This is a genomic window from Paenibacillus sp. HJGM_3 (assembly GCF_045062745.1).
In the GTDB taxonomy this organism is placed as follows: domain Bacteria; phylum Bacillota; class Bacilli; order Paenibacillales; family NBRC-103111; genus Paenibacillus_AA.
Genome location: NZ_JBJGED010000006.1, coordinates 1 through 230,686, shown reverse-complemented (window position 1 = coordinate 230,686; position 230,686 = coordinate 1). Strand labels below are relative to the sequence as shown.

The window sequence follows — 230,686 nt, the reverse complement described above, 5'->3', positions numbered from 1 at the left end:
CGCAAGATGCGCTGTAAAGTCCCCCGTTTGATCGTGTAGCCCCGAGGCTCTCCGGACATTTGGCCGATATGGCCCAGAAGCTTGCCATTCCCACTGACCATTTTCATCGAATGCACCGGCATACCGGCCTGACGAACTTCTTCATCGAGTCCCAATTGCTGCAGGACTTGCAGCCCGTTGCGCGCCAGATTGAGGAACAACCCGGCATAATCGTCGCTGCGCTCTTCGGCTTCATAGACGACGGAGTCGATCCCGGCTCGCTGGAGGAACAGGGCGGTCGCCGGGCCTGCGATGCCGCAGCCGATAATCAAAGCCTTTTTAGGCCGATGGCTTGTAAGTGCCATTTCACATCCACCTCATTTTTTATTTTTATTGACTAGTTTATTTAAACTATATTATTTAGACTATATAAAGTCAACTACTTATTTTCAAACTAATAAAAATGGGCTATACTAGGGCAAGTTCACACTCGAATCATCGCTGCTATCTTCAGAAAGGAGGCGGAGCGGAATGCCCAAACCGAAACGGAGCAATCTGCTGGCGCTGGCTATCCTGTCCCTGCTGCACGAACGGCCCATGCATCCCTATGAGATCGGGAGTACGATGCGCCAGCGAGGCATGTCCGACAGCATCAAGTTGAACACCGGTTCGCTGTACGCCGTGATCGAAACCTTATTGAAGGACCGTCTGGTTCAGCCGGTGGGCACGGAGCGGGAGGGAAAGCATCCGGAGCGCACGATCTATGAGCCGACGGAGGCAGGCCGGGCGGAGTTTCTTGATTGGCTGCATGCGTTGTTGCGTACCCCTGTAAAAGAATATCCTCAGTTTGCGGCCGGGCTTTCTTTTTTGGGCCATCTGAAGCCTCAGGAAGCGCTGGGTTTGTTAAAAGAGAGGTCGGAAGCTCTGGCGAAGCAAATGGAGGATGTCCGCACAGCCATGGAGGCGACGCTAGCGATGGGCATCGACCGGCTATTCGTCATCGAGACGGAATATAACCTGGCGCTTCTCGGGGCTGAACAGGCTTGGCTGGATCAGCTGCTGAAGGACATGGAGAACGGAGTTATTACTGCGCGTATTGGGGAGAACTTGGTGTGGAACGTCAAGTTCAAACCGCCGGCAGAAGGTCAAGCGGAGGATTGAAGACGGATAACGCCGGCGGAATACGTCCGTTCAAACTTGGGCACCATTAGGAATAGCTAATTAAGATCGGATGTGGTATGATGGGTGTAATACAAAAAGTGACCTAATTCACATAACGTAGAGGGTTATTCTTTTAATCAATAACCTTGTGCGTTATGTGAATTTTTATTTGAACAAATAAAAGGTCATGTAAATCTTAAACAAAGGTGGTAATGGTTTTGGAAACAGGAACAGTGAAATGGTTTAACGCAGACAAGGGCTTCGGTTTCATCGAAGTTGAAGGCGGGAGCGACGTATTCGTGCATTTCAGCGCGATCGTGGGCGACGGCTACAAATCTTTGGACGAAGGCCAACGCGTTGAATTCAACATCGTACAAGGCAATCGCGGACCGCAAGCCGAGAATGTCGTAAAACTGTAGGATGAGCTTCATGCCCCGAAACATTTTGTTTGGGGCCTTTTATTTTCGCTACATCCAATCCAGGGTGGAAAAGAGGGATGCACTTGTATTATTCTCGAAAAAGGCCGTTTGAAGATCTGCCGGTAGAAGTCACCGCCATCTGGTCTTGTCCGAATGAAAACTGCAAGGGGTGGATGCGGGATAATTTTACCTTCTCCATCGCACCTGTATGCGCCCAATGCCAATCCGAGATGGTGAAATGCGAAAGAATGCTGGCTGCATTAGAGAACACTAGTCCTAATCAGCTCAAGCAGTGAAAGTGGTTGCAGCGACAAAATGACCCCTGGCAGGACGCATCTGGCGTCCGGTCAGGGGTTTTCTGTTGCAGGCTAACATCGGCCGGCCGAGATCACGGCGGCCTCAAGCCGACATGCAGCTGCGGCGGGAGGCCGGGCGCGGCGACGATCGACAGCATGCCGTGCCGCGTGGGCGCGGGCATCGGCGAGGGCGGGCCCTCCGGCCCGGTTAGCGGCGCCGAGACCGCGGCGTAGTGCCGGAGCGGCCAGCCGAGCCGACCCGCGACGTCCAGCAGCCGGCGGCGGATGAGGGCGTCGGGGCCGATCGCCGTCCGGGCCAGGCCGAACAGGGAGAAGACGGCGGGAGTCCCCGCCGGGCCGACCGACACGCTGAAGCCGGCCTGCGTGAAGGGCAGTCGGCGAGCAGCAGGCCGGTCGGAGAGCGTCTCGACCAGCTCGAGCAGGTCGCCCGCCTGCTCCGCCAGGCCGACGAGCCCCATCAACCGGTAAACCTCCCACGGCTCGAGGCCGTCGGCGCGGAAATATAATTCGAGGCGGCCGGTCCCGGCATCGAGGCCGATCATGCGCAGGATCGGGGAGCGGGTGGTCAGCAGCGGCCAGTGGCCCACCGCGTCCCGGACCCAGTCGTCCGCGGCGGGGGGGCCGCCTTGCGGCACTTCGGCGTACAGCTTGAAGGCGTCGCCATCCGGGCCATGCCTGCCGCTGATCCAAGCGCCGTAGTCGAGCCGCCCCGCCGACTGCACATGCCGCAGACGGTCGAGATGCGGGTCCAGATGCCGCAGCGGGTCGCCGTTGCGATCTCCGCCCGCCAGGTCGGCGACGGCGTCCAGAGCGCGGTCGAGGCGGCAGGCCGGCTCGCCGAGCGGCCCCGCGCACTCGACCGTATAGCGGATGGCCTCGCCGGTCGAGGTGAACCCGAGCTCGACCGGATAGCCGTCGCCGGTCAGCGGACTGAACCGCCAGGCGACCTCGGGCCAGGACGTGGCCAAGACGCCGGCCAGCAGCCGCTCCAGCGAGGCTGCGGCCCGAGCTGCCGGGAGGGGCGACTCGCGATGATACTGATTGAGCGCCATATCCAGGGCCGATTCCAACGTCGCGTCCAGAGCCGGTTCCAGGGACGGGGCCAGCAGCCGGTCCTGCATCAGGTTCGTGGGCTCATCCAGCACCCGGTCCTGCGCCAGGTCCATAGGCTGATCCAACTCCCGATCCATCGTACGATCCACTGTTTGATCCCTCGCCGGATCCCTCGCCCAATCCCACACCTGCTCTAACGGCAATCTCGCCATCCCATCAGGAAGTCTTCCTCCATCCGGTTCTGCTGACCCCGAATCTGTGGTGTCTGGCTCGGCCCGCCCAGCTGGTGGACTCGATCGACGAGCCGCTGATGGAAGGTGCGGTGGTCGATCAGGAAATTGCTTTGGTTGACCAAGTCCAGGAACGCTTGGGTGAAGTAGCCGTGGCTTGGCGTCTCGCCGGCATACTCGTTCCACCGGCAGGCGGCGAACAAGGTCGATTTGGCCAATGGAATGAACAGCTGATTCTGGTCTTCGCTCATGGTTAGCAGGCCGCTGCTCGCCTGGCTCACTTGGCTGACATTGTTGTTGTACGCCTGAGGAGTCGGGACTGTAGTGCCGAAGGGAATGACCTTTTTCAGCGTGGAGATGAGGCTCTGGATGAATTCGTTCGCATACCGGATGGACCGGATGGCGGCCGGATGCTCGGTCTCCTCGTGCATGCCGCCGGAGTGGCAGCTGTCGAGAATGATCGTGAAGTTCACGACCGAAGGCTGGAGACTCTCGGCCGCGGCGGCCAAGTCCCAGTCCGTGATGAACGGCCCGGAATACGGAATGATCGTCTGGTAGCTGGCGCCGCCGCCGATCGGATGCAGGCCGCCGTGCCCGGCATAATAGAAGCAGGCGACGTCGCCCGGCTCGGAGATCGACAGCATGTAGCGGATCGCCTGGCGGATGTTGGACGAGGTTGCGGTACTATCGGTATAGAGCCACACTTGGCTCGGATCGAACAGGAAGGCGTCGACGAGCAGGTGATACATGGCCTGGGCGTCGCGCACGCAGCCTCTCAGGTTGTCGAAACCCTGAACAGAGTAATTGTTAATGCCGACGACAACGGCTCGTTTGGTCATGGAGGTTCCTCCTCGAACTGGACTGGATTACGGATCAGAATACCGGATCGTTAGGACCGGACGGACTTACGGGGCTTCCTCTACCGGGATCAGCGTTTCGGCGGTTTCGACGAACGGCCCGCGGTGCATCGAATTGTCGGTGCCGATAAAGGTGTATCGATAGCGGTACGTCTTGAGCGCCGGATTGAGCAGGGCGAGGTTGAGCTGAACCGAATCGGCCTGGTTGCCCATCAGCTTCAACCGCTCCTCGCGGCGATACTGGTTCTCGGTGTCCTCGTACTCCACGTCGATGTACACCATCTTGACCTTCGCGCTCTCGAACAGCGGGATGAACTCGACCTGGATCGCGCCGGGGAACGGATCGTCCACCGGGATCAGCGCAGCCTGGCTCGTCACCGGCTCCGTGTCGCGGGTCGTCCCGTCCTTCAGATGATGAACGAACCGGTACGTGTAGCTCCGGGCGGTCCGGTCGTCCAGCCGGAGCTTCCATGTTTGCACGTCCGAGCTCTGCGTCAACACCAAGTGCTTGGTCTGCTCTGCGCCACCAGGAGGCTGATAGGCCAGGTGGACGTCGATCGAGTCGACGACACCCCAATCGACGCTTGCCGGCCTCACTTGAATCTCCAGGAACCCAAGGCTGTCGAACGGATTGAGCAGCAGCGTCCGGTCCTCGGTCCGGCGGGTAGGCAGGCTGTAGCTATGCTGGCTGCCGACCCAATCCGACTGGGGATTGAAGTGGTATTGAACGGAATAGGCGTAATCGGTATCCATCCGGTTGTTCATGAACACCTCGTACGTCTGGGAACCGATATGAGCCTTGTCGAACTTGAAATCTTTATGCTTCAATGTGGCGGGATCGGCAGGATCCCCATAGTTCAGGGCAAGATCGATCGAGTTGAGCCCGATGCGGTCAAAGTCGATCTGCGTCTCCGCCTGGATCGTGAACACGCGGAAGAACGGGTCGTCGAGGTCGACTTCCACGAAATGCTTGCCCTTCTCCAAGTCGGCGACCAGCAGGCCGAAGAACCCTTGCGGGGCATAAGTGCGCTGGGTCGCCTCGGAGCGGTCGTAGACAAGCTTGATATGCTTGCGCTCCTCCTGGTGGACGAACCGCAGCTTGAACGACACGAGCGCCGGGCTCGCGATACCGCCGGGAGCGGAGGCCACGCCGGCCGGCAGGTTGGCGGCCCGGGACGGCGGGACGTTCACGCCGACGGCGGCAGGCGGCTGCGGGACGCTGGATGCCGCCGGGAAGCCGGTGCTCTCGGTCGGGCTCACGCCGGCCGCGGGGGGTGTCGCCGGAGGCTGCGGGTTGTGGCCGTCCGCCGATTCGCCGTGCCCGGTGGCCGCCGTCGGGCTGACCGGCGGTCGGGCCGGGGCCGCGGCCGGAGTCCCGGATGCCGGCGTAGCGGGCGTGGCGTCGGGCCGCGGCGGCGCCGGGGTCGCAGGCGGGCGCAGCTCGTTGCCGCGCCGCAGCACTTGATCGAGCGGCTCCGGCTGAACGGCGCCGCCCGCGACCTGACCGGGCGTCAGCGTCGGTTCGAACCACTGCCGGAGCAAGTTCTCCTTGAAGAAGTCGAGCGCCCAGCGCTCCTTCTCCTTCTCATCCTCTTCGCCGGTGAAGTCGATCACCTTGATCTTGATGGCGCCGTCCTGTACCAGCTTCTCGAACGCGGCGTCAATCCCGGCGCGAACGAAGTACACTTGCGCTTCCAGACCCGCGCTCAATTGATTGTACACACGCTCCAGATCGGCGGTGATCTCGACGTTCAGCGCCGGGCGCATCCCGGTGAACTTGAGGTCGTAGATCACGCCGACCGGCTCGGTGCCTTGGGCGAACGCCTTCTCCAGGATCGTCGCCCCTTCCTGGCTGAGCGTCAGGCTGAACGCCGCGGTGTTCTCGCCGTGAAGCGAAGGGACCGACGCGCCCAGGATTTTCTCGACGGCATGGAACGACCCGGGGCCGGCCGGCTCCGTGGCGGCGCTCCCGCCCGAGCCCTGCAGATTGAGCGCGACGCACTGGACGGTGCCCTCGTCGAACGGGACGGCGGCCAGCTTGGGCCGTTCCTTCGTAAGGGACCGCAGCTTCGATAGAATGCGGCGCTCCAGATCGGGGTCGAGCTGCAGGTTGACCTCGAACATCAAGAAGCCGCCGCCCTTAGCCCCGGCGGCGACGGCCGCCGGTTTGTACTTGATAAACGTGAAGGCCGCCTGCCCGTTGCGCCGGGCGAGCTGGACCGGGCCCGGCAAGTACCAGAATTGGCTGGGGTCGGCGTGGTCGGGGAAGATCGTAATCCCCTCGACTGTAATCGTACGGCTGCCCAATAGTAACATGCGTTGCCTCCTTCCTTGATTCCGCGGTCATCTACCGGAGCGGCAGGACAACCTCGTCTTCATCGCTTAGTTTCCAGTCGATCGTCTTGCTGAGCCCGTTCGTATAGCGGCGGATGATCTGATAGCGGTAGGACGTAGGGCTCCCGACGGCAAAGTCGTATTCGAAATGCGCCTGGTCTTTCCCGGACTTGAGCGTAAACTCGTCTTCGAATTTCAAGCCGTGCTCGGTGTCCTCGTACTTGGCCTTCACGACCACATCGCGGAGCTTCAGGCCGGCGAAGTCGCCCAGCTCCGGACGGAAGGCGACGATCTTATGGCCCCGCATGTCCTCGCGAATCGTGATCCGCCGCTGAAGCGTGAACGACTGCGGAATATCCGCCACCGTCCCGTCCTTATGGATCACCGTAATCCGGTAACCGACCAGCCTCCGATCGGGGTCCTTCAGCGCGACCAGGAAATTCTGAGTGGCGGTGGCGGCGCTGTTGAATTCGTAGGAGGCCTCCTGCACGACATCATGAGCCGGGTCCTCGTACGAGACGTCCACGAACGCGCGGTCGACCTTCGTCCAGTCGAACACCGGCACGATCTCGAGCGTCCGCTTCTGCGGGAACGGGTCCCGGATCGTAAGCCGCTCGTCGTCGGTTTCGACCCAGGGCATCTCGACATCCCGGTGGTCGACCGCCCGATAGATCAGCTTATACCGGAACCGGGTGAGGGCCGGATTCAAGACGAACATCCTCCAGACCGTCTCAGTCGCATCTTCTTGCTTCAAGATATAACTGTCCGCCAGCCGAATCCCGTGCTCCGGGTCGGTGTACTGCAGTTGCACCTCGACATGCGAATAGCGGTCCCAGGGGAAGTTCAAGGCTTGGACCGGGATCGGCACGATGGAGTAGAGCTCACGGGGGTTGATCTCCACATATTCGCCGTTCTCCGTCGTGGCGGTCGACTGCAGTGTCACCGGCCGTTCCGTGCCGTCTTGATCCTTGAAGTTCACCGTGTATCGCACGCTCACGTCCTGGCGCATCGCCCCGCCGTCGAGGAGGCTGTTCCACTCGATGTCCGCGGTTTTCACGGTGGCGTCGAGCACCGCGCTCTTCGTCTGCCCGCCGTAGTCCAGGTGCACATGGATCGAGGCGATTTGATCGGCCGCGCAATCGGCCCGCGAGATCACATGAAGCTTCCGCTTCGTAAACCAGGGATCGTCGAGATCCACCTGCAGGATGAAGCGGTTCAGATCCACCCCAGGTTCGCGCAGGACCTTAAACAAGCCGCTCAAGTGACCTTGGGGATACACCGTTTTCTTGACCGTCGTGCGTTCCCGGATATTGAAGTCCAGCCGTTTGCGGTCGATGCGCTGACGGTCGATCTTGCGGTATGAGAAGCCGACAAGAGCGCCCCAACCCCCGGTCACGGCCAGCGCGGACGAAGTTTTGGCCAAATGCTCGATTTTGTCCCAGGTGTCCTCCTCGGGCTGGACCGGGTTCAGGCTCGGCTCGAAAAATTCGTTGGTGAGCATATCGCGTACTTCGTCCACCGCTTGATCGCGGCGGGCCATCAGCTCCGAATCCTCGCCTTCGGGGACGAAGGTGTCGACCTCGAGTACGATCGTGCGGTTGTCGATCAGCTTATCGATCGCTTCGGTGATTTGGGACTGGTAAAAAATCGAGTCGGTGCCGAACGTCTCCTCGAACTGCGATTGCACCCGGTCCCAGTCGATGTTCAGCCGGACGGAGTAGGCGGGGCGGAGCGCCAAGTAGTCGAGCGAGTAGACGATGCCGATGGGCGACATCTCTCCTTGCAGCGCCTTGCGGAGCACCTTCACCCCGTCCTCGGTGAGCCGGCACGAGAAGGCCGCCTGGTTGTCGCTGTAGAGCGAAGGTTTGGCATTGTGACTAAGCTTCAGCACGAACTTCGGTCCGGCAGCGGCCGGATCGGTCGGGCTTGGACCCGGGCTGGGGCTTGGACCAGGACCGGGACTTGGTCCGGCAGGAGCATCGCTCGTCTGCTGGTCGAACAGCATCATCTTGACCGTTCCGTCGACCAGCGGGACCGGCGCGAGCCGGGGCGGATTGCGGAGATTCTCCAGCCGCTTGATCTCGTCGCGGATCTCGTCGAGCGCCGCCTGGTCGATCCCCAGATTGACGTCAAAATTGAGAAAGCCGCCGGTTCCGGCCGAGCCGCGAAACTCGATGACTTGCAGCTGAGGGACGAGCACCCCGGTGGCGGTGTCCCGGATCTGCGTCAGCCGGGGCGGCCCGGGCAAGTAGTACCACTGCAGCGGATCTGCATGGTCACGGAACACAGTGACTTGATTGATGATGTGAAAGGGCGGGGCAAGGTAGAGCATCCGGATTCACCTCCTAGGCGGGCTTTTCGGGCAATACGAGCGTCTTTTCCGAGCTTGGGGTGACGGGGACCTTTTTCACCGATCCGTCGGCCATGAAGTAGGACGCGCTCCAATCGTAGCTTCGTTTGGTTTTGTCCTTGTACGGGAAGCTCCACTTCATCGTGTTGGCCGCGCCTTTTTTGAATACCAAATCCCCGGACTCTTCCACGCCGTTCACTTCGTCCTTATAATGCAGCGTCACCTTAAGCAGCTTCACTTGCTCGAAGTCCACCAAGTCCGGCATGACCTCGATCTCCTGGTACAGGACGGCGTCGCCCAGCATGATCGTACCTTGCTCGGCGGCCGTCTCGGGGATCTGTGTCACCGTCCCGTCCTTGAAGCGAATATTCGCGGAGTAAGTGACCTTGCCCCCTGCCTCGGCAATAACCGGAAACGTCCAATCCTCGAACGTACTCTCCCGGGTCAACGCGACCGAATGCGTCTGGGTGTAGTTGTTCGTCTCGTCACGGTACTGCATGTCGACGAAGATCGTATCGATACGCGTGTCGAAGTCTCCGAAGCCGCGGATGTTGACCGTCTTGCTCGCGCTGAACGGATCGTCGATGAACAGCTTCGGCGACCCGCTCGACTGCCAGCTGCTCAAGAACTCTTTGCCGTCCGCCATGAAGTACTTGACCTGGTACTGATACGGATTCCGGCGCGGCTGGAAAATCACTTGCACCCAGCGATGCTCTAGATGGTCCCGGTCCAGCTTGAACACTTGCTCGATCGGGTTCACGCCGTTCGCCCGGTCCTCGTACTGCAGGGTGACCAACGCTTCCTGCACCTGATTGAAGTTCAGATCGCCCTGTGCGAGCTCGACCGCCAGAATCCCGGTATCGCCGACATTGATCGTCAGGTGCTGCTCATCGCTCTCCATCTCGGGCGATTGGTAGCGCTCGGAGGCATTCTTGTAGTTGACCTGGTACGAGTACTTGTACTTGTAGTTGTCGTTCGCGATGTAAGTGCTGAACTTGCCGACATCGTCCGGTTTCCTGAGGGGAATCTCCTGCACCCGATGCTCGGCGCCTTGCTTGTACTCGAGCTTGACCTCGATGCTGTCGAGCGGCAGCTTCTCGAAGTCCGCGTTCGCCCGCGCCGTCACGTTCAGCTGCTTGAAGAACGGATCGTTCAGGTCCACGACGAGGGAATAGTCGCTCCACTTGAACGGCTGGCCGTCCCGGCCGATCATGCTGGTGATGTTCGGCAGCGTCCCGCGCGGGGAAGGGTTCCATTCCATGATCGCGCCTTCCTTGTACGTACGCCGGAAGCTGACGGCCTTGCTGGTCACCACATCGATGTTGATGTTCTCGAGGTCGTGCTCCTTGTACCAGGCTCTGGCCGCGGCCGGGTCGACGGGAGGAATGTCGCCCAGTACCATTTTGGCCACCGCGTCTTCCAGGCTCTTCCACGCCCAATCGCGCACGGTGCTTAGCACCTTCTGGTCGGTCACTCCGCCGGGGTTCAGGTCGACGCCGCCCGCGTTGCTCTCGATCATTCTCTCCGTCAGAGTCTCCCGGTAGCTGTCTTCGGACCAGAAGTTCTCCTCGACGTCGATCGCCTGATGGAACTCCATGAATTTACTGGCGCTGAACCACACGGTCGCAGTGATCGCCGGCAGCCGGACCGGCATCCAGATGTCATAGGCCACTTGGACGACGCCGCCCTTGTCCTGCAGCGCCTGCTCCAGCATCGTTGCACCTTCTGCCGACAGCTCGACGGTGAACGGCGTGATCATCTTGCCGTACAGCGATGGCGCGCCGGGGCTGACGATCTTCTCTACGAAGGCGCCCGCGCTGTCCAGCACGGTGATGCTCGCCGAACCGCGGAGGAAGCTCATCTGACCGATCTTGATCTGAGGCGCCGGCAGCGGACGGCCTCTGTTCTTCCAGACCTGTTCGTACCGCTCCTGGAGGATCGCTTTCGTTTTGTCCAATTTGTCCTCGGGGACTACGAACTCCACGTCGGCGATGAGGAACCCGCCGCCTTTCTTGCCGTCGGCCCGGTCGATCGGGAAGCGGTACTTGATGAATTTGAACACCGGGTGCCCATTGTCGTCGATCCGGAACCTCGGCTGGCTCGGCAGCACATAATAGGTGGTCTCGTCCGCATGGTCGCGATATACGGTAGACCCTTCGATAACCTCCGGCTTATCCCACATTAGCATCGTTTATTACCTCCTTGTGGTGTTTGGTTTCTCGCGCCCGCCCTGTGCCGCTGTTCGGGTTTCACGAGGGGATGATTCGGATATGTTCTTGTCCGCTGCCGGCTGGGAACCAGGCGCTTACGTCAGCCGAAGATTCCAAGGGGACCGTGCCTATCCCGGCTCGGCGGACAGTCCCGCGATACGTGACCCGCAGGCAATCCGGAGTCCCGTTCAGCGCTCTCGCCGCCTGGCCCGCTTGCTCGGTTGTGAGGGCGATGTTGAAAAGAGCGCTGTAGGGCGGGTACCCGGACGACCGGGAAGTCTGTACCTCTGTGAACGCCCCCGATCCGTCGCCGAACTCGAGCGCCACCCGATCGATGTCGGCGAGCTCCGGCAAGAGCCGGACGGAGACCGGGGTGAGCCTGCGGTTCTGGAACCGCCGTACGATCTCCATTCGGAGTGCGGCAAGCTCCGCTTCTCCCGCCGCCCACTGCGCGCAGAGCTGCAACCGCGATCCCGTGTCGCCCAGCCAGAGGATGAGGACCGGCCGTCGGGAGGGATCGCGCTCCGGCATAGGGGGACCGGGCCTGTAGTAAAAGGCGGTGCGATCCTCCGGATCGGCATAGCAAACCATGTCTTGGAACCGGAATTCGTCGTTCATGTCCTGCTCAGGCCGGCTCGGCATGTTCATTCCCCTCCTCATACAAGTAGGCGTTCGAATGGAGACTGAACGTCGGACCAGGGTCCGGGTACGCCATCGCTCCCCGCGTGCCGCCGATAGCGGTACCCGGCCTGGAAAGGGGACGAGGCATAGTATGTAAATGTCTTCCTGGGCCGGTCGGGGGTAAGCGCCAGCACGACGATCGCGTCCGCGGTCTCCGGCCGGTTCTCCGGCAGCAGATCGATCGCGACCAGCGGCTCGGCGGCGGGCCCGTCGAGCTCGACGACGACTTCGTGCGAGCCGAACTCCGGGAACGAGTGCAGCCCCAGAAGCCGAGGCTCGAGAGGACCCGGTCCCGATCGCAGCTTCCGGTCTCCTTCGCGCGAGCGGAACTCGAACTCGACGGTCGCCTCTGCCGCGTGCACCGGGACCGGGACCGCCACCTCCGGCCGGTCTTGGTCGAGCTCGAAGACTAGGGACGCCGTCGCTCCGTCTTCGATCCATCGGCAAAGGCCGTGAACCGAAGCCAGCTCCAGCAGGCTCCGGTCGGCCGCTTGCGGTACGAAGCGGACGGGAAAGTCGTCCGGCGTCAGATACAGCCGATCGCCGCTGGCGGCGACTTCTCGCCCGTCCAACTGGACCGCTCCGCGGGAGTCCTCGAGAATCACGAACGTTGCATATGTATAGTCCAGCCGCTCCGTCGGGGAGAGCTTGAGCCGAATGGACGCCGCATCGGCGGGCGGGATCAGCTCGGCTGACGCGACAACCGCCTGAGGCCGTGAAGGCGGTCGAGGCGGGGCACGCAGTGTAACCCCTATGGCCGCGACGCCCGGTCGGACCTCCGGGATATTCGTGGACACATCGACTTGGTACATGCCGGTCGGCAGCGGCGGCACGATGATCGGAGGCGGGACGATCGCTTGGGTCCCGGCGGTCCGAATGACCTGCCGGGCGGCCTCGAACGGCCGGAGAGGCAGGACCAGCGGCCGCCAAGAGTAGAGCGGCTGCGACAAGTCCCACTCCATGTGTCCGCTCCCGCTGTCGTCGATCCAGCTCAACGCCAAGTACCCTCGGCCATCCGCCTTCGGTGACGCGGCGAACGCCCCGAATCGCGCCCGGACCCAATCGGCGAGGGTTTCCGCGAGCTCCATAGGGTCCGGGGCGGGGGCCATGCCCTCTACCTCCAGGCCTAGCTTCGACAGGTCTCCGCAGAACACACTCACTAGCTCCTCTCGGGCGATTCGGCCTTCGGCATCCAACCGGGCGGCCATCGCCGTCCGGAAGCGGGCCGGGTCCAGGCGGACGCGGAGCGGCAAGCGGGGGGCGATACCGGCGAGCTCCAATTCCGCTTGGGCCTGCAGAGGCAGCGTCTCGTCCTGGATCAGGCTCTTCATCAGCTGCGCCCCTTCGGCCGACAGCCGCAGCAGGACGCGGGCGTTCGTGAGGCCGTTCCACGCCAGCGGGATCGACTGGCGTGCTTCCGCCGGCAGCTCGACGCCGTCCGGAGCCAGCAGGCGCATACAGCCTCCGGCGAAAATCGCCGGTTCGAGCGTGGCACCGGCATGCAGCTCCCGCAGCCGTGCAGTAGCCGGCTCGATCGGGTTGTGCGGCGTGAGGCGCAGCTGGAGGACGCCGTAAGGCTGCGGGGGCAGCATCGGATTTTGTCCGCGGTACAGCTGCAGCCGGATATCCGGCAGTCCGTCAGGGCCTGTGGCTACATCGAGGGAATCCGGCGTGAAGACATGCGGTCCCCGCCCCTCGAACGGGTAATAGATCCGGGATTCGCCGCAGGGAATGGATTGCTGAAAGTCCGGCCGCCTCATCTCACGACACATCCCCCTGCAGGATGTATAACAAATCGCCGGTCTTGGCCTTCCAGTCCTTCTGCGTCATCCCGCTGAGCCGGATCGCGCTGACCCTGTAGTGATATTCGCCGCTGTTCTCGCGCCGTAGAAGCACATCCGCGATGGGGAACGGAAGCGACAGCTTGACCTCCGGCTGCTCGGGGCTTAGCGAGAGCGTGACGCTGCTCTCCTCGCGGTCTCCGTGCTTCAGCTCGACTACGATCTCGCTCAGACGATTCTCCTCGGGCTGGCCCTGCGGCAGGTTGAAGATCGCCGGCAGCGTCTTGACCGTAATCTCCTGCTCATATTGGGCCGTGAACGGATCCTGGATGGCGGTCCAGATCGCTTCGCGATCGGGGAGAACCTTCACGCCGCCATCCAGATCCAGGGTCGCTTCGACCTGGCCTGCGGCAGTTGGATCCGTCGACGTCGGAGCGACGGTGAAGACGAGCTCGTCACCCGAGGCTAGACGCTCCACCGGGAGCGCGAGGCCGCGCAGCTCGCCGGGCACCTCGGCCCCGTCGCGGTATAGCTGGGCGCCGAGCCGGTCGATCCGCACCGGGCTCTCGATCACATTTCGCAGCGTCACCTGGACTCCGCCGGATGCCGGATCGGGCGTGTACCGGTACTCGAAGAGCTCGCCGGCCAGATCATCCATACGGGCGGTGAAGGGGACCTTCTCGGCAACCTGATCTTGCTCGGCATCCAGGCTGACCTCGACCTCTCCCGTCATGAGGAGGGCGGCCGTTCCCGACCCCATCAGGCTCTCGAACACCTGCTGCAGCTCTTGGAGCGACAGCGACAGCGCATCGACGATGCCCTCCTTCAGGTTGACCAGCGCTCCCTCCCGCAGCTGGAACGGCCCGGCCGTATTAGGCAGGGCGAGTCGGAACTTCAGCCGGCTGGCATCCGCCAGCAGCGGTTGGAAGACGGGGCCGGTAATCCCATCCGGGAGAGTCCCGGTCACCTGGCCCTTCAGCTCTTGGGCGGCCGCCTCCAACCGGTCCGGGTCTATGTACGGCGCCGCCGCGTATTCCAGCGTGGCCCGAGACGTGCGGAGCGTCCCGTCTTCCGACGTGAATCGGGCCGACATGAACGGCAGGTAGGGCGAGACGGGCAAGCGGGCGAGCTTGAAGGCGTCCGGCAAGTAATAGAACAAATACCGGCGGCTCGTCTCCTGGTAGTAGCTATGGAAGTCGTCCCCGCGGCGCACTTGATGCCGGATCAGACCTGGGCGCTCGCCGGTGGGAGTAATTCCGCCGAAGATGTAACCATGCAGATTTGCTGGGAAGTAGAAGGGGAGCTGCGTATCCAACACTCGGCTGACGATACGGTAACGCGGCGTCGGCGTTGGCGTCGGCGTCACAACCGACAGATCGATGTTCCCGATTCCTCTGCCAACGACGGATATTAAATCAGGTGAAATTTTCACGGTGCTGTTCCTGCTCAGGTTGGGGAAGGCTCTGGCTGTGCGGATCGAGAGAGGGGACGGCTGAGGTGCGACGGGCTTCACGGGCTGCGCAGGCTTTACAGGAAGAACGGAAAAGGGTTGCGGACGAATCACCGGCTTCACGGGAACAATCGGAATCGGGCGCGGCCCCGGGACGGGACTCGCAGACCCTTCCTTCGGCGCTGCCGGAATAGCCGCCTGAACGGCGCGACGGACGATCAAGGCTGCATTCGCTTGCGGCTCCGTCAGGGCGGCGTACAATTCATCGCGCTCGGCCAGACTATTCAGCTGCAACGCAGCTTGGAGGCCGTCCGGTTCCGCGGTCACATCCCCGAACGTCAGCTCCTTGTGCACCCCACCCGACCCGATGAGCACGTACCTCAGGATCACGGTGACTTGGTGCGGGAGCACCGACGCGTCTCTGGCGGCGAGCTCGATCTCCTGGGCCGGATAGGGAAGGAGATGCACCCGCAGCACCCAGCCGGGAGCGCGTTCTTCGACGGTGATGCGGTATTGCTCTTGCCCGCCGGTCGTTCTCTCCGTAGCCACCTTGTAGCGGGGCAAATAGACTTTGCGGGCTGCGTCCGCAGGCTGCTCGAAGAGGACCGTATCGCCGATCTCCTCCGTAGGGCTGATCGGGACGGTCAATTCTTCCCGGGTATAGTCCTTGTCATGGAGCTGGATGCGGGCTAGGGCTTCGGTAATAGCCGGATTGTTAAGGAGGCTAAGCTTCGTGCGGGCAGCATTAAACTGGAACGGCATGGCGTTCACTCCTCGGCGTTACGGATGGAAAATGGAAGAGGTTCTAGGGTGCGGAGCAAGCGGATTTGATGCGAGCGGATGAAGTTCATGATGAGGATCATACCTAACACACGCTACATCATAGCAAAGTTTCATTTGGTAATAATGGGAAGAAGGAGCCAATTTGGCACTTTGAGCGACTAGGTCGTAGAGATGGATTTTTTCATGCCTTTTTTGGCGGAAGGGTCGTATTGTGTCGGAATCTGTAACATAGAAAAATGGAAGGATCAGGGAGAGAGGGTAGACACCGAATTACAATTTATGGTATAGTGCAAGTATCCAAACGGTGGTGAAGCACACCCCTGGCAGGACGCATTCCGCGTCCCGTCAGGGGTTTTCTGTTTGCCCCGGCAACTATAAAGGAGCGATATTATGCAGCCCGTCCGGTTATACGACCAACCTCAGGAATTCGCCGAGATGATGATGCGTCATTTGCGCGAGAGCTTAAATCTCGAAGTGAGGCAGGACGCGTATGAACCCCTTTTGCTCGAGATTCAATACGATAAGGACAACGAGGAGGATAAGTCCAGAGTCAGCCTGCACGAGACGTTCGTCACCTACATGCGCACCGGTGATTTGAACACGGCGATCGATTACCTGAACGGGGTGCTTCGGTGTTCGACGGATATCCGGGATCGGCAGGAGGAGATGTTGAGGCTCGATCCCCAGTTCATCTATCCGGTTCTGCGGAGTAAGGAATATGTGGAGCAGGCGGGGCTGGGATCCGGTCCTCTGGCGGAGGAAAGCCTTCCCGGGCTGTGCATGATGTTTCTGGAGATTAAAGAAGGCTACTCCAAAATCATCAATCAGGAGATGTTGGACCACCATCCCAGATTAACCGCAGAACGCGTGAAACGGCTGGCTTATCGCAATTTGCGCGCCGAGGGCTGGTCCTACCCCAACCTGAATCTGCAAAGCCCCTTTCACTCCTCCTGCTGGGTAGACGTCTATACCGATCCTCCGTTTCCCCCGGAGTGCCAGTTTCTGTATCCGGAGATGGCGCGGGGACATACCGCCGATTCCTATCTGATTGCCTTCACGAACCGCAAAACTACGATTCTGATGCGCGCCGAAGAGCCCATGGACACGGTTGACCGCGCGATCCGGCTGGTTAAGAAGTCCCGTTTCGTGGATGTCGTTCGGCGCAGCTATCGTGTAATGCCGCATCCTGTTTCGGATCGCATCTATTGGTGCCATAAGGGGGAGTTTCGCTGGTTGGAGGGGGTGTAGGGGAAAAATCAACTAACAAATGGGTTATAAAAATAACAAATAAGTTATATTTCGTTGGACAATCCTGTATAATTAGTTGTGAGGAGCAGTCGTTCCGTGTACAAGTACGAAGTTTCCAGTTTGCCTGAAGTCGAAGCATTCATAATGGAGGTCGAAGCTAAGATGAACAAGGGCGATAAGGATGCCAGAATTTTGTTTGAGAAAATCAATTACTGTATTGAACGTATCCGGTTACAGGGAACTCGTGCCGGAATAAAGATTATTAAGAATCTTAAGGGCAAGGAGAATGATAACCTATATGAGATAAGGCCACTTGACGAAAGGATATTTATGTGTTTCTGGCATGGAAAGCATTTTCTCATGTTATCTCATTATAGGAAAGACGCGAATGAAACAGATGCGCTAGAGTTGGCGAGAGCGAGAAGATTGAGGGATAAATTTTTGAAGGAACATCCGATTCGGGTAGAAAAAGAAGGAAAGAAAAGCCAGTGAGGGAGATGATTATCGTGAGAACTTGGGATGACTTGGTGAACGATATGAGCCCCGAGAGTCAACAAGAGGCTGCGATTATTCGCAAACGGGCAGCTATGGTAGTTACCCTGATCGAATTGAGAGTGAGAAAAGGTTGGACCCAAGCGGAATTGGCTAAAAGAGCTAGGATGAAGCAATCTGCGATTGCCCGATTCGAAAGTGATACAACGGCTCCGCGGATTGATACCATCCTCCGGGTGGCAATGGCTCTAGGGGTCGACCTTACCTTAATCCCATCGGATCATGCGGGCAATCAACAGGCTGCTACTTCTGCAATGGCTTATTAACTCGCTTACCGTTAAAACCCGACATGATTAGTCGGGTTTTTGTTGTAAATTTCGCCGAGCTGCTTCTTGGAGGGGAATCGGCGTTCGCTGGAATAAGCAAGTTACCGACAGACTCACCCAGGAAATTCTCGGACATGGTATGATAGATGGGATGAATTCGGGAGGGATGAAGATGCAAAAAAAACCGAACAAGCCCAATTTGCTGCTCATCACGGTAGACCAGATGCGGGGGGATTGCTTAAGCGCACTCGGACATCCAGTCGTAGAGACGCCCAATCTGGATGCCTTGGCTCACCGCGGGGTACTGTTCCGGAACGCTTATTCCGCAACGCCGAGCTGTATACCGGCCAGAGCCGCCATCTTCACAGGCATGAGCCAACGCTCGCACGGCCGCGTCGGGTATCAGGATCGGGTGCCGTGGACCTACGAGCACATGCTGCCCGAAGAACTGGCCAAGGCGGGGTACCACACGCAATGCGTGGGCAAGATGCACGTGTATCCGACCCGGAACTTGTGCGGCTTCCACAACGTCGTGCTGCATGACGGGTATATGCACTATAACCGGTACAAGCACGGGGTAGCCGCGGCGGAGCATTTCGATGCCTGCGACGATTATTTGCGGGATCTGAAGCGGCAGGCCGGCTTCGACCAGGACCTGCTCGACAGCGGCATGGACTGCAACGCCTCGACCGTGGCCCGCCCCTGGCATCTCGCGGAGTCGCTGCATCCGACCAACTGGGCCGTGACGGAATCGATCGACTTCTTGAGGCGCCGCGACCCGTCCAAGCCGTTCTTTCTATGGACGTCGTTCGTCCGGCCGCACCCGCCGTTCGATCCGCCTCAAGTCTACTTCGACATGTACAAGGACTTGGAGATGCCGGCCCCGCCGGTCGGCGATTGGGTCGATGAAGAGAGCGCGATGCACGGGGACCCGAGTCCGGTTACCGCGTTCCGCAAGCTCGAGGGCCGGCGGCTCAGCCGCGCCCAGGCGGCCTACTATGCGCTCATCACACATCTGGACGATCAGATCGGCCGCCTGTTGAACGGGCTGAACGAGCACGGCGTGCTGAACGACACGCTTATCCTCTTCACCTCCGATCACGGGGAGCTGATGGGCGACCATCATTACTTCCGCAAATCCCTCCCCTATGAGGGAAGCGCCAAAGTGCCGTTCCTGCTCTACGATCCCGGAGCTAATCTCGGGCTGCAGCGCGGTACGACCGTCGATCGAGTTGTGGAATTGCGCGATATTATGCCCACCCTGCTCGAGGCTGCCGGAGTGCCGATTCCGGAGAGCGTCGAGGGGGCGAGCCTGTTGCCGCTAGCGCAAGGACAAGCTCCGGCATGGAGGGAGTATGTGCACGGGGAGCATACGGCAGGCCCTCTGTCCAATCATTACATCACCGATGGGCGGACGAAATACATTTGGTTCTCGCAGACCGGCCGCGAGCAGCTGTTCGACCTCACCGCGGACCCGCAGGAGTGTGCGGATTTGTCAGGATCGGCCGAGCATGCGTCTCTGCGGGAAGCCTTCCGCGCGCGGCTCATTGAGGAGCTTCAGGACCGGGAAGAAGGCTACTCGCACGGAACCGAGCTCATCGCAGGGAGGACTCCGCGACCGGTGCTCGCCCATATCGGGCAACATTAATCCGTCATGGACGACAAACGTACGCAGATGTGGTTGTAAGGCTAAGCTCTCTAATAAGATAACCAAGTTTACTAGAACGGGGTTCAAAACGGGATTTTCGGGGTCGTTGTAAGCCCAACTTAATCCATTCGTCCAGCACGGAAGCACCGTGCAAGCAGAAGCTTTTTCTGTTTGCGCGGTTTTTTGTGGTCAAAATTACAAGGGAGCGTGTTGTTCATGTATCCGAAAGTCGTAGTGCCGAAAAAAATAACCCGAAAGTGGCTGGACCAAGCGTTCGCACCGCTCAGGCATTATCTCGAGCGCCACTCTCCCGAGAAGGCGCAGGACATCATGGGTTTTCTCATGTTTATGGGGAATAACGACGGGAAATTTTACTACAAAAACTCGATTACGAGGGATGCAGTTATTTTCGACCAGGAGGGTAAGCTGCTTTATTGTTCAGAAGCGTCTCTGCAGCACAAGTTCGATTGGGGGTATGCCGACCCCGACCCTGCCGTTACGGAGGATCCGTTCACTCACCCGAATGTCGAGAAGTGGATGCGGACATATCTGAAGAAGCGAGAACTTGAGGTGTATGGGAAGGAGATCCGACTGTTCCTGCAGCACTTGTGGGGGCCGGTCGCGAACTATGACTTTTCGGACCTGACCGTAGGCTATCCCTTCGGCAACAAGAGGTTCCGGCAGTATCTCTACATCTATCCGGCAGAGTGCCCCGCTCGGATCGCCTTCCTATTCCCCGGAGAAGCCGTCGTGACCTACAGCTGCGAGCCGGAGGTGACCCGGACCTACCGGCGGCATGAGTTCGAGCTCCAAGCTTGGGGGTACCGGATTATGACGATTCTCATCGAAGGTCTGGAGCGGGATATGCACACAGAGCGCAGGGTGCTGGAGCGGCTGATGGAGACGGCGGCGAAAAGGGAGTGAACGTTCTTATCCCATCCGAGCCCGGCGCCTCGCAACGAACTGCTTCCACTGGAAGTACATAAAGCAGCCGAGGCAGAACCCGGACAACGCCAGCACGACCGCAACGGTCAGCATCCCCAAACTGATCAGAGACACGATGCGGAAACCGAACGCATGCGCGACGAGCGTCACGACCAGGAACAGGATGGCCAGCAGGTTGTTGAAGCGCAGCAGCACGCGGCTTTCCGTTTTGGAGCTGACGGGCAGCAGCGGGGATAGCAGGCGGACGAACCCATTATAACGGACCCCGTAAGTCCGGCTGATCAATTGGACGACCAAAGGGAGAACCAAAATCCAAAGCTGCTGAAAAAGCAAGCTCGCCACAATACTCAGCAGAATGCCCAATTGATTGGCGCGTACTCGGTGGAGGGGCACTTCGTCTATGCAGTCGTAGCTTAAGGGAATAGGCCTATTGCTCATGGGGAACGACCTCCATTGAAGTGAAATTCTGTTAATCATTATTATACATGAAACCATAGTTAACGGGTAGGCATTCTTAGGTTACTGATTTTTCCTATCGGTATAGAAATCTTCTATCCTGTCTACTCTTGTAGGATGATGGCAGATCTTGCGCTATAATGACAGAGAATAGTGGAATACGGACAACCGGATACGGATGCGGAAAGGCAGGGAACCCGATGGAGAGCATACCCGACAACAAGCTGGCCTGCAGCTGGCTTCGATACGACGTCATCAACTTCGCCATGCAGCAAAATTATGTCCCCGTAGTAAGCCAAATTATGCTTAGCAATCTTGCCAATGAAGATATTGGGCCCGTGACGGTGCGGATCCATGCGGAGCCGGAGTTCGCCCGGGACTGGTCGAAAACGGTCGATGTCCTTCCAGCCGGGCAATCGGTCGATCTCGGCGTGATCGACATCCAATTGTCCGGTACATACTTGGCGGGATTGACGGAGCGGCTCACCGGCGCCTTGACCCTTGAAGTGACGCAAGCGGATCGGGTGCTCTATCTGGAGACCTCCCCGCTGACCTTGCTGGCCTACGACCAATGGGGCGGGCTGGCGACGATGCCCGAGATGGTGGCGGCCTTCGTAATGCCGAACCATCCGGCGGTGGCCAAGGTGATCGGCGAAGCGGCCCTGCTGCTCGAGAAGTGGACCGGCAACTCTTCGTTCGACGCTTACCAGAGTCAGAACCCCAATCGAGTGCGGCAGCAAGCGGCCGCCTTGTTCTCAGCCGTGCAAGCCTATCAATCTACTTATTGCGTGGCGCCGGCGAGCTTCGAGGAGGTCGGTCAGCGGGTCCGGCTTCCTGAGGCCGTGTTCGGCAACCGGATGGGGAATTGCCTAGACCTGACGCTGCTCTACGCGGCCTGTCTGGAGGCGGTCGGACTGAACCCCTTGATCCTGTTCACGAAGGGGCACGCTTTCCCGGGCGTGTGGCTCGTCCAGGAGACATTCTCGGAGAGTGTGCAGGACGATATCTCGCTGATCAGCAAAAGACTGGCAGCCGGGGTGCACGAAATCAGCATCGTGGAGTCGACCTGGATGTGCGCCGGCCACCATTCGCTCTATCAAGAGGCGGAGGCGGCGGCTCGAGCGAATCTGAACGATCCGGACGCCTTCCTGGGCTTCGTCGACGTGCGGCGGGCACGGGCGAGCGCCATCCGGCCCATCCCGATCCGAATCGCGACGCCGGATGGATGGGAGCTGATCCAAGAGAAGCAGGAGGGGCCGATCGATGCCCAGGCTCCGGAGGAGATTCAAGTCAAGGAGCGGCCTGCAGAAGTCGAATCCATTCCGGTGACGAAGCAAAAGCAATGGGAGCGCAAATTGCTGGATCTCACCCTTCGCAATTCACTGCTGAACTTCCGGCCGACCAAAGCCGCCTTGCCTCTGCTGCAGGCGCGCCTTAGCGAGCTGGAGGACGCCTTGGCTGAAGGCCGGGAGTTCCAACTGCTCCCCAAGCCTTCGGATTGGGATAACACGCCCCGCAGCGCGGAGCTGTTCCGCAGCGCCGGCCAAGATCATCCTCTGAATGCGCTTGTCCAGCAAGAGTTCTTGCAGCGAAGGCTGCGCACGGAAGCGAACGAGCGGGAGCTCGCGGACAAATCCATTCACCTGTATCGTTCGGCCCGTCTGGCCCTGGAGGAAAACGGGGCGAATACGCTGTATCTCGCGCTCGGTCTTCTCCGGTGGTACGAATCGCCGGCGAGCGAGCTGGCCCGTTACGCGCCGGTCGTGCTCGTGCCGGTGGAGCTGATCCGGCGGTCGTCCAGCGCCGGCTTCGTGCTCCGGGCGCGGGACGAGGAGCCGCAGATCAACATTACGCTGCTCGAGATGCTGAGGCAGGATTTCGGCCACCACATCGGCGGATTGGACCCGTTGCCCCGCGACGAGAAGGGAATCGACCTGGCCGGGATTTTCACTACGATCCGTCATGTCGTGATGCGTATGCCGCGCTGGGATATCGTGGAGTCGGCGCTCCTGGGGCTGTTCTCGTTCAACCGGTTCGTCATGTGGAACGATATCCGCAGCCGCGCCGACGACCTGGCCAAGAACAAGGTCGTGGCGAGCTTGATGGCCGGGCGGATGCAGTGGGAACCGGGCGAATCGTTCCCGGATCCGGCTCAGCTCGATGAGCTCTACGCCCCGGACCAGCTCCCGCTGCCGATCAGCGCCGATTCCTCGCAGATCACGGCGGTGTGCGCCGCTAACGAGGGCAAGAGCTTCGTGCTCCATGGGCCGCCGGGAACCGGCAAATCCCAGACGATCACCAATCTGATCGCCACGGCGCTAGGGAACGGGAAGACCGTCCTCTTCGTGGCGGAGAAGATGGCGGCGCTCAGCGTCGTCCAGAGCCGGTTGGAGCAGATCGGTCTTGGTCCCTACTGCCTGGAGCTGCATTCCAATAAAAGCACGAAGAAGGCGGTGCTGGACCAACTGCGCCGGACGCTGGAGACCGCTCGGGCCGCTTCGCCCGACGAGTGGAAGCGGCAGGCGGATCGGCTGGCGGCGGCGAGACGCGACCTCAACGGCTACGTCACCGCCTTGCACCGCAAGTACGGCTTCGGGGCGTCGCTTCACGAAGCGATCGTCGGGTACGGCCGGGTCAAGTCGGCTCCGAATGTAGCTTCATTCGAGCCTGCGGTAGTGGGGCGCATGACGCAGGAGCAGTTCGAGGCATGGACCGAATGGGTCCGGGAGCTTCGCGTCGCGGGTGAAGCGGCCGGGCATCCTTCGGGCAATGCCTGGAGCGACGCGGCGTGTACCGTCTATACGCCGGCGATGCGCGCCCAGGTCGAAGAGCTGCTGTCATCTTATGCAGCGAAGCTCGCGGAGCTCCGGACCGCCTACGCCGATTTGGCGGGTTGGGTCGAGGCTCCCTCGGCGGAGCCGGACCCGGCAGAGCTGCAACGGCTGGGCGACGTGGCGGAGCTGCTGTGCGAGCTTCCGGACACCGTCCCGTCGGGGCTGCTGCAGGCGGCCGAGCTGGACACCGCCCGCGAGCGCGTCGCCCATGCGGTGCAGCATGGTCGGCTGCGCGACGAGGCGCGAGCGAAGCTCGCGACCCGGCTGACCGCGGAGGCACTCGCCATGGATGCGGGCTTGGCGCTCTCCGAGTGGAGGAAGGCGGGGATGAACTGGTTCCTCCCAAGGTACTTCAAGCACAATCGCATTTACAAAATGGTCAAGGGCATGACTCTGCCTGGTACGAGTCTCCAGAAGAGCGATGTGGTCGGCACGCTGTCGCTCATCGTTCAATATCAAGCCGAGGCGGCCGAACTGAAACAGGCGGAGCCCACGGCAGGCTCGTTGCTGGCCCCGCTGTGGAACAATGGGGAAGCGGATTGGGCGGCGGTAACCGCGGTCGGGGAATGGACCGCGAAGCTGCACCAAGCGCTGCTGCGCTTGTACGGGGAGGCGTCGCCGTCCAAGCAGGCGCGGGAGCGGCTGGCCGGTCTGCTCGCTCCGGGGAGGGAGGCATTCTTCGCTCGCCACGGAGCCTCCCTCTCGCGTTTCTTGACCGTTCGCCAAGAGTTCCAACAGCTGGAGGAGCGGTTGTCCGTTGCGCTGAAGCTCGAGTGGGCCGCGATGGACGACAGGCGGGGAGAAGAGCCATGGCTCGACTACCGCGAGCGGAAGGGGCAGCTGTGGGTGCGCCACATCGACACCCTGCGGGAGTGGTGCAGCTGGCGGCAAGTTCGAGAGCGAGCGGTGGGAGCCGGTCTGTCGGCGCTGGTGGCGGCGTATGAACGCGGGGCGCTGCAGCACGCCGATGTCGCTCCGGCATTCGAGCGGGCCTGGTGGAAGGCCGCGATCGACTATATCCTCGAGGAGAATAAGGAGCTGGCCGCTTTCTCGGGACGCTTGTTCGAAGAGAAGATCCGCGGATTCCAAGAGACGATGGAACGCTTCGAGCGCCTGACGCGTCAGGAGATCGCCGCTCGACTGGCGGCGAATGTTCCTCCGCTGACGAACCAAGCGGCCGCGAGCTCCGAGGCGGGGATTTTGCTGCGCGCGATCCGCAGCGGCGGCCGAGGCCTCTCGCTCAGGAAGCTGTTCGAGCAAATCCCGAATTTGCTGAACCGGATTTGCCCCTGCGTCCTGATGAGTCCGATGTCGGTCGCGCAATACCTCGATCCCAAGTATGCACCGTTCGATCTCGTCGTCTTCGACGAAGCGTCGCAGCTCCCGACGAGCGAAGCCGTCGGCGCCATGGCTCGGGGGCGCAATGTCATCGTCGTGGGAGACCCCAAGCAGCTGCCGCCGACCACTTTCTTCGCCAATGCAGCCGGGGAGGAGGACGACGACGCCGTCGTTCCGGAGGATCTCGAGAGCATCCTCGACGATTGCCTCGCGCTCGGCATGCCTCAGGCGCATCTGCTCTGGCATTACCGGAGCCGGCACGAGAGCTTGATCGCGTTCAGCAACCGGCATTTCTATGAGAACAAGCTGCTCACGTTCCCATCCCCGTACGAACGGAAGTCGAATGTGAAGTGGCATCCGGTCGAAGGCTTCTATGACCGGGGGAAGACGAAGCAGAATCGGGCCGAAGCGGAGCAGGTCGTGGCCGAGATCGTCCGCCGTCTGCGAGATCCGGAGCTGAGCCGCCTTAGTATGGGCGTGGTTACGTTCAATTCGATTCAACAGAACTTGATCGAGGATTTGCTGGACGAGGCGTTTCGAAAAGAGCCGGAGCTCGAGCAGCTGGCCGCCCGCTTGCATGAACCGATCTTTATTAAAAATCTGGAGAACGTACAGGGCGACGAACGCGATGTGATCCTGTTCTCTATCGGCTATGGACCGGATGCGGCCGGGAAGGTCGTGCTGAACTTCGGCCCGCTCAACCGGGAGGGCGGCTGGCGCAGGCTCAATGTGGCCGTGTCCAGAGCGCGGCACGAGATGCATGTCTTCTCGGCGCTCCGTGCGGATCACTTGGATGTGTCCCGTACCCGGGCGCATGGGGTCAGCGCGTTAAGATCGTTCCTGGAGTATGCGGAGAAAGGCGTGTCTGCGCTTGGAGTCGATGCGGACCGGCTCGATACGCGGACCGAAGGGATGGAGGCGCAGATCGCCGAGGCGCTCCGGCGTGAAGGGTACCAGGTCGAGCTCCATGTGGGCGCCTCCGGGTACCGGATGGACCTCGCGATCGTGAATCCGGCTGCGCCGGATACTTATCTCTTGGCGATCCTGTGCGATGGGAGCGGGTACCGGGCGGGGAAGACCGCGAGAGACCGGGAGGTGCTTCGCGGGCAAGTCTTGCGGCAGCTGGGCTGGCAAACGCACCGGGTATGGTCGATGGATTGGCTAGACAATCCGGAGAAGGAGATCGCCCGGATCGTGGAAGCGGCCCAGGCCGCAGCGGCAGTGCGGGCGGAACGCGCTGCTGCGGCAGCTCCGGTTGTTCCGACTGTTCCGGCTGCTACACCCGAACAAGCCAGCCCAACCGCTGTCGAGACTGCCAAGGCACCCACAGCTCAGACCGTGGGCGAGTCGACGGACTCGAAGGACACGATCGAACATATCCCGGCAATACCGGCACCGACGCACGATCTAGCGCAGCCGTCACGCAGCACGCCGTACCAAGCGGCGCTTTTGCCGGCCGTAAGCTTCCCGGCGGACGAGTTTTATGCACCGGACCGAGAACGGCTGGTGAAGGACCAGATCGAGCAAGTCATTCAAGCGGAAGGTCCGATCAGTCGATCCCTGCTCGCCCGGAGAGTGCTGCAGGCTTGGGGGATCGCGAGGTCGGGAGCCCGGATCGAGCGGCACATGGACACCCTGCTCGCGTCTATGAACGTGAAGAAGACGGAGTGGGACGATGTCGACTTTCTTTGGCCGGACGGGCTCGAGCCCGCCAAGTTTGCCATGTATCGGGTGGCCGAGCAGGAGCATGATCGCCGAAGCGCGGAGGAACTCCCGCCGGAGGAGATCGCGAATGCGGTGAAGGAAGTGCTGTTCCTCCAGGGAAGCTTGCCGGTCGAGGATTTGATTCGAGAGACGGTGAAGAGCCTCGGCTACTCCCGCACCGGTCCCGCGCTCGATAAGGCCGTCAGGAACGGGCTGCAGGAAGCCGCCCGAAGAGGGGTGGCCGAACTGGATCACGGCAAAGCGTACTATCGAACGAAGTAGTGGATGTGGAGAAAGAGGCTGTTCAAAGGGCGACGGTTCCCTTGGGCGGCCTCTCGTCTTTACCTCACTTATATATTAAAATAATAATATGAATTGAAATAATACAATATTGGGAGTAGAATGAGATTATAAATAGGAAAGGTGCGTGCTTCCGATGTTGAACCCTACCATGACGATGCCCGAGACCGGCATCCCCCGTCCCGAATACCCGCGCCCCGAGTGGCAAAGAGCCGATTGGCTCTCCCTGAACGGCCCCTGGTCGTTCCGCTTCGATCCCGACAACGCCGGACTGACCGAGCGATGGCAGGAACGGGACGACGCCCCCTTCGACTTGAGCATCACAGTCCCGTTCTCCTGGGCAAGTCCGCTGTCTGGAATCGGACGCAACGAGAAGGGCGTCGGCTGGTACAAGCGCATCGTCCGGTGGACCCCGGCGGATGCCGGTTCAAGGCTGTTCCTGCGCTTCGGCGCCGTGGATTACCGCTGCGATGTGTGGTTGAACGGCAAGCTTGCCGGTTCACACGCCGGCGGGTACGGCTCCTTCGAATTCGATGTGACCGAAGCCTGGCTAAGTGGGGACAACACCATCGTCGTTCGCGCGGAGGATCACGACCTCAGCTCGCAGGCGCGCGGCAAGCAGGGATATGGCGAGCTGCGAGGCATTTGGCAGCCGGTCTGGCTGGAAGCGCGACAGCCTAACTATGTGGCGGCGGCCAAGTTCGTTACTCGCCTCGACGGCCGCATCGAAGTGTCGGCTGCCATCGAGGCGCATCAGCCCGGCCCGGCCGAGCTGGTCTTCGCCTTCGACGGCGGCGCAGTCGAGCATCGGGCGCAGTTGGAGCTGCTAGCGGGCCGCCAAGAGGTGCAAGCTGCGTTTACGATCGAAGCGCCGCGCCTGTGGAGTCCGGAAACACCGCATCTGTACGAAGGCGAGGTGCGTCTCCTCAGCGGCGCCGGCGAGGACATCGTCTCGACCTACTTTGGCGTGCGCGAGATAGGGTCGGTTCGGTTCGACGAACGGAATCACCGTTGGATCACGCTGAACGGGAAGCCCGTCTACTTGAACGGCACGCTCGACCAATCGTATCACCCGACCGGCTATTTCACGTATCCGACCGATCGGGAGATGCAAGAGGAGATCTACCTCATGAAGCGGCTGGGGCTTAACTTCGTCCGGATTCATATCAAGCCGGAGGAGCCGCGCAAGCTGTATTGGGCCGACAAGCTAGGCATTCTGGTCATGGAAGACATGCCGTGCTTCTGGGGCAATCCCGACGAGACCGCCCGCGCGTCCTATGAGCGGGAAGCCCGGGAAGTGATCGAGCGGGACTACAACCACCCATCCATCTTTTCTTGGGTGATGTTCAACGAGACTTGGGGGCTGAAAACGGATGATGAAGCTTCCGACCAAACGAGGGATTGGATTCCGGCGAAGCGCTATTTGCCCGAGACGCAAGAATGGGTGCGGGGCGTCTACCGCTGGGCCAAGCAGCTCGATCCGACCCGGCTCGTGGAGGACAACTCGGCCTGCAACTGGGACCATGTCGAATCCGACCTGAATACGTGGCATTTTTATATCAACGGATACGAGGAAGTACGCAGGCATATCGCCAAAATCGTGGACCAGACGTTTCCGGGCTCCGCGTTTAACTACTGCGAGGGCAACGTCCAGACCGACGCTCCCTTGCTGAACAGCGAATGCGGCAACGTGTGGGGCATTGAGGGGGGCGCCGGGGACAGCGACATCGCTTGGCATTACCGCTACATGCTGAATGAATTCCGGCGTCACGATAAGCTGTGCGGCTTCGTCTTCACAGAGTTCCGCGACGTCATCAACGAGTTTAACGGCTACTACCGATTGAACGGCTCGGAAAAGCAATTCGGCTACGAATGGTTCGTGCCGGGCATGACGTTGAAAGACCTGCATTCCGCTGATTTCATCGTAATAGACAGTCCTCCCTGCGTAACCGCCGAAGCCGGAAGCCTGTCGAACGTGCCTCTTCTCCGCTCGAGCTTCTCGGACCGGTATTTCGGACAGACGCTACGCTTGAGCTGGGAGCTGTGGTACGACAGCCTCGGGACGCGGCTCGTGGCGGACCGCGGCAGCCTGGATCTCGATTGGGACGGGTACGGGGTATCCCCGCTGCAGCCGCTTGCCGTGCACATGCCGGATTGCGATGCCGTCGCTGTGCTGGCTCTCCGTCTGCATACGGAGGAGGGGGAGGTCGTGACCCGCAATTTCACGACATTCGATGTGCGGAGCGGGCAGGCCGGCGGCCGGTATGAGGCGACCGGCGTGACGATCGGGGTGCCGGTCGGCCAATTCGCGAGCCACACGTTCCCCCACCAATGGAGCGCGATCCAAGGCCACAAGGCGAACGGAGCCCGGAGCGGCCGGTTCGACTACGAGATCGAGCTGCCGAGTCGGGAGGAGCTGCCGTTCCTCGGGAACGTGGAGCTGGTGTTCGAGGCGAGCGCCAAGCGCCTCCTGGCCCGGAACGTCGAAGGAGACAGCTACGCGAAGCCGGATATCTCGTTCATGCACGGAGCGGACGCGAATACGGAGCGTAATCCGAACACGTACTACATGACCGACGAAGAGCGTCACGAGTCGCGAATCCAAGTTTGCATCGACGGCGAGCCGATCGAGTCGTTCCTCCTGCCCGACGATCCGGCCGATAGCCGGGGCGTGCTCTCCTGGCACTATCAGCCGGTCTCGAACAAGCTGGACGAGGCGGGCTCATACGGGTACTTGTGCAAGGTCGCGGTTCCCGGACGCATCGCCGCCCGGCTGGAGCGGACACGCCGGCTGAAGCTCTCGCTGCAGGCGGATGAGGGTGGGCTGGCGCTGTACGGGCGCAACGCGGGGCGGTATCCGATCGACCTCCTCGTCCGCTGCGAATAACCCGCATGAAAAAACGGCTGTTCAAGGGTTTCCCTCGAACAGCCGTTTGCGCATTTAGCGGATTTGACCGCAAGCGATCCGGTCGCCGGAGTCGCCGGCGGGGTCGGTCTTGTAGTCGTCCGCCTTCTCATGAATTACGAGAGCCGTACCGCCCTCCTTGAGGAGCGAGTTCGGCTTTCCTTTTTCCAGCGTCACGTTGGGGTCGAAGAACTGGGCCTGCGCCTTCCCATCCGCGGTCACGACCAGATTCGGCAGATCGCCGGCGTGATAGCCCTTCGGATTATTGAATCCGTGCTGCTTGCCGGTCGGATTGAAATGGCTGCCGGCCGACTTGAAGTCCGGGGCCTTGCACTGGCCGGTTTCGTGAAGGTGGATGCCGTGCGCCCCCGGGGCGAGCTGGGCGGCATCGACTTCGAACAGGACACCGTGGCTCATCGGCGTCAAGCGGGCCGATCCGATTTTCGTGCCTTGGCCGTTCACGATGTCTATAGTCATCGGCTGACCCGCCGACGTCTCTACCGCCGACGAGTGGGTGGTCCGCGCTTGACCGCAGCCTGTAGCCGCCATTGCGCCTGCGAGCAGGAACGCGGCTAGCATGATGGATCGTTTCATTGAAGCTACCTCCTGTGTATTGAGTGGATCAGCTACATTATTTACCACCTGCGGCCAGAATACTCATCGTAGCGGAGGAATTTGTAGATGCATGTCGAATGTGGCTCCAATCAAGTTTCAGTATGGGTTTCATGAAATAGCGGAACGGTTGAAGCATAGTGGGGCTGTACCTTGACGCTGTTCCGGAGTTTCGGCAGCAAGCTGAATCGGCTTGAGGCGGTGGTCCGACCGGGTGTACTATAAGGGGGTAGGTTTGTTATAGCTAACTAACTCACTAATCCATCGAACAAGGAGTGGATCGTATGATCGGTCAAACGGCTTCGGCCGGATTCCAAATCGGGGTTCGCCGGACATTCCCCCTTACCCAGCAAGAAGCTTGGGACTTGCTGCTCACTCCGGAAGGGCTCGCGCTCTGGCTGGGCGAACTACGCTCCCTGGAGCTGGAGAAAGGGCACAAGTACTGCACCTCGGAGGGAACCTGCGGGGAGCTGCGCGTCGTGAAGCCGCTGCATCAGCTCCGTCTCACCTGGCAGCCGGAGAACTGGAGCAGCCCTTCTACGCTGCAAATCCGCGTGATCCCGAATCCCAAGCGCGCCGACGCCACCACGATTAGCTTTCATCAGGAAAAGCTGGAGAACAGCGTCATGCGGGAGCGGATGAAGGAGCGTTGGGAGGATGTGTCCGCCCAGCTTCTGGAGGTGGCTCAGTCCATTCAAGCAAAGCGATAATGCAGGTAGTATCGAACTACAAGTCCAAACCGATTCAACTTCCGCTCTAAGTCGGAAAAAGAGGCTGTCGATTCATTATGGAGGCTCATCGAACGGATGCAACTTGCGCTCTAGTTTGATTTCACAAACTTCCCCCAACACCGACTCCAATTGGATAAAATCGAACTACACGTCATACGGATCCATGATAGGGCTTCTTAAGCTCGAAATTGTACGATTGTCCTCTCGGTAGACAACGAAGCGTTGACTGCGGAGGGGATTTTTTATGAAAGTTTAGAACCAAAATCTGTGGGGTGACTCTTTTAGTTAATGAGAGTAGGATTAAAGGGCCGAATCAAATGAGTGAACCGGTCTACTGGCCGTTGTTCAATTCTTTGTACGGGGGATGCTTTATAGCTGATTTCCCTGATTGGGATCAGCAGGGGTGAATTTTCATTCCCTCATTTCGAGATCGCTCGGAATGATGGGGAGAATAGGGTTTCCTCGACCCGAACCCGTCAACTAACCTCGGAGGCAATACGATTTCTTGGAGGAGCCTACACATGTTCAAAAATAAGATGTTTACCAAGGGAGTTATTACCCTTGCCAGTGTTCTTGCATTAACAGGAGTTGGACAAGCTTCTGCATTCGCCGCAACCAACGATGCATCATCGATCACTTTTCCAGAAACGGTTCCGAGTATTGAGCAAGCGGCAAATCTGGATAAATTAATTGAAGCGGGCAAAACACAGCTTGGCGTCAAATGGCGCCAAAGCAAGCAGCAACCGGGTTATGGGTTTGATTGCTCGAATTTCACTTCCTGGGTATATAAAAGTGCATTAGGCATTGAGTTTTCCGGTTCATCGCGCGAACAACGCTACAACAGTAGTATTGGCTATCAGGTGATCCTTGACTCTGAGGACAAGTTCAAAAATTTGCAAGTCGGAGACGTGTTGTTCTTTAAGAACTCGGCCGATCCTGGCGACGGTTCCTTAAACCAGTCTACAAGCGGCGGCGGTGGTCATGTCGGAATTTATGCAGGTGAGATCGACGGCAAACATTACATCCTCCAATGCGGGGGCGGGCGTGGCAAAGTGACGTTTGAACCGATGGAAGGGACATGGTTCGCTCGATCTTTGGTTTATGCCAAAAGAATCGTCTAGAAACAATTACAAGAGACACCCTCACAGGTGTCTCTTGTTGCTCTCCGAAGGTTTTTAAGCGCCGGCTTTCAATTGCTCGTCCTTGCCCTTCAACCATTGCTCCAGCATGTCGACCGTCATGCTCTTCAACATGTCTGCATGATCATGGATGGCGTGATGCCACATGGCGGCTTCGACCTTATAAGCGTTGTCGTCCGTGACCGTGAATCCGCAGTTGCAAGTTAAAGTTTTCATAATAAAGTCCATCTCCTTAAATATAAATATCGTTAATCGTTGCTCGACATAGGCGCTTCCGACCAAGGATCGACGCCTGGGTCTTGGCCTTGGGCTAGCATCTCCAGGCGCGTCATATAATGCGTCCAGCCCTGAGTATGGGAGGCCATCTCCGTTGCCGGCAAGTCGGAATGGATCAAGTGCAACAGAGTGCCCTTATCGCGCGGCGTCAGCTGGAACGTAAGCGTGCTCGATCCCGGCGGGACCAGCTTCGACTTCTCCCAGCCCCATGTCATAACAATTCGCTCATGGGGAACAATTTCCTTATACTCACCCAGAGCGATGTCGCTGCCGTTAATATCGATCCGGTACTTGCCGCCGATCCGGGGCTCCAGGAGCACATGTCGTCCCATCCACTGTACCAGCTTGTCCGGATCGGTGAAGAACGAGAAGAGCGTCTCCGGCCGGCATTCGATGTAGATTTCTTTGGTAATCGTCTCACTGCTGCTGATTGTCATCTTGCAATCTCCTTTCCTCGGCTTCTGCCGCTTCCTTCAGACGCAGCAAGCTGTCGTCCCAGAAGCTGTCGATGTACATCTTCAGTTCGGCGAACCCGGTCCTCCTTATGCCGTAATAGCGTTTCGTACCGGCCCGCCTGACCACGACGAGTCCGGCCTCTTCAAGTACCTTGAGATGCTGCGAAATGGCGGGCGCCGAAATCTGGAATTGCGACGCGATGGCGCTGGCGGGGAGCTCCCCGTCCCGGATGAGATGCAGGATCTCTCTGCGCCTGGGTTCCGTTATAGCGTGAAGGGCTTTATCGATCATGTCATTAATTTAGCACATACTTAATTTAGTGTCAACTTAATAAATATTGTTCATTTTTTCCTCCTAGTATATGCTGATCTTGTACCAATGAATCTGAGGGGAGGCAGCGCAGCATGGTAGACGTGCAAACCGAAATCGTCATTCGCCGCACCCGCGACGAAGTGGCCGAGTACGCCGCGAATCCGGACCACGCTCCGGACTGGTACGTCAACATTCAATCGGCCGAATGGCAGACGCCGAGGCCGCTAACCGTCGGGTCACGCATTGCTTTTCGGGCTCAATTCTTGGGCAAGACACTTGCCTATGTGTACGAGATCGCGGAATACGTCCCTGGGCAGCGGCTCGTCATGAGGACGGCGGACGGTCCGTTCCCGATGGAGACGACCTATACTTGGGAGCCGGTAGAAGGCGACGCTACCCGGATGACGCTGCGCAACCGGGGGAACCCGACCGGGTTCTCCGCGTTCATCGCACCTTTCATGGCAGTCATGATGCGGAGAGCGAACCGGAACGATTTGATGCGGATCAAGGGGATTTTGGAGGAAAAACAGCGATAGAACGTTAAAAGAGGCGGCCCTCTGTCATGCGGGATGACAGGGGGACCGCCCTTTTTTGGCCTACTGTTAGGCTTACAACACGACGAACGCATCTTTGTACCGCTCGAAGTCCGCTGCCCGGCACTCGAGCGTTAGGCGCGTGCCCTCCGGCTCATAGCTCGTGGCCTGCACGTTGGCGTGCTCGTTGAAATAGGCGACGAGACGGCCTTGGTCGAACGGGATCAGGATCTCGCATTGCACATAGTCCTGGAAAATGTGGCGGCGAACCTGCTCGAGCAGCTCGGTCAAGCCGCTCCGCTCCTTCACCGACATGTAGATGCGGTCTTCCTCGACACGCGGATAAGCCTCATCGGTCTGATCGCACTTGTTGTACGCATATATGGTGGGGATCTCGGCGGCGCCGAGTTCCTTCAGTGTCGCCTTCGTCACTTCGATCTGCAGCGCACCCTGAGGGTTGGAGGCGTCGACGACATGGACGAGCAGGTCGGCCTCGGCCACTTCCTCGAGCGTCGAGCGGAACGCCTTCACCAGATGGTGCGGCAGCTGGCTGACGAACCCGACCGTATCGGTGAGCAGGAACGTCTTGCGATCCGGCAGCTCCAGCTGCCGCACCGACGTCTCCAGCGTCGCGAACAGCATGTTCTTGACGAACACGTGCTTCGCCGAGTCGGCCTGGCACGCTTCCATCAGCGCGTTCATCAAGCTGGATTTGCCCGTATTCGTGTAGCCGACGAGACAAACGACGGGCATCTCGTTCTTGTGCCGCTGCTTGCGCTGCACTTGGCGCCGCGCGACGAGCTTCTCGAGCTCCGTCTGGAGCGTGGAGATGCGCTCCTCGATACGCCGCCGGTCGAGCTCGAGCTGCGTCTCGCCGGAGCCGCGGTTCTTGAGCCCGGCGCCCCCGCCCTGGCGGCCGAGCGAGGCGCGCAGCCCGACGAGGCGGGGCAGCATGTATTGCAGCCGGGCGACCTCGACCTGCAGCTGGGCTTCGCGGGACTGGGCCCGCTGGGCGAAGATGTCCAGGATGAGCAGCGTCCGATCGATGACCGTGACCTCGAGCGACGCCTCCAAATTGCGGAGCTGGGAAGGCGACAGCTCGTCGTTGAAGATGACGAGCGTCGCTTCATGGCCGAGCACGAGCGTGCGCAGCTCCTCGATTTTGCCCGTGCCAAGGTAATGGGACGGACTCACGCGCGCCGCTTTCTGCGACAAAGTATCGACGACCTCCAGGTCGTTCGCCTCCGCCAAATTCCGCAGCTCCTGCATGGAGTAAGCGAAATCGGCATGATGCGGCAGGTGGACGCCGACTAGCACCGCCTTGGGCGGCAGGGTTTGTAAGGTTATAGCTTCCATTTATTCATCACGCTCCAATCGTATCATTCGACGAAATCGAAAGAAACACAGGCAAAGGCTGCCTGTGTTTCACAGTAAGGGCGAGAGGAGCTCAGGGGCGCACATCGCGAACGATCGAGCCGTGCCGAACGGCATCTCCAGCTGAGGAGACACGAAGGCAAGGAAGCATGAGCGCGCGGCAAGGCGGCGTTCATGGGCGTTCGCGAATCGTATGGGCGCGTATGGACAGACCTATCCTGAGTCCTCTGCACGCAGGCAGAGCTTTGGCGTTATTCAAATTAAGCGCGCAAAGTGCGAACTCGGATAGAGTTTATCACACGCAACCCTCCGTTCCTAAAAAGTACCACAAGTATATCACGCCGCATCCCAGGGAGCAACCGGGAGACGGGACGGCACGAGCGGAAAGTTTAAGTATATGTGTGTTGTATGGAGGCGAAAGAGGGTATGCGACTTTGTAAAGCAGAAAAATTACTTTGGAGCGCGGGAGAGGGCGGTGGATAGAGCTGTAAAGTAGAAAAATTGCTTTACATGTGGTGCCAGAGGGTGTGCGGCTCCGTGCTCAGAGACCACGAAAGCGGCCTCAAACCGGACACCGCTTCAGGTGAAATTAACATTCCGGGAACCGGCGAAAAAAGAGGGGATTGTCATATATTGCCGAATATCTAAGGGGTAAATGATTCTTATGGAATAGGACCCAAGGAGCAAAGTTCCCAATGAAGAAAACGATCTTTCTGATCCTGACATTCAGCCTAATATTCCTCTTGCCCCTGGCGGGGAGCCTCCTGAAGTGGGGCGGGCTGCCGCCCGGATACGGGGAATTTCCGGCACAGGAGGCGGTGCAGGATCCCGGGTTCAACGCCACTTATTTCTTCCTCGCCTGCCTGGTCGGGCTGTTCATCGCCGTGTTCCTGCTGTTCCCGAGCTGTTTCGGCTTCAAGAAGACCCGTACTGTGTCCCGGATGGACAGCGTACCGGTCCCGGTGCATGCTGCGGCCTCCCCGCAAGCGTTAGCCCGTCTGGAGACCGCCAGCGCCAGCACTGCCGCGACCGCATCCGCCATCGCCCGCAAGGCCAAGCTAACCCCTTCCGCCTCAACCGGCTATCCGCTCTGGTTCTGGTGGAGCCTGCCCGTGCTCGCCATCAGTTGGTTTCTCACATGGAGCCGGGCCATCAACTCGCTCGAGCACTATACCTTCGTTCCGCTCTGGTGGTCGTTCATCCTGATCCTCGACGGATTCGTCTACAAGCGCAACGCCGGCATCTCGCTCCTCTCCTCCAAGCCTAACACCATGAAGCTGCTTGCCGTCGTCTCTTGCTTCAGCTGGTTTGCGATCGAATATTTGAACTTCTTCGTGATGGAGAACTGGTATTACCCGAACGAGCACATTTTCACCAACTTCGGCAACATCTTCTGGTTCTCCCTTTCCTATACAACCGTACTGCCCGCCATCATCGAGTGGTACTTGCTGCTCCAGACCTTGTCATTCTTCCGTGATCGGTATAGCTACGGTCCGAAGCTGACGGCCAACCGGCCGATGCTGATCGTCTTCTACGCGGTCGGCCTGGCACTGGCGTTCGGGATGGGCTACTGGCCGTTCGAACTGTTCTGGGTGCTGTGGGTGGCGCTGATCCCGCTGCTGTCGGCCGCCATGGGGCTTCTCGGGTACTGGACGCCGTTCACGCCGCTCGGGCGCGGCAATTGGTCGCGGCTGCTCTTGATCGCTATCGCCACATTGTTCAACGGTTTTTTCTGGGAGATGTGGAACTTCGGTAGCGAATGGTTCCATGACAGCGTGCCGACGAACCCGAACTATTGGAAATACTCGGTGCCGTACTTGGACAAAATTCATATTTACTCGGAAATGCCGATTCTCGGCTATTACGGGTATTTGTTCTTCGGGGTCAACTGCTGGGTGATTTGGCTGACCGGGGCTTATGTGTTCAAGTACGATCCCGGCTTTGAGCTGCGAGACGCAAGACGCGAGGATTAACGAATAAAGGGGCCCTTGGCATGCTGAGAGGTTCGAATTACGAAGTTGGACAGATCATCTTGGAGAAGGGCGGCCAGATCGTATACCGGTGCGACGACCGCTCGGGAGCGCAGCCGCAGCCGATTCTCGTCAAGGCCCTGAGGACGGAATGGTCCTCTTACGAAGCGATCATGCAGTACAAGCGGGAGTTCAACCTGTTCGCCGAGCTGAGTCCCAAGGTCGGAAGCGTTCCCCGGCCCGTTCGGCTGGAAGAGCTGGGCGGGCTGTTCCTGATGGTGCTCGAGGATCGCGGAGGCCAGCCCTTGTCCGTGCTGATGGAGGAAAAGACGCTCTCGTATGAGGCCCGCATGCGCCTGGCGGAGCGAATCGTGGAGTGCGTGGGCGCGCTGCACGACCAGCAAGTGATCCACCGCAATCTGAACCCCGCGGCGCTGCTGTACAACATGGAGACGGAGACCGTACAACTCACGGATCTGGCGCTCGCGGTCAAGCATGTGCAGGAGAAGAAGGCGTTCCGCAACGCAGGTCATCTGGAAGGGACGCTGCCCTACATCTCGCCGGAACAGACCGGCCGAATCAACCGCTCGATCGATTACAGGTCGGACTTCTACTCGCTCGGCGTCCTGTTCTATGAGCTGTTCACGGGCACCTGCCCCCATGAGGCCGAGACCGTTACGGAGCAGCTCTATGCGATTATTGCGAAGCAGCCCGTTCCCCCCCACGAATTAAGACCGGATGAAGTCCCGCGACCGTTATCCGATTTGATCATGAAGCTGTTGGAAAAAGCGCCGGAAGACCGGTACCGGACCGCCTACGGGATCCTGGCGGATCTGCGCAAATGCAGGAACGGCCAGGACGCCTTCCAGATGGGCGAGGAGGACCGGCTCCGCCTGTTCCGCTTGCCCCAGAAGCTGTACGGCCGCGAACAGGAGCTGGCCGGGCTTCAGGCGGTCGTACGGTCGCTAGGCAGCGGCGCGGACCGCGAGCGGGGACGGCTCGTCTTGATCGCCGGAGAGGCCGGCATCGGCAAGACCGCGCTCGTTCAGGAGCTGCATGGCTTCGTCAGTCAGGAACACGGCTACTTCATCCAGGGGAAGTTCGATCAGTACAACCAGAACCTGCCCTTCAGCGCCTGGATCCAGGCGTTCCGCAGCCTGGTGGCCCAGCTGTTGAACGGAGACGCCGATGAGCTCGCACCGATTCGGGAGTCGCTCTCGGACCGGCTGGGCCACAACGCTTCGCTGCTCGCGAACTTGATCCCCGAGCTGCAGACGCTGATCGGAGAGAGGCCTGCCCTCGAGCCGCTGAACCCGGCCGAGGAGACGAACCGGTTCTTCATGACGTTCGAGCTATTCATCGAGGGCTTGACCCGCGGCGAAACGCCTCTCGTGCTGTTCCTCGACGACTGGCAGTGGGCGGACCGGTCCAGCATCCAGCTGCTCGACAAGCTCGCCGGAGCCGCCGGCTTGGGCACGCTGCTCGTGATCGGGGCGTACCGGGACGCGGAGATCACGCCGGACCATCCGTTTCTCCCCGCTCTCACGCAGCTGGAGAAGCGCAAGGAAGTGCTCACGATCCGCCCGGCACCGCTCAGCGAGGAGGCGATTCGCCGCCTGATCCAGGATGCCGTCGGCTCTTCGCCGGAGTGGACGGGGGAGCTGGGGAAGGTGGTGCACCTCAAGACGCGGGGTAATCCACTCTTCGTGAGCGAGATGCTGAAGGATTTGCATCGGCAAGGGGCGGTCAGCTTCGACGAACGGCACATGTCGTGGCGCTTGGACAAGGCGAAGCTGCGGGAATTGACCTGGGGCGAGGGGGACGTGAGCCTCCTCGTGCGGAAAATCCGGACGCTGCCGGAAGAAGCGCAGCTCATCCTCAGCCTCAGCGCCTCCATCGGAACGCTGTTCGATTGGAAGATGCTGTCGCTTGTCAGCGAGGGCGACAGCCGCAGCCTGGCTCACTCGCTCATCCGGGGCGTGCAGGAGGACGTGATCGTGCCCCTGCATCCGAACTACCACGTGCTGGCCGGCATGCATGAGGAGCCGCAGGCGGACTTCGGCAGCCTGGAGCTGCAGTTCGCCTTCCAGCATGACAAGCTCCAGCAGGCGCTGTACCAGCTGATCGAGCCGGCCGCGCGCAGGCGGCTGCATCTGCGGATCGGCTGGCTGCTGCTCGAGCACCTGCCGCCCCGCGAGGCGGAGGACAAGATCATCGAGATCGCGAGCAACCTGAACAAAGGCTTGGAGTTCATCTCCGGAGAGGATGAAATTGATAAACTGATAGAAGTGAACCGGAAGGCGGCCAAGAAGGCGAAGGAAGGGTTCGGCTACGAGACCGCCTTTGAATTCCTCGAGGTCGCCCTCCGCATGCTCCCGCCGGATGCTTGGCAAGTGAGCTTTCCGCAGACGCTCGAGCTCTACCGCATGTACGCCGAATGCAGCTATCTGACGCACCGGGTGGAGAAGGCGGAGGCCGCGTGCGAGCAGCTCCTGCAATTCCTTGACGAGCCGCTGGAGCTGGCGGCGATCTATGAAATGCAAGCCAACCATTACACGTACCTGGGGCTGATGAAACGATCGCTCGAGGCGGGCAAGCTCGGACTCCGAAGCTTGGGGCTCCGCGTTCCCGAGCGGGTCGGATTCGCTGCGGTGCTGGGGGAGCTGTCGAAGCTCAAGTGGAGCCTGAGAGGCCGTACGACCGAAGAGCTGCTGGAGAGCCCGACGATGCAGGACAAGCGCCTGAAGCTGATCATGCGGCTGCTCGTCGGCTTCATCCCGCCGGCGTTCATCTCCGGCGAGAAAAATTTGTTCGCCTGGGTCGTGCTGAAGAAAGCGTATTTGTCCGCCAAGCACGGGAACGGGCCGGAATCGGCCGGCGCCTACATCGGCTATGCGATTCTGCTGTCCGGCCTAGGCGACCTGGCGGGCGCCCGCGACTTCGGACGGCTCGCCGTTCGCATCAACGAGCGATTCGGCGACCTTCAATGGCGCAGCCTCGTGCTCGTCCTCTATACGCTGTTCGCGCACAGCTGGAGCGAATCGTGGAACACGCTCGAGGAGTGGTATGGGCGGGCGATCGAGTCGAGCCAGAAATCGGGGGATTTGCTGTATCTCGCTCACGCCTGCTATTACCGCCATCTGTGGAACCCTTCCATGCCGATTGAACGTTACTTGCAAGAGAGCGTCTGGTCGATCTCGATGATCGAGAATACCCAGTACAAGGAGTCGCTATGGACGGCCAAGCTCTCAAGGCAGATGTTCCGGGCGCTGTCAGGCGAGCTGGGCGACCCGCTCATCCTGGACGACGCTACTTTCCGGGAGGCGGAATTCCTCGGGCAGCTGACGGAAGCGAAGTATTTCTCGGGGATCGCCATCTATTATGTAGTCAAAATCCAACTCTTGTTCACGTTCGAGAAGCACGAAGAGGCGCTCGCCTATATCGACAAGAGCTACGACTACATCGGAACCCTGGCCGGCTCGGCGTTCATGGAACAATTCTCTCTATATACGTACTTAAGCTTGGCCACAAGCTGTGACCGTATGAGCGGGCTGTCGAAATGGCGGGCGCGGCGGCGCATGCGGACCGAATATAACCGCATGCGCAAGTGGGCGCGGCACAATCCGGACACGTTCGGGACGCAGCATCTGCTCATGCAGGCGGAACGGGCCCGCATCCGGGGCGACTACGAGACGGCCGACGCTTGCTACAACCGGGCGGTGCAGTCGAGCAACCAAGGCGGCTTCATCCGCTACAAAGCGTTGGCCCACGAGCTGGCCGGCAAATACTACGCGGGGCGCAAGCATAGCGAGGTGGCGGCGTACTTTTTCAGGCAGGCGGTGTATTATTACTCGGTCTGGGGTGCCAAAGGGAAGGTGCAGCAGTTAGAGCAACGCTACGGGGAGCGGCACAAGCTCGCGTATCGGATGGCGGCCCCAGCGGAATCGGCTTCGGCGGCTACGTCCGAGAATCTGGACGTCCATGCGATTCTGGCGGCATCCCAGGCGATCTCCAAGGAAATCGGCCTCGATCCGCTGCTCGACGCCCTGATGGAGATTGTCATCATCAATGCCGGAGCGCAGCGGGGCTGCATCGTTATGAAGTCCTCTTCTACGACGATTGTGGAAGGGGAATACGATCCGGAGACGGACAGCATCACCGTTAGGAAGCACGATAACGCGGCGACCGCCCCGTACCCCAAGACGCTGATCGACACGGTTGCGGAGCGCAAGGAGACGCTGATCTGCGACGACGCGGTCAAAGAGGCGATGTACCGGCATGACGCTTACTTGGCTCGCCATAAGCCGAAGTCGCTTCTCTGCATGCCGCTCATGAACCAGCAGCAGGTGACGGCCATCATCTACCTGGAGAACAACCTGGTGGCGGGTGCCTTCACGAAGGAACGGCTCAAGATGATCGACCTGTTGTCGAGAGAGATGGTGTATTCGCTGGAGAACGCCAGCCTGTATTCGAATCTGGAACGGCTGGTGGCGGAACGGACGGAGGAGCTGGCCTTTAAGAACCAGCAATTGAACAAGTACATCGATATCGTAGACAAAAACGTCATGAGCTTGATGATCGACGTGAACGGGATTGTGACCGACGTGAGCGAGGAATTTTGCCAGAGTACCGGTTACCGCAAGGAAGAGCTGATCGGCCGAAGCCATTCATTGCTGCAGGCGACCGATGCGATCGACGGAGGGTTGGCGGAGTTCCGGCTGAACCGGGCGGCCGCCGAATCCGGCTGGAGAGGAGAGCTGGTGCAACGGACGGTGGACGGAAGTGTCTTATGGCTCGACATGGCGATGGAGCCGACGATCGAGCAAGGCTGGGTGACCGGGTATACATTCATCGGCCATAACATTACGGATAAGAAGCGCATCGAGCAGCATTCGGTGACGGACGACCTGACGGGCTTGTACAACCGGAGGCATTTCAAGGACGTGTTCCGTAGAGAGGTGAAGCGATCGGCGCGCAATCGGGACAGCTTGTCGTTTATTTTGCTCGATATCGATTATTATAAACGCTATAACGATACGTACGGCCACTTCGAAGGGGATCAAGTGCTGGTCACGATCGGAGAGACGATAAACGCGCAGCTTCGGCGGGCGACGGACTTCGCGTTTCGCTTGGGCGGTGAGGAGTTCGGCATTCTGTTCTCCGGGGCGACGCCCGAGCAATCGTACGGCTTCGCGGAGAAAATCAGACGGAGCATCGAGGAACTGCGCATCCGGCACGAGCAAAGCGACCATAGCCCGTATGTAACGGTATCCGTAGGCCTGGCCGTTATCCGGGACGAGGTCACGCTCCTCAGCGAGGATACGATCTACAAGCTGGCGGACGAGGCGCTGTATGGGGCCAAGGCGGATGGGCGCAATTGCGTGAAAATGCAAGTAGTCTAGCGGACATAGAGTGGAGCCGGACATTTTGGGGGAGAATAAGGGGGGCTTAAGCCGATGGAGCGAAGCCTCCGACCGATACATAAATGTTTTCACGGTGATTAAAATAATCTTAGGCTAGTTTTGAAAAAACCAATGCGAGATTTGTCGGAAAGGTATAGAATATAACATAATGTGTCGACAGCAGTTTTTGAGATGACTTGTGAAGTTTTTCACGTAGTTGGCAGGAAAACCCATACGTCCTTTCAAAAATTTCGGATGCTTCCCCGCAACCGCAATTTTCGGCCCCCCAGGAGAACGAAAATTTGGCTGCAAGTGTTCGCTGCAACGCTGACAAACATCCATGCACTAAGGAGGAACGATGAAATGTCGGTAACTGTACAAAACGTGGATCAAGAAACCCCTGTGGCAGCAAATGGAGTCAAGCCGGATGTGCTGGATCAGCTGCTCAAGCCCGAGCTGCAAGAAGCTCTGACGGTGCTCGTCGAGCAGCTGCCCAAGCTGGCCGAGATGACGACGCTGCTCACGAAGATGTACGACCTGGCCAGCAAAGTGGCCGCGGACCGCGTACTGATCCAAGACATGGTCGGCGGGCTGAAGGAAGTCGTGGAGCCGATCCAAGAGAAGGTAAAGGGATATGCGTCTGCCGCTATCGAAGCTAGCGATCGCGCGGACCAATCCGACGCCACGATCGGCTTGTTCGGCATGCTGAAGCTGCTGAAGGATCCCGAGCTGCAGCGGATGCTGCGGTTCTCTCAAGCTTACCTGGACATTCTGGGCGAGCGTAAGCAGCAGCAGGACTAATAGGAGGATAAACCATGAAAAAACAAATCGTGATCTTGGGCGCAGGGTATGGCGGCTTGCTGAGCGCTTTGTCCGCCCGTGCGAACCTTTCTGTTGAAGAAGCCGACATTACCGTCATCAACCGCGTACCGAGCCATCAGATCATTACCGAGCTGCACCGCTTGGCCGCCGGCAACGTGCATGAGAAGGCCGTGGCTCTGCCGCTCGAGAAGCTGCTGAAGGGCAAAGGCGTCCAAATCAAAGTAGGCAACGTGCAAGCGATCGATATCGAGAACCGTAAAATCGTCGTGGAAGACGGCGACTACTTCCGCTACGATGCGCTCGTGCTGGCGCTGGGCAGCGAGACGAACTACTTCGGCATTCCGGGGCTGCAAGAGAACAGCTTGACCTTGAAGTCCGTCACGGACGCTAACCGCGTGTTCAACCACGTGAAGGAGCGCGTTGTGGCTTACAGCAAGTCCAAAAACAAGGCGGACGCCACGTTCGTCATCGGCGGCGGCGGCTTGACCGGCGTAGAGCTGGTCGGCGAACTGGCGGACGAGCTGCCGGGCATCTGCCGTCAATATGGCGTAGACTTCGGCGACATCTCGCTGTATCTGGTTGAAGCTATGCCGACGATCCTGCCGATCTTCTCGCCGGACCTGATCGAGCGCGCGGTGACGAGCCTCGAGAAGCGCGGCGTGGAGTTCCTGACGGGACTTGCTATTACCGAAGTGAACGGGTCGACGGTCAGCCTGAAGGACGGCCGTACGATCGAGACGAACACCCTCGTCTGGACCGGCGGCGTCCAAGGGCACTCGCTCGTCGCGAACTGCGGCATTGAAGTGAACCGCGGCCGCGCCAGCGTGAACGAGTACCTGCAATCCGTGTCGCATCCGGAAGTGTTCCTGGCCGGCGATTGCGCCGTCGTCTTCGGACCGGAAGGCCGCCCCTACCCGCCAACGGCACAGCTGGCTTGGCAAATGGGCGAGCTCGTCGGCGGCAACATCGCGGCCTGGTTCCGCGAGGCGAAGATGGACGCGTTCAGCCCGGTGTTCTCCGGTACGCTCGCGAGCCTCGGCCGCAAGGACGGTATCGGCACGATCGGCGAGTCCGGCATCAAGCTGAAGGGCACGCCGGCTTCGCTGATGAAGAAAGCGAGCAATGCGCGTTACTTGTCGCACATCGAGGGCTTGTTCTCGCTTGCGTATTAAGTGTTGGATGCAGAACCGCCCCGGCAGATAGCTGCCGGGACGGTTTTTTTGTTACACAATCTTGAGCGCATCCTTCACGACGAAGCTGACGCAGGGCAAGCGGTCCGAGGTTACGGTATCGTCGGCCTCGAATACGTTCAGGAGCTCGTAGGGCTGACCGGGTACCTTTGCCACGTACTGTTCGATCGTCTGGTGTTCGTAATCGGCGATCCAATACTCCGGCACTCCGAACCGGGCATACGAGTCGCGCTTCATGATCCGGTCCCGCTTGACGCTGTTAGGGGAGAGCAGCTCCACGACCAGGTCGGGCGGACCGTAGATGCCGTTCTTGCGAATGATCGCCTCCCGGCTGCGATGCACCATCAACAAGTCGGGTTGACGGGTTTCCCTCTCTGACAAAATCACATCGATGGGAGAGAGAATCATGATGTACTGCGATTCGCATGTATCCGACAAAATGTGGTCGAACCTGCGAATAATCCGTTGATGATCCGTATTCGGCGAGGGCTTCATCTCGAGTACCCCGTCCACAATCTCATATTGATTGCCGTCTTCGGGCAAGTTCATATAGTCGTCTACCGTCCAACCATTCTCCTTAACCATTGGAAAGTCGGGCTTGCGCTTGTACTCCATGGTTCACGCCTCCTCGCGAGTGGCTTCCTGCTATAAATTGTACCATAGGGCTGTGTGGGCCTGCTATCGAAATCGCCGCAGCGAGAAGAACGACAGGTCCTCCCGCGTGCGCCCGGTCGTGATCCACTCGCACATGAGCGCGCCGATCGCGGGCGCGAACTTGAAGCCATGGCCGGAGAACCCGACGGCCATGTACACATGCTCGTGCTCGGGCTGCCGATCGAGCACGAAATGCTCGTCCGGTGTGCGCTCGTAGCAGCACACCGCCCCGCGCAGCCGCGCCCCCGCGGCTCCGGGCAGGCGGGCGCGCAGGAACGCGCGCAGCTCGGCCTCGTCGGCGGGCTCGGCGCCGAACGGAGCGAGCGGCTCTCCGGGCGCGCCTGCCGTGCCGCCGTCATGGCGGCCGACCTTCACGCCGCTGCCCGCGATGGACGGGAAGCCGTAGAATTCGCCCTCCGGCCCTTCGTAATTGAAGGCCGGGAACCGCTCGGCGGCGAAGCGCCGCTCGTTGGCCCGGAACCAGGCGACGGCTTTGCGCACCTTCGCCACAGGCAGGGCGACGCCGGGCAGCAGCCCCGCGCAGTCCGCGCCCGCCGTCAGGAGCAGCCGATCGGCGCGATACACGCCGCCGGCGGCCTGCACGACGACGGGCGCATCGGCGCGCGCGGTGCCGGAAGCGCCGGAGGCGAGCGCGATCTCGCGCACCGGCGCGTGCGTGAGCGTCGCCGCGCCGTGGCGCTCCGCGAGTGCGCGGAAGGCGCAGACGCACGCCTCGCTCGCGAGGACGCCGCCTTGCCGCTCGTAGAGCCCGCCGTAGTGGTCCGGCAGGCTCAAACCGGGCCAAGCGCGGCGGAGCTCCTCCGCATCCAGGGCGGCGACGTCGAGCCCGAAGCGCTGGGCGCTCGCGAGCTTGCCCCGGTACGCGGCGGAGTCGGCTGGGTACATGTTCAGCACACCCGTCCGCGTCAGGAGCGGGATGCCGCTCTCCGCTTCGAGTGTCTGCCAGCCTTGGTCGGCCTGCAGCGCGAGCCGCACGTAGACCGGTTCGGCGCTGTAGGCGTGGCGGAACAAGCGCGTGTCGCCATGATGGCTGCCGTACATATGCGGTGGATCATACGCGTCGATCAGGAGGACGCGTTGGCCCGCCAGTGCAAGGTAGTAACCTGCGGCCGAGCCCATAATGCCGGCGCCGACGACTATGGTATCGTAATGGTGGCGCATAACCGAGGAATCCTCTCGCGAAAGGGATGATAGCCCTAGTGTACCATGAAACAAGACGGGGAGCCGACCTTTGCCATCGTGGCGGGCAGAGTGCTAGAATGGACACCCGGCTCGTCGAGCTGTTGCCTAAGGCGCTAGGTCTCAAGAACGGGGACGCGAAGTTCATCAAAAATGCCGGTGCGATCTTGACCCAGCCCTTCGGAAGCGCGATGCGCAGCATCTTGGTCGCCGTCTATGAGCTGGACGCTCGGGAGGTCATCGTGATCGGCCATCATGGCTGCGGGATGACGGAGATCGATGCCGCCGCGATGAAGGGCAAATTCACCGAGCACGGGATCGACCCGCTCGCAATTGAGACGCTTGAGAATGCCGGCATTCGTATGGAGAAATTCTTCCGCGGATTCGATCGCGCCGAGGACGGCGTCATGCACAGCGTCAAGATGATCCGCAATCATCCTCTGTTCCCGAAGGCGATTCCCGTCCATGGCTTCGTGATGGATCCCGAGACGGGGGAGATTGAAGTGATCGTGGAGGACTACAGGGAGTAAACAACATCCAACATCAAAAACATCCCGCCCTTCCCTCTGAGGAGGAAAGGCGGGATGTCGTTCTATCGCGACAGGTATCAGCGACGGCCGGCGGTCTCCTGGTTCCAGGTGCGGGTCCAGTTGTTGTACTCTTCCTCAGCCTTGTCCTTCGTGTGGCCATAGCGCTCCTGGAGCTTGCCCACCAGCTTCTCGCGCTCTCCGTCGATCACGTCGAGATCGTCGTTGGTCAGCTTGCCCCATTGCTTTTGGGCCTCGCCCTTCAATTGCTTCCACTTGCCCTTCAACACGTTGTTATCCATCGTGAATCCCTCCTGCATCTAGGTAGTGTATGGGACGATCATACTTGTATTTACCCAGCGGGGAGCTTATTTAAACAGAAGGTGGATCGGGGTTCAGAAAGGTCGGCGAGATCTACTAACATTGCCGGTGCAAGTATGATTGGAAGGAATTAGTCGGCGACGGAGGCTGTCGATTCATTGTGGATCGTATAATTTCGAGCGCTTAAGAAGCCCTACAAGTGTAGTTCGATTTTGCCCATTTGGAGTCGGCGCCCAAGGGAAGTCCACGCTATGCAGTTCGATTTGGCCTAACTAAATGGCGATATTCCTGGGTCTGCTTTCTAAAAGTGCGCTCCGATTCGGCGAAATCGAACTAGAGCTCGTCCAAATGATCTCCAGCCTTCTGTAAGTGGGGGAAATCAAACTAGAGCGCGATTGTATCGGTTCGATGAGCCATCCACAATTAATCGACAGCCTCCGAGACCGACTAACTTTGCCGGCGCAAGCGTGATTGGGCAAGAATAAGTTGGTGAGACCCGGTGAGACCGACTAACGGCTGAAATAAGGAAACCAAAAAAGAAGCCGCTGCACGGCATGCAGACGGCTTCTTGCTACGCAATCCCTATACGCTACACGTCCTGCGGATGTCCGCCCGCCACGAGCTCGACGGCGGCGGCGTTAGCCGCGACCTGCTCCGCATCCTTGCAGCCCGGGATCACCGTCGTGACGGCCGGATGCTGCAAGCACCAGGCGAGCGCCCAGCTCGCCATGTTGACGCCCGCGGGCACTTCGTTCGCGCGGATCTCCTCCACCTGGCGCAGCAGCGATTCGCGCTTCGCCGCGTCATGCCGGTGGCGCACGTCGTTGTTCGCGAACTCGGCGCCGGGCTTGTACTTGCCGCTCAGGTACCCGCTCGCGAGCGGCACCCGCGCCAGGACGCCCAGATCCTGCTCGATGCAGGACGGGAATACGTCCGCTTCCGGCACGCGATCGAGCCGGTTGTACACGACCTGGATGGCGCTGGCGCCGTACTCGGTCGCCCGCGACGTCTGATGTACGTTGGCATTGCTGCCGATGGAGATGCCGAGGTGACGGACTTTGCCCGCGGCCACTTGTTTGTCCAGCATCGTCCACAGCTTGTCGTTGTCGAAGCGCTCGTCCGAGCCGGAGTGGAACTGGTACAGGTCGATATACTCCGTCCGGAGCGAGCGGAGGGAGGCGTCCAGCTGCTCCAGCACCTCATCGGCCGACCACCGGTCGGAGCGGTCGAAGTTGTGGTTGAAGTGGTGGCCGAACTTCGTAGCCACGATCCAATCCTCGCGGCGGTGCCGGGCGAGGTAGTCGCCGATGAACCGCTCGGACGTATGGTCCCCGTAGCATTCGGCGGTGTCGATCAGATTGATCCCGAGCTCGTGCGCCTTGTCCAGAATGGCGTCCGCCTCGCTCTGCACGTATGTGCGGCCCCATTCGCCGCCGAATTGCCAAGTGCCGATGCCGACGACCGAGACGTTCAGCCCGGTGCGGCCCAATCTTCTGTACTTCATCATACTCACCCTCCAACACCAGATTTGGATGACTGCCTCCCTTGATTGTATCCCTAGTACAATGCTCAAGCAAGCCGTGCCGGGAGCACGGAAAGAGCAGCTGCGGTCACGCGGTCTTTGGCAGGGAGTCCCCCAATCGACCGAACAACACGTAATCGCCAGGCTCTATCATGCCCTCCGTCTTGAACCGCTCGAAGAGTCCATAAGCTCTCATCTGCCTGAACACAGGATCCTGGTCATACGGAATCAAGCTATACAAGATCGCGAGCTGCAAGGCCTCTTCGGATAAATAAATATTTAAGAGGTTTAAGTAAAAATCGGATTCTTTCTTCTCCAGTCGATAGCGCTGGAGGAGGAGAAGGACGTTGCCAACGTACTTATGCAAGTGCTGGAGCCCGGCATGCTGATACAACGGGCTCCCCTTTAGTAGCGTAATGTAAATGTCTCTAAGCTCTAAGTCATAACGTCGGCCGCGCTCAGGCTCCGCTATAGTGCCTTGCTGGATCAAACGTTCGATCCGATCGGCGACAGCCTCTTTTCTTTTCGGAGTCAAGGCCTTCTCCGCACGCTTCTTCAGCTCATCCAGCAGATTACCGAAAATATGGCCCATGTCGCCCGTGTCCCTGCGATAGTCGAGGACCATCCGGTCATGGAACTCCTGCATTTCATGGAGCAAATGAAACAGCGTGTTCTCGAATCGATCCAATTCGACCGACCTAGTCTGCTGGGCGCTCAGTTCTCGCGCGAGAGCGAGCTCTTCCTTTTGATTGCGGTAGGCTAGGTAAGCCGTCAGAAACGCCGCGAACGTAAAAAAGGGGACAGTAGAGCCAGCCATCCAATCGCCTACGGGTCCGGCATCCTTCAGGGTGTTCTCACCACGTGTGCCTAACCAAAGGGTTAGCAGCGGGCTGATAAACCCGATTGCGACCGAGATATAGATTACGAACAATACCGGAGAATTCGTTTGCTTTCCGGGTTTCTTCCCCCTCGAAAACGTCATAAACGCCCCAAACAGCACCAAAACGGATACATAAAAAACAATAAAATCCACGTCCACCCATCCATTCCGCAATATTGGCCACAAGCCGTTCGAGTCTCCAAAACGCGAGCCCTGTGTTATATTCAACAGGTTTTGCCAAACTCCTACAAGTTTCGAAACATAGACAGCGTTTTCAAAATCCGCTACCATGGAAGCTACTAGATCGACTTTCCCGAAGGGCAGGTGTCGGTGACCGATGGCCAATCCATGGTTCGGATCGCTTCGCGGCAAGATCGTCCTCTCCTTGTTCCTCCTGATTATCGTGCCGGTGCTGTTCATCGTCTACCGGTTCTATTCGTCGTCCCAGCACATTCTCGAAACCCAGCTGTACCACTCGAACCAGACCTCAGTCGAACGGAAGGCGGCCGCCATGAACGAGCTGTCGATCCGCATGCTGAAGGCATCCAATCTCCTTATGAACGACGCCGAGACGCTGAAGTTCCTGAAGGACCCGGCCGACTGGAAAAATGAATACCCAGCTTTTTACAATTACACGACGCTTATGACCAAGCTGAGCTCTTACCGGGACCTGCTGCTGGAGAAAAATGTGTACATTGCCCTCTATGACAACAAAGGGTTCGTTCATACGACATGGGGCGGGACGGCACCGATCCCGAACGCCCAGCTTCAGCGCGAGTCCTGGTACGAACATACGGCCCAATTGGGCGGTTCGCCGGCCTGGATCGTGCCATACTCCCTGCCTGTAGAAGGCGGCGAGCAGCTGCTCGTCATGGCGCGGCTCATCAATACAGAGCGGCAGAACGGCGATGGGCTCATCTGGATCGGCATCCCGGCCGGCGTGTTCTTCTATGCCGACACGGAGCTGAAGCAGCAGGCGGCGGCCGGGACGCACATGCTGTTGCTCGACGGGGACACGTCGCTGTTGGGGGACCCCAAGCTGGCCGAGGAAGCCGCCGCCATAAACCAAGGCAAGTGGACCGACGATTCCGGCATTACCCGTGTCACGTTAGGGAAGGAGCACTATCTCGTGAACGAAGCCACCCTGATCGGGCCAGGGTGGAAGCTGGTGCAGCTCGTCGACAACCAGGCGTTCGGGTCGGCGCTCAGCCAAGCGAAGAACAAGTCATCGCTGCTCGTGCTGCTGTGGTTCCTGTTGTTCGCAATTGCGTTCATCGGCCTCATGTTCCGGTTCACGATGCCGATCAAGCGGCTGGCCCGCTCGATGAACCGCGTCGGCAAGGGCGAGTGGAACACGGAGGTCGCCGTGAAGGGACGCGACGAGATTGCGATCCTGAGCCACAATTTCAACCGGATGGTACGCCAGCTGCAGGAACTGGTCGACCATCTGTCCGAGGAGCAGACGCGCAAGCAGAAGGCGCAGTTCCAGGCGCTGCAGGCGCAGATTAATCCGCATTTTCTGACGAATACGATGAATTCGATCAAGTGGATGGCGATTCTGTCCGGCTCGACCCACGTGAGCGAGATGCTGACGAAGCTGGGCAAGCTGCTCAATTATACGATGCAGCAGCAGGAGGAGCTCGTACGGCTCCGCGACGAGCTAGATTACTTGCAAGTGTACATGGCGCTGCAGGAAATTCGCTACCACGACAACATCGCGGTGACGATGGACATTCCGGAGGAGCTGCTGGACGCCGAGATCGTCCGGTTCACGCTGCAGCCGATCGTCGAGAACAGCATCATCCACGGCAACCGGTTCCCGCTGCACATCTCCATTGCCGCCCGGCTAGAGGGCAAGGAGTGGGTGGTGGAGATCGGCGACAACGGCGTCGGGATGCAGGAGGATACGATCCGCTGGGTGAAGGAGCAGATGAGCCAGCCGCATGCGAAGTTCAGCGGCATCGGCATCCGCAATGTGAACGAGCGGATCAAGCTCGAGTTCGGCGACCGGTACGGCGTATCGCTCGGCAACGGAGAACAGGGCGGCGTGCTCGCGACGGTGCGGCTGCCTTATCGAAGGAGGACGGAGGATCATGAGACTGCGCTTGTTGATTGTGGATGACGAGATTCTCGTCCGGATCGGCCTGAAGACGATCATCCCGATGGGCGGGGACGAATTCGAGGTCGTCGGGGAGGCGGTGAGCGGCAAGGAAGCGCTCGCGATTCTCGAAGAGACGCCCTGCGACATCGTCCTGACCGACATCCGCATGCCGGATATGGACGGCCTGGAGCTCTTGAAGCATATTCACGAGCGGTGGCCGCAGACCAAGACGTTCATTCTGTCGAACCACAGCGATTTCGCCTATGTGCAGACGGCTCTCCGGCTCGGGGCCGCCGAGTATATGATCAAGCTCGAGATCGAGCCGCAGGAGCTCATGCGCAAGCTGCGGGACGTCCGCGACAAGCTGCTCGCGGAGCGGGAGAAGCGGATCGAGGTGTCGCAGCTCGAGTCCAAGGTGAGCCGCTACGGGCGCGAGGTGAAGGAGAAGAGGCTGCGGGAGCTGCTGCTGCGGCCGTCGACCCGCCGGGAGACGGAGGAGTGGCTCGGCGAGTTCGACGTCCCGCCGTTCCAGGCCGGCCTCGTCGTCACGGTCGCGGAGATCCGGACGTACGCCGGCTTGCTCGAGCGCAACCGGTTCCAGAGCGAGCGGCTCCTCCAGTTCACGGTGGCGAACGTGCTCGCCGAGATTCTGAAGAAGTACGGAGGCGGCGAGCTCGCCTCGCTCGACAACGGCCGGTTCGCCATCGTGCAGCGGACGTTCTCGCTCACGATGATCGAGGAGATGGACCGGGCGGTCGGCACGTTCCTGAAGCTGTCGCTTCGTTTCGGCGTCTCGCGGCCGGATCATACGATCTACGGCCTGCACGCCGCCTGCCTCGAAGCGCTCGAGGCGCTCGAGCATCTGTTCTACGGCGGCGGCGAGCTCGAGGGGCGGGTCATGCGGCGCGCGGATGTGCCCGACTACGCTGCCGTCCCGGCGACCGGCGACCAGGCGGTGCACGAGGAGCAGTGGGACCGCCTGATCGAGGCGCAGGACGAAGCCGGCATGCAGCGGCTGCTCCAGTCGTGGACCGCCGCCGTGCTGGCCGCGCCGTCCATCCGCCCCTCCGCGGTGCGGGAGCAATGGATCCAGCTCGCGAACTGCTTCGCCCGCTGCCTGAAGCAAGAGGGGGCGGACATCTACGCCGTGACGCTTCACGACGGCCGCTATCCGTACCATGTCATCCGCCAGGCTGAGACGCTCGAGCACATCCGCGACTGGTTCCACGGCTGGATTCCGGTGTTCCTCGAATACCGACGGCAGCACGGGCGGCACAAGTGGCGCAGCGAGGTGCAGACGGTCGTCCGGCTCGTCCAGGAGCGGCTCCATCTGCCGCTCAAAGTATCGGAGCTTGCGGCGGAGATCGGGTTCACGGAGAATTACCTAAGCATTCTGTTCAAGAAGGAGACGGGCGAGACGCTGACCGACTTCATGACCCGCGTCCGGATGAAGAAGGCCCGGGAGCTGCTCAAGAACCCGGAGACGAAGATTTACGAGGTGTCCGAACAGGTCGGGTACGCGGACCCGAATCATTTCTCCAGAAGCTTTAAACAATTGGAAGGCATGTACCCCACGGAGTTCCGGAAGCTGGCGCTCGGGAAGGCCTAACTGTCAAGATGAAGGAAGATTGTGTCAAGATCATGCTGTGTTCATAGCCGGCCGGATTTCCTACGATTGTAAGTGATCGAGCAATTCTCGAAGATCACCACCACTAGCCAGCAAAGGGGATGGGCCTATGAAAAAAACATGGATCTCTGCCGCAACCGGATTCGTCTTGGCGGCCACAATGGTGCTAAGCGGCTGCAGCAGTTCGACGCAGAACGCATCGAGCACGCCGGGCGGCTCGACGAAGCCGACGGAGAGCGCCAAGCCGGCGGACACGCAGAAGCCGGTCACGATCAAATTCTGGGGCGGCGTCCAGCCGGAGAGCGGTCCCCAGGAGGCCGTAGACAATTGGAACAAAGCGAACCCGAACATCAAGGTCGAATACACGCGTTATGTGAACGACGACGCCGGGAATCTGAAGCTGGAGACGGCGCTCCTCTCGAACTCGGACGCCCCCGACATCTTCATGTCCTACGGCGACGACAAAATTACGAAGCGGGTCCAATCCGGCATGGTGGCGCCGCTCGACGATCTGATCGCGAAGGTCGGCTTCGATGTGGAGGGAATCATCGGGGCCGCGAATATCCGCAAATTCCCGGACGGGAAGTACTACTACTTGCCGGCTAACAAGAACGTGGGCGCGGTGCTGATCAACAAGGCGGCGCTCGACGAGGTGGGCGAGAAAATCCCGACCGCTTGGACTTGGGACGAGTTCGCAGCGCTGGCCAAGAAGCTGAACAAAGGCGAGCGCAAAGGCACGATGCACGATCCGCAGCTCGGCAACTTCGGCATGCAGGTGCTCACGACCGACAAGCCGGCCGATACGGTCATCACGGCCGACGGCACCTCGAACTTCAACTCCCCGGCGCTCAAGAAAGGGCTGGAGCTGCAGAAGAGCCTCGAGGACGCCGGCGTGATGGTCAAATATTCGGAGGCGTTCTCCGGCAAGCTGACGTACCAGAACGAGCTGCTCACCGGCAAGGCGGCCATGGTGTCGGCGGCCATCTACCTCATTCGCTACATCAAGGACACGAAGAGCTTCCCGCATGATTTCCCGATCGCATTCGCGCCGATCCCGCAGTACAAGGCCGGAGGCAACGTCAACGTAGGCGGCGGCATGGGCGACTACATGTCCATCAACAAGAACAGCGCCAACAAGGAAGCGGCGATGAAATTCATCGACTGGTATTTGAAGGAAGGCAACATGTCGATGGTGCCCGGCGGCCGGATCCCGACGAACAAAAAGGCGGATCAGGCGAAGATCGCGCAGCTGCTCATCGGCGATTCCGAGAAGCTGATCGACAAGGCTTCGCTGCAGGCGGTCCTGTCCGGCTCCTATACGTACCCGACGTCCTACAACGTGCCGGCTCCGGTGGAGATCGGGCAGATCTACAAGGAGGAGATGGAGAAGTATCTCCTGAACTCCCAGAACATCGATAAAACGCTGGAGGCGATGAAGTCCCGCGCCGACGCCACGATCAAGAGCGCGAAGAAGTAACGAGTCCGCTATAGATGCCTCTTCCGAGCCCTCGCTCCGTCTACCGAGACGGCGGCGGGGGTTTGCCTTTTGTCGCGGTTGCCGCCGGCCATGGCGGCAGCTACCGTGCAATTCTTTGTCAAGAATCCTACAGAAACCGTCAACCTGCATCCATTCTGGTCTAGCGCGGAGGCTTGCTACAGTAGAAGAATATCGGATTCATTTTAACTTGGACCAAAGGAGCGCGAGCATATGAAACCCCTCTGGCATAACGCGCGCATCAGAGAGCAGATCGCCGGGTATTTGTTCATCCTCCCGAATTTCGCCGGCTACTTGATTTTCGTGTTGTTCCCTATCTTGTTCAGCTTGTACTTGGTGTTCGTGGACTGGGAATATTTGAAGGGGCTCGCAGGCATCCGCTGGGTGGGGCTCGACAACTTCATGGCGCTCGGGGACGACCCGAAATTTTTCAAGGCGCTCAAGAACAATACGGTCTTCACCCTGCTCAGCGTGCCGTCCTCCATGCTCATCGGGCTGCTGCTCGCCATCGTGCTGAACAAGTATGTGTACTTCCGCAATACGCTGCGGACGCTTATTTTTCTCCCGTACATGAGCACTTTGGTCGCCGTCTCCGTCGTCTGGAGCATCCTGTACAATTCGCGCACGGGCCCGATCAATCAATTCCTGAAAAGCATCGGCGTGGACCATCCTCCCGGGTGGCTCTCCAGCCCGAATTCGGCGCTCTATGCCATCATCATTATGTCCGTCTGGGTGACGATCGGGTACGCAATGATCCTGTTCCTCGCCGGGCTGCAAGGGATATCCAAGGAACTGTACGAGGCCGCGGAGATCGACGGCGCTTCCAAGCTGAGGCAGTTGGTGCAGATTACGGTGCCTATGCTCACTCCGACGACGTTCCTCGTCACGATCACGCTGATCATCTGGTCGTTCCAGGTGTTCGGTCCCGTGGCGGTCATGACCCAAGGCGGGCCGATCGACTCCACGATGGTGCTGTCGTATCACATTTATTTGCTGGCCTTCCGGTTTTATAAAATGGGATACGCGGCGGCCGTTTCTTGGGTGCTGTTCGCCATTATTTTCGTCATCACGATGATTCAGTGGCAGGGGCAGAAGCGGTGGCAGCAGCATTTTTAACAGGAAGCTATGGAGAAAGGAGGCGTCCGGATGGACTCGCATAAAACGACTGTTGGGCGGACCGGGGTGCAAGCTTGGCGCATCGGGGGGACCGGACGACGGATGAAGCCGCTCGAGCTGGTGGTGAAGGTGATCGCGACGCTGGTTATCGGGGTTTTCGCCGTGCTGATGATCGTGCCGTATCTTTGGATGATCTCTACGTCGTTCAAGGTCAATGGCGATGTGTTCAAGTATCCGATCGACTGGATCCCGAATACATTTCACTGGGACAATTACAAGAAAGTGTGGACCGGGGCGAACCCCTTCTACGTCTATTACTGGAATTCGATCAAAATCACGGGTATTACGGTGGCGGGCAACCTGTTCACGAGCGCGATGGCGGGGTTCGCTTTTGCCAAGCTGCGGTTCAAGGGGCGCAATGCGCTGTTCCTGCTCTACCTCTCGACGATGATGATCCCGGGTCAGGTGCTGCTCTTGCCGAGGTTTATCCTGTTCGATTGGATGAAGCTGATCAACACGCATTGGGCGCTCATTCTGCCGGGGATGTTTACCGTGTTCGGGACGTTCCTGATGCGGCAGTTCTTCAGCACGCTGCCCGGCGAGCTAATGGAGGCCGCGCGGGTGGACGGGGCGGGCTTCTGGCGCATGTTCTGGCAGATCAGCCTGCCGCTGACGAAGCCGGCGCTTGTGACGCTGCTCATCCTGTCTTTCACCTGGCACTGGACCGAGTATGAGGCGCCTTTGATTTTCTTGCGCGACAAACCGTTGTACACGATTCCGCTCGGGCTGACCAACTACGTGGAGGAGTTCGGGACCGATTATGTGCTGACGATGGCGGCTTCCGTGTCGGCTCTCCTGCCGCTGTTGATCGTAGTGATCGTGTGCCAAAAATGGTTCGTGGAAGGGCTGGCGAGCTCGGGGATTAAGGGGTAGGCGAGAATGGAGCGTTTTGTGCTAGGAATAATTGTTTTGGGGAATGGGTTAAGCGTTGGTGCGGTTGTATGATGATGTCATGAACCTCATTTCATGCTACCATACAAGGAGGAAGCGCTATGATTCAGCAAGGAACCCCGTTTTCCCTGGAGAAATTCCACGAGGTCGGCTTCAGCGGGCCGGTGCAGGCACTGAGCTTGGAGGAGGCCGACCGTTACTATCAGCTGTTCTTCGACACGCTCGGCATGTCCAAGTATGAGCCGGGTCCGACAAAGGCGAACATGTCCGCGTGGCATCAAAGGCACCGTTGGGCGTATGAGCTGGCGACCCACCCGAACATCGTCGACCCGATTCAGCGAATTCTGGGCGACAACGTCGTCCTGTGGGCGATGCACTTCTGGTACAAGGAGCCGGGCAACGGCAAGTTCATTCCGTGGCATCAGGACATCAACTATTGGCCGATGGAGCCCGCCATCAATGCAACCGCTTGGGTGACGCTCGGGTATTCGGTCGTCGAGAACGGCTGCCTTCGGCTCCTCCCGGGTACACACCGTCAGCGGACCGAGCACGTTGATCTTGGCGACGCGGCAAGTGCGTTCCAGCAAGGCATCGACGAGAAGCTCATCGATGAGTCGAAGGTGGTCGACATGGAGATGACGCCGGGCCAGGTCGTCTACTTCAACGAAGCGACGTTCCACGGCTCGAAGCCGAATACGTCGGCCATTCCGCGGGTCGCGTTCTCGCTCCGCTATACGACGCCGGAAGTGAAGTTCAAGATGGACGAGTGGGGCGGCGATAAGGAGCGGATCAAGACGTATCTCGTACGCGGGGTCGATACGCACCGGTACAATGACGCGATCGTCGGGAAGGTGCCGGTGGAGTAGGGTGTCGTAAGGTGGACCGCTACTAGATGGCAGTTCTGAATAGCTGGATGGCTGGATGGCGCATGGAGTAGAGGAAAAATTTGCAGCTAATGGGGTCGGAAGAGGGGATCTGAGGGCAATAGAAGAACTTTTTTCATCTATTGCCCATCGGATGCCGGTTTCGCGGCTCCTGACAGCGAATAGATGAAAAGTTGTTCTTTATTTGATAGAAATGCAGGCGACGTTGGTGGATAACGGACATTTTTTCCTTTATTCGCAGCAGTTAGGAGGGCGATTCGATCATGCTGCCAATTGAAGGGCGCATTACCGAAGCGATGCAGATTCGCTTCCTGCATATCAAGCGGTATGCGCTCACACATACTTGGCGCATCGCCGACCGGACGCTGGAGCAGGCGGTGTTCTGGCTCGTCGAGGATGGGATGCTCGTCCTCGAAGCGGATGGCGGTCCCCCGCTGGAGTGCGTGGCGGGGGACTTGCTGTTCCTGGCGCCGGGCACCCGGCTCGCCTGCCACGCCAAGTCGGCCACGCTTGGCATCGTGAGCCTGAACTTCGAGGCGGCGCTCCCCCTGCCGCTCGGCCGCGGCGGCCGCTGGCCGGTAGCGCTGCGGTTCCCGCTGCGCTGCTGCCGCGCGGCGGATCCGGCGGCGGCCGAGCTCGCCGCCGTGCTGCGCGGCCTGCTCGCGGACGCCGCCGCGGCCGACAGCGCCGGCAAGCCGCTGCTGCTGCAGGCCGGCTTGCTGCGGCTGCTCGGCCTGCTGGCCGCAGGCCGCGCGGCAGGCGCAGCGGGCGCGGGCATCGGTACGGGTGCGGACCGGACCGACCCGCGCGTGCGCGAGGCGATCGCGCTGATGGCCGCGCGGCCGGATGCGCTGCCGACGGTGCGGCAGCTCGCCGACGCCGTGCGGACGAGCGAGCCGCACCTGCGCAAGCTGTTCCTGCGCGATACCGGCCTGCCGCCGCTGCAGTACCTGCATCGCCTGAAGGCGACGATGGCCATGCACCGGCTCGCCGGCTCGAACGAGCGCGTAGCGGAGATCGCTTACGCGCTCGGGTACGAGGACGCGAACTATTTCGCGCGAATGTTCAAGAAGGCGGTGGGTTTCCCTCCGCAGGATTACCGGCGCAAGCACCGGGATTGGATGCAGGGATCGCCGGACGAGTAAAAGCAACGAACAGGAAGCCGGCCCGAGAGGGGCGGCTTCCTGCATGAGTGTCCGAGAGGGGCGGCTTCCTGCATGAGTGTCCGAGAAGGAGCTAGAACGCATAGCGCCAGAGATCGTCGTCGTGGCCGTAATACAAGTTCCCGAAGCCGTCCTGCGCGATCCAGCTGGCTCCCGTCGGGGTCGGGATGGTCGTGACGGCATCCGTCGTTTTGTCGATCACGAACAGGTTCCCGCCGATCGTGCCGTATACGTGATCGCCCTTGCCGATCAGCATGAGTCCATCCTTGAAGATCCCGTTGGCTTGCCCGATCGTATAACTGATCGGATATTTTTGTCCCTTGTTGACGATCGTGTTCGTAGTCGGGTCGTACTTCATAAGATAGCCTTCCGCCCAGAACAAAATCTTGCCGTTGATGTCCGCTGTAACCCCGGTAATGGCCTGGATGGAGTTGGCGCTGACGCCGGGCAGCGTGTAGGTGGTCACGTTGCCGGTTGACACCTGGTATCGGAAGAAGACGGCTTGACTCGCCGCCGGCGTCGTGCCCGCGCCGCCCCAGACGGAGGTACCGCCGTACACATAGCCGTTCTGGTAAGCCAGGCTAATCACGGCTTGGTCCTGGACGATGTTGCGCACCGTAGTTCTGGCATTCGTAGCCGTGTTATAGACGGTCAGGGCGCCGCCCAGCTTGCCGTACGCCGGGGATGTCCCCACGAACACATAGCCGTCGCCGGCGGCGAGCCCGAAGGGGCGGTCCTGCTCCTCGGCCTCCAGATCGAACAGATCGGCCTTGATGTTCGTAGCAGGGTCATACTGGACCAGATGGGCTTTGGGATAAATCCCCTGATACAGCTTGCCGTTGTAGGACATCATCGCTTCGGCTTGACCGAAGCCGTACATCGTATCGGTGAGATCGCTGCGAATCGGCTGATACTTGCCGAGTCCTCCGGTGAGGTAGCCGGACGAATAGATGTTGCCGTCGGGGCCGGAGGCGACGCTGCGAATGGAAGTCGGCGTATCCGGAAAATCGAGCGGGATGAGCGCGGTTGCTCCCGTCTGGAGATTGTACTTGAACAGTTGGATGCCGCCGCTAACCTGACCGAGCGTCACCACGGAATATCCCGGCCAATTGGTCTGATCGGTCAGCTGCACGACCCCGATATCGGCTACGGCATTAAAGCCTACAGTGACGTTCAGGTTGGTGTCCGTCTTGGAAGCGATGTTGTAAGCGTGCAGCTGGCCGCCGACCGTGTAGTACACGTTGCCGTTATGCTCATCCGAGACCCCGAGCGAGTTTACGACCGGAATTTCCGTATCGAGGGTAACGGTGGGAGCTGAGCCTGCATTATGCACGATATTGAAGACGAGCATCTTGTTACTGTTCCGCAACCCTGCGAACAGGCGGTCCCCGGTGTAATCCAAGGTATACACGAATGTATCGCTGTTGTACGCGCTGGGCAGGATGTCATACCGGTTGCCCGTATTGTTGTCGAAGTAGATCAGGCGGCCGTCCGTGCCGGTGCCCAGATATGTCTTGTTGTTCGCCATATCGTAGGCCAGGCTGCGCACGTAAGTTTCCCCCGCCGCGACCGGATTAGCGGCCTGGATCTCCATGAAGCCATTGGCGACATCATAGCGGAACAGCTTGGCGTTGTTGGCCGTTCCGCCATACACCTTGCCACCCACGCCGGCCGCCAGGGAGTATACGTGATATTCTCCCGGTACCGCAACCCCGAGATCAACGACATTGGCCGCTCCAGGCGTATATTGATACAGATGTCCGTTATTCACCGTTCCCATGTAGATTTTGTTGTCCGTCGCTTTCACGGTCGCCCACGAAGCGCCGGAGCCGTTCAGCGGCTTGGTCGCGACGACGGTGTTCGCGTTGAAGTCGACGATTGTCAGCTTGGCCGGGGAGGTGACCGGATCTTGGATCGATCCGTCCGCTACGGCATAGATGACATCCTCATTGGCGGCGTCCTTACCGAATACCGCGGAATGGATCGGCGCTTCTCCGTAGACCTGGGCGTCCAGGTTCGTGAAGTCGGCGGTCAGGAACACATCGTCCCAATAGACCGTCCCGGTGTTGGCGGCGTTCGAGTAGACGAGCGCGGTCGCATAGGCTGCGTTAGCCGGAGAAGCTGCTTTAACCTTCATATATGTCCATTCGTTAACCGGGGTGCTCTTCGAGACGAAGGCAGTGGAGATGTATGTTTGATTGCTGTCGTAGAAGCGGATGTACAGATCGGCGCTGCCGCTCTGAATATACGCCCACGCGTAGATCATGTACGTTTTGCTCGGTGAAATGGCGATTTTGGCGCTCTCCAAGCCGTACTGCACCGTCGTGCTCGTGTCCGTGATCTTGGCGCTGTACGAACCCGAATGCTGCTGGGCCGTGCTCGAGCTGGCTGCGCCGGTGCCGCCCCATGGCGACCAGCTGGTGAGACCGCTTTCAAAACCGAAATTGCCGATCAGCTTGTCTGCGGCGAATGCCGTCTGCGCGCCCAGCAGCCCCAGCAGCAGAGCCGTCAGCACGCATAGTTGGATCATCTTGCTTCTCATTGTCATCAGTTCCCTCCTTAGTATTGGATTCTCTTTTAGTATGCCTGCGTCTGCCGGGGGCCTGAATGGACAGATCTTGTCTGGATATGGACAGATCGTGCTATGATTAGGCTATGAATATAGGAGGATGCGCGAGGAGGGGGCCGGTTGTACGAGGGGGATCGCTATGAAACGATGTGGATGCCGAATATGGAGCTGGGGATCCGAATTTACGAGTCCCATTGGCGCAAAACGTTGGTGCCTTGGTGGACCCACCAGATCAGCTTCCCCATTTTCGAATTGAATGTGCTCCTGGAAGGGATCCAAGAGGTACGGATCGGAAATCACGAGTACCGCATGACGGCGGGGGACATTCTCCTCGTACGGCCTGGACTTCAGCGGCAAGTCCTGGGAACCCGGGGACGTCCCATCATCTATTTCGCCTTGCATTTCGACGTGGAGGATTACGAGCTGCGCTCCATCCTGAGCCAGTCTCTCTGCGGTCTGCACCCGAAGGATTCCCCGCTGGAACGGGAACTGCGCCATCCGCTGGGGCAGCTGATCGAGACGATGCGGAGCGACGGCGGACCGCGGGAGAGGAGCCATCCGTCTTTACGCATGAAGCTCGTTTCCCACCTGTTCGTGCTGTTCGCGGTTATGGGCAGCATGGAGCGGGAGCGGGCTTTGCCGGATGCAGGCACGTTGATCGCGTATCGGCTTGCGGAGCGGATCGAGCGCGGGGTCCGGGAAGGGCGGTTCGGGGCCGAGCCGTCCCGAGGCGCCATCGGCCGCATAACGGAAGAGCTGGGGTACAGTTCGTCGTACTGCTACCGGATGTTCCGGCGTACCTTCCACGTCTCGCCGCAGACGTACATGTCGAACCTCGTGCTGCACCGGTGCCGGCTTGAGCTGGACGAGCCGGGCCAGTCGCTCGAACAGATCGCCGCGAAGCTCGGCTTCCAGGACGGACTGCACTTCAGCAAGCAATTCAAGCGCTGGACCGGCTCGTCTCCCACCGAGTACCGGCGCAGCCGGGCGGTGGCCGGTTCCGAGGGCGGGCTATAAACCGAACAGGCGGGAAGGACCGGTTGCCCGATCCTTCCCGCCTGTTCGTTCGTTAGGCGTACGCCCGCACTTCAATGATCTCGGCGAACCGGCCGCCGTTCGTCGCTTCGACGACGACGCGGAGGCGGTCCGTCGTCACCGCAGCAGCAAGCGCATGCACGCGCTTGCGCTTGTGGTTGTCGCGGTACTCCGCGACAACCTGCCAGCCGCCGTCGGCGGTAGCGGCCTCGATCCGGTAGTCCCGGACGAGATCGGGGATCGCCTCGAACGGCGTCTTGTGATGGTGCAGGTTGATCAGGTCCTCGTTCACATCGTCATTGAAGACGACGTGAACGGTCCCGACCTGCACCGGCTGCGCCCACTGCAGCTCGAGCCATTCCTCCCGGCCGGCGGCGACCTCCTCGGAGGACCACAGGTGCGGTCCTCCGTACGGGCGGAGGTAGCCGTCGGTCGCCTTCTCCGGCGCGAAAGCCGAGGTAGGCGCCGTCAGGCGGAAGCAAGGCGTCTGCCGCATGAAGCGGCGCATGTTCCATTGCACCACCAGCTGCTCCGGCTGGTGCTCCTCGAGCGAAGCCGACACGCGAGGCTTGGCGCCTTTCCAGAACGCGATGCTGCCGCTGCGCGGCGTGTCGCTGAAGTGCAGAGCGAGCGCCTCGTTCGCCTTTACGACAAGGAAGGCGTTCTGCGGCGTTCCCGGGGTCCAGGCGAGGTCGAGCTTCACCCAACGCAGCCCGCCGCGCGAGACGGAAGCCGTCGCCGAGCCTATTTGCGTGTGGGGCACGTAGTTCTCCAAGCGCCCGGTGCTCCACAGCTCGACGGTCAAATCCGTGTCCTCGCTCGCATCGACGAGCAGCTCCAAGCCGTCGAGCGCGGGGTCGACGGGCACGGTCAGCCCGATGTCGGTCGTGAGGGCGACCGCCCCTGCGGTCTTCTCCACCGCGAACCGGGTGAGCGTCGACGAAGCGCTGAGGCTGGCGCGACGCGCCAAATCGAGCGGGTCCTCGTTCCGAATGCCGATGACGGAAGCGTCCTGCCGCAGCAGCGTCTGCTGCAGCTCCTGCAGGTGCTCCGCGTGCAGCGTTCGTGCCGACACGCCTTTGGCGGCACACAGCGCCGCGCCGGTGCCGGCGGCTTCGCCGATGACGGCGCACGTCGCCATGACGCGGGTCGTGCCGAAGGCCACATGCGTCGCGCTGATGTCGCGGCCGGCCATCAGCATGTTGTTCACGTTCGCGGAGTAGAGCGACCGGAACGGGATGTGGTAGATGCCGTCCATATGCAGATGCTTGGAGCCGGCCTCCGTCGAGTAAACGCCTTGAGGCGGATGCAGGTCGATCGACCAGCCGCCGAAGGCGACGCGGTCCTCGAATTCGCGCTGGGCGAGAATGTCGTTCTGGTTCAGCACGTAATCGCCGACGAAGCGGCGGTACTCCCGCTTGCCTGGAATCGAACCGACCCACTCCAACGTCATATTCGCCGCATCGAATTTGCCGGAATTTTTGATATAATCCCAGATGCCGTAGATGACCGACCACAGCTCGTCGCGGATGCGTTCGTTGTCATGGACCGTGTCCAGCTCGCCGCCCCATTCGATCCACCAATAGGCGCAGCCGTTGTCGCCGCTGCGGATAATGCGCCGCTCCGGAATCGTCGTCTTCGTGATGTCCTTGGCGAAGCTGGGGGGAACGTAGCGGACCGGATGGCCCACATCCTTCGTGTAGAACAGCAGCGTGCTGCCCAGCGTAATGCTGTCGGCGACATGCGGCGCCCATTCTTCGTTGTACTCCTCCCGCGCCTCGCGGCCGATGCGGTGCTTGGCTCCGGCGAGGAAGCCGACAAGCCCGTCACCCGTACAATCGAGGTAGACGGGACTTTCGAAGCGGATCCGCCGCTCGGACGCCATCATCCAGCCCGTCACGGACCGGATCGTCCGGGTGTTTTCATCGCCGTCGGCTTCGACCTCATGCACGTCCGTGTTCAGGAACAGCGTGATGTTCGGCTCGGCGCGTACCGCTTCGTGCACGACCATGTCCCAGTAGTACGGGTTCCCTTCGATGTTGCGGTACTGATTCTCGATGAACAGCTCCCCCATGATGCCGGTCTCGCGTGCGTACCGGTGAATGCCGTGTCCGGTGGCGCCGCACACCCACACCCGGACCTCGCTGCTCGAATTGCCCCCCAGGACGGGGCGATTGTTCACGAGCGACACCGTCTGCCCTAGCCTCGCGGCCGCGATGGCGGCGCTCACGCCGGCCAGCCCGCCGCCCACGACGGTAATGTCCGCGCGTACGGTTTCATTGATCATGGCATACCACTCCCTATATGATTGTGTCATATCTATAGTTTCATCTTAATCACACAATGGGACAGAAGCCATGCATCCATTTGCATAATTGCATATCCTTTATTTCAACTTAACTTCGCTAAACAAGTCCCAGCAGGAAGCCTCACCGGAATCTGAACAGGGCTTTTTATAGCGTAATAAGGCAAAGCTTACAAATAAGAAGGGTACCTTTACAACTTCCGCCTGGTTTTCGGTCGATTCTACCGATTAGTAAACCAACCTTTCGCTAATAGTTTAGGTTACCCTTCTTAATTGTTCACTTTGCCTAACAGCACAGCACTTAGCCTCACCTTGCCCTCCCCGTTCATATTCAGTTCATATATCTGCCTTATCTTATGAGGTAGAGCAAAGGAAGCTGGCGCGAGCTGTCGGACGCTCGGTGTCTTGGCCCGGTGCTCCGGCACGTTTGCTCGATCATGTTTACGAGAGCGGAGCGAAACCGATAAACTGGAAGAACAAGTCCTGATGCCCAAAGGGAGGAAAACCCATGGCCAAAATCTTAGTCGTCGACGATGATGCGCATATCCGCGAGCTGATCCATCACGTACTGAAGCGCGAAGGCTTCGACGTGGCGGAGGCGGAGAACGGAGAGGAAGCGCTAAGGGTCATGGAGACCCAGCCGGCGGACCTCGTGATCTTGGACATCATGATGCCGGGGATGGATGGCTGGACGCTGTGCAGGGAGCTGCGCGAGCTGTACGACCTGCCCCTGCTCATGCTGACGGCGCTCGGCGAGACGGCGCAGAAGGTGAAAGGCTTCGACCTGGGCACGGACGACTACTTGGTCAAGCCGTTCGCCGCCCCGGAGCTGCTCGCGCGCGTAAAGGCTCTGCTCAAGCGCTATCGGATCGCGGCCTCCCAACAAGTGCAGGTCGGGGAGCTGATGCTCGACCGGCAAACGTTCGACTGCCGCATCGGGCGGGAGGCGATTACGCTGCCGCTGAAGGAGTTCGAGCTGCTGTTCCTGCTGTCCAGCTATCCGGGCGTCACCCTGCTCCGCGATCAGTTGATCGAGCAGGTGTGGGGCTATGACTATGAGGGCGATGAGCGCACGCTCGATGTGCATATCAAACGGCTGCGGGACCGCTTCCCCGAGGAGAAGACAGGGGTTAAAATCAGCACGATCCGCGGGCTCGGCTACCGGCTGGAGGTGAAGGGATGAACCGGAGAGACGGAGACCGTCCGGACGACAAGGAAGAGCGAAAGCGCGAGCAGCGGGAAAGGATGCAGGCCGAGCGCGAGCGGCATCTGCTGAGACGCGAACTGCATGTGCGCCAGCACTTGGAACGGGTGATGCGCGACCGGGAACGGCATCTGGAGAGGCACATGCAAAGGCATCTGGAACGCCATATAGGCCCCTTCCCGCCCGGACGCCCTCCATATCCGTGGCATTCGTACGAGGGGGGGCCGCTTCGCCCGGATCCGGCCGCCAAAAGGGGCATGCCGGAAGGGCATTATGATCCCGAGCTCAAGCTGGACCGACGCGAGCGAATCCGCGGCGGGATCCGAATGCTGCTGTTCATGGCCGCGGTGTTGCTTATTCTATGCGCCTGCTGGACGCTGGCGTATTACGTGACGAATTGGGCATACAGCAAGTGGGATTGGTACCCGCATGCTATCGTCCGGTCGGTGGCCAATTCCGTCCTCGGCTTCGTCATTTTCGGCGGCATTATGGCCTGCATCTCTCCGTTCATCCGCAAACGGCAGGTCGCATTCCTGAACATGATGCTGGACGCGATGAAGCGGATCTCCCGCGGCGACTTCCGCATCCACATCACGGTGCCCCGCGGCGCGAGCGAAGAGTACTTCTCGACATTGGCGATGAGCATTAACAGTATGGCGAAGGACCTCGAGAGGCTGGAGAACATGCGGCAGGAGTTCATCTCCAACGTGTCGCACGAGATTCAGTCGCCGCTCACCTCGATCGGCGGATTCGCCCGCATTCTGAAGAACGAAGAGGTAGACCGCGAGCAACTGCAGCATTACGCGGGCATTATCGAACAGGAGAGTCTCCGGCTGTCCAAACTGAGCGAGAACATGCTGCGGCTCGCTTCGCTCGATTCCGACCAGCATCCGTTCCATCCGGAGCCCTATCGCCTCGACAAACAGCTTCAGTCGTTAATCGTGGCGTGCGAGCCGCAGTGGCTGGAGAAGGGGCTGGAGATGAACGTGGAAGTCGAGGCGCTGACGGTCGAAGCGGACCCGGAACTGCTGAGCCAAGTGTGGGTCAATCTGCTGCACAATGCGATCAAGTTCACGCCGGAGGGCGGTTCGATTACGGTCGGACTGGAGCTTGCCGAAGACACGGCCGTGGTCCGGATTACCGATACGGGCATCGGCATTGCGGAGGAAGACCAGCCATTCATTTTTCAGCGTTTCTTCAAGGCGGATAAGTCCCGGAACCGGTCGGCGGGCGGCAGCGGGCTCGGATTGTCGATCATTCACAAAATCGTGGAGATGCATCGAGGAACGATTCAAGTTTCCAGTAAGGAAGGGGAAGGGACGCAGATGACCGTCACTTTGCCTCTTCGGAACGAGAATGCCAAGGCCGATTCACCCCGATGAAGGGAAGAATCGGCCTCGTTTTTTGCTTGTAACAAGTCGCATATAAGCCCCTTGACAGATCTCTTTTTATGTATTATCTTAAATTTAAGATATTTAATATTCACATTCTTTAAGGGGGTGATGCACCTTGGCTAGTGAGAACAACCATGAAGAGGCGGTTTCGCTCAAGTTGTTCGTAGTATTGTCCAAAGCGTACAAAACTATTATGGATCGAGCCGTTAAGGATATTAAGCATTACGGGCTGTCCCCGTCCGAGTTTATGATTCTCGAGGTGCTGTACAACAAGGGGAGCATCCCGCTGCAGCAGATCGGCGAGAAAATTCTCGTTACGAGCGGCAGCATCACGTACAACATCGACAAGCTGGAGCAGAAGGGCTGTCTGCGACGCGTGCCTAGCGCGTCGGACCGCAGGGTGATCTACGCGGAGATTACAGCTGCCGGACAGGAGCTGTTTGACCGGATTTTTCCCGAGCATCGGCAGGCGGTCCATTCCTTCATGGAAGGGCTCACTTTGGAAGAGAAGCTGACGGCGACTGAATTGCTAAAGCGTCTGGGTAAGGGTGCGGAACGAGCATCAAACTAAACCGAAGATAAAATTAAGGGAGGCATTTCACATGACATTGCAAACATCCGGTATCCATCATATAACTGCGTTCGCTCGCGATCCGCAGGGCAACGTGGATTTCTACGCAGGCGTATTGGGGCTTCGGCTGGTGAAGAAAACCATCAACTTTGACGCACCGGAAGTGTACCATCTGTATTTCGGCGATCAGGCAGGGAGCCCGGGGACGATCATGACCTTCTTCCCGTGGCCGGGTTCGCGCAAGGGCCATATCGGTGGCGGGCAGGTCGGAATTACGACGTTCGCGGTGCCGGCCGGAGCTCTGGGGTTCTGGGAAGCGAGACTTGCGAAGTTCGGCATTCCAGTCGAGAAAAGTTCCCGTTTCGGGGAGACGTACCTCCAGTTCTCGGACAATGAAGGACTGCGCCTCGAGCTGGTCGAGCGGGAAGAGGGGGCGAACAGCCAGTGGGCGTTCGGAGGTATCGCGGCAGATCAAGCGATCAAAGGCTTCGGCGGCGCGGTGCTGTTCAGCGTGAATGCGGCCAAGACGATCGATGCCTTGGAGAACATCCTGGGCCTGGAGAAAGTCGGCGAGGACGGCACGTATGCCCGGTTTCGGACGACGGGCGATCTGGGCAACGTCATCGACGTCCCGCTGCAGAGCATGAGCTGGGGAGGCGGCGGGGCCGGTACTGTGCACCACATCGCTTGGCGCGCGAAGGATTACGAGGAGCACGAGCTGTGGCGGCACGCGGTCGCCCAATACGGCTATCAGCCGACCCCGGTGATCGACCGCCAATACTTCAATGCCGTGTACTTCCGCGAAGCGGGCGGCATCTTGTTCGAGATCGCCACCGATCCGCCGGGATTCGCCCGGGACGAAGCGCCGGAAGAGCTCGGCCAGAAGGTCATGCTGCCGGACTGGTATGAGCCGAGACGGGCGGAGATCGAAGCGAATCTCATTCCGATCCAGGTTCGGACGCTGAAGGAGGATGAAGCATGAGACATATCTATGAGAAAGGTGCTAATGCCGAAGCTCCCACTCTCGTGCTCTTCCACGGAACGGGAGGCACGGAGCGCGACCTGATCGGCGTCGCCCGCCGAATCTCGCCGGACTCCTCGATCCTGTCGCTCCGGGGGAACGTGCTGGAGAACGGGATGCCCCGCTTCTTCCGCCGTCTCGCGGAAGGCGTGTTCGACATCGAGGACCTCATCTTCCGGACGAAAGAAGTGTACGACTTCCTGGAGGAAGCGGCCGCGCAGTATGGCTTCGACCGCAGCAATCTCGTCGCGGTAGGGTATTCCAACGGAGCCAATATCGCCGGCAGCCTGCTGTTCCATTATGCCGGCGCGCTGAAGGGCGCGATTCTCCACCACCCGATGGTGCCGCGCCGAGGAATCGCCCTGCCGGACTTGACCGGCGTGCCGGTATTCATCGGAGCGGGAGCGAACGACCCGATCTGCCCGCCGCAGGAGACCGAAGAGCTGCAGCGTCTGTTGAGCGAGGCGGGGGCCTCCGTCGAGGTGCATTGGGAACGGGCGGGCCATCAGTTGACCGTCACCGAAGTCGAAGCGGCGGCCGCCTGGCTGCAGAAACAAGGATAAACGGAAAATATTTTTAAATTTTTCGTAAATGTGTGTTTCACTCTCCTCGGTTCCGGGTAATAACGATTATCCGGAACAGAGAGGGGATAGTCCAATGGAATAGCGTAAGCGAAGCATGCCGGAATCGGATTGCATACAAGGAAAGAGCGAGTGACGGCTGCTTCCGCGATCTGTGGGCATGTGGGGACCTCAGAGGCACGAACCCGGGCAAGATGACATGCGGTACATGTCTCCTATACGGATTATTCTCGATGACATGTCGAAGGCATGTTGGGGTGAAAGGGAAGAAGTTCATAAATGAATAGCAGTGGCAAGGGATAGCCTCCGTTCATCATGTATATGAACGGGGGCTATCTGCTATTGCGGTCAGATCGGGAGGGTCAATTGAACCGGCTCGAACTCCTTCTCGATCCGCAGCACGGTCTCCTGCACCCCGACCTTGGATGACTGCAAGGGTTCTTTGGCATGCAGGCCGTGCCGGGTCAGAAGCGAATGGATCTCCGCTTGAATCGGATCCCGATAATGGCGGGGCGCCTTCGCGGAACCCGCGTACATGTCGGCATAGGCCGGCACGAGCTCGGGGTAGTGGCGGCGAAGCGTCTCGAAAAACCACACCTTGACCGCGGAAGTGCTGAGCCGCAGGTACGAGGCCATTACGAATTGGGCTTTATGAGCGACGGCCTGTTGGATCAATTCCGTCAGATCCTCCAGCCGGTCGGTCAGCAAGGGGAGGATCGGGGCCATGAAAATGCCTGCAGGAACGCCCGCTTCCGTCAGCCGCTGCACGGTCTCCAGACGCTTCATCGGGAACGGCGTGGCGGGTTCGAGATTCCTCCATACCCCGCGATCCAGCGTACTGATGCTGATGTTCACGGAAGTGATCGGGATTTCCTTGAGCAGGTCCAAGTCCCGGAGGATCAAGGGGGACCGGGTAGTTATGGACGTAGGAAGGCGATGCTTGGCCAGCACCTCCAGGCATTGGCGGGTCAGCTGCATTTTCGCTTCTATAGGCTGGTAAGGATCGGTCGCCGTCCCGATTGCGATCCGGCCGATCGGCTTGCCGGATCGGGCTGCACGCTTCACCTGCTGCTCCAGTGCTTCGGCGGCATTGGCTTTGAGCAGAATATGGTTCTGGAAGCTGTCGTCCGCCTCCAGGCCGAGGAAGCTATGCGTGGACCGGGCGTAGCAGAAGCTGCAGCCGTGCTGACAGCCCCGATAAGGGTTGATCGATTTCTCGAAAGGCATCGAGGGAGCCTTCACCTCGTTCAGAATCGTCTTGCACGTGATGGGCTCATACTGTATGCGCGCCAACAGCTTCACCGTCCTTGTCATTTCAAATCGAACATGTGTTCCTAAACCAGAGTACCAGACTGCAAACAACGGCGCAAATGTTTGTTGTTTCCATTTCCGTTGTACAAATCCCGGTAAAACTATTATGCTGTAGGTAACTTGTATCGATCAGGAGGGATCTTATGGACTTTCTAACCCCAAATCCGAAGCTGTACAATGTCCCCTTTCGCGTAACCGATTCCTTCAACGGGATGCCGTACCGGGCGCTGGGCGCTTCCGGGCTGCGCGTCTCGAATGTAGGCCTGGGCACATGGAAAATCGGATATCCGGATACGGGAGACGGTGCCAGGGTGGACCGCGAACAGGCCTGGGCCCTCTTCGACCGGGCGGTGGAGCTCGGCGTAACATTCTGGGATACGGCGAACCGATACAACAACGCTTCAGGCAATTCGGAACGCATCATCGGCGAATGGATGAAGCGTAACCCCGACCAGCGCCGCAATCTCGTCATCGCGACCAAGCTGTTCGGCGGCATGGACGGGATCACCCCGAACCATAGCGGGCTGTCCCGCGGGAACATTCTGGATTCCACATACGCCAGCCTGCAGCGCATGCAGCTGGATTATATCGATGTCATGTACTTCCATCAATTCGATGCCCTCACTCCAATCGAGGAGAGCTTGGCGGCGGTGGAGGATTTGGTGCGGCAAGGGTTAATCCGCTATTTCGCAGTGTCGAACTTCTCGGTCGAGCAGATGGCGGCATACAAGACGGCATCGTCGTCCGCCTCCATCCGGACGCGCATCCTCGCGGTGCAAAATCAGTTCGATCCGCTGCATGGCGAAGCGGCGAATCATCCGGGCGTGCTCGATTACTGCGCGGAGGAGAGAATCTCCTTCATCGCCTGGAGCCCGCTTGCACGAGGTCTGCTGTCAGACCGTTATCTGACCCGCGAAGCGGTAGGGCCGGGTGACCGGCTGTTCGATGAAGGCGCCGTGGACGAGATGCTCGCGCCGGAGGTTATCCGCAAGCTGAACGGCTTGGCGAGCCTGTCACGCGAGTGGGGGATGAGCCTAAGCCAGCTGGCGCTCGCGTACATGCTCACGCTGCCCGGCATGGGGCCGGTCATCCCATCGTCCTCGACGGTGGAGCAGCTCGAGGCCAATGCCGACGCGGGGAAGATCCGCCTGACGGCGGAACAGACGCAGCAAATTCGGCAGGCGCTGGGATAGGAGCCGCCTTAGGCTCTTGCCTCGCCTTACCCTACGACGCCGTGCCGCGGCGGCCCGATCCCATGGAACACGCACCCGGCCTGTGCCGGGTGCTTGGCTTTGTTCGCCGTCTGTGGGGTATAATAGGTTTTCATAGATTACACAGAGAGGAAGAAACCATTATGCACTCGTCCAAGCCGCAGGCGGGCCAGCTCAGCTTAACCGAAGGACCGATCGGAAAGACGCTGTTCGTCTTCTCGTTGCCGATCCTCCTCGGCAATGTGCTTCAATCGCTGAACGGCTCCATCAACAGCATGTGGATCGGCAACATTCTCGGGGAGCAGGCGCTTGCCGCTACGTCGAATGCGAATATTCTGATGTTCCTGCTGATCAGTGCGATCTTCGGCATCGCCATGGCCGCGGTGATCCTGATCGGGCAGAATCTTGGCGCGAAGCGGGTCGACGAGGCGAAGAAGGTCGTAGGGACGAGCGCGGTGTTCTTCTTCCTGCTCTCGCTGATCGTCGGGGTTGTCGGCGTGCTGCTCTCGCCGCAGATTCTGTCCTGGATGAACACGCCTGCGGATTCGATCGAGCTGGCTATCACGTATACACGGATCATCTTCGCGAGTATTCCGTTCACCTTTGGCTACAACCTGATCATGGCGGTCCTGCGCGGTTCGGGCGATGCGAAGACGCCGTTCTACTTCCTCCTGCTGTCCGCGCTGCTGGACATTGCGCTCAATCCGCTGCTGATCCGAGGGATGTGGGGGCTGCCGGAGCTCGGGATCGCCGGTTCGGCCGTCGCGACGTTCATCGCCCAGGGCTTCAGCCTGGTCTTGCTGCTCGTCTATTTGTACCGCAAGCAATATTTTCTCCGGATTACCCGGACCGATCTTCATCTGCTGACACTCAACTGGACTTTGATCCGGACCCTGATCCAAAAAGGGCTCCCCATGGGGCTCGGCATGATCGTGGTTTCCTTAAGCAACATGTTCCTGATTCACTTGGTCAACTCCTACGGTTCGGAATCCGCGGCTGCGTTCGGGGTGGCGACCCAAATCTCCAGCTATGTGCAAATGCCGGCGATGGCGATCGGAGGGGCGGTCACTTCCATGGCGGCGCAAAACATCGGTGCGGGCAATTGGAGCCGGGTGAACCGGATTACGCTGACCGGGGTAGGTTACAATATCGTGCTGACGGGGGTGCTCGTCCTCGTGCTGCACTTGTTCAATCGACAGACGCTCGAGCTGTTCCTGCCGGAAGGGGGACACGCTGTGGATATCGGCATTCATATCAACAATTTGACGTTGTGGTCCTTTATTTTATTCGGGATCTTCAATGTGGTGGCGGGCGTCGTCCGGTCTTCGGGGGCGGTCATGTTCCCCTTGGCGGTTACATTCACCGCGCTGCTCATCGTGAGAATTCCTCTGTCCTACTTGCTCGGCTATCAGTATGGCTTCGACTGGATCTGGTGGAGCTTCCCGATCAGCTTCCTGATTGCGGTCGCGATGAACGTCTGGTATTACGTGTACGGCAATTGGCGTCAAGCGAAAATGATGAAGCCCGCGGCTCCGGCCGGAGTGCGGTAAACCAAGCTTAGGAGGCGATAGGAATGGAACGGGAGATTCGGGAGCTGTACGAGGCGCTCTTGACCGGCTGGAACGAACGGAATGCCGGCCGAATGGCGGAGCTGTTCGCCGAGGAAGGCGAAATGATCGGCTTTGATGGGAGTCAGGTGACGGGAAGCGCGGGGATTGTGGATCACTTGCAGCCGATCTTCGCCCATCACCCCACGGCGGCGTTCGTGGCGATCGTCCGCAGCGTGCGCGCTTTGGGGCCGGATGCCGTGCTGCTGCGCGCGATAGCCGGCATGGTGCCGCCGGGCAAGGACGACCTGAACCCGGCGGTGAACACGCTACATTCGCTCGTGGCCGTGAAGGAGGAGGGAACGTGGCGGATCGCCCTGTTCCAGAATACGCCGGCGCAGTTCCATGGGCGGCCGGAGCTCGTCCAAGCGATGACGGACGAGCTGCGGGAGTGGCTGCGCAGCCGGGAGGACGATTCGCGCGCTTCCCGCTAAGGCTGCGCTTGTCCGCCGTAGACGCTGCGTGAGATGATCTCCGGCAGCTCGCCCTTCTGCGCTTCATAGACGCTAGGCGTGATGTGTCCGGCTGCGAGGCGGGCGTCCAGCTGGGCCGACAGTTCGGCGAGCTGCAGATCGATGATCGGCTGCACCTCCATGGCATTGGCGGCAGCTATATCGGCCAGGGACTGACCGTTGTAAAGGGCGTCATACATTTGCTCAGGGGAGGACAGGCCGAGCTTTTGCAGCAAAGGGTCTTGTCCGGTTTCCTTCGTACTGCTGGCTCCGCAAGAAGGCTCGGTCGGGAAAAGCGACGTCTCCGCGTTCGCTTCTTTGTTCCAGATCCCGCCTCCAACCGTAATCGCTACGGCCATCGTGCCGAGGATCAATAGCTGCTTCGGTTTCATAAGAATCTCCTTGTCTTTTAAGCAAGTCTAATATATTAATACGGAACAAGGCTTGTCCGGTTGCATTCGAAGGTTCGAAATCCATTCATATTTGCCCGTTTCCCACATAAAGTGAAGGTGCAGCACCATACTTCAACTTTGTATAGATGGGAGGAGCCAAGCATACGACCGTTGGATATTGAGAAGGGGTTGCGGTTGTCCGAGCAGATAGGGTGGGGGTTCACGAGCATGTCGCTGACCCGGACTTCCTTAGTGCAGCTATGCCGAAGGGTGGAGGCGGAGGCCGGTCCCATTCGGCTCTTGGAGCTGGGCGGGGGGCAATCCACATTGTTCTGGTGGGCGCTCCAACAGCTTGAGCTGCTCGAGATGGAAGTGACGACACTGGAGCATCATGAAGAATGGGCACGCAATCTGCAGACGAAGGTGGCTTCCGAGCGGCGGATGCGCGTGGTGAAGCAGTCGCTCCGGCAAGTGTCGGAGGAGGAATGGGCGCAGCTGTTCCACGATCCGCTCGGGGCGGCGGCTAGCTGGAGCCGGCTCGGGGTTACGGTGCCAAAGGCGCAGCACGAGTGGTTCTCGATCCGCAATGCGTTCTACGGTGAGGCGGACCAGCTCGGGTATGCGCCGGAATCGATCGATGTGCTGATCGTAGACGGCCCTCATGGCAACGGGAGGGCGCTAGCGTTCCCTCTGTTTTGCCAGGCGTTGAACCCGAAGGCGCTTGTGCTTGTGGACGACTTCGATTGCTATCCGTATTTGGACGATTTGGGCCGCGTGTTTCATTACGTGGAGCTGTATCGGGAGGTCATGGGCGATAAGCGCTCGGTGCTGCTGCAACTGCAGGGGATGAAGCTGTAGGGGGCATAAAGGGTGAGGCTGGGGAGCGAACGCGTACATAGGGTGATTGGGGGACGGGGCGCTTTTGCCGTAAAAATCCAATTATTCTGGAGCTTGTCAGACTCGGTTCATTCGTGTTATTATACTACTTGTGCCTGCGACGCAGAGCACGAGTAGTGTGGAGCCGTGGTGTAGAGGCCTAACATGCCTGCCTGTCACGCAGGAGACCGCGGGTTCGAATCCCGTCGGCTCCGCCATTTTTTTCTTCGGCTTACATACCTGGATAGATAAACCGAGTAGAGCGGCTTTGCTGCTCTTTTTTGCATATAGGACGTTTTTATGTGGCTGGAGGTTGGATCGGCATGGTTCCGCGAGGACGCTTCGCCCCTACTCCATCGGGGCTGCTTCATATCGGCAACGCTTTCGCCGCCCTCGCGGCTTGGCTGCAGATGCGGCATGCGGGGGGCGTGTTCGTGCTGCGGATCGAGGACATCGACAAACCGCGCTCCCGTCCCGAATATGCCGCGCAGTTGCAGGACGACCTGCGGTGGCTCGGCCTCGACTGGGATGAGGGTCCGGATGTCGGCGGCCCGTACGCGCCTTATGAGCAGAGCCGCCGCGAGCTGTTGTACGAGGAGGCGCTGGAGCAGCTGAAGCGGGACGGGTGGCTATACCCGTGCTACTGCAGCCGGAGCGAGCTCGCTTCCGTCGCCAGCGCGCCGCACGGGCTCGCTTCCGAAGGCGCGGCGTACCCCGGCTTTTGCCGGTCGCTGACCGAGGAAGAGCGGCGGGAGAAGGCCGCGAAGAAAGCGCCGGCGCTGCGGTTCCGGATGCCGGAGCATCCGCTGGCCTTCGACGATGTGCTGGCGGGGCCGCAGCGGTGGGACGGCGACGCGTACAGCGACTTCGTCGTCAAGCGGGCGGACGGCCTCTTCAGCTACCAGCTCGCCGTCACGGTCGACGACGCGGCGATGCGCATCACCGACGTGCTGCGCGGCGCCGATCTGCTGGATTCGACGCCGCGGCAGCTGGCGCTCTACGAAGCGCTCGGCCTCGAGGCCCCGCGCTTCGCGCATGTGCCGCTCGTCGTCGACGCCGACGGCCAGCGCCTCGCGAAGCGCGACCGCGTGCTGACGCTCGCGGGGCTGCGCGAGGCGGGCGTGCCGCCCGAGCGGCTCGTGGGCGTGCTCGCCCACTTGGCCGGCTGGGCGGAGACGCCGGCGCCGCTCGCGGCGGGCGAGCTCGTGCCGCGCTTCGGGCCGGTGCGCGCGCCCGAGGGCCCGCTCGTCTTGCGCGACGAGCTGCGAGCGTATTTGTTGGGTAGGGAGTAGAGCGTGTCGCATAACCGGGGGGATGTGAATACATTGAGGAAGTAGCCCAATGCATAAGGAGTGAACCTAGGAAATGGGATATATGCCCCAAGCCGCTCCCACATCTCCCCCGCCTAACTATGTACCTCAAATGTCGCCGTATGCCGTTGACATCCGGGCCATTTCAGGCTGTATGTTTCGCTTTACTTACCTCTGGCTTAGGAATGGAGACAACTTCTGGTTTTATCTCACATTTGTCGGCCCGACATCGATTTTTGGATTTCGATTTTTTGGCGGAAGATGGAATCACTACACGGTTGACCTGAGAGACATTATTTCCTTTTCCTGTCATGGATGAATGAAGACGCAAAAACAACGAAGCGCTAGGCCTGGGGGCCTAGCGCTTTGCATATGTGCGGCTTCGCGGGCCATATATTTTCGATCTAAAGTGGTACGGACTTGGGTCTGGATCTGCTACAATGAAAATGCGGAACAAATGTTCTGTTATTGCTTTGTGGGAGGGGCTGTTAGTGATGACCAAGCTCGTATTCAATACCAGTCTTACTGAAGAACAATTCCAGACCGAGATTGCCCAGCCCGTATATACCGAATTCCCGTCCATTCGATTGGAGTATCGAAGGGAGGACCCTCATTTTGGCGAGTATATTTCCAACTGGAGTTCAGTGGGCGAATACCCCGATATTCAGCTATGGCCGGCCTTTTCAACAAGTACTTTAATCCAGAACAATTTGTGCCGCAATCTGGAGGAAATGAGTAGTACGACAAGCTCGACACTAGATCGGTCGCGTTTCGAGTCGGGGCTTCTTGATTTGGGGTTGGGAACCGAAGGGGAACTGTTCGCGCTGCCATACTGCGACGTGATGAAATTCCCGATGTTCTACAACAAAGACATCTTCGACGAGGCGGGTGTCCCTTATCCGCGAGATGGCATGACATGGGCGGACATGATTGAGTTGGCTCATCTGCTTGCCCAACGGAAACCACCGTCAGATATAGTTACCCTGGATTTGGGCGATTGGCCCTTGCTTCGCATGCAGCAGGGAGTGACCTTTCTGCATCCGATTACCGGAGTACCTACTGTGGCCGGCGATGCTTGGCAGTCTGTAGTTCGTATTCTCCGGGACGTCTATTCCATACCAGGGAACCTGCCCATGGAGACGAAGAAGCTGCTTCGCTTCAATGGCGTCTTCGTCCGTGAGAGGCGAGCGGCGATGGCTGTTATCTGTGCGAGCTGCTTCGAACCTGAGGCGCTGGATTTTCGCTGGGATGTCGTTTCCTATCCGACGCCGTCGGACTCGTCTGCGGGACCGAATATTCCAGGCAACCTAATGCTGTCGATGAGCGCCTCCTGCCGGGAGCGGACAGCTGCCCATGACGTGATCGCTTATTTGCTTTCCGATGAGTTTCAAGCCGTGAATTGTCGGAACGGGACCCTCACCTCGCTTCGTGCGATGGAGATAAGATCGCAGTTCGGCCTTGAAGTGCCTCTGTATGCGAACAAGAATAGGCAAGCCTTCTACCTACATATCCCCGCTGCCCCGCCTCTTCGCTCGCTGGATCATGTCATCAAGTTGGAACGAGATATTGGGGCTTTTGATCTGGCACGCAGGGTAATGGCGGAAATGGTCATTGGGCGGCATGATCCGGAATGGGTATTAGCCAAGTTACAATGGAAATTAGTGGAAGCCTTAGAGGCTTACAGCTTGAAAAGCGTCCGATAGGTTGTTGAGAAGTTACTACTTAGGTATAAACCGTCTATGATCTACCTGACATCCCCATCCGTGAGAACCAGGTCGTGCGAATCAAATAGAGTGATGGGGCAAGGCTATTCGTCCTGATACGACCTCCTCTGGAAAAATAGCGGTTTGCGACAGCGTTATTCATCCGCGTTTGCCCAAAAAAGAGACGGTCAAAGGGGCATTAGGGTGATGCCATAACGTTATTTTTCCACAATGGGGCTGATTTCGAGGAATAGCGTTATGCAGCAACGTTATTTGTATGACTGCAGCACAAGAGGTCCGGGTAAAACGCTGCTTTATTAAAGTAGTAAGGAAAGGGCTCCTAAGCTGTAACGTTGAGAAAAGAAAAAAGCAAGGGCTGTTTCGGTAGCTCCTTGCTTTTTGTGCACCTACAAGCGTTTTTGATGCTTACTTGAAAGGAACTTTTTTACTCTACAGTGCGGTTGAAGGCCGACGGGCGTGCTGTAAAGTAATTAATCTACTCTACAGCCCCGCACCCTCACTCGAGCCCGCTCATAAACTCCTCAAGATCCCGATCCGCCTTCGACTGGTTGCAGAAGTTGCAGGCGCAGACGCAGTTGACCGGCGTCGTGTGGCCGCCTTTGGCGCGGGGGAGCAAATGATCGATCGTGTCCCCATATTGGCCGCAAAAGTGGCACGTATAGTTATCCCGGTTCAGAATGAGACGCCGGAACTCCTTGTTGCTATACAGCCGCTGGATCGTCTGCCGGTTGACGACGACGGCCGCGCGTTCGCGGACGAGCGTGTACGCCAGCTCCGGGTCGATCTCCTGGTACCAGCGTCGGCCGTTGTCGGTCTTGCCGCGCATGCGGATTATGCCGCTCCGCGTCGGCCTCAGGCTGGAGGGATCCAGCGGATGGGTTCTCGGATGCGCGGGGGTCTGCTTGATCGGTGCCGGCGAGGGCGCTTTGGCCGGCACATGCGGCTTCGCGTGAGTAGGCGCTCTGGCAGGCGCGGGCGCCCGCGCGGCAGCCGGAGCCTGGCCCGGCGCGCGAGGCTTGGCGGGGGCCGCTGCCCCCTTAGCCGACGCAGACTCGGCGGCAGGCTCCTGCCCCGAGGCGCCCGCTTCGCCCGGAGCCGCGACCAGAGCTGCGTCTCCGCGAGCCGCGTGCTGCGCCTTCGCTTTCTTGCGCCGGCGGCGACGGCGCTTGGGCTTGCCCTCCGCCGGAGTTAGCGGCGCTGCGCCCGGCTCCGGGTGCACAAGCGCGAGCTCATGCGCCACAACCTCAGCTGATGGCATGGTAGGCCCGCCCGCTTGCGTGTCAGCCGGCCTGCCCACCTGTACATCCGCCGGCCCGCCGCCCGAAGCGCTCGCCCGCACATCGGCCGGCACGATCGCCTGCGACTCCACCGGCCCGTCCGGCAGCACTTCGCGGCCGCCGTTCAGGTGCCGGCAAGCCCGGCACGTCCCGCGGCGCCGCGGGACGCCGGACTTCGAGCGGCTGCGCCGGAGGAACTCCGTCACCGGCTTGGCCGTCTGGCATTGCACACATATTTTAGTAGCCGCTATCGGCTCTTGAACTTCGGTATGGGGGGTCATCATAGGGGTCAAGGAACCGGCCGACCTGTTCCTTCCGTCACCTCGTTTGTGTGGAAACTCGAATAGTCTGAGTATACCACATTCGCACGAATTGCGGTGCAACAGCGCCGTGGCAGGGATTGACTGCGTTTACAGACCAAACGTATAATGATAAAAACAAACCACAAACAAATCACATCAAGCAATTTCAACCCATATTCTCATCCGAATAACAAACCACAATCAAACTAATTTGCGAATGAAGGGAACACGCCATATGTTTCAGGTCTCGAATATTCAAGCGCTCCTCGCGCTGAACACTAGCGAACGCGCCGCACACCCGCTAGTCTATGTCAGCGGGTATGCTCAGGAAGACGACGGCGGCGCGCAGCTCGTGCAGTGGAAGCCGGACAGCACCAAGACGCCAAACGGCGGCACCATACACGAGCCGACCGACGCGGACGGCCGCCCCGGCCGATGGGAGCAGCTGCACCGGGGTGTCGGCGATTTCCGCACCTTCGGTGTGTTCGGCCCGACCGTACCGGCAGATGCGGCGCTCGACGCGATGATGTCGGATCCGGCGATCCACAGGATCGAAGCGCATACGGATCTGAATTTCACGAAGCGCCATGTGTTCCACCGCAGCAACATCGAGCTCGATTTTCACAATCATACCGTCACTACGGCAGGGATCGAGCTGAATACGCGAGACAATCCGTTCGGCGCTGTCCTTTGCTTCCGGGGTACGCCAGCGGGCCAGACTCAATCGGTCGTCCTATCCGCCGAGCTGAAAGAATTAACCGACGTGCTGGAGGTAGCCGACGCATCCGCGTTCCAGGCAGAGGATTGGTGGATCGCCCGGGTCGAACCCCATGCGGAAGGCCGTGCGCAGCGTGAGCTCGATTACCTGCTGAGGGTGACGGAGATCATCGACGCCACGCACATCCGTGTCGGGTACAAGCTCGGCTGGCCCCTTGCGCCCGGACGGCAGATCACGTACACGCAGATGCATCCCGTGCAGCGGTGCCACGTGCGCAACATGCGTTTCGAAGGCGTGCCGGTGCCGCCTAGCATCTCCACGACTACCCGGCCGTTCGAGACGTGGGATCAGATCGGCTCGAACCCGGTCGCCTATGAGTTCGCCGTGGAGTGCGACGTCTCCGGCATCTACGCGACCCGCGTATTCTGGCCGGTCATCCAACGCCGCTACTGCTCCCACTACATCACGGAGCGCTGCGAGCTGATCAATCCCGTGGAGCGCGATTGGGGCGGGACCGGCTACCTGACACAGCAGCTCAATGTGCTCTACGGCCATGTCCGGGATTGCAACACGAGCAATTCCCGGCACTTGAACGACTTCACCTGCGCCGGCTATTGCATGGTAGAGAACTGCCATGCCGACGGCGACGAATACGGCCCGTTCGTGACGCACGGCCAGTTCGAGCACGACCTCGTGTTCGTCGGCAATTCCGGCTTGCTGTCGTTCGCGAACAGCGGCACGACATGGGGCAACAGCGCGAAGCGGATCACGGTGAAGCGGCACGTCGCCTGCCGGGTCGTCGCCCACAAGTGGCTGACCGACCTGACCCTGGAGGAGGTGCATGCGGTCCGGGTCGAAGGAATCGTCGATTCCGGCTCGATCTGGGCGAACGTCGACGGCCTGCAGATGCGGGGGTGCACCGCGGAAGCGATGCTCACCTTGAGCAAAGGCTCGAACCGCTCGAAGCGCCCGAACGTGATTGACGGCTGCGCCTTCGGCATGGTGGAAGGAGCCGAGCTGGCCCGCGGCGTCCATACCGGTACGACGGATCCGGGCTACACGCCGGTCGACGACGATCTCACTATCCTGAACAGCAAATTTTACAATGTGGAGCGCGTCGAGCTGGGCAGCATCAATAGGCTCACGCTGGTCCATACATGGTTTATCGGGGCGTCGGCGAACACAGGGGTCGTGCGCGTAGCTTCCCGCGACATAACGATGCAGGGCGGAGGCTTCGACAATTGCGGCTTCCTGTTGATCGGGGCATGGGACAAGTCGAATCGCGACGGCACGAATCCCGAGCGGCGCACCGATCAATCGATCGGGATCGAGCATGGGGCCACCTTCCGCGGTACGAACGAAGAGCTCGCTTTCCTGAAAAGCACGGACCCGACCAACCGGATCGTCTGGAGCTTCGGCAGCTGCACGAGTACGGCCGCGAATGCGGAGACGGCCCACTTTCATATCGAAGGCGGCTCGCATCGGCTGAAGGCGGTCGGCGCCGTATTCCGCGGCGGCCGTTACGAGGCGGCGAATGCCGGGTTCGGGGACAGCGCCGGTCAGTACCTCCTGCTTGCTTCGTGTGTCGAGGAAGGCGTGAATAGAGTATCGATGCCGGATGAAGGCAGCTCGGTACAAACGCGAATGGGCAATTTAATAATCGAAGAGCTCTGACACTGCAATAATATGGTATACTAGTCCTGACAGCGATGGAGCGAAGGATTGTAAATGGGGTATAGAACGTGACAAAGCAAACAGGTCGCAAGAGCTCCCGGGCACGATTAAACGACTTGGTCAGCACCCTCCGGGAGGAGATCTTATCCGGGCGGCGGGCGGCGGGGGAGTTTTTGCCTTCCGAGAAAGCATTCGCGGAGCTGCATAACCTAAGCAACCAATCGGTCCGCAAAGGGCTGGAGCTGCTGCTCGCGGAGGGGCTGATCGAGAAAATCCCCCGGGTCGGGAGCAAGGTGCTCGGCCGGCCGCTGGAAGGCAAACCGACGGTCAAGCTGGGCTTTCATACGTCGATCACGAGCGAAGGGCAGCTGGGCGAGCTTGTCGCCCGGTTTCACAAGGAGCACCCGGACATTCTCGTGCAGCCCGTACCCATGCCGCACTCGAGCTTCGGGCATATCAAGCAATATTTGACGGGCGGCATCCTGGATGCGGTTATGCTGAACTATAATGACTTTCAGGATTTCGCCGAGACGGCGCAGCTGGACTTGCTGGAGCCGCTGAGGCGGAATCCGGAGGTATATCCGTTCCTATCCGACGCCTTCACCGTAGAGGGCACCCAGCGGGTGCAGCCATTCATCTTCTCGCCGCTTGTATTATGCTACAACCGGCAGCACCTGCTGGAGCGGCAGCTTCCGGAGCCGGACAGCAGCTGGACATGGGACGTGCTGGTTGAGCAGGCCGGGAAGCTCGCCATGCCCGGGGAGCGGCTCGGCTTCCACTGCGACCTGCTGTCGCCGAACCGGTGGCCGCTGTTGCCGCTGCAGCTCGGTGTCCGGGTCGATCGTCGGCCGGATGGCAGCATCCGCCTCGCCGGCACCCGGATGATGGACGCCCTGCGGACATGCCGGGACATCAAGCAGAGGCTGCCGCTCTTGTCCGAGATCACGACCGGGCAATCCGAGCAGCTGCTAGCGAAGGGCAAAGTGTCGATTATCATGACGAGCTACTTTTACTTGAATTACCTGCTGAGGGAGCACGTGCCGTTCGATCTCGCGCCGGTCCCTCACTTCGGCACACCATCGACGCTGCTCTTGAACATCGGGCTCGGGGTCAATCGGGTGTCTCCGGTGAAGGAAGCGGCGATCCGGCTGGTCGATTATTTCACCGCCTACGAGACCCAACTGCTGATCCGCAAGACGACGTACAGCCTGCCTGCGTTGAAGCAAGCCGCGGAGTGGCAAGGGGAGGAGACGATGTACCGGCCTTCCCGGTTCTCCCTATTCCGAGAGACGATTCCGGGCTTCCGTTATTTCACCGACTTGGGGCTTACGGCCAGCGAGCTTGGGGAGATCAATCGGGAGGTCAAGCTATACTGGGCCGATCTCGAGAGCGAAGACACGTTTTGTACCCGCATGGAGGCCCATCTCTCAGCCTCCGGCGTTGCTATAGAAGCTAGACCATGATCCCTGACGAAGGAGGCATATTATGAATATCGGCGTTACCGGCGTGATCTTGATTATTCTGATCGTGCTGCTCTTGTTCGGCCCCTCCAAGCTGCCCAAGCTGGTGCAGTCGTTCGGGACGATGGTGCGAGAGCTGAAGAGCAGCAGCAAGGAACCGAAGGAAATCGAAGTCGAACGAGAGCGCAAGGACCCTTAATAGGGTGGAGTACCGGTGGCGGTGCTCTTTTTTTTCCCAAGAATACAAGAGAAGGGATGGTTGCGGATGGCGAAGTCCAAATATTACGTTGTCTGGGAAGGCAAAGTTCCCGGCGTGTACACCAGCTGGCCGGACTGTCAGCGCCAAGTGGACAATTACAAGGATGCCAAATACAAATCGTTCGAGTCGCGCGAAGAAGCGGAGGCCGCTTTTCGCAAAGGGTGGAAAGGCATCTGGGGGGCCGGCTCCGGCGCAGGCGGAGGCAAAACCAAAGCAAGTGCGGCAGCCGTCTCCAAAACCGAAATTGACTATGATAGCATCTCGGTCGATGTCGGGACGATGGGGAACCCGGGGCCGATCGAGTACAAGGGGGTGGATACCCGAACGGGAGAGGTGATTTTCGCTAAGGGGCCGATCAGCAAAGGAACGAACAATCTCGGCGAATTCCTCGCGATCGTGCATGCACTGGCGTACTTGAAGCAGCAGAACAGCACGAAGACGGTGTACAGCGATTCGGTTAACGCCCTGAAGTGGGTGAAGGCGAAAGCCGTCTCCTCCACGCTTGTGCGGGATGCTTCGACCCGGGAAGTATGGGAGCTCGTGGAGCGCGCGGAGCGCTGGCTGCAGACGAACCGGTACGAGAATAAGGTGCTGAAGTGGGACACGAAGAGCTGGGGGGAAATTAAGGCGGATTACGGGAGAAAATAACGACAATGAGCGAGGAGGCGTCGAAAATGAACACGGAACAAAAGGGCGGCATGCCGATCCAGGCAGATGGGGATCAACCGTTTCAAGCGTTAGTTGTCGACAAAGTCGAGGGGGACTTCCGGGCAGGGGTACGCACGATGAGGCTCGCCGAGTTGCCGGATCACGACGTGCTCATTCGCGTCCTTTACTCCAGCGTGAATTACAAGGATGCGCTCGCCTGCGCCCCGACCGGGAACATCGTGAAGACCTACCCGTTCGTCCCGGGCATCGATCTCGCCGGGGTCGTCGTTCGCAGCCGGGACGAGCGGTACCGGGAAGGGGACGAAGTGCTCGTAACCGGCTATGAACTTGGGGTAGCGCAGTTCGGGGGCTTCAGCCAATACGCGCAAGTGTCCGGCTCCTGGATCGTGAAGCGGCCGCCTGGCATGACGCTCCAGGAAGCGATGATTCTGGGCACCGCCGGCTTCACGGCCGCTCTGTCCGTGCATGCGCTGCAGGAGAGCGGCGTGGCGCCGGACCGGGGACCGGTCCTGGTGACAGGGGCTTCCGGCGGCGTCGGGAGCGTCTCCGTGGCGATTCTGGCCAAGCTCGGCTATGAAGTGGTCGCCAGTACGGGCAAGCCCGAGCTCGTGCCCGATCTGCTCACGCTGGGTGCGTCCCGCGTTATCACGCGCGAGGCGCTGATTCCCGAGCAGCCGCGGTCGCTGGACAAGCAAGTGTGGGCGGGGGCCATCGACTGCGTCGGCGGCAAGACGCTGTCTTCGCTGCTGAGCAGCGTCAAGTATGCCGGCGCGGTCGCGATGAGCGGGCTGACGGGCGGCGTCGAGCTGACCACTAGCGTGTTCCCGTTCATCCTGCGGGGCATCCGGCTGATCGGCATCGACTCCGTGTTCACGCCGATGGACACCCGGCTGCGCATCTGGGAGCGGCTCGCCTCGGACTACAAGCCGGCGGCGCTGTCCGGCATGTACACCGAGATCGGCTTGGAGCAGATCGCCGACTATGTTCCCTTGATCCTGCAGGGTCGGTCACGAGGGCGTCTGCTGGTCCGGCTGTAAAGTGCTTGAAGCCTAATTAAAAAGAAAGCCGTTCGGCCTGTCGTTAACGTGGTTAACTACAGAGCGAACGGCTTTTTTTTGCGGCTGTCCTGGAGCCGGCGTTAATGGGAGAGGGAAATCCTCCCTCTTTTAGGGCCTTTTTTACCGTTTTAGGCGGCTTGAGGGGGAAAAGCTCCTCCTCTTTCGGAGGAAAAGCCTGGATTTGGCTGATTTCTTCGGAAAGAGAGGGAGGAAATCCTCTTCATGGAAACCGCAGCACAAGAAACCCGTTGAAAAGAGGGAGAAAATCCCTTCCGCCGAACTTAGCGAGCTCACCGAACTCACGGAAGTCACCGAAGTCACCGTGCTCACGGAACACACCGTGCTCACTGAACTTACCGAACTTACCGAACTTACCGAACTTACCGAACTTACCGAACTTACCGAAGTCACCGAACTCACCAAACTCACCAAACTCACCGAACTTACCGAACTCACCAAACTCACCGTGCTTACCGAAGTCACCGAAGTCACCGAAGTCACCGAGTCACCGAACTCCCCGAACTCACCGTGCTCACCGAAACCTAACTTACCGCCAGGTCCCGGCTTAGTTCGCGGCTTCCACGATGCGTCCTTCCACGACGGGATGTACCGTGCCCCTTTTCATAAGCGTTTCTTCCATCAGCTCGTACATCGTGATCCCCGTGTTGAACGGCTTGCCGTCCGCGAACATCGAATATCCATCGCCGCCGGCGGCGATAAAATCGTTCGTGGCCACCTTGTACGTCTTCGTCAAATCGAGGGGCGCTCCCCCAACCTTCACGTCCAACACCCTCTGTCCAGCCGGAAGCGCCGGGTTATAGCGGAAGGACATGCCGCCGATCTGCGGGAACCGTCCCGCCCCGGACTCGACTTGGCTGACGCCGTTCTCGAGCGCCTCGCGGATCTGCTTCCCGGTCGCGTTTACAATAACCAGCGTGTTCGGGAACGGCAGCAGGCTGTACAGGTCCTTCTTCGTAATGTCGCCCGCAGCGAGCTGCACGCGAATGCCTCCGCCGTTCATCAGCGCCACGTCCGCTTCATAGCCCTTGATCGCCTTCGACTTCTCCAGCATCGCATCGGCGAGCAGGTTGCCGACGTTGCTTTCCTTCTTCCGTACGACCGTGCGGTCGCCGTCCAGGTTCACTTCGCTCTTGGCGATGACGACATTCATGACGCTGTCGATCTGGGAGGCGATTTGCTTCACCATCTCGGCTACTTGCGGGTCTTCCGCGACGCTCTCGTTATACTCCGTCAACCCGCCTTCGAAGGCGACGAGCTCGTCGTTCATATAGTATAGATCCGCTCGGCCGAGCGATTTGCCGTATTCCCAATCCTGCACGATATACGTGCCGTTCACGAGCTCCGGCGTCCGGATTGGCGTGTGCGTGTGGCCCCCCACGATCAGGTCGATGCCCGGTACTTGCTTCGCGATTTCCCGGTCGGTCTCGATGCCTATGTGCGAGACGACAACGACGTGGTCGACTTTTTTCTTCAGCTCCGGCACCAATTTCTTCGCGACCTCGACGGGGCTTTGGAACGTAAGTCCTTTTACATTGTCCGGGTGCGTGAGAATCGGAGTCTCTTGGGTGACGAAGCCCAGGAACGCAAATTTCTTCCCGCCGATCGTAGCGTAGTGGACGGGGTCCAGGAGATTGGTACCGTCTCCCTTGAACACATTAGCGTTGATGACGGGATAATCGAGCATGCCCTTCAGCTTGAGCAGCTGCTCATACCCGAAGTCGAACTCGTGGTTGCCGGCCGCCATCGCTTCATAATCGAGGGAATTCAAGATCGGAACGATCGATTCGCCCTTGAACTGATTGACGAAGACGGTGCCTTGGAACGTATCGCCGGCATCCAGCAGCAGGAAGTTCGGGTTGTCCGCCCGCCATTCTTTGATCAGGGTCGCCATTTTGGCATAGCCGAATTCCTTGTTCGTCTTGTCCTCCTGAATATGCCCATGCACGTCATTCGTATGGCCGATCGTGATGTGGGTGGTGATGGCTTGGCCGATCGCATTGAAAAACTCGTTCCGCGTGACCGACTCGGCGGCCGACAGCGGTACGTTATAACCGGCAGCGCCTGCCATAGAGATAATGCGGCTCGCCGTCGGCACCTGATCGGGACCAGCGGCTTCCTGGGCGGTTAGAACGCCTTGCTTGATGGCCCAAGCCAATGTGCCGGAAGCCCAATGTTTGTAAGTGGGGTCAGCCGGCAGATTGGCGTTCCCGTGCAGCCGGGCCAGTACCGTGGCTGCCTCGGCCAAGGTCACATTGCGGTCCAACTCCAGTTGGCCGCCCGACGCTCCCTCGAGGATGCCTTTCTTCTGCATCCATGACGCGTGCACGAGCGCTTCCGAGGCGGATGCCGCCGTTATCCCGGCCGACCATAAAGCTGCTGTCGCGGTCAGGGCGGTCAGCCCCACGATCCACTTTTTCGTTCTCATCCGAATGCCTCCTGCCATTAAAGGAATAGAGTAATAGAGTAGAGCGGTAGACTTCTAGTTCCATGATAAACCTGTATTGTTAAAGGAAACTAACTTTTGCGTAAAAAAATAGTAAAGGTTGGGAATGGGGTGGATAATAGAGGAAAAAGTGGAAGAGCGGCGAATATGTAAACCTGACATGATGTATGCGCATTCACGATAGGACTGTTTCACTATAAAGAGGAGGCTGAGGTAGCATGGGGAACCGGGTAAGGCTGCTGGTAGGGACGAATAAAGGTGTGTTTATGTACACATCGACGGCGGATCGGACGCAGTGGGAGCTGAGCGGACCGTTCCTGGCGGGTTGGGAAGCGTACAGCGTGCTGGGCGATAGCCGGCATGGCGACACGATCTACGCCGGGACGTCTCACGCGGCGTATGGCGCGACAATCCGTGTAAGCCGCGACTATGGGCAGAGCTGGACGCAGATCGAGGAAGGGCCGGCCTATTCGGCGGAGAGCGGCTTCGCGTTGAACCGCATCTGGCAGCTCCTGCCGGGCGCGCCCTCGCAGCCGGATACGCTGTATGCCGGCGTCGAGGAGGCGGGGCTCTTCGTCAGCCATAACCGCGGCCGCACATGGGAAGAACTCGACGCGCTCACGAAGCATCCGACGCGGCCCGGCTGGTTCGGCGGGGCGGGTGGCATGTGCCTGCACACGATTATCGTCGATCCGGTCCGTCCGGAGCGGATCTGGGTAGCGATGTCCGCCGTAGGCGTGTTCCGCACCGAGGACGGCGGCGCGACGTGGAGGACGTCCAACGCCGGACTTGCACGGGTACCGACGGGGCAGCCGTATGACGAGATCGGCTACTGCATTCACAAGATGGTGGCCGACCCGGATCGGCCGGATACGCTGTACATGCAGGAGCACGGCGGCGTCTTCCGCTCCGACGATGCGGGCGACTCGTGGTACCCGATCGAGGAAGGCTTGACGATGCGGGGCGCGGATGCGCCGTTCGGTTTCCCGATCAGCGTGTCCAAGACCGGGGACCTGTTCCTGATTCCCCTGGAGAGCTCCGAGCAGCGGACGATGAAGGACGGCCGGATGCTCGTGTACCGCCGTCACCGCGACGAAACCGTCTGGCAGCCGGTCGGCGACGTCGTGCCGGAGGAGAAGCGGCATGTCAGCGTGCTGCGCGACGCCATGACCGTAGACGCGCTCGACCCGTACGGCTTGTACTTCGGCACCACCTCGGGCGAAGTGTTCGCCTCGCTCGACCGCGGCGTCAGCTGGCAGCGGCTGCCCGGTCAGCTGTCCCGCATCCTGTCGGTCAAAATCTGGATCACGGAGGACTAGGGGCGAGATGGTGATCGAAGTATCGGTACCGGGCTTGCTCGCCGATTGTACCGGGGGACGCAGCCGCTTCCCCCTCGAGGCCGATACGCTGCAGGAGGCACTCGATCGGCTGTTCGCCGAATATCCGCTGCTGAAGCGCCATGTCTTCGCCGAGAACGGCGAGCTGCGCAAGCATGTGCTGCTGTGCTACAACGAGGACAACCTGGCGTGGCTGGCCTCGAAGGACATTCCGCTGAAAGCGGGCGACCGGCTGCACGTGCTGCAACTCGTGTCGGGCGGGTAGGCTGTGGAGATTGGAGCTAGTACGTGAATAGAGGAAAAAAGTTCATTTAATCAATCATTTCCAACCTTAATTAAGAAAATAAAAGAAAAAAGTTCATCTATTTGCTCTGAGAACTCGATTTCCTGAAGAAAGGGAGGGCATAGCTGCAAATTTTTCCTCTATTCGGTGCGGAGAACTGATTTATGGAGCAACAGAGGAAAATTTTTCAACTAAATTATTGGCTGTCTCCCTTCGTACTGCTGACCTCCAAGTTCTGTTGGAGGTTTTTCTTTTGACCCTTTAGTAAAGTTTGACCCTGAACGTTCTTCAGGAAAGGAAGATATAGCCCCCCGTCAACTGCCTCATTCTTCGTAAAAACAGTGCATTCTCCCGATCTACAACCCCAACTTCCCCCTCTCACATACCGCTTTTTCGTATTCTTCATCCTTTTTCCAATCGAGCAACAAACAATGAAGGATCGTTAAAAACGACGATGCCCTTCATGCATCCAATCGCTTACGATGGAAGTGTTTCCGGCAAGGAACCGACCGCGCGAAAGGCGCGAAAGGAGGGAAGAGCGTAGGCATCGCAGAGGACAGCTCTGAGCATCCCCATGACCCCACCCATTACGAATGGAAAGGTGTGGATTTATGCGCAAGTTCCCCCGCTGGTCCCGCAAGATCGTGCCACTGTTGTTCGTTGCCGCTCTTTTGTCCGCTCTGTTCCCGACCCTCACATCCGCAGCCGTGCAATCGTTCTTCGCGCCTGCCGAGACGTCGGGCAGTGTATCGGTGAAGCTGTACCCTATGGAAAACGTAACGTCCGGTCAAACGAAACTGGTCACGTTCGGCGTTCCGTTCCCCCGAGGATCCATTTCGCCGGCGAACGTCTCCAAAATTCGCGTCCTGAAGGGCGGCGTGGAGATTCCGGCTTACGTGGAAATGCAGACGCCATGGCGCCACATCACCAACGCTTCCCTCGACGGCGCTTCCGTCCGGGTCGCCCGCATCCAGATTCAGTATACCTTCACCTCGGTCTATCCCAACTCGGAGACGATCACGGTAGAATGGGGCACGACGAACCGCTCCCTGAACGTCTCGACGCTCACCAATCCTCGCTCCGCCTGGCATCAAGTCACATCCGGCACGTTCGTCGCCGCGGACAACGTCTATGAGCCGGACGTATACGCCGTACTGCCCAAGGAGTTCCTCGCCAAAGGCGTTCTAAAGGGGACGCGCATGAACCCATTCGACAGCAGCATTCCCGAGACGCGCTCCAATCCAACGACGATGGATGCGACCGAGCACTGGCCGGGGTATACGGAACGCGAGCACGCGATGAAGAACAACTTCTACAGCCTCATTAACGAAGACGATCCGGCGGTCATCTCGGGCGATTCCGGCTCGGGCTATCGAAGCGATTACAAGACGAACTATGATCCTTGGCTGTACGACCGGGCCGCGACGATGTTCACGCTTTACATGCAGAACGGCTCGCTAAAAGCGCTGCGGGAAGCGGTTCGGCACACCGACTTTTATAAAGGCCAGCTGTACCCGGCCAGCACGACACCAGCCCGGGCGATCGGCTTGTTCAAGCTCAAGAACCCCGATCCCAATGGATGGCCGGGCGGCAATGGCGCGATGTACAGCTACAATGAGTCGCTCGCGTACAACTACTGGCTCACCGGCGACAGCGACATGCTGACTTACATCCCGCTCGTCGTAACGGCGCATGAGACGAATGACGAGCCGACTCGATGGAACTCGAGCCTGACTACGTGGACGGAGCGGCATACCGCGTTCCGGCTGCTGGCGAACCTGATCGCCTACGAGGTGACCGGCAACAGCACGTACAAGACGAACGTACAGACGCAAACCGGAGATTTCATCTGGCATCAGAATGGAGCGGGCGGCGTTCTGCCGGCAGGCCGCGTGGACGGGGGGTTGTACCACTACGGCAGCCAGCATGGCGACGGGGTACCTGGCGATCTGGTCGCTTCCTCCTGGATGACGGTGCTGACGGCGGATGCGATGACGCGGGCTTACGTTTTCACGGAGGATACGGCCATCGCAGGCTTCGTCAAGCGGGTGGGGAATTTCCTCAATACCGCCTCCAAGGCCGACGCTTACCACATGTACGATACGTACACCGGTACGTTGCGCTATCCGGATTACATGATGAAGTACGACGGCACGACGGACGCGAACGACGGGGAGCGGGGCAGCGCCTCCAACCCTTATGGCGGCACGACGATCGAGCATGACCTGGATGTGTCCGGAGCGATGCTGTGGGCGGAATATTTCAATCAGCTGACCGGCGGCGCTCCGAATACGACATGGAAAAATACGATCGGCGAGCTGTACGAGGGGTACGATATCGGAGTGAATTACTGGATTCGTCCGACCGGCCCGTCGGCAGGCAAGACGGCTTACCGCGTCACGCCGAACCGCAAGTGGGGCTGGGAGCATAGGACGACAGGCAGCTACTCGTGGCTCGCTTCGCAGATTTTGACCGGCACTCCGCCATCGGATACGACCCCTCCGACCGTCTCGGTCACGGCGCCAACGGCGGGATCGACCGTTAGCGGGACGGTGACGTTGTCCGCGAACGCAGCCGACAATGTGGCGGTCGCAGGCGTTCAATTCCGGGTAGACGGCTCGAATGTAGGATCGGAAGATACGGTGGCGCCGTATTCCATCTCGTACAGCACGCTTGGATTGAGCAACGGATCGCATACAATCACGGCGGTCGCCCGTGACACGGCGAACAACACGACGGTCTCGTCGTCCGTCACCGTCACGGTCTCGAACGGGGTTCCTAGCGGGACCGCAACCTTCCAGCAGGGCGTGAACGGGTATGCCGGCACGAAGGATGTCTCGATCAGCTCCCAAGGGGGCGGCAATGGCTACAACATCATCAACGGGACCCTGAAAGTGTTCGACCAGACCGGGCAAGCCACACCGTACGAGATCAACTCCTTGATCCGGTTCGACAACCTCTCGGTTCCGGCCGGCGCCACCGTCCAGTCGGCGAAGCTGACGCTTACGGTCAATACTTGGGCCTCCGGCTTCACCATGCAGGGACGGTACATGCTGACCGACTATGATCCAACCTCGTCCTCGATCGGGTGGCAGAACCGCAATGCAAGCTCGACGTGGGCGACACCGGGTGCGAAGGGCAGTGGAACGGATTACGTCTCCGGCAAGTCATTCGCCATCACAGGCTTCACGGCTACAGGGAATCAGACGCGCGAGGTGAATCTGGATCCCGCCGTCGTGCAAGGCTGGATCAATAACCCTTCGAGCAACAAAGGCGTTCTGCTGTTCATCGACCATACGTCGAACATCGCGATGGACATCTATTCCGCGGAAGACGCGACCGCGGGCAACCGGCCCTTATTGACGATCACTTATTAAACGGCGAGAAAGGAAAGAACCGCCCGGGAGGGGACTCTCCGGCGGTTCTTTGCTGTTGACAGATTCAGCAATGCGAGTTATATTATAACCAGTGGTTAGTAACCGATGGTTATGAACGAAAAGCGAGGAATGACATTATGCCAACGAAACAAGAAATCCGTTCCGAGGAAACGAAGCGAAGCATCCTGCAGGCGGCCGGGCAGCTGTTCAGCACACGCGGCTACGACTCCGTCACGATGCGCGAGATTGCCAAGGCTGCAGGATGCTCCCATACGACGATCTACATTTACTTCAAGGACAAGGAGGCGCTCCTCCATCAGCTATCCATGGGACCGCTCGCGGAACTGAAGGAGCAGTTGACGGCGATCTTGAACGAACCCGGACCGGTCCCGGAGGAGAAGCTGACTCGCATCAGCGAAGAGATGATCCGGTTCTACCTGGCGAACCGAAGCATGTACGAGATTTTCTTCACGGTCCGCTCTGTGCGCGTGGATGAACCGAATCCGGCGACGGAGCTGAACCGGATGCGCAATTCTTTGTTCGCGCTGCTGCAGCAGGCGGTGGAGATGTGCTTGCCCGTCCCGCACACCGCGGAGCAGGTGCTCGCCTATAGCCGCATTTACTTCTATACTTTGCAGGGCATTATGGCCACGTACGCCAATTCGGAGGAATCCGGCGAACAATTGATGGAGCGGCTAGGCTCGACGTTCCGGGAAGCGATCGAAGTGCTGTTAATCGGATTCACCCACAAACTCACCCATGGAGGGAATTGACGATGAAGATCACCCAAATCTCGAACAACGTGTGGAGCCTGAAAATCTGGATGCTGATTCCGGTAACGGTCTGGATCGTGAAGGAAGAGGACGGCTTGACCCTCGTGGATGCCGGGATTCCGAACATGGCGAAGGGCATCCTAAACTTCATCGCTGGCCTGAACGCAGGTCCGCTGCGGCGTATCGCGCTCACCCATGGGCATTCCGACCACGTCGGAGCGATCGCGCGCCTTCGTGAAGCGTATCCGGATGTCGCCGTTCTCGTACATCGAATCGAAATTCCTTATATGGAAGGTGCAGAGCCTTATCCCCGTCGCAAAAAAGCGGCGGCCAGCGTTACACCAGGCGTGGCACAGCCTTTGGCCGAACAGCTTCCTGAGGGAGCAGATGGACGTAAGAGCGGAAGCCTCAGCCGGATCGGATCGCTGCAGCCCTACTGGACGCCAGGTCACTCGCCGGGTCACGTTGCCTATTACCACGTGGAGGATCGCGTGCTGATGGCCGGGGACTTGTTCACCGCGAAGAAAGGGAAGCTGCGCCAACCGATGAAGATGTTCACGGCCGACATGGAGGAAGCGGTCCGCAGCAGCGTCATCGTCGAGCAACTGCGGCCCGAGCGGCTGGAAGTGTGCCATGGTACCCCGGTCCTTCATCCGGCGGAGCAGATTCCGGCGTACTTAGGTGCCGCGCGTGGCGGCGGGAAAAGCACGCAGGTATATTGAATACGTGGAGTACGCGAAACGCGAACATAAACCAGGCCCCACTCAACGCACCGGTTGGGTAGGGCCTGGTTTATGTTGGTCCGGACAATAATTGGAACAGACAGGGCCCCGGTTGGTTACAGCGCCGTCACCAACTGCTGGACGAACTTCTCCAAGTACACGCGGTCGGTCTCGTCGAACCGGCCTTTGCGCGGGCTGTCGATGTCCAGCACCCCGAGCACGCGCCCGTCCCGCAGCAGGGGCACGACAATCTCCGATGCCGAAGCGGCGTCACAGGCGATGTGGCCCGGGAACGCATGCACATCCTCGACGACGACCGTCTCCTTGCGTGCCGCGGCCGTGCCGCATACGCCCCGGCCCAGCGGGATGCGCACGCAGGCCGGCAGTCCCTGGAACGGGCCGAGCACGAGCTCGCCGCCCTCCTCCAGCAAGTAGAAGCCGACCCAGTTGATGTCGCTCAGGAATTGCCCGAGCAGGGCCGAAGCGTTGGCCAAGTTGGCGATCCGGTTCGGCTCGTCATGGATCAGCGCAGCCAGCTGTCGGATGACGAGCTCATATTGTTCAGGGCGGTCGCCCTCGTAATTAACGGCGTGAAAGGTCATGGTAGTGAAACTCCTTTGTTAGGTTACAGCGATCTTAGCGCGTTCTATGGCGGGAGTCAACTTGGCGCATGGCGTAACTTCCCCTGACGCGACTATATAGTGCAAACGGTTGGATACCGAGTTCATTCCCAGCGGCGCACGGTTTAATTAGTATAGTAAATAAAGAGGCACTGACCTAACCCAGCCCCACTAGGACTTGCTGCGAAAAGATTGAGCCGAGCACTGTGTGTACTTCTTAAACAAACGCGAGAAATAGGCGACATCGCTGTAACCCAGACTGTGGGCGATTTCTTTGATTTGCAGGTTTGTGTGCTTCAGCAGTTTTTTCGCTTCGGACACCTTCAGCCGGTTCACATAATCGTTAAGCGGGAACCCCGTGTTCTGGAGGACAATTCTTCGCAAGGTCGAGCGGCTGATATGGTTGCGCTCCCAGATGTCCTGCTCGTTCCAGGGCGCGTACAAGCTGCCTGCGATATCCTCCAGCACTTGGAGGACGAGCTCGTGCTTTTGCTTCGAGAGCGCGGTCTTGAAGCTGGCGTGAGTCTGGGAGAATTCATAGACGAGCGATTCCAGCAGCAGGGCCGCCCGGTCGCAGTTGCTTGGAATGCCGCTCTCCATGTAGGTGCCGATGGCCTCCAGCTTGCTGATCCAGAGCGGGTCGAGCCCGACGTGCATGACGGAATCGTCCCGGGACAGAATGCCGCTGTCGAACCATTCCTGGGCGCGGCTGCCTTCGAAGATGACATAGTACTCGTCCCAGTCCTCGTCGGGGTACGGGCCGAACCGGTAGCGCTCGCCCGGCCATTCCCAGAACAGGCTGCCGGCCTCCAGCGCTTGGACCGGTCCTTCGCCCGCCTGGAACATGCCGCGGCCTCGAGAAATATATGTGAAAGCCATATGATTGCCGTACGTTGATTCCACCTTATAGGTTCGGCCCGGCAGACGCCCGTATTGGGCCACGCATAGGCTGTTCACCTTCAGCTTGGACCGGTCCACCTTGAGATCGGTAATCTGGATGGGGAGGGGACTGATCTTGTAGTCGAAGTAAGTGGCCAAGGCGAATGCGCCTCCAGTCTTGGGAATGACCTCATTGTATAGCACAACCGACGGGGAAGTAAAACGATTCAGAGGAGGAAATCTTATGCGTATTCATTTGATCGGGGAATTGGAAGGCTTGCAGGCGGGCTTGGCCGCACTGGCCCCGCAGATCGGGGTGGAGCTGGCGGACGACGGGCTGCCCGTTACCGTCGCCCAATCGGAGGGGAGCGAGCTGGAAGTCAGCTTCGGCGGGGGCCGGGGATCGATCCGGTACGACCGGCGCATCCATTTTTTTCGGGCGCTCGGCCTGCTCGTAGAAGCGCTGCGCGAGCAGCGAGACGCGTTCCAACTGTCAGAGAAGCCGCAGTTCACGATGAACGGCCCGATGTACGACGTGTCCCAGGGCGGCGCGGTGATCAAGCCGGAGAGCGTGAAGAAGCTGCTGCGCCTCCAGGCGCTCATGGGCATGGACATGATCATGCTGTACACGGAGGACAGCTATGACGTCGCACCGCAGCCATATTTCGGTTACATGCGGGGGCGCTATACGCAGGAAGAGATCCGGGAGCTCGACGACTACGCCGATATGTTCGGCATCGAGATGATCCCGTGTATCCAGACGCTCAGCCATCTGGAGGATGTGCTGAAGTGGAACGCGTTCGCGGACATCCGCGACGACCGGGAGACGATGCTCGTGGGCTATGAGCGCACATATGAGTTCGTCGAGCAAATGATTGTCGCCGCGATGGCGCCGGTCCGAACGAAGCGGATCCATATCGGGATGGACGAGGCGTGGAAGCTGGGACTGGGCGAATATTTGGTCAAAAACGGCTTGCGCTCGAAGTTCGATATCATGAACGATCACCTGCGCCGCGTCCTGCAGATTACCGAGAAGCACGGCCTCATCCCGATGATGTGGAGCGACATGTACTTCCGGTCGGGGTCCAAGACGGGAGCATACTACGACAAAGAATGCGTCATTCCGGACGAAGTCATCGCCGACATGCCGAAGGGCGTGCAGCAGGTATACTGGGACTACTATCATTACGACGAAGCGTTCTATACCGATTGGATCAACCGGCATAAGAAGTTCGGCCATACGCCCGTGTTCGCCGGCGGCATCTGGAACTGGCGCGGGTTCGTGCTGAACTACGGGGCGACGTTCGCCTCCACGAACGCGGCGCTGACCGTGTGCAAGCGCGAGGGCGTCACCGACATCATCGCGACGCTATGGGGCGATGACGGCACGGAGTGCGACTGGTTCGTGGCGCTGCTCGGCCTGCAGCTATTCGCCGAGCACGGCTATGCAGACACACTCGACGAGGCGAAGCTGCGCAAGCGGTTCCGGTTCTGCACCGGAGGCGAGTACGACGACTTCATGGCGATCAAGGACGTGGACGAGGTGCCGGGGCTGTCGCCGGGCAACCGGGAGACGTACAATCCGTCCCGCTCGGCGCTCTGGCAGAACGTGATGATGGGCCTCTTCGACGCCAACATCCGCGGCTACGGCCTGGGCGAGCACTACGCGAAGCTCGAGCGCGACATGGCCGTGTATGCCGGCCGGAACGGCGAGTTCGGCTTCGTATTCGAGCTGTACCGCCGGCTGTGCGCGGTGCTGGCGATGAAGGCGGAGCAGGGCCTGCGCATCACGGACGCGTATCGGGCCGGCGACAAGGCCGAGCTGCGGCGCATCGCCGAGGTCGAGCTGCCTGAGTTGACGCGCCGCGTGCAGCAGCTGCACGCGTACCACCGCCAATGCTGGCACCAGACGAACAAGGCGTTCGGCTGGGACATCATGGACCTGCGCTACGGCGGTCTGCTGATGAGCCTGAATACGGCCGTGGCGCGACTCCTCGACTATGCGGACGGAACGGTGGAGTCGCTCGAGGAGCTGGAGGAGGCGCGGCTGCCGTTTCAGGGCAAGGAAGGCATCGCGGACTGCTACTTCTACCAGTTCATGCCGACGGCGAGCCGGATCGCGCGGATCTCCTAAGATTTTGCCGGGGCAGCAGGTAAAGACAGCTCGAGCGCGTATATTACTAGTAGCCCTGCATGAGTAGGGTGGCCACGCAGTTGATGGCTGCGCCCCGCATGCGAATATGAGCCGAAATGGTAGGTCCTACAGATGGAACTGTCGCCCGACAGACCCCAAGAGCAGTTGCCGCACATGCCGCGTTCGGGGAAGAGCGAGACCGAGCGGGCATTGCGCAACGGACATTATGAGGCGGTCAGCACAACGATTTTCGCGAATTTGCTCGTCGGTCCTTACCTGACGGGCTATTTGCTGTACCTGGGCGCGAGCGCGGGCCAGGTCGGGTTCATCACCGCGCTGCCGCTTCTGATGAATGCGGCGATCGTTATGATCTCAGCTTTTCTAATGGAGAAGTTCACGAACCGGTATCGCATCGCCATGGTCGCGCTGCTGTTCCATCGGGGCCTGCTGTGCGCCTGCGGGCTAATCCCGTTCCTCGTGCCGAGCGATTGGCAGGTAACGGCGTTCACCGTCTTGTTCGTGGTGCTCTGCCTCTGCGGATCGATCTCTTCGGCTCCGTTCACGACCCTGTTCGCCGATATGGTGCCGCCCGACCGTCGGGCCCGTTATTTCGGCATGCGCTTCACGCTCACGGGGGTAGCCGCTTCGGTGACGCTGCTGGCGGCAGGGTCCGGGCTCGACCGGGTGTCGCAAGCGAGGGGCTTCGCCTGGTTGTTTATTTTGGGAACCGTTGCAGCCGTAATTAACATGTTCTACCTGTTCCGCTACCCGAACATTCCCTATAAGCCGACAGGCAGCGGACTATCCTTGCAAGTGCTGGTGAGGCCGTTCCGAGACCGGGGCTTTATCCGATCCATCCTGTTCGTGTCGTTCTGGATCATGGCGCAGGGCAGCACCATCTCGCTCTTCAGCTATGTCATGCTGGATATCATGAAAATCAACTACGAGTGGGTCGGCATCTCGAATACGCTGCTCGCCATCGTGTCCATCGCAGCCTACGCGGTCTGGGGCAAGCTGAATACGAAGTGGAGCAACCGCCAATTGCTGTTGTGGGTGTTCCCGCTCAATGCCGTCTCCGTCATACTGTGGGGACTTCAGGTCGCGCTGCCTGTGAACGCTATGCTGCTCGTTGTCTACACGTTCCTCGGCATCAGTATGGCCGGGTTCGGGCTGCTCGTGTTCAACTTCGTCATGAGCGATACGCCGGAGAAGGACCGGCCGATGTACTATGCGGTGTATGCGTCGATGACGGGGCTGTTCGGATTCCTCGGGCCGTTCCTCGGCGGGCAGTTGTTCCAGGTCATGAAAGCTTGGCCGAAGTGGTTCCAGGCGTACGGCTTTTTCGTGAGCACGGGCTTGGTGATGCTGCTCGCGTCGCTGACGCTGTCGTTTCGAATCTTCGGCGAGAAAAAGTAATTTATTCCAGACGGCCCGCGGAGTTGCGAAACTCCCGGGCCGTCTGTCCTTTGACGTGCCGGAATACCCGGGCGAATGTGCGGAAGGAATCAAAGCCGGCCGCCACGGCGACGTCCGTGATGGACATGTTGGTATGGATGAGCATGGCGGAAGCGCTCGCAATCCGCAGTTCATGCAGGTATTCGAGGAAGCCCTTTCCTGTATGTTCCTTGAAAGACCGGCTGATATGCTGAACGCTATACTCGAATTGGCGAGAGAGCTCCTCGAGAGAGAGCGGGTCCGAACAATGAGTATGTACGTACTGAACCATTTCCCAAAATTTCGACTTCACTTCCCGTTCTGATTGTGTGGGAACCGAGGAGGCTTCGGCAGAGGCGCGAATGTACCAGAGAACCGTTTCGCGCAATTTCAGGCTGATCATCTCTTCTCGTACGGGGGAGTCCGGCATGCTGTATTCATGAAGCAAATGTTCGAAAGTAACTTTCATCCGTTCCTCTTGGTAGCCATGCAGGTCGAGAAAGGAAGGCAGTGTTTTACCTATGCTGAACAACAAGCGGGACATTTCCGGATTCCACATGGTGAGGTGCAGGAGAGCCATATCGAACATGCAGCGATACTTGCGGACCGGATGAAGGGGATCGTTGTGCATGATATGAATCTGATGAGGGAGAACGAACGAAATTGTGCCCGGGCGGAGGCGATGTCCGATGCCGTTAATAAACTCCGATCCTCCCCCTTCCACAAAAAACGATAATTCGGCGTAATCGTGGTGATGCAATTTGGAATAAGACATAGTCCGGATGTCCGCATAAAACCGCTTGCGACTTCCGGAAGTCGTCTTCAGCCCCCGAATATGGTCTTGGTACTCCGGGTACGTGATACGGTTCAATTTGATCCTGCCTCCTCGCGTTACGGTTGACAATCCCAAATTACGAACAGCTTTTGGTCGAGGCCTTTCCGAGGGAGTGCGTTTGCTTTAGGTGGCAAAACTCACTAATAAGCTTAGTCCCCTAACAAGTTTGACTTGTTTGAACCGAAGGGAGTTGCATAGTTAACCAAACTTATGTTATTCGTAAAGTCGACTTTACTAATAACGTAGGTTTGCCTTACAATTTGGCGGAAATCGCTAACATGGCGCGAAATTAGTCAAGATCCCCTGCTTATTTGTAAACTTAGCTTAACAACGAGCTAGTACGTTGCTCCACAATCTGATAAATTCTAATGTTCACGTGAGCTTCACTCAAAAATTCTGAGGTTATTATCAAAAAATGGCAGTTGTAGTATGAAATTATGACAGTTGTTTAAGTTGTATTCAACCTATCCTTAATTTATTATGCAAGCGGTTCCATTATTGGGGACGCATAATAAATGAAAGTAGGTGGAATTAATGAGGGTCAGAAAAGCTGTAGCGTGGATCTTGCTGCTCACAACCGTGATTGTGATCGCAGCAGGCTGTTCCTCCCAACCGGGGGAGGCAACGGGAAGCCCGACTCCGCCACCGGCGGTGGCGAAGAAAGAAGTGAAGCCGATTGAGCTGCATCTGTACAGTTCAAGCGGGCAAAACGACGAATGGTTCGAAACCACATACGGCAAATACCTGAAGGAAAAATTCCCGCATATCACATTTAAAGTGCACTTCCCGTCCGTATCCAGCTTGAAGGACTATGTCGCGACCCGAGAACCGCTCGATATCGTATTCGGGGCGTATTCCAATTTTTATTCCAGTATTCGTGTACTGGACCTGCAAAACGATATCAGCGATCTAATCAAAAAAGACGGATACAACCTGGAACGATTCGAACCCACGGTCATCGATTTGCAAAGACAAATGGCCGGAGGCGGCATCTATGGCCTTCCCGCCTTCATCGGCACGTCCGGCTTATACTATAACAAGGATCTGTTCGACAAATTCGCGGTCCCTTATCCTAGAGAGGGGATAACTTGGGATGAGGTGTACGATCTCGCCGTCAAATTAACCCGAAAGGACGGCGGAGTGCAGTATTACGGCTTTGCCAACGATAATTTGAATTACATACAAGCGAATCAGCTGTCACTCGATCTTGTGGATCCCAAAACGTTCAAAGCAAGCTTCGATACGGATGCCTGGAAGCGGGTGGTGCAAACCCTCACCAAATTCATGACCATTCCGGGTGTCGATGTGGCTCAGGCCACTCCCGCCAATTTCAACACCAAAGGGATTGTCGCAATGGCTACGAATTATACCGGCTGCTGTGGATTCACGCCGGGCGCGGCCGTATCGAACTGGGGCGTTGTCCGAATTCCGGAGTTCCCTGACTATCCTAATATAGGTCCGCAGGTATTCCCGAACTATTGGTTCATGAGCTCGACGAGCCAGCACCGCGAAGAGGCGTTCGAGGTAATGAAATATATCGCTTCCGAGGATTTTCAGGCTTCCATGAATGCCAGAGGGTTGGCTACTGCGCTGAAGGATCGGACTATGTTCGAGAAGTACGGACAGGAATTGCCCTTGTACAAGGGCCGGAATATGTCGGTCTTGTTCCCGAAACAATTCGCGAAAATGTCCAATATTACCGAGTACCAATCCATTGCGGCCAGCAAATTGAATGCGGCGCTCACGAAAATCGCCAAGGATGGGCAGGACATCAACACCGCATTGCGGGAAGCGGCAGAGGCAACGGATAAAGAAATCGAGACGGCAAGATCGGCGAAAAAATAAATTGACGGAGAAAAGAGGAGCTGATAGTATAAAACTCATAATTCCTATAGAATCACTATGATATGTTGATCGGACGACCGAAGACACATCCCCTGCTGCGGGTGTGTCTTTTTTGCTGTTAAAGGGAGAGAGAGAGAATGATGAGGGTAGCATACCTGGGCATGGCCATTCTGCTGATGGTGCTCACGACCGGCTGCGCCGGCCAAGGCGAACGCTCGGCGCCGATCAGTCAGACGGTGTCGGCCGCGGCTCCGCCGGAGACGGAGACGATCAAGCTCGTCCTGATGAGCGGCGCGTTCCAGTCGCAGCTGGCCGCCTTGTTGAGGGAGGAGCTGGAGGAGGAGGGCTATGCGCTCGCCGCGTACTTCGCGGAGGATATTCTCGAGCCGAATAAGCTGGTGGACGAGGGCAAGGCGGACGCGAACTTTTTTCAGCACGAGGCGTACTTCAACCAGTTCGTCTCCGATCATAACCTGAAGCAGCTCGTGCGTGGCTTCTATGTGGTGTCGCTGCCCGGGGGGCTGTACTCCAGGGCCTACCCGTCGCTCGCACAGCTGCCGGATGGAGCGACCGTCTCCATTCCGGTCGATGCCACGAACAATGGCCGGGCGCTCTTGCTGCTGCAGAAGGCGGGGCTGCTCCAGCTGAAGCCGGGCGTGGAAGTATCGCAGCTTGGCCTGAAGGACATCGTCTCGAACCCGCGCGGGTTCAAGTTCAAGGAAGTGACGCAGCCGTCGCTGCCGCAAACACTCGAGCAGTCCGACGCTGGCTTCCTGTTCGCCGGCTCGGCGGTGCAGCTCGGTTACGAGCTGCAGCGCGACGCGCTGGCGCTGGAAGCCGACGCGGAGCTGCCGTATAAGAGCATCGTGGCTGTACGCCGAGACTTGGCCGGCTCGCCGAAGATTCGGGCGCTGCAGCGGGCGTTCGCGAGCGAGGCGGTGAAAGCTTTGTACAAGCTGCATTATGACGACGCGGTGCAGTTTTTGGATGAGCGCGGCGGGGTGGACAAGAGGAAAAATCCCTGATGCGTGATGCATACAGGGATTTTTCCGGCGGTCGAGGCCTAACTCGGTTATGAACCGGATTTATACTGCGCTAGCAGCTCTTCGAGGAGAATTCCGTCAATCTGCAGGCCCTCAATATTACAGCCGGTCAGTTCGACATTCGAGAGATTGCAGCCTTCAAAACGAGCCGTACTTAGATCACTGTTCTTAAACATAACCGGCTCGACATTCACCCATCCGTCGGTGCCGGGCTCCTCCGTGAGCTCGCTCTGCACGGCCGGGGGGCGGATGATGTTCTCGAATATCGTTCCTCCCATCTGAATGTAGTTGACATGCACATTAGAGAAATAAATATGCTCCCATCGGGAGTTCACAAAGTTGGCGTGGGCAAACGAAGTGGATCGCAGGTCAATTGCATGAAATTCCGCCCCGGTCAACGAAGTCATATGGAGCTTTTCATTCCGCAAATCCTGCAGCTCGAACCCTTTCTTCGCATCGATCACCTTTTTGTCCGTTAACGGCATGGCAAACATCCTCCATCAATAAACAGTTAGTGAATCCACTGCTCGGACCAATACGCCTTCATGAAGCCGAGCAAACGCTCCAGCACGTCGACCCCGAGGATCTCGGCGTCTCGAGCCGTCTTCAGCAGGTCGACCGCGCGTGCGGCTGTATCCGGATCCTCCGGCTGTCCGCCCTGCGGGAACGGGAACAGCTCCCGCAGCTCCACGAGCGCCGCCGCGGTCCGCTCATAATGGGCGGCCGCTTCGGCCGCGAACTTGCGCACCGTGCGTTCGACGACATTCGTTCCGTTCCAGCGGACGACCAGCTCGCGCAGGAACTGAGCCGCGAACTCGCGGGCGTCGCTGACGACGGCCGTGTTGTAGGCGTTGCCGAACGGGTCGGCTCCCCGGCGCTCCATGCAGGCGATCCAGGCGTCATAGCCCTTCAGGCCGATCATGTACTTGCCTTCGAACACATGCTGCCACTCGCGCCCCCGGGCATGGTCGACGATCATGTCCAGCGCCATGCGGAGCGTTTCGTACTTGGAGTGGGGCAGGCTCTCGCTGATTGTCGTCACCCACAGCATTCCGCGCTTCTCCACGAAATCGGTGTACGAGATCGTGCCTTCCTTGGACACATCCTTCGCGTGGAACAGCTGCTTCTCGTCATCGTAGCCGTAGATCAGCCCGAACTCCGGCATGAACAGATCGAATGTAATGGCCGGGGTGCCCCGATCCACCGCTTGCTGGATAAGGGCCAACACCTTCTCCACTTTGTCCGGCGTGAACGGCTTCTCCGCATCCGACAAGTTGCTGATGAACCCGAGATTGCAAAGATTTCTGCGGAACAAGTACCCGCCCGGGAACATGGTTGGGCCCGCGACGTCAATATGATCCGGGTCGATGTTGATGCGGAAGGCATGCCCGGTAATCCCCATAACGTCCACTAAGGAATAATGATTTTTATCGGTGTAGGCGATCGCGCCATGGATCGCTTGGGCGGCGGTGGTCCACGTCTTGGTCCAATTTTTGCTGGTCGTCTCGCTCATGGGAGCCTCCTAAAGATATGGTAGGGAGGGATGGAAACGGCGTTACAACTGCGGCGGCGGCAAAATGTGGACCCGACGCAAGCCCAGATCCGCGCGACGCTGCACGTAGAGGCGGATCGAGACGCGGATGCGCTCTCGCTGCACCTTGCTGCGGGAGCGGGACAGCACGTTGTACACATTGGCCGTCGACGTCTCGAAGATAGCCGCGATCTCGGCCGGAGACAGCTCCCCGAAGAAGTGGGCCTCGAAGATTTGTCGTTCCCGCTTGCCCAGGCAATGCAGAAGCGCGCGCAGTCCGTCCATCAGCTCGCGCCGAAGCAGGCTGCTCGCCGGGTCGTGGCTGTTCTCCGCAGCGGCCTGGGCCGACCGCGACAGCCGAAACAGGATGTGATCGATGTTGCTCCAATCCATGGCGGGGACGTCTCCCCTGGATCCTTCCTCGGCATCCGCGCTAGCGGAACGGAAGCCGGAGAACGGACGCTCCTTCCCGAAGGGGCCCCCTCGGCGGAGCTTCATATACGCCTGGTTGCGGATGATCCGCTGCAGCCACGGCAAGAAACGGCCGGTGTCGACCAACGTGCCGAGATGGAGAAACGCCCGAATGAGCGCGTCCTGCACGACGTCCTCGGCCATATGTTCATCGCGCGTAATGTGGTTCGCCCACCCGAACGCCTGCGCGCGGTGCTTCCGGACGAGCTCGCTGAAGGCTTCCTGGTCGCCGCCGCGTGCTCGCTCGACGAGTTCGCGGTCATCCGTCTCGGCCGAACCCGTCTGCAGGGCCCGCAGCACCTCCAGTTCCGCCGTCCGTTCACTCTGCATGCTGATCATGTCGCCACATCCTCCCTCTACCCTATCGATGCCGGAATCTATGCGAATCTATCAGGAGCAATCGAATTTTTTTAGGAACCGCTTCCCTTCTCCTAAGTTTGATAGGATATACTGATGAAATGCAAGCATTATTCCTACTGCCGATAGGGAGGGGCTGTCACGAATGGAACCCAGAATTGCACAGATCCGTCAAGCTGAACGTCTGTATCATGAGCAATGCTACGACCAGTACAAGCTATTCGAATCGGGCTCCTGGCTGCATCGTCCAGTGAAGACGGTCATGGACACGTTGGCACGGTTCGAGGGAGCGGAGGGACTGCAGGTGCTCGACCTGGGCTGCGGCGTGGGGCGGAACAGCATTCCGATCGCGCAAGCGGTGCAGGCTCGGGGCGGCCGCGTCGTCTGCGTAGATCTGCTCCAGGCGGCGCTCGACAAATTGCAAGCCTACAGTGAGCCGCTCGGGGTGAGCGCTTGCATTGAACCTCGCCTTTCCGATATCGGAACCTTCGGCATCGCGGAGCGTGAGTACGACTTCATCGTCGCCGTCTCGTCGTTGGAGCATGTAGAGTCGGAGCGTGTGCTGGGGGAGGTGCTGCACCGCATGGCGGACGGGACGCGGGACGGAGGCATCAATTGCCTCATCATGGGGACGCAGATTCGGGAAGTCGACGTAGCCTCAGACGCCTCGCGGGACCCGATGATCGAGGTGAACTTGCCGACGGAACGGGCGGAGCAAGCGCTGGCCGAGGCGTTCGCCGGGTGGGAAGTGCTGCTGCACACGGTGAGGCCGCTTCAGTTCGACATCGAACGGGAGGGGCGGGACGTGAGTCTGAGCTGCGATTGCCTCACGTATGTGGTTAGGCGGAGTGCTGAGACATAATTGGACGTTTGATGTAAACATTGAAAACTAATTTCCGGGCAGTTGGATGCCGCGCCAGCTGCTTACTTCGCATTGGCCATATTCATGATCACCCACAGCAACCACCGTGCCGTCCGATTTTAGGCCAAGAGTATGAGCGCAACCCGCCGCAATCGCCACAATATCGCGCCAGCCGCTTACATGGCATTGACCATGCTCATTCCAACCCACAGCCGCCACAGTACCGTCCGATTTCAGGCCGATGGTATGAGAACTGCCTGCCGCTATCGCCACAATACCGCGCCAGCCGCTTACATCGCATTGGCCATGCTTATTCCAACCCACAGCCGTAACTGTGCCGTCCGATTTAAGCCCAACGGTATGAAGGTAACCCGCGGCCGCCGCCACAATGTCGCGCCAGCCGCTTACATTGCATTGGCTATACCGATTATTACCCACAGCCGTCACCGTGCCGTCCGATTTCAGCCCAACGGTATGCCAGTCACCGGCCGTTACCGCCACCATATCATGCCACCCGCTTACATGGCATTCCCCTTCATTATTTCGGCCCACAGCAACCACCGTGCCATCCGATTTAAGCCCAATGGTACGACACCAACCCGCTGCAACCGCTACAATATCGCGCCAGTCGTTTACATTGCATTGGTTATGCTTATTCCAACCGACAGCCGCCACCGTGCCGTCCGACTTAAGCCCGATTGTGTGAGCATTACCCGTGTTTGTCGCCATATGAACATTACCGGCTGCAACCGCCACAATGTCGCGCCAGCCGCTTACCTCACATTGGCCATATTTATTATCGCCCACAGCCGTCACCGTGCCGTCCGATTTAAGCCCAACGGTATGACGACGACCCGCGGCTATGGGATCTTTAGGCCACCGTTTCACCTTTAGCACCGCTTCTTTCGGCGTAATGTAATCCATGTCTTACCTCCATCACTGATGATGCTTTTTCGAAAACGGCTCACCGGGACTAATTCGTTGAAATTTCGATCCGTGCTTCACGATTTCCTCTTTCTCTCAACAAAAATAGGCTGTTCCTTGACAGAACTATAAATACAAGCTATCTTTATATAAGTACAAACTTGTATAAGCATAAACTTGTATAAGGAAAAATGCCGATCGAGGTGAGTGATTATGTTCAATTTAGAATCTTGTTTCGGAGCTGTAACCCGCACGGTGTCGGAGCTCGAGCGAGAGGGAAAGCCAGCTCGGAGCGTTACGCTCGAGCGCTCTTACGACACTACGCCGGAAGATCTTTGGGATGCGATGACCGATCCGGAGCGGTTGGTCCGCTGGTTTGCGCCGGTCAGCGGTGAATTAAAGCTCGGGGGTCGGTATCAAATCGAGAATAACGCCGGCGGCGTAATTACCGAATGTGAGCCGCCGCAATATTTCTCCGTGACCTGGGAATTCGGAGGCGGCATGAGCTGGGTCGAGCTGCGCTTAACCGCCGAAGGGGATGACCGGTCCCGCCTGAAGTTGTCTCACATTTGCCCGATTGACGACCACTGGAAAAAGTTTGGGCCGGGTGCGGTCGGTGTCGGCTGGGATCTAGCCTTGGTTGGGTTGGAGTTCCACCTTTCGGCGGGTGATACGGACCGTATAGATGAAAACGCCTTTAGCGCCTCCAGCGAAGGGAAATCTTTTATGGCCGACTGCAGCGAGGACTGGCGGCGTGCGGCTGTAGCAGCCGGTGAGAATCCGGCCCAGGCCGAGGCCGCAGCGAAGCTGACCACGGCCTTCTACACGGGAAGCGGGTCGCAGGGGGCCGAATGAACGCCTTCGATGTTCTCGGCGACCCGGTACGGCGCCGCATCTTGGAGTTGCTCGCCGAGGGCGAGCGACGCTCCGGCGATATTGTCGAGGTGATCCATAATGAGTTCGGCATTACCCAAGCGGCCGTTTCGCAGCATCTTCGGGTTCTGCGGGACAGCGGTTTCGCCAGCGTAAAGGTCGATGAGCAGCGCCGCATCTATTCGCTGAACGCCCAGCCGATGCAGGAGGTCGACGTTTGGCTCGATCGGTTTCGCTCCTTCTGGGAACCGAAGCTCAGCGCGCTCGAGACCGAGATCGCGAGGGGCAAAAAGATGCGGAAACGTTGAATGTTGAAATGAGGTTGTCCAATTTATCAAAGGAGCTGTTAACTGATGTCAATCAGCTTGAGCCCGTATTTGAATCTTGACGGTACCACGAAAGAAGCGGTGCTTTTTTACGAGAAAGCGCTGGGCGGGAAAGTAATGAGCATCCATACGTTCGGAGATATGCCGGCGGACCCGAATTATCCGTTGCCGGACGACATGAAGAATCGCGTTATGCATGCGCACTTGAAAGTCGGCGACGCGGATATCATGTTCTCCGATACGTACCCAGGCATGAATTATCAGCCAGGCGATACGGTTACGATTGCCCTCTATCCTACAGAAGAGACAAGAGCGAGAGAAATTTTCGCCGCCTTGGAAGACGGCGGACAAGTCGTCGTGCCCCTTCAGAAGACGGATTGGAGCCCCTTGTATGGGAGAATAAAGGACAAGTTCGGTGTTACTTTCCAAGTGAATGTCCTAGGGGATCAGCCCCAGTAATCGCACACGGACAACAAACAAAGCCTCCTGTTCATCTAATGGACAGGAGGCTTTCTCAGGATCACCGATACCCGCTCGCATTCGCCGGTTTGCCGGCATCCTGCACTTCCACGATATACCGCCACGCATCGGGCTGGGAGCCGTCCAAATCATAACACCCGTACACTTGGGCGAGCTGCCCGCTGGACACCGATTGCCCGTTCCACCGGGCAAGCTCCGGATCTGCGGCCAGAGCGGCAATCCCGCGCCCGACATACCGAGGCGTCTCCGAGATGATGAAATGAGGCTCCTTAGCGGTGGCGTCCCGCCAATTGACTTCCGTAACCCCAAAGTGATCCAGCATCATTTCGGAACGTATCCAGCCGGGAGTCACGGCCACCGCGGTACAGCCGTAGGGCTTTAGTTCATGGGCTAAAGATTTAGCCATACGAAGAACAGACGTTTTGGCGAGATCGTAGAAAAGGGAGTGGCGGTAGTGCTTCTCGTTGTAGTCGGCGGTGCCGTCCGTCATCTCAATGACCAGTCCGTTAGGGCTCCGGGTCAGGAGAGGCAAAGCAAAATGGCTCGTAATAATATGAGTATCGATCCCAAGCCGAAGCAGGCGCAGCCCTCCGGGAAGGGAGTGCTCCCAGACGGGCACGTTCCACTGGGCCAACGTCTCGCCCCCCCACACATCGTTGATCAGAATGTCGAGCCGCCCTTGCTCCTGCTCGATCCGTACGATCAGAGCCTGCACTTGATCGGGATCGAGATGATCCACCTGCACCGCGATCCCCCGGCCTCCGACCTGGTCAACCAGTTCCGCGGTTTCTTCAATCGTTTCCGGCCGATCATACTCGGAACGCTGCGTACGCGTCGTGCGCCCGGTCACATAGACGGTTGCCCCGGCGGCCCCGAGCTCAATCGCGATCCCCCGGCCGGCTCCACGTGTGGCCCCGGCGACTAGAGCTACTTTTCCCTCTAAAGCTTTCATCCTCTATCGCTCCTTTCCTATTCCTCCCCTATGATAAGGCATCAATAAGACAAAGGTTGTCATATTTACACCGACTCAGCCCCAATTAGTTTCTCCCTAAAAAAACAAACCTCACTCCCTAAGTTCTCGCCTTGTTGATCACCCCCAGCACCCCAGCATAATAAGGGCATCTGATTCAATCAGGGGAGCATTGCGGCGGCATTTACGAAAAAACTGATGTCTATAGCATTGGCAGGCACACTAGCCGTAAGTCTGGCGGCATGTGGATCGAAGGACCCGGCCGGCACGACCGGCAACAGCACAAGCTCGAGTCCGGCGAGTACCGGAGGCGCGAAGCAGGACAAGATCACGATCACGTTCCAGAATATTTAGATGAAAAAATTTCAGGTATTCTTTGAAACGTCGGTTTTCACGCGCCAATAAAAGAAAAATTTTCAGCTATCTCTTAAAAACGGGCCGAAAATCGGCTCCTTTGTACATTTAGAGGAAAATTTTTCATCTATTCGGTTGGAGCAGGGTCATGATTACAATTTATAGGAAAAAGTTGCAGCTATTCATCGAACAAAGCTCCTTAGGCCGACGTTTCCCGCAAGGTGCCGTCCTCCATTGTGAGAAGCCGGTCCGACATCCGCGTGATCGCCGGCCGATGCGTGACGAACAGCAGCGTCGTGCCGGGCAGCCGCGTCGTCAGCCGATCGAGCAGCCGCCGTTCGGTGCGGAGGTCGAGCGCCGACGTCGCCTCGTCGAGCACGAGCACCTTCGGCTTGCGCAGCAGCGCCCGGGCGATGCTGATCCGCTGCCGCTCGCCGCCGGAGAGGACGAGCCCTTGTTCGCCCACCTGCGTCTGCAGCCCGTCGGTCAGCTGGGCGATCCACGCCTCGAGCTCGGCGGTCTCAATGGCGTCCCGGATCGCGTCCGGGTCGGTCTCGCCGGTGCTGTACACGATGTTGTCCAGCACCGTACCGCTCCGTAGCATCACCTCCTGGGTGATGCCGGCCACATGGCGGCGCAGCCAGCGCTCGTCGAGGAGCGGGAGCGGTACGCCGCCTAGGGCGAGTACGCCCGAGGTCGGCTCGCGGAGGCCGAGCACGAGCTCGGCGAGCGTCGACTTGCCCGAGCCGCGGGCGCCGACGAGCGAGACGACGGAGCCTTCCGGGATGCGGAAGGTGACGTTCCGCAGCACCGGGCGGCCGCCGTGGGAGAAGGCGAGGTCTATCGCCTCGAGGTCGTAGCGGCCGTCCGGCGGGACTAGCCCCGGCTTGAACGACGCCGGGAACGCCACTTCCGCCACGCGGTCCAGCGCAGGCGCCGCTTTCTTCGCGGCGAAGTACGTGTCTAGATAGGCGATGCCGAACGGACGCAGCCAGTTGTAGACGGCGGCGAAGGCGACAAGCGCGCCGATCGTCATGCGGCCGTCCGCGACGAGTCGGCCTCCGGCGTAGTATAGCACGGCCAGGAAGCAAGAGCCGAGGAAGGCGTTCGCGAACTCGGCCGACTGCATCGTGAGCGCACTGCGACGGTTCGTCCGGAGGTCGCGCTGGAGCGCGTCCGTCAGCTTCGCGAGCGCGTGCGTTTCGCATCCGGACGCCTTGAGGAATGGCGCGGCCGTCAGCGTCTCCCGCAGCGTCTCCGTCACGCGGGACGCTTGCCGCGCCGTCTCGGCGGCCCGCTGCTTGACATGCCGGCCTAGCCGCGACATGAGGACGGCGTGAGCCGCCCAGAGGGAAAGCAGCAGGGCCGCGAGCCCCGGATGCTGCAGGAAGAGGACGATCGAGCCGACCGTAATCGTGATCGTGAGCCACAGCATCCACCAGACCTTGTTGTCGACGAAGTCCATCAGCGTCTCCGTGTCGTCCAGCGTACGCGTGATCAGATCCCCTGGCCGCTGGCGCTCATGCCAAGCTAGCGGCCGGTGCTGGAAGCCGTGATACAGCTCGGCGCGGCCTTGACCGGACACCGTCGCCACGAAGCGCATCGCATAGGTCTCGATCACGATGACGACGCTCCCGACCACCGGGACGAGCACCGAGCAGAAGCAGACGATCAGGAGCAAGCCCCAGTCCTTCTGGGGGAGCACGTGCTCGAGAATGTACCGGGTCAGCAACGGCGGGGTCATGAACGACAAGCTGCCGAGGAGGATCAGGCTCCCCGTGAGAAAGACGTTGCGCCGATACGGATGCATCCGTATACGCAGATAAGCTAGAGCGGCTCGGACGTTAGAGCGTGGCGGTGACACCGGCGCTGGCGCGGGTGATGAGGCGGGTACGGGCATCGCGGGCTTCCTCCTCTAGATTTTCACTCGCCGTGCCGGACATCATACGACTCTCCGATTGCTCGCTGTGCCACAGCCGGGCGTAGAGGCCGGACGAATCCAGCAGCAGCTGTTCGTGCGTCCCGTGCTGCACGACGGTGCCGCTGTCGAGCACGAGAATGCGGTCGGCATGGGCAGCCGCCCGCAACCGGTGGGTGACGCTGATCCGCGTGATCCGCTCGCTCCGGGCATGCGCGTCGAGCGCCGCGTACACCCGTGCTTCGCTCGCCTCGTCCAGCGCCGAAGTCACCTCGTCCAGCAGCAGCAGGTCCGGCTGCTTCAGCATCGTGCGGGCCAGGCTGACGAGCTGGCGCTGGCCGCCGGACAAGACGGCGCCCTTGTCGCCGAGCGGTGTCGCGTAGCCCTCGGGGAGCGACACGACGATATCGTCGGCGCCGAGTGCGCCGATCCATCGCTCCACCGAGGCCGCATCGGCGTCCGGCTGGAGATAAGTCAGGTTGTGCCACAGGCTGTCGTGGAACAAGTAGCCTTCCTGTGTCATATAGCCGATACGCCGGCGGAGGTGAGCGGCGTCAATCCCGCTCAGCGTCGTCCCGCCGAGGCGAATCTCCCCGGACGTCGGTTCCTGCAGGCGGGCGAGCAGCTTCAGCAGCGTGCTCTTCCCGGCCCCGCTCGGCCCGACGATGGAGAGGTGCTCGCCCGGCGAGACCGTGAACGACACCCGATTCAGCAGCGGCCCGCGCTCGCCATGGACGCTCACGTCGCGGAACTCGATCGCGCCGCCGCGGAGCGACTCCGGCTGCAGGAGGCCGGGGCGAGCTCCGGGCTCGAGCGAGAGGGAGACGTAGTCGAGCAAGCCCTGCAAGCGGAGGCGGATGTCCGCCAGCGCGACGTATTGCATGAAGAACAGCCGAACCGGCGCGTTGATCGCGGGAATGAAGGCGATGACGGTCATGAGCTCCCCGATCGTAGCCTGTCCGTTCACGACTTGCCAGCCGACGAACAGGAAGGCGAGCGATGGGGCGAGCGCGTCGGGAAGCCGCGGGAAGCCTTTGAAGGCATCGGTCAGAATTTGCTCCTGAAAGGAGAGTCGAGCCCACATCTCCTGCTCCCGGGCGAACTGCTCGTATTCCTGGCGCGCCGTGCCAAAGAGGCGAATTTGCTTATGGGCTTCAAGCTTCTCGAGCAGGCTGTGGCGCAGTACGGCATTGTGCCGGATCAGCTGCCGGCGCGCCTCACCCCTTCTCCGGCCGAAGATGTGCACCGGAATGAACAGCAGGATGTACGTCAACACGATCAGGATCGCGACCGGCCAGTGGATGCGGCTGATGACGGCAATCGCCGTTCCGCCTAGCAGTGCAGCTTGTACAAGAGTAGGAATGGTGAGCAAGCCGAATTCCTGGATCATGCGCGTATCTTGGATGCAGCGCTGCAGCAGCTCGCCTCGGGGCGTCCGGGTGAAGAAGTCCGCGGTCGTGCGGAAGACGGCCGCCACGGTGTCCAGCGTCAATCGGGACGTCAGCTGCTGCATCGCGCGGATCGAAACATAGCTGCGCAGCGCGGTGAGCAGCTCGGCCGCGAGGAATGTGCCCGCCAGCCATAGGCCCAGCAGCAGCAGACGTTCACCGCTCCGGAGCAGCGATTCGTCGACCATGCGCCCGATGAGGAGGGGGGATGCGGCACTTGCGAGCGTAATGGCCAAGGTCAGGACCGACGTGAGCAGCAGGGCGGTTTTGTTGCCGGTGAGTTGTCGAACGAAAAAGACAAGCCAGTTCGGCGAGCGCGAAGGATTCAAGTGGACGACCTCCTGAAGAGAGAAGAAACGCCCTCATCGTATCAGCATGTCCGATTTAGGGTCAAACGGTAAAAACAAGTGTTCCCCTTTTTGGGCGTTAACCCGGTTACTCGCGTGTATCCGGGAAGTCGGCATTTTCAGAAAATGAATGCTCGTTCAAGCTCCTCCAATCGCGTTTTTTTGTGAGCCGGAGTGGAGTTCTCCTTCAGAAAACACAAAACCCGCACTAGGGCGGGCTTCTTCGGAATCCAAAAAAATATTCAATCGGCGGTTTCCGCAAAGTACCAGGCATACGCTTCGGAGGCGTCCTTTACTACGGGGATTGCTATACCTTTCCGGTTGCGAACTGAACGGCCAAGCACACGAGAATGACGCTGATCCATACGATCCCGCCGAGCAAAACGGGCTTCGCTCCCGTCTTCACCAACTGTCGGAAGTCCACGGCCAAGCCGATGGAGAACAGCGCCATGTCGATCATGTACTTGCCCGCGAAGGTGGTGTAGGGCACCAAGGCGTCGGGAATGACGCCAACCGTGTGTAGCAAACTCGCGGCGAGAAAATACAATATAAACCAAGGAATGATTCGGATCAGGCTTGCCCCGCTGCCGGTTCCGGCCGTGCCTTCCTTCCGGCGCTTCATGCTGACCAGGACGGCCAGGAAGATGCAGATCGGGATGATGAAGGTCGAACGCGTCAGCTTCACGATGGTGGCATACTGGCCGGCCGCTTCGCTGTACGTATATCCTGCGGCTACGACCGAGGACGTGTCGTTGATGGCGGATCCGGCCCATAGTCCGAAGCCCAGGTCGGATAAGCCCATGACATGGCCGAGCGGAGGGAAGAAGAGCGCCGCGACAATGTTGTACAGGAAGATGGTCGAGATCGACAAGGCGATCTGCATTTCTTTGGCTTCGATGATCGGAGCGACCGCCGCGATCGCCGAACCCCCGCAGATGGCGGTTCCCGCGCCTACCAGCGTCTGCATGTGCCCTTCCATCTTCAACAGCTTCCCGACCAGGAAGGCGACGATGAAAGCGGTTGCGAGCGTGCACAGCGTAACGGTCAGCGAGGCGGTACCGGTCTCCCACACCTGCCTTAGGTTCAGCCCGCAGCCCATCGCGATGATCGACCATTGCAAAATTTTCTTGGACGTGAACGTAATGCCCGCCTTGCAAGCTGCAGGCTTGCGGAGCGTATGGTTCCAAATGATCCCGATGGCCATGGAGAATATAGGAGCGCCGATAAAAGGAATCAGCAGGCCGAGCAAATAACCGGGAAGCGCCATAGCGGCAGTAAACAGCAGGCCGGGCGCGAGTTGTTTCAATCGGTTCATGGCGCATCTCCTAGATGTAGATGAGGGATTCTTCACATCTTATTGTAGGGTAGGCCTCGGACATCCGGCAAATGAAAAAACTTAATCAAAAACATAAGCGGAGCTAATGAATGAGCTCTTGCGCAGGGTGGAAAAATCATGTATAGTGAGGGTAAGTTAATTCTTACTAAAGTAGTAGGAAATGTGGGGATTAAAATGAGCGACGACGTTCGAAACGGGCGCTGCCCGAAATGCGGATCCCAACTGAATAGCGATTTGAACGGAAAATCCGGCGTGTGTGCGGCGTGCAGCACGAATCTGACCTCCTCGGCGGCAGCCTTGAAGGATACGCTGGTGTATTGGGAAGACTCGAGCAAAGCGGGGAGCCATGTGCTGCGGCATGTTATCGTGCTCGGGGCGATCGGGTTGGTCGCGCTCGTTGCTTATTTTATGGGCGGTTAATCGCTTGTATGCTTCCCTTTCCTGCATATGAATATAGAAGCAGCCGATCTCCGGTTTGGGAGAAGGGCTGCTTTTTTTGTTTGGATGATTGAGATGCTCCGGAAACCGCCAGTCCGAGTGCTCTAAAGCAACTTTCATACGACCGAAACGAACCAATCGACCTAAAGGAACGGAATCCAACCCAATCCGCAAAAAGGGGCCGAGCAGCACTTCCGCTGCCCGGCCCTTGGCCGCTTTAGGCCCGCCCAGCCCCTAGCTGCGCCAGCACCGCCTTCGGCACCTTGCACACCATGCTGTAGGCCGGGTTGTACACGTTCGCGACTTCGTACTCGACCACCTGGCCGAGCAGCAGGCTGGCCTCCTGCACGGACAGCCCGTAGTCCTGCCGCAGCCAATCGAGCATCTCCGTCGTCGCGTGCTGCAGCGCCTGGTCGAGCGGCCGCGCGTTGCCGACGCACAGCAAGTGCGTCGCGGTCTCCGCTCGCGGCCAGCCGATCGTTCGCGCCTTGTGCACGCGAACCGTGAAGCGTACGTCCATCGAGATTTCGATGCCCGTGCCCGCAATCTCCCCGTCGCCCTGCAGCGCATGGCCGTCGCCGAGATGGAACAGCGCGCCTTCGGCGAAGACGGGGAAGCTCACCTTTACCCCGGCCGTGAAGCCGCGATAATCCATGTTGCCGCCATAGGGGCCCGAGGTGGCGGTGGAGATCGCCTGCCCCTGGGCTGGAGCGACCCCGAAGCAGCCGAGGAACGGCCGCAGCGGGAGCCGGAGCCTGCTCAGGGCGGAGTCGGCCGGCAGGTCCTTGAGCTCAGTCCAGCCTTCGGCGGCGTTGACGCGCCAATGCACGATCTCCCCCTTGGGCAGCGTCTGGGCCTGCTCCGGGTTGACTACATTCGGGGCCAGTACGTTGCTGACCCAACCCCAGTCCCGGCTCGGCACGATCGATTCGAACTCGACCTCGAGCGTGTCGCCCGGAGAGGCACCTTCGACGTAGAACGGCCCGGTCATCGGGTTGCCGCGAGTCGCCGCGCTCTCCCCCCGTGCATCCCAGCCTCGCGCGTCGACGGTGTACGTCTCGATCGTGTCGCCGTCCCGAACGACGCACTGCGGCTCATGCGAGCCGAGCGTATTGTAATAGCGTGCAGGTTGAAACACCGTAGTCATAGGGAGCGCCTCCTCATTATCAGCCGATTTTCACAAAACAGGGGCAACCCGATTAATACCGCGATAACAACAGTCATACCCAGGGTTACCTTTTTCGGTAATTTTTTATCATTCTCGCCTTGATACCAACCCGTGTGCATGAACACATTTCGATAAAGAATCAAAATGATCATGGTGTTTGCCAGAAATAAAGCGGCAATGCTCGAAAAGGCAAGATTGCCTCCGTAAACATGGTTCTCCAGGAGCCACAAAAGCCAACCACCGAGCACATAAATGACCAGGACACGGACGATCTCCAGCAAAATTCTAGCAATCCGGATCAATGGAGAAGACACCTCTTTACTCGTATAGGGGCCTGCAATGCTTCTCCATTCACTATAGCACGAACGCCTTTGGAGTGTCAGTCGAATCGTACGCGCGTCTCCCTTGGCGCACAGAGGAGTTTGTCGATGCATGTAGAATACTACTGAATCCGACTTCATCGTCCATTCCGAAAAGGAGCGTCCGCGTGGTATTTTCCAGCCTCATCTTCCTCTACCTGTACTTGCCGATCCTACTGATCGTTTATTTCGTCGCGAAGAGCATCACCTACCGCAACTGGGTGCTGATCCTGTTCTCGCTCGCCTTCTACGCCTGGGGGGAGCCGGTCATGATCGGGCTGCTGATCATCTGCGCGCTCGTCGGGTATCAATTCGCTCTTCTGATCGAGAAGTACAGGCATACGCAGCTGGCCAAGCCGCTATTATTCACGTCCGTCACGATCAATATCGTCATTCTGTGCTACTTCAAATACACAGGCTTTCTGCTCGACAACCTCAGCAGCTGGCTGCACGTCTCGATCCCGTACCACGAGGTCGCGCTGCCGATCGGCATCTCGTTCTTCACCTTCGAGATCATCTGCTACACGGCCGATGTGTACAAGGGCGCGCTGAAGGCGCCGAAGTCGCCTATGCAGATGCTGCTCTACGTCTCGTTCTTCCCGCACCTGATCGCGGGGCCGATCATCCGGTTCGTCGATATCGAGGAGCAGATCCGGCGCCGCATGTTCTCGCTGTCCCTCTTTTCCGAAGGGATCAACCGCTTCATCATCGGCCTGGGCAAAAAAGTGATTCTCGCCAACAACATCGGCGAAGTCGCGTCCAATGTGCTGGACGGGGGAGCGGCCGGAACGAGTGTGCTGGGTGCGTGGTTCGGCATTGCGCTGTTCGCGCTGCAGATTTACTTCGACTTCTCGGGATATTCGGATATGGCGATCGGGCTGGGGAAAATGTTCGGGTTCACGCTGCGGGAAAACTTCAACTACCCGTACATTTCCCGGTCGGCGTCCGACTTTTGGCGTAGGTGGAACATCTCGCTCGGCGGGTTTTTCCGCGATTACGTCTACATCCCGCTCGGCGGCAACAAGCGCATGTACTTGCGCAACTTGTTCGTCGTCTGGTTCCTGACCGGCTTCTGGCACGGGGCGAGCTGGAATTTCATCGTCTGGGGGCTCTACTTCGGCCTCCTCATCTACCTGGAGCGGATTGCGCTGGACCGCGTGTTCCGAGTACTGCCGGCGGCCGTGTCCCACCTGTATTTGCTCGTGGCGATGCTGGTTGGCTGGGTATGGTTCTATTTCACCGACTTGGCTGAAGGGGTCCGGTTCCTCGGGCTCATGTTCGGGCTGTCGGGGGCGGCCTGGACCACGATGGAGCTCGGAATCGTCTTCCGGAGCCAGAAGGTCATCTTCGCCGTCGCCATCATGGCGTCTACGCCACTAGCCGGCTGGCTCATCACCGCGGCCCTGCGCAGGCTAAGGCTGAATCCGCTGGCGATCCGCGAGGTCGCCGTACCGGTGCTGAACCTCGTCATTCTGGCGGCGGCCACGGCGCTGCTCGTCGGGAGCACCTACAATCCGTTCCTGTATTTCCGATTCTAATCCGATAAGGTGTTGGCGATGAAAAAAGTGAACCTGCTGCTGTTCCTGATGCCCGTATTCGCGCTGTTCGCGCTCAATCTGCTGCTCCCCAAAGGGGAGGAAGTTTCGAAGCTGGAGAAGCGGACGCTCCGGGCGTTCCCAAGCTTCTCGCTGTCGAGTTTGTGGAGCGGGCAATATTTCAAGGAGTTCGACAATTATTTCGCCGATCACTTCGTGTTCCGCGACCGGCTCGTGCAGGCGGGCAGCGAGATCAAGGATTGGCGCGGCCTGACAGGGGAAGACCGGGTGTCGATCGTGGTGCAGAAGGGCGGGAACAACATGTTCCAGGATCTCGCCAAGAGCGCGCCGCCGGATAAAGCCGCCTCGGTGCAGCAGGATGCAGGTGCTGCTTCTAAGGGAACTGGAACAGGCGCAGAAGCGCAGTCCGCGGCCCCGGCGACGAGCCCGGGTACGGGTGCGGGAGCGGGAGCTGCAGCGGCTTCGGCTGCGGCGGCCGAAGCCGCCAAGGACGTGCAGAACACCGATTCCGAACGGTATCTGGTGCTGAAGGACCGGGCGATGGCGCTGTTCAGCTATGTGCCTGAATATGGACAAGCGTATGCGGAGGCGCTTCGGGATTTTCAGAAGGCGATCGATCCGAAGATCCGGGTATACAACTTGCTCGCCCCGACCGCGATCGAGTTCGTGAAGGAGGCGAAGTACAAGACGCTCTCCGACTCCCAGAAGGACGCGATAGGCCAGATCTACAAGGCGCTGGGCCCGAACATCACGCCGATCGACGCGCATTCGGCGCTTAGCAAGCATACGGACGAATACATCTACTTCCGGACCGACCACCACTGGACCGCTCTGGGGGCTTACTACGCCTATACGGCGTTTATGGACCGAATCGGGGAAAAGCCGGTGCCGCTCAGCCAGTACGAGACGGAAGAGTGGGACGGTTACCTGGGCAGCGCCTATTCGGCGACACTCGACGTAAATCTCAAGAAGAACCCGGACACGGTCGCGTTCTACAAACCGTTCGTGCCATACGACTATGCCCTGCACTGGGTCGATGAGGTGGGCTTGAAGCGCAATGTCGTCGATCGGAGCTATGCAGAGGAGGGAGGCGGCGGGTATGCCGTGTTCCTCGAGGGCGATTCGCCGTGGGGTGCGATCGAGACCGACAATAAGAACGGCAAAAAGCTGCTCGTGATCAAAGATTCGTACGCGAATCCGTTCGTACCGTTCCTGCTGCCGCACTTCCAGACCGTCTACTTCATAGATCCGCGGCACTTCACGTCGCACATCTTCGACTTCGTGAAGGAGAAGGACGTCACGGACGTCCTGTTCCTGAACAATCTGGCCGTGACGGCCTACAACGGATACACAGAGCTCTTGCTGTCCAAGGAGTAGAGCTCTTTTGAGACGATAAAGCCTGCAGCAAGCGGTGCGGACCGCGGACTGCAGGCTTTTTGGGCGTTAAGTTCGATCAAGGCTTCGCACTGCCCGAGCCGATGGCGGTCGGCTCCAGCTTTTCATTGAACGTTACCAGGTACCAGGGCTCGCTGGCAGCGGCGGCGTCCACCTGAATGTTCATTTCCCACGGGGCTTCGTAGCTGACCCCGATCCGCTGCTTGCCCTGATAGAGGGCTACGACGAAAGGGGGCTCGCCTGCCGCATGATCCAGTTTCGGGTAGGCGATCACCGAGGACTTACCCGCGGGAAGAGACGGACCCGTCAATTGCGTATACCGGTACGGGACCGGATTAAGGCCCGGCTCGACCTTGCTCAGGAACCAATTCGACTGGACCATCCGCTGATACAGGCCGTCCATATACGGATTCTCCCCGATATCGTACACGAACTCGCCGTTCGTTCGCTGCGCCTGGGCCCGGCTGAAGTTGAAGTACGTGATGCCCTTCACCTGCGGGAAGAGGCGGGGCAAGAGCCCGTACATGTATTGGAACTGGCCTTCGGCCCATGTCCAGTACGACTTGTTCGTCTTAAGCGACGTATGGGCGACCGCGCCTTCGGAGATCATGATCGGCTTGTGGCTGTACTTGGCGTAGAGCGGGGCGAACGTGTCGATCAGCGTACCCTGGAAATGCTCCTCGCCGTTCAAGATCGGACTGGTGTACAGGGAGAAGCCGACCCAATCGACATAAGCGTCCCCCGGGTAATAAGCATCGATCGTTTCCGGCGGCCAAAAGTTAGGCGACCACACCATCGCCACGTTGGGCGCTTCCTCGGCCATGATGTCATGGATGAGCCGAAACTTCTCGATGTACTTGGTCGGCGTATCGTGCCACGGCACCCAGGCGCCGTTCATCTCGGAGGCGTAGCGGAGGAAGATGGGCATCCCGGATGCCTTAGCTTCCCGGGCGAAACGGCGGACATACTCGTCGTCCAACACATCGTCGAGCCCATAGCGCGGCTCCCAGCCGATCTGGAGCGCGCCGCCCAGCGCCTGAACCCGCTCGGCCGTCCGCTGAGGGAAGTACGTATTCGTATCGGTCTGCACCTTGCGCCACCCCACGTAGGCGAGATACAGCGCGTGTCTGCGGCCATAGACGGGCTCGATCTTGTTCACGTCGTAGCCGACCCGGCGGTCTGCGCCGAGCATGCCGAGGTAGACGCCGGACACCGGCTCGTGTTTGGCCGGCGCAGCCAAGGCCGCGCTTGCCGCCGGGCTCGCGGAGCGTACGTACAGCTGGACGGAGGCGGACGGATTGAGGGCGGGGGTGCCTGAGGCGCTTAGCGGCAGTGTCGAGGGAACACCGGCGGCGTGCGCGGCGATCCGCGCCCGGTAGACCGCGGCTACGTCCGCTTGCCCCGCCTGCTCGGCCTTCAGCGCTTGGTCGTTCCAGAAGGACGTAATCTCCTCCTGGAGGGGGACGGTCACCATTTTGGCGGATTCCGGTGCGGAATCGACCACTAAGGAATGGTCCTCGCGGAGAGAGTAGAGGACGAACAGCAGAGCGGCCATCCCTACGAGTCCGATCGAGGTTCCCAAGGCCCATATTTTCATCATACGCATAGCACTTATCTCTCCCTGTTTCATCTTGTCGAACGGGATCGGCTCAGTCTCCGTAGGGAGGGCGGTCGTCTAGCGGGAGAGCGATTTCAAGAACAGCTGGCGGAAGTTGAGCCGGATCTGCTCCGAGGTATAGCCCTGCTGGCGCAGGAGGACGAACAGACTCGGGTCCCAGGCGGACATCAGGACGTGTGCGGTGAAGTCCGGATTCAGATCCGTCCGACCTTCCCGATCCGCATAGGCGCGGATCAGCCGCTGCAGCGTATCGTGCATGTACTGGTAGAAGGGGGAGTGGAAATAATAACTTTTCGACATGTCGCAGTTCTTGTTGACCTGAATGGCGGTAAGCCATTCCGACTTGTCGTCAATGAATTGCATCCAATGATCGAGCACCGTGCCCAATTGCTCCTCGACAGGAAGAGACTCCGCCTCGCGAAGCGCCTGGGCGAGCTGCTCCCGGAAGCAGGTGCAGCTGTCCTGCATGAGGTCGGCGCAGAGATCGGTTTTGTTCGCATAGCGCCTATATAGCGTGCCTTGGCCGATGCCGGCGGACTTGGCGATCTGGTGCATACTGACCTCTTCGAGGCCGTGTTCCCTGAATAAGGCCTGTGCGGTCTTCAGGATGAGGGCACGATGCTCGGCCGCATCCTTGCGTTCCTTCCGGATTGACACCTCATTCACCTCACAAAAAAATGCAAAATCTCAGCTTGCCCACATATTGACAAACGGACAATTGTCCGGTATGATCCGGAATAGAAACGGACAATTGTCCGGTAAAGGCCGAAACAAGCGTTGTACGCCGCATTCCAATGACTTTATTGTACTCCTAATTCCGAGAGGCGGTCAATGGAACGAGGATGGCGGAACGCGCTTCGCACGGCTATATGGATAGGAGTGATTTTTGCATGTCTACTCACGCTGCACCAGGTACGACCGCTGAAGAGCCGTTTTCCATCCGCAGCATTCTCGCCCCGCTCGTCGCCATTATCGTCGGGTTGTTCATGGTCATCTTGGACGGGACCGCGGTCAATGTGGCGCTGCCCGGACTCGTTCAGCAATTCGAGAGCTCGCTCTCCGTCGTCCAGTGGACGGTTACCGGGTATGCGCTCGCTCAGGCGGCTGTCATCCCGCTCGCCGGTTGGTTGTCCGACCGGTTCGGAGCGAAGCGGATCTTCCTGATCTCGGTCGGGATGTTCACGATCGGCTCGCTCTTGTGCGCCCTCGCGACCGATGTCAGCCAGCTGATCGCGTACCGCATCCTGCAAGGCTTGGGCGGCGGCATGGTGATGCCGATCGCGATGGCGTTCACGTACCGGCTGAGCCCGCCGAGCAAGGTCGGAGCCGTTATGGGCATGATGGGGATCCCGATTCTGCTGGCTCCGGCGCTGGGCCCGGTGTTGGCCGGCTGGCTCGTCGATTATGCGACTTGGAAGTGGATCTTCCTGATTAACATCCCGATTGGCATTATCGGCATTCTCGTAGGGGTGAAGACGCTGCCGAGCATCGAGCGGCAATCCGTCGCCTCGCTTGACCTGCTCGGCATGCTGCTCGCACCGATCGCGTTCGCCGCGTTGTCCTACGGCGTGAGCGAAGGCGGCACGAGCTGGACCTCGGTGAAGACGATCGCCGGAATCGCGATCGGCGCCGTCGCCTTGATCCTCTTCACCATAGTCGAGCTGCGCCGCTCGAACCCGCTCTTGGAGCTGCGGGTGTTCCGCTCCCGCGATTTCACCCGGGGGATCATCGTGCAATGGATCGCGCAGATCGCGCTGTTCGGCACGCTGTTCATGATTCCGCTGTTCCTGCAGCAGGCCAAAGGCTATACCGCCTTCGACACCGGCCTGATCATGCTGCCGCAAGCGATCTCGGCTGCCGTGTTCATGCCGATCGGCGGCAAGCTGTACGACCGGCTAGGTGCGCGCCCGCTCGTCGTCATCGGCATGCTGATCGTCACGAGCGCCGCGTACATCATGTCCGGCGTGGAGGCCGAGGACGGCGTCATTATGATGATGATCCCGCTGGCTCTGCTAGGGGCGGGCATGGGCATCTCCATGATGCCCCTGAACACGCACCTCATCCAGTCGGCGCCGCCGAGTCTGGTGAGCCGCGTCACCTCGCTGACGAACGCCGCCCAGCAGGTGATGACCTCGTTCGCGGTCGCGGGCTTGGCGACGATCGTGACGAGCCGGATGAAGACGTACTCGGCCGATACGACCCATTCGCTCATCGAGTCGTGGGCGTTCTCGTTCGGTGACACGTTCCTCGTGTTGACGTGCGTAGCGATCCTCGGCGCGCTCATCGCACTGCTGCTGCGCAAGCCGAAGCAAGCGGCGGCGAGCAGCGAGAAGCCGGGCGAGATGCCTATGATGATCGGGTAACGCTATATTGTTGAGAGACCTCTGGGAGCCCTTCTTATTGTGTGGAGGGTAACCTAGAGGTTTTTTGAGTTTAAGAGCGGCATCTGCGCAAGGGAGAGGCCGGGAGCCGAAGCGATTCCCGATATTTGGTCACCGTTCGCCTCGAGACCGCGATGCCGTCTTGGGCAAGTCGCTCCGCCAGCTCCCGGTCGGAGTAGGGCTTGCGCTTGTCCTCGGCGGCGATCCAGCGGCGGATGTGCTCCATCGCTTGCCGGGCGGACCACTGGGCAGACTCGGCGTCTGCGGCAGCGGGAAGCGACGGGGCGAAGAACTGCTTGAGCGCGAACAGCCCGGCCGGGGTACGCACTTGCTTGTGCCGAATCGCCCGGCTCACCGTGGAAGGGTGCAGCCCGATCTTGGCGGCCACGTCCCTCAACTGCAGCGGCTTCAAGGCGATCGGGCCGTGCTGGACGAAATCGAGCTGAGCATCTGCCAGGGCGGCGATGACACGGAGCAGGGTGGCCCGCCGCTGCTCCAGTCCGGCCAGGAGGGCGCGAGCCGCCCGGCTGCGGTCGGCGATGTAGGCCGCGAAGTCTTCTTCATGCGGGGCATGTTTCCTTTGCGCTCCTTCAAAAGAGACGTTAAGGGCGAGCTGCGGGAGGTGGCGGTCGTGCAGCGTAATCTCGAGGCCGGCTCCGGTCAGCCGGATGGTGGCATCCGGCTCGACATATGCGGTCCGGTCGAGCGGCTGGTGGGCGAGACCGGGACGCGGATTCAGGCGATCGCGAATATAGCGGACGATCGCTTCGGCATGGGCGGGCTCGATGTGGAGCCGCTGAGCGAGGTGGGTCAGATCGCGCCGGGCGATCAGCTCGAGCCCGATCTTCACGGCTTCAGCCGTCCCCCTCGGGGCGTCGGAGGCCGAGTCCCGGTCGAGCTGCAGGAGCAGGCATTCCTTCACCGTGCGTGCGCCGACCCCGGCCGGCTCCAGTGTTTGAAGCACATGCAGCGCCTCCTGGACGACGGACTCCGGCTGACGGACCGCCGCTTGAATGAACTCGATCGGGAGGGGCAAGTAGCCGTTCGGGTCCAAGCTGCCGGCGATATAACTCGCGGTGCGCTTCACGGCCGGCGAGCAATCGGTCAGCCGAAGCTGCTCCAGCAGCGACTGCTCGAGAGCCGAGTCATCGCTAGGGATGGAGCCGGACGTGAACTCTATGGGGCGGGAAGAGGCTGACCCCGGGCTGTGTGTGCCTGCCGATGGCGGCGATCGAAGCTCGAGGGCTGGGTTGTCCCAGGCCGTATCGAGGATATAGCCGGCCAGTTCGCTTGCGGACATGCGAAGCAGCTCGAGCGACTGCTTGACCGCCGGCGTTAGCGTGAGTTTCATCTGTTGCTGCTGTTCAAGCCGTTGCTGCAAGCTAGGGGTACGCGCATTGTGCGGAGGCATGTTCCGAACCGTTCCCTTCCGTACGTTGTTGCTTTTCATTATAGCGTATTAAGCGCAAGGGATAGACATTTGATCAAAAGCTTAGCAGTTCGCTACAATGGAGCTATTAAGGAAACGTTTGTGGACTCGGATGGAAAAGAGGCGGCGGCAATGGAACGCGGGCAGAAATGGTATGTAGTCGGAATGGCTTGGGCAGTCATCATCATCTTGCTGGGGGAATTGATTTGGCTCCCCGATCCGCTGCGCTTCGGCGCCGGGAAGTCGCTGTTCTGGATTGACGCGATCGACGCCGTCGCGTACGCCATCCTGCTCGTGCCGCTCGCGTGGCTTGCCGGCGCCGTGCGCAGCCTGGCGGCCGGGCTGCGCCGCCATGGCGGGCGCGGGCGTGCACCGGCGGTGGCGGATGGCAGTGCCGGTACCGCCGCCGGTGCGGCTGTGGCAGGCCCTGCTGGCGCCGCATCCGGCACGGGTGGCGCCGCGAGCACGAGTGGCGCCGCCGGTGCCGGTAGCCCCGCTGCCGGCGGCGCTCGCCCGCCGGCCCGGGGCCGCTCCCGGCTCGCAGCGGTCGCGGCCGCACTGCCGCCAGCGGCGGTCGCCGTCGCTTCCGCCGCCTCGATCGGCGCGCTCCTCATGGAGCCGCGCCGGCTGGTGGCCGCCGCGGCCTTGCTCGGCGCGGCCGCTTTGTTCGCCGCGCTCGATCTCGCGCTGGCGGAGCGACGGCGGCGAGGCCGCGCCATCCCATGGCGCAGCCTCGCCGGCACGGCGGTCAGCGCGCTGATGCTGCTCGCGCTGCTCTTGCCGACGGGGTACATGGTGACGTACCCCGGCATCACGATCAACATGAGCCGCTATGCCACGGCTCAAGGCGGAACTGCGCACAGCCCGATGATCGGCGTGCTCGTCTTCGAGCGGCCGGCGTTTCCGGCGGACTGGCTGTTCGCCAAGCTGTTCCCGCACTACGCCTTCGAGCCGAGGGAGAACCTCGGCATGTCGCTTGGCGCCTACGACACGCTCGTGCGGGACATGAAGGCCGAGGCGGACGCGCTGGGCAGCGCCATCGCCTTCCAGCGGGCCGGGCTCGGCCGGGGAGCGGTGCCGCACGGCGTGAAGGTGTCGGCGGTGCTGCAGGGCGGAACGGCGGAGGGCAAGCTGCGGCCCGGCGACGTAATCCAGCAGGCGAACGGTCGCGCGCTTACGACCTCGGCCGAGCTGACCGCTTTCATGCGCGGGGTGCGCCCAGGCGACGAAGTGACGCTGACGCTGAAGCGGGGGAGCGAGACCGTCTCGCAGCGAGTCGGCACGCGGCCCCATCCGGACAACCCGAACCAGGCCGCGTTCGGCATCCAGATCGAGGACGAGCTGGAGTATGACTTGCCGCGCCAGGTCGAATTCCATGATTACTTGGCGCATGAGGGCGGGCCCTCCCATGGCGCGATGCTGACTCTGGCGCTGCTCGATCAGCTGACCCCGGGCGGAATCACGAATGGCAACCTCGTGGCTGGGACCGGCACGATCAACCCGGACGGCTCCATCGGCCGCATCGGCGGCATCGAGCAGAAGGCGTACACCGTGGAGCGTTCGGGAGCGGACGTGTTCTTCGTCCCGGACGGGCAGGAGGAGGAGGCTAGGCGAGGCTCGAACCGGCTTCAGATCGTGCCGGTGAGGACGGTGCAGGACGTGCTCGACTGGCTGAAGGCGCACCCGAAGCGTTGAATAATGGGGAGGTGCGGTGTCTCCCTTCGTGGGAAGGGAGAGTGTAGTTAACCATAAACTATTAAGCTAACTCACCTTTACAAAATTCCCGCAATCCCGTCCATTTTGCTTCCGTAGTAAGCCTATCCTTACAATTAGCGCCAGTCCACCTTACTATTAGCGCAAGTTAGCCTAACTATCGAGCGAATTTCTCGGAAAAGGGGCCAAAAGAGTTAACTTGCCCCTCTTATTAGTAAACTTTGCTTTACAAGGCGGTGCTTTACTGGGAGAGTTAGAACGGCCATCATACATAACGGGGGGATGAACATGAGCCTGCAGAACCAAGAAGTCGTGATAGGCATAGACGGAGGAGGCACTCATACGAGGGTCATGGTCGCGGACCGGACGGGGAAGGTGCTGGCGTACGTAGAAGAAGGATCCTCGTCCATCCATAAGGATAAGAACGCCAAGCACAATGTACAGCTGGCAATCGCCAAGGCGATCCAAGCCGCCGAACGGAACCCGCAGGACGTCCGTGCTCTAACGGCCGGTCTGGCCGGGTACGATTCCGAAGCCGACCTGGAGTGGGTCGTCCCGTTAACGGCACTGGAAGGCTTGGATTGCCCTAGGCAGCATGTGGGCGATGCCATTGTGGCACACAGCGGTGCGCTCTTGTCCGAACCCGGCATCATCGTCATTGCGGGGACGGGATCGATTATCCAAGCGATTCCGGAGTCCGGCGATTCGATCCGGAATTACGATCTGCATCATTATGCTCGAAGCGCGGCCCGCTTCCTCGCGTATGACGCTACTTACGAGCTGCTGGCCGGAAACACGGATGCGAGCGACCTCCAATTGACGAAGAACATTCTGGCCTTCTGGGAGCGTAGCTCCGTTCAAGAGCTGGCACTACTCGCTCGGGAGGGCTTCGTGGTGGATCACCAAGAACGCAACCGCAAGTTCGGGCAGCTCGCCCCGATCGTTACAACCGCCGCTATGGAGGGCAGCCGGGCGGCCCGGCTCGTATGCGACCATGCCGCACATCAGATCGTGGTAGGGGTAGAGATGCTAGCCTCTTATTTTGATCGTCCGGAGGTGAGCGTCGCCTTGATCGGCAGCGTGGCCGGCAGCGAGTATATGAAGCGAACGCTCGGCTCCCGGTTGGAGCAAGGGCGCAACAGAAGCTTCCGCCTCGTCCGGCCAGCCTTCGCTCCTGTAGCGGGAGCGGTCATGCTTGCGCTCAAACAGCTCGACATCCCGCTCCTGCCGGACACTTTGGACAACCTCAGGCAGCATCCGCAGGCACGGCATAGTTAAGGGTATGAATTATTAATACGAAGAATTTCTTATAGCGAAGTTGTACCTGTCCGGCGAACAAAGACCGGGATAGAATAGTGGATATCATCATAATTGAGACAGAGCGATGAAAGCGGATCGTTCGAAAGCGAGAGGTTTATGGACATAATGATGCAGGATGCTGCAACCATCGTCGACAGGCTGCGGGCGGCGGGTTGCGTGTTCGCCGAAGAGGAGGCCCGCTTACTCGTAACCGCGGCTCAGACGCCGGCCGATCTGGCCGCCATGGTGGACCGGCGCATCGCCGGGCAGCCCCTCGAGCACGTCGTCGGTTGGGCTGAATTTTGCGGTTTGCGGATCGTGATGGATCCGGGGGTGTTCGTCCCCCGACCGCGCACGGAGTTCCTTGTGACACAGGCGGCCGCCCTTGCCCGGTCGGGAGCCGTCGTGGTCGACCTGTGCTGCGGCTCCGGCGCACTGGGAGCCGCACTGGCCGCGGCCGTGGGACCGATCGAGCTGCATGCCGCGGACATCGACCCTGCCTCGGTGAGCTGCGCGCGCCGCAACGTCGCGCCGGCCGGCGGCCGCGCATACGAAGGCGACCTATGGGAGCCGCTGCCCTCCACGCTGCGGGGCCGAGTCGACATTTTAATGGCGAACGTCCCGTACGTCCCGACCGAGGCGATCCGATTGCTCCCGCCGGAAGCCCGCGTTCATGAGGCGCGGGCAGCGATCGACGGGGGCGCGGACGGGCTGGACATCCTGCGGCGGGTGGCGGCCGGCGCGCCGCACTGGTTGGCGCCGGGCGGTCACCTACTGATTGAGACCAGCGAAATGCAGTCGCCGCAAACCGTCGAGATTTTCGCTCGCCACGGGCTAATCCCGCGTGTAGCCAGCTCCGAGGCATGGGACGCTACCGTCGTCATCGGAACTCAACCCGCCTAATAGCTTCAATCGGGGAGGCAGGCCTATCCGAACAGCCCTCCCCGACACAGCACTCCCCGAATTACCACTTCCCGACAGAGCGCTGCCCGACACACCCACCTCGCCATACCACTCCACGCCCCACACAACCTTGACTCGCCACTCCTGACTCACCACTCCCCGATCCCCCAATACCCTGAAGCCCTCCCCGAACAAAAAATCATTGACACTTCTGCAACCCGTTCCTTACAATCTATAATATGGTATGACCATCATATACTTATGGAGGTTGAACAATGAACGTCCTGGAGATGTTCCAATTGGCGGGAAAAATGGCGGTCGTGACCGGGGGGTCGGGCTTGTATGGCGCGCATATCTCCGAGGCGCTGTGCGAAGCGGGTGCCACCGTGCTGATCGCCTCACGGAACTTGGAGCGGTGCGAGGAGGAGGCGGGCATACTGCGGTCGAAGGGCCATCGGGCGCACGGCATGAAGCTCGATCTGGCCGACGAGTCCAGCATCGCGGCGTTCGTCGAGGAGGCCGAGGCTGCGTACGGAGGCATCGATATCCTGGTGAACAATTCGGTCTCGCGCACCGGACTGAACGACATCGAGAAGACTTCGGCTGAGGGCTGGCTAGCAGCCCAGCAGGTGAACGGGCTCGGCCTGATGCTGATGTCAAAGGCGGTAGTGGGACGTATGCGGGAACGGGGAGGCGGCAACATCATCAATATCGCTTCCATCCAAGGGATTCTCGGGCCGCATTTTCCCGTATACGGGGACACCGGCATGACGAGTGGCATCGAGTATACGTATGCGAAGTGGGGGATGGTCGGGATGACCAAGTGGCTCGCCAATTATTATGGCAAACACAACATTCGCGTCAATTGCATCAGCCCGGGCGGATACAATCCGGTGGGGACGTCCAAGGAGATTCAAGCCGACGAATTCCTGCGCAACTACATCGAGCGGACACCGCTGGGGAGAATGGCGGACGATACGGACATCAAAGGCGCCATCGTCTATCTGGCGTCGGATGCATCCAAGTATGTGACGGGCCACAACCTCGTGCTGGACGGGGGGTGGAGCAGTTGGTAACCGCAAAGATCCCGTACAGCGAATTCCGTGGCATGAAGCTGTCCAAGCTGATGCTCGGCACGGCGCAGCTCGGCATGTCCGGCTATGGCGTCGCGAACCGCGAGACGCACGTCGACGACCGAGCGCTGCTGGACCGGTGCCGCCTCCACGGCGTCAATTGCTACGACACGGCGCTGGAATACGGCGACGCGGAGCTGAAGCTGGGCCGGTACTTCGAAGAGCTGGGCGAGCGTCCGTTCCTCGTATCCAAGCTGAAAACGTCGCTGGACCTCACTAACGAGGCGGCTCTCGAAGCGGAAGTTCGGCAAAAGGTCGAGACGATCCTGGACCGTCTCCGGCTCAACCGGCTGCCGGCGCTCATGATTCACGAGCCGCAGGTGCTGTCCGTGTATGGCGACCGATTGACGGGGATTGTCGAACGGCTCCGCCGGGAGGGACTGATCGAGCGTGCGGGACTGTCTCTGGGCGCTAGGCCCGATGTGCAATATGCGGAGTGCAGGACATGGCTCGCCCACGATATCTACGAGCTGATCCAGCTGCCGATGAACGTCTGGGACCGCCGCGTCATCGCCTGCGGGGCGCTGCGGCAGTTCCGCGAGCAGGAGAAGCTCATCGTCGTGCGAAGCGTGTTCCTGCAAGGCCTGTTCTTCCACGACGGAGAGTCACTGCCCGCCGTTCTGCGCGAGACGGCTCCACAGGCGCTGGCGCGGCTGCGGGCGTTCGCGGAGGAGGAGGAGGGGCTGTCCGTCGCCCAGCTCGCGCTGTCCTACATCCGCGATCTGGAAGGCGTCCACACCCTCGTCATCGGCGCGGAAACGCCCGATCAGATCGACGACAATGTGCGGCTCCTGCAAGGCCCGGCATTGTCGGAGCGGACGCGCGATCGCGTAGAGCGGGCATTCCGGGATATGCCTGAGGCGCTGATTACCCCTTTGCTGTGGAAATAGTTGTGAGATCGCTGCGGATCTAGTTGTCGCTACGGACGCTTCCTCCGGTTTATCGGCCGGCAGGTGGCGTCTTTGTCTGTGCGATGTGGCGCATCCGAGCGATAATCCGGCCGTACGGTCCGCAGGTCCGGCCGTTTGCGGTCTCACCGGCGAATTTGGAGGTTGTATACGGGTGGTATAATGGACACGTGGCAATCGCACGGCAACCGGCAGGAGGATTTATGGAAATCTCTTGGAAACGAAATTTGTACGTCTTATGGATCGGCATTTTCTTTTGCAGCATGGCCTATTCGATCTCGGTCCCGTTCATGGCTCTGTTCCTGAACCGAGACTTGGGGGTCGAGCATCACCTGGAGCTGTGGTCAGGCGTCGCGTTCGGCATCTCGTTCCTCGCCGCGGCGCTCATCTCCCCGTACTGGGGCTCGCTCGCGGACAAATACGGGCGCAAGCCGATGATCCTCCGCTCGGGGTTCAGCCTCGCGTTCATCTATGCGCTGACGTACTTCGTGACAAACGCATACGAGCTGATCGGACTGCGGGTGCTTCAAGGCCTGCTGGCCGGCTTCGTACCGTCCTCGATCGCTCTCGTGGCGACGAACACGCCGGAGAAGCAAGTCGGCTACGCGCTGAGCGTCATCTCCACGGCGGGGGCGGCGGGCAGCATCGTCGGTCCGCTCGTCGGCGGGGTGTCGAGCCGCTATCTCGGGTACCGGGAGTCGTACTTACTCTCCGCGCTCGTCGTCCTGATCGCGGCGCTCGTCGCCTGGATCGGCGCGCGCGAACGGAACTTCAACCGTAAGGCCGAGCGCGCCGGGGTGTTCGAGGACTTGAAGGTCGCCCGCTCGAACCGCAAGTTCACGCGGCTCGTGACCCTGACAATGATCATAGCCAGCTCGATCATGGTGCTCGAGCCGCTGCTCACGATCTATGTGCTGAAGCTGGGTGTCTCCCATGATACCGCCTCGCTCAGCGCCGGCCTCATCTTCTCGGCGGTCGGCATCTCGACCGTCATCGCCGCCCCGGTATGGGGGAAGATCGGCGGCAGGATCGGGTACCACAATACGCTGCTGATCGGCCTTCTGGGGGGCGGGATCGGCAATATTCTGCAGGTGTTCTTCCACAACCTGGTTGGCTTCGGCGTGCTGCGGTTCGTGTACGGCTTGTTCTTCGCCGCGGTGTTCCCTTCGATCAACGCCTTGATCGTGAAGACGACGCCGGCAGACTTCCGCGGCCGCGCGTTCAGTCTGAACCAGTCGGCCAACCAGATCGGCACGATGGCCGGGCCGCTCGCCGGAGGCGCGCTCGGCGGCTGGATCTCGATCCCGGCCGTCTTCGTGATAAACGGCCTCGCGCTGATCGCCACGGCCATCGGCTTCGTGCCCCGCTCGAAGCGGGACGCCCACGCGGCGCCCGGGGCGGCGGAGAAACAAGAAACGCCCTACAGCTAGGGCGTTTCGAACCGAATGACGAGCCGGACGATCTCCGACCGGCTCCCGAGTCGGATGGGCGGCCCCCACGTTCCGTATCCGGAGGATACGATGGCGTGGAGGCTGCCCTTCTGCTTGTACCCCCAGTCGAGCTCGAACAACCGGCGGGTGACGAGGAAGTTAGGCGCCATCTGCCCGCGGTGCGTATGGCCGGACAGCAATACGTCGACCCCGCTCTCCAAGGCTTGGTCATAGCCGTACGGCTGATGGTCCATCATTAGAATCGGCAGCGACTTGTCCGTCCCTTCGAGCAGCGCCTCGTGCGGGAGCCGGCCCTCGGAGGTCGAATGCTCCGCCGTCTTGTCCTTGCGCCCCGCTACATAGAACCGGTCGGCGACCCGGACGACGCGGTCCATCAGCACTTCGATGCCGATCTCTTTCATCCGGCGCACATAGTCCTGAATATGCCCGCCGAAGTATTCGTGGTTGCCTAACACGGCGAACACGCCGAAGCGAGCCTGCAGACGCTTCATCGAATCGGCCATCCGCTGGCGAATGAACGGCTCGAGCGAGTCGTCCAGCACATCGCCGGGCAGCAGGACGAGATCGGGCTGCAGCGCATTGACGTGCCTCACGAGAACGTCGAGGTAGCGACGGCGGACCGTTGCACCGAGATGCAGGTCCGACGCGGCCACGACCTGCAGCTCTTTCAGGTCACCCGCTTCCTTCGCCACCGTGAACGAGTAGGTCCGGACGATGGGGGACCAGGCGTTCCAGACGCCCCGCGCGAGAATGATGAACAGCGCGAGACCGAAGACGGCGCTCAGCACCGGCATATAGTCGGCATAGGCGACTGAAGTGAAAACCATCACGAGCCAGGCCAGATCGGCGATCGGCAACAGCAGGAAGGCATAGAACGCCACCGCCATCCAGCAGGAACCGACGATTCTCAGTCCGGTCGCGACCGCCGCGGGCATCCATCTCTCCACGAGCCGCGACAAAATATACGAGAGGGACAACGCCCAATAGACGGTCCAGTACAGGCCGGTATGCTCCATCGGAACGACGCTTTTCACAAAGAACAGGGCATTCCACCCGATTAGGAAGAAAAGCAGAATAATAATGGAAAGAATGAAGGTAATGCGTTTTATCATGGAGGCGCTCCTCAGGTATAGTGAAATGATGCTAGTATTGTCCCATATTTCAGTTCGCTTGTAAAAAAGCTCTGGATCCGGAGGAATGAACCGTGCAGCCTAAAAACAACCCCGCTTCCGAATATGTGTATACATACGCTTGCCACGAGGATGAGCAGGCGTTATGCCGGCTGGAATTCAAGCAGTTGTTCGGGTCCGACCCGCATAGAGGCCTCGTCGTGAGCCCCGTCGAGCAGGATCCGAGCCGGAGTCCTTTCGTCAAGCAGCGCATAACGGTCGAGCTGGCGGGAGACACGCTGGAGCAGCTGGCCGAGCAAGCGAAGTCGCTGGAGCTGGGAGGCGCTACGTTCAAAATTCAATACGCAGGCAATGGGGGAGACGTTCCAATCGTGTATGAAGAGGAGCGGGCGATCGAGCGGCTGATCGGGGCGAATGTGCGAGGTAAAGCGGAGATGCGGACACCCGAACGCCGTTACGGTGTCGTTCGCACAGCGGACGGGAGCTGGCGGCTGGGCCTCATCGTCGATAATGAGGCGGTGTGGCTGCAGCACCGAGATAAACCCCGTCAATATTCAACGGCCCTAACCACCCGGGTGGCTAGAGCCGTCTGCAATATCGCGGCTCCCCGCCCGCAAGGGATCCGGGTCATCGACCCTTGCTGCGGGATGGGAACCGTGCTAATCGAAGCGCTATCGATGGGCTTCGCGGCGACCGGTTGCGATGTGAATCCGCTCGCGGTCGAGGGCGCCCGGGACAATCTGGCTCACTTCGGCTACCCCGACGTCGTGACGCTGCGCGACATGCGGGAGGTGACCGAATCGTATGATGCGGCCATCGTCGATCTGCCGTATAATCTGTGTTCGGTACTGTCCGAGTTGGATCAGCTGGAGCTGTTGACGGCGGTTCGCCGGTTCGCGAGGCGGGCTGTGCTCATCTCGACCCAGCCGATCGACCAGCCGGCCGAACGAGTCGGGTTACGGATCGCGGATCGGTGCGAGGTGCGCAAGGGCCGTTTCGTCCGTCATGTCCTCCTGTGCGAGTAAGAGATAGGCGGGCCGGCTAGGAGCGCCGGGTGTTGTTTACTAAGGCGGGCAGCATCTTCATGTCCTTGACCATCTCAGACTTGCAGAGCGGACAGAGTGGAGTATCGACAAAGGAAAAGTTCTCGCGCATCCAGCACGAGCAGCCCGGGGTACTGCACAACCACACGTTCGTTTCCTCTTGTTGCACTTCTTCCACGTTCTTTTTCGAGTAGTACAAAGTCATGTTCCTCCTTCGGCCTGCTGCCATTCCGGCATAGACGGGTAATGGAAAAGAACTGCCCATTCGGGCAGCTCACCAAGGACATGTTTAGTATACGAGAAAATTAGCCATTTATACCAGAAACTTTTGCTTCGCCGTCCGGAAGGCGGCCTCCTCGAATCGTTCGGGCCGATCGGGCGAACCTAATGGCGAGGCCCGTTACGAGCAGCATGCCGACCGCTCCGCCGGCCATGAGCCATACCGACGCCGTCGGGGAGAAACGGTCCATCATGATGCCGGTCAGCTTGGGGAGCAGGGCGCCCCCGAGGCCGCCGCAGGCAACGAGAATGCTGGTCGTTCGTTCTTCCGTACCCGGCAGCGCGTTATTCATGAACACGAGTCCCATCGTGAACATCCCGGCCATGATCAACCCCTGGATGAGAATGAGGGCGAAGCTAATCGGGATCGACGTCGTAAGCGGGAGCAGCACAAGGCTGACCGCCGTCCCCAAGCTCGTGAGGATGAGAAAGCGGGAAGGGCGGAGGTTGTCCGCCACCGGCGCGATCATCCACCGCCCCGCCGCCATCGCGCCCCAGAATAAGCTGACCGCCAAGGCGGAGGCCGATTCGCTGACGCCGGTGTGGGTGTGCAGAATCGAAGGCATGTAGTTGGCGAAGCTCATTTCGGTCCCCACGTACAGGAAAAAGAACACCGAGCCGGCTGCGAGCAGAAGGATGCCCGCTCGACTCTGACTTGGCGCAGCTGTTGCCGCCGATGCCGCATCGCTCGCGGCATTCGCCGGAGCGCCGGGCCGGCCCTTCTCCCGCAGCATCCGATCGGCGTCCGTCCCGAACGACAGCGTCAGCCAGAGCAGCCAAGTAAGGCCGGACAGCGCGGCCACTACGGGGAACGACAACGCCCATTGCCCTTGCTGCAGCAGCAATGCGGCCACGCCCGGCATCGCGAGCGCCCCCAGCCCAAAGAACACTTCCAGACGGCTCATGGCCGATGCTTTCCGCTCCAGGAGGAAGGCCAGGATCATCGCTCCGATGACCGATTCGACCATCCCGAAGCCGAATCCGGCTGCAGGGCCGACCGTTAACATAATCCCCCATGGTGGGAGGAAGCTGTAGATCGTCTCGGCCACGGTCAGACAACCGAGCGCGAGCAGGAGCGTACGGCGCCGGCCTAGCCGGGGCAACAGCCAAGGGGACACGAGCACCCCGACGAGGAAGCCGAAGAACTGGTTCATGATCAGCTGTCCGCCGTCGTTGTAGTCCACTCCGTAATGGCGGATCAAGGGATCCAGGATCGGACCGACGACTACGTGCGCCAGTCCTATCGTCAAGTAAGATAAGCAGCCCATCCAAATAATTTTGTTCATTCCCTTATCTTATCAGAAGGGGTGCGCCTTGACTATGGAATCGATCGCCTGGGTCTGGGCGAGAATGGAGAATATGAAAGTGGGGGAACTTGCACCCCATTGCACCCAGAGGAGGAAGATCAACATCATGAAACTACGTGCATTCCCAGCCATCAGGCGCGCAGGCTTACTCCTGCTCCTGACCGGGCTCGCCATGAGCGGTTGCGGCCGTTCCTCGAACGGTGGCGCTTCCGGAACCCCGAGTCCCTCACCGGCGACGCCGACGCCGACCGTAAGCGGCACCGCGAAGCCTACCGCGACGCCGGTCCCGCAGGACCCGCTGCTCGATCGGATCGCGAAGCTTACGCTGGACCAGAAGATCGGGCAGATGGTTCTCGTCGGCTTGGAGGGAACTTCGATGCAGGCCCACGCCCGGGAAATGATCGACACGTACAAGGTGACCGGCTTTATTCTGTATAAGGACAACATCACCGGGTCGGCGCAGACGCGGGCGCTGCTCACCCAACTGAAGGAACAAAACCGGGCGAACCCGTTCCCGCTCTGGCTAAGCGTCGACCAGGAGGGCGGACGGGTCGACCGATTCCCCGCGGAGTATGTGAAGATTCCGACCATGCACGAGGTCGGCAAGACGAACAAACCGACTTATTCGAATCTGATTGGCCAAGCATTGGGCGAGGAGGTGCGTTCGCTCGGCTTCAATATGGACTTCGCCCCGGTGCTGGACGTGAACAACAATCCGAACAATCCGGTGATCGGCGACCGTTCCTTCGGCGCGACCCCGGACGTTGTCATTCAACACGGCATCCAGGTGCTGAAGGGCATTCAGTCTAAGCAGGTCGTCCCGGTCGTGAAGCATTTCCCTGGCCACGGCGACACATCCGTCGATTCGCACTTGGAATTGCCGGTCATCCCGAAGAGCCTGGACGCGCTTCGCGCCTTCGAGCTGAAGCCGTTCGCCGAGGCGATCCGGCAGCAGGCCGATGCCGTGATGGTCGGGCACCTGCTGCTGCCGAAGCTGGACGAGACGAATCCGGCCACACTGTCGCCAAAGGTGATCACGGACCTGCTGCGAGGCGAGCTGAAGTTCGACGGCGTCGTTATCACCGACGACATGACGATGGGCGGCATCACGAAGCATGCCGGCATTGGCGATGCCGCCGTCCGCTCGGTGCAGGCGGGCAGCGATATCCTGCTCGTCGGGCATGATTACGAGCAGCAGAAGGCGGTGCTCCAAGCACTGAAAGGAGCCGTACAAAACGGAACGTTGTCGGAGAAGCGGCTGGAGGCGAGCATCTATCGCATCGCCAAGCTGAAGGAGAAGTACGGCGTACAAGACGGGCCTATTCCTGCGATAGACGTCCAGGCGGTTAACCGCGTCATCCAGTCGGCGCTCGAGGCGGGGAAGAAGTAACGGCAGGAGATAGCGGGCACCGGGTCGAATACGGTTAAGGTGATTGATTCCCACAGGAGGAGGCTCCCATGGCCATGTACAAAGCCTACGTCGCCGCCCTGGAATTAGCGATGGAAGCGGAGGCCGACCCAGAGCGGGCGGTCGCGATGAAACGCTATATGCGCGATCAGTTCGAGTTCCTGGGTCTGCCTGCGCCGATGCTGAACGCAACCGTCCGTACGTTTTTGGAGCGGCACGGACTGCCGAGACAGGAGGAGGCGGAGACCGTCGTTCGCGAGTTATGGCTCCTCCCTGAGCGGGAGTACCAGTATGCGGCCCTCACCCTGCTCACCCGGTTGAGAGGAGGCGCGCCTCGCACGCGAATTCATTTGTATGCCGAACTGATCACGACGAAATCCTGGTGGGATACGGTCGATGCGCTCGCCTCCAACCTGGTCGGGCACTTGCTCGCCCGCTATCCGGACCTGATCATGCCGACCGTCGATGCCTGGTCAAACAGCGGGAACATATGGCTGCAGCGCACCGCGATATTGTTCCAATTGAAGTACAAGACGAACACCGATGTGTCGCTTTTGTTCGAACTAATAATGAGGTGCTCCGGCTCCCAGGAATTTTTCCTGCAAAAGGCGATCGGCTGGGCGCTGCGGGAATACTCCAAGACCGCTCCGGAGACGGTGCGAGACTTCGTGGCGAAACACCCGCTCGCCCCGCTAAGCAAGCGGGAAGCGCTAAAGGCCATGCAGCGGGCCGAACAAACGTAAGCGGATCGGAAGAGGGAATAGATTTTTGTAACCGTATGCAAATTGGATTTGCTATTCCGGTTTTGTTGTGTTATGATGAACACGATCGCTACGAGAGCCTAATTCACATATTGTAAAAGGTTGTCATCGGATCGGTATGGAACCTTTTCCAATGTGTGAATTTTTTATTTGCTACCCAGGTAAATAGGTTTACATGTTAAAAAAATGTATTGGAGGGTTTGCACAATGCAAACAGGAACAGTTAAATGGTTTAACGCAGAGAAAGGGTTCGGCTTCATCGAAGTTGAAGGCGGCAGCGACGTATTCGTTCACTACTCCGCTATTCAAAGCGAAGGCTTCAAGACGCTTGACGAAGGTCAACGCGTACAGTTCAACGTAGTTCAAGGCAACCGTGGTCCTCAAGCCGAGAACGTAATTAAGCTGTAAGAATCCTTTTCATGAAAAACCCGGCGCACGCGCCGGGTTTTTTTTGACATACTAGAATTGATAAGTGTTTTGGGTGGAAGCGAGTTCCGGAATCCGATGACCGACTACGGGCCCCTGAACGGCATTAGGGTGAGGCTTGTACTCACTTTGCTCTTAGCTGAGAGGGAAAACCTCCCTCTCATTGGGCCGATTTTACGACTTCCGGCGGCATCAAAGGGAAAACCTCCCTCTCTTTCCAAGCGAAAGCCCCGATTGGACGGATTTCAATAGAAAAAGGGGGAGAAATTCCTCTTCATGGAGCCAATCCGGCGGCTTATCCATCGAAAAGGTGGAGAAATTCCCTCTCATGCCGAATTTTGGGCAGCGGTCGGAACCCATCTGCCTGCCCTCCCCGTGCGTCAAACTGAATGCCTACGCCAAGGACCGTCCGTCAGGACGGCTTCGTATGTGTGTCCAGACGTAACGGCGAAATGCCGATTTCTGGCTGGGTTTATGCGGCATAACGGCAGATTGTCGCCGCTACTGGCTCAGCCGGTCGATCGTCGTGAGCAGCCACTCGCGGTTCGCGCGCATCAGATGGACCCGGTGCTCGATGGACAGGTCGACACCGAGGCCGTTGCCATGCTTGGGCGTACGGTCGTACAGGCCGAGCAGCGCGTCCAGCTTCTCCACCCGCAACCGCAGGTCGCGGATTACGTCCGGCAGCGGGAGATGGTCGAGGAACAGCAGCCCGATATCCCCCGTCGGAGTGAGATCCTCCGTATAGGCGAGCGCTTCGTGCAGCAAGGCGTAGAAGCGGGCTTCGCCTTCCGTCGAGATCGAATACACTTGGCGCGGGGGCCGATTGCCTTCCTGCTCCACGGAAACTTCCACATACCCGGATTGGTTCAACCGCTTGAGCAGGGAATAGGCGGTCGCCTTCTTCATGTCCGAGACCCGGCCCAAATTCCGCTCTATAAAATCGTTGATCTGGTAGCCGTGCTGGCTTTGCGTCATCAAGAGCCCCAGAATCAACAGCTCGCGTTCATCCATTCGTCACATTCCCTTCGGCCCAGCAATACTCCCATTATAGTCACGCTTGACTAGGAGGTCAAAAGGTGGGATACTTTTCACGTCTCAATAGTCACGCGTGACTAATTGGACAGTGACTAATGTCAATGATTTGGGAGGAATGATGGTATGTTCGGCTTTTTATTGTTTTTGCATTTATTCGGGATGGCGGTCTGGCTTGGTTCCCTTGTCGCGATCGGCATCATGCTGCTGCTCCTCAAGCCGCAGCTCGGCACGGAGGCCGGGAACGGGCTGCTTCGCAAGACGGTCAAAGCGTTCAACATCCTTACGCATCCGAGCGCGTTCGTCGTTCTCGCCAGCGGAGGCTTCATGATCATGAAGCTCGGGCTGGGCGATGGCGACAAGCCGTTCTGGATGGTCTACATGGAGCGAGGAGGCGGCATGATCATCCTGCTGTCCATTATAGGGTTGTCCCTCCTCGGACGGCGGATGCTGAAGAAGCTGGCGTCATCCAATACAGCCGTAGTTCATGATGCGGGAGGTGCAAGGCCCGCGGCCAGTGTATCCCGGTTCGCCGCTTCGATGTTCGTTACGGCGATCCTTGTTGTATCGGTCGTCTTCGTGGTGAGCGCCAAGCTGTAATCCACGGCCGTATTCTTTCCGACAAATAAGGGAAGGAGGGATCGAATCGTCATGTTAACCAATTCCGACGAATATGTGAAGGATCAGTACAACAATGCGGAGAAGCTGGATCTTCGAATCGCTGTGCACGACCTGTACTCGAAGAGCAACGGGGACTGGCATGAATGGGTGTTCGACCAGATGCAGGTCGGCGACCGGGCGAACATCATCGAGTTCGGCTGCGGGTCGGGGGTGTTATGGAAGAAGAACAGAGCGAAAGTCAAGCCGGATTGGACCATTACACTGACCGACGGGTCTGAGGGCATGCTGGAGCAAGCGAGACAAAACCTGGGCGAGTCCGAGCAGATGGATTTCAAAGTGATCGACATTCAAAGGACCGGACTCGAGCATGCCTCCTTCGATGTAGCGATCGCCAACCATATGCTCTATCACGTGCCCGATCTGTCCTTGGCGTTTCAGGAAATTCACCGCGTATTGAAGGAAAACGGCACTCTGTACGCCTCGACGAACGGTCATGCCCACCTTCAAGAAATTTTCGAATGGGTGGCGGAATTCGACGACAATCTGCCTTTCGCCAAGCCGGGCAATTCAGACCATTTTGGTCTTGAGACTGCGACCGCTAAGCTCGAACCGTACTTCGGGCGCATTCAGCTCAAGCGGTTTGAAAGCCATTTGGAAGTGACCGATGTGCTGCACTTGGCGGAATTCATCTTTTCCATCGGTCCGCAGTTGAAGGATGCTTTGCTCGACCGGGGCGTCTTCCCTGCGTTTATTTCCTTTCTGGAAAGCAAGCGATCCGAGGGAGGCTATAACCGGATTACGAAAGACTCCGGACTATTGATCTGCACGAAGTAAGCGGAAGAAGGAACCGAAACGGGCCGCCATTCGGGCCTGCTCCTATGTTGCTCGACCAAGCCCCCCCACATATACTGCTCACAATGACAAGTCCATGGTTTTAGGCTGTGCAGCACGTTCCGGGAGGGGTCTTGGTACATGAGAATGTTTAGCAAGTGGAGCAAATACCAGGTTATGCGCAGGAATCCGGCACTGCGGCGGCATTTGCCGAAGACGATGCCGTTCAACGCATCCAATCTGAAACGGGCTGTGAACGGAGCGAAGGAGCTTATTCTGAAGCCGGCCGACTCTTCGGGCGGACATGGGGTCATGCTCGTGAGGAGGACCCGCAAAGGGTTTGAGCTGCAGGCCGGACGGTCGGTCCAGAAGGTGCGGCGCCTCGATGCGTTGTACAAGCGGGTGGGCTCGCGCATCAAGCGGAGGTATATCATCCAGGATCGAATTCAGCTGGCGAAGGTCAAGGGCCGCTTGTTCGATATTCGGGTCATGGTGCAGCGGCATCTCAAGGCTTCCGATTGGAAAGTAACCGGGTCGCTCATCAAGGTAGGCGGAGCCGGGTATATCATCACCAATACGGCGCGAAGCGGCGGGTATGTCCTACCGCTCCGTGACGGACTGAAGCGTTCGGGCGTCCCGTCCGCGAAAATCGGCTCGATCCCTTCCGCCCTGGAGCGTATCTCCATCCAGACAATCCGTACGCTACACCCCAAGTATCGTTTTATCAAAAATGTGGGCATTGATTTCGGTGTGGATCGGAACGGCCGCATCTGGATTATCGAAGCGAATTTCGCTCCGGCGCGGTCGCTGTTCAAGAGACTGAAGGACAAAACGATGTATCGTCGCATGATAACCTACAAATAGGCGTTTAGGCCTTCCCCTTGCTGGCGAAGATGGTAGTAGAAAGCGTAAATACGCTGGATACTCCCGCAGAGTAATGTGAATAAGCTCCGAAGACCAACGTAACTTTGTGGGGTTTCTTGAGAGGGGGAGAGGACGATGAAGGTAAAAGCGATTCACCAAAGGCTGGCCGAACTGTGGATCATTGAGCAGAGCCGTCCACTGACGACCGCGGAAGCGCTGGAGCAGCAGCATTGTCTCGCGGCCAACGCGGCGTATGTGTGGAAGGCGGCGCAGTACGCCAACTTGTCGCTTATTGCTTCCATGACGAATGACACGGAATGGCTGCACGAAATTTGCATGGACATGGAACGGCTGGAGATGTCGTAATGCAAGGCCCCGCGCGGTAACCGATTCGACCGGCCTTCCTCTTTATATTTGCCAATTGTTTGGTGTATGATAGAGGGTATATTCATTTTGAAGAGGGGAAGGCCCGGAACATGGAAACGAAACCGACATCGTCCAATTTTATTAAAACGATCATCGCCGACGATCTGAACGAAGGCCGAGTACAGCAGGTCGTCACGCGCTTCCCGCCTGAACCGAACGGGTACTTGCACATCGGACACGCCAAATCGATCTGGCTGAACTTCACCATGGCGGACGAGTTCGGCGGCCGGACGCATCTGCGGTTCGACGATACGAACCCTCTGAAGGAAGACGTGGAGTACGTGCAATCGATCAAAGAGGACGTAGCCTGGCTCGGGTACGAGTGGGAGCAATTGTTTTTCGCGTCCGATTATTTCGACGAAATGTACAATCGCGCGGTCCTGCTGATCCGGAAGGGGAAAGCTTACGTATGCGAGCTGACGGCGGAGCAGATCCGGGAAACCCGCGGAACGTTGACCGAGCCGGGCAAGGACAGCCCATACCGCAACCGGTCGGTCGAGGAGAACCTGGCTTTGTTCGAGCGGATGCGTCAGGGCGAGTTCCAGGACGGGCAAATGGTGCTGCGGGCCAAGATCGACATGAGCTCGCCGAACATCAATATGCGGGATCCGGTGCTGTACCGGATTGCGCACGCCCATCACCACAACACGGGGGACAAATGGTGCATCTACCCGATGTACGATTACGCCCACCCGATCGAGGACGCCATTGAGGGCGTGACGCACTCCATCTGTACGCTGGAGTTCGAAGACCATCGGCCGCTGTACGATTGGGTCATCCGCGAGTGCGAGTTCGAAGCGCAGCCGCGCCAATATGAATTCGCCAAGATGATCCTGGACCATTCGATCATGGGCAAGCGCTACTTGCGCCAGCTCGTGGAAGAAGGGCTCGTCGACGGCTGGGACGACCCGCGTCTGTTGACCGTGTCGGGCTTGCGCCGCCGGGGAGTAACGCCGGAGGCGATACGCGAGCTGTGCCGGGAGACCGGCGTCTCGAAGAGCACGGGCGGTATCGTCGATCCCCGCATGCTGGATCACTTCATCCGTGAGGACCTGAAGCTGAAGGCTCCGCGTACGATGGCGGTGCTGAGGCCGCTCAAGGTCGTGATTACGAACTACCCGGAAGGGCAAGTGGAGCCGCTGGAGGCGGAGAACAACCCGGAGAATCCGGAGATGGGCGGTCGCACGATTCCGTTCTCCCGGGAAATCTACATCGAGCAGGACGATTTCATGGAGAATCCGCCTGCGAAGTATCACCGGCTCTTCCCGGGCAATGAGGTACGCCTGAAGCACGCCTATTTCATCAAGTGCGAAGAAGTGATCAAGGACGAGGACGGCAACGTCGTCGAGTTGCGCTGCACCTACGATCCCGAGACGAAGAGCGGGACCGGCTTCACCGGCCGCAAGGTCAAGGGGACGATCCACTGGGTTGAAGCTAGCCAGGCGGTGTCGGCGAAGTTCTACTTGTTCGAGTCGCTGGTGAAAGAAGACGTGGATGACGAAGCCGATCTGAAGGAACGGCTGAACCCGAATTCGCTCGAGATCGTCCAAGGCTACATTGAGCCGGGGATGCAGGACGTCGAGCCGCAGGACAAATTCCAGTTTTTCCGTCACGGGTATTTCAACGTAGATCCCAAGTATACGAAGGAAGGCAACATCGCCTTCAACCGGATCGTTTCGCTCAAGAGCTCCTTCGAGCTGTAAGCCTTTAATCCCGGGGTCCCCGCAAAGTAATAGGAATAAGCTTCAAAGGCCCACGTCACTTTGTGGGGTTTCTGAGCCTCTCTCAAGCGCGCAGCTTCTTCTCGCGATTAGGGGAGGCTGTTTGTGTTGGGCCGTGCTTTTCTAGCATCCACTTCGCCAAATCTAGCAGATCGAGCCATCGAACTGGTACAATCGACTCCCAGCGCGCATATACATAAGTTGAGCCGTTCGTACTTGCCCTACCGAGCATGCGATAGCGGCCGGAGGTGCCGGATCTAGCGGACCGATTCTATGAAATCTCGATAGATTGGATGGATGCCTAATGAATCCTACTCATTTGGAAGGGAGTTATAATATTGCGCTCATTGTCTTGTCGTTCATGATCGCGGTGATGGCGTCCTACACGGCGCTGGACATGGCGAGGCGGGTGAAGATGGCCGAGGGGTGGAGAAGCACGGCCTGGCTGATCAGCGGGGCGACGGCTATGGGCGTCGGCATTTGGGGGATGCATTTCATCGCCATGCTGGCGCTCGACTTGACGGTTCCGGTCACCTACCGTTTGCTGCACGTTGGGGTCTCGATCCTCGTCGCCATTCTGGCGTCGCTCGGCGGCTTGTATGCCGGGAGCCGTTCCGCCTTCAGCTGGAAGCGTATCCTCATCGGTGCCGGCTTCATGGGAGCCGCGATCGCAGGGATGCATTATATCGGCATGGCGGCCATGGTAGGGGTCGCGACGCAGTATTCGCCGAGCCTGGTGGCGCTGTCGATCCTCATCGCCATCGCGGCATCGCTCTCCGCCCTCTTGCTGTCCTTCCGCTTCGGGGACGACCACCCCTTGTTCTTGCATTGGGCCAAGCTCGGCAGCGGAGTCATCATGGGCGGCGCCATCGTAGGCATGCACTACACGGGCATGGCGGCGGCAAGCTTCACCCCGGCGTACAGCGAGACAGGCAGCTCGATCGTGACGACCGATCGTTCGGTGCTCGCGGTCTATGTGACGATCGCCACGATCATGGTGCAGCAGATCGTGCTGATCGGCTCTTATATGGCGGACAAGCGGCTGGCGGAGCAGATCGCATTCAACGGCTCGATTCTGGAGTCCGCGATCGATTGCATTCTGCTGGTCGACGCAGAGGGGCGGGTGACGGAATTCAACCCGTCGGCGGAGGCCGCATTCGGGATCAGCCGAGCGCGCGCGCTGTACCGGGGCTTGGAGCAGTTCATCGTGTTCCCGGAGCCGTCGAAGGCCGGAAGGACGGTGGAATTCCTGGTGCAGACGAGCAGTGGAGAAGGGGAGAGACGCTTCGAGACCTATGGCGTTCATGCCGACGGCTATGACTTCCCGATCGAGGTGACGATCAGCCGGGTTCGCCTGCAGGGTCGTCCGTTATATACCGTCTATATCCGGGATATTACGGTTCGCAGGCAAACGGAGGCCGCGCTGAAGGAGAGCGAGGAGCGGTACCGCCGCCTCGTCGACAGCTCCCCGGAGGCGATCTTCGCCCACCGGGACGGCATCGTCCTGTTCGCGAACGAAGCGACGGTTCGGCTGACCGGTGTGCCGGACAACACCTATCTCGTCGGCCGCTCCCTCTACGACTGGGTGGAAGAGGGTCGCCGGGACGAGATTGGCGCGTGGCTGCGCTCCATTGAGAGCGCCGAAGACAAGGCCGGCCCCATCGAGATCCGGATTCGTGGGTTCGACGGGGCACCGGTGGATATTGAAGCGAACTCCATCCGGGTCCGAGATAATGGCAAGTCGTTTATCCTGACGATCGCACGGAATGTCACCGAGAAGAAGCGGTTGGAGCAATCGGTCGAGCAGATGGCTTACTATGACGGGCTGACCGGACTGCCGAACCGGAATCTCCTGGGCGAGCTGGTCATCTCCTCCCTGGAGACGGCCCGGTCATATGAGCTGCTCGTAGCCGTGATGTTCATCGACCTGGACGGCTTCAAGCACGTGAACGACTCGTTCGGTCACGCCGTGGGGGATATGCTGCTCAAGGAGCTGTCCCAGCGGCTCGCTCAGAGCGTCCGGGAGACGGACACGGTGTCCCGCCTGGGCGGCGACGAGTTCATCGTCCTGCTGCCCAATACGACGCGCGAGCAGGCGGAGACGGCGGCGCAGCGGATGATGGCGAACATCGCCATCCCGTTCCGGTACCGGGAGCAGTCGACGTTCGTCACGGCGAGCATCGGCATCGCGATGTACCCGGACGACGGCGATTCGGCGGAGCAGCTCATCAAGCACGCGGACCAGGCGATGTACGAGGCCAAGGAGCAGGGCAAAAATGGCTATCGCTTCTATAGTGCGCGATGAATCCGCATCCGTTAGCGAACCCATTCTGGTCGATCCACGGAACAACAAACAACCTCTGGAGTTTTTGAAGCGCTCCAGAGGTTGTTTTGTGTTTTTTATTCGCTCACCATTCGGTTCGTCAGCACGCCGAGCTTCTCGATCTCGACCGTCATGACGTCGCCGGCTTTCAGGTACACTTGCTTGTCTTCCGGATAGCCGAGCACGACACCCTCCGGCGTTCCCGTCAGGATGATGTCCCCCGGATAGAGCGTCATGTGCTGGGAAATGTAGCTGACGATCTCGTCGCAATGGAAGATCATGTCTGACGTATTGGAGTTTTGGCGCACCTCGCCGTTCACACTGAGCTTCAAGTTCAGGTTGTTCGGATCGCCGACCTCATCCGCGGAGACGAGGTAAGGGCCGAGCGGGCTGAACCCGTCGCAGCTCTTGCCGAGCAGCCATTGGGACGTACGCATTTGGAGGTCGCGGGCCGAGATGTCGTTCACGACAGTATAGCCGAAGACGTAATCGAGGGCGTCGGCCTTCTCTACATACTTCGCTTGCTTGCCGATGACGATGCACAGCTCGACCTCATAGTCGACCTTGGACGACGTCCGGGGCAGCGGAATGTCACACAGGTGGCCGGTCAGCGTGTTGTCGAATTTGTTGAACAAAATCGGAGATGCCGGGATCGGCGCATTCGTCTCTTCCGCGTGGCGGCGGTAGTTCAGGCCGACGCAAATAATTTTGCTCGGCTTCGGTACCGACGGGCCGAAGGCGATGTCCGATTCGGGCTTGATGAATTTCGCTTTGTCGGCCGGAGCGGCCGCCAGGGCGCGCTCGACATAGCTCTGAAGCGCTTGCAGGGCGCTCGCGCCGCCTTCGATCACTTGATGGGTCGTGCGAGGCGCGTTCGCGTCGGCGACGACGGCCAGCGCTTCCGGCACATTCAGGATGCCTTCGCCGGTCAGGACGCCCAACTGAGCGCCCTGCTGCGATTGAATCGTTACCAATTTCATGATTCCAAATCCCCTTTCGGCTAGTAAAAAAATGAGATCATGTACCCCAGTATAGTCGATGCGTCACGATTGGACAATAACGGCGAACACTTTTCCGGGTCCGTGGATGCCGATCGTCAGGTCGTTCTCGATGTCGGCGCTGCGGCTCGGTCCGGTGACGAGGTTGATGGAGGACGGCAAACCCGCCGCGTCCGGGTATTGCTCGCGGATGGCGGCCAGCGCTTCGCCCATCCGCGTCACGAGCTTGTCGGCGTGGAACACGGCGAACAAGGCCTCGGGCAGCAGGCTGACCGAGCGGCCCCGGCCGCCGTGCGCCTGCAGCACGAGCGTGCCCGTATTCGCGAGCGCGTAGTCCGCCCACACGACGCCGAGGCGGCAGCGCTCGGCGGCTTGCAGCAGCGGGCTGCGCGCGCTCCAGCGGCTCGCCGGGCGAGCCGCCGCGTCTGCCGCTGGCGCCCCCGGGGCGCCAGCGGCGTCTGCGCCGTCGGGCCGCCACGGCACGACGGCGATGCCCGCACCCTCGAGCGCTGCGTCGAGGGGCAGGGCGGTCAAGTCCGGGTGCTCCCAACGGGTCACCCGGTCGATCTGCAGCTCGGCGCACACTTCGCGCACGAGCGCCGGGATGGCCTCCGCCGCTTCGGCGGCGGAGACGACCCACACCCGGCCCGTCAGCGCCGTCCAGCTGCGGGTGAACAGCTCGATCCGCTCCTCTTCGCTGAGACGGATCGAGGCATAGTGCTCCGGCACGCCGGTGACGGTACGCGCCGGAGGCTCGGTTAGGGGCGCTGGGCGGCCCAACTGCTGGGCCAGCCGGCCGATAAACGCCTCGCGCCCTTGAATCGTCCCGGGCCCGGCGTGAGGGCGTCCTGGCGGCGTAGACGACGATGAATTCAAAGAGGTAGATGAAAGTGTGCGCTCCCCGCTCATCGCGATTCCTCCTTCTCAGGCTGGGCGCCCGCGTGCGCCGCCTGCCCCTGTTGCTGCAGCTCCAGCTGAAGCGCTTCCCAGCGGTCGCGGAACGATTGCTTCGGCTTCATCGGCATGAATCGGGACTGCGTCCACCCGGTTAGCGGGCCGATGCCCTTGCGAATCGAGCCTTGCCGCACGAGCGGCATCTGCATGTAGTACGCCGCCTTCGTAGCCGTACGGTACAGCTTCACGTTGCCGAACGTCGTGGCGTACATCTTGAACGCCAGCTTCTCGAGCGCCGGCGTCAGCCCCAGCTTCACCTTGCGGTTCCGCAGCTGCACGAGCATATCATGCAGCGGGATCTTCACCGGACACGCCTCATAGCACGCTCCGCATAGGCTGGAGGCGTAGGCGAGCTGGCCGGCTTCCTTCATGTCCTGCTGCAGCAGAGGCGTCAGCACGGCCCCGATCGGGCCGCTGTATACCGAGCCGTACGTATGCCCGCCGACGTGGCGGTACACCGGGCACACGTTCAGGCACGCCGCGCAGCGGATGCAGTGCAGCACCTCCTGGAACACCGGGTCGCCGAGCTGTGCGGACCGGCCGTTGTCCAGGATGAGCACATGCAGCTCCTCCGGCCCGTCGAGGTCGCCCTCGCGGCGCGTGCCGGTGACGAACGACGTGTACGTCGTCAGCTTCTGCCCGGTGGCGCTGCGCGCCAGCAGGTTCAGCATGACCTCCACGTCGGCGAACGTGGGCACGAGGCGCTCCATCCCCATGACCACCACGTGCACCTTCGGAAGCGTCGACACCATCCGGGCGTTGCCCTCGTTGGACACGAGGGTCACGGTGCCGGATTCGGCGATGCCGAAGTTGCACCCGGTGAGGCCGATGTCGGCCTCGAGGAAATAATTGCGCAGCCGCTGCTGGGCATACGCCGCGAGCGGCTTCGTCTCCGGCGGGAACTCGCGTCCGGCCTCCTCGCCGAAGATGTCGGCGATCTGCTGCTTGTTCTTGTGGATCGCCGGGATGATCAAGTGCGACGGCGTCTCGCGCGCCAGCTGCAGGATGTATTCGCCCAGGTCGGTCTCGATCGCCTCGATGCCCACCTCCTCCAACCGGTGGTTAAGGTGGATCTCCTCGGACACCATCGACTTGCCCTTGGCGACGAGCTTGGCCTCGTGACGCTTCGCGATGCCGAGGAACGCCTGAACCGCATCTTCGCCGGTCCGGCAGAAGTGGACGTGCCCCCCGGCCTTCGCCACATTGTCCGCGAATTGGGACAAGTAATAGTCGAGGTGGGACACGACATGCTGGCGGATGGCGCGTCCACGCTCCCGCCACGTCTCCCAGTCGCCCAGCTCGGCCGTTGCGTTCAGCTTGCCCGTCTTCAGCTTATCGGTCGTGAAGGCCACCGCTTTGCGCAAGAAATGGTCGTCCAGGGCGATCTCCGTTCGCTTCTTGAGCCCGCTGCCGATCAGCTCCAGCTCGGGATCCTTCCCCGTATGCGTCGTCATCGCGCCTTCACTCCTTCCTCGAGCAGCTCGGCCAGGTGCATGACCCGGATCGGCTTGCCCTCTTTGTTCAGCCGGCCCTGGATGTTCATGAGGCAGCCCATGTCGGTGCCGACCAGAACTTCCGCGCCCGTCTCGCAGACGCACGACGCTTTCTCACATACCATAGCTTCCGACATATCCGCCATTTTAACCGCGAACGTCCCGCCGAAGCCGCAGCAATCGTCCTTGCGGGGCAGCTCGACGAATTCCATGCCCTCTATGCGGTTCAGCAGGGCCAGGGGCTCCTCGCGAACGCCCAGCAGCCGCATGGCATGGCAGGAAGGGTGGTACGTGACCTTGTGCGGGAATTTCGCTTCCAGATCGGTGATGCCCAGCACTTGAACTAGAAATTGCGAGAACTCATACGTGCGCTCGATCAGTGCCTCGGCCTTGGCTTTCCACTCGGGCTCCGCTTGGAACAAATCCGGATAATAGTGGTGCACCATGCCGGTGCAGGAGCCGGAGGGGGAGACGATGTAGTCGCTGCGCTCGAATGCGCGAATCCATTGGCGGGCCACCTCGCGAGCCTCATCCTGGTAGCCGCTGTTGAAGGCCGGCTGGCCGCAGCACGTCTGCAGCGCCGGGAAATCGACCTCGCAGCCGTACCGGTGGAGCAGGCGCACGACGCTCTCGCCGACTTCCGGATACAGCTGATCCGCGAGGCACGTGATGAATAGAGACACCTTCATGAGATCACCTTATTTGTGTGGGATGGGTGCCGGACGAGGGTAGTAGCGGCCGGCCATTTATGCATATTATCAGGTTATCAGACAACTGACGATTTGAAAAGAGGCATTTCGGAGTGAAATCGCTTCCGCTCATTTCACGCCTTCGGGCCTTTTGGGTCATTCCGGTTCATGTATTCGCGAATTTGCTCTTCGACATAGTAGAGGTGATCGCCCATCTCGGCTTGCGCGCGTACGGCGTCGCGGTCTCGAATCGCTTCATAGATCGCCCGGTGTTCGAGCCAGAATCGCCGGGTCAGCGACTTGTTGCGGTACAGCTGCAGCCGCCGCGTCTCGCGGATCGTCACCTCGACCTGGGCGGAGATCGTCTGCAGCAGCTTGACCATAATCGGATTGTGGGTCGCTTCGGCCAGCGCCATGTGGAACCGCATGTCCTGCTTCTCGCCGACCGCCTCCGTCCCGAGCTCGCTGTCCATGTCCGCCAGAATCGCTTCCAACCGCTGCAGATCTTGGTCGTCCCGCTTGGCGGCGGCGAGTCCGGCATTGGCCGTCTCCAGCGCCTTGCGCGCTTCCAGCAGGTCGAAGATCGCTTCTTTGCTCGTGAACAGGTGCTCGAACTGCGGCACGTCCAGCTCGCGGTCATCCATCGCCCGGACGAAGCAGCCTTCTCCTTGGCGAATCTCGATCAGCCCCATCGCCTTCAGCATGCTGAGCGCTTCCCGCATCGTCGATCGGCCTACTTGGTAGCTCTCGGTCAGCTCGCGGGTGGAGGGAAGCTTTTGCCCCGGCTGCAGGCGGCCGCTTACGATTTGCTGTTTGATTTGGTCGGCGATTTCTTCATAGATTTTGCGCGGGGAAATTTTCGTAATCTCCATTTGTGCCTCCTGCCCGTGTTCTGGCCTCATTGTACCACAGCGTTCCCCGATGCGCACATCGCGGACGGAGGATCAAAATACTGGAAAAAAATACTTTTTGATAACCATGCATACGAATCCCGCTTTCGCGTCAAAATACTATCACATTAGCAAGGAAGGAGGTGAGTTACAAATGGCAAGAAACAACAACAACACCCTTCTGGTACCGCAAAGCCAAAGCGCGATCGACCAACTGAAGATGGAAGCTGCTACTACTTTGGGCGTAAACCTGGGAGCTGAAACTTCTTCTCGTCAAAACGGCTCGGTTGGTGGTCAAATCACCAAGACACTCGTGCAAATCGCTGAGCAATCCCTTGCAGGCCGTGCTACTCGTTAATGGTTGATCAACTTCAACCTCTGTAACATCTCCTTCAGTCCGTAACCTATACATCAACAAAAAGAAGCCGCAAGGCTTCTTTTTCCTATGTAAAACAACCCACAAATTGACGTGGCAAGGGCATAATAAAACAGCACGACGCCTCGTTATCGAGTAGCCGCGCTGTTATGGGGGTGATGCTATGCTGATGAGAGGAGTCGAACCTCCGACCTACGCATTACGAGTGCGTTGCTCTCCCGTGTAGTACAGTACCGACATGGTCAACTATTCCACCTAATTGTATTGAATCTCCAGCGATAACGAGGGTTTGTCACGTTTTTCCTGGTCCTTATGTGCATCCACTCGAATGCTTAGAACCATTTCTTGAATGATGGTCTTACGTTCGCCTGTATCGAGTGTACCATACATTTCCGCATAGTTCATCAGGGTTTCAATTAACTCTGTTTCGCGACTAATCGATTCATCCGGAATTACAATTTCCTGGATCATACGGGAAAGTTGTTCCTCTTCCGTGGTTAGCTCTTTGTTTCGCTCCAAATAGTCAGACTTGGATATCTCTTCATCCACGTAAAGGAGTTGGAACCTTTTCTTTCGAGCACGTACCCTTTCCAGTTCTTTATTCAATTCCTCTACGCGTTGAACTGCATCGTCCTCATTGTCATCTTCTTTGCTGGCTGCAACTTCGAGCCTCGAAATGGAGTCCGTTTGTAGCGAGAAGGAACTTATTTTGTCAAGAAATGCGGTTTCGATCCATTCTTCCTGGAGATATGGGAGGTCACAACGATTATTGTGCATTCGATTAATGCAAGAATAATACTTTGTGCGCTTCGTTACATATTTCCGGCTGGTTCCTGACAGCTTGTACCCGCATCGTGAGCAGAAGACGACTCCAGAGAAAATGTAGTCGCTTGTTGCGGCCACCGGCTCCATTATCTTACGTTTATCCAGCAAGCCCTGCACACGGTCATATTGTTCTTGACTGATAATCGGTGTATGTCCACCTTGAACTGTAAACTCTTCGCCCGTCTTACCGGCTCTCGAACGGTAATTCCATCGCAGCTTGCCCACATACACAGGATTACGAAGAATATGATTGATCGTGGTCGGCGACCAATGACTACGGGGTGGTGGGTACCCTCCGTCGACGAGCTGCTTTTGAATATCACGAATACCGATATTCCGCTCGTACAGATTATATATCATTCGAATAACCGCTGCCTGAGACTCTGCCGGAATAAGCAGGCCATTGTCGCTTATATAACCATAGTTGACCGTTCCGCCCGGTCGCTTACCTTCCTTAGCCATCTGCTCCATGCCGTACCAGACACGTTCACCAAGGTTCTCACGCTCCCATTGAGCCAGAGCGGCCACAAGTGTGATAAACAGCCTTCCGATCGCACTAGTGGTATCATAGACCTCTGTGGCACTCCTGAAGGCCACTCCGTGCCTGTCGAATGTCTCCAGTAACTTATAAAGGTCAAGCACCGATCTCGTCAATCTGTCCAGCCGAAACACCAACACAATGTCTATTTTCTTTTCGGCGACATCTCCAAGCAACCGCTGCAATTCTGGTCTATTCGTATCCTTAGCAGACTGTCCCTCGTCGATATAAAAGTCATGGATCTCCCATCCTTGCGACTGAACAAACGCAGCATTACGGTCGCGTTGAGCGCTTATTGAAAAACCTTCTTTTGCCTGTTCCTCCGTGCTTACCCTTGCGTAAATTCCGACGCGTAAGGTCTTTAGTATCTTCATTGAGCAGCTACCTCCCAATAAAAATGAGTTCTTAAATCAATAAGTAAGACATCTTCTACATCAGTTAGCCGGACCACTAAATGGATTGGATCGGTATTTGTGGACTCGGAAATCGAGTATCGTGAGCGTACGGAATTCACATCAATACCGAAGCAATTAGGTCGTAGAGCATTAACAGTAAGATCCTCTAAAAAAACCGAGTAAACGGGAAGATCGCCAAATTCGTCAAATGAATGTTTTTTAACAGGGGACAGAATGTTGATATACAAGGATTGTTTGTCCCATTGCATTTTTCCCGCTCTAAAACTAATAGCCATAGCTTGCGGTATATCGCCGTCCTCATCATATACAAGTTTTAGTTTAGCCACGGCCGGAGGCCCCCTTTAGACTTATCTGTCTATATAGTTGTGCGAGGATGCGGTGAGTTTCTGGATAGTAGTCGAATTCTACCTTAGCTGGAGTAGACAATTCAACAAGTTCACGATCTAACATAGCTTGTAGAATTCTGCGTTCGATTTGCTCAATACGCTGAACGACGAAAGATAGAGGAAGTGAAAAATCGTCAGCAAGAGTTTTTATGTAGATTTTACGATCCTGTATATAGTTGTATTGTTCTAGGAGAAATACCGGGAGTGCAGCATAGTTTTGAAAGCACGTTGCTTGTTCTTCTTGGAGATCGACAAAGGATTTTGGCATTTTATTCTGATCCCCGGAATGGCGCAGTATATGGCAGAGTTCATGGAAAAAATTTAATCGTTGTTTTTTTGCTGAATGAAAAGAATTAAGTAATACCAAACCGAATAAATCGTGATCATAAATGGCCCGAGTAACATCTTTTGTTGGGTGAATAACTGAATTGAAGATAGATGCGATTCGATCTAGGTCCATGTCTGATGCGTATTTAATTCCATTTTCAATGTATTTCTGATTTACCCATTGTTCAATTTCAGTCAGCCTATATAGTGACAAATCCATGATGATCATCTCCTGAATCACGAAATATAGGAATGTATGTTCGTATTATAGTCTAAAAATAATAGCCCAGTAAGGGCTATTTGTATTATTTTACGTTATCTTGGTGATGCTGCTCCTTTAAGCGTTTAAAGAGCTCAATATCCTCTTTAAGCCTGCGAGCGACTTCAGGTGTTAGTTCATGTTTTACTCCGCCGAGGTAAGCCACATTAATATTTGGATCGACCTCATAATCATCCTGGTTGATGTTACTCTTTTCGCCCTCTAAGTAGCCAGCTGCTTTCATAAAATCCTCACGATTTATGTTGTGGTGAGCTTTGTCAGCAAGCTTACTAATTATTGCAGCACTTGGAGGAGTATCAACTAGGCAGCGCAGTAATCTAGAAATATAACCAGGATCGACGCCAGCATCAGAACCATATTTATTTATCGATCGCTTCCCCTTCGATAACTCAAGGAGTTTTGAGAAAGCTTCTTTATCAAATTCCATGACAAAACCACCTCTGATTCCATCTTACAATAGGTGTTGTCTACGGGCAATATTGCGGCACAATTTATCATTGCCTACAAACAATAAAAGTGGTTGACTATTGTCTGTGGACATGATAGTATAACTATTGTCAGCAGACAATGAAAGGGGTGATACGAATTGAATGTCAACATAGAAGAGTTACTTCTCCTGGCAGATACAGAGCAATGGAGTATTCCAAAGCTTGCTGATAATTTAGGTGTGGAATACTCATATCTTCACCGTGTCATTAAGGGTAAGAAGAATGGCGGCGGCAAGCTTTTCAAAGGTATTTATCAATTATGTATAAACAAGAACCTTGATGTAGGAAGGTTTTTATTTTAACCAAACCATTGTCGGCAAACAACGGAAAGGCGGTGCCCTGTTGCGGAAAGAACATAGATCAGCGGCTCAGAAACAACCAACATTTATTGTCAATGAGCTGAATAAACCCTCAGAACAAGCGATCTTTAACGCTGTCCTACTCATGATGAAATTCCGCAGAGCTAGAAGACAGCGTGAGTTGCTTGAATCAAAGAAAAATCCCGCCATGAACTAAGCGGGCAAGGGACATCGGTGAACAACATAAGCATACTACTTGCCCCTGTCACATAACCACTAGTTTGATGTGCAGACTCTGCAAAGGAGGTGATTAGAAAGTGTCAATTGGACAAGCCCTTGCATCGTACCGAAAAGAAAAGAACCTAACGCAACAGCAGCTGGCCGAACAATTTCCGATTGATCGTACACTCTTATCGCGTATCGAAAGCGGCGAACGTGAAATCCCTGCGGTAGTGGAATCGAAGATGGCCGGAATGTCTTGGAAATTTGCTTTGGAGATCGCGGAACTGCGGACAGGCGGCTTTATCTCGTATCTGTTGGGCGACGTACCGAACCTTGACTTACACCCGGCTGCTCTAAAGGATCTTCTGCTCAAAGAGCTCGCGGAGGCAGAGACAGCACTGGAGGGACTTACCTTGGCTAAACATCTTGATCCCGAGAAGCGACGCGAAAGTGCTGTACGTGTCTGGCAAGAACTTATGGATGTTGAAGGAAAGTCCGCAATCCTCCGGGGCATCCTCGAAGAAGAGTTTTGTTTAGATCGGAAGCGCCTGATCCAGAAACATGAAATGGAGACGAAGAAAGGAGAACGTTAATGCTCACATTTGATTTGTCCAAGCCTGTAGAGGCATATCAGCGACTGAACATTCTGCTTGCGTACCAAACCCGATTGATGGAGTTTCCAACTGACTTCGATCCGGAAGTTCTCGAAGCCGCTAAATGTTTCGTCAGCGCTTCGATCGCCGAACTAGAGGCGGATTTAACTTTAGAACAAGAAATAGCCACCGGCCAGGGTGACTATCAGCAAGCGCCCGTTTACGAAACAGCACTTATTTGTAGTGTACCGTACGAGCAAGAAGTCAACAAGGGGGATCATCAAGCATGCGAGCAAATATGAACAAGTATGCCGGAACATCCCATATTCCAGCTGGACAAGCTTCCGATTGAGCTAGTGAGGTGAAGGGAAGTGGCAAGACCCAAAAAGGAAGGGCTCGAATATTTCCCTATAGATGTCGACATGGACCAGGACGACAAGTTAGTTGTTGTTATTGGTAAATACGGCATGCTTGGATTCGGCATTGTTGTTCGATTGATGGCAGAAATCTATAAGAACGGGTACTTCTATACTTGGACAGAGCGAGAGCAATATGCTTTCAGTAACAAGGTAAATGTTGACATAAACACCGTTTTAAGCGTAGTTAATGAATGCTTTAAGTGGGGTTTCTTCCACCAGAAACTGTTCGATGAATATATGGTATTGACCTCAAAGGGCATTCAAAAAAGGTATCTGATGGCCACCTCTAAGCGGGTACAAGTGGCAATTAAATCCGAATTGCGGCTTGTTCCTCAAATAGTTTCTGATACCGGAAATGGTGTTTCTGATGACAGAAACGAAGTTACTGAAGGCAATCCGTCTACTGAAAGTACACAAAGTAAAGTAAAGGAAAGTAAAAGTAAAGTAAAAGAAAGGAATAAACCACCACAGGACCCCCCTCGGGATTCAAAAACGTATCCCGAGGATTCCCCAGCGTACAAAATGGCCCTTTATCTTTATCAAAAAATTATGGAGCATGCAGAGGAATCAGGTGTTGGACACCTAATCGCAAAATCCAATCTGCAAAAATGGGCGGATGATTGCCGCAAGCTTCTTGAACTAGACAAGGTGGATAAAGCACTCATACGCGATGTTATTGACTGGTCAACCTCACATCATTTCTGGAAATCAAATATACTGAGCGCTTCAAAGCTTCGAAATAAATTCAAAGATTTAGCTATCCAGATGGCACAAGAAAAGAAACCGATACCGCCGGTGCATAAAAATGCCAAGTCGGATCGAACACCCAGCGGTAAACCTAAAATCGCCATAATCTCAGATGTGCCTCAAGGGCCACCGCCTACGGACGAGGAAATCCAAATCATGCTTGCGAGAGCTCGTAAATTGGATTCACAGAGCAATCGGCGGGATGGTGACAGGTGATGGGAACCCCATTTGATTGTTTACTCGACGACCCCCGGCCCGACCTTACTAGGGATACACATCACTGGAGACGGCTTATCCGGTTGGCGATCCAGATCAAGGACCGCGAAATATCCAAGGTCCTAGCCGTCAGGTTGTGGTATCTACGGGCCTTTGGAACAACGGTCCGCTGGACCCACAATGGTATTAAGTTCGATCCGGTACTTGCCCCATATGGGGTATGGGACAAACCGGAGGACTTCGAAGCCGCGAAACGGCAGTATTTTGCACAATATCGAAACGAGATCATCGAATTGCTTGCCCAATTGGATTGGTGAGGAGGTTGGATTCTAATGGTGTTAACGGAGCATCAAGCAAGGGTGTTCGATGCCATAAAACAAGGTTCGGGAGAAGTTTCAAAATCCGAGCTTATCAGGCTGCTGCAACGTTATGGCGTTTCTGATTATCACATCCAGCGCACCGTTGAGGTGCTTATCGACAAACAGGCTATTGCTCGGGTTCGTAAGGGAGTGTATAAGGCCCTTGCTCAGACCTACCTTATCGCTGAACCGGCGAGGGAACAGGCGGAATCCATAACGATCAACACGACCATTCCTCGCGGCAAAATGTTGTACATCGTCAATAATTACGGAAAATTCCCACGATCCGAACTCGCTCGGCGTGCTGGGATCAGTAAATTGGTGCTGAATCAGGTACTGCTCGAACAGGGGCTTGGTGTATGAACGAGAAGGCGCTGCAATTAATTCACGACGCTCTAAGGCCACATATGCGAATAGGGAGCGGCGTGGACCTCAGCCGTCTTCGGCTCATGGTTTGCCCGCTATCTGATATCGCCAAGCGAGATTACGTCAATACCGAGTATGGCCGCTTGCGGATCTGGCCTGCCGAGTATGTTCCGAAGGGCTTTGCATACATCATCGAAGATCCGGGACGTATCGGTCGAGTTTTCGCGTGGGTAAGACGGAAATCAAATAATCAGAATGAGGTGCTGACAAATGAGCAAACACGATCTTGCTAGAAAAAATGACCTTATCAACACGCTGTGCAAAGCAAAGGAAAAGGCACAGAACGCCCATTTGTATCTGATTACGAACAATCGGGACGAAACAGAAATCGAGTCCACGTCCCAAGCAATCGCACATGTAAACCTCGCTTTAGAATCACTCGGCGCTCTGAATCCTGAAAATTCGTAGGGGGATGGGCTTGCAGCTGCACTAATCAAAAATTATAGGAGCGTGTAAGGAAATGGTGAAAAACACCGTGCAATTTACAAGCGTTGAACATAAAGCCCATTTTATAAAATTAAGAGAGAAATACCCACAAATTGAGAAGGCAAGCGATTACCGAGCGGCAGCATACATCGTAGCATTACCAGACGTTTTTAATCATGTAGGGGACCCGAATCAACTTGAATGGCTATTTTCATGGTGCTACGACTATGAAACAGTGAAAGTGGGAGAACATGACGAATGGGATTATTCGAAGGATGGTTCCTACTATCGTCGGGACTTCAAGAATGTGGATGAGCATGGAGACATGATTACTGGAGGAGAACGATTCGCAGGATTGTCTGGTGGGGCAAGGCGTCTTGTTCTGGCCGCTATGAATTTGTATAACGGCGCTAAGGGATTTGATTTAGAAGATGGGATATGTTCGTGGGATAATCGGCTGTTCGGGGTATTCCTTAACGCTTGTCTGTTAAGAAAAGGCGGAAAAATCGGCTGATACAACAAAATGAACAATACAGGAGGCATGAGAGGTATGGAAGAAAAAAAGGAATCCGCCGCAATGGCGGCGGAAGTGTTGGGTTCGATTAAAAAAGGCGAAATGACGACGAACCAAGCCCGCGCCAAATTCGGACTTGAACCGATCGGTGAACCGGCCGCAGATGCCTTTATTAAAAGAGAGTGATCTGGTAATCGGCAAGTTTTCTTTCGGGATCGTCAACGAATGTCATGGCCTCTATCTTCATTCCGAGGACACTACAAACATCAGGAATAAGTTCTAATAAATCGGGCATAGCGATTTGTTTCTCGAAGACTTTGTCAAGGCAATGGCGCAATTCGCGGGCGTAAATGGTGTTGAACTTTTCACCAACAAAAAGCATGTCGTACTTGCGCATGGTTGTTTTCAGATCTTCCTCAGACTTAATTATTCTCGATGCAATTCGTAATTCTTGGAGAATATCAGTGACGACTTTTACATTGTTCATTTCAATTCGTCCCTTCGAGCGGCGATTCAACCTTGACGTATTTACTTTCAAATTCTGCAAAAGGGATATCCATAGCAACATCATCATCGCTAAAGATCATCACACCTCGTTTACCGGTATCTACGTCAAATGTCGATCCGCCAAATTGAACGATTTCATTAGTTTCGATGTTTCTATACCTAGGTTGTTCATTGACCCAGTTAAAATAACTTTCAACATTTTTGTTCCTATGTGCCACTAGTGGTCACTCCTTTTAATGACGAATCTATAAATCGAATTATATTCCAGGATTTTATTGGAAACAAGGCTCTTGATGCTAAACCATTTAAATACGTAAGTACATGAGGAGTGAAAAGGATGAAGACAGCCCAAGAAATTGAGCGGTTAAAACAAGATTGGCTTAACGATCCGTGTTTTGATTTGGCTGAAACCGAGGGCTTTGAAAATCACAAAGAGGAGCTGCTAAAGTTTCAGCAAGAAACGGAGGCGGCTTGGAAATCCAAGTATGAGGCTGATCAAGCAGAGATTGACACGGAGGCCGAGAGGATTGGAGTCAAGGGGCTTTATCGGATTGTGCTGGCGATGCAGAAGGTACACGGCAGAGCAATACAGCTCCTGACCGAAGGGAAAACCTACGAAGCCTATCGTGCTCTGCAGGGTTATGTGGAATGAACACCGACTGAATACGGAAGGACATGAGGAGGGTTTTCATTGATCGAAGCAATAAAAGATGCCGTCTCCTTGGCAACGCAAAAATTCCACGACATTACCGGCAAGCGTTGCGAAAAATGCCCGGCATTCTGGGAAAACGTCGACTATTGGGGCGAATGGGACGCCGGATGCACATTACACCGAGATCATTTAGAATTCTGTCCCCTATCCCTCTTACCAAAAGCCATCATGAAACCATATGTCAAGCTCAAGGTTCGTCAGGAAGAAAGGTATTGGGAAAAGCTTTATGAACAGGAGCTAGAAAAGGATCGCGGGGCACACTTTCGAAACGAACATTCGTGAATACGGAAGGACATGAGGAGGACGACAGAATGATCTGGGAACTATCGAATAGAGCCGATATGAAAGCAAGACTCATCGCGGATAGGCATTATAATCGGCAGAAAATAGGTTCGGCTCAATTTGTCCCTCCTGGACGTTGCCTAGTTCTTTACGCTGAAACAAGAAGTGGACGCGCCTTTTGGGTTACATCATGGCCGTTTGCGGAATACGTCATGCACGAATGGGCAGGAGCATGGATGTGTTCAGCTTTCCGGAATGAAGGAGCAGGGGTTGCGAGTGAAATGATTACCCAAGCCGTAGCAGCTACACGTGCTTACTATGGGGACCCGCCGGAACTCGGGATGGTAACGTTCATCGACCGCAGCAAGGTGAAACCTACAATGGTTCGTGGCCAAGCGACATGGGGTTACACCTGGCAGAAGTCCGGTTTTGAGTATGCAGGGGAGACCAAAGGGGGACTACTCGCCCTACAGTTAAAACCCGATCGAATGCCGGAAGCACTAGCAGCTGCACACACACAATTAGCAATGTTCTGATTAACATTCGCTGAATATTAAAGAATACGGGAGGAATAGGAAATGGATTTGAACGTGGCAGTAAACGAAGCATTGACGGAGCTAGTGGCAGACGGAACGGTTAAGGGTATGGTCCGAAAGACACTTGAGAAGGCAATCAAGGAGATCGTCGACGAGACATTCGGCGGATACCGCAGCACTTTCAAAAAAGAATTGCAGGCGCACATCGAGAAATCTCTAGCCGTCGATCTCGATAATCTTACGATTCCTGGTTACAACGTGCTTGTTATTGAATCGATCAAGGAAACGTTAGATAACGTCGTTCAGACGGAAGGTATTAATCGCATCCGGGAGGATATGATTAAGTTGCTCTCACCACTCGAAAAATCAGAATGGAAACTGTCGGAGATCATCGAAAAGATGAAAGCGGAAGCGAACGAGGATGATGAAAAGTGGGGTTCCCGAATCACATTCGAATATGACGACAACTTCTCTGCATGGTCTTACGTGTACATTCATCCAGATGAAGGAGAACACAAATACAGCTGCGATTATCATTTCCGTATCGAATGGTTTGATGAAAAAGACCATTCGAAGGGCGGTCGTATGATCGGCCCAAAAATCAAGGAGCAGGAATTGGACAAAAAGAATATACTCCGCGGATTCCACGGATTTGACGACTTCCTGTTCAGACTGTACGCTACCGGCGCGACGATCATTGCTGATGTGGATCACGTCGATGTGTATTATCCGGGGCCATAAGGCCCGCGCTATAACTGATAGATGTATTGCGAAGGGAGTGGCGAGAGGAATGAGCGCATATTCAGGCGTTGACCGTGGGTGGTACCAAACCCACGCCTTCAAAAAAAGTATAGCTCATCAAGTATTAGTGGAAAAACAAAAGAAATACGAGGCCGTCCTCCACGAGCTCCAGGATGGAAGGTGTATAGTAAAGTATCGTGGTTACTCCGATGAACAGCTTGCAGAAATCAAAAAGATGAAGAAAGAAGAAAGCATGGCTACCACAAAAAAACCAACGCCGAAAAAGCGACAAGCATAACGGGAAATGACTAAACAATAAAAAGCCCCTGGGATTCTTTCCCTAAAGGCTTTCTGATCCGGCGGTGAGCACCGGATGAATAAAGCGTAACACCCACATAATGGAAAAACAAGGCTCGATTTTGTAGGACAAGCGAACCACGAAAAGGCCCCCGGCCTATGGGGATAGGACACCGGGGGCGAATGGTTGTTCTCACTATTTCATTGTACCACAAAGTGAAAGGGTGAGGGGAATGATGTCGGTGAGCATTAAGGATCTGTTTCCCACCGCAACTGCTGATGACATTGCGCGAGCTAGAGTCATACTGAGCAGCTATAAAAAACATAAGCGGTTAAAGGACGATCTAATCAAGAACCCGCCAGATTCAGACAAACAAAGGATGGCACTTTCTTTATCGACACGTGAGACCAAGACCGTTGAACGCGCGGTCGGTCAAATCCTTGACGAGCAGGTAAGGCGAATCATCGAATTCCGTTTCCTGGAGGGCAATTCCAGGGCGGCAACCCTAATGAAATTCGCATCGTGGAACTACTCCGACAAGACGATCGACCGCAAAATCCTTGAGGGAATCGAGTCGGTCGCTAACACGCTGCTATACATCGAGTAAAAATGTCCATTTTATGTCCCAATCATGTCTCAAGCATGACCACAAAATGTCCGGACCCGCGCGGTACAGTAGAACCCATAGGAACCGAGAATGTTTCGGTTCGGGGATGGTCTACTGTACCCCTTATCACGTAGACACTCGGTCATGCTGTGGGATGGATACGAGAACCATCCTTAGACGATTAGCGTCGATGGTGTGATGTGAGGCGGGGTTCGATGCCCCACTATGAAGCGAGAGAGCCGTATGTCGGCTCTCTTTTTACTTTGCGACAAGTGTTAGGCTGGAGCGCGTAGCTTCTGCTATGCGTTGCCGCATACCACTTTTTTGCGGGGATGGTGATCGACATGAACGTTTTTTACACGACACCAAGAGTTCGAGAGCGAGCGGAACAACCGATGAAGTGCGTCGGGTGCATATGGGGTAGGTTCGATGGCGTGAAGCAATTTTGTCCAAAGCCGACCTGTATAAGGGAGGAGGTTAAGCTGTCGGATGAACGTTGTCCAGCCGATCCGCGACAAGTCGATTGTCGAACAAATCCTCCTGTACCTGAAACTCACGAACGAGAGGGACTATATTTTCTTCGGAATGGGTGTCCATAGTGGTCTCCGGGTTTCGGACCTGCTGAAGTTAAGGGTTCGGGATGTTCGGGATCAGCTACATGTCGTGTATGTACCCGAGAAAATCAAGTCCCGGCTCAAGAAAAGGCGCAAACAAAAGATGTTTATCATTCATCCGGACATTGCAGAGGATCTTCGCCGCTTCATCGAGGGAATGGATGATGACGAATATTTATTCGCCAGCAGGCAGCGGAAGACGATCACCGGAGCGGTCGGGGAACCGATCAGCCGGGTAACGGCTTACCGTATGTTGAACAAGGTGGCCCGGCGATTTGGGGTGCAGCAGATCGGGACACACTCACTTCGAAAGACGTGGGGATACCATCTCTACATGGACGATCCTACAAACTTAGCGTTACTAATGAAGATGTTCGGACATGAGGATATGACCACCACATTGCTATATTTGGGGCTTACCCAAGACGCCATGGATGCCGCAATTCGAGGTTTGAGTTATACATAATCCGGTCATTGTTACACTCAAAGAAGCGAAGCAAAAAAAGCTTGACTTTATCGGATTTCTTCGTTCGTCCGAGTGTAACAGAATCAGTGTTATGTTTCACTCTACTGCCAAGAATTAGTGGAAATTGTGGAGGCCGATCAGCTGCAAATAGCCGGTTTCAATAGTAACGGTTTTGGTCAGAAGGTCAAAGTGTACTGGTCAAACTCAATTCGTCATTCGATCCGATTTTCCTAGACCATTTTGGGGGTGAGGTGAAATGTAATGGCGCGAGAAAAAAGCCCTCTTCGCGAGCAAGCTTTTAAGCTTTGGTGTGAGGGTGGCAGAACGCGAAAACTTGCTTCTATTGCACGTGAGCTTGGCGTGAAGCCGGAACTGATCCGCAAGTGGAAGCATGAAGGGAATTGGGAAGAACGGCCCGATCCGGGTCCACGTCGGCGAGGAGCTCCGAAAGGAAATAAGAATGCCATCGGGAACAAGGGCGGCGGCGCTCCGCTGAAAAACCAGAATGCGTTCAAGACGGGACTTTACTCGACTATCTGGGAAGATGTGCTTGACCCCGAGGAGCAAGCCAAGCTCTTATTCGTCGAAACCGATCCAGTGAGACAAGTCGAGAACCATCTTCGATTCCTGGAGTTGCGGGAACGGCGAATGCTCCAACTCCGAGCCCGCATTTTGGAAGGATGGGATGCGTCCAGCATTTCCACCAAGAGCGAGGCATTCACGGAGGTTGTTGAAGGAATCGGGGATATACCACAATTCGATGAAGAAGGCTTCTTGAAAAATGGGCCTCGACGCGAGACGGTGATGAAGGAGACTGAGCGAACCGTCAAGACGAGTCAAAAGCTCGAACGTATTCTTGCGATCGAGAATGCGTTGACCAGTATCCAGGACAAGAAGCTAAAATGCATCGAACTGCTTTGCAAGATCGAGGCGCGTGAGCTAACCGCCGAAGAAACACGGGCGCGGATCGAGCGATTGAATCGGGAGAACAAAATCTTGGCAGCTAAGGAGTGGTGATGTGGCCAAGTACGCAATCCTCCATGCGTTCTATACAAGCGAAGCATGGCAGAACTTTCGAATGGTCATCATCATCGAGCGCGGGTTGAAGTGTGAACATTGTGGACAACGTGTGACTAACTCGAAGGAGCTCACGTTGCATCATATTACCGAACTGACTCCTGAGAATGTTCACGATCCGATGATCTCGCTGAATCCCGCGAATGTGATGGTCGTTCACCATGATTGCCACAATGAAATACACAACCGGTTCGGCTATAAGAAAGAGGCGGGCGTGTTCATCGTGTACGGTCCGCCGCTGTCAGGAAAGGCCGACTATGTTCGTCACCATATGGCTAGGGGCGATCTCGTCGTGGATATGGATCGGCTATATGCTGCTGTCTCGATGCTGCCTTACTACGATAAACTAGACGGGTTATTCAGTAACGTGATCGGCATCCACAATCAGCTGATTGACAACATCAAGACACGGTTTGGGAAGTGGCGAAGTGCCTGGATCATCGGGGGCTATGCGGATCGGTTTAAGCGTCAGCGATTGGCATCGGAGCTTGGGGCGGAACTCATCTTCTGCAACATCAGCCGAGAAGAATGTTTGCGGCGTTTGGATGTGGACGGGGAGCGGCAATACAGAAAGGATGAATGGCGGGTATTCATCGAGAAGTGGTTCGAAACTTATAGTGTAGATTGAACAGGAATCACCGCCAACGTATAGAACATATGTGGTGGGGGTGAAAGTATGTTTAATGTCACTGATTTGGCATTTGAAGAAGCAAGACTTGTTTCCATAGCCGAGTACGAATATGGGGAGTTTTTTGATGTTGCTAATTCTTGCATCAGATTCTTATGGCGATTCCACTATGAGACAAATGCAGATTGTTGGATTTTCCTTGGCTTTTTAGCTCAAATTCAAAAAAGCCTTCAGCTTGCAATTCTATCAACGCTTCGAAGGCATGATATTCAAACAAGCATGATGCTTCGGTACACGCTTGAAACTATTTGCCTATCCTTGTACAGCATGGAGTTTAGAGAGGAAAAGTATTTTAGTAAATATTTAGGGGATGGTACAGTATTACCAACTAAAGCATTATCTGATTCGTACAACTGGTTGAATAAAATTCTGCCTGAACAAAGCGAAAAAATAAAGAACATTAAGGAGAGCATCAACAAATTTTCAGTACATGGTAACATCCTTCCCTCATTTTACAACACTGATCTTTTCAAAGAAGATGGGAAAGCAACAATTTTTTTCTTTGACAAGGAACACAGCGATATTACAAAAATGAGAATGTGGTGGATTGCGGATACATGCATTGGGTATATGATGATGATTTCAATTGTTAATGAGAAATTCCCAACCATAAAGCTAGTTTCGAATTTTGATGATGTCCTGGAGAGTTTGTTTAACAGAATAAAAAAAGTCGAAGCTGAACTCAGGAAGACAGAAACATTCTTAAAATATTACTAGGGCACCTATCGGGTGCTTTTTTTTATTTGACCACCCCCCGGTCAAGAAATACTTGCGATGCCGTGGGTACCGTAGGGGGAAGGCAAATTTCACACGAACCAAAAATTTTGAAAATCGAGCGAGGCGATTTTCCGTTGACGAAATCGGACGTGTACCGGAATGAGCTGGCGAAGCTGGAGGAGATCTTCCGAGAAGTGGACCCTGCCCAAGCGAAATTGGTGGAGGGCTTGATCAAGGATGCGGCCTTTTTGGCTGCGGACAACCATGTATTACGGGAAGCGATCGACAAGACGGGGACCGTTCAAATCCATCCGACGAATCCGAACCTCCAGCGAACAACCGAAGCCGCCAAGCAATACCTGAAAAACCTAAACTCTTATGCCGTGGTCATCAAGACGCTGAACGGCGTCCTGAGCAAGAACGGATTCGAGGGTGAGGATGATTTTGAAGAATTCATGCGAGAATCCCGAAAAGGGTCATAGTTACCTTCTCGAATACAGGCAGGCGATTCAAAACGGGGAGATCATCGCCGGGGCCGAGTTGATCCAGCAGCTTGAGAACCTTATCGCGGACTTGGATAGTCCCGCTTTCGTCTACGATACAGCGGATGCCCACTTCCGGATCATGTTCGTCGAGCGGTTTTGTAAGCATACCAAGAGCCCGTTCTATGGCAAGCCGTTCCTGCTGGAGCTGTGGGAGAAAGCATTCATCGAGGCCTTCTATTCGTTCAAGTGGAGCGACGAGGGGTATCGGAATTATTATGGAGAGGCCCCGCCCAAGAAGAAGTTGCGCCGGTTCAAGAAAGCGATCTTGCTGATTGCCCGAAAGAACGGAAAGTCGACCCTTTGCGCGGCCTTGGGCCTGACTGAACTCATGTGTGGCCATGGCGGCAACGACATCGTGTGTTCCTCCAACGATGATGCCCAGGCCTCGATTATCTTCGAGGAAATCGGCCACATGCGGCAGCAGTTCGATCCGAAGGACAAGCGAACCCATAAGAATCTCCAGGGCATTTACAACACGAAGAACAAGAGCAAGGTGTTCAAGATTTCCGACCGAACCCGCAACAAAGAGGGGCGGAACATCGACGGCGCGATCCTGGACGAGTCCAACGAGATGAAGGACAACACAATCGCGAAGTCCATCGACCAATCGCAATCGACGAAGGACGAGCCGTGGTTTATCAACATCACGACGGAGGGATTCGTCAATGGCGGCTACTTGGATAATGAGCTCAAGTATGGCCGGGCGGTACTCGCGAAGGAAGTCGAGGACGAGACGCTTTTGACATGGCTGTACACCCAAGACAATGAGCAAGAGATTTGGCAAGATGAGAAGTCTTGGCAGAAATCGAACCCGAGCTTGGGGCTCATCAAAAAACCGAAATACCTGAAAGACCAAATCCGTAAGGCCCAGCGAGACAAGGCCGAGCGGATTTTTATGTTGGCCAAGGACTTCAACATCAAGCAGAACAATGCGACGGCCTGGCTGCTTCAAGAGGATTTGGTCAACGACGAGACGTTCGACCTGGAGGACTTCCGGGACGGCTTCGCGATCGGCGCGGTGGATCTCTCCAAATCCGGCGACCTTGCGTGTGCGCGGGCGCTGCTCATGAAAGGGAACAAGAAGTTCACGGTGCAGCGCTACTTCATTCCACAATCCAAGCTCGACAACCTCAACCGTGAGGAGCGCGACCGGTTCGGACAATGGCTGCGGGATGACCTGATCACGGTTTCCGACGGAAACGAAAACGACTTCCGGCATGTGACGGCCTGGTTCGTTCGGCTGTACAAGGAGTTCGGCATCCGGTTTTTCAAGGTCGGATATGACAAGTGGTCGGCGGTGTATTGGGTCAAGGAGATGGAGGACCACGGGTTCGACATGCAACGGGTCAATCAGGATTGGGGCAGCATGAGCGAGCCGATGAAGCTCGTCGAGGCCGACCTGAAAAGCAAGTTGATCAACTACAACAATCACCCGATTGACCGTTATTGTCTGGAGAACACGGCGCTCAATATCAACAACAAGCTGGAGATCATGCCAGTGAAAGTCGAGGGGAAGGAAGACAAGAAGATCGACGGCGCGGTGACGATCATCATTGCCTACCGAATTTATATTGACAACCGATCGGAGTTTCTGACCCTGGTTGGACGAAAGGGGTGAAACAGAATTGGCCTTATTGCAAAGCCTGAAGGGGTTCGTGAGCAAGGGTAAGGAGTTCGTGCGAGCAAAGATTTTGAACGGCTACGTTCCCATATTCTCGCAATTCGGGCAGGACATTTATGCGTCGGACATCGTGCAAAACTGCATCGACATCATCGCAACGGAGATCAGCAAGTTGCAGCCGCGCCATATCCGGGTGGATGGGAGCGGGATGCAGACGGTACCGAAGGGACCATTAAACCGGCTGTTCAAGTTCGCGCCGAACGAGATCATGAGTACCCGCGATTTCCTGGAGAAACTGGTTTGGCTGCTGTACCTGAACTATAACGTGTTCATTTACCCGACCTACGAGTACACGAAAGCGGCCAACGGAACCGAGTCACGGACCTATACCGGGTTCTATCCGCTCAATCCGTATCAGGTGGACTTTCTGCAAGACGAACGGGGGACCTTGTTCGTGAAACTGTACTTTCGTTCCGGGGACAGCTTTACGTTCCCCTATTCGGATGTGATCCACATCCGGAAGAAGTTTTCCGTGAACGACATCATGGGCGGCGGGCTGAATGGCCAGCCAGATAATGCCGCGCTACTTAAAGTGCTGCAAATCAATGATGCCGTGTTGCAAGGGCTCGAAAAAGGGATCAAGACTAGCCTGTCGATTCGTGGCGTCTTGAAAATAAACACCATGATGAACGATGAAGGGCAGCGAGCGGAGCGGGAACGATTCGAGAAGCTGCTGCAATCTGGTGATTCCGGCATTCTCCCGATCGATCTCAAGGGAGAACTGACGCCGCTCAATCTCGACCCCAAATTCGTGGACAAGGACACGCTTGCATTCCTCAAAAGCAACGTCTTGGAATGGTACGGGGTGTCGCTTGCGATCCTCTCCCGCGATTATTCCGACGAGCAGTACCAAGCGTTTTATGAGAACACGTTGGAACCGCTCGTCATCGGACTGGCCCAAGCGTTTTCGAAGACGATCTTCACGGCTCGGGAGCTGGATATGGGCAATGAAATCGTGTTTTATCAAAAAGACATGATGTACCTTAGCACGACCGCCAAACTGAACCTGCTCAAGACGGCAGGCGAACAAGGGCTTTTAAGCGACAACCAAAAGCTCGCATTGCTTGGGTATCCGCCGATCGAGGGTGGGGACCGGCGAACCATGTCGCTAAACTATATCGACGTCAATCTCGCGAACGCCTATCAAATGGGGCGGAGCACGAATGGAGGAAAGAGCGATGAGCAAGCCAATTAAACTGCCGGGCCGCGAGGAACCCGTCAAGCGTAGTTTCGGGTTGGTTGATCTCCGAGCGGTGGACGATGGCAATTACATTGAAGGGCATCCAGCCGTCTACGACCAGAAAACGAACATCGGCGGATGGTTTTACGAGATCATCGAGCGCGGCGCGTTCGACGGCTGCAATTTTGATGACGTTTTGTTCAGTGTTAATCATGACCTTCGCAAAATCCCGTTGGCCCGCAGCCGACGCAACAACGGCAACAGCACCATGCAGCTGCGGACCGATGATGTCGGTTTATATATCCGCGCTAGTCTGGATAGTGAGAACAATGCCGAAGCGAAGGCGCTCCATAGTTCGGTCAAGCGAGAAGACATCGACGGGATGTCTTTTATTTTTTACGTCGGTGATGAGAAGTGGGAAGACCTGGATTCGGAAATCCCTACCCGTCGTATTCAGCGCATTACGAAAGTAATCGAAGTGTCTGCGGTCAACTTCCCGGCCTATACGGGAACTGACATAAATGCTCGTGACCAACACGCATTGGATAATGCGCGAACAGCGTTGGAGAACGCCCGGTCTCAGTTGGATAACTCGAAAAGCGAGCTCGAACTGCTGCGTCTCAAAAATCAAATTCTGATGAAGGGTTAAGGTGAACCACATGAACAAGAAGAAACTGCTCGAAATGCTCCGCAAGAAAGAAGCACGCAAGGCCGAACTCGGGACGAAAGCGAACGCCGCCACGACCGTGGAAGAACTCCGAAGCATTAATGCGGAACTGGAGGCTTTGAACGCGGAGATCGCCGAGCTGCGCAGCATCACGGATGCTATGCCGGATGACGAGAGCGAGACTGAACAGCGCGGTCAAACAACCTCCCAACCGGAACAGCGCGGGTCATCGCCTGTCGGCGCTACCCATATTATGGGCAGCTATGGGGTCGGAGCGGCGGGCCAAGGCCAGGGTCAGCAGCGGGCGCAAGAACCGGATGAATTCTTCGGGACTCTTGAATACCGGAAAGCGTTCATGGCCTTCGCCAAAACCGGGCAAATCCTCCCGGAGCTGCGTGCAAACGCCATGACCACGACCACAGATGTTTCGGCTGTGATCCCGACCACGATCCTGAATGAGGTCATCCGGCGATTGACCGTGTATGGGCAAGTATACAGCCGGGTCCGGAAGCTGAACGTGCCGGGTGGCGTAGAAATTCCGATCTTGTCCTTGAAGCCGGTCGCGACCTGGATCGGCGAAGCGACGCCGTCGGACAAGCAAAAGGTCCAAGCAAACACCAAGGTGTCGTTCAGCTACTACGGCCTGGAATGCAAGGTATCGATCTCGCTCCTTGCAAGCACCGTGACGCTGGAGGGATTCGAGACGACGATCACGGACCTGATCGTGGAAGCCATGATTCAAGCGATAGACATGGCCGTCATCAAAGCAAACGGGACCGGCAAGATGCTGGGCATCACGGTCGACACTCGTGTTCCAACCGCACAAAAAGTCACCTTGTCCGCCGAGGAATTTTCGAGCTGGGACGGATGGTCCAAGAAAGTGTTCGCCAAAATGCCGCTGGCCTACAAAGCGGGCGCGACGTTCCTGATGGCGTCGGGCACATTCGAGGCGTACATCAATGGGATGGTGGATGCGCAAGGCCAGCCGATCGGTCGCGTGAACTACGGCATCACGGAAGGACCGCAGGGTCGATTTGGTGGGAAAGAAGTCATCGAGGTCGAAGATGACGTCATCACGCCCTATGATGACGCTGCGACCGGCGATGTCGTGGCCATTTACTGTAACTTGCGGAACTACGGGATCAATTCGAACTTGCAAATGACGATGTTTCGATACTTTGACCACGACACGAACGAATGGGTGGACAAAGCGATCCTGATCGCGGACGGCAAGCTCATCGATCCGAACGGCGTGGTCATTATCAAGAAGGGATAAGGAGCGGGTCTACCATGACCGAAGCCGAATTGCTTGCGGAATGCAAGACCGGCCTGAATATCCCGCTTGCGAGTACCGGATTCGACGGGGTACTCCGTCAAAAGCTGCTTGCCGTGAAGGGGTATCTACTCGGGGCAGGGGTGTCCGAAGCCAAGCTCGACACCGATCTCGCGGTGGGGACGATCGTGGTCGGAGTCACGGACCTATGGAACATTCAAAGCGGGGAGATTCGATTCTCCCCGGTGTTCCTCACGCTTGCGACGCAGCTCGCGACCGCCAGCCTGCCACAATCTTAGAAGGAGGTCAGTACCATGTACCCATTCAACTACAAAAAGGGGCATAAAATCCAAACCGACGCCCCTGGATTCGCCGCCAAACAATCGTTTTTGGCACGGATCGCCCTATCTTCCGTCCAGGCTGTCGCGGCAGCGGTGGCGGGTATACTCCCAGCCGTCACCGACTCTGGGGCACAGCAAGTCATTACGACCGGGTTCACGAACCCGGCATATCCTCGCAATGTGACGGCGACCGCTGGCGGGACCGCAACGGACATCAAGGCGATCCAAGTCATTGTGGAGGGGACCAACTTTGCGGACGAAGCGATCGCGGAAACCTTGCCCGCCTTCACCGTGGATACGGCGGGGACTGTTACAGGCAACAAGGCATTCAAAACCATCACGAAAGTCACCATCCCGGCCCATGACGGGACCGGTGCCACGACATCGATCGGCTTCGGTACGAAGCTGGGGCTTCCCTACAAGCTGGCGCACAACACGATCCAGGACGCCTACCGAAACAATGTTCGGGAAGGAACAGCGCCAACCGTGGTCACATCGGCAACCGCCATCGAGGCGAATACCGTGACCTTGAATAGCGCCTTGAACGGGACGCCGGTCGACCTCTATCTTTTCGTGTAAGCGAGGGGGGAACCCACATGTTCAAACCGACCGCACAATTCGCAACCGTCGTTCGTGTCCAGCATCGGGTGGCAACCGATGTGAACGGCGCTCCGGACGTCAGCTATATCGACGCTGATCCGGCGCTTGACTACTGCAACTGGAAAAGCCGTGGAGGCACTGAAAGCACTGAATCCGGTACGCTGTCGGTCGAAGACACAGCAGAGGTCATGCTTTGGTTCCGCGAGGATCTCAATCAGCAGGATCGGCTGCTCCTCCATGACAAGACCGAGCTCGCCTACGACATCATCGGCCCGCCGGAGAACATCGAGATGCGCAACATGTGGCTGCTCCTAAAGGTACGCCGGGCGGTGAATGCCTAGTGGCCAAACGATACACCGCAGGCCGATCGATTCGGCTGGACTTAACCGGCCTGGAGGAAGCGGCGAAGCGGATCGCGAATGCGGGCGGGAGCGTCGATGCAGCGGTGAAGATGGCGATCCATGAGAGCGCCGAGCCGATTCGGGCGGAAATTGAAGCCTGGGCGGAGAAACACAAGCTGACAGGCACGATGCTGAAGGGCGTCGACCTCTCCGAGCCGGTTCAGTCGGGTAATGAAATCAGTGTGACCGTGGGAATCAATGACGATAAATCGCCGGGTGCCTGGCACGCCACCTTTGTCGAGTATGGCACGCCGACGCAACCGGCTGACCCTGGGATACGGCTCGCCTTTGATCGGAATCGATCCAAGGTCAAGAGCATTCAGCGGAAAGTGTTGATTCGGGAGGGGTTGCCGCTTGAGTGATATCTATAGTTTGCTAGCCGATACCTTGAGCGGTATCGGGTACCCGGTCCGGGAACAAGGGACCTTTGCGGATGAGAACAAGCTGCCGGAAACGTTTATCACGTATTTTGTAGTGGATACGCCGAACAACAGCCACGCCGACAACCTCCCGACGAGCCGCACCACCCGCGCACAAATCACGTTGTACAGCAAGAAACCGGCCTTAAAGCAAGGGGCCGACGCTTCGATCAAGGCGGTCATGCTCCCGGCAGGCTTCCTCCGGGTGGGGGGCCGGGATTTGCCATACAATCCGAAGACCGGGCATTATGCCTATACTTGCGACTATCGCTATTACGAGTTGGAGGAATGACCGATGACGGATAAAAAATATGGGGAATTCGTGGGCGTCGACAATCTGTATTACGCGCCCATTCTTCAGGATGACAACACCGCTTTTGTAACCGGCACGCCGGTATATCTCGCGCCTGCAGCTGAGATTAGCGGCGAAGCGGAAACGAACAATACGCCTACGTACTACGACAACAAGCCCGCATTTAACTACGTAAGCGAAGGCGTGACCACGATCACGATTACCGCTTCCAATGTCCCTGCGGCAAAGATGGCAACCTTATTGGGGAAATTATTCGATGCCGCGAGTGGCCGGGTATACGATAGCGGCCAGCCGAATCCCCCGAGCGTGGCCGTGGGGTTCCGGTACAATGTGGGACCGGGCGAATACCGCTATTACTGGTACCTGAAAGGGACATTCAGCGGCGGGGCCGAAGAGGCGGCAACCAAGTCGGCTGACGTGGATATTCGTACGTATCAGCTGACCTATACGGCGGTCACGACTACGAAGGAATGGACAATCGGCGGACAATCCATGTCTTTGAAGCGAGTTTTCGCCGACACATCCGACAGCGCGTTCGCGGCGGCGGGATGGTTTTCGCAAGTTCAAACGCCGGACACGACGATGGCACCGACCGCGATTGCGCTCTCCACGATCGCGCCTGCCGATGGCGCAACGGCGTTTAGCCGCAGCGGGGTGATTGTCCTGACCTTCAACAACAAAATTGCAACCGAGGCCATCACGCTGCTCGACAGCACAACCGGCAATACGGTTGCCTTCACGAAATCGTGGGACGTGGCCGGGAAGGTGCTGACGTTGACGCCTTCGGCCCAGTTGGCCGCGACAACCAAATACATCGTAGCCGTCGCCGGCGTCGTGGATGTGTATGGCCAGGCGCTGGCCGCATCCGGAAAAGACTTTACGACAGGAACCTAATCGAGAAGGAGGGCGATAAACTCGCCTTCCTTTTTTGTTCGATCATTTGAAGGAGGTACCCCCATTGAAACCGGTATACATCACATTTACGGATGCGCAAGGCACGACCACTAATACGTTTACCACCTGCTCGCTGAAAACGGGGATGATGGACACGATATTCGACATCGCCGAACAGGCGGAGCAGCTGAAGAGCGGCAAATCCGATATCAAGCAATCCCGACAGTTCTTCAAAGACTTAAAGGCGCTGATTGTGGCGATCTTTGGCGGGCAATTCTCCTATGATGAGCTCAACGAGGGGGCCGAACAATCGGAGATCATGCGGGTGTTTAACGACATTTGTTCGAAAATTTCAGGAGACATGCGAAAAAACTGACGGCGGGGGAGCTTCCGCAAGAAGACACCCCCGCTGAATACCGCAAAACGATCGTCGGCCTGAAGCGAACGATATGCCGGGAATTTGATTGGTCGCTTCATCAAGTGGATGAAACCGATTTTTCCAACTTGATCGCCTTCATCCAGTATAAGCCGAGCGACGATCCGAACATTCGGGTCATTAACGGCAAGACCTATCACCGGGCAACGAAGGCCCCATCCTGGCTATGAGGAGGTGAACCATGGCAAACGAGAACGATATCGGCGGAAAGGTCGGCCTAGACGTCACCGAATTTAAAGCCGGGATCGCTGAGTTAAATCGGCAAATCAAGGTGATTGATTCGGGATTCAAAGCCGCAGCTGCCGGAATGGATGACTGGAGCAAATCGGAAGAAGGGCTTCAAGAGCGCATCACGTCGCTGAATCAAATCACCGATCTCCAGCGGCAGAAGATCGCCAACCTGACCAATGAATACGAGCGGATTGCCGCCGAGAAAGGCGAGACGAGCAAAGCGGCCCAGGATCTCCAAGTCCGGATCAACAAAGAGACGGAAGCGCTGAACAAGAACATGCTGGAGCTGAACAAATCGACGGCAGCGCTGAAGAGCTTCGGCGATGAGTCGGAGGCTACGACGAAAGACGTTGATCACCTGGACAAGAGCGTCGACGAAGCCCAGCAGGCGCTCAAGGAAATTGGCGGCAACGTGGCCAAGGCGGCAGCAGCCGGTGTCGCGGCCATTGGAGCCGCAGCGGTGACGGCGATCGGCGGGCTGCTCAATTTCAGCGGAGACTCGACCCGAGCGATGAACAAATTGCAGGCTCAAACCGGGGCGACAGCAGAACAAATGGCCGAATTCCGCGATACCGCAAAGGCCATTTATACGTCCAACCTCGGGGAAAGCATTGACGATGTGGCCAACTCCATGGCATCGGTCAAACAAGTAACGCAGCAGACCGGAGATGAGCTGGAGAACACGACCAGGAAAGCGCTCCTTATGCGCGACACGTTTGGCTTCGACGTACCGGAGAGTATCAACACGGTCAATTCGCTGATGGACAAGTTCGGGATCACCGCCGACCAAGCCTACACCCTGATCGCCCAGGGAGCCCAAAACGGGGCCAACAAGAACGGAGACTTGCTCGACGTGCTCAACGAGTACGCGCCGCAATTCTCCGCGCTTGGTTTCAGCGCCGAGCAGTTCACCGACATTTTGATCCAGGGCGCCCAGGACGGCGCGTTCCAAGTGGATAAGGTCGGCGACGCCATCAAGGAATTTACGATCCGCTCGAAGGACATGTCGACGGGTACGAACGAGGCATTTACAACGTTGGGCCTTGACGCGCAAAAAATGGGGGCGTCCTTCGCCGCAGGAGGCGAGAAGGCACAAGGAGCCTTTCGTGAGGTACTGACGGCTCTGAATGGCATCCAGGACCCTCTCATTCGCAACCAGGTCGGGGTTCAACTCTTTGGTACCCAGTTTGAAGACCTGGAAGCGTCAGCGATCCTATCGCTTGGCAATGTCCAAAATGTGACGAGCTCCACGGCGGACACGCTTCAGCAGATTAACGAGATTCGGTACGATGACGCAGGGTCGGCTCTGGAAGGACTCAAGCGGCAGCTTATCACAAGCCTTGCCGATCCGATCGAGGAGAAGCTGAAGCCGAAGATATTGGAAATGACGGAGAGCTTGAAAAACGTCGACGTGACGCCGATCGTGAACGGGCTGACCTGGATCATTGACAATGCGGGCAACCTTGCGGCAGTTGCGGCCAGCATCGGTGCGGGGATGGCCGCTTGGAACGTGGCGACCATGATCCAAGGGGTTGTCAAAGCCATTCAGGCATGGCGGGTGGCGACAGAGGGGATGACCATCGCACAGATCGCCCTTAACGCTGCCCAGGCGCTCAACCCGATTGCACTCGTCATAACGCTCGTTGCGGCACTCGTTGCGGGGATCATCGTCCTGTGGAATACGAATGATGACTTTCGAAATGCGTTGATTGGCGCGTGGAAGGCGATCGAGAACGCCGGAAAAGCCCTATGGAAGTGGCTTGTGTCGTTCTTTACCGAGGACATCCCGAAGGCGTTCCGGACCGCGCTCGATTGGTTCAAGAAGCTGCCCGAAGAGGCGGCGCGGTTCTTCAACGAGCTGCCGGGAAAAATCGGGTATGCGCTCGGGTTCGGACTTGGAAAGATGGTGCAATTCGGCCTCGATGCGCTCGATTGGGTGAAGACCGAAGTGCCAAAAATCATAGCGGCCATTGTTGATTTTTTTGTTGGCCTCCCTGGAAGGATCGCTTCAGCCCTTTCGAATGCGTTGAAGGCCATGGGATCATGGTTTGTAGACATGGTGCAGCTCATCAAAGATGAAGGGCCTGGGATCATCAGTAATATCGTCGATTTCTTTTCCGGGTTGCCGGGCGACATGTTGAACATCGGGAAAAACATCGTGACCGGACTATGGGACGGGATTAGCGCCATGACCGGGTGGATCAAGGATAAGATCAAAGGATTTGCATCCGGCATCGTGAGCGGAATCAAGGATGTACTCGATATCCATTCCCCGTCACGGGTAATGAGGGATCAAGTCGGGATGATGATCGGGGCCGGAATGGCGGAAGGCATCGTAGACAGTACCCGACAAGTCCATGCCGCGATGGAACAGCTGAACGGTCAGGTGTCGCTCAACCAAGCGGGAACGGCTACCGCTGGAAGGGTAGGGCAAATCGCGGGAACGAGCACCACAAACACGTATAACTTCGAGGGCATGCTGAGCGGTGCGGTGTTTAACGTTCGGAATGAGGGAGATATCATGCGGACGGCTCGGGAAATTGGCAATCTCGTCCTAAGCGAGATCAGGGGGTGACAAGGTGAACAATGGCGGGTTTACATTGGGGGGACGTACGGCCCATAGCTTAGGGTTGCACATGCTCCGGTCGTCGCAACGTCCCATCCTTCCCGGAACCGTGGACAGAACGATGGCCATTCCTGGCCGAAATGGCGAATGGGACTTTGGTGCGGATATCGGCCCGCGCCCGTTTCAATTGGATTGTGCTGTTCTCTCTCCATCGGCTGAAGCACTTCAACAGGTCGTTTCCAATCTGGCCGCTGCCTTAATGACCATCTATGGGAAGCCAAAAGAGCAGTCGCTTGTGTTTGACTATCAGCCGGACCGCGAATATACCGTCAGGTACTCCGGGAACTTGCCGATCGATCGCTTGGTTGGACTCGGGAAATTCACCTTGCCGCTGATTGCCTATGATCCTTTTGCCTATGGCTCCACTCAACTCGTCGAGCAAACGATAACGGATTCACCCGAGATCATCACAGTGTATTCGGGCGGGAACGTGGTGGCCGAACCTGTATTAATGATTACCAACACTGGATTGAGCCCTGTTAGTGGCTTCTCCATTATCAATGAGTACGAAATTGAGTAGGAGGTTGACAATGTGCTGACTTTATCGAATTGGCTCTCGGATTCGCTGCTGAATCTGGCATTCCGGAATACAGCATGGACACCGCCCAGCACCGTCTATCTAGCGTTGTATACCTCGAATCCCACAGCAGCCGACACGGGGACTGAAGTATCAGGCGGGGCCTATGCACGAATTGCAATTCCATTTGCGGCACCGGTGGGGCAATCGTTCAATCTCTACGACATCAAAACAGGCGTGGCGGAAACCGTCACTCGACGGACGCTGAAATCCAATGCCGAATTGGTGTTTGCGGTGGCCACGGCTCCATGGGGGCTGATTACGCATGTCGGGATTCGAACGGCCTTGACAGCCGGAAACTTGATGTACTTCGGAGCTGTCAACAATCCACGCACCATTGAAACCGGCGACCGGATGCGCGTTGCAGCGGACAGTATCGTCGTGTCGATCGGGTAGGTGATGGCATGTTCGGAGCTGGATTCAACCAAGTCCCCTTTAATCGAGATTCAAGCTTCGAGGTGTATTTATCGGCGGATGTCCATGGGTCCGGACTTTTCTCGGCGGTTCCCACCGCTGAGATCGCATTAACGGCCATTCTCAACGGGACTGGAGTCATGGAAATATCCACGATCCGGGACTTGTTCGCGGATATCGAGCTCCATGGAAGCGGAACGCAAGACTCGACTTTAGGGAGAGACATCCTTAGCCTTGAAGCGGCTATACATGGCGCGTCGACAATCGATGCTGCTGTCAGTCGCTACCGGTACGAGATTATTGAATACACCGGTGTTATAGCACCCGGCGATCGGATCGTCATCGATGCACGCACGCTGACGGTCACGAAGAACGGCGTGAACGCGCTGCATGAAGTATCGGGGGACTTTTTTAGTTTGAACTTGGGCGAGAATGACATCTTGTACAAAGACAGCGAGTCCAATCGGAGTGTGATTATCCGGATCACGCACCGGGACAAATTCGTATAAGGCAGGGGACACAATGCCGAAAGCACCCATAGTTGTCTATGATCGTGACATGCAAAAGGTAGCCTATTTGGAGAATGCCGATGCGATCAGCTACGAGCAACCCATGAATAAACTCTGGAAAGCGTCGTTCACCCTACCGGCCAATGACCCCAAAAACGCGAATTGCGTACCCTTTTACTTCGTTGAAGTCTTTGACGATCGGGAGCGGGTCGAGCTTTTTCGGATCATGCCATCCACCGCAATTCGAAGCCAGGACGGCCAGACTATCACGTACGAGTGCGAACACGTACTTGGAACGCTGATCGACGATATTCTCTATCAGTTTCACACGGTCGGGAATCTAGGCGTCTACACATCAGAAGTGATTCAGTATGTGCTTTCCCGGCAGCTCACGGCAAGGTGGCAGCTCGGCGCGATCGAATTTGATCGGCAATTTGAATACAATTGGGAAAATGAGAACCTTTTATCCGCCCTTTACTCGATTCCAAGTCCATTTGTGGAAGAATACATGTGGACGTGGGACACCACGGTGTATCCATGGACACTGAATCTTGTCATGCCGCCCAGCATCATCGAGGCAGAGATTCGGTATGCCATGAACCTCCGGGGTATCGATAAACAGGTTGATCCTCGTGGACTTTGTACCCGTCTTTACGGGCTTGGGTACGGGGAGGGGGTCAATCAACTTTCCTTTGCAGATCTCAACAGCGGCTTGCCTTACCTCGATGCGGACACGCAAAGCCAATTTGGAGTAATTTCGGACGTGTATGTGGATCGACGCATCATGTATCCGGAAACATTGCTTGCTCGCTGTCAAGCGATACTTGAGGAACGAAAGATTCCCCGAGTTTCATACACCGTGAACGCAGCAGACCTATCCAGACTCACAGATCAACCCGTTTACAAGTTTCGGAGCGGGCAAATGGTACGAGTGAAGGATGAGGAGATGGGGGTCTCCATAGTCGCCCGGATCGTGAACAAGCGGAAACCAAACCTCTACGGAACCCCAGGGGAGGTAAACCTAGAAATTAGCAACAAACCGATTAATGTAGTGGGGCTGCTGGCTGACCTCACAACAAAGCAACGGATAAACGACACGTACGCCCAGGGCGCGACGAACGTGGACTCCCATGATTTTGCAGATAACTGCGATCCAACACATCCCGCCGTGCTTCGCTTTTGGGTACCGGAGGAAGCGGTCCGTATCAATAAGGTCACTTTGTCGTATCGATCGGAGGCGTTTCGGGCATATAGCCGTTCGATTGAAGCGGCACCGGCAACTACATCCGGTTCCAGCAGCTCAACGACTACCGAAAGTGCGCCAGCTGCAACTTCTGGTGCAAGTAGCACGACTACGACTTCTGCTGGCGGAGCAGCTACTTCGGGACCGAGTAGTACAACAACTACAGCAAGTGGTGGGGCTATCGTAGATACGGATTCAAACGTTCAGATTATTCTTCCTGGCATCAACCCATTGGACAGAACTGATTTTTCCGGCTTTCACAACCATGGTCTACCAAATGGGGTCATTCTTGTTGATAAGGATGGAGGCTGGCATACATTTCTGGAATCCGGAGATCATACACATGCGTTATATAACCACGCTCATAGGATAAATGTACCTTCGCACACTCACAACATGGAGCACACACACAATGTTCCACCACATATACATGAGATGCCGCATACACATCAAATTCCGGCCCATTCACATGGAATGGAACACACACATCAGATTCCCGCTCATACTCATGAAATACAATACGGAATTTTTGAGGGAGCAACACCTACGACTATTTTTGTCACTGTCGATGGAAGTTCCGTCCCTGGTCTCAATATTAACGAGGAAGATGTCGACTTAATTTCATTTCTTTCAAAAGATGGAAGTGGTAAGGTTCAGCGGGGAACCTGGCATGAAATAAAAATAACGCCCAATGACCTTGGGCGTATTATTGCAACAGTGAATACTCAAATATTTGTACAAAGTCGGGGAGGCGGTAACTATTGAATATCCTCGGCAGTCAAGATTCCGGCATCGATAAGGGGTTTTGCATCGAATCGTCCTTCGCCGATTGGATTCAACACATACTTTTTGTCCTGAAAGTATAACGTATTCTCGTATGGGACAAAAGAAATTTTAGATTTACCGCCGTTCTTATCTGGTGTTAGTTCTGGATATTTCCGTCCTAGAGTTTCTAGTAATTCTCTGATTCCAGTCACAGAATTCGTTTCTTGAACATTCGTTTTCTTTTCAGCAGATAGATTTATTGTCCGGCTTGAGTCATCGTATCCAACATCGTGCCCTAAAATATCAGCAATGACACGGATCGGATAGTAGGACGTTCCATCATAAACCAACGCCTCAACCTCGGTGGGTTGCTTACTATCAATCTTTACGTTGAACTTCGCAAACACCGCCTGAACGGTTTCGGTCTGAGCGGCTATTGCTGTGCCGGTAGTGCCGATCAGCAGGCCAGCCACTAAACCGACGATCATTTTTTTCATGTTCTATCAGCTCCTTTTTGGAGTTGAGTATACCATAAATTACCGCTTTGACCCTAGATGCTCTTGGGGTCTATTTTTGCATGGAGGTGCGACATGGCACAACAGACAATGTTCCCCGGACAGGTTAACTCTCCTGTGACTGAGTTGACGGCCGCAATCGATAGTGTCGTGACGACGATCGGCGTGCTGAATGCCGGGATGCTCCCGGCAGCCCCCAACCTGGCTGTCATCGGTAGCGGGGAGATTGCGGAAACGATCCAATACACCGGCAAGGTGGGGAATAACCTAACCGGCGTAACTCGTGGGTTCCAGGGAACGGCACGGGCCTGGTCGATCGGGACGAAGGTGGCCAGGTACTTCACGGCCTATGATTACGACACGTTGCGGGGGAACGTGCTCGACCTGGACAGCCGGATCAAGGATCAGCAAATCCTCAGCGTCAATTTGAAGCGCGGGATGAATTATTTGTCGGCCAGCCAGGCGTCGCCGCTAAATCTGACCATCGGTGGGCAAACTCTAGTGAACTTGTTGGGGAGGGTTGGAAACTGTGACGATCCGAGCAAGTTTGCGGCATCACAAGGGACAGCTACACTTGATACGACAGCATTCACTACAGGCACAAGCGGGATCAGGTTGACAATTGTTGGGGCTTTCACCAATATGTCTACCCAATTCAACCTTTTGAACCAACTCGACACATCCAAGTATTATGTAATGCTGGCTGACCTGAAGAACGGGACGGCAACAAACGTCGTTTTTAGGTTCTATAACGGTTCGGGGAACATTGGCTCGACATCGCACACACCCACAACATTTGCGACAAAATACATCAGGTTACAGCCGTCCAATTTTTCAACGGGGCAATACATCTATTTCGACATTAATGGAGCAGATGGACAGTATGGGAACATCGACTCGATTCGAGTGTATGAAATAACCTCCGCGCAATACGCTTTGATCGATGTGGACCCTGAATGGACAGGAGATCGACTTGCATCTCGCTTCCCCTATGTGGATAGTGTGAAGCATTTGAATGGTGCCAGCGTCACGAAGTACGGTAAAAATTTGTTACCGCCGTTTTACGAATGGAAGCTACATGCCAATGCGGTGGTGACAGAGCCGTATAAGTTGACATTGAATGCAACTGCTGACTTTCAGTCATCTACGTATAGAGTGCCGGTGATGCCTAGTACGACCTATACTTTCTCTAGATCTGGAACGGGATCAGTTAACATCTGGGAGTTTAAATCAACTGGCACGAATAACGGAGGTTCTTCAGCAGGAAGCGTTTATACAATTACTACAAAATCCGATACTTTCTTCTTGGAGGTCGAGCTTACAAACATAGGAGCAGGAACATCCATCTTTGTAAGCCCGCAGCTTGAACTTGGCAGCACATCAACTGCATTTGAGCCACGCAATGATGACTATGTATTCGCGCCTGTCACGCTGGCTTCGAGCGTGGACGGGACAATTAAAGATTCGCTCACATACCGGGATGGAGCTTGGAATAAGACGAAGCGTTGGAATCAGTTCACTATTGATGGATCGTTAACTTTCATCTTCTCGGTTGATTACACCGGTTTCAAGGCAGTTGGTACTTCATTGTCTCCGGTAATGGCTATTACAACCAATATGGTCGGGACTCGAAATGATGGGATGATTCTTCCCTATGGGACTGGAGGATCGGGAACAGGGCCGAATGTCGTTTCAAGAAGCTCAGGGGGAGATTTTGCTTATTTCTCGGTTCCTGATAGTGAAACGGGCTGGGGAGAGGGATATACACCCTCTGGAACGGAGATCAAAGCCTACTTCTACGGCTGGAAGATGAACAACGGTACCTTTGGCACGCCGTACGACGGAACAGGAACCAAGACCTGGACAACCTGGAATGCTACGAGTAACACGGGGTCGGTGACAGTGACACCAACGACGATTGCGACAGGGTACACCCCTTACACATTGACATATCAGCTCGCGGTCACTCAGACCGAAGTTGTCAGTGTTGAGGGTGCAGTTTCGCTTCATCCTGGCGGGAATCAGATTGAAATAGGCGAAGGTGTGATCGTACGGGAGAAAGCTAACCCTGTCCTCAAACCGGCTGATAATTTGTATCGCATAAATAACTCTTTTTCAGGTTACACAGGGAGCGAGCTAAAGAACAGAACCGAAAAAATCCTCGCTGTATACAAAAACGGTGTTAGGGATTCGAAGTGGTTTATCTTTTCTGATACTCCTCCTTATTCTAACGGGAAGCAATCAGCTCAGATTGCAAAATCTGACTTCGACACTACAGCAGAATACACCGTGACCTATGTCGCCCTAGACAAGTACAGTCTCACGTCCACAAACACGGATACTTTTGGCACGTATAGCGGTAATATCGGGACAACCGTCTCGGCGCTTGTTGCTGACGTGACCGATGAGAAGACGAAAAATACTATTCAAGATTGGGAGCTCCTGCAGGACGACGCCTACATTAAAAATCTACGCTTCGACGTAGGTGTGACATCTGGACTAAACACAACCGCAAAAATCCTAGTCCCGGCCGTGAACGAGGTTAACAGTAACAAGGTCGATAGTACTAGGCAGATTATTGCTGGAGCCGGATTGACGGGAGGCGGCTCATTGGCTGCTGATCGGACGCTAGCGGTATCATTCGGCGGTAACGGATCGGCGACAACAGCAGCTAAGAGCGACCATAACCACGACACAACATATCTGAAACTCGCAGGCGGGCAAACGGTTGCCGGGACACTGGGAGCATCCGGGCTTATCACATCATCGGCAGGGTTTGTACAAGGCAGCACTCAGATGGCACAGACTCGACTTAATGCCGGAATAATGGAATATTGGGATGGTAGTTCATGGAGATTATCTAGTGGTTCCGTTCAGGTTCACGCATTCAGGTCGGCAGACCAAACTATCTCCGCAGATGTTAGTACAAAATTAAACTATACTGGCGAATTGGTCGATACGCATAACGCGTATGATGCAGCGTCAAGTACATTTACTGTCCCTGTTAGCGGCGCGTATATATTTAATTTTCAAGTATTCACATCGGCGGGTACAAGTACGGGGAATCAACTCTACATTCAATTATATAAGAACGGATCGCAGTACAGGCAGCTGGAGTGGACTAATACTGGTACTATGATGTACAAAAGAACTTTTACTGTCGTTGTCGATGCGGTTGTTGGCGAAGCATTCACAATCAATATGATTAACTCTGGTGCTAATGCCACTATTCAAGGTAGTGGAAGTAGCAATATTTATAATAATCTCAGTATCGTAAAATTATAAAAAGGGTGGAATGTTTCGAATGAACAAAGCACATGCAATTATGCACCTTTTTCCAGGAACTAATCCTTTTAGTGGTGATTTTGAGGTTCGGGATGACGGGGACGGTATTCAGTACATTCACGCATGGAACATCAATGCGCCGCAGCCGTCGGAAGCTGATCTTCAAGCAGCTTGGGACGATCTTCAAGCCAACCCCACTACTCCACCGCTTACACTAGAAGACAAAGTAACCCTGCTCGAAGCTAGCAATCTTCTACTTCAAGAGGAAAAAACCGCATTGGAACAGCGCCTTCAAGCTACGGAAGGCGCTATTTTATTTCTGATGGATATGACATAAGGGGGGGAGTGGCTGCATGTATGAGTTCGTGCTAGTTATGTGGGTATTGCAACGTATCAATGAGACTAAGGTTCAGTCCTATGTCACAAAGGGATTCATCACGCAAGTCGAGGCTACCACGATCCTCGCGACACCACAGCAATCCTAATGTGAGACGTTATTTTAAAAAGGATGGTGTCTAAATGAGCGATTCAGAAGTAAAAGCGCTAAATGAGATAGCAGTCCGCCTCGGTCGATTAGAAGCGCTCCATGAGGCAAATGCTCGGGCTACAAACGAGTTGACGGCCAACGTGAACCGTCTTGTTGAAAAGTGGGACAAGTCCGACGATATCGCCAAGGAAGCAGACCATCGCTCCCGGTCAGCCCATCACCGGATTGACGAGATCCGGGGGGACATCACTTGGCTATGGCGAACGGTGATCGCCGCGATGATCGTCGGCGCGATTAATCTACTATGGAAGGTCGTGGGACAATGACAAATGAAATCCTGCAATTGGCTGCTGTCGTGGCCGCACTTGTCGGGGTGTTAAAAGCCTACAACGTTGATCCTAAACATAACCATGTGGCCGCGCTACTCCTGAGCGCGGTCTTTGTTTTGATTCCGGATGCCGTCCAGGACAAGTTGCTGACGATCTGCTTGATCGGGCTAACGGCGAGTGGGGCTTACCAGTACGTCAAAAAACGGGACAGTGATCCGAAATGATTGACATCGAGTACAGGTTCATTCCCGTTAATCCATATACGAGGCCGGGAAAGGTAAGATCATTTACCCGATATTCCGTGTGGCACTATACAGGAAACCCCGGTGCATCAGCAGATGGCCATTATACCTACTTTGGCTTTACGTTGCCTGGAATGAATGCTGAAACAGAACGGGCCTATTCAGCGGGTGAGATCACGAAGCAAGAGCGTGATCAGCGACTTCGGTATGCCTCGGCAAACGTTTTTATCGACAAGACGAAAATACTCGTAATCATCCCACTAGACGAAGAGTCATGGCACGCCAGCCAAGCAAACCCCTATTCCATAGGCATTGAGCTTTGTATCGAAGAGGATGGATCATTTCACCCCGAGACTGTTCGCAATGCGGTCGAATTTGGAAAGTGGTTGAGTGCCGAATGGGGATTGAAAACGTGTGATTATCTACGTCATTTTGATGTGACAGGGAAAAGGTGCCCATTGCCCTGGCTGGACGATGTTGCACCCGGAGCTTGGGAAAGTTTCAAGAAGGCTGTAGACAATACAACAGATCAGGAGGAAGAAACCGTGAATCTTACAACCGAACAATGGGGAGCGCTCGCTGCCTCTCTTTCGAAAGCCTACCAATGCGGATTACTTGGTGACTATCGTTTTGTGGAGAAAGCATACAATGGTACACTGACACGATCAGAGCTCGATGTTGCGAACAACGTGATCCTTGTTAATAGATCAACATCATAAAACCAATTTTCACTTTAACAACCTGTCGACCGCAAAGCAATTGTGGTTGGCAGGTTTTTTCTGTTGTATAGGAACAAGTGTTCTGAGTATAATAAGAATACATGTTCGTATTATTTATCGACAGGAGGTGCAATGGTGTGAACGATTCGGAACGGAAACTTGCCCGAATCCTTTGGAACCTCAATCAGTCAGCATGGGCACCGCCCGACTTCCCACGGATATGCCGGATGACAGGGAGAACGGAAGCGCAGATCCGTGAGAGCATTAAGCTGTTGATCGAAGTGGGAGCCATCGAGGTCCGGCCAGGCGAATTGCGTGTTTTGAAAACATAAATCGGATTCTTTGGAGGCAGATTAAATGGCGAAAAATACCGGTAAAAATGCAGTACCTAAAAGGCCGACACGTGATGAATTTGAACTGGAGTCTCTTGGGGAAAGACTTTCAGAAGCCAAAAACGAAAACTCCGAGGTGGTGCTAACCGTATGGGGAAGAACTGAACAGGTTCGTGGACTGATAACGGAAATGGACCCGCGAACCAAAACGATTCACATCACCAGGTATGGCCAAGTAACAAAGGTCCCATTCTTGGATATCTGGCAAGTGGACAATCCGGTGGACTAATCAACTGGGGGGATGCAGATGGGTAAGAAGCTTGAACACAACGGACTATGGGAGTCGAGTCGGATGATGTTGCCGCAGCATAAAGAACAATCACTCCTACAAGCTAAAGTGGGTGAAAGACAGAAGAAGCCAACACTGGATATGCAGGAGCAGGATCGTATTCTCCAGGAGATAACAACTGCCTTGCGGGAGAAGACCGAGATCACATTAACCGTGTTTGACCAGTATAAGAACCGTGAAATCACCGGGGTACCATGCAGCTATAGCCAACAGCAGCGTGCCCTCAAGATAGATATCGACAATGACATCGAATGGATTTCGTTTTCGGATATTCTTGGAGCAACCGTTGCAAATAAGGCTCCATGGGATTAAAATTCCCAAGCGCTTGTGAATTTAACCAAAAGACGTTCACTGAGGAACTAATCCCTGGAACGTCTTTTTTTGACATAAAAAGAGACGACCAACAAAAAAGCTTGGCCGCCTCCTTATGCCCGGTGGCAGAATCGAACTGCCAACTGATCATTACGAGTGATCTATTATACCGTTTAACTAACCGGGCAAGTAAAAGCATGTCGGTACTATACTACAAGGGCTGCCTCTGAGCTACATCAGCTTGTACATGTTGAGGCGTACTTTTACTATCATACTCATTTTTCGACGTCTGTCAAACAAAAAATCCGGTAACGATGTCAGTCCTTGTAAGCGGCCTCGGTCCTATAGACCGCGTAGCAGCGGTAGGAGTGCCCGGTTTGGATTGGATCCGCCTCGCGGCAAAGGCCATGGTCGGGCGATAGAGCGCTGCGGACGAAAGCTTTGGTCAAGTCGACCACCCTGGGCTCCGCCAGTACGGCAGGAATCGGCAGGAAGGAGGCTTGGGCGATCTCGCCCGGATCGGCCGGTTGAAGGATGCCTGACGGATCCGCCAGACGGAAGGCGACGTAGATCGTGGTCTCTCCGCTTAACGTCACGCCGCTTCTCAACCCGATAATGCCATCCGGTCGTGTCGTCAAACCCGTCTCCTCGTGGACTTCGCGCACGACTGCGGCTTCGATCGATTCTCCTTCTTCGACGAGTCCGCCCGGCAGCATCCAGCGGCCTTTGTTCGGACCGTATTGCACTTGAACCAGCAAGACGGTATTCTCCTGGAACAGGACGCCGCCTACAGATAGGATGTGTTTGGTGGCTCGCATCGTTCTACCTCCCGGGGACCATATGTGTTCTGTTCCATTGTAGCGTGAGTAAACATATAGATGAAATATATGAACGTTATAAGCGCAATAGGAAATGTCTATATACTTAGAAGCTAACGCAAAAGAGCAGCAGATCGCTCCGCTGCCCTTCCGCTTTACTCATTCCTTACCAAGCGTCGGCTGTCGCCTTCATCTTGATATTGTCGAAATAAGCTTTGCCGTTTGTTACCGTTACATTGTCGTTGGTGATATAAGTCCGCAGCACGTTGGTCCCGGTGGCCGGCGTCGTGAACGTGAGCGATTTACTCGTCCAGGCCGTATCCGAGAAGGAGAGGGAAGCGACGACCGTACCGGTCGTTTCGTTCTTGACGTACACTTTGCCGCCCGCACCCGTACCGTCCGTTTTGCCCATGAACGTAAGGGTGTAGGAGGTGGAGGGCAGCCAGCCTTCCCAAGTCTGGTTCAGAATTTGCTCGGTCGTCCCGTTCGCCTTGATCGTCGCGCCGTAGGTTCCCTCGTACTTGTTCGCGCTGTCGAGGTAAGCGGTCGCGGAGGTCGAGTTGACGCGATTCCACTGGGCGGGCTGGGTGGCGTCCCCGGTGAACACGAGCTCGAAGCCTTGATTTACGATTTTCGCGCGATCCCATTTCATTATATTGGACAAGTTCAGCAGCTCTACGGAAGAGACGGGGGTATAGGAGCGGAACTGCTCGGACGAAATCGTGAATACGCGCTTATCGAATTGCGCGAGCTCGGTCCAGACGGACATGTACTTCGTGAACGAGTTGTCGCCGCTGCCATCTACATACTTCGTGACGAGCGGGGCGGTCAGCGATCCGTTCCACATATGCAGGGTCAACGCATCTGTAATCTTATCCATATCGGCGCCGGTGAAGATGAGCCCATGCCGGTACATTTCCAGAGCGAAGCTGATGTCGAGGTTTGCATGAGAAGTATCTTCCTTCCCGCTCGAATAGTAGGCATAATTCCAAGAATAGGCGGTGCCGTTCGCCACCATGCTGTTCTTGAAATATTGGGCGACCTTCTTAGCCCGATCCAAGTAGGTGGCGCTGCCGTTAACGTCATAAAGCACAATCAGCATGTTGACGTAGGCGAGCGCTTGGTTGTAGGGGAGATACGTCCAGGTAGAGCCATGAGAGAAGGCGTCGAAGTTAGCGGATTGCTTATACATCCCGGTCGTGCTGGAAATGGACGTCCATGTATTGCCGATGTAGGAGCTGCTTTCCCAACGGGGGACGATGTTGTTCTCCAGGAAGGTGCGGTAGGATGCCGCGGCAGTCGAGTAGGCGGAGAGCGCAGGAGTTTGGTTGACCAGTCGGACGAACTTGGCGATCGGCGTTCCGACCATGCCGTCGTGCACCATGTAGGGCACCTTGGCGCTGACCTTCACATTGTCGTAGTACGCGGCCCCGTTAGGGACAGTATAAGTCTGATGTCCAAGCCATACTTCCAGGATATGCCCAGCAGCGGCCGGCGTCCGGAATTCTAGCGTTTTGTACTCCCAGGCCGTATTTTCGAAATTGATCGAAGCGATGACGGTCCCGGTCGTTTTGTCGCGGATGTAGGCGCGGCCTTTGGCGGCGGAGCCGTTCGTCTTGGCATACATGCGCAGCACATAGACCGTATCCGGGTCATACGTGTTCAATGGCTGGTAGAGGCTTTGCCATTTCGTGCCGGTCGATTCGGTGAGGATTTTGACGCCGTAGCTGCCGCCTCCTGTGGGATGGTCGGTCGTGCGCAAGGCGGTCGCGCTGGTGGATTGGAACCGGATCCAGTTGGCCGGGAGGGTGCTGTCGCCGGCATCGGCGGTCTCGAAATCCCAGTTGTCGTCTTCGACGGGAGAGTATGTGGAGGTGCTCCAGCCCAAGTAGCCGTCATTGTCGATGTCGTCGGCGTTCCCTACGATTGTGTCGGCGTGGGTGGTGAATTTATTGAGCCATGCGGTGTCTTTGGTGAGGGTGTACAAGTCCAAATAGCTGTTCAGAATGTAGCTCTCGCCCCAGGCCAGATTGCTGCCCTCGGTGCTGGTGTAGAGGTCGTCGCCGATATTGGCTTCCAGCGCGAGATATTTGTCATACCAGAGGTTGTTCGAAGCGGCGGCAGGCGTGACGAGGCTGAACAAAAGGGTCGCGGCCACACAAGCTTGCAGGATCCGACGGTTAAGGCGCTTGACACGTGATTTCATCATTCCAAATTTCCTCCCTTAAGGTGGATTAGTTGGGCTGAATCGGCCCCGGCGGGGCAATCATCGATATCGTGTCTGACTCGCTCGCGAAGATGAGCCTCCTTCCCTGAAAAGTAGGTAGAACGTCTGCTCCGTGACACTCCTTCTCGGTGAGTGGTGTAGAGGAATCACCTTCCTTTTTATGGATTCACCTTCATCATATACATGTATAATACCGATTTCAACTGAATTATGCTTCTTGAATTGGGGAACGTCCGTGTGTCAAAATGGACGCAGAAAGCTTGCGATCCACCCGCTGGTTTCGCGGCGAAATTCGGAGGTCGTCCCATGCCATCCCCTTTTCAATCTTCGTCCGAGGTTTTGTGGAACCAGGACTGTTATTTGCGCCAACTCGCGCACGATCTCCCTGCGAAAAAGCTGTTGTCTCTGGATATCTTCGATACACTGTTATTCCGAATGGTATCAGACCCCGCCGAAGTGTTCGAGATGGTTGCCGAAGCTGCCATCCGGCTCGGAATATGGCCTGGCGCCATCACACCGGCCGACTACCGGCTCATGCGCATCCAGGCGGAGCGAAGCGCGCGCGACCGGCAGCTGCGTACCGCCGGCCACGATGAAGTGACATTGGAGCTGATCTATGAGGAGCTGCCCGCCCGCATCGGCGATCGGGAGCGGCTGCTGCAGTTGGAGCTCGAGGCGGAGCGCGAGGTGCTCTACCTCAATCCTAACGTAGCGTCGCTTATCCGATGGTGCCGAGCTAGAGGCATTCGGGTGGCGCTGTTGTCCGACATGTACTTGTCGTCTTATCAGCTCAGGGGCTTATTGCAGGGAGCGGGGCTGGAGGCGGATCATATAGACTTGCTGCTCGTGTCGAGCGAGCGCTATTGCGGCAAAGCCTCGGGCGGCTTATTCCACTGTCTGCTGGCCGAGTACCCTGATCTTGTGCCAGATGCAGTTATCCATATCGGAGACCAGTGGCGTTCGGACGTTCAAGGGGCCGCCATAGCCGGCATCCCGGCGCTGCATTACGGGGTCATTCCCGATACGTTCGAGCGAGGCTACCATTGGGATCGAGTCCGGCATGGGCCGGTGCTGCCGTCCCTTCAATCGTTGTGCAAGCTCTCCGAATCGACTATTCCGCCCGAGGTGGAAGGGGAGTCGGAGCGGTTCTTTTACCAGACCGGGGTGCGCACTCTGGGACCTTTTTTAGCGGCCTTCTGTGAGTGGGTACTCGATGTCTGCGTCGCTGAGGGGCGGGAAGAAGTGCATCCGCTTATGCGGGAGGGCGTGCTGCTCATGGCCTTGCTGGAGCAGATCGCCCGGCAGCGCGGGTTGGCCATCCGGGTCAAGCCGTTGTACGTCTCCCGCCAGGCGACGTATCTCGCGACGCTGGAGCGGTTCGGGGAACGGGAGCTGCGCGGATTGTTGAATACGGATTGTACGGTGAAGGAATTGTTCCGTATTCTCGATATCGAGGCGATGTCCGAGCCTTTCCGGGACGTGCTGCATTTAACCGTGTCGGAGTGCGAGACGAGGATGGACTCCGCCGGAGGAGGGCTCTTAGAGGGGCTTCGCCGTTATTTGCTCAGGGACGACATTCGAGCCCAAGTGGAGGCGTCGATCCGGCGCCAACGCCGGCTATTGGCCGACTATCTCCGGCAGACGTGCCCCGATCCGCGCAAGCTGGTGACCGTCGACATCGGGTACCATGGGTCGATGCAGAGTCGCCTGGAGCACGTACTTGCCGCTGAAGGTGTCCTCGGTGTCGGCGGTGCTCGCGGTGCCGGGGACGCGGGAGCCGCTGGAGGCCGTGGAGGTGCGGTACAACCGATCCATCTGCTGGCAATCGGAGGCGACGGGCTGGAGCGGCTGCTGAATCGGGGGCTCGACATCCGCAGCCACCTCGACCGAAGCGGCGAGAATGAGGAGCTGGGCCGCACGATCCGCCGCAGTCCGGCCTTCGTCGAGGAGCTGATGATGGGCGACTTCGGGACGGCGCTCGGTTATACCGAGGAGCCGGGTGGACGCGTCGTTCCGGTGTTGGCTCCGCTAAAGCAGGACCGCGCGGAGCTGCGGGCGAAGCTCGCCTGCCATGCCGGGGTGCTGGCTTTTCAAGAGGCTTACCACGCCTTGCGTCTCCTCAAGCCCGGGCTGGCCGAGCGCGTCTCCGATTCGCGGGAGTGGTACAAGCCGCTCCATCGCGCCATCTCGATGCCGACGCCGACCGAGGCGCGGCTGCTCGGGGGCCTGTACCACCAGGACCACTACTTGAGCGAATTCATCCCGATCTGTCAGCCTATATCGGACCATTGGTTCAGCCGTGGAGAAGCCGAGTTTCTGCGCATTTGCAACTTCGGCCCTTCCACCTTGAACATGAATTGGCCGCAAGGAACGCTGACTTTGCGCAGCCCTTATTATTTGTACAACCACGCCTTGAAGAACTACGATTCGTTCGGTTCGGAGAGTATCTGGTTCGGGTTGATCCGGCAAGTGGAGGAACAGGGGATGCGGGAAATTACGCTGCTCGGCTCCGGCCGGGCGGCCGACCAACTGATGAAGCGCGCTTATCTGCATCGGATCACGGTGACCGTGTGGATTACGTCGGTGGAACAATTGTCGTCGATGGCAGATAAGCAGCTGCCTCCGTGCTTGGTTATTGCTTCGCTGGTGGAAGAGGACATCGAGGCTTGGCGCGAGGCGGTTGCGGAGGCTTGGCAGGCGCGGGAAGGCCTTAAGTCGACTGTGATTTTTCCGGTGGTGTGATGGTTAAATGGATGACGAAGACCCGTTCAACTTCAGAATAGGAGTGAGACGGGTTTTTGAAGTAAAGGGATGGCATCATCTTAATCAGGCTGATTTTCTAATTACAAGGAAATAAGTTGATGCCATAAAGTTAATTGGTCGGTTTTCTTCGATATTGGCGTTATTGTGGGGTATAGAGTGTTCCCATAGTGTTATTTTTGGGAAAAGAGGGACTATACGGGGTTCGGTCACGTAGTTGAATGGACCAGATTGCTTGGGCCTATCCACCATTAAAGGTTACTGCGCAGCTCCAATTTGTCGACACGTTCATTCAGCTGTTCGTAGTCCGATTCGATAAACCGCAGCCGACGGTCGATCTTGTTGAAGTTGTTGGCCGTTTCCTTACGGAAATCAAATCGGTCATCCGTCGAATCGACTTTGACGCGTACGGCACGAAGCTCATGCAGGAGTGCATTTAGCAGCTCGCGTTCGTTCATTTCCGCCATGTTTGTTCACCACCTTTCCGTTTCTCTCCATTATACCATGCAAAGGGTCAAGCATAATGCAAGATTCGGCAAAACGTGTCGATATCCCCTTTTCCCCCGTCCTAACCCTATCCCAATCCTGCCATCTATTGTAATATGAAACTAGTAAAGCCACCCCAGCATGGAGAGGATGAGCCGCAATTGAACACGAATGAGATTAAACAATTGGCAGATGCCATTAAAGGCAATGTACAAAAGGTGGTCGTAGGCAAATCCGCCATCATCGATCAGCTCCTGGTAGCGCTGTTCTCCTCCGGCCATGTGCTGCTCGAGGACGTACCCGGCACGGGCAAGACGCTGCTCGCGAAGGCGATGGCCGCCTCCGTGGGAGGCGTGTTCAAGCGGATCCAGTTCACGCCGGACTTGCTGCCCTCGGACCTGAGCGGCATTAACTTTTTCAACCAGCAGCAGTCCCGCTTCGAGTTCCGGCCCGGCCCGGTGTTCTCGAATATTTTGCTGGCCGACGAGATCAACCGGGCGACGCCCCGCACGCAATCCAGCCTGCTCGAGTGCATGGAGGAGCGGCAAGTGAGCATCGACGGGGAGACGCGCAAGCTGACGCGGCCGTTCATGGTCATCGCGACGCAGAACCCGATCGAGAACTCCGGGACGTTCCCGCTGCCGGAGGCGCAGCTCGACCGATTCCTAATCAAGGTAAGCATGGGGTATCCGACCTTGGAAGAGGGCAAAGCGATTTTAAAGCGCTTTAAATCCGCCAATCCGCTCGACGAGATCCATGCCGTCGCCGAGGCGGCTCAGGTGGAAGCGGCGCAGGACCACTACTCGCAAGTGCGTGTCCACGAAGATTTGTACGATTACATGCTCGCTTTGGTCGAGAAAACCCGGAGCCATCAGGACGTCGTTATGGGCGTCAGTCCGCGCGGGAGCCAGGCGCTGCTGCGTGCGGTGCAGGTGTACGCCATTCTGCAAGGGCGGGATTATGTCATTCCGGACGACGTAAAAGCGATGGCCAAGCCCGTATTGGCGCACCGCCTCATCCTCCGGGCGACGACGCGTGCGAAGGGCAACCCGGCCGAGGCGCTGCTGGACAGCCTGCTGGCCGAGCTGACGGTGCCGACCGAGGACGCTTTAGTCGGACGGGGCTGACGGTTATGATCGCGGCCTGGCTGCTCTTCATCGCTTTCGTTGCTGTTTTTGTGCAAGGTAGAATTTTCGGGGTCTTCGGGCTGCGCCGGATCTCGTACACCCGTCATTTCAGCGAGCGGGCCTGCTACGAGGGCGATACGGTGCTCCTGGTGGAGCGGATCGCGAACGCGAAGGTGCTGCCGGTGCCTTGGCTGCGGCTCGAATCGCTCATGGATGCGTCGCTTCAGTTCCCGCGGCAGGAGAACTTCGACGTGCACGCGGGGACGCTCATGCAGAATCAGAAAAGCTTTTTCTCACTCATGCCGTTCACTAGCGTTATCCGCCGGCACCGGATCGTATGCGCGAAGAGGGGCTGCTACGATCTGAACACCGTGTCGTTATCGTGCGGCGACGTATTCGGGATGGGGGCGCAGTCCAAGACGCTGAAGCTGAACGTAAGGCTGCTCGTCTATCCGCGGCTTGTGCCGCTCGAGGACATCCCGCTGCCGTCCCACAGCTGGCAAGGCGACATTACGGTTCGCCGGTGGATTCTGGACGACCCGTTCATCATCCAGGGGGCGCGGGAGTATCGCTATGGAGACCCGCTGAATGCGGTGAATTGGAAAGCGACGGCCCGGACCGGTCAGCTGCAAGTGCACCAGCGGGATTTTACGGCGGACCACCGGCTCATGATCTATCTGAACTTCGAAGTGTCGGAGCAGATGTGGAGCCAGGTGTCCGATCCCGAGCTGATCGAGCGGGGGCTGCGCTATGCCGCGTCGCTGGCGTCGGATTCGATCCGCAAGGGCATCCCGACCGGTTTCGGCTGCAATAGCGGCACGGTAGACAGCCCGAAGGAGTCTGTGCGGGTGGAGCCTGGCAGCGGGACACAGCACTTGGAGCTGCTGCTGGACACGCTCGCCCAGGTCGTGGTGGACCGGACGATCGCGATTCGCACGTTCTTGGAACAGGATATCGAGCGCGGAGCCCGCAAAATGGACATCATCCTCATCACCGCCTATGTGAGCGAGGAGATTCAGGCGTGCATCGAGCAGCTGGAGCGGAACGACAACGCGGTTCGGATCGTGCCGCTCGTGCGCGAGGAGGTGCGGGCGCATGCCTAATTGGGTTCGGACGCTCCTCCGTTCATGGGTGCAAGGGGTTGCAGAGGTGTTGATGTTCTACCCCGTCCTGCTGCTCATCTCCCCGCTCCCGGGCCTGGAAGAGCAATTTCCTTATTGGGTAGCGGCGCTGACGCTCTATATGCCGATCGGGACGCTGCTTCGGCTGCTGCTCCGGCTAGAGATGCGCGTGCTGCTGCTCTTGGTGAACGGAGTGCTGCTGATCGGCGGCACATGGCTGGTGTTTGGAACCGGGTTTGCCGCGCTTGGGGCTTTGATTGCCGGCGGCGTGCTGTACGTTCATGGCTTTCGTATCGTTCGGACGCCGTGGTATCAGTTGTTTCCGGTGGGCTTGTACTGGATCTGCCTCATCTTCTATATGGTCGCGGGGTTGATCTTGACCCGGGTGGCGCTCTATGATACCTACTCTTCGAGCTTAGGGTGGCTCGGGGCGGTCGCGCTTGTGCTGACACTCTTCCTGTCGAATACGAGCAATCTTAAGCAAGAGACGCACTCGGGAACGCGCGAAGTCCGGCTGGCACCAGGGGTTATGTGGAAAAACCGGCTTCTCATCGTTCTGGTGCTGGCGGTCGTGATGGCCATCGGGTACATCCGGCCGCTTATGGAGCTGGTCGTTTCGCTCAAAAATTGGTTGGTAGGGCTGATCAATGCTTTGTTCCAACGCACCAAGGACGAGCCTGATCCAATCTCCGCCACACCGCCACCGGTGCAAAACCCACAAATGCCGTTGGAAGGCGATGGGGGGCCGTCCGCGTTCGCCCGGTTCATGGAATTGCTGTTCTATTACGTTGGTGTCGCGTTGGTTGTGGCGCTGGCGCTGGTGGTCCTGTTCTTCTTGGGGAGGTTGGCCGTTCGCGGCGTGCGTCGGTTGATCGTCTGGCTGCGAGAGCGTGGAGCGCTAGCTCCAGAAGGCGTGCAGGAGTACGAGGAAGAAAAGGCGACGCTGCTGGACTGGAGCGAAATGCAGCAGCAGTTGCGCGATAGGCTCGCCGGGTTCGTCTCCCGGTTCCAGCGCGATCCGAAGTGGGAGGCGTTGAGCGGGGCAGAGCGGGTGCGGCTCTTGTATCGACTCTATATTCGCCGCAGCGTCGGAGCGGGTGCGCCGCTCGAGCCGCATCTGACCGCCAGGGAGCAATTGAGCGCTCGGGAGGATCGGCACATGAACGATGCCGCGCGTCGGGAGCTAGGCGAGGCGTATGAGGCGGTCCGCTATGGGGATCGGCCGGTGGACGGAAGCCAGGCGACCCGGCTGAAGAAGGATTCGGGGCTATAACAAGTGTGGGAGAGGGAGCGAGTACTATGATTCAAATCCAAACAGCCGGTGTGGCGACCGAGAGGGAGCCGCTGCAAAGCCCATTCGGCTTCAAGGGCGGTTATCTGAGCGAGCTGTGGCAAACGATCGTAAAGCTAGACAGCGCATCGGGGCATTCCGCCATCGGCCTCGGCATTCAAAGCGTGCTGTGGTCCGACCCGAACGTGTTCTTCACCGTGCCGGAGCAGCAGGCGAACGAGATGATGCTGGACATTACCCGGTATGCCTTGTCGCTCGCGCAAGGCGCCTCGTACCGGACGCCGCCGGAGCTGCTGGAGCAGCTCGTGCACAAGGCGTTCGCCCATGGACGAGTGGTTACAGGGCGCAGCGGCCTGCGGGAGACGTTCGTGCTGAATGCGCTCGTCCCGCTCGACCATGCCGCCTGGCTGCTCTACGCGCGGGAGACCGGGCGCACCGACTACGACGCGATGCTGCCTGAGGAATTCCGGGCCATTCTGTCTAATCGGCACCGGGAGCTCGCCTCCACCCCGGTCGTGTCCTATGGGCACACCGAGGCGGACATTATAGCCATGCTGGATGCCGGGTACTTCCTTCTGAAGGCCAAGCTCGGCTCCGATCCGGACAAGGACGGCGATCTGGACAAAATGCTCGCTTGGGACATGGAGCGGCTCACCGTCCTGCACCGGCTGTGCGCCGACCGCACGACGTCGTATACCGACAGCGGCCGCGTGCTGTACTACTTAGACGCGAACGGCCGATACGATACGACCGACCGGGTGCTGCGCCTGCTCGACCATGCCGACCGGATCGGCGCCTTGGACCGGGTCGTCCTGTTCGAGGAGCCGTTCGCGGAGGAGAACAAGGTCGCGGTGCACGACATCCCCGTCCGGGTGACGGCGGACGAGAGCGTACACAATGTGCTCGATGCCGTGGAGCGCATCGAGCTAGGTTACCGGGCGATTACGCTCAAGCCGATCGCCAAGACGCTCAGCGTCACGCTGCAGGTGGCCAAAGCCGCGCATGAACGCGGCATCCCATGTCTGTGCGCGGACTTGACCGTGAACCCCTGGATGGTGGATTGGAATAAGAACTTGGCCGCCCGTCTCGCGCCGCTGCCAGGACTTAAGGTCGGTATTATCGAGACGAACGGGCACCAGAATTACGCCAACTGGGAGCGGATGCGCAGCTACCATCCCGAGGGCTACGCCGGTTGGACGCATTCGGTTAACGGCGTATACCTGTTGGACGATGCATTCTACGCCAGAAGCGGTGGCTCGTTCAGCACGAGCGAGCATTACGAATCGGTGATGAATCAAGTGACTACCCGATAGGACGGGAGGGAGCGATTGTATGAAACTCGCATTCAGCACATTGGGCTGCCCGGACTGGAGCCTGCAGCAGGTGGCGGAGCATGCCGGCGAATATGGCTATGACGGCGTCGAACTGCGGATTAAGGGTGACCGCCACGTCGATCCGTCTTTGAACGCCTCCGAGCGCCGGCATGCTGCCGAGTCGTTCCGCTCGCGAGGCGTAGAGATCCGCAGCCTGTCCGGCTACACCACCTTCACGGGCAAAACCCGGGAAGAGGTGGAGGCCAACGTACAGCAGCTGCGGGTGAACGCGGAGCTGGCGCACGACTTGGGCGCGCCATACGTGCGCACCTTCCTCGGGAAGGTGCCGGAGGGCATGACGTTCGACTTCGCCGTCGCGCAAGTCGCCGAGAGCCTCGCCCGCTGTGCCGAGCTCGTCCGCCCGCTCGGCGTCTCGATCCTCATCGAGACGCATGACGACTTCTCCGCCTCGGCGGCGGTCGAGCGCGTGCTCCGCGAGGCCGGCCATCCGGACGGCCTCGCCCTGCTATGGGATACGGTGCACACGTATCACAGCGGCGAGACCGCGCAGCAGGTCGTAGAGCGGTTCGGCACGAACATCCTGCACACGCATTTCAAGGACTGCGTGCCGGATGCGCACAATCCGCGCGGGCACCAGTACCGCTATGTCTTGACCGGCGAAGGCTACATCCCGATCCGGGAGAACATCGCCGCGCTTCGCTCCATCGGCTATGACGGCTACCTGTCGTTCGAGTGGGAGAAGATGTGGTACCCGGACTTGCCGGGACCGGAAGTCGCCCTTCCGCATTACCTGCGGTACATGCGGGAGCTGTTGGGGTAAGAACAGGAGGCCTCTTTGCATGAAAAAATTTATTTCCGGCGTAGTGGTCGGCGCACTGCTCATGGCTTCGGCGTCCGTGTTCGCGGATGACGGGCTGGAGCAGATCTCGGCGTATCTCCGCCCGAAATTGCCGATCAAGCTGGACGGCCAGCCCGTCGAGCTGAAAAATGCTCCGATCATCTACGAAGGTTCTACCTATTTGCCGCTGCGAGAGTTGGCGGGGCTGGTGGGCAAGGAAGTGTATTGGAATGAAGCCGAGCAGTCGGTGGAGTTGGGCAAGCGGGCATCTACGGGGACACCTGGGCCGTCTCCAACGCCTACTCCGACTCCTACACCTACGCCTGGTGTCACGAGCCCAGCGTTCGAATCGCTGCCCAACTACTTGCCGAACAGCAGCGCTTCCGCGCTCAAGGCCGACGGTATCATCTACTTGCCGCTGGCGGCCGGCGCGGAGAAGTATCAGCTCACGATCGAATGGGACGAGAAAACGAAGGTCGCCAAGTTCTCGGACATCGGGACCGTAGCTTTCGTGAACGAGTATGCCGGCGGAGTCGAAGCGTTTCGTTATCAAGGTACCGTGTATTTGAAAGAGAGTTTGCTGGCCGACATGTCGACGATCGCGAAGCAGGCTTTTCAAACCGAGTACCCCCGCTTCCGAGCTATGTTCCGCATTGGGGAGCTGACGCTGACCACCACAAACGTGGTACAAACAAAAGCGGAGGTCGCTGAACCGCCGCCGCTTAATGATTTTAAGATTCAATGGCTCATCCTCCGAAATAAGGAAACGTATATGAAGCAAATCGCCAAGGATGTGCAACAAAGCAACGCTTCCCGCACCTTGAATATCACGTTCTATTACCAGGGCATTACCTTGGGATGGGTCACGGCCGAGCCGAATGGAACGATCAATGTCAGCCTTGTGGCGAATCCGTTCGGGAATTAAGTGCCGGCAATGCATCAGGTCCATACAGTCTCTGGGGAGAGTTCCCAGAGGCTGTTTTTGGCAAGTAGAAGATCCAAACCGGCGGGAGGGGACGATTTGCAGGAATTTGCACGTCAAATCAACGGGCTGGCTGAAACAAACCTGGGCGAAGCGGAGACAACCATTGTTAAAATAACCGATTTATTGGCTCAATTGGATCCAAGCGGACAACAACAAATCCACAGTTTGCTCTCCTATCCCGCCCTAAAGCTGATCTATGAACTTCGGGAGGACTTGCACCTGGCTGGAGAGGCGAGGGAGCCTCTGATTTGGTGGTACTTTCGTACCGAGTTGAGGAGAAACGACAATCGATTCGACTCGGTTCTCTTCAGCATGCTGCTGGAGGAAGCGGCTAAACATTATACGGTTGCGCTAGAAAGCATCATCGTCCAAGCTCTGAAGTCGGATGCTCTTACAAGCGATCAAGTTTCGGACGCCGGGCGGGTATTTTCAAGCCAAGCTTTTCTGAAAGAGAGCTATGCCTACCAGTGCCGAAGCTGTATATCCGAGGGAGGTCAATTGCAGTCGGAGCAGGTGAAGCGGTTACTGGAATTGCGAGCGTATTCCACCTTGGAGCTGGCTTTAGATCGAGGAGGCAAGACTTTGTCACCAGATGGCCTAGCCGTATTGGTCGCCCAGTATAGGGGTGAGGCGGATAAGAAAATAAGAGCTAACCTTGCTCGAAAAGCACAGTCATTACTAAATCTCTAGGAGGTTACATGCCCCCTATGGAAAACAAATACCTGTTTCACTACACCGAAGAAACGAACATTCCGACGTTCGGCGTACTGCTCGCGGGGCATTTTCATTGTTCCTATGGATTTTACGGCCATCGCACGAAAGGCACGAAGGATTGGCTAATGATCTATACCGCCCGCGGGGAAGGGTCGTTTAGGGTCGATCGAGAGGTGACCGTAAGCCGGCACGGGGACTTGGTGATCATCCCGCCTGGAATCCCGCATCACTATGCGGCCAATGCTGGAGACACGATCTGGGAAATCATGTGGGTGCATTTCGTGCCGGTGGCCGAACAGCTCCCTCATCTGAAGCTTCCGAGAACCGCGGAGCAACTGATCCATTTCCCATTAGGGGAACCGTCCGGGCGATTGCGAATTGAACAGGCATTCCAGAGATTGGTTCAGGACTCGCTCGACTCGAGTAAGATTAGACAAGACTTGGCTATGCTCGCTTTGTCGGAAATCTTAATCCTGCTGCATGAGATGCACACGAAACCAGACAAAGGTCCGCAGTTGGATGAGCGTGTGGAAACGATCCTCAAGGTGTTGGCGGATGAGCTGCGCGGGAAGCACCGGACGTCCGATTTGGCCAGCTTGGTGAATTTATCGTCGTCCCGATTGTCTCACTTGGTGAAGGAACAGACGGGAGCAAGCTTAACCGATCTGCTGATCCAAATGCGGCTGCAGCGAGCAGCCAAGCTCTTGAGGTTCACCGCCCGCCCCGTGAATGTAATCGCCGATGAAGTCGGATTCGAGTCCCCTCCCTATTTCACGCGCCGGTTCACAGAGCAGTTCGGTATGAGTCCGACCGCTTACCGGAAGCTGGTTAACCTGCCAGGGCTCGGCTGATGGAGAATAGACAGCTAAATTGTGCAAGAAGACAGCATGCCGGTTTATTCCTGGGGAGAGCGCGTTCTTTTACAATGGAGGCAAGCGAATACGCTAATCCAGGGTGAAGGCGGGAGATGCATACATGTATATTACTCGCGAACAGGCAGACCAGTATGATCGGGATGGGTTCCTTCTCGTAGAACAGGCTTTCTCTGCCGCCGAAGTAGAGAAGATGCTCGCTGCGGTCGAAGGCGGCAGTCGGGTAGCGGCCAGCAAGTATGGGAGTGCGGATAGCACTGGCAAGAAGGCCAATCTGGCCCTGTGGTTCGATCTGGGCGATGACATTTGGTCAGCCGCCTCCACTTGTCCGAGAATCGTGAATAATGTTCGCATTCTTATGCGGGAAGAGATCTCCTTTTTCCACGGCAAGGTCATGTTGAAGGAGGCGCATTCGGGCGGTGCCTGGGAGTGGCATCAAGATTATGGCTACTGGTACGATCAGGGGTTCGTCTCCCCCAACCTCATCAGCGTGTTCATCGCCCTCGATCCGGCTACAAGAGCTAACGGCTGTCTGCGCGTCCTGAAGGGCTCGCATAAGTTGGGACGGCTCGATCATGGCAAAGTGGGCAGTCAGACCGGCGCTGATCCTAGGAGGATTGAAACGATTGAGGGGATGCTCGAGACGGTGTATTGTGAGATGACCCCGGGATCGGCCCTGTTCTTTCACTCGAATTTGCTGCATACTTCCGCGGCCAACGAGTCGGATTACCATCGGAGAGCGTTTATTATGTGCTATAACGCTTGGGGGAACGAGCAGTTGGTTGACGGTAAACGGGTTAAGAGGGAGCCCTGCCCGGTGGGAAGCGAGGATGCTTTGTTGAGGCTTTAGGTGGAAATGATCTCAAGGACGTGCGGGGGTGGTTCTGCTCCAAACGAATCTTCCCCCCCTGTAGGCTCGAGGCCTAAGGAAAGCATGGAGCAAGCTGAATTATGACCTCGAACAATTCATTTTATTGCGCTGAAAATCCGATCTTTGTATGGAATAGATGAAAAATTTTCCTCTATGCTTCATTTTTCTTCCAGAACTGAACTCCCCAGAGCCAATAGAGGAATTTTTTTCTTTTATTTTAAATGAAGAAGGGCTGAAAGTTAGATTAGATGATCTTTTTTCCTCTAACACACTTCCTCTTTGTGTTCCACGATCTCCCTCCAAAACCTAAAAAAAACACAAGAAAAATAAAAGCGTTTTCAATCCATTCGCACCCCCATGTGGTACAATAGCCGTACTTACACGGCGGGGCAACCCGCTCCCAGCAACGCGAAAGGGGCGAGCGTATGGAAATCTTAATCGTCGACGACGAGCCGATGATCCGCCAAGGGCTGAAAGCCATGGTCGCCCAACTGGGGGACCCGATCACCGCCATTCACCTGGCCGAGAACGGAGAAGAAGCGTTGAACCGGATCGAGAAGCGCCTGCCGGATGTGGTGCTCACCGACATTCGGATGCCGAGGATGGACGGGCTCGAGCTGTGCCGTGAGCTGGCGCAGCGGGAGAACGAGATTCCGGTCATCGTGATCTCCGGCTACCATGATTTCGAATATGCCCAGAAGTGCCTCTCCTATGGAGTGAAAGAATACATCTTGAAGCCGGTCAACAAGAAAAACTTGCACGACACGCTCCTGAAGCTGATCGGCAAGCTGCAAAAGCAGCGGGCGCAGGCCCGGCTGTCGGCCTTCGACTTCGAGCCTTGGATCGAGGCGGCGGAAGACGCGATCTGGACGATGCAGGACGCACGCCTCGAGGAGCAGCTAGATACGCTGCGGGAGCAGATCGAACCGTACGGCACGGAGCGGATGCTGCTGTCGGAGTTCTTGCAGAAGCTGTACGCTCAGCTCGCTAGAAAGCTGCAAGCGCGCAATGTCGCTTTGGCGCTCCCGGCTTGGGAAGCGGCTGCCGTTGCCGAACCCGTGACGGACGAAGCGACCCAGCGCGTGTTCGAGGCATTCGCGGAGCGAACTCGCGGCTTGCTGAAGGAGCTGCGCACCCGGCGCAAAGGCAAGCTGAAGGACCCGATCGAGGAAGCGAAAGAATACATCGACCGGCACCTCGCCAAGGAGGTGTCGCTCGAGGAAGTGGCCGAGCAGCTCGGCTTCAACCCATCCTACTTCAGCCAGCTGTTCAAGCTGACGACGAACGAGACGTTCGTGCAGTACCGCATCAAGCGGCGTATGGAGCGGGCCAAGCAGCTGCTTGAACAGCCGCACTACCGGATCGTCGACATCTCCTATGAGATCGGATACGCCGACCATGCGCATTTTACGAAGACGTTCAAGAAGATGGAAGGCTGCTCCCCCTCGGAATATCGGCAGAAGCTGGGGATCGACTGATGCGGCGCACCTTGTCCAGTCAGATTTTCGCCTACTTCCTTATCGTCATCGTGCTGTCGCTCAGCGTGGTGGGCGTGTTTTCCTACATTCAATCGTCCAAGGCGCTCGACAGCCAATCGGAGAAAAACATCTCGCAGGTCATCTCGAACGCGCTGTACCAGACGGATCTGTACTTGCAGACGTACGAGCGCCTGAGTGACAGCATCCTCTCGAACAACGACGTGAAGCGGTTCCTGGATATCGATCCTGCGGACAGCTACACGCATTTTTACTATACCGATCAAATTCGGAAATATGTGTTCCAGCCAACGTTCATCCAAAATCCGCAAATCAGCCTCATCTACGTGATCGGGCAGCACGGACGGGCGGTCAGCGATGACAACGGGAACCAGGCATATGCGTCCTTCTTCAAGCCTGGTGAGCAGTTAGAGATGCTGAACAGCCGCACGCCCGAGAATGGCGGGATCGCGATTCTGAACACTACGATCGTCCCGAACCAGCATACGGAGGTCATCACGCTCGCGCGCAAAATCCGGGGGGTCAGCTCCTACGAGCCGAAGGGCGTGCTGGCCGTGGAGTTCAAGGCGAAGGAGCTGGAGCGCATCTGGGGCCGTCTCGATATTGGGGAGACCGGGTTTTTCTTCATTGTGGATGAAAGGGGACAGGTGATCTACAAGCCCGGCGATCCCAGGGCGGCAGCCGGGATCACGCCTGACGTCGTCCGGACGGTAATGGCTAACGAGCGGGTGTCTTATACGCAACCGGAGGACGGAGAGACGAGAATGCTCGTCTCGCTGCAGTCGGACTATTCGAAGTGGCATCTCGCCGCCTCCATCCCGGTGAAAGAGCTGCGCAAGCCGATCTCCACGATCCGCACCACCACGCTGATCGTCGGCCTGCTGACGCTCGTGCTGGCGATGTGGCTGGCCACCCGTTTCGGCCGGTCTCTGCTGAAGCCGATCCACATCCTGAAGAACGGCATGCGCGAGACGGAGAAGGGCAATTGGCAACCGATCCCGGTCCCGGACCGCAAGGACGAGATCGGCGGCTTGATCCGCAGCTACAACCTGATGGTCCGCCGTCTCTCGGAGATGATCGACCGGGTGTACGAGGCGGAGCTGCGCGACCAGAAGACGACGCTAGACCTGCAGGCAACCCGGCTCGAACGCCAGCGGGCCGAGTTCCAAGCGCTGCAGATGCAGATTAACCCTCATTTTCTGTACAACACCCTGGAGACGATCAACTGCTACGCCGTCGTCCGCAATTCGGAGGAGATCTCCGAGATGGTCGACGCGATGGCGTCCATGCTGCGGTACTCCGTCCAGACGAACCTGGAAGAGATCACCGTCGTGAACGAGCTGAAGCACGTGCTGAACTACATGACGATCCTGAAGCATCGCACAGGGACATCCTTCGAGATCGATGTGCGGGTGCCGCCGGGGCTGCTGCTGGAGAAAATGGTGCGCCTCACGCTCCAGCCGCTCGTGGAGAACGTGTTCCAGCATGCCTTCCCGAACGGCATCGACGCCCATCATTACATCCGGGTGAACGCGAGGTTCGAAGGGGAGCATTTCCTCGTCAGCGTGGAGGATAATGGGCGGGGGATGCTACCCGACAAGTTGGAAGAGCTGCAGCGCAAGCTGGATGAGAACCGGCTCGCCGATCCGGTTGTGGAGGCGGAAGCCGCGATTGCCGTGGAACCCGGAGGGCCCGTGAGCACAGCGACATCCACACGAGCCGGGGCCGAGCCCCCGAGAGGCGGAATCGGGCTGATGAACGTGCATCGGCGAATTCAGCTCGTCTTTGGCGAGCAATACGGCCTGCGGATCGAGAGCGAGGCGGACGGCGGCACGACGATCACGATGCTCATGCCGGCGACCCAAAGAAAACACAAGGCCAATTAAAGCGAGTCTCTCCCTGTTCGCTCGGGCCCTCCCTTATTATAAAACTACACAGACGGTCCTTTATTGGTCCTGCCAAAAGTGCGCAGGACTGAAGAAGGAGTGGAGAAGCGAACGCGTCCTCCTTTGAAATTACGTCGCAACATCGAAAAAATTAATCTAGGCGACGTAATTTCAACAGAGGTCGGAACCCTTCTTCAGTCCGGAGCATGCTTTGCTTCTGTGACCAATAACGGACCGTCCATCGAAAGGGTGACCCTCATGAGAGCAAAGCTGCAGCAGGCCGACGGAATCGCGTACCGGAGCTCCACGTCGTCCATCTGGAGGTACATGTGGAAGTACAAGGCGCTCTACCTGATTACGCTGCCCGGCATCGTATACTACTTGATCTTCAAGTACATCCCGCTCGGGGCTTCGTTTATCGCATTCAAGGACTATAACATTTTCAAAGGCGTGTGGGGGAGCCCCTGGGTCGGCCTCGAGCATTTCGAGCGGATGTTCCGGCATGCGGATTTCCTGCGGATTTTCAAAAACACGGTCATCATCGGCGGTCTGGACATCCTGTTCGCGTTCCCGGCTCCGATCATTCTGGCGCTCCTGCTGAACGAAGTGCGGATCGTCATGTACAAACGCATCGTGCAGACGGTCATCTACATGCCGCATTTCCTGTCCTGGGTCATCATCAGCGGGATCGCCGTCGGGATCTTGTCGCCGTCCACCGGAGTCGTGAACCAGTTCCTCGGCTGGCTCGGCATCGAACCGATCTACTTCCTGGGGGAAAACTCGTACATTCGTACCATTCTGATTACCTCCGGCATCTGGAAGGAAGTCGGCTGGGGCACGATCATCTACCTGGCCGCGCTGGCCGGGATCAACCCGGATTTGTATGAGGCGGCGGAGATCGACGGCGCGAACCGCTGGAAGCAGACGCTGGCGATTACGGTGCCCTCGATTCTCCCGACCATTGTCATCCTGTTCCTTTTGAAAATCGGCGACTTCCTGGACTTCGGCTTCGAGCGCGTCTGGGTGTTCTTGAATCCGCTTACCTACGAGAACGGCGAAATTCTGGACACGTACATTTACCGGGCGGGGCTGCTGCAGCAAGAGTACAGCTTCACGACGGCGGTCGGCATGTTCAAGTCGATTATCGGGCTGACGCTGCTAGTGCTGGCCAACAAACTGAGCCGGAAGGCGACGGGCGAAAGCTTGTTTTAACACAACCCCGGAAAGTGAAGGTTGCCTTCGAAGATGATTCCTATTACTTTCCGGGGGACCCCATAGAAACCGGGCTTGAAAGGAGTGGCAACTTCAATGAATTTACGCATAACCGCCGGTCAGCGCGTGTTCAATGTGTTCAACCTGGCTTTTCTAACCGCGGTCGGACTCCTCATGTTCCTGCCGTTCCTGAACATCATCGCCCAGTCGTTCAGCGACTCGAAGGCGATCACGAGCGGCTCGGTAGGCTTGCTGCCGGTCGATTTCACGATCATCAACTACCGGTACGTGTTCCAAGACCCGACGATCTGGAGGGCCTTCGGCATCTCGGTGTTGATTACGGTGTGCGGGACGGCGATCAATCTGTTCATGACCTCCACGCTCGCTTATCCGCTCTCCCGGCCGGAGTACGTGGGGCGCAAATATGTGCTGCTGATGGTGCTGTTCACGATGATATTTCACGCACCGCTGATTCCATTGTTCATCTTGGTCAAAAATCTTCACCTGATGAATTCGCTGTGGGCCGTCATGCTGCCAAGCGCGATCAGCGCCTTTAACTTCTTCGTCATGCGGTCGTTCTTCATGAACATCCCGAGCGAGCTGATCGATTCCGGGCGGATCGACGGGTGCGGCGAGATGCGGATGATCTGGAGCATCATTCTGCCGCTGTCGAAGCCGGCTATGGCGACGATGGGGATCTATTACGCGGTGTATCACTGGAACTCGTATACGCATGCGCTTTACTTTTTGAACGATCGCCAGATGTATCCGCTGCAGCTCAAGCTGCGTGAGATGATCAACCGCGACAGCCTCGCGCTCGATTCGTCGGGCTCGCTGTTCTCCGAGATGCTGCACATGTCGCCCGAGGGCATCAAGATGGCGACGGTGATCGTGGCGACGGTGCCGATTCTGTTGATATATCCGTTTTTGCAGCGCTATTTTATTAAAGGCATGATGATCGGGTCGATCAAATCGTAGACGAATTCGCAAGATAGAACTAAAAAAAGAACAAGTGGATATAAAAGCAGGCCGTTGTTGGGCGGGACGGTTTGGAATTACAATCGGTTTGCAAGCGCTTAACTGGGCGATATTGCAAATTAACCAAGAGGGGTATGGGTGGCCATGAAGAACAAGTTAGGCAAAACATCGCTTACGTTCCTGCTGGCTGTGGGGGTCCTGGCCGGATGCTCGAGCGGCGGCGACAAGCCGACGAATTCGACCAACGGGCAAGGCAGCACACCGGCGACACCGGCTGGTCCTACGAAATTTTCCATCTCGCTTCGCACGCTGAACTTCGACTACGTCGAGAAGAATGCGAACATCAACGAAGACAAATGGGTCAAAGAGCTCGAGAAAAAAACGAACACCGACATCAACATCCGGCTCGTGCCGCATGCGGATTATGAGCAAAAGATGATCCAGATGTTCGCGACGAACGACATCCCCGATGTCGTACAGGCGGGCGCCGGCACGAACGGCAAAGAGCTGGCCGGCTCCGTCCAAGCGGGCGTGTTCCTCGAGCTGAACGACCTGCTGAAGCAGTATGCGCCGAATCTGCTGAAGGTCATTCCGCAGGAAGCTTGGGACGAAGTATCGCTGAACGGCAAAATTTATGGCATTCCCGAGTTCCTCTCTAACCCGTCCCGCCGGTCCACCTGGGTGCGCGCCGATCTGATGGAGAAAGCGGGCATCACGAAGGATCCGAAGACCGTTGACGAATACCTCGACATGCTGCGGGCGTTCAAGAAGCTCGGCGTGGAGAACCCGTACATGGGACGAGAGCAGTTCAAATACGCGGACATTTTCTTCGGGGCTTATGACGTGTACCCGTACTTGAGCCAGTTCGAGAAGGTGGGCGACAACGTACAGCCTAAGTTCATGGACAACGACAATATGCAAAAGGCGCTCGGCGTCTACAAGACGATGTTCGACGAAGGCCTGATCAACAAGGAATTCGCTACGATCAACGCGACGAACTTCAAGAACATCATCCTGGCGGGCAAGGCCGGCATGTGGGAAATGAACGCGCAGGAGCTCCTCCAGTGGGAGACGCAGCTGAAGGCGGCCGTGCCGGACGCCAAGATCAAAATGATCCCGTCGCCGGTCGGACCGGACGGCAAGGGCGGCGGTTACCTGTACGCTTCCGCGGCGCGCGCTTATTTCATCAACAAGAGCGCCAAGGACAAAGTGGAAGGCATCCTGAAGTTCTTCGACTGGCAAGTGACGCAAGAGGCGGACAAATGGTTCGACACCTCGCTCCCGGTAGAGCCTACGACGCCGGAGCAAGTGGCCGAGCAGCGCTACCTGAGCGGATTCCTGCACCTGGTGAAGGACGACGCTTACCGCAAAGAAATTCTGAACGCTACTCCGGCGGGCAAAGACCTATTGAAGGCGTTCGAGACGATTCTGCCGAAGGAAGGCCGCGGCGGAATCGAGTTCGACCCAAGACTCGATGCGATGAGCAAAAATCCGGACGCTTCGCCGCTGTCCGACACGCCTCCGCCGATCTTGCTCCAGCACATGGTCAAGATGGTGTACGGCAAGGAGCCGATCTCCGACTGGCCGAAGGCCATCGACGAGTGGAAGTCCAAGGGCGGCAACGACATCCTGAAGGAAGCGAACGAGCGCTTTAAGAAGAAGGAAGGCATCAAGCTGAGAGGCCCTGAGGTGCAAAATTTAAAATAAGTCATCCCTTCTCCCTGCGAGCGATCGTGGGGAGAGGTGTTTCTTAAGCCTTTCCACATACGAGACGAGGAGGAAGTTGGAGATGAAAATCGAATTGCAAGGCAAAACCGCCCTGGTAACGGGCGGAAGCGCGGGGATCGGGCGGGCAATAGCGGTGACGCTGGCGGCGTGCGGGGCACGGGTCGCGGTGCACTACAACAGCAATCGGGAAGCGGCCGAGGAGACGGTCCGGACGATTCGTCAGGCAGGCGGAGAGGTGGAGCTGTTCCAAGGGGACTTGACCGATGTGACTCGCGTGGAGTCGATGATTAAGGAGATCGAGAGCCGGATGGGCGGCACGGTGGACATTCTGGTGAACAACGCCGGGCATCTGATCGGTCGGGTGCCGAGCTCCGACATGAGCGAGGAGCACTATGCGAAGGTGCTGGACGTGAATTTCAAAAGCTGCGTGTTCGTGACCAAAGCAGTTCTGCCGGGCATGAAGGCGAAGGGGGCTGGGAAAATCGTCAACATCACCTCACTCGCGGCACATAACGGCGGGGGCGGGGGTGCTTCGATCTACGCGGCCAGCAAGGGGGCGATTATGGCGTATTCGAAAAATTTGGCCAAAGAAGCTGCTGCGGCCGGGATTAACGTCAATTCGGTCTCGCCGGGCTTCATCGGGCAGACGGCCTTCCACGCCACGTTCACGCCGGATGAGGCCCGCAAGGCGACGATCGCCACGATCCCGCTCGGACGAGAAGGGACTCCGCAGGATGTGGCGAATACGGTGCTGTTCCTCGCCTCGGGACTGTCCGACTACTTGACCGGTGAGACGATCGAAGTCAACGGAGGCATGTTCATGCGATGAGAATCCGGGACAAGGCGAGCGGCTGGAGCTGGTGCGCGAGGAGTCTGGAGCAGCTGGAGCGGGAGCTGGAGACGTTCGTGGAGCGCGGCTATCGCATCCCTGAGGAACCGGGAGGTTGGTGGCACCAATATGTGTGCCCGGAGCATCACACGGAGCTGCGGTTCGATCCGATGGAGCCGGATGCGCATCATTTTCACTGCCCGCATGGGTGCGTGCTGGAAGGGGAGCCGTATCGCGGCGGTTGGCTGGTGTTCAAGCACCAGTCGCTCGCGCGGTATGCGCTGCAAGCGGCGGCGGTGTATGCGGGGACGGGTAAATCTGGGTATGCGGAGCTAGCTCTAGGGATCCTCGGGCGCTATGCGGAGCGATTCCCGCTGTACCCGATCCACCCGGAAGCGCAGGCATGGATGCTGAAAGGTCGGGCGTTCCACCAGGCGCTTTCCGAGGCGATCTGGGCGACGACGCTGATTCGCGCTTACTTGCTTGTGCGCGACGAAGGCGTAGACTTCAGTGTGGCGGAGGATGCCGGAGCAGCCGGGGAGGCTTGGGAGATGTTCCTGAGCATGCTGGAGGCGAGCATGACCCAATACCGGCACATCCTCATCCATGACCGGGGCACGCCGGAGAGCAACTATACCGCTTGGCTGAACGCAGCGCTCGCGGCGGTGTATGCCGCTCAAGGGGAGCGAGGCAAGCTGCTGGAGCTGATCGAGGGCGAAGGCGGTTTCGCGCATCACCTGTCGATCGGGGTGAAGCCCGATCAGTTCGAGTACGAGGGCAGCACGTATTACCATGTGTTCGTGCTGCGGGCCTATCTGATCACGGCGGAGATGGCCGCTCGGTTCGGGGTGGACCTGCAAGCCGTGCGGGGGCGGCAAGGCCAGAGCCTGCAGGGCATGCTCGAGCTGCTGGCCGACCTGGCGGGCGGCCAAGGCGAACTGCCGGCGCTGCACGATGGACCGTACAAGCGGGAGCCGTACGCGCGGGAGATCGCCGAGGTGCTGGAGCTGGGCTTGGCGCATATGCAGGGTGACGATGCGGGTCGGTTCGGTGCGCTGTTAGATGAGACGTATCGCCAGCTCGATCCCGGTCAGGGAAGACGAAGCGGGTTAGAGGCGGTTGTATTTGGCACGGGAGAGTGGGACTTGCCTTTGCCGGCTAGCGATGAGGACGGGGCTCGCAGGCGGGGGCACGGGCAGGGGCGTGGATCGAGGCTGCTGGCGGACAGCGGCTTTGCGATTTTGCGTCATACGGACAGCGCCCTGTCGGCGCTGATCGATTTCGGTCCTCACGGAGGCTCGCACGGCCATTACGACAAGCTGCACCTCACGATCGACCACCGGGACGGCGCGGTAACGCCCGAGCTCGGTATGGTGCCGTACGGCTCTCAGCTGCGCAAAGAGTGGTACGCCTCTACGGCGAGCCACAACACGATCTCGATCGGAGGCCGCTCCCAGGCTGCCCATGAGGGGGAGTGTATGGCTTTTCGGGAGACGGAGCGTTACGCATACGTCTGGGCCCGGTCTGAAAGAGCGTATGAGGGATACCGGCTCGATCGGCATCTATTGTTGACTTCGGAGTGGCTGCTGGATTGGGTGCAGGTGGAAGCTGTCGGAACTGCTGAAGGTGAGGCGTCACAGCCAATAGATTGGTGGTTGCATCATTTGGGGGTTGGTGGCGCTGAGGGTACGGCGAATGAGGATTGGGAGCCGTGCGCGTCGCAATCACTCGGGGAGGGCGATGGCTATGCGCATGTGCAGGCCGTCTCCCGCTGGCTGGCGTCAGGCGACAGCTACGAGCTGCTCTTGCCGGTAGACGGGAATAAGGATCGGGGCCAAGTAAGGGTGACCGGATTGGCTTGCGGCGGAGAAGGGGGCGCCGTCTACCAGTTCACTTCGCCGGGGACGGCGGACGACCCGAGCCGGCGTATGGGCGGACTGGTGCACCGGCAAGCGGGAAAGAGTGCCACGTTTGTCCACATTTACGCGGACAGTGGCGCTCCCCTGGTACGGCTTAGTCGTTCCGATTCGGGCGAAGTGGAGATCGGGCAGGGGAGCCGACGCTTCTCTGCGCGAATGGGCGGAGCCGAAGAGCTCATCGTGACTGGTCTAGAATAATTTGAGGGGAGATGGGCGTCGTGAAAGCTTTGTTCGAGCCCCAGAGCGGCTTGTTGACCGTGCAGTACCAACCGGACGAAACGACGGAGTTGGCCGAGAATCCGCCCCGGTTCACGTGGATTCCGGCTCAGCTGGACCACGATCGCTACGTCCTGCAGATCTCGTCGCAGGCGGATTTTGAGGCGGCGGATACGATCACCGTCGAGGGGATCGACTACAATTTTTACACGCCGGACCGGCCGCTCGCACCCGGCACGTACTGGTGGCGGTACGCCCTGCTCGAGCCGTCCGCCGCAGGCGATGTGCGCTCGGCGTGGAGCCGGGCCCGCGCCTTCACCGTGCCGGCGGGCTTGCCCGAGACGCCGCTCCCGTCCCGCGCGACGCGGTACGCCTCGACGCCGCTCGCGCATCCGCGCCTATGGCTGCCCGCCGAGCGGCTGCCGGCGTTCCGCGCGGAGGTCGAGCGCGACCGCGCCCACTGCGGGTGGGCCGACTTCTACGAGAAGTCGGTGCTGCCCTGGACGGAGCGTCCGCTGATCGCGGAGCCCGCTCCGTATCCCGAGCACAAGCGCGTGCCCAAGCTGTGGCGCCAGATGTACATGGACTGCCAGGAGCTGCTGTATGCGATCCGGCACTTAAGCGTGGCCGGCGTCGTGCTGCAGGATGAACGGCTGCTGGCGCTGGCCAAGCAATGGCTGCTGCACGCCGCCGCTTGGGACACGGAAGGCCCGACGGCTCGCGATTACAACGACGAGGCGGCCTTCCGGGTAGCCGGCGCGCTCGCCTGGGGCTACGACTGGCTGCATGGCGAGCTGAGCAAGGACGAGCGCACGCTCGTGCGCCGGCAGCTGCTTCGCCGCACGGAGCAGGTGGCGTTCCATGTGATCGAACGCTCCAAAATTCATCACGTGCCATACGACAGCCATGCCGTACGGTCTCTTTCCTCCGTGCTTGTGCCATGCTGCATCGCCCTCTACGAGGAAGAGCCGCGTGCCCGGGAATGGCTGGATTACGCGCTGGAGTATTTTTCGGGCCTCTATAGCCCTTGGGGCGGTCGCGACGGAGGTTGGGCGGAAGGGCCGATTTACTGGACGACCGGGATGGCGTACGTCATCGACGCGATCAACCTCATTCAGGCATTTGCCGGGATTGAACTATTTCGGCGCCCTTTTTTCCACCGTACCGGAGACTTCCCGCTCTACTGCTTCCCTCCCGGCACTGTCCGCGCGAGTTTCTGCGATATGTCGAACTTGGGGGAACCGCCGATTCTGAAGACGGCCTTCAACATCCGGCAGTTCGCCGGCCTCACGGACAACGGCTGGTACCAGTGGTACTACGAGCAGATTAAGAGAACGGATGTTGATCCGGAAAGCAAATTTTACAATTACGGCTGGTGGGACTTCCACTTCGACGAGATGGTGTACCGGTACGCGTATCCGCAGGTGGAGGCCGTCGCACCGGTCGACGTGGACCCGATTCACTGGTTCCGCGATATCGGGTGGGTGGCGATCCATGACCGGATGGAGTCCCCGGACGACCATGTGATGCTGCTCACCAAGGCGAGCCGCTACGGCTCGATCAGCCATAGCCACGGCGACCAAGGTGCCTTCGTTCTGCACGCCTACGGTGAACCGCTCGCGATGCACAGCGGCCACTACTTGGCCTTCAACACGTCCATGCATACGGAGTGGCGGCGGCATACGCGTTCCAAGAACTCCATCCTGATCGATGGAAAGGGCCAATATGCGGGATTGAACAAAGCGCTCAACATGGAGGCGTACGGGATCGTGGAGACGGCCGAGCGCCGGGCGGGCTGCCGGTATGTGCGGATGGACGCGACGGCAGCGTACAAGGAGGAGGTTCCTTACCTGCAGCGGTATATCCGCGAGCTGTATTATTTCGACTCGGCGTACGTGGTCGTCGTCGATCAAGTGGATCTGGAGCAGGCGGGTAAGATTGACTGGCTGCTGCATACGCTCGGGCCGCTCCGGCTTGATGGCCAGCGCGCCCTCTACGAAGGCTCGAAAGCGAAGCTCGATGTCCGCTTCGTCTACAGCTCCACGGGGGCGATGACGTTGTCTTCGCACCAGGGTTTTCCCGGCGTCAAGCCGGAGGAGTTGGCCGGGCTCGACCTGCACTGGCATTTGCAGGCCCGCACCGAAGCCGCCTCGCGGCATCGGATCGCGGCGCTGCTCGTGCCGATGCGGGCGGCGGAGAGCCGGTATGTGTCCTATTTCATGGACGATCAGGATCATGGCGTGCACCTGTACTTCACCGACAACGGCGTGACGCGCCATGTGGATGTGCCGAAGGCGTATTAGTGGAGAAGTTGGGGGGACGTCAGCTCTTTTCAGCTCTGCTATGCTCAAATAACCGACTTTTTGCCGCTAATGCCGACTTGATGTGATTTCTCCCGATAGCGGCAGATTTTGCCGTTAATTCGGAGGGATCAAGGAACATGCCCCTCTGGAGCCACATGCTCCACGGGGTTTTCTTTTTGCGTGGGATTAGAGCCATAAAGGAATTCATGTGTAAAAAATCGAATGGTAAGGTGAGAAAACCGAGCAGGGAAGGTCCACGTGAGTAAAGGAGTGCCCTAATGTCAGATCCCATAATCATAGTCCCGTACCAGGACGCATGGAGCGAAGAGTTTAGGCAAATTGGATCCAGGATCCGAGAGGCGCTGGGAGATACAGCGGTCCGGATCGACCATATCGGGTCCACGTCGGTGCCGGGACTAGCCGCAAAGCCAGTGATCGACATACAAATCTCCGTCCCCTCGCTCGACCCTTTGCATACGTACAAGCCTGGGCTGGAGGCAATCGGCTTCGTTCATCGGGCAGGCAATCCGGATCTGACTAAACGCTATTTCCGTGAAACACCGGGGAGCCGCAGAACCCATATCCACGTGCGGGAGCGGGGGAGTTGGCCGGAACAGAGCGCGTTGTTATTCCGGGACTATCTTCGCCAAAGCCCGGAGGATTGCGAGAAGTACGCAGAGACGAAGTTGGCCCTGATGGCGCTGTACCAGCAGGAACGTGAACGATATGTGGAAGCGAAGGGACCGGTCGTGTGGGAGATTTTGCGCCGGGCCAGCCAGTGGAGCCAGTCGGTAGGGTGGAGGCCGGGGGCTTCGGACCTCTAATTGTCGTCCGCATCGCCCGCCGCTTTTCTGCGTTTCCCGAAAAATCGATACGGCCGGCCTCTATATTATGATAGGATAGAAGCATTGACGTATTGGAATCCGAACAAGCCGCAGGGAGGGCAACGATGGCATCAACAAAACGGGAAGACTGGTTCCGGCCGGGCGCCGCCGTGCATTTGTTCTTTCTTCGGGGCGAAGAACTGCTGATGGCAAGACGGCATAACACGGGGTACGAGGACGGCAAACTAAGCGTCGTAGCCGGCAAACTGGACGGGGGCGAGCAGGTCGTACAAGCCGCGATCCGGGAAGCACGCGAAGAGGCGGGGGTGGAGCTGCAGCCCGAGCAAGTCGAAATCGTCGGCATCATGCACCGGATGAGCGGTTCCGGCGAATGGGTCGATTTTTTCGTGACGGTGCGGGACTGGCCGGGAGAGCCGGTAAACTGCGAGCCGCACAAATGCTCCGAGTTCCGCTGGGTGCGCACGACGGATCTGCCTGCCGATACGATCCCGTACATACGGCGAGCGGTGGACAATTACGTCCAGGGCCACTGGTTCGACAGCTTCGGCTGGACTTTGATAGAATGAGAGTTAAAAAGGGGGAGCGACTTATGAAAGAGCAGTCTCCGGTCCCGGCCGCCGGACGGCCTGATGTAGTGACCTTCGGCGAGTCCATGGGACTCATGATGCCGACGGGACCGAAAGGGATCGAATATACCGCCCAGTTCGAGAAATCGCTCGCCGGTGCGGAGAGCAATCTGGCGATCGGGATCGCCCGGTTGGGGCATTCGGTCGGTTGGTTCGGCCAGCTTGGCGGCGATCCGCTAGGCCGATATATTTTGAAGCAGATTCGCGGAGAAGGCGTCGACGTCTCGCGCGCCGTACTAGCCGCCGATGCGCCTACGGGACTCATTATTCGGGAGGTCGTCTCCGGCAAGTCTTCCGTCTACTACTATCGCCGCCATTCGGCGGCCAGCCAGATGCGGCCGGAGCAGCTCGACGAAGCGTACATCGCGCAAGCGCGCATCCTGCACATGACAGGCATCACCGCCGCGCTCAGCGAGTCGTGCCGCGAGACGGTACGCGAAGCGATCCGCATCGCCAAGAAGCACGGTGTCACCGTCTGCTTCGACCCGAACCTGCGGCTCAAGCTGTGGACGATTGAGGAAGCGCGTCCGGTGCTGCTCGAGCTCGCGTCGCAGGCGGACTACTTCCTGCCCGGGTTGGACGAGCTCAAGCTGCTGTACGAGACCGACAGCTTCGAGGAGATCGTCGCCCGGCTCGGCGAGCTGTCGGCGGTCTCCATCGTGAAGGGCGGCGACGACGAGACCTACGTCGTCGAGGAGGGACAAGTGTCGGCCGTCCCGTACTTCAAGGCGGAGCGGGTCGTCGATACCGTAGGTGCGGGAGACGGGTTCTGCGCCGGCTTCATCGTCGGGGTGCTGAAGGGCTACACGCATACGGAAGCGGTACGGCTGGGCAATCTGATCGGCAGCATGGTCGTGCAGATGGAAGGCGACTGGGAAGGGCTGCCGACTTGGGCACAAGTGCAGGCGGTGTTGAACAAGACCGCACACGTCGAACGTTAAGCTAACCAAGGGAGCGAACAAGACACGATGAAAAAAATCAAACTGCTGCAGCAAATCACGGATGCGGGCGTCGTCGCCGTCCTCCGCGGGGAGACGCCGGAAGAGGTCGTCCGCATGGCGGAGCATGCGATCGCCGGAGGGATCCGGGTCATCGAGGTGACGATGACCGTGCCGTTCGCGCTTCGCGCCATCGAGGAGCTAGCGAAGCGGTACTCGAGCTCGGCGAAGGACGACAGCCGCTTCGCCATTATCGGCGTCGGCACGGCGCTCGATCCCGAGACGGCGCGTGCCGCCATCCTGAGCGGGGCCGAGTTCGTCGTCGGCCCGTCGCTCAACCCACGCACCGTCGAGCTGTGCAACCGGTACCGGGTGCCGATCATGCCGGGCTGCATGACGATCCAGGAGATTCAGACCGCGCTCGAGCTCGGCGTCGATATCGTCAAGCTGTTCCCGGGCAACCTGTTCTCCCCGGCGATGATTAAGGCCATTAAAGGCCCGCTGCCGCAAGCGAACATCATGCCAACGGGTGGTGTGTCCCTCTCGAACCTGGGTGAATGGATCCAGGCCGGGGCCGTGGCGGTCGGGATCGGATCCGATTTGACGCAGGACGCCGTGAAGACGGGCAACTACGACCTGGTGACGCAGAAGGCGGCCAGTTATATGGAAGCCTACCGTGCGGCGAAGAAGTAACGGAAGCGATAGAGGGACCAGGGCGTGCGCTCTGGTCTTTTTTGTGCCAATAACCCTTACGTTCTTTGAGAAATCGGAATATAAACATTAAGTAAGGCAATAAATAAGGTGTAAGGAAATCTTATTTTACCTTGATTGAAACACATTCAAGGAATATAATGGGAGGTAAGACGATGAACAAGCCCAACGATAGACCAACCCCTTCCGATAATCGTGACTTCATCCAATTAAACCGCGGAAAGGAAATGACAGAAATGAACGCAGCAGCTAACCATACAGATATGCTTGAAGGAACAGCCAAGATCACTAGTAAAGGGCAAATTACGGTTCCGGCCAAATTCATGAAACAGCTAGGTCTTAAGGAAGGCGATCAGCTTCGGTTCGTAATGTCCGAAGATGGTGAGATTCGGGTCGAACCGATCCGTCTCCTATCCGCTGACGAACTGTTCGGCATGTTCGACCAACCGCAGGATGCGGGGAGCTTCGTCCTGGACATAAATTCTGCTCGTGAAGAACGCGCTGCCATACTCTTAGGGAAGCCGGAGCCCAACAACGGAGGAGATTGAGTTGGAGACAAGAACGGAAATTTGGCTGGACACCAATATCATCATTTATGTCCTGCGCACGAATGAACAGTTTTCTCCCCAATCCCGTAAGCTTGTGAAGGACGCGGAGGCAGGGAGTTTTGTTTTGAAGATTTCGCCGGTTGTAATACACGAATGTGTATTTGTCCTGCTCGGCAGGCAATTTGGCATACCTAAAGCCTTCGTGAGAGACGCCTTAATATCCTTTATTAATCTAAGAGGAGTGGACTGCGAGGAGAAAGCGGTTGTGGAAGAAGCTCTTAATTCTTTTGTGCGTAAAGGGATCGACTTTGGCGATGCTTATCTCGCCGCTCATGCGAAGGCGGTAACCCCAGCACATGTCGTTACATACAACGTGAAAGATTTCTTACAATTGGGTGTACTCGTAGAAACGCCGGATCAACTGATGGACAAGCACAAGAACAGAGGATAGAGAAGCCAATCCCAATACTCCCCGAACTAGCCTTAGGTCCAGGCCGGAGCCAAACGGAAGACCAATGTACAACGGTCGGACGGGTGATATAATGAGCATCAGAAAGCAATTCGAGGAGGAATGGAAGTTGAGTACATCGCGAATTATGAAGTTTGTTACGGGGGCCATGGAGGCATTTCTCGGGATCCCGGTTCTGGGCGGCCTGTTCATTATATCGACGGGCTATACGCCCTTGTGGGTGATGCTGATTCTGCACATCATCACCTTGCTCCTGTGCAGCAAGGAGAACACAGGCCGACTCGGCAGCGTCCTCGGGATCGTCACCTCTTGCTTGGCTTGGATCCCGTTCCTGGGGATGCTGATGCACATCTTGACCGCCGTCGTACTGCTGCTGAACGCGATTTTCGAAGGCAATTCCAGCCGCAGAGTGCATGGCAGCACCCGGTGGTAACATTCACGATTACCACAACGTGACGCCACTTGGACTAACGTGGCCGCGTTGGTCGAGCAGAGCGTGTACGATGGGATGGTGCGTCTCCGCCAGCGGGAGCTCGAGCAGGTCGGCTAACGGAACGAAGCGCAGCTCGAGCGATTCCTCGCTAACTATGAGCTCGGTGAACGGCTCGACTTCCACCTGGTACGCGAGCGTCACAATCCGCTTGACGCGGCCGCTGGGAAAGGCAATGAGGCGCGATGGATCGGAGAACGTTCCGAATAGGGAAGCAGAGGAGACGGTTAAGCCGGTCTCCTCTTTTACTTCGCGATGGAGCGCTTCGAGCAGAGTCTCATTCGGTTCGATCGCCCCTCCGATCAGTGCCCAACGATCGCTGTCGGTGCGCTTCTCTACGAGGAGGGAGCCGTTCTGCTCAATAATCGCTATGACGCCCAGCCCCATCGGCTGGTTCGGCTCCGGGGCTTGCGGGTCGCGGTAATAAAAACGGGAATTCGCCACTTGGGCACGTCCTTTTTCGCTGGGTTTGTTTATGTAGGGGAGCGTAGTAAACAGAAGTTTACTCGTTGTAAGTGCATGTTAACTATTCTAGGACCAGTGGTCGGAAGAAGCGGCAATAGTAAAGCCATCTTTGGTTAATAGTTAAGTGCACTAAACTATTAACCAAAGATTAGTTTACTATTTGGGAAAATCGGCATACTGAGCGCCAAAATAGTAAACATACCTTTTCTAATTGTAAAGTTAGGTTTACAACTCAGAATTCGAAGGGGACAGGGGCACAGGGCGGAAGAGTATAGGGGCAAGAGAGCACAAGTCCACATGGAGCTTCCGGCTCAAACCCGCCTGGGACTCGCCTAGACCTGTGACAATTCCGCCTCAACCCGCCTGGCACTCACCTTAAACCTGCGTCAAACCCGCCTGGGACTCGCCTCAGACCTACGGGAAACCGCCTCAACCCACCTGGGACCCGCCTCAAACCCGCCCCAAACTCGCCTCACACCGGCCTCTTACCAACACGGTCACCCCAGCGTCCCATACTGCAGAATGGCAGGAGGGACCTCCAGCAGCGATTTCAGCTGCAAGTACAGCCGCTGCGGCTTCGACTGAATTTCCACGATATTGTACTTCCACTCGCTGATCGCCGGGATATGAATCGCATTGATGCCCGTCTCGATGGCGGGGACGATGTCCGTCCGGATCGAGTTGCCGATCATCCACGTCTTGTTCCGATCGAACCGCTGCTTGTCCAGGATGGACTCCATCATAGCGGTCGTTTTGTGCGGCGAGATGAAAATGCGGTCACCGAAAAACGCGTTCAACCCCATCTGCTTCACCTTGCGCTCTTGAATCACCGTATCCCCGCCCGTATACAGAAACAATTCGTGGCCCTGCAGCACCAGCTTCTCCAGCGTCTCGGTCATGTTCGGATAAGGCTCGATCGTGAGCGTATACACGCTGTTCCCCAGATCGTACAGCCGCTCCTGCTCCTCCACGGAAGTCTCGCGTCCGGTCACGGTGCTGAAGTGGATATACGTATCGACAAGCGACTGCGGGAAGTGATCCGACACGAAGCCATGCTTCTGCACGCCTTGCTCGTCGATCTCATACTGCTTCGTCTTCACTTCCTCCTTTGTGACGCGGTACCCGGCGAACCAGGTCGTCATCAGATCGAAGAATTGGTCCAGGACGAAATCGAAATATTTGTTGCAATGAATCAGCGTATCGTCCAAATCGAACAGAATCGTTTGTGTGGTCAATGTGCGTTTCATGGAGACACCCCTTTAGGCAAATGAGTTGCTTTGTAAAAATTCGGTCAAAATGGGCACGCTAAGGTGGATTGGCAACTGCAGACTCGCAGAGCGAGAAAGGAGCGCTTCACCATGACCCTATCAGGCAAAATGATCAAAGGGACGATCGTGATCGCGATGGCGGCCGGCCTCATGAGCATCACCGCATGCAATCGGGATTCGACGTTACAAATCAAGCAGCAGCATAATATGGATCGTCGCGGGATGATTCAGGACAAGAACGTCGATCAGGGCCGCGTCAATACGAATCTCCCGCAGGGCGGCTCGGAAGCGGAGAAGCAGTACCGCACCAGCCCGAATATTCGCCCCAGCGACACGAGTGGCGGGACCCCGAATACGATCGAGGGCGTTCAGCCGGTACCAACCGGCAGCCCGGCGCCATCCCGGATCGGCCCGTCCCATCCGCACCATTAGGCGCAGTCGGCACCCCAGTCTTACTTAGAAGGCAGCTGCTCCAAGAATTGTACGGCTTCGGCCAAGGTGGTCACCGGGACGAGCTTCATCTTGGTATTCAGCTTGCGGTAGGCTTCGAGCGCCTCGGTCTCGTTGTGATCGGTCGGATTGACGTTCTTCGGAAGCAGGAAGTAATCGGCCCGGTTCTTAGAGGCGGCGATAATCTTGTGGTCGATGCCGCCGATCTGTCCGATCGTACCGTTAGCATCTACCGTACCGGTCCCGGCAATGCGGTAGCCGCGAGGCAGCTCGCCATTCCGGTATTGAGAGACGATCTCCAGCGCCAGCATGAAGCCGGCCGAGGGGCCGCCGATATCGCTCAACTTGAAATCGATCTGCTCCTGATGGATCGGATATTGCACGGTTGCGAACCCGAAGCCGAAGCCGGTTCGTTTGCCGGCCGCATCGTCCAGCTCCATCAGAGGGACGCTGAGCTGCTCGGTCTTCGAGCCGCGCTTCACCGCAGCCGTGACCTTGTCGCCGGGACGCTTGTCGGCCAGAATCGTGCGCAGGTCCTCGGCGGTCTTGATGGAACGCCCTTCGACAGCCGTCACGATGTCGCCTTCGAACAAGACGTTCGCGGAAGGGGCATTCGGCAGAAAATAATTGATGATAACGCCCTCGTAATTCAGCTGTACCGGCTTATTAAGCACATGTAGGGCAGCAATGACGGCACTCGCTTCGGAGTCGTCGCGCATCCATTCCAAGAGCCGGTTGTACGACTCTTGATTGCGCACCAGGCCGAGCTTCTTGCTCGCCGGAACGAGATCCGCGTGAGGCGCCAGCTTGCCATACAGCCAGACGTACGGGTTGGCGCTGATCGAATAGACGGTCGTGAACATCAGTTCGCCCCGATCGGGATGCGGTTGGCCCTGCACGGACACGCGTTCGTCGAGCGGCTCGGCCGACCCGGGGAGCTCCACATAGTAGGGCAGCGGGATATACGAGATCGCGAGCAGGAGCAGCAAGAGGACGAAGAGGAGCTTCCACCGCCGTCCGATTAAAGCAAACCAGCTCTTCCTCATAGCGGTGCACCCCTGTCATTTAGGTTTACCTACTATCTTACTGCACATTAGGCAAAAGAAAAAGACCCGGCCGGACGATCCTCCAAGGAGGACGCCAGCCGGGTCATTAGCGGTAAATGAGCGTTATTCGGTTGCCACGGATTGATCGGCTTGCATGCCGACCGGGGAGATGCGGACGAAGTTCGCGTCCAAGTTGCCGAGCAGCGCGTCGATCTTCGCGGCGGCTTCCGATTGGCCGGTCGCGAGCAGCTCTTGCTTGTAAGCGCCGAGCAGCTCGGTCAAGTCCGTGCGGCTCTTCTCGCCCAGCGGTTGCAGGCTGACCTTCGCGCCTTTGGCGACGCGGCGCTCGATCGCTTGCGTGTCGAGGCCAAGCTCTGGCACGAGGCGCTGGTACACGACCCCGCCGGTCATCCCGGCGCAGATCCAGGGACCCGGGTCGCCCATGACTACGGCACGGCCGTTCGTCATGTACTCGAACGCGAAGCCTTTCAGGTTCGCGCGGCTCGCGATGTTGCCGAGCTCATCCTGCAGCGGAGCGGCGATCTCGCCGCCAAAGATGACGTCTGCCCCGGACAACCGGATGCAGGCGCGGGAGTCGGCGCCGCCTTGGACGATGAACAGCCCTTTCTGAGCGCCATAGGCGAACGACTTGCCGACGGAGCCGTTGATGAAGCGGCCATGCTTGCCGATCGTCTTCATGATGGCGACTTTGCCGCCGAGCGACATTTTGCCGACACCGTCTTCGGCGCCGCCCTGGACCGTGATGTTCACGCCCCGGGCGTTGAACGCGCCCAAGCCGTTGCCCGGTACGGAGCCGTCGGTCAGCTGGAGCGTAATCTCCGGAAGCTGGTCATAGCTGCCGTCGAACCGGTCGCGGACGCGATGGCTCGAGTAGCGCGTGCCGAGAATCCGCGATTCCGCATTGACCTTGGACCACTTGCGCACGATCGGTCCGCTGCTGAAGGCGACGGAGTCCGGATAGAACTCTTGGCCTTCGGCACCGACCGCGACGCGGATGTCCGAGGAGGTAGCGGCCGCTTGCGCTCTAGCTTCCGAAGCGGCTTGCAGGAACGAGATCGGAGCCGGACGCAAAATGTCGGACAGGTCGATGCGGTCTTGCTTCGCCGTCTGCTCGAGCAGGTCGGAACGGCCGACGAGCTCTTGCAGGCTCGAGTAGCCGAGGTCTGCGACGATCTGACGCACTTCGTCGCCGATGCCGCCGAACAGGCGCACCAGGCTGTCTACAGCCGTCTCGTAGACGCGAGGAACGAAGCGGCGCAGCCCTTTCTCATCGGCTTCCTCCATGGAGTCGATCTGAGTCGCAATGCCGACGTGGCATGTGTCGAGGTGGCAGCCGCGGCAAGTCGTACAGCCGATCGACTGCATCGCGAGGCTGCCGAAGCCGGCGCGGTTCGCGCCCAGCATGACCATCTTCACGACGTCGGCGCCAGACTTCAGTCCGCCATCGGACCACAGTTCGACCTGATGTCGCAAGCCTGCTTCGATCAGGGCGACGTGAGCGAGCTTCGTCCCGATCTCCGTAGGCAAGCCTACATGGGTGATCGAGTGGACGCGCGCCGCACCCGTACCGCCGTCGAAGCCGGACAAGGTGATGACGTCCGCGCCCGCCTTGGCTACGCCGACGGCGATCGTGCCGATCCCCGGCACAACCGGGCATTTCACGATGATCTTGGCTTTGCGGCCGCTCGCTTCCTTCAGCTCGCTGATCAGCTGGGCCAAGTCTTCGATCGAATAGATGTCATGGTTGTTCGATGGCGAGATCAGGTCGGATCCGATCGTAGCGTTCCGAGCCGCAGCGATCTTCGCCGTAACCTTGGAGCCCGGCAGGTGACCGCCTTCCCCCGGCTTCGCGCCCTGGCCGACCTTGATCTCCAGGAACGCGACGGCGTTCATCAGCTCGACGTTGATCCCGAAGCGGCCGGAAGCGACCTGCGCGCCGCGCGTCTTCTTGTAGCGGCCGAGCATATCCTTGATCTCACCGCCTTCGCCGTTCATCGTCACCATGTTCAGCCGCTCGCCGGCTTCCGCATAGGCGCGGAACGCCGTCTCGTTCTGCGAGCCGAACGACATGGAGGAGATGAGCATCGGCAGGCTGTGTCCGCCGATCGAGATGTCGACCTGCGACGGATCCAGCGGCTTGCGGCCATGGAGCGCCTTCGCGTAGTTGAAGTCGGCTACGTGGCGGATGGAGATCGGGTTGCGCTTTTCTTCCTCGCGCAGCTTATCCATATACTGGCTGTACGGTGCTTCGCCCGAAGCGGCGTCGCCGAGCGCCTTCCACATCCGTTGGAAGAAGCGGAAATTTTTCGCCGCCTTCGCCTTCGGATTGGCATAGTCCGCATAGCGGGCGTTCGCATCCTGCTCCAGCTCGGCGAAGCCGGTACCGGCCGACTCGCTGCCCAGATAGTTGACGATGTCGAGCACTTCCGCGAGCTCCGGCTTCAAGCCGATCGAAGAGAAGAAGCGGGTGTAGCCGCGCAGCTCGTGCGTACCAATCGTCGAGATGACTTTCTCGAGCCCCTTGGCCAGCGTGAGCAGTACCTTGCGGGCAGCCGCTGCGCCTTCCTTGTCTGCTGCCGTCTCGAACAACAGGTAAGGGGAGATGATCTCGGCGCCCAGTCCGCAAGCCAGCGCGATGTCGTGCAGGCTGCGGATCGAAGCCGAGCGCAGGGCGATCGCCGCATGGCGGCGCAGGTTGTCGCCGCTACCAAGCTTCACGCCGCGCAGCGCGATGTCGACCTTGGATACCGCGAGATGCGGGTCCATCCACAGGTTGTCGTTCTGATGCGCTTCGGCGTCGTCGAGGACGACAAGAATCGCACCTTTCTGCACGGCAGCCACAGCGTCAGCGGCGAGCTGCTCCAGAGCGGCTTTGAGCGAAGTGCCGCGCTTGAACGTGAGCGACAGGCGGGCTACCGCGCCTTCGCCTTGCCGGCCGCACTCGGCAATGATCTGCTCGAGGGACATGTGGCTAATCTCCTCTTGGGAGCCGATGCCGTTCTCGCCTTCCAATACCATCGGCGCCATCAGCTCGAAGCGGACACCGCTATCGACTTGACCGTAGATGGTAGGGCGAGCCCCGATCACGACGCGGGTGGAGAAGTGCTCCATCTCGCGGTCGCGGTCGATGGCAGGGTTCGTGACGACCGCGACGCTCTCCTTGATGAAATCCGGAATGTTCTGGCGTTCGGTGGACAGCGCCGCATGGGGGCCGTCAAAGCCCAGCGAGCGGATCGGCTCCGCCCCGGTCTGGGACATCGACTCGATCGCCTGGATGCCATCGCGATCCCAGCCGAACGCGCTGTACACGTTGTCGGTCGTGCCGATCTTGGCGAGCGGCGCCGTCGCGGCATCGGACTTGCCGAACGACAGATGCTTGCGCATGCCGCCGATGTTGATGCGCTTCGAGGTACGCTCCAGCACCTTGCCTTGCAGCTCGGTGTAAGGCACGATGCGGATCGGCTGACCGGCGGTCAGCTCAATGCCGATTTTCTCGCCCGGTGCGACCGGCTTCGGCTCGGCGACCATTTGGTCGACCGTAACGATGCCCTGCTCGGACGAGAAGTACAGTGATGTCTCGCTCTCGACCATCCATAGCGGACGAAGACCAAGGGCATCGACGCTGAATACGCACTCGTTGCCATAGCGGGAGACGATCCCGGCCGGGCCTTGCGCATAGTGGCCCCAGATTTGACGGTAGTACACGTAGAGATCCTGCAGCTCCGGACGGAACAGCTTCATCTCATTGTGGATCGGCGGGAATACGAGCTCCATTGCTTCGAACAGGCTCATACCGAACCGGTGGATGAACGTCTCGATCACGCGGTTCATGTCTTGCGAGTCACTGCCACCGTCTACGAGAGGGACGCCGATCATGTCGGCTTCATAGCGCATTTTCTTAACGGTATTAATCTCGCCGTTGTGGCCGAGCAGGGAGAACGGCTGGACGCGGAAGAAGCTGGACAGTGTGTTCGTCGAGTACCGGTTGTGGCCGATCGTCACTTGCGCGGCGAACAGCGGGTCTTGCGTATCCTTGAAATACTTCGGCAGGATGCTGGCCGCACCCATCACTTTGTAGGCTGCCGTTACGTTGCTGAGCGACGCGACGTGCACGTAGAAGCGCGCTTCGATCGCGACATGCAGCTCGTACAGGTGGTCGGCAGTGACGACTTCCTGCTTTTTGTTCACCGCGGCTACTTGCCAAAAGGTGGGCTCATCCAGGCGGCCATTGCGGCCCAGGACGTTGCTGTTCACTTGGTTTTCCTGCTCCAGCACGATCTCGATGTCGCGCTCCGCGAACATGGTACGGATCTCCGTTTGTACTTGAGCGACCGTCTTGTCGAGGTTACGCGGGATGAAGATGTGCGCGATCGCAAAATGCGGATCGTAGGCCAACTGCGCGTCGAGCCCGGCCTTCTCCAGGCGGCTGCTCCAGAGGGCGCGCGGGATGTCGGTCAAGATGCCGCAGCCGTCGCCTTCGCCGTCGATGAACCCGGAGCGGTGCTCCATCAGGACGAGCGCTTCGATCGTTTTTTGGATGTTGTCGCGGGACGGCTTGCCGTCTTTTTCAATAATGCAAATAATACCGCAGGCGTCATGCTCCGTCTTGAGCAAGTCCTGGAAGCGACCTTCATTGATCATAATTTCATTCATATCGTTACAGCCGGAATCGAAAAATTCCGACCTTCACCTCCCTATCTTCTAGAAGAACCGTATCCCCTTTTTTGGGAAATCGAAAACAAGCCTGCTGCATTCGCCTTTTTCGAAAAGGAGCGGAGGCCGTAGCGAAACAAGGGGTAGTAAAGATGGGCCTTGCCTGTTAGGGCGGGCCGGTTTGCCGAATAGCCGTTGCGACTCCGCTGTCCGCTGCCCGGAATCGGGGCTTATGCGACGAGGCGTACCGGTTGACGGCGATGGATATAACAAAAAAAAGTCCTTGTCTGCTAGGCTCGACTGCACGTTTCAAGGGCGGAATACATAATCATGCACAATGGGAAAGGTTAAAGGTTAAAGGTTAAAGGTTAAAGGTTAAAGGTTAAAGGTTAAAGGTTAAAGGTTAAAGGTTAAAGGTTAAAGGTT

212 protein-coding genes, 2 tRNA genes and 1 riboswitch (1 of these 215 cut by a window edge) are annotated in these 230,686 nt (G+C 57.9%); of the genes, 148 read left to right on the top strand and 66 right to left on the bottom strand.

All coding sequences use genetic code 11. The features are described from left to right. Positions 1-344, bottom strand: partial view of an FAD-dependent oxidoreductase gene (locus ACI5FR_RS09490; RefSeq protein WP_405453548.1) — the 5' end (the start) only. It extends 865 nt beyond the left edge of the window; the window shows 344 of its 1,209 coding nt (coding positions 1-344); it begins with the start codon at positions 342-344; its stop codon lies off the left edge, out of view. A gap of 166 nt (positions 345-510) precedes the next feature. Here ACI5FR_RS09490 and ACI5FR_RS09485 point away from each other — a divergent pair, with 166 nt between their 5' ends. The 3 genes from ACI5FR_RS09485 (at position 511) to ACI5FR_RS09475 (ending at position 1,855) form a co-directional block, all read left to right on the top strand. Next, a complete protein-coding gene (locus tag ACI5FR_RS09485; protein WP_405453545.1) occupies positions 511-1,140 on the top strand; it encodes a PadR family transcriptional regulator in 630 nt (209 codons plus the stop codon). Positions 1,141-1,358: 218 nt separating this feature from the next. After that, entirely contained in the window at positions 1,359-1,559 is a 201-nt protein-coding gene (locus tag ACI5FR_RS09480) for a cold-shock protein (RefSeq protein ID WP_405453542.1), read from the top strand. Between the two features lie 77 nt (positions 1,560-1,636). Further along, on the top strand, positions 1,637-1,855 hold the full coding sequence (locus tag ACI5FR_RS09475; protein WP_405453539.1) for a cold-shock protein: 219 nt from the start codon (positions 1,637-1,639) through the stop codon (positions 1,853-1,855). Between the two features lie 92 nt (positions 1,856-1,947). On the opposite strand, the gene ACI5FR_RS09470 is transcribed toward ACI5FR_RS09475, so the two are convergent. From ACI5FR_RS09470 to ACI5FR_RS09435, 8 genes are all read right to left on the bottom strand, one after another. Further along, positions 1,948-3,042, bottom strand: coding sequence for a hypothetical protein (locus ACI5FR_RS09470; RefSeq protein WP_405453536.1), 1,095 nt, complete (start codon positions 3,040-3,042; stop codon positions 1,948-1,950). Positions 3,043-3,122: 80 nt separating this feature from the next. After that, entirely contained in the window at positions 3,123-3,998 is an 876-nt protein-coding gene (locus ACI5FR_RS09465) for a caspase family protein (protein ID WP_405453533.1), read from the bottom strand. 66 nt (positions 3,999-4,064) lie between these two features. Next, positions 4,065-6,332 (bottom strand): hypothetical protein, encoded by a 2,268-nt coding sequence (locus tag ACI5FR_RS09460; protein WP_405453530.1) that lies wholly within the window; start codon positions 6,330-6,332, stop codon positions 4,065-4,067. 31 nt (positions 6,333-6,363) lie between these two features. Then, positions 6,364-8,682 carry a hypothetical protein gene (locus ACI5FR_RS09455; protein WP_405453527.1) on the bottom strand — a complete coding sequence of 773 codons (2,319 nt, stop codon included), beginning with the start codon at positions 8,680-8,682 and terminating at the stop codon, positions 6,364-6,366. A gap of 13 nt (positions 8,683-8,695) precedes the next feature. Then, positions 8,696-10,888, bottom strand: a complete 2,193-nt coding sequence (locus ACI5FR_RS09450; RefSeq protein WP_405453524.1) for a hypothetical protein — start codon at positions 10,886-10,888, stop codon at positions 8,696-8,698. 61 nt (positions 10,889-10,949) lie between these two features. Further along, positions 10,950-11,552, bottom strand: a complete 603-nt coding sequence (locus ACI5FR_RS09445) for a hypothetical protein (RefSeq protein ID WP_405453522.1) — start codon at positions 11,550-11,552, stop codon at positions 10,950-10,952. A gap of 14 nt (positions 11,553-11,566) precedes the next feature. Next, positions 11,567-13,351, bottom strand: a complete 1,785-nt coding sequence (locus tag ACI5FR_RS09440; protein ID WP_405453519.1) for a hypothetical protein — start codon at positions 13,349-13,351, stop codon at positions 11,567-11,569. A gap of 1 nt (position 13,352) precedes the next feature. After that, positions 13,353-15,584 (bottom strand): hypothetical protein, encoded by a 2,232-nt coding sequence (locus ACI5FR_RS09435; protein ID WP_405453516.1) that lies wholly within the window; start codon positions 15,582-15,584, stop codon positions 13,353-13,355. A gap of 411 nt (positions 15,585-15,995) precedes the next feature. Between ACI5FR_RS09435 and ACI5FR_RS09430 the strand changes: the two genes are divergently transcribed. The 5 genes from ACI5FR_RS09430 to ACI5FR_RS09410 all read left to right on the top strand — a co-directional run bounded on the left by ACI5FR_RS09430 (position 15,996) and on the right by ACI5FR_RS09410 (position 20,243). Further along, positions 15,996-16,853, top strand: coding sequence for a hypothetical protein (locus ACI5FR_RS09430; protein WP_405453513.1), 858 nt, complete (start codon positions 15,996-15,998; stop codon positions 16,851-16,853). Positions 16,854-16,949: 96 nt separating this feature from the next. Then, positions 16,950-17,345 carry a type II toxin-antitoxin system RelE/ParE family toxin gene (locus tag ACI5FR_RS09425; protein WP_405453510.1) on the top strand — a complete coding sequence of 132 codons (396 nt, stop codon included), beginning with the start codon at positions 16,950-16,952 and terminating at the stop codon, positions 17,343-17,345. 14 nt (positions 17,346-17,359) lie between these two features. After that, complete coding sequence (locus ACI5FR_RS09420) at positions 17,360-17,671, top strand: helix-turn-helix domain-containing protein (RefSeq protein ID WP_405453507.1); 312 nt, start codon at positions 17,360-17,362, stop codon at positions 17,669-17,671. 166 nt (positions 17,672-17,837) lie between these two features. Then, complete coding sequence (locus ACI5FR_RS09415) at positions 17,838-19,319, top strand: arylsulfatase (RefSeq protein ID WP_405453504.1); 1,482 nt, start codon at positions 17,838-17,840, stop codon at positions 19,317-19,319. 216 nt (positions 19,320-19,535) lie between these two features. After that, the gene (locus ACI5FR_RS09410; RefSeq protein WP_405453501.1) at positions 19,536-20,243 is read left to right on the top strand and encodes a hypothetical protein; all 708 of its coding nucleotides are present in this window, start codon (positions 19,536-19,538) and stop codon (positions 20,241-20,243) included. Between the two features lie 6 nt (positions 20,244-20,249). Here the strand turns inward: ACI5FR_RS09410 and ACI5FR_RS09405 are convergent, their stop codons facing one another. Then, a complete protein-coding gene (locus ACI5FR_RS09405; RefSeq protein ID WP_405453499.1) occupies positions 20,250-20,702 on the bottom strand; it encodes a DUF4395 domain-containing protein in 453 nt (150 codons plus the stop codon). Between the two features lie 218 nt (positions 20,703-20,920). Here ACI5FR_RS09405 and ACI5FR_RS09400 point away from each other — a divergent pair, with 218 nt between their 5' ends. Then, positions 20,921-26,878 (top strand): DUF3320 domain-containing protein, encoded by a 5,958-nt coding sequence (locus tag ACI5FR_RS09400; RefSeq protein WP_405453496.1) that lies wholly within the window; start codon positions 20,921-20,923, stop codon positions 26,876-26,878. Positions 26,879-27,032: 154 nt separating this feature from the next. After that, entirely contained in the window at positions 27,033-29,783 is a 2,751-nt protein-coding gene (locus ACI5FR_RS09395) for a glycoside hydrolase family 2 protein (protein WP_405453494.1), read from the top strand. Between the two features lie 54 nt (positions 29,784-29,837). Here the strand turns inward: ACI5FR_RS09395 and ACI5FR_RS09390 are convergent, their stop codons facing one another. Continuing rightward, positions 29,838-30,395, bottom strand: coding sequence for a superoxide dismutase family protein (locus tag ACI5FR_RS09390; protein WP_405453491.1), 558 nt, complete (start codon positions 30,393-30,395; stop codon positions 29,838-29,840). A 302-nt stretch (positions 30,396-30,697) separates the two neighbouring features. Here ACI5FR_RS09390 and ACI5FR_RS09385 point away from each other — a divergent pair, with 302 nt between their 5' ends. Both ACI5FR_RS09385 and ACI5FR_RS09380 read left to right on the top strand, forming a co-directional pair. Then, positions 30,698-31,123, top strand: a complete 426-nt coding sequence (locus ACI5FR_RS09385; RefSeq protein WP_405453488.1) for an SRPBCC domain-containing protein — start codon at positions 30,698-30,700, stop codon at positions 31,121-31,123. A gap of 317 nt (positions 31,124-31,440) precedes the next feature. Continuing rightward, positions 31,441-31,654, top strand: a riboswitch (cyclic di-AMP (ydaO/yuaA leader). A gap of 11 nt (positions 31,655-31,665) precedes the next feature. Next, a complete protein-coding gene (locus tag ACI5FR_RS09380) occupies positions 31,666-32,265 on the top strand; it encodes a C40 family peptidase (RefSeq protein WP_405453485.1) in 600 nt (199 codons plus the stop codon). Positions 32,266-32,319: 54 nt separating this feature from the next. On the opposite strand, the gene ACI5FR_RS09375 is transcribed toward ACI5FR_RS09380, so the two are convergent. Genes ACI5FR_RS09375 through ACI5FR_RS09365 form a run of 3 tightly spaced genes read right to left on the bottom strand, consistent with a single transcriptional unit; the run spans position 32,320 to position 33,306 of the window. Further along, positions 32,320-32,499, bottom strand: coding sequence for a hypothetical protein (locus ACI5FR_RS09375; protein ID WP_405453482.1), 180 nt, complete (start codon positions 32,497-32,499; stop codon positions 32,320-32,322). 32 nt (positions 32,500-32,531) lie between these two features. Further along, positions 32,532-32,996 carry an SRPBCC family protein gene (locus ACI5FR_RS09370; RefSeq protein ID WP_405453480.1) on the bottom strand — a complete coding sequence of 155 codons (465 nt, stop codon included), beginning with the start codon at positions 32,994-32,996 and terminating at the stop codon, positions 32,532-32,534. Then, complete coding sequence (locus ACI5FR_RS09365; protein WP_405453477.1) at positions 32,977-33,306, bottom strand: ArsR/SmtB family transcription factor; 330 nt, start codon at positions 33,304-33,306, stop codon at positions 32,977-32,979. The genes ACI5FR_RS09370 and ACI5FR_RS09365 overlap by 20 nt, the downstream gene beginning before the upstream one ends. Positions 33,307-33,419: 113 nt before the next feature. On the opposite strand from ACI5FR_RS09365, the gene ACI5FR_RS09360 reads away from it, so the two are divergent. Next, positions 33,420-33,863 (top strand): SRPBCC family protein, encoded by a 444-nt coding sequence (locus ACI5FR_RS09360; RefSeq protein ID WP_405453475.1) that lies wholly within the window; start codon positions 33,420-33,422, stop codon positions 33,861-33,863. A gap of 72 nt (positions 33,864-33,935) precedes the next feature. Here ACI5FR_RS09360 and hflX read toward each other — a convergent pair whose 3' ends face one another. After that, on the bottom strand, positions 33,936-35,216 hold the full coding sequence (gene hflX, locus ACI5FR_RS09355) for a GTPase HflX (protein WP_405453472.1): 1,281 nt from the start codon (positions 35,214-35,216) through the stop codon (positions 33,936-33,938). A 713-nt stretch (positions 35,217-35,929) separates the two neighbouring features. On the opposite strand from hflX, the gene ACI5FR_RS09350 reads away from it, so the two are divergent. The 4 genes from ACI5FR_RS09350 to ACI5FR_RS09335 all read left to right on the top strand — a co-directional run bounded on the left by ACI5FR_RS09350 (position 35,930) and on the right by ACI5FR_RS09335 (position 44,600). Further along, positions 35,930-37,207, top strand: coding sequence for a small-conductance mechanosensitive channel (locus ACI5FR_RS09350; RefSeq protein WP_405453470.1), 1,278 nt, complete (start codon positions 35,930-35,932; stop codon positions 37,205-37,207). 20 nt (positions 37,208-37,227) lie between these two features. Beyond that, a complete protein-coding gene (locus ACI5FR_RS09345) occupies positions 37,228-42,606 on the top strand; it encodes a diguanylate cyclase (RefSeq protein WP_405453467.1) in 5,379 nt (1,792 codons plus the stop codon). A 363-nt stretch (positions 42,607-42,969) separates the two neighbouring features. Then, positions 42,970-43,407, top strand: a complete 438-nt coding sequence (locus ACI5FR_RS09340; RefSeq protein ID WP_405453464.1) for a DUF1641 domain-containing protein — start codon at positions 42,970-42,972, stop codon at positions 43,405-43,407. A 14-nt stretch (positions 43,408-43,421) separates the two neighbouring features. After that, complete coding sequence (locus ACI5FR_RS09335; RefSeq protein WP_405453461.1) at positions 43,422-44,600, top strand: NAD(P)/FAD-dependent oxidoreductase; 1,179 nt, start codon at positions 43,422-43,424, stop codon at positions 44,598-44,600. 51 nt (positions 44,601-44,651) lie between these two features. Here ACI5FR_RS09335 and ACI5FR_RS09330 read toward each other — a convergent pair whose 3' ends face one another. Together ACI5FR_RS09330 and solA are read right to left on the bottom strand one after the other, a co-directional pair. Beyond that, a complete protein-coding gene (locus tag ACI5FR_RS09330; RefSeq protein ID WP_405453458.1) occupies positions 44,652-45,233 on the bottom strand; it encodes a Uma2 family endonuclease in 582 nt (193 codons plus the stop codon). A 63-nt stretch (positions 45,234-45,296) separates the two neighbouring features. Beyond that, positions 45,297-46,454 (bottom strand): N-methyl-L-tryptophan oxidase, encoded by a 1,158-nt coding sequence (gene solA, locus ACI5FR_RS09325; protein ID WP_405453456.1) that lies wholly within the window; start codon positions 46,452-46,454, stop codon positions 45,297-45,299. A 98-nt stretch (positions 46,455-46,552) separates the two neighbouring features. Between solA and ACI5FR_RS09320 the strand changes: the two genes are divergently transcribed. Continuing rightward, positions 46,553-47,002: a beta-class carbonic anhydrase gene (locus ACI5FR_RS09320; RefSeq protein ID WP_405453453.1), complete on the top strand. Its 450-nt coding sequence runs from the start codon at positions 46,553-46,555 to the stop codon at positions 47,000-47,002. Between the two features lie 77 nt (positions 47,003-47,079). On the opposite strand, the gene ACI5FR_RS09315 is transcribed toward ACI5FR_RS09320, so the two are convergent. From ACI5FR_RS09315 to ACI5FR_RS09305, 3 genes are all read right to left on the bottom strand, one after another. After that, the gene (locus tag ACI5FR_RS09315) at positions 47,080-47,301 is read right to left on the bottom strand and encodes a CsbD family protein (protein WP_405453450.1); all 222 of its coding nucleotides are present in this window, start codon (positions 47,299-47,301) and stop codon (positions 47,080-47,082) included. Between the two features lie 608 nt (positions 47,302-47,909). Next, on the bottom strand, positions 47,910-48,824 hold the full coding sequence (locus tag ACI5FR_RS09310) for an aldo/keto reductase (RefSeq protein WP_405453447.1): 915 nt from the start codon (positions 48,822-48,824) through the stop codon (positions 47,910-47,912). 106 nt (positions 48,825-48,930) lie between these two features. After that, entirely contained in the window at positions 48,931-50,094 is a 1,164-nt protein-coding gene (locus ACI5FR_RS09305) for a hypothetical protein (RefSeq protein WP_405453444.1), read from the bottom strand. Between ACI5FR_RS09305 and ACI5FR_RS09300 the strand changes: the two genes are divergently transcribed. The 7 genes from ACI5FR_RS09300 to ACI5FR_RS09270 all read left to right on the top strand — a co-directional run bounded on the left by ACI5FR_RS09300 (position 50,060) and on the right by ACI5FR_RS09270 (position 59,041). Next, on the top strand, positions 50,060-51,844 hold the full coding sequence (locus tag ACI5FR_RS09300) for a cache domain-containing sensor histidine kinase (RefSeq protein ID WP_405453441.1): 1,785 nt from the start codon (positions 50,060-50,062) through the stop codon (positions 51,842-51,844). The two genes, ACI5FR_RS09305 and ACI5FR_RS09300, sit on opposite strands and share 35 nt — an antisense overlap. After that, on the top strand, positions 51,816-53,432 hold the full coding sequence (locus ACI5FR_RS09295; protein ID WP_405453438.1) for a response regulator transcription factor: 1,617 nt from the start codon (positions 51,816-51,818) through the stop codon (positions 53,430-53,432). Before ACI5FR_RS09300 ends, ACI5FR_RS09295 begins: the two co-directional genes overlap by 29 nt. A 127-nt stretch (positions 53,433-53,559) precedes the next feature. Next, entirely contained in the window at positions 53,560-54,927 is a 1,368-nt protein-coding gene (locus tag ACI5FR_RS09290) for an ABC transporter substrate-binding protein (RefSeq protein WP_405453435.1), read from the top strand. Between the two features lie 231 nt (positions 54,928-55,158). Beyond that, complete coding sequence (locus ACI5FR_RS09285; protein ID WP_405453433.1) at positions 55,159-56,061, top strand: carbohydrate ABC transporter permease; 903 nt, start codon at positions 55,159-55,161, stop codon at positions 56,059-56,061. 30 nt (positions 56,062-56,091) lie between these two features. Beyond that, on the top strand, positions 56,092-56,994 hold the full coding sequence (locus ACI5FR_RS09280; RefSeq protein ID WP_405453430.1) for a carbohydrate ABC transporter permease: 903 nt from the start codon (positions 56,092-56,094) through the stop codon (positions 56,992-56,994). A gap of 119 nt (positions 56,995-57,113) precedes the next feature. Then, entirely contained in the window at positions 57,114-57,878 is a 765-nt protein-coding gene (locus ACI5FR_RS09275) for a phytanoyl-CoA dioxygenase family protein (protein ID WP_405453427.1), read from the top strand. A gap of 281 nt (positions 57,879-58,159) precedes the next feature. Continuing rightward, on the top strand, positions 58,160-59,041 hold the full coding sequence (locus ACI5FR_RS09270) for an AraC family transcriptional regulator (protein WP_405453424.1): 882 nt from the start codon (positions 58,160-58,162) through the stop codon (positions 59,039-59,041). Between the two features lie 91 nt (positions 59,042-59,132). Here ACI5FR_RS09270 and ACI5FR_RS09265 read toward each other — a convergent pair whose 3' ends face one another. Continuing rightward, the gene (locus ACI5FR_RS09265; RefSeq protein WP_405453421.1) at positions 59,133-61,607 is read right to left on the bottom strand and encodes a carbohydrate binding domain-containing protein; all 2,475 of its coding nucleotides are present in this window, start codon (positions 61,605-61,607) and stop codon (positions 59,133-59,135) included. Between the two features lie 141 nt (positions 61,608-61,748). Between ACI5FR_RS09265 and ACI5FR_RS09260 the strand changes: the two genes are divergently transcribed. Beyond that, positions 61,749-62,645, top strand: a complete 897-nt coding sequence (locus ACI5FR_RS09260) for an AraC family transcriptional regulator (protein ID WP_405453418.1) — start codon at positions 61,749-61,751, stop codon at positions 62,643-62,645. Positions 62,646-62,697: 52 nt separating this feature from the next. Here ACI5FR_RS09260 and ACI5FR_RS09255 read toward each other — a convergent pair whose 3' ends face one another. After that, positions 62,698-64,950, bottom strand: a complete 2,253-nt coding sequence (locus ACI5FR_RS09255; protein WP_405453415.1) for an FAD-dependent oxidoreductase — start codon at positions 64,948-64,950, stop codon at positions 62,698-62,700. A gap of 526 nt (positions 64,951-65,476) precedes the next feature. On the opposite strand from ACI5FR_RS09255, the gene ACI5FR_RS09250 reads away from it, so the two are divergent. The 5 genes from ACI5FR_RS09250 to ACI5FR_RS09230 all read left to right on the top strand — a co-directional run bounded on the left by ACI5FR_RS09250 (position 65,477) and on the right by ACI5FR_RS09230 (position 69,721). Beyond that, positions 65,477-66,151 (top strand): response regulator transcription factor, encoded by a 675-nt coding sequence (locus ACI5FR_RS09250; protein ID WP_405453412.1) that lies wholly within the window; start codon positions 65,477-65,479, stop codon positions 66,149-66,151. Further along, positions 66,148-67,554: a sensor histidine kinase gene (locus tag ACI5FR_RS09245; RefSeq protein ID WP_405453410.1), complete on the top strand. Its 1,407-nt coding sequence runs from the start codon at positions 66,148-66,150 to the stop codon at positions 67,552-67,554. Before ACI5FR_RS09250 ends, ACI5FR_RS09245 begins: the two co-directional genes overlap by 4 nt. A gap of 127 nt (positions 67,555-67,681) precedes the next feature. After that, a complete protein-coding gene (locus ACI5FR_RS09240; protein WP_405453407.1) occupies positions 67,682-68,137 on the top strand; it encodes a MarR family winged helix-turn-helix transcriptional regulator in 456 nt (151 codons plus the stop codon). Positions 68,138-68,168: 31 nt separating this feature from the next. Then, positions 68,169-69,119 (top strand): ring-cleaving dioxygenase, encoded by a 951-nt coding sequence (locus ACI5FR_RS09235; RefSeq protein WP_405453405.1) that lies wholly within the window; start codon positions 68,169-68,171, stop codon positions 69,117-69,119. Continuing rightward, positions 69,116-69,721, top strand: coding sequence for an alpha/beta hydrolase (locus ACI5FR_RS09230; RefSeq protein WP_405453402.1), 606 nt, complete (start codon positions 69,116-69,118; stop codon positions 69,719-69,721). The genes ACI5FR_RS09235 and ACI5FR_RS09230 overlap by 4 nt, the downstream gene beginning before the upstream one ends. 366 nt (positions 69,722-70,087) lie before the next feature. On the opposite strand, the gene ACI5FR_RS09225 is transcribed toward ACI5FR_RS09230, so the two are convergent. Further along, entirely contained in the window at positions 70,088-71,041 is a 954-nt protein-coding gene (locus ACI5FR_RS09225; protein WP_405453713.1) for an SPL family radical SAM protein, read from the bottom strand. Between the two features lie 152 nt (positions 71,042-71,193). Here ACI5FR_RS09225 and ACI5FR_RS09220 point away from each other — a divergent pair, with 152 nt between their 5' ends. The 3 genes from ACI5FR_RS09220 (at position 71,194) to ACI5FR_RS09210 (ending at position 74,302) form a co-directional block, all read left to right on the top strand. Beyond that, positions 71,194-72,243 carry an aldo/keto reductase gene (locus tag ACI5FR_RS09220; protein ID WP_405453400.1) on the top strand — a complete coding sequence of 350 codons (1,050 nt, stop codon included), beginning with the start codon at positions 71,194-71,196 and terminating at the stop codon, positions 72,241-72,243. Between the two features lie 161 nt (positions 72,244-72,404). Beyond that, the gene (locus ACI5FR_RS09215) at positions 72,405-73,811 is read left to right on the top strand and encodes an MATE family efflux transporter (protein WP_405453398.1); all 1,407 of its coding nucleotides are present in this window, start codon (positions 72,405-72,407) and stop codon (positions 73,809-73,811) included. A gap of 23 nt (positions 73,812-73,834) precedes the next feature. After that, complete coding sequence (locus ACI5FR_RS09210; protein ID WP_405453396.1) at positions 73,835-74,302, top strand: SgcJ/EcaC family oxidoreductase; 468 nt, start codon at positions 73,835-73,837, stop codon at positions 74,300-74,302. Here ACI5FR_RS09210 and ACI5FR_RS09205 read toward each other — a convergent pair. Then, the gene (locus tag ACI5FR_RS09205; RefSeq protein ID WP_405453394.1) at positions 74,299-74,712 is read right to left on the bottom strand and encodes a hypothetical protein; all 414 of its coding nucleotides are present in this window, start codon (positions 74,710-74,712) and stop codon (positions 74,299-74,301) included. The two genes, ACI5FR_RS09210 and ACI5FR_RS09205, sit on opposite strands and share 4 nt — an antisense overlap. Before the next feature lie 195 nt (positions 74,713-74,907). Between ACI5FR_RS09205 and ACI5FR_RS09200 the strand changes: the two genes are divergently transcribed. The 4 genes from ACI5FR_RS09200 (at position 74,908) to ACI5FR_RS09185 (ending at position 78,601) form a co-directional block, all read left to right on the top strand. Further along, positions 74,908-75,570 (top strand): class I SAM-dependent methyltransferase, encoded by a 663-nt coding sequence (locus ACI5FR_RS09200; RefSeq protein WP_405453391.1) that lies wholly within the window; start codon positions 74,908-74,910, stop codon positions 75,568-75,570. A 159-nt stretch (positions 75,571-75,729) separates the two neighbouring features. Continuing rightward, a tRNA-Asp gene (locus ACI5FR_RS09195) sits at positions 75,730-75,806 on the top strand. Between the two features lie 105 nt (positions 75,807-75,911). Further along, positions 75,912-76,880 (top strand): tRNA glutamyl-Q(34) synthetase GluQRS, encoded by a 969-nt coding sequence (gluQRS, locus tag ACI5FR_RS09190; RefSeq protein ID WP_405453388.1) that lies wholly within the window; start codon positions 75,912-75,914, stop codon positions 76,878-76,880. Between the two features lie 512 nt (positions 76,881-77,392). Further along, positions 77,393-78,601, top strand: coding sequence for an ABC transporter substrate-binding protein (locus ACI5FR_RS09185; protein WP_405453386.1), 1,209 nt, complete (start codon positions 77,393-77,395; stop codon positions 78,599-78,601). Positions 78,602-79,118: 517 nt separating this feature from the next. Here ACI5FR_RS09185 and ACI5FR_RS09180 read toward each other — a convergent pair. Continuing rightward, entirely contained in the window at positions 79,119-80,183 is a 1,065-nt protein-coding gene (locus ACI5FR_RS09180; protein WP_405453710.1) for an HNH endonuclease, read from the bottom strand. A 253-nt stretch (positions 80,184-80,436) separates the two neighbouring features. Here ACI5FR_RS09180 and ACI5FR_RS09175 point away from each other — a divergent pair, with 253 nt between their 5' ends. From ACI5FR_RS09175 to ACI5FR_RS09155, 5 genes are all read left to right on the top strand, one after another. Next, positions 80,437-82,593: a hypothetical protein gene (locus ACI5FR_RS09175; protein WP_405453383.1), complete on the top strand. Its 2,157-nt coding sequence runs from the start codon at positions 80,437-80,439 to the stop codon at positions 82,591-82,593. A gap of 68 nt (positions 82,594-82,661) precedes the next feature. After that, a complete protein-coding gene (locus ACI5FR_RS09170) occupies positions 82,662-84,056 on the top strand; it encodes an extracellular solute-binding protein (protein ID WP_405453380.1) in 1,395 nt (464 codons plus the stop codon). Positions 84,057-84,078: 22 nt separating this feature from the next. Further along, on the top strand, positions 84,079-84,252 hold the full coding sequence (locus ACI5FR_RS09165) for a twin-arginine translocase TatA/TatE family subunit (RefSeq protein WP_405453377.1): 174 nt from the start codon (positions 84,079-84,081) through the stop codon (positions 84,250-84,252). 66 nt (positions 84,253-84,318) lie between these two features. After that, positions 84,319-84,960, top strand: coding sequence for a ribonuclease H (gene rnhA, locus ACI5FR_RS09160; RefSeq protein ID WP_405453374.1), 642 nt, complete (start codon positions 84,319-84,321; stop codon positions 84,958-84,960). A gap of 26 nt (positions 84,961-84,986) precedes the next feature. After that, entirely contained in the window at positions 84,987-86,018 is a 1,032-nt protein-coding gene (locus ACI5FR_RS09155) for an acrylyl-CoA reductase family protein (RefSeq protein WP_405453371.1), read from the top strand. A 586-nt stretch (positions 86,019-86,604) separates the two neighbouring features. Here the strand turns inward: ACI5FR_RS09155 and ACI5FR_RS09150 are convergent. After that, positions 86,605-88,485, bottom strand: a complete 1,881-nt coding sequence (locus ACI5FR_RS09150; protein ID WP_405453368.1) for a bifunctional metallophosphatase/5'-nucleotidase — start codon at positions 88,483-88,485, stop codon at positions 86,605-86,607. A gap of 236 nt (positions 88,486-88,721) precedes the next feature. Between ACI5FR_RS09150 and ACI5FR_RS09145 the strand changes: the two genes are divergently transcribed. The 5 genes from ACI5FR_RS09145 to ACI5FR_RS09125 all read left to right on the top strand — a co-directional run bounded on the left by ACI5FR_RS09145 (position 88,722) and on the right by ACI5FR_RS09125 (position 94,995). Beyond that, entirely contained in the window at positions 88,722-89,822 is a 1,101-nt protein-coding gene (locus ACI5FR_RS09145; protein WP_405453365.1) for a WD40/YVTN/BNR-like repeat-containing protein, read from the top strand. A 7-nt stretch (positions 89,823-89,829) separates the two neighbouring features. Next, entirely contained in the window at positions 89,830-90,105 is a 276-nt protein-coding gene (locus ACI5FR_RS09140) for a MoaD/ThiS family protein (protein WP_405453363.1), read from the top strand. A gap of 629 nt (positions 90,106-90,734) precedes the next feature. Next, positions 90,735-93,500, top strand: a complete 2,766-nt coding sequence (locus ACI5FR_RS09135) for an Ig-like domain-containing protein (RefSeq protein WP_405453361.1) — start codon at positions 90,735-90,737, stop codon at positions 93,498-93,500. A 137-nt stretch (positions 93,501-93,637) separates the two neighbouring features. Then, the gene (locus tag ACI5FR_RS09130; RefSeq protein ID WP_405453358.1) at positions 93,638-94,273 is read left to right on the top strand and encodes a TetR/AcrR family transcriptional regulator; all 636 of its coding nucleotides are present in this window, start codon (positions 93,638-93,640) and stop codon (positions 94,271-94,273) included. Positions 94,274-94,275: 2 nt separating this feature from the next. After that, complete coding sequence (locus tag ACI5FR_RS09125; RefSeq protein WP_405453355.1) at positions 94,276-94,995, top strand: MBL fold metallo-hydrolase; 720 nt, start codon at positions 94,276-94,278, stop codon at positions 94,993-94,995. A gap of 116 nt (positions 94,996-95,111) precedes the next feature. Here ACI5FR_RS09125 and ACI5FR_RS09120 read toward each other — a convergent pair whose 3' ends face one another. Both ACI5FR_RS09120 and ACI5FR_RS09115 read right to left on the bottom strand, forming a co-directional pair. Further along, positions 95,112-95,597 carry a GAF domain-containing protein gene (locus ACI5FR_RS09120; RefSeq protein WP_405453352.1) on the bottom strand — a complete coding sequence of 162 codons (486 nt, stop codon included), beginning with the start codon at positions 95,595-95,597 and terminating at the stop codon, positions 95,112-95,114. Positions 95,598-95,786: 189 nt separating this feature from the next. Next, positions 95,787-96,653 carry a helix-turn-helix transcriptional regulator gene (locus ACI5FR_RS09115; protein WP_405453350.1) on the bottom strand — a complete coding sequence of 289 codons (867 nt, stop codon included), beginning with the start codon at positions 96,651-96,653 and terminating at the stop codon, positions 95,787-95,789. A gap of 85 nt (positions 96,654-96,738) precedes the next feature. On the opposite strand from ACI5FR_RS09115, the gene ACI5FR_RS09110 reads away from it, so the two are divergent. Beyond that, positions 96,739-98,628: a beta-N-acetylhexosaminidase gene (locus tag ACI5FR_RS09110; protein ID WP_405453347.1), complete on the top strand. Its 1,890-nt coding sequence runs from the start codon at positions 96,739-96,741 to the stop codon at positions 98,626-98,628. Between the two features lie 132 nt (positions 98,629-98,760). Beyond that, complete coding sequence (locus ACI5FR_RS09105; protein WP_405453344.1) at positions 98,761-100,044, top strand: MFS transporter; 1,284 nt, start codon at positions 98,761-98,763, stop codon at positions 100,042-100,044. A 1-nt stretch (position 100,045) separates the two neighbouring features. On the opposite strand, the gene ACI5FR_RS09100 is transcribed toward ACI5FR_RS09105, so the two are convergent. Then, complete coding sequence (locus ACI5FR_RS09100) at positions 100,046-100,933, bottom strand: AraC family transcriptional regulator (RefSeq protein WP_405453341.1); 888 nt, start codon at positions 100,931-100,933, stop codon at positions 100,046-100,048. 498 nt (positions 100,934-101,431) lie between these two features. On the opposite strand from ACI5FR_RS09100, the gene ACI5FR_RS09095 reads away from it, so the two are divergent. Both ACI5FR_RS09095 and ACI5FR_RS09090 read left to right on the top strand, forming a co-directional pair. Beyond that, positions 101,432-102,742: an ABC transporter substrate-binding protein gene (locus ACI5FR_RS09095; RefSeq protein ID WP_405453338.1), complete on the top strand. Its 1,311-nt coding sequence runs from the start codon at positions 101,432-101,434 to the stop codon at positions 102,740-102,742. Between the two features lie 137 nt (positions 102,743-102,879). After that, complete coding sequence (locus tag ACI5FR_RS09090; protein ID WP_405453336.1) at positions 102,880-103,767, top strand: MetQ/NlpA family ABC transporter substrate-binding protein; 888 nt, start codon at positions 102,880-102,882, stop codon at positions 103,765-103,767. A gap of 47 nt (positions 103,768-103,814) precedes the next feature. On the opposite strand, the gene ACI5FR_RS09085 is transcribed toward ACI5FR_RS09090, so the two are convergent. The 3 genes from ACI5FR_RS09085 to ACI5FR_RS09075 are packed head-to-tail and all read right to left on the bottom strand — an operon-like array spanning position 103,815 to position 106,126. After that, a complete protein-coding gene (locus ACI5FR_RS09085; RefSeq protein ID WP_405453333.1) occupies positions 103,815-104,270 on the bottom strand; it encodes a pentapeptide repeat-containing protein in 456 nt (151 codons plus the stop codon). Positions 104,271-104,296: 26 nt separating this feature from the next. Beyond that, complete coding sequence (locus ACI5FR_RS09080; RefSeq protein WP_405453331.1) at positions 104,297-105,298, bottom strand: hypothetical protein; 1,002 nt, start codon at positions 105,296-105,298, stop codon at positions 104,297-104,299. A gap of 42 nt (positions 105,299-105,340) precedes the next feature. Beyond that, positions 105,341-106,126: an RNA polymerase sigma factor gene (locus ACI5FR_RS09075; protein ID WP_405453328.1), complete on the bottom strand. Its 786-nt coding sequence runs from the start codon at positions 106,124-106,126 to the stop codon at positions 105,341-105,343. Positions 106,127-106,289: 163 nt separating this feature from the next. Between ACI5FR_RS09075 and ACI5FR_RS09070 the strand changes: the two genes are divergently transcribed. Then, positions 106,290-107,006, top strand: a complete 717-nt coding sequence (locus tag ACI5FR_RS09070) for a class I SAM-dependent methyltransferase (RefSeq protein WP_405453325.1) — start codon at positions 106,290-106,292, stop codon at positions 107,004-107,006. A gap of 27 nt (positions 107,007-107,033) precedes the next feature. On the opposite strand, the gene ACI5FR_RS09065 is transcribed toward ACI5FR_RS09070, so the two are convergent. After that, complete coding sequence (locus ACI5FR_RS09065; RefSeq protein WP_405453322.1) at positions 107,034-107,930, bottom strand: RCC1 domain-containing protein; 897 nt, start codon at positions 107,928-107,930, stop codon at positions 107,034-107,036. Positions 107,931-108,143: 213 nt separating this feature from the next. Between ACI5FR_RS09065 and ACI5FR_RS09060 the strand changes: the two genes are divergently transcribed. The 3 genes from ACI5FR_RS09060 to ACI5FR_RS09050 are packed head-to-tail and all read left to right on the top strand — an operon-like array spanning position 108,144 to position 109,588. Then, the gene (locus ACI5FR_RS09060; protein ID WP_405453320.1) at positions 108,144-108,785 is read left to right on the top strand and encodes an SRPBCC family protein; all 642 of its coding nucleotides are present in this window, start codon (positions 108,144-108,146) and stop codon (positions 108,783-108,785) included. Next, complete coding sequence (locus ACI5FR_RS09055) at positions 108,782-109,111, top strand: ArsR/SmtB family transcription factor (protein WP_405453317.1); 330 nt, start codon at positions 108,782-108,784, stop codon at positions 109,109-109,111. Before ACI5FR_RS09060 ends, ACI5FR_RS09055 begins: the two co-directional genes overlap by 4 nt. A gap of 45 nt (positions 109,112-109,156) precedes the next feature. Beyond that, on the top strand, positions 109,157-109,588 hold the full coding sequence (locus ACI5FR_RS09050) for a VOC family protein (protein WP_405453315.1): 432 nt from the start codon (positions 109,157-109,159) through the stop codon (positions 109,586-109,588). Positions 109,589-109,649: 61 nt separating this feature from the next. Here the strand turns inward: ACI5FR_RS09050 and ACI5FR_RS09045 are convergent, their stop codons facing one another. Further along, on the bottom strand, positions 109,650-110,561 hold the full coding sequence (locus ACI5FR_RS09045) for an SDR family oxidoreductase (protein WP_405453312.1): 912 nt from the start codon (positions 110,559-110,561) through the stop codon (positions 109,650-109,652). A gap of 216 nt (positions 110,562-110,777) precedes the next feature. On the opposite strand from ACI5FR_RS09045, the gene ACI5FR_RS09040 reads away from it, so the two are divergent. Continuing rightward, positions 110,778-110,933: a hypothetical protein gene (locus ACI5FR_RS09040; protein WP_405453310.1), complete on the top strand. Its 156-nt coding sequence runs from the start codon at positions 110,778-110,780 to the stop codon at positions 110,931-110,933. A gap of 199 nt (positions 110,934-111,132) precedes the next feature. Here the strand turns inward: ACI5FR_RS09040 and ACI5FR_RS09035 are convergent, their stop codons facing one another. From ACI5FR_RS09035 to ACI5FR_RS09025, 3 genes are all read right to left on the bottom strand, one after another. After that, on the bottom strand, positions 111,133-112,833 hold the full coding sequence (locus tag ACI5FR_RS09035) for an ABC transporter ATP-binding protein (protein ID WP_405453307.1): 1,701 nt from the start codon (positions 112,831-112,833) through the stop codon (positions 111,133-111,135). Further along, positions 112,778-114,628 (bottom strand): ABC transporter ATP-binding protein, encoded by a 1,851-nt coding sequence (locus ACI5FR_RS09030; RefSeq protein WP_405453304.1) that lies wholly within the window; start codon positions 114,626-114,628, stop codon positions 112,778-112,780. The genes ACI5FR_RS09035 and ACI5FR_RS09030 overlap by 56 nt, the downstream gene beginning before the upstream one ends. Positions 114,629-114,953: 325 nt before the next feature. After that, positions 114,954-115,961: a YeiH family protein gene (locus ACI5FR_RS09025; RefSeq protein WP_405453301.1), complete on the bottom strand. Its 1,008-nt coding sequence runs from the start codon at positions 115,959-115,961 to the stop codon at positions 114,954-114,956. A gap of 195 nt (positions 115,962-116,156) precedes the next feature. Here ACI5FR_RS09025 and ACI5FR_RS09020 point away from each other — a divergent pair, with 195 nt between their 5' ends. Beyond that, complete coding sequence (locus ACI5FR_RS09020; protein ID WP_405453299.1) at positions 116,157-116,402, top strand: hypothetical protein; 246 nt, start codon at positions 116,157-116,159, stop codon at positions 116,400-116,402. A 235-nt stretch (positions 116,403-116,637) separates the two neighbouring features. On the opposite strand, the gene ACI5FR_RS09015 is transcribed toward ACI5FR_RS09020, so the two are convergent. Then, positions 116,638-117,567 carry an acetamidase/formamidase family protein gene (locus tag ACI5FR_RS09015; RefSeq protein WP_405453296.1) on the bottom strand — a complete coding sequence of 310 codons (930 nt, stop codon included), beginning with the start codon at positions 117,565-117,567 and terminating at the stop codon, positions 116,638-116,640. After that, a complete protein-coding gene (locus tag ACI5FR_RS09010; RefSeq protein WP_405453294.1) occupies positions 117,564-117,890 on the bottom strand; it encodes a hypothetical protein in 327 nt (108 codons plus the stop codon). Before ACI5FR_RS09010 ends, ACI5FR_RS09015 begins: the two co-directional genes overlap by 4 nt. A gap of 185 nt (positions 117,891-118,075) precedes the next feature. Between ACI5FR_RS09010 and ACI5FR_RS09005 the strand changes: the two genes are divergently transcribed. Next, a complete protein-coding gene (locus tag ACI5FR_RS09005; RefSeq protein ID WP_405453291.1) occupies positions 118,076-119,485 on the top strand; it encodes an MBOAT family O-acyltransferase in 1,410 nt (469 codons plus the stop codon). A gap of 18 nt (positions 119,486-119,503) precedes the next feature. Then, the gene (locus ACI5FR_RS09000) at positions 119,504-120,880 is read left to right on the top strand and encodes a DHHW family protein (RefSeq protein ID WP_405453288.1); all 1,377 of its coding nucleotides are present in this window, start codon (positions 119,504-119,506) and stop codon (positions 120,878-120,880) included. 76 nt (positions 120,881-120,956) lie between these two features. On the opposite strand, the gene ACI5FR_RS08995 is transcribed toward ACI5FR_RS09000, so the two are convergent. Together ACI5FR_RS08995 and ACI5FR_RS08990 are read right to left on the bottom strand one after the other, a co-directional pair. Continuing rightward, positions 120,957-122,504 carry a glycoside hydrolase family 26 protein gene (locus ACI5FR_RS08995; protein WP_405453285.1) on the bottom strand — a complete coding sequence of 516 codons (1,548 nt, stop codon included), beginning with the start codon at positions 122,502-122,504 and terminating at the stop codon, positions 120,957-120,959. Between the two features lie 69 nt (positions 122,505-122,573). Further along, positions 122,574-123,173 (bottom strand): TetR/AcrR family transcriptional regulator, encoded by a 600-nt coding sequence (locus tag ACI5FR_RS08990; protein WP_405453283.1) that lies wholly within the window; start codon positions 123,171-123,173, stop codon positions 122,574-122,576. 233 nt (positions 123,174-123,406) lie between these two features. Here ACI5FR_RS08990 and ACI5FR_RS08985 point away from each other — a divergent pair, with 233 nt between their 5' ends. Then, positions 123,407-124,879, top strand: coding sequence for a DHA2 family efflux MFS transporter permease subunit (locus ACI5FR_RS08985; protein WP_405453280.1), 1,473 nt, complete (start codon positions 123,407-123,409; stop codon positions 124,877-124,879). Between the two features lie 70 nt (positions 124,880-124,949). Here the strand turns inward: ACI5FR_RS08985 and rpoN are convergent, their stop codons facing one another. Beyond that, positions 124,950-126,308 carry an RNA polymerase factor sigma-54 gene (gene rpoN / locus ACI5FR_RS08980; protein ID WP_405453277.1) on the bottom strand — a complete coding sequence of 453 codons (1,359 nt, stop codon included), beginning with the start codon at positions 126,306-126,308 and terminating at the stop codon, positions 124,950-124,952. Between the two features lie 69 nt (positions 126,309-126,377). On the opposite strand from rpoN, the gene ACI5FR_RS08975 reads away from it, so the two are divergent. The 6 genes from ACI5FR_RS08975 (at position 126,378) to ACI5FR_RS08950 (ending at position 133,712) form a co-directional block, all read left to right on the top strand. Then, entirely contained in the window at positions 126,378-128,021 is a 1,644-nt protein-coding gene (locus tag ACI5FR_RS08975) for a PDZ domain-containing protein (RefSeq protein ID WP_405453274.1), read from the top strand. A gap of 306 nt (positions 128,022-128,327) precedes the next feature. After that, complete coding sequence (locus ACI5FR_RS08970) at positions 128,328-129,317, top strand: N-acetylglucosamine kinase (RefSeq protein WP_405453271.1); 990 nt, start codon at positions 128,328-128,330, stop codon at positions 129,315-129,317. A 147-nt stretch (positions 129,318-129,464) separates the two neighbouring features. Then, positions 129,465-130,241 (top strand): putative protein N(5)-glutamine methyltransferase, encoded by a 777-nt coding sequence (locus ACI5FR_RS08965; protein ID WP_405453269.1) that lies wholly within the window; start codon positions 129,465-129,467, stop codon positions 130,239-130,241. Between the two features lie 275 nt (positions 130,242-130,516). Continuing rightward, entirely contained in the window at positions 130,517-131,317 is an 801-nt protein-coding gene (locus tag ACI5FR_RS08960; protein WP_405453266.1) for an SDR family oxidoreductase, read from the top strand. After that, entirely contained in the window at positions 131,311-132,264 is a 954-nt protein-coding gene (locus ACI5FR_RS08955; RefSeq protein ID WP_405453264.1) for an aldo/keto reductase, read from the top strand. Before ACI5FR_RS08960 ends, ACI5FR_RS08955 begins: the two co-directional genes overlap by 7 nt. 221 nt (positions 132,265-132,485) lie before the next feature. Then, positions 132,486-133,712, top strand: coding sequence for an MFS transporter (locus ACI5FR_RS08950; RefSeq protein WP_405453262.1), 1,227 nt, complete (start codon positions 132,486-132,488; stop codon positions 133,710-133,712). On the opposite strand, the gene ACI5FR_RS08945 is transcribed toward ACI5FR_RS08950, so the two are convergent. Next, positions 133,709-134,845, bottom strand: a complete 1,137-nt coding sequence (locus tag ACI5FR_RS08945) for a metallophosphoesterase (RefSeq protein ID WP_405453259.1) — start codon at positions 134,843-134,845, stop codon at positions 133,709-133,711. The two genes, ACI5FR_RS08950 and ACI5FR_RS08945, sit on opposite strands and share 4 nt — an antisense overlap. 92 nt (positions 134,846-134,937) lie before the next feature. On the opposite strand from ACI5FR_RS08945, the gene ACI5FR_RS08940 reads away from it, so the two are divergent. Beyond that, complete coding sequence (locus ACI5FR_RS08940; protein WP_405453256.1) at positions 134,938-135,888, top strand: TRM11 family SAM-dependent methyltransferase; 951 nt, start codon at positions 134,938-134,940, stop codon at positions 135,886-135,888. A gap of 16 nt (positions 135,889-135,904) precedes the next feature. Here the strand turns inward: ACI5FR_RS08940 and ACI5FR_RS08935 are convergent, their stop codons facing one another. Together ACI5FR_RS08935 and ACI5FR_RS08930 are read right to left on the bottom strand one after the other, a co-directional pair. Then, positions 135,905-136,105: a cold-shock protein gene (locus tag ACI5FR_RS08935; RefSeq protein ID WP_405453254.1), complete on the bottom strand. Its 201-nt coding sequence runs from the start codon at positions 136,103-136,105 to the stop codon at positions 135,905-135,907. A gap of 106 nt (positions 136,106-136,211) precedes the next feature. Then, positions 136,212-137,471, bottom strand: coding sequence for an MFS transporter (locus ACI5FR_RS08930; protein ID WP_405453251.1), 1,260 nt, complete (start codon positions 137,469-137,471; stop codon positions 136,212-136,214). 127 nt (positions 137,472-137,598) lie between these two features. Between ACI5FR_RS08930 and nagZ the strand changes: the two genes are divergently transcribed. The 3 genes from nagZ (at position 137,599) to ACI5FR_RS08915 (ending at position 140,069) form a co-directional block, all read left to right on the top strand. Next, on the top strand, positions 137,599-138,882 hold the full coding sequence (gene nagZ / locus ACI5FR_RS08925; RefSeq protein ID WP_405453248.1) for a beta-N-acetylhexosaminidase: 1,284 nt from the start codon (positions 137,599-137,601) through the stop codon (positions 138,880-138,882). A 68-nt stretch (positions 138,883-138,950) separates the two neighbouring features. Continuing rightward, on the top strand, positions 138,951-139,643 hold the full coding sequence (locus ACI5FR_RS08920; RefSeq protein WP_405453246.1) for a DNA alkylation repair protein: 693 nt from the start codon (positions 138,951-138,953) through the stop codon (positions 139,641-139,643). Between the two features lie 225 nt (positions 139,644-139,868). Next, a complete protein-coding gene (locus tag ACI5FR_RS08915; protein WP_405453243.1) occupies positions 139,869-140,069 on the top strand; it encodes a cold-shock protein in 201 nt (66 codons plus the stop codon). 519 nt (positions 140,070-140,588) lie between these two features. Here ACI5FR_RS08915 and ACI5FR_RS08910 read toward each other — a convergent pair. Further along, positions 140,589-141,101 carry a PadR family transcriptional regulator gene (locus ACI5FR_RS08910; RefSeq protein WP_405453241.1) on the bottom strand — a complete coding sequence of 171 codons (513 nt, stop codon included), beginning with the start codon at positions 141,099-141,101 and terminating at the stop codon, positions 140,589-140,591. Between the two features lie 147 nt (positions 141,102-141,248). Here ACI5FR_RS08910 and ACI5FR_RS08905 point away from each other — a divergent pair, with 147 nt between their 5' ends. From ACI5FR_RS08905 to ACI5FR_RS08880, 6 genes are all read left to right on the top strand, one after another. Beyond that, positions 141,249-141,722 (top strand): hypothetical protein, encoded by a 474-nt coding sequence (locus ACI5FR_RS08905; RefSeq protein ID WP_405453238.1) that lies wholly within the window; start codon positions 141,249-141,251, stop codon positions 141,720-141,722. 51 nt (positions 141,723-141,773) lie between these two features. Further along, positions 141,774-142,577 carry a class I SAM-dependent methyltransferase gene (locus ACI5FR_RS08900; RefSeq protein WP_405453235.1) on the top strand — a complete coding sequence of 268 codons (804 nt, stop codon included), beginning with the start codon at positions 141,774-141,776 and terminating at the stop codon, positions 142,575-142,577. Positions 142,578-142,715: 138 nt separating this feature from the next. Then, positions 142,716-143,438 (top strand): YheC/YheD family protein, encoded by a 723-nt coding sequence (locus tag ACI5FR_RS08895; RefSeq protein WP_405453232.1) that lies wholly within the window; start codon positions 142,716-142,718, stop codon positions 143,436-143,438. 135 nt (positions 143,439-143,573) lie between these two features. Further along, on the top strand, positions 143,574-143,804 hold the full coding sequence (locus tag ACI5FR_RS08890) for a DUF7667 family protein (RefSeq protein ID WP_405453230.1): 231 nt from the start codon (positions 143,574-143,576) through the stop codon (positions 143,802-143,804). Between the two features lie 110 nt (positions 143,805-143,914). Continuing rightward, positions 143,915-145,567, top strand: a complete 1,653-nt coding sequence (locus tag ACI5FR_RS08885) for a glutamine--tRNA ligase/YqeY domain fusion protein (protein ID WP_405453227.1) — start codon at positions 143,915-143,917, stop codon at positions 145,565-145,567. 322 nt (positions 145,568-145,889) lie between these two features. After that, on the top strand, positions 145,890-147,890 hold the full coding sequence (locus tag ACI5FR_RS08880; RefSeq protein ID WP_405453224.1) for a sensor domain-containing diguanylate cyclase: 2,001 nt from the start codon (positions 145,890-145,892) through the stop codon (positions 147,888-147,890). 95 nt (positions 147,891-147,985) lie between these two features. Here the strand turns inward: ACI5FR_RS08880 and ACI5FR_RS08875 are convergent, their stop codons facing one another. From ACI5FR_RS08875 to ACI5FR_RS08855, 5 genes are all read right to left on the bottom strand, one after another. Beyond that, positions 147,986-148,888, bottom strand: coding sequence for a fumarylacetoacetate hydrolase family protein (locus ACI5FR_RS08875; RefSeq protein ID WP_405453221.1), 903 nt, complete (start codon positions 148,886-148,888; stop codon positions 147,986-147,988). 63 nt (positions 148,889-148,951) lie between these two features. Beyond that, positions 148,952-149,815 (bottom strand): LutC/YkgG family protein, encoded by an 864-nt coding sequence (locus ACI5FR_RS08870; protein ID WP_405453218.1) that lies wholly within the window; start codon positions 149,813-149,815, stop codon positions 148,952-148,954. Further along, positions 149,812-151,314, bottom strand: a complete 1,503-nt coding sequence (locus ACI5FR_RS08865; RefSeq protein ID WP_405453216.1) for a LutB/LldF family L-lactate oxidation iron-sulfur protein — start codon at positions 151,312-151,314, stop codon at positions 149,812-149,814. Before ACI5FR_RS08865 ends, ACI5FR_RS08870 begins: the two co-directional genes overlap by 4 nt. Beyond that, entirely contained in the window at positions 151,311-152,042 is a 732-nt protein-coding gene (locus tag ACI5FR_RS08860; RefSeq protein WP_405453213.1) for a (Fe-S)-binding protein, read from the bottom strand. Before ACI5FR_RS08860 ends, ACI5FR_RS08865 begins: the two co-directional genes overlap by 4 nt. A 134-nt stretch (positions 152,043-152,176) precedes the next feature. Continuing rightward, positions 152,177-152,914, bottom strand: coding sequence for a FadR/GntR family transcriptional regulator (locus ACI5FR_RS08855; RefSeq protein WP_405453210.1), 738 nt, complete (start codon positions 152,912-152,914; stop codon positions 152,177-152,179). A 172-nt stretch (positions 152,915-153,086) separates the two neighbouring features. On the opposite strand from ACI5FR_RS08855, the gene ACI5FR_RS08850 reads away from it, so the two are divergent. Then, positions 153,087-153,290, top strand: coding sequence for an alpha/beta-type small acid-soluble spore protein (locus ACI5FR_RS08850; RefSeq protein ID WP_405453207.1), 204 nt, complete (start codon positions 153,087-153,089; stop codon positions 153,288-153,290). 273 nt (positions 153,291-153,563) lie between these two features. On the opposite strand, the gene ACI5FR_RS08845 is transcribed toward ACI5FR_RS08850, so the two are convergent. From ACI5FR_RS08845 to ACI5FR_RS08830, 4 genes are all read right to left on the bottom strand, one after another. Further along, on the bottom strand, positions 153,564-155,045 hold the full coding sequence (locus tag ACI5FR_RS08845; protein ID WP_405453204.1) for a recombinase family protein: 1,482 nt from the start codon (positions 155,043-155,045) through the stop codon (positions 153,564-153,566). After that, on the bottom strand, positions 155,042-155,413 hold the full coding sequence (locus ACI5FR_RS08840; RefSeq protein WP_405453202.1) for a hypothetical protein: 372 nt from the start codon (positions 155,411-155,413) through the stop codon (positions 155,042-155,044). Before ACI5FR_RS08840 ends, ACI5FR_RS08845 begins: the two co-directional genes overlap by 4 nt. Beyond that, on the bottom strand, positions 155,406-156,020 hold the full coding sequence (locus ACI5FR_RS08835; RefSeq protein ID WP_405453200.1) for an ImmA/IrrE family metallo-endopeptidase: 615 nt from the start codon (positions 156,018-156,020) through the stop codon (positions 155,406-155,408). Before ACI5FR_RS08835 ends, ACI5FR_RS08840 begins: the two co-directional genes overlap by 8 nt. A gap of 85 nt (positions 156,021-156,105) precedes the next feature. Continuing rightward, positions 156,106-156,507 (bottom strand): hypothetical protein, encoded by a 402-nt coding sequence (locus ACI5FR_RS08830; protein ID WP_405453197.1) that lies wholly within the window; start codon positions 156,505-156,507, stop codon positions 156,106-156,108. Between the two features lie 159 nt (positions 156,508-156,666). Between ACI5FR_RS08830 and ACI5FR_RS08825 the strand changes: the two genes are divergently transcribed. From ACI5FR_RS08825 to ACI5FR_RS08785, 9 genes are all read left to right on the top strand, one after another. Then, on the top strand, positions 156,667-156,870 hold the full coding sequence (locus tag ACI5FR_RS08825; RefSeq protein WP_405453194.1) for a hypothetical protein: 204 nt from the start codon (positions 156,667-156,669) through the stop codon (positions 156,868-156,870). A 314-nt stretch (positions 156,871-157,184) separates the two neighbouring features. Then, positions 157,185-157,682, top strand: a complete 498-nt coding sequence (locus ACI5FR_RS08820; RefSeq protein ID WP_405453192.1) for a helix-turn-helix domain-containing protein — start codon at positions 157,185-157,187, stop codon at positions 157,680-157,682. Further along, on the top strand, positions 157,682-157,984 hold the full coding sequence (locus tag ACI5FR_RS08815; protein ID WP_405453190.1) for a hypothetical protein: 303 nt from the start codon (positions 157,682-157,684) through the stop codon (positions 157,982-157,984). The genes ACI5FR_RS08820 and ACI5FR_RS08815 overlap by 1 nt, the downstream gene beginning before the upstream one ends. A 69-nt stretch (positions 157,985-158,053) precedes the next feature. Next, positions 158,054-159,064, top strand: coding sequence for a DUF4373 domain-containing protein (locus ACI5FR_RS08810; RefSeq protein WP_405453187.1), 1,011 nt, complete (start codon positions 158,054-158,056; stop codon positions 159,062-159,064). An 83-nt stretch (positions 159,065-159,147) separates the two neighbouring features. Further along, positions 159,148-159,381 (top strand): hypothetical protein, encoded by a 234-nt coding sequence (locus tag ACI5FR_RS08805; RefSeq protein WP_405453184.1) that lies wholly within the window; start codon positions 159,148-159,150, stop codon positions 159,379-159,381. Positions 159,382-159,396: 15 nt separating this feature from the next. Next, positions 159,397-159,786 carry a hypothetical protein gene (locus tag ACI5FR_RS08800; RefSeq protein ID WP_405453182.1) on the top strand — a complete coding sequence of 130 codons (390 nt, stop codon included), beginning with the start codon at positions 159,397-159,399 and terminating at the stop codon, positions 159,784-159,786. Continuing rightward, the gene (locus ACI5FR_RS08795; RefSeq protein WP_405453179.1) at positions 159,783-160,082 is read left to right on the top strand and encodes a hypothetical protein; all 300 of its coding nucleotides are present in this window, start codon (positions 159,783-159,785) and stop codon (positions 160,080-160,082) included. The genes ACI5FR_RS08800 and ACI5FR_RS08795 overlap by 4 nt, the downstream gene beginning before the upstream one ends. A gap of 227 nt (positions 160,083-160,309) precedes the next feature. Next, positions 160,310-160,789: a hypothetical protein gene (locus ACI5FR_RS08790; protein WP_405453177.1), complete on the top strand. Its 480-nt coding sequence runs from the start codon at positions 160,310-160,312 to the stop codon at positions 160,787-160,789. A gap of 36 nt (positions 160,790-160,825) precedes the next feature. After that, on the top strand, positions 160,826-160,975 hold the full coding sequence (locus ACI5FR_RS08785; RefSeq protein ID WP_405453175.1) for a hypothetical protein: 150 nt from the start codon (positions 160,826-160,828) through the stop codon (positions 160,973-160,975). On the opposite strand, the gene ACI5FR_RS08780 is transcribed toward ACI5FR_RS08785, so the two are convergent. Together ACI5FR_RS08780 and ACI5FR_RS08775 are read right to left on the bottom strand one after the other, a co-directional pair. Further along, a complete protein-coding gene (locus ACI5FR_RS08780) occupies positions 160,962-161,276 on the bottom strand; it encodes a hypothetical protein (protein WP_405453172.1) in 315 nt (104 codons plus the stop codon). The two genes, ACI5FR_RS08785 and ACI5FR_RS08780, sit on opposite strands and share 14 nt — an antisense overlap. Before the next feature lies 1 nt (position 161,277). Continuing rightward, on the bottom strand, positions 161,278-161,514 hold the full coding sequence (locus ACI5FR_RS08775) for a hypothetical protein (RefSeq protein WP_405453170.1): 237 nt from the start codon (positions 161,512-161,514) through the stop codon (positions 161,278-161,280). Between the two features lie 119 nt (positions 161,515-161,633). On the opposite strand from ACI5FR_RS08775, the gene ACI5FR_RS08770 reads away from it, so the two are divergent. From ACI5FR_RS08770 to ACI5FR_RS08640, 27 genes are all read left to right on the top strand, one after another. Next, positions 161,634-161,948: a hypothetical protein gene (locus ACI5FR_RS08770; RefSeq protein ID WP_405453168.1), complete on the top strand. Its 315-nt coding sequence runs from the start codon at positions 161,634-161,636 to the stop codon at positions 161,946-161,948. A 39-nt stretch (positions 161,949-161,987) separates the two neighbouring features. After that, the gene (locus ACI5FR_RS08765; protein WP_405453166.1) at positions 161,988-162,290 is read left to right on the top strand and encodes a hypothetical protein; all 303 of its coding nucleotides are present in this window, start codon (positions 161,988-161,990) and stop codon (positions 162,288-162,290) included. Positions 162,291-162,319: 29 nt separating this feature from the next. Next, positions 162,320-162,826 carry a hypothetical protein gene (locus ACI5FR_RS08760; protein ID WP_405453163.1) on the top strand — a complete coding sequence of 169 codons (507 nt, stop codon included), beginning with the start codon at positions 162,320-162,322 and terminating at the stop codon, positions 162,824-162,826. Positions 162,827-162,868: 42 nt separating this feature from the next. Next, positions 162,869-163,567: a hypothetical protein gene (locus ACI5FR_RS08755; protein WP_405453160.1), complete on the top strand. Its 699-nt coding sequence runs from the start codon at positions 162,869-162,871 to the stop codon at positions 163,565-163,567. 49 nt (positions 163,568-163,616) lie between these two features. Next, a complete protein-coding gene (locus ACI5FR_RS08750; protein WP_405453157.1) occupies positions 163,617-163,865 on the top strand; it encodes a hypothetical protein in 249 nt (82 codons plus the stop codon). Between the two features lie 1,096 nt (positions 163,866-164,961). Further along, positions 164,962-165,552 carry a tyrosine-type recombinase/integrase gene (locus ACI5FR_RS08745; protein ID WP_405453154.1) on the top strand — a complete coding sequence of 197 codons (591 nt, stop codon included), beginning with the start codon at positions 164,962-164,964 and terminating at the stop codon, positions 165,550-165,552. A 261-nt stretch (positions 165,553-165,813) separates the two neighbouring features. Next, positions 165,814-166,569, top strand: coding sequence for a phage terminase small subunit (terS, locus tag ACI5FR_RS08740; protein ID WP_405453151.1), 756 nt, complete (start codon positions 165,814-165,816; stop codon positions 166,567-166,569). 61 nt (positions 166,570-166,630) lie between these two features. Beyond that, positions 166,631-167,257 (top strand): HNH endonuclease, encoded by a 627-nt coding sequence (locus tag ACI5FR_RS08735; RefSeq protein WP_405453707.1) that lies wholly within the window; start codon positions 166,631-166,633, stop codon positions 167,255-167,257. Between the two features lie 48 nt (positions 167,258-167,305). Continuing rightward, the gene (locus ACI5FR_RS08730; protein ID WP_405453148.1) at positions 167,306-168,034 is read left to right on the top strand and encodes a hypothetical protein; all 729 of its coding nucleotides are present in this window, start codon (positions 167,306-167,308) and stop codon (positions 168,032-168,034) included. Between the two features lie 134 nt (positions 168,035-168,168). Further along, entirely contained in the window at positions 168,169-168,516 is a 348-nt protein-coding gene (locus ACI5FR_RS08725; RefSeq protein ID WP_405453145.1) for a hypothetical protein, read from the top strand. Further along, positions 168,479-170,197 (top strand): terminase large subunit, encoded by a 1,719-nt coding sequence (locus ACI5FR_RS08720; protein WP_405453142.1) that lies wholly within the window; start codon positions 168,479-168,481, stop codon positions 170,195-170,197. Before ACI5FR_RS08725 ends, ACI5FR_RS08720 begins: the two co-directional genes overlap by 38 nt. A gap of 7 nt (positions 170,198-170,204) precedes the next feature. Then, positions 170,205-171,455 (top strand): phage portal protein, encoded by a 1,251-nt coding sequence (locus ACI5FR_RS08715; protein WP_405453139.1) that lies wholly within the window; start codon positions 170,205-170,207, stop codon positions 171,453-171,455. Further along, positions 171,439-172,089 carry an HK97 family phage prohead protease gene (locus tag ACI5FR_RS08710; RefSeq protein WP_405453136.1) on the top strand — a complete coding sequence of 217 codons (651 nt, stop codon included), beginning with the start codon at positions 171,439-171,441 and terminating at the stop codon, positions 172,087-172,089. The genes ACI5FR_RS08715 and ACI5FR_RS08710 overlap by 17 nt, the downstream gene beginning before the upstream one ends. Before the next feature lie 10 nt (positions 172,090-172,099). Then, positions 172,100-173,383 (top strand): phage major capsid protein, encoded by a 1,284-nt coding sequence (locus ACI5FR_RS08705; RefSeq protein WP_405453134.1) that lies wholly within the window; start codon positions 172,100-172,102, stop codon positions 173,381-173,383. 14 nt (positions 173,384-173,397) lie between these two features. Further along, a complete protein-coding gene (locus tag ACI5FR_RS08700) occupies positions 173,398-173,679 on the top strand; it encodes a hypothetical protein (protein WP_405453131.1) in 282 nt (93 codons plus the stop codon). A gap of 15 nt (positions 173,680-173,694) precedes the next feature. Continuing rightward, positions 173,695-174,300 (top strand): hypothetical protein, encoded by a 606-nt coding sequence (locus tag ACI5FR_RS08695; RefSeq protein WP_405453129.1) that lies wholly within the window; start codon positions 173,695-173,697, stop codon positions 174,298-174,300. A 17-nt stretch (positions 174,301-174,317) separates the two neighbouring features. Continuing rightward, entirely contained in the window at positions 174,318-174,662 is a 345-nt protein-coding gene (locus ACI5FR_RS08690; protein ID WP_405453126.1) for a head-tail adaptor protein, read from the top strand. Continuing rightward, positions 174,662-175,084, top strand: a complete 423-nt coding sequence (locus tag ACI5FR_RS08685) for an HK97-gp10 family putative phage morphogenesis protein (protein WP_405453123.1) — start codon at positions 174,662-174,664, stop codon at positions 175,082-175,084. Before ACI5FR_RS08690 ends, ACI5FR_RS08685 begins: the two co-directional genes overlap by 1 nt. Then, positions 175,077-175,433, top strand: coding sequence for a hypothetical protein (locus ACI5FR_RS08680; protein WP_405453121.1), 357 nt, complete (start codon positions 175,077-175,079; stop codon positions 175,431-175,433). Before ACI5FR_RS08685 ends, ACI5FR_RS08680 begins: the two co-directional genes overlap by 8 nt. Before the next feature lie 3 nt (positions 175,434-175,436). Next, on the top strand, positions 175,437-176,348 hold the full coding sequence (locus ACI5FR_RS08675; protein ID WP_405453118.1) for a major tail protein: 912 nt from the start codon (positions 175,437-175,439) through the stop codon (positions 176,346-176,348). Positions 176,349-176,412: 64 nt separating this feature from the next. Further along, positions 176,413-176,724: a phage tail assembly chaperone G gene (gpG, locus tag ACI5FR_RS08670; protein ID WP_405453115.1), complete on the top strand. Its 312-nt coding sequence runs from the start codon at positions 176,413-176,415 to the stop codon at positions 176,722-176,724. Then, on the top strand, positions 176,688-176,954 hold the full coding sequence (locus ACI5FR_RS08665; RefSeq protein ID WP_405453112.1) for a hypothetical protein: 267 nt from the start codon (positions 176,688-176,690) through the stop codon (positions 176,952-176,954). Before gpG ends, ACI5FR_RS08665 begins: the two co-directional genes overlap by 37 nt. Positions 176,955-176,965: 11 nt before the next feature. Next, positions 176,966-179,590 carry a phage tail tape measure protein gene (locus ACI5FR_RS08660; RefSeq protein WP_405453110.1) on the top strand — a complete coding sequence of 875 codons (2,625 nt, stop codon included), beginning with the start codon at positions 176,966-176,968 and terminating at the stop codon, positions 179,588-179,590. A gap of 4 nt (positions 179,591-179,594) precedes the next feature. Further along, positions 179,595-180,161: a distal tail protein Dit gene (locus ACI5FR_RS08655; protein ID WP_405453107.1), complete on the top strand. Its 567-nt coding sequence runs from the start codon at positions 179,595-179,597 to the stop codon at positions 180,159-180,161. A gap of 15 nt (positions 180,162-180,176) precedes the next feature. Beyond that, the gene (locus ACI5FR_RS08650; RefSeq protein ID WP_483875160.1) at positions 180,177-180,614 is read left to right on the top strand and encodes a phage tail fiber protein; all 438 of its coding nucleotides are present in this window, start codon (positions 180,177-180,179) and stop codon (positions 180,612-180,614) included. A gap of 158 nt (positions 180,615-180,772) precedes the next feature. Beyond that, positions 180,773-181,141 carry a phage distal tail protein gene (locus tag ACI5FR_RS08645; RefSeq protein WP_405453104.1) on the top strand — a complete coding sequence of 123 codons (369 nt, stop codon included), beginning with the start codon at positions 180,773-180,775 and terminating at the stop codon, positions 181,139-181,141. 13 nt (positions 181,142-181,154) lie between these two features. Beyond that, positions 181,155-183,149 carry a phage tail spike protein gene (locus tag ACI5FR_RS08640; RefSeq protein ID WP_405453101.1) on the top strand — a complete coding sequence of 665 codons (1,995 nt, stop codon included), beginning with the start codon at positions 181,155-181,157 and terminating at the stop codon, positions 183,147-183,149. Here ACI5FR_RS08640 and ACI5FR_RS08635 read toward each other — a convergent pair. Further along, a complete protein-coding gene (locus tag ACI5FR_RS08635) occupies positions 183,143-183,646 on the bottom strand; it encodes a stalk domain-containing protein (RefSeq protein ID WP_405453098.1) in 504 nt (167 codons plus the stop codon). The two genes, ACI5FR_RS08640 and ACI5FR_RS08635, sit on opposite strands and share 7 nt — an antisense overlap. A 93-nt stretch (positions 183,647-183,739) precedes the next feature. On the opposite strand from ACI5FR_RS08635, the gene ACI5FR_RS08630 reads away from it, so the two are divergent. The 8 genes from ACI5FR_RS08630 to ACI5FR_RS08595 all read left to right on the top strand — a co-directional run bounded on the left by ACI5FR_RS08630 (position 183,740) and on the right by ACI5FR_RS08595 (position 189,719). Beyond that, positions 183,740-186,949, top strand: coding sequence for a C1q-like domain-containing protein (locus ACI5FR_RS08630; protein ID WP_405453095.1), 3,210 nt, complete (start codon positions 183,740-183,742; stop codon positions 186,947-186,949). Between the two features lie 19 nt (positions 186,950-186,968). Continuing rightward, positions 186,969-187,286, top strand: coding sequence for an XkdW family protein (locus ACI5FR_RS08625; RefSeq protein ID WP_405453092.1), 318 nt, complete (start codon positions 186,969-186,971; stop codon positions 187,284-187,286). Positions 187,287-187,468: 182 nt separating this feature from the next. After that, positions 187,469-187,762, top strand: coding sequence for a hemolysin XhlA family protein (locus tag ACI5FR_RS08620; protein ID WP_405453089.1), 294 nt, complete (start codon positions 187,469-187,471; stop codon positions 187,760-187,762). Next, positions 187,759-187,989, top strand: coding sequence for a hypothetical protein (locus tag ACI5FR_RS08615; RefSeq protein ID WP_405453086.1), 231 nt, complete (start codon positions 187,759-187,761; stop codon positions 187,987-187,989). Before ACI5FR_RS08620 ends, ACI5FR_RS08615 begins: the two co-directional genes overlap by 4 nt. After that, positions 187,986-188,726, top strand: a complete 741-nt coding sequence (locus ACI5FR_RS08610; RefSeq protein ID WP_405453084.1) for a peptidoglycan recognition protein family protein — start codon at positions 187,986-187,988, stop codon at positions 188,724-188,726. Before ACI5FR_RS08615 ends, ACI5FR_RS08610 begins: the two co-directional genes overlap by 4 nt. Positions 188,727-188,863: 137 nt before the next feature. Then, positions 188,864-189,058, top strand: coding sequence for a hypothetical protein (locus ACI5FR_RS08605; protein WP_405453081.1), 195 nt, complete (start codon positions 188,864-188,866; stop codon positions 189,056-189,058). Positions 189,059-189,083: 25 nt separating this feature from the next. Beyond that, complete coding sequence (locus tag ACI5FR_RS08600) at positions 189,084-189,347, top strand: YolD-like family protein (protein ID WP_405453078.1); 264 nt, start codon at positions 189,084-189,086, stop codon at positions 189,345-189,347. An 18-nt stretch (positions 189,348-189,365) separates the two neighbouring features. Continuing rightward, the gene (locus ACI5FR_RS08595; RefSeq protein WP_405453075.1) at positions 189,366-189,719 is read left to right on the top strand and encodes a YolD-like family protein; all 354 of its coding nucleotides are present in this window, start codon (positions 189,366-189,368) and stop codon (positions 189,717-189,719) included. A 116-nt stretch (positions 189,720-189,835) separates the two neighbouring features. On the opposite strand, the gene ACI5FR_RS08590 is transcribed toward ACI5FR_RS08595, so the two are convergent. The 3 genes from ACI5FR_RS08590 to ACI5FR_RS08580 all read right to left on the bottom strand — a co-directional run bounded on the left by ACI5FR_RS08590 (position 189,836) and on the right by ACI5FR_RS08580 (position 192,746). Next, positions 189,836-189,906 (bottom strand) — tRNA-Thr (locus ACI5FR_RS08590). Positions 189,907-190,036: 130 nt separating this feature from the next. Beyond that, positions 190,037-190,537, bottom strand: a complete 501-nt coding sequence (locus tag ACI5FR_RS08585) for an NUDIX domain-containing protein (RefSeq protein WP_405453073.1) — start codon at positions 190,535-190,537, stop codon at positions 190,037-190,039. 166 nt (positions 190,538-190,703) lie between these two features. Further along, positions 190,704-192,746, bottom strand: coding sequence for a hypothetical protein (locus ACI5FR_RS08580; protein WP_405453070.1), 2,043 nt, complete (start codon positions 192,744-192,746; stop codon positions 190,704-190,706). A 324-nt stretch (positions 192,747-193,070) separates the two neighbouring features. On the opposite strand from ACI5FR_RS08580, the gene ACI5FR_RS08575 reads away from it, so the two are divergent. Next, positions 193,071-195,506, top strand: coding sequence for an HAD family hydrolase (locus ACI5FR_RS08575; RefSeq protein WP_405453067.1), 2,436 nt, complete (start codon positions 193,071-193,073; stop codon positions 195,504-195,506). A gap of 269 nt (positions 195,507-195,775) precedes the next feature. On the opposite strand, the gene ACI5FR_RS08570 is transcribed toward ACI5FR_RS08575, so the two are convergent. Continuing rightward, complete coding sequence (locus ACI5FR_RS08570; RefSeq protein ID WP_405453065.1) at positions 195,776-195,991, bottom strand: hypothetical protein; 216 nt, start codon at positions 195,989-195,991, stop codon at positions 195,776-195,778. A gap of 180 nt (positions 195,992-196,171) precedes the next feature. On the opposite strand from ACI5FR_RS08570, the gene ACI5FR_RS08565 reads away from it, so the two are divergent. The 24 genes from ACI5FR_RS08565 to ACI5FR_RS08450 all read left to right on the top strand — a co-directional run bounded on the left by ACI5FR_RS08565 (position 196,172) and on the right by ACI5FR_RS08450 (position 222,300). Further along, entirely contained in the window at positions 196,172-197,137 is a 966-nt protein-coding gene (locus tag ACI5FR_RS08565; protein WP_405453062.1) for an AAA family ATPase, read from the top strand. Positions 197,138-197,142: 5 nt separating this feature from the next. Further along, positions 197,143-198,240 carry a DUF58 domain-containing protein gene (locus ACI5FR_RS08560; protein WP_405453059.1) on the top strand — a complete coding sequence of 366 codons (1,098 nt, stop codon included), beginning with the start codon at positions 197,143-197,145 and terminating at the stop codon, positions 198,238-198,240. After that, positions 198,233-199,531 (top strand): DUF4129 domain-containing protein, encoded by a 1,299-nt coding sequence (locus ACI5FR_RS08555; protein WP_405453058.1) that lies wholly within the window; start codon positions 198,233-198,235, stop codon positions 199,529-199,531. The genes ACI5FR_RS08560 and ACI5FR_RS08555 overlap by 8 nt, the downstream gene beginning before the upstream one ends. 26 nt (positions 199,532-199,557) lie before the next feature. Further along, the gene (locus ACI5FR_RS08550; protein WP_405453055.1) at positions 199,558-200,862 is read left to right on the top strand and encodes a hypothetical protein; all 1,305 of its coding nucleotides are present in this window, start codon (positions 199,558-199,560) and stop codon (positions 200,860-200,862) included. Between the two features lie 19 nt (positions 200,863-200,881). Next, entirely contained in the window at positions 200,882-201,703 is an 822-nt protein-coding gene (locus ACI5FR_RS08545) for a sugar phosphate isomerase/epimerase family protein (protein WP_405453052.1), read from the top strand. Between the two features lie 19 nt (positions 201,704-201,722). Continuing rightward, positions 201,723-202,646, top strand: a complete 924-nt coding sequence (locus tag ACI5FR_RS08540) for a stalk domain-containing protein (RefSeq protein ID WP_405453050.1) — start codon at positions 201,723-201,725, stop codon at positions 202,644-202,646. Positions 202,647-202,742: 96 nt separating this feature from the next. Next, positions 202,743-203,396, top strand: coding sequence for a hypothetical protein (locus ACI5FR_RS08535; protein ID WP_405453047.1), 654 nt, complete (start codon positions 202,743-202,745; stop codon positions 203,394-203,396). Between the two features lie 17 nt (positions 203,397-203,413). Continuing rightward, complete coding sequence (locus ACI5FR_RS08530; protein WP_405453045.1) at positions 203,414-204,271, top strand: helix-turn-helix domain-containing protein; 858 nt, start codon at positions 203,414-203,416, stop codon at positions 204,269-204,271. Positions 204,272-204,395: 124 nt separating this feature from the next. Continuing rightward, positions 204,396-205,142 carry a phytanoyl-CoA dioxygenase family protein gene (locus ACI5FR_RS08525; protein ID WP_405453043.1) on the top strand — a complete coding sequence of 249 codons (747 nt, stop codon included), beginning with the start codon at positions 204,396-204,398 and terminating at the stop codon, positions 205,140-205,142. A 446-nt stretch (positions 205,143-205,588) separates the two neighbouring features. Then, the gene (locus ACI5FR_RS08520; RefSeq protein WP_405453040.1) at positions 205,589-206,641 is read left to right on the top strand and encodes a response regulator; all 1,053 of its coding nucleotides are present in this window, start codon (positions 205,589-205,591) and stop codon (positions 206,639-206,641) included. After that, the gene (locus tag ACI5FR_RS08515; protein WP_405453037.1) at positions 206,641-208,545 is read left to right on the top strand and encodes a cache domain-containing sensor histidine kinase; all 1,905 of its coding nucleotides are present in this window, start codon (positions 206,641-206,643) and stop codon (positions 208,543-208,545) included. The genes ACI5FR_RS08520 and ACI5FR_RS08515 overlap by 1 nt, the downstream gene beginning before the upstream one ends. Before the next feature lie 258 nt (positions 208,546-208,803). Next, a complete protein-coding gene (locus ACI5FR_RS08510) occupies positions 208,804-209,757 on the top strand; it encodes an ABC transporter permease (RefSeq protein WP_405453034.1) in 954 nt (317 codons plus the stop codon). A 96-nt stretch (positions 209,758-209,853) separates the two neighbouring features. Next, on the top strand, positions 209,854-210,735 hold the full coding sequence (locus ACI5FR_RS08505; protein WP_405453032.1) for a carbohydrate ABC transporter permease: 882 nt from the start codon (positions 209,854-209,856) through the stop codon (positions 210,733-210,735). 144 nt (positions 210,736-210,879) lie between these two features. Then, positions 210,880-212,442: an extracellular solute-binding protein gene (locus ACI5FR_RS08500; RefSeq protein WP_405453029.1), complete on the top strand. Its 1,563-nt coding sequence runs from the start codon at positions 210,880-210,882 to the stop codon at positions 212,440-212,442. 82 nt (positions 212,443-212,524) lie between these two features. Next, a complete protein-coding gene (locus tag ACI5FR_RS08495; protein ID WP_405453026.1) occupies positions 212,525-213,292 on the top strand; it encodes an SDR family NAD(P)-dependent oxidoreductase in 768 nt (255 codons plus the stop codon). Continuing rightward, on the top strand, positions 213,289-215,409 hold the full coding sequence (locus ACI5FR_RS08490) for a heparinase II/III domain-containing protein (RefSeq protein WP_405453023.1): 2,121 nt from the start codon (positions 213,289-213,291) through the stop codon (positions 215,407-215,409). Before ACI5FR_RS08495 ends, ACI5FR_RS08490 begins: the two co-directional genes overlap by 4 nt. Before the next feature lie 20 nt (positions 215,410-215,429). Then, a complete protein-coding gene (locus ACI5FR_RS08485) occupies positions 215,430-217,730 on the top strand; it encodes a DUF4962 domain-containing protein (protein ID WP_405453020.1) in 2,301 nt (766 codons plus the stop codon). A gap of 278 nt (positions 217,731-218,008) precedes the next feature. Beyond that, positions 218,009-218,554, top strand: coding sequence for a GrpB family protein (locus tag ACI5FR_RS08480; RefSeq protein ID WP_405453018.1), 546 nt, complete (start codon positions 218,009-218,011; stop codon positions 218,552-218,554). Positions 218,555-218,679: 125 nt separating this feature from the next. Further along, a complete protein-coding gene (locus tag ACI5FR_RS08475; RefSeq protein WP_405453016.1) occupies positions 218,680-219,141 on the top strand; it encodes an NUDIX hydrolase in 462 nt (153 codons plus the stop codon). A gap of 23 nt (positions 219,142-219,164) precedes the next feature. Then, the gene (locus tag ACI5FR_RS08470; RefSeq protein WP_405453013.1) at positions 219,165-220,142 is read left to right on the top strand and encodes a sugar kinase; all 978 of its coding nucleotides are present in this window, start codon (positions 219,165-219,167) and stop codon (positions 220,140-220,142) included. A gap of 27 nt (positions 220,143-220,169) precedes the next feature. Beyond that, positions 220,170-220,832 (top strand): bifunctional 2-keto-4-hydroxyglutarate aldolase/2-keto-3-deoxy-6-phosphogluconate aldolase, encoded by a 663-nt coding sequence (locus ACI5FR_RS08465; protein ID WP_405453010.1) that lies wholly within the window; start codon positions 220,170-220,172, stop codon positions 220,830-220,832. A 173-nt stretch (positions 220,833-221,005) separates the two neighbouring features. After that, positions 221,006-221,398: an AbrB/MazE/SpoVT family DNA-binding domain-containing protein gene (locus ACI5FR_RS08460; protein WP_405453007.1), complete on the top strand. Its 393-nt coding sequence runs from the start codon at positions 221,006-221,008 to the stop codon at positions 221,396-221,398. A gap of 1 nt (position 221,399) precedes the next feature. Further along, positions 221,400-221,849, top strand: coding sequence for a type II toxin-antitoxin system VapC family toxin (locus ACI5FR_RS08455; RefSeq protein WP_405453004.1), 450 nt, complete (start codon positions 221,400-221,402; stop codon positions 221,847-221,849). Between the two features lie 127 nt (positions 221,850-221,976). Then, positions 221,977-222,300 (top strand): hypothetical protein, encoded by a 324-nt coding sequence (locus tag ACI5FR_RS08450; protein WP_405453001.1) that lies wholly within the window; start codon positions 221,977-221,979, stop codon positions 222,298-222,300. 9 nt (positions 222,301-222,309) lie between these two features. On the opposite strand, the gene ACI5FR_RS08445 is transcribed toward ACI5FR_RS08450, so the two are convergent. Continuing rightward, complete coding sequence (locus ACI5FR_RS08445; protein WP_405452998.1) at positions 222,310-222,801, bottom strand: NUDIX domain-containing protein; 492 nt, start codon at positions 222,799-222,801, stop codon at positions 222,310-222,312. Between the two features lie 518 nt (positions 222,802-223,319). Continuing rightward, the gene (locus tag ACI5FR_RS08440; RefSeq protein WP_405452995.1) at positions 223,320-224,069 is read right to left on the bottom strand and encodes an HAD family hydrolase; all 750 of its coding nucleotides are present in this window, start codon (positions 224,067-224,069) and stop codon (positions 223,320-223,322) included. Between the two features lie 111 nt (positions 224,070-224,180). Between ACI5FR_RS08440 and ACI5FR_RS08435 the strand changes: the two genes are divergently transcribed. Next, positions 224,181-224,522, top strand: a complete 342-nt coding sequence (locus ACI5FR_RS08435) for a hypothetical protein (protein ID WP_405452992.1) — start codon at positions 224,181-224,183, stop codon at positions 224,520-224,522. Between the two features lie 20 nt (positions 224,523-224,542). Here ACI5FR_RS08435 and ACI5FR_RS08430 read toward each other — a convergent pair whose 3' ends face one another. Next, on the bottom strand, positions 224,543-225,586 hold the full coding sequence (locus tag ACI5FR_RS08430) for a SepM family pheromone-processing serine protease (RefSeq protein WP_405452990.1): 1,044 nt from the start codon (positions 225,584-225,586) through the stop codon (positions 224,543-224,545). Between the two features lie 123 nt (positions 225,587-225,709). Then, on the bottom strand, positions 225,710-230,260 hold the full coding sequence (locus ACI5FR_RS08425; protein WP_405452987.1) for a glutamate synthase-related protein: 4,551 nt from the start codon (positions 230,258-230,260) through the stop codon (positions 225,710-225,712). Between the last annotated feature and the right edge of the window lie 426 nt (positions 230,261-230,686).

Bases quoted from the DNA above. Each gene is read 5' to 3' on its own strand.
- rpoN (WP_405453277.1), bottom strand. From the start codon at position 126,308: ATGCCTCCGCACAATGCGCGTACCCCTAGCTTGCAGCAACGGCTTGAA.
- ACI5FR_RS09135 (WP_405453361.1), top strand. From the start codon at position 90,735: ATGCGCAAGTTCCCCCGCTGGTCCCGCAAGATCGTGCCACTGTTGTTC.
- ACI5FR_RS08625 (WP_405453092.1), top strand. From the start codon at position 186,969: ATGAACAAAGCACATGCAATTATGCACCTTTTTCCAGGAACTAATCCT.
- ACI5FR_RS09275 (WP_405453427.1), top strand. From the start codon at position 57,114: ATGATTCAGCAAGGAACCCCGTTTTCCCTGGAGAAATTCCACGAGGTC.
- ACI5FR_RS08790 (WP_405453177.1), top strand. From the start codon at position 160,310: ATGGTGAAAAACACCGTGCAATTTACAAGCGTTGAACATAAAGCCCAT.
- ACI5FR_RS09175 (WP_405453383.1), top strand. From the start codon at position 80,437: ATGTTTCAGGTCTCGAATATTCAAGCGCTCCTCGCGCTGAACACTAGC.
- ACI5FR_RS08540 (WP_405453050.1), top strand. From the start codon at position 201,723: ATGAAAAAATTTATTTCCGGCGTAGTGGTCGGCGCACTGCTCATGGCT.
- ACI5FR_RS09310 (WP_405453447.1), bottom strand. From the start codon at position 48,824: ATGAAGTACAGAAGATTGGGCCGCACCGGGCTGAACGTCTCGGTCGTC.
- ACI5FR_RS08690 (WP_405453126.1), top strand. From the start codon at position 174,318: ATGTTCAAACCGACCGCACAATTCGCAACCGTCGTTCGTGTCCAGCAT.
- ACI5FR_RS08950 (WP_405453262.1), top strand. From the start codon at position 132,486: ATGGAAATCTCTTGGAAACGAAATTTGTACGTCTTATGGATCGGCATT.
- ACI5FR_RS09390 (WP_405453491.1), bottom strand. From the start codon at position 30,395: ATGAAACGATCCATCATGCTAGCCGCGTTCCTGCTCGCAGGCGCAATG.
- ACI5FR_RS09145 (WP_405453365.1), top strand. From the start codon at position 88,722: ATGGGGAACCGGGTAAGGCTGCTGGTAGGGACGAATAAAGGTGTGTTT.
- ACI5FR_RS09180 (WP_405453710.1), bottom strand. From the start codon at position 80,183: ATGATGACCCCCCATACCGAAGTTCAAGAGCCGATAGCGGCTACTAAA.
- ACI5FR_RS08660 (WP_405453110.1), top strand. From the start codon at position 176,966: ATGGCAAACGAGAACGATATCGGCGGAAAGGTCGGCCTAGACGTCACC.
- ACI5FR_RS09445 (WP_405453522.1), bottom strand. From the start codon at position 11,552: ATGCCGAGCCGGCCTGAGCAGGACATGAACGACGAATTCCGGTTCCAA.
- ACI5FR_RS08705 (WP_405453134.1), top strand. From the start codon at position 172,100: ATGAACAAGAAGAAACTGCTCGAAATGCTCCGCAAGAAAGAAGCACGC.
- ACI5FR_RS09430 (WP_405453513.1), top strand. From the start codon at position 15,996: ATGCAGCCCGTCCGGTTATACGACCAACCTCAGGAATTCGCCGAGATG.
- ACI5FR_RS08745 (WP_405453154.1), top strand. From the start codon at position 164,962: ATGAACGTTGTCCAGCCGATCCGCGACAAGTCGATTGTCGAACAAATC.
- ACI5FR_RS09070 (WP_405453325.1), top strand. From the start codon at position 106,290: ATGGAACCCAGAATTGCACAGATCCGTCAAGCTGAACGTCTGTATCAT.
- ACI5FR_RS09025 (WP_405453301.1), bottom strand. From the start codon at position 115,961: ATGAACCGATTGAAACAACTCGCGCCCGGCCTGCTGTTTACTGCCGCT.
- ACI5FR_RS08800 (WP_405453182.1), top strand. From the start codon at position 159,397: ATGGTGTTAACGGAGCATCAAGCAAGGGTGTTCGATGCCATAAAACAA.
- ACI5FR_RS08530 (WP_405453045.1), top strand. From the start codon at position 203,414: ATGGAAAACAAATACCTGTTTCACTACACCGAAGAAACGAACATTCCG.
- ACI5FR_RS08845 (WP_405453204.1), bottom strand. From the start codon at position 155,045: ATGAAGATACTAAAGACCTTACGCGTCGGAATTTACGCAAGGGTAAGC.
- ACI5FR_RS08470 (WP_405453013.1), top strand. From the start codon at position 219,165: ATGAAAGAGCAGTCTCCGGTCCCGGCCGCCGGACGGCCTGATGTAGTG.
- ACI5FR_RS08815 (WP_405453190.1), top strand. From the start codon at position 157,682: ATGCTCACATTTGATTTGTCCAAGCCTGTAGAGGCATATCAGCGACTG.
- ACI5FR_RS08755 (WP_405453160.1), top strand. From the start codon at position 162,869: ATGGATTTGAACGTGGCAGTAAACGAAGCATTGACGGAGCTAGTGGCA.
- ACI5FR_RS09205 (WP_405453394.1), bottom strand. From the start codon at position 74,712: ATGAAACCGAAGCAGCTATTGATCCTCGGCACGATGGCCGTAGCGATT.
- ACI5FR_RS08795 (WP_405453179.1), top strand. From the start codon at position 159,783: ATGAACGAGAAGGCGCTGCAATTAATTCACGACGCTCTAAGGCCACAT.
- ACI5FR_RS09460 (WP_405453530.1), bottom strand. From the start codon at position 6,332: ATGTTACTATTGGGCAGCCGTACGATTACAGTCGAGGGGATTACGATC.
- ACI5FR_RS08575 (WP_405453067.1), top strand. From the start codon at position 193,071: ATGCCATCCCCTTTTCAATCTTCGTCCGAGGTTTTGTGGAACCAGGAC.
- ACI5FR_RS08865 (WP_405453216.1), bottom strand. From the start codon at position 151,314: ATGACGACGCATACGGGGAAGGATCCCGAGCTGGAGCTGATCGGCAGC.
- ACI5FR_RS08465 (WP_405453010.1), top strand. From the start codon at position 220,170: ATGAAAAAAATCAAACTGCTGCAGCAAATCACGGATGCGGGCGTCGTC.
- gluQRS (WP_405453388.1), top strand. From the start codon at position 75,912: ATGGTTCCGCGAGGACGCTTCGCCCCTACTCCATCGGGGCTGCTTCAT.
- ACI5FR_RS08430 (WP_405452990.1), bottom strand. From the start codon at position 225,586: ATGAGGAAGAGCTGGTTTGCTTTAATCGGACGGCGGTGGAAGCTCCTC.
- ACI5FR_RS09050 (WP_405453315.1), top strand. From the start codon at position 109,157: ATGTCAATCAGCTTGAGCCCGTATTTGAATCTTGACGGTACCACGAAA.
- ACI5FR_RS08945 (WP_405453259.1), bottom strand. From the start codon at position 134,845: ATGATAAAACGCATTACCTTCATTCTTTCCATTATTATTCTGCTTTTC.
- ACI5FR_RS09140 (WP_405453363.1), top strand. From the start codon at position 89,830: ATGGTGATCGAAGTATCGGTACCGGGCTTGCTCGCCGATTGTACCGGG.
- ACI5FR_RS09450 (WP_405453524.1), bottom strand. From the start codon at position 10,888: ATGCTAATGTGGGATAAGCCGGAGGTTATCGAAGGGTCTACCGTATAT.
- ACI5FR_RS09455 (WP_405453527.1), bottom strand. From the start codon at position 8,682: ATGCTCTACCTTGCCCCGCCCTTTCACATCATCAATCAAGTCACTGTG.
- ACI5FR_RS08855 (WP_405453210.1), bottom strand. From the start codon at position 152,914: ATGGAGATTACGAAAATTTCCCCGCGCAAAATCTATGAAGAAATCGCC.
- ACI5FR_RS08695 (WP_405453129.1), top strand. From the start codon at position 173,695: ATGTACCCATTCAACTACAAAAAGGGGCATAAAATCCAAACCGACGCC.
- ACI5FR_RS08620 (WP_405453089.1), top strand. From the start codon at position 187,469: ATGAGCGATTCAGAAGTAAAAGCGCTAAATGAGATAGCAGTCCGCCTC.
- ACI5FR_RS08460 (WP_405453007.1), top strand. From the start codon at position 221,006: ATGAACAAGCCCAACGATAGACCAACCCCTTCCGATAATCGTGACTTC.
- ACI5FR_RS08555 (WP_405453058.1), top strand. From the start codon at position 198,233: ATGCCTAATTGGGTTCGGACGCTCCTCCGTTCATGGGTGCAAGGGGTT.
- ACI5FR_RS09230 (WP_405453402.1), top strand. From the start codon at position 69,116: ATGAGACATATCTATGAGAAAGGTGCTAATGCCGAAGCTCCCACTCTC.
- ACI5FR_RS09255 (WP_405453415.1), bottom strand. From the start codon at position 64,950: ATGATCAATGAAACCGTACGCGCGGACATTACCGTCGTGGGCGGCGGG.
- ACI5FR_RS08730 (WP_405453148.1), top strand. From the start codon at position 167,306: ATGTTTAATGTCACTGATTTGGCATTTGAAGAAGCAAGACTTGTTTCC.
- ACI5FR_RS09345 (WP_405453467.1), top strand. From the start codon at position 37,228: ATGCTGAGAGGTTCGAATTACGAAGTTGGACAGATCATCTTGGAGAAG.
- ACI5FR_RS08595 (WP_405453075.1), top strand. From the start codon at position 189,366: ATGGGTAAGAAGCTTGAACACAACGGACTATGGGAGTCGAGTCGGATG.
- ACI5FR_RS09270 (WP_405453424.1), top strand. From the start codon at position 58,160: ATGCTGCCAATTGAAGGGCGCATTACCGAAGCGATGCAGATTCGCTTC.
- ACI5FR_RS08985 (WP_405453280.1), top strand. From the start codon at position 123,407: ATGTCTACTCACGCTGCACCAGGTACGACCGCTGAAGAGCCGTTTTCC.
- ACI5FR_RS08515 (WP_405453037.1), top strand. From the start codon at position 206,641: ATGCGGCGCACCTTGTCCAGTCAGATTTTCGCCTACTTCCTTATCGTC.
- ACI5FR_RS09475 (WP_405453539.1), top strand. From the start codon at position 1,637: ATGCACTTGTATTATTCTCGAAAAAGGCCGTTTGAAGATCTGCCGGTA.
- solA (WP_405453456.1), bottom strand. From the start codon at position 46,454: ATGCGCCACCATTACGATACCATAGTCGTCGGCGCCGGCATTATGGGC.
- ACI5FR_RS09285 (WP_405453433.1), top strand. From the start codon at position 55,159: ATGAAACCCCTCTGGCATAACGCGCGCATCAGAGAGCAGATCGCCGGG.
- ACI5FR_RS08700 (WP_405453131.1), top strand. From the start codon at position 173,398: ATGACCGAAGCCGAATTGCTTGCGGAATGCAAGACCGGCCTGAATATC.
- ACI5FR_RS08675 (WP_405453118.1), top strand. From the start codon at position 175,437: ATGACGGATAAAAAATATGGGGAATTCGTGGGCGTCGACAATCTGTAT.
- ACI5FR_RS08770 (WP_405453168.1), top strand. From the start codon at position 161,634: ATGAAGACAGCCCAAGAAATTGAGCGGTTAAAACAAGATTGGCTTAAC.
- ACI5FR_RS09400 (WP_405453496.1), top strand. From the start codon at position 20,921: ATGGAGAGCATACCCGACAACAAGCTGGCCTGCAGCTGGCTTCGATAC.
- ACI5FR_RS08960 (WP_405453266.1), top strand. From the start codon at position 130,517: ATGAACGTCCTGGAGATGTTCCAATTGGCGGGAAAAATGGCGGTCGTG.
- ACI5FR_RS09015 (WP_405453296.1), bottom strand. From the start codon at position 117,567: ATGACTACGGTGTTTCAACCTGCACGCTATTACAATACGCTCGGCTCG.
- ACI5FR_RS08835 (WP_405453200.1), bottom strand. From the start codon at position 156,020: ATGGATTTGTCACTATATAGGCTGACTGAAATTGAACAATGGGTAAAT.
- ACI5FR_RS09075 (WP_405453328.1), bottom strand. From the start codon at position 106,126: ATGATCAGCATGCAGAGTGAACGGACGGCGGAACTGGAGGTGCTGCGG.
- ACI5FR_RS09095 (WP_405453338.1), top strand. From the start codon at position 101,432: ATGAGGGTCAGAAAAGCTGTAGCGTGGATCTTGCTGCTCACAACCGTG.
- ACI5FR_RS08495 (WP_405453026.1), top strand. From the start codon at position 212,525: ATGAAAATCGAATTGCAAGGCAAAACCGCCCTGGTAACGGGCGGAAGC.
- ACI5FR_RS09485 (WP_405453545.1), top strand. From the start codon at position 511: ATGCCCAAACCGAAACGGAGCAATCTGCTGGCGCTGGCTATCCTGTCC.
- ACI5FR_RS09215 (WP_405453398.1), top strand. From the start codon at position 72,405: ATGCACTCGTCCAAGCCGCAGGCGGGCCAGCTCAGCTTAACCGAAGGA.
- ACI5FR_RS08875 (WP_405453221.1), bottom strand. From the start codon at position 148,888: ATGAAATTGGTAACGATTCAATCGCAGCAGGGCGCTCAGTTGGGCGTC.
- ACI5FR_RS08785 (WP_405453175.1), top strand. From the start codon at position 160,826: ATGGAAGAAAAAAAGGAATCCGCCGCAATGGCGGCGGAAGTGTTGGGT.
- terS (WP_405453151.1), top strand. From the start codon at position 165,814: ATGGCGCGAGAAAAAAGCCCTCTTCGCGAGCAAGCTTTTAAGCTTTGG.
- ACI5FR_RS09080 (WP_405453331.1), bottom strand. From the start codon at position 105,298: ATGAGCGAGACGACCAGCAAAAATTGGACCAAGACGTGGACCACCGCC.
- ACI5FR_RS09385 (WP_405453488.1), top strand. From the start codon at position 30,698: ATGATCGGTCAAACGGCTTCGGCCGGATTCCAAATCGGGGTTCGCCGG.
- ACI5FR_RS09465 (WP_405453533.1), bottom strand. From the start codon at position 3,998: ATGACCAAACGAGCCGTTGTCGTCGGCATTAACAATTACTCTGTTCAG.
- ACI5FR_RS09280 (WP_405453430.1), top strand. From the start codon at position 56,092: ATGGACTCGCATAAAACGACTGTTGGGCGGACCGGGGTGCAAGCTTGG.
- ACI5FR_RS08890 (WP_405453230.1), top strand. From the start codon at position 143,574: ATGAAGGTAAAAGCGATTCACCAAAGGCTGGCCGAACTGTGGATCATT.
- ACI5FR_RS09185 (WP_405453386.1), top strand. From the start codon at position 77,393: ATGACCAAGCTCGTATTCAATACCAGTCTTACTGAAGAACAATTCCAG.
- ACI5FR_RS09300 (WP_405453441.1), top strand. From the start codon at position 50,060: ATGGCCAATCCATGGTTCGGATCGCTTCGCGGCAAGATCGTCCTCTCC.
- ACI5FR_RS08900 (WP_405453235.1), top strand. From the start codon at position 141,774: ATGTTAACCAATTCCGACGAATATGTGAAGGATCAGTACAACAATGCG.
- ACI5FR_RS09415 (WP_405453504.1), top strand. From the start codon at position 17,838: ATGAAGATGCAAAAAAAACCGAACAAGCCCAATTTGCTGCTCATCACG.
- ACI5FR_RS09045 (WP_405453312.1), bottom strand. From the start codon at position 110,561: ATGAAAGCTTTAGAGGGAAAAGTAGCTCTAGTCGCCGGGGCCACACGT.
- ACI5FR_RS08850 (WP_405453207.1), top strand. From the start codon at position 153,087: ATGGCAAGAAACAACAACAACACCCTTCTGGTACCGCAAAGCCAAAGC.
- ACI5FR_RS09090 (WP_405453336.1), top strand. From the start codon at position 102,880: ATGATGAGGGTAGCATACCTGGGCATGGCCATTCTGCTGATGGTGCTC.
- ACI5FR_RS09120 (WP_405453352.1), bottom strand. From the start codon at position 95,597: ATGACCTTTCACGCCGTTAATTACGAGGGCGACCGCCCTGAACAATAT.
- ACI5FR_RS08500 (WP_405453029.1), top strand. From the start codon at position 210,880: ATGAAGAACAAGTTAGGCAAAACATCGCTTACGTTCCTGCTGGCTGTG.
- ACI5FR_RS08525 (WP_405453043.1), top strand. From the start codon at position 204,396: ATGTATATTACTCGCGAACAGGCAGACCAGTATGATCGGGATGGGTTC.
- ACI5FR_RS09470 (WP_405453536.1), bottom strand. From the start codon at position 3,042: ATGGACCTGGCGCAGGACCGGGTGCTGGATGAGCCCACGAACCTGATG.
- ACI5FR_RS09330 (WP_405453458.1), bottom strand. From the start codon at position 45,233: ATGGAGTACAAGCGCAAGCCCGACTTTCCAATGGTTAAGGAGAATGGT.
- ACI5FR_RS08550 (WP_405453055.1), top strand. From the start codon at position 199,558: ATGATTCAAATCCAAACAGCCGGTGTGGCGACCGAGAGGGAGCCGCTG.
- ACI5FR_RS09435 (WP_405453516.1), bottom strand. From the start codon at position 15,584: ATGCCGTTCCAGTTTAATGCTGCCCGCACGAAGCTTAGCCTCCTTAAC.
- ACI5FR_RS08580 (WP_405453070.1), bottom strand. From the start codon at position 192,746: ATGATGAAATCACGTGTCAAGCGCCTTAACCGTCGGATCCTGCAAGCT.
- ACI5FR_RS08920 (WP_405453246.1), top strand. From the start codon at position 138,951: ATGGCCATGTACAAAGCCTACGTCGCCGCCCTGGAATTAGCGATGGAA.
- ACI5FR_RS09360 (WP_405453475.1), top strand. From the start codon at position 33,420: ATGGTAGACGTGCAAACCGAAATCGTCATTCGCCGCACCCGCGACGAA.
- ACI5FR_RS09055 (WP_405453317.1), top strand. From the start codon at position 108,782: ATGAACGCCTTCGATGTTCTCGGCGACCCGGTACGGCGCCGCATCTTG.
- ACI5FR_RS08475 (WP_405453016.1), top strand. From the start codon at position 218,680: ATGGCATCAACAAAACGGGAAGACTGGTTCCGGCCGGGCGCCGCCGTG.
- ACI5FR_RS08425 (WP_405452987.1), bottom strand. From the start codon at position 230,260: ATGAATGAAATTATGATCAATGAAGGTCGCTTCCAGGACTTGCTCAAG.
- ACI5FR_RS09405 (WP_405453499.1), bottom strand. From the start codon at position 20,702: ATGAGCAATAGGCCTATTCCCTTAAGCTACGACTGCATAGACGAAGTG.
- ACI5FR_RS08750 (WP_405453157.1), top strand. From the start codon at position 163,617: ATGAGCGCATATTCAGGCGTTGACCGTGGGTGGTACCAAACCCACGCC.
- ACI5FR_RS08630 (WP_405453095.1), top strand. From the start codon at position 183,740: ATGGCACAACAGACAATGTTCCCCGGACAGGTTAACTCTCCTGTGACT.
- ACI5FR_RS08970 (WP_405453271.1), top strand. From the start codon at position 128,328: ATGAGCCTGCAGAACCAAGAAGTCGTGATAGGCATAGACGGAGGAGGC.
- ACI5FR_RS08505 (WP_405453032.1), top strand. From the start codon at position 209,854: ATGAATTTACGCATAACCGCCGGTCAGCGCGTGTTCAATGTGTTCAAC.
- nagZ (WP_405453248.1), top strand. From the start codon at position 137,599: ATGAAACTACGTGCATTCCCAGCCATCAGGCGCGCAGGCTTACTCCTG.
- ACI5FR_RS09000 (WP_405453288.1), top strand. From the start codon at position 119,504: ATGAAAAAAGTGAACCTGCTGCTGTTCCTGATGCCCGTATTCGCGCTG.
- ACI5FR_RS08560 (WP_405453059.1), top strand. From the start codon at position 197,143: ATGATCGCGGCCTGGCTGCTCTTCATCGCTTTCGTTGCTGTTTTTGTG.
- ACI5FR_RS09130 (WP_405453358.1), top strand. From the start codon at position 93,638: ATGCCAACGAAACAAGAAATCCGTTCCGAGGAAACGAAGCGAAGCATC.
- ACI5FR_RS08880 (WP_405453224.1), top strand. From the start codon at position 145,890: ATGAATCCTACTCATTTGGAAGGGAGTTATAATATTGCGCTCATTGTC.
- hflX (WP_405453472.1), bottom strand. From the start codon at position 35,216: ATGGAAGCTATAACCTTACAAACCCTGCCGCCCAAGGCGGTGCTAGTC.
- ACI5FR_RS08570 (WP_405453065.1), bottom strand. From the start codon at position 195,991: ATGGCGGAAATGAACGAACGCGAGCTGCTAAATGCACTCCTGCATGAG.
- ACI5FR_RS09110 (WP_405453347.1), top strand. From the start codon at position 96,739: ATGCGTATTCATTTGATCGGGGAATTGGAAGGCTTGCAGGCGGGCTTG.
- ACI5FR_RS08615 (WP_405453086.1), top strand. From the start codon at position 187,759: ATGACAAATGAAATCCTGCAATTGGCTGCTGTCGTGGCCGCACTTGTC.
- ACI5FR_RS09410 (WP_405453501.1), top strand. From the start codon at position 19,536: ATGTATCCGAAAGTCGTAGTGCCGAAAAAAATAACCCGAAAGTGGCTG.
- ACI5FR_RS08585 (WP_405453073.1), bottom strand. From the start codon at position 190,537: ATGCGAGCCACCAAACACATCCTATCTGTAGGCGGCGTCCTGTTCCAG.
- ACI5FR_RS09315 (WP_405453450.1), bottom strand. From the start codon at position 47,301: ATGGATAACAACGTGTTGAAGGGCAAGTGGAAGCAATTGAAGGGCGAG.
- ACI5FR_RS09220 (WP_405453400.1), top strand. From the start codon at position 71,194: ATGGACTTTCTAACCCCAAATCCGAAGCTGTACAATGTCCCCTTTCGC.
- ACI5FR_RS08640 (WP_405453101.1), top strand. From the start codon at position 181,155: ATGCCGAAAGCACCCATAGTTGTCTATGATCGTGACATGCAAAAGGTA.
- ACI5FR_RS09290 (WP_405453435.1), top strand. From the start codon at position 53,560: ATGAAAAAAACATGGATCTCTGCCGCAACCGGATTCGTCTTGGCGGCC.
- ACI5FR_RS08915 (WP_405453243.1), top strand. From the start codon at position 139,869: ATGCAAACAGGAACAGTTAAATGGTTTAACGCAGAGAAAGGGTTCGGC.
- ACI5FR_RS09250 (WP_405453412.1), top strand. From the start codon at position 65,477: ATGGCCAAAATCTTAGTCGTCGACGATGATGCGCATATCCGCGAGCTG.
- ACI5FR_RS09155 (WP_405453371.1), top strand. From the start codon at position 84,987: ATGAACACGGAACAAAAGGGCGGCATGCCGATCCAGGCAGATGGGGAT.
- ACI5FR_RS09060 (WP_405453320.1), top strand. From the start codon at position 108,144: ATGTTCAATTTAGAATCTTGTTTCGGAGCTGTAACCCGCACGGTGTCG.
- ACI5FR_RS08600 (WP_405453078.1), top strand. From the start codon at position 189,084: ATGGCGAAAAATACCGGTAAAAATGCAGTACCTAAAAGGCCGACACGT.
- ACI5FR_RS08635 (WP_405453098.1), bottom strand. From the start codon at position 183,646: ATGAAAAAAATGATCGTCGGTTTAGTGGCTGGCCTGCTGATCGGCACT.
- ACI5FR_RS09210 (WP_405453396.1), top strand. From the start codon at position 73,835: ATGGAACGGGAGATTCGGGAGCTGTACGAGGCGCTCTTGACCGGCTGG.
- ACI5FR_RS09340 (WP_405453464.1), top strand. From the start codon at position 42,970: ATGTCGGTAACTGTACAAAACGTGGATCAAGAAACCCCTGTGGCAGCA.
- ACI5FR_RS09245 (WP_405453410.1), top strand. From the start codon at position 66,148: ATGAACCGGAGAGACGGAGACCGTCCGGACGACAAGGAAGAGCGAAAG.
- ACI5FR_RS09020 (WP_405453299.1), top strand. From the start codon at position 116,157: ATGAGCGACGACGTTCGAAACGGGCGCTGCCCGAAATGCGGATCCCAA.
- ACI5FR_RS08440 (WP_405452995.1), bottom strand. From the start codon at position 224,069: ATGAAACGCACATTGACCACACAAACGATTCTGTTCGATTTGGACGAT.
- ACI5FR_RS08545 (WP_405453052.1), top strand. From the start codon at position 200,882: ATGAAACTCGCATTCAGCACATTGGGCTGCCCGGACTGGAGCCTGCAG.
- ACI5FR_RS08895 (WP_405453232.1), top strand. From the start codon at position 142,716: ATGAGAATGTTTAGCAAGTGGAGCAAATACCAGGTTATGCGCAGGAAT.
- ACI5FR_RS08435 (WP_405452992.1), top strand. From the start codon at position 224,181: ATGACCCTATCAGGCAAAATGATCAAAGGGACGATCGTGATCGCGATG.
- ACI5FR_RS09295 (WP_405453438.1), top strand. From the start codon at position 51,816: ATGAGACTGCGCTTGTTGATTGTGGATGACGAGATTCTCGTCCGGATC.
- ACI5FR_RS08885 (WP_405453227.1), top strand. From the start codon at position 143,915: ATGGAAACGAAACCGACATCGTCCAATTTTATTAAAACGATCATCGCC.
- ACI5FR_RS09065 (WP_405453322.1), bottom strand. From the start codon at position 107,930: ATGGATTACATTACGCCGAAAGAAGCGGTGCTAAAGGTGAAACGGTGG.
- ACI5FR_RS09440 (WP_405453519.1), bottom strand. From the start codon at position 13,351: ATGAGGCGGCCGGACTTTCAGCAATCCATTCCCTGCGGCGAATCCCGG.
- ACI5FR_RS08490 (WP_405453023.1), top strand. From the start codon at position 213,289: ATGAGAATCCGGGACAAGGCGAGCGGCTGGAGCTGGTGCGCGAGGAGT.
- ACI5FR_RS08645 (WP_405453104.1), top strand. From the start codon at position 180,773: ATGGAAATATCCACGATCCGGGACTTGTTCGCGGATATCGAGCTCCAT.
- ACI5FR_RS09150 (WP_405453368.1), bottom strand. From the start codon at position 88,485: ATGAGAACGAAAAAGTGGATCGTGGGGCTGACCGCCCTGACCGCGACA.
- ACI5FR_RS08780 (WP_405453172.1), bottom strand. From the start codon at position 161,276: ATGAACAATGTAAAAGTCGTCACTGATATTCTCCAAGAATTACGAATT.
- ACI5FR_RS08610 (WP_405453084.1), top strand. From the start codon at position 187,986: ATGATTGACATCGAGTACAGGTTCATTCCCGTTAATCCATATACGAGG.
- ACI5FR_RS09165 (WP_405453377.1), top strand. From the start codon at position 84,079: ATGAATATCGGCGTTACCGGCGTGATCTTGATTATTCTGATCGTGCTG.
- ACI5FR_RS08480 (WP_405453018.1), top strand. From the start codon at position 218,009: ATGTCAGATCCCATAATCATAGTCCCGTACCAGGACGCATGGAGCGAA.
- ACI5FR_RS09395 (WP_405453494.1), top strand. From the start codon at position 27,033: ATGTTGAACCCTACCATGACGATGCCCGAGACCGGCATCCCCCGTCCC.
- ACI5FR_RS09265 (WP_405453421.1), bottom strand. From the start codon at position 61,607: ATGACAATGAGAAGCAAGATGATCCAACTATGCGTGCTGACGGCTCTG.
- ACI5FR_RS09335 (WP_405453461.1), top strand. From the start codon at position 43,422: ATGAAAAAACAAATCGTGATCTTGGGCGCAGGGTATGGCGGCTTGCTG.
- ACI5FR_RS09105 (WP_405453344.1), top strand. From the start codon at position 98,761: ATGGAACTGTCGCCCGACAGACCCCAAGAGCAGTTGCCGCACATGCCG.
- ACI5FR_RS08510 (WP_405453034.1), top strand. From the start codon at position 208,804: ATGAGAGCAAAGCTGCAGCAGGCCGACGGAATCGCGTACCGGAGCTCC.
- ACI5FR_RS09350 (WP_405453470.1), top strand. From the start codon at position 35,930: ATGAAGAAAACGATCTTTCTGATCCTGACATTCAGCCTAATATTCCTC.
- ACI5FR_RS09125 (WP_405453355.1), top strand. From the start codon at position 94,276: ATGAAGATCACCCAAATCTCGAACAACGTGTGGAGCCTGAAAATCTGG.
- ACI5FR_RS08965 (WP_405453269.1), top strand. From the start codon at position 129,465: ATGATGCAGGATGCTGCAACCATCGTCGACAGGCTGCGGGCGGCGGGT.
- ACI5FR_RS08930 (WP_405453251.1), bottom strand. From the start codon at position 137,471: ATGAACAAAATTATTTGGATGGGCTGCTTATCTTACTTGACGATAGGA.
- ACI5FR_RS09320 (WP_405453453.1), top strand. From the start codon at position 46,553: ATGGACACCCGGCTCGTCGAGCTGTTGCCTAAGGCGCTAGGTCTCAAG.
- ACI5FR_RS08870 (WP_405453218.1), bottom strand. From the start codon at position 149,815: ATGAGCGGGGAGCGCACACTTTCATCTACCTCTTTGAATTCATCGTCG.
- ACI5FR_RS09365 (WP_405453477.1), bottom strand. From the start codon at position 33,306: ATGATCGATAAAGCCCTTCACGCTATAACGGAACCCAGGCGCAGAGAG.
- ACI5FR_RS09040 (WP_405453310.1), top strand. From the start codon at position 110,778: ATGTCTATAGCATTGGCAGGCACACTAGCCGTAAGTCTGGCGGCATGT.
- ACI5FR_RS08760 (WP_405453163.1), top strand. From the start codon at position 162,320: ATGATCTGGGAACTATCGAATAGAGCCGATATGAAAGCAAGACTCATC.
- ACI5FR_RS09370 (WP_405453480.1), bottom strand. From the start codon at position 32,996: ATGACAATCAGCAGCAGTGAGACGATTACCAAAGAAATCTACATCGAA.
- ACI5FR_RS09235 (WP_405453405.1), top strand. From the start codon at position 68,169: ATGACATTGCAAACATCCGGTATCCATCATATAACTGCGTTCGCTCGC.
- ACI5FR_RS08905 (WP_405453238.1), top strand. From the start codon at position 141,249: ATGTTCGGCTTTTTATTGTTTTTGCATTTATTCGGGATGGCGGTCTGG.
- ACI5FR_RS08995 (WP_405453285.1), bottom strand. From the start codon at position 122,504: ATGCGTATGATGAAAATATGGGCCTTGGGAACCTCGATCGGACTCGTA.
- rnhA (WP_405453374.1), top strand. From the start codon at position 84,319: ATGGCGAAGTCCAAATATTACGTTGTCTGGGAAGGCAAAGTTCCCGGC.
- ACI5FR_RS09085 (WP_405453333.1), bottom strand. From the start codon at position 104,270: ATGCCGTTAACGGACAAAAAGGTGATCGATGCGAAGAAAGGGTTCGAG.
- ACI5FR_RS08910 (WP_405453241.1), bottom strand. From the start codon at position 141,101: ATGGATGAACGCGAGCTGTTGATTCTGGGGCTCTTGATGACGCAAAGC.
- ACI5FR_RS09380 (WP_405453485.1), top strand. From the start codon at position 31,666: ATGTTCAAAAATAAGATGTTTACCAAGGGAGTTATTACCCTTGCCAGT.
- ACI5FR_RS08520 (WP_405453040.1), top strand. From the start codon at position 205,589: ATGGAAATCTTAATCGTCGACGACGAGCCGATGATCCGCCAAGGGCTG.
- ACI5FR_RS08830 (WP_405453197.1), bottom strand. From the start codon at position 156,507: ATGGAATTTGATAAAGAAGCTTTCTCAAAACTCCTTGAGTTATCGAAG.
- ACI5FR_RS09035 (WP_405453307.1), bottom strand. From the start codon at position 112,833: ATGCCCGTACCCGCCTCATCACCCGCGCCAGCGCCGGTGTCACCGCCA.
- ACI5FR_RS08735 (WP_405453707.1), top strand. From the start codon at position 166,631: ATGGTCATCATCATCGAGCGCGGGTTGAAGTGTGAACATTGTGGACAA.
- ACI5FR_RS09375 (WP_405453482.1), bottom strand. From the start codon at position 32,499: ATGAAAACTTTAACTTGCAACTGCGGATTCACGGTCACGGACGACAAC.
- ACI5FR_RS08710 (WP_405453136.1), top strand. From the start codon at position 171,439: ATGAGCAAGCCAATTAAACTGCCGGGCCGCGAGGAACCCGTCAAGCGT.
- ACI5FR_RS08860 (WP_405453213.1), bottom strand. From the start codon at position 152,042: ATGAAGGTGTCTCTATTCATCACGTGCCTCGCGGATCAGCTGTATCCG.